Below are 230,686 nucleotides of genomic sequence, written 5' to 3' on the forward strand. Positions count from 1 at the left end.
GAACAGAGAAGTTAAGCCCCTCATGGCCGATGGTACTGCACTATCATGCGGGAGAGTAGGTAACTGCCATATTTATTGAAAAAAGCCTTGGTGTTTTACACTGAGGCTTTTTTTATTTGTACCTTTTTCATCTTTCTCTATTCACCTTTCACCTCTTTCCATTCTCCATTCTCCATTCTCCATTCTCCTTTCTCTATTCACCTTTTCTTTACCTTTCTCTTACTTTTCTCTTTTTACCTTTCTTTTATCAGTAATCAGATTACCAACAGAAATAATCCAGGAGAAACGTTAGGTATCTGCTCCCATAAAGGAATAGCAGGGCACCTTCTCTCAAAGGGTTTTCAATTCTTCTATCTATAACAAAAGGTGTTAAGCTTCTTTCTGATAAGAAAAATCATTCTACTTCTACCTGCTATAAACAACAAACGGTAGGTATCTCCCCAAACAATAACCATCTTCCTTTATTCAATCTCAACATCAGGCAGGATGTATCAGGCTTTTCTGCTAAATATTCTTCTCAAAAAAAATTCCCCTTCATCTTAGCACTTGTCCAGACGAAGGGGAAATCTATGCAGGAATCAAAAGAGATTATCGTTTCTTTCTGAAATTATCATACCAGTGGGCGATATCGACAGAGGCGCCCATCATAAATCCTACCTGCTGGAAATACTGATTCGTTTGATACTGACTGAAATTCTCATCATTCAGTGGAACGGAAAACAGCAGTTGGGTCTGAAATTTCACATATTTATATCCTACACGGAAAGTAAAAGCCGGCTCATAAAAAACAATTGGTTTATCTGCAACACGGAGAAAGTCGTCTTTGGCGGTAGTATTGTTTTCAAATGCACGGGGGCCTATCTGCGAATTGTAGAAATTCAGCATGGAAAAACGACTACTGAACGCCGCTTCAATAACAGGATGTACAAAACCAATGCTGGGCTGGATAAATACTTTTGAGAACCTGTTTTTCAATAGATAATCGCTGGGATTAGCTGATGCCTCGGTATTATGCGCTGCGAGCGTTTTAAAGCTACCTGCGCCGCCACCTGCATAAACATCAAACACCATTCTTTTCTTCTTGTCCAGGGGCTTAAAAAAGCCAACAGCACCTTCTACAACGCCTCCCCGAAGGTCCTGGTCAAGAAACAGGTCATTTGTATTCTGATCATTGTCCCGGGGGAGCAGCCTGTATACATACTGACCGTTAGCCATGATAGCGATATTATCAGTGATAGCAAAAGCAGTATGCAGGTTATTGGGAGAAATACTGGCTTTAAACTCATTTTTCTCTTTCAGTAGCGGTACATTGGCCGCATTAGGTGCATAAATATGCCGGTTGCAGGAAGTTATACCCAGTACACTCAGCAGGAAAAGACCTGCATAGTAATGACGTTTCATAAAGTTGTAGGTTGAAAATCAGTATGGTTGATTTTAGGCTGATGTTTTTAAATCATAGAAGATTCCCGCTGGATAAGTTCTACAGGGAAGACAAAATTTTGGGTGACTTTACCACCTTCTTCATGATTGATCAGTTTGACGATTGTTTCAACCGCCTTTTGCCCCATGTTATACCCTGATTGCTCAATGGTACTTAATGAAGGGGAGATAATACGGGAAGACAGGTCATTGGAATAACCCACCACCTTTATTTGCTCAGGGATGGCAATGTTCCGTTTATTGGCTTCCTGTATAAAGGCTACAGCAGAACTGTCGTTGGCAGTAAACAGGCCATCGGGCAGATTGCCTTTATCGAAGAGTTCGCGGGCTGCCTGTGCAGCGGCATCCATCGTAAGGTTATGGATGTATACGAGTTGTTCGTCGTAAGGAATATTGTATTTGGCGAGTGCTTCTTTGTATCCTGAAAGCCTTTGCTGGTAAAGGTTACAGGTAAGCAGTCCGGAAAAATGGGCAATTCTTTTACAGCCTTGTTTGATAAGGTGTTCGGTGGCGAGGAAACCGCCTTTGAAATCATCTCCGGTAATGGTATAACCGGGGAAGTCCACTGGTACGCGATCGTAGAATACGAGTGGAATATTGTTTTTTATGAAGGGACTGAAATGATCGAAGTTGGTAGTGAACATGGAGGCTACAGCCAGGAGGCCATCCACCCTCAGGGAATAGAAAGTGTGTGCCAGTTCTTTTTCCATGGCTACGGTTTCATCGGACTGGCCGATTACGATACTGAAGCCGTATTTGTGTGCTTCGTGCTGAATACCGCTGATAGCTGTACTTTGAAAATACATAGAGGTACGAGGCACGATCAGCCCTATGATATTGGAACGTTTTTTACGCAGGCTGGAGGCTATCCAATTGGGTACATAACCCATGTCCATTGCGGTTGCCTGAATTTTTTCCCGTGTTTCTTCATTGATCAGCGGATTGTTCTGCAAAGCGCGTGATACAGTGGAGGCAGACAGGTTCAGTTTTTGAGCAATGTCGTATATCGTTATTTTATTGGTACGCTCTTTCACTTTTGAGGCTGGATTTATTTAAATATGGAGCTATATTAAGCAATTTCCGCAATAATAAAAATACGTGGGGGAAGGCAGAAGAATGAAACGGAGGTGAATACAGTGTTATGAGCTATAGCAATAAAAAGGGTGCGACTATCCGGTCGCACCCTTTTTATTTTCGTATATACTTAATCGTTATTTCGGGTCCAGTGTATTGGTGATACGGGCAACCAGATCCAGGATATGGTTGCGGGTCATGGCATCACCACTGGCGGCCGCACCACGCAGCTCATTTCTGAGTGAGGACAGGTGAGCACGGCAGATAGCGGCAGCATCATATTTGCTGGCATCCGGTGCGCTGAACCCTGGCATCTGGCTAGGTGCAGGAGGCGCCATCATGGCGGTAAGGTTGTCTACATAATTGCGCTGCAGGCTACGACGGTATACATCTATCGGCTGGTGTGTGTAGATTTCACTGAAGATAGACTTTTTCATGTCGTTGAGCATTTCCAGCGGCTGGTAGGCGGTATTACCCAACGCTGCTTCCCCGGCGCTCAGTTTATTGAGCGTATTAACAGACAGGATTTTGCTGAGTACAGGAGCCTGTACAGACATTACGAGGCCTATTCCGGTGCTACCAGTACGGTTCATCAGGTCCTGGTTTACCAGCCATTTAGGTGTAGTAAACAGTTGCTGGGAGAGGAACTGAACGGCTTCTTTCTGAATGGCTTTGGGTACGAATTCGTATACAGCACCTTCTTCTTCAACGGTTTTAGGCGTTTCGTAGATACCACCGATGTTTTTGGTTACGTGTCCCATATAGCGGCCAAACTGGCTGACAACTTCCTTGTAAAGTTCAGCGAGGGTACCGTACCCTTCGTTTTCCACTTTTGTCCATGTCAGGAGGTTAGGCATAATACGCTGCAGGTTTTTGATACCGTAGGCGCTGGCTTTCATGGCGTTGTCTCCGAGATCTTCGTTCTGGGAACGGGGATCGTTTGGATTGGATTCTGTACCGAACCAGTATTTTTTGTCTTTCAGTTTGTCGATGGTCATTTTGTTGAGCACCGCTACCTCTGCTTCTGCTGACTTAGCATTAGGGAGGAGTTTGTAACCCCACTGGATGGCCCATTTGTCGTAGTAGTTGATACGAGGGTAGAGATCGGCACCGCTGATACCATCTCCAGGCTGAGCCACGTAGTTAAAGCGGGCGTAGTCCATGATAGAGGCGGCATGGCCGTTCTTTTTCACCCATTCCTTATCGCGGAGTTTTTCTACCGGATAGGTGGAGCTGGAGCCGAAGTTATGGCGGAGTCCGAGGGTATGGCCTACTTCGTGGGAAGACACGAAGCGGATGAGGTCACCCATGAGTTCATCGCTGAACTGCATATTGCGGGCGCGTGGATCGTTGGGAGAAGCCTGAACGAAGTACCAGTTGCGCAGCAGGCGCATTACGTTGTGGTACCAGTTGATATGGCTTTCGAGGATTTCGCCGGAGCGGGGATCGTGTACGTGGGGGCCGCTGGCGTTGGGAACATCAGACGGTTTGTAAACGATTGCTGAGAAGCGGGCATCTTCGATAGACCAGGTAGAATCTTCTTCTTTGGTAGGGGCCATTTTGGCGATGATGGCATTTTTGAATCCGGCTTCTTCGAAAGCGGATTGCCAGTCGTTGACACCCATGATAAGATATTTGCGCCATTTAGCCGGAGTAGCAGGATCTATATAGAACACGATAGGTTTCTTAGGTTCTACGAGTTCACCGCGTTTGTATTTTTCCATGTCTTCCGGTTTGGGTTCCAGGCGCCAGCGGGTGATCATCTGGAGTTGTTTTACACCTTGCGGATCGGCATCGAAATCAGTGACACGGGTAGTGAAGAAACCAACACGGGGATCGAAGTAGCGTGGCTGCATGGGTACTGCAGGGAGCAGTACCATGGAGCTGTTGAGTTCAACGGTAGCGTTGCTTCCCGGAGCCGGAGGAAAGCCTGGCATTGACTGGCCTGCTTTGCTATATGTTTTAACGGTTTTGATTTCGGTGTTCATCGGATAGGATTTTACATCGGAGATGTAGGATTTATCCGGTTGAACGCCACCGAGTTTCATCATATTTTTGATGGTGCCGTCGAAGAAGAGCACGTCATTATCACCGGAGATATATTCGGTGAGGTCGATAACGCTGCCATTTCCTGATTTGGAGAAGGCTTTGATATCGAAGGCGGCAACGATGGGTTGGAGGTTAGAGTTCATCACAGCGGTGAACATGGGCTGTGTGGAGTCTTTGGATACCTCGGAGTAGGAGATGTTTTTGAGGAAGATGCGGTTATTGGGTCCTTTTTCGAGGCGGACAACGTTTTCGCCGATGATGTCACCGGAGAAGCCCATCATTTGTACGCGCAGGCCTGCGGCGGATTTGGACAGCCTGTTTACAACGAGAATGTCTCTGCCGAGGAGGGAGTCTGCTACTTCGAAGAAGAAGCGGTCATCTTGTTTGTAGATATTGAACAGGCCGGAATCAGCGGAGGCCTTATCGGTGATGATTTCCGCGAAAGGTTTAGGGCCGGCTTTAGGACCGGGTTTGATCATGGCAGGTTTGGCAGTAGTGTCTTTAGCTGGAGCGGCAGCTGGCGTTGGCGCGGCAGATTTCTTTTTCCGCTGGGCACTAGCGGTAAAGGAAACGGATGAGCCGATGCAGGCTAAGCCGGCAACAGCGACCATCAGTTTCAGGTTGATTGATTTGTACATTGAGTGATTGGTTTTGTGTAACGTTCGCTTTTTAAAAAATGGGATTGCAAGTAAGTACATAAAGTATTAACTTATGAGGAAAATCCATAAGCGCGGAAAAAGGGTATAAGAATGGAAAAAAGTAGGGGTAAAGGTGGGGGATAGACGTCAAAGCATTAGTTGCAGTACCAACTTTCTTATGTAATCATTTATTGTTATAGTATATAATATTTTCATATAGCATTTATAGCGGGCAGAAGTGGATTTGCCGCGACAGTAGTGGATTTGGCGTTTGGGGAAATGAAAGTGTGTGCAGAATGGCGGGCTAAAACCAATTAGCGGGCGCTCAAAGTGTTGACTGGCGCGGGAATAAATATGTTCTCAGTTTTGTAAGATTTCTGTTGGAACATTTGAATTTTTTCTTAAATTGTGCGTCCAACTTTGAAAAAAAATCAACAGCTTTCAAATTTTTGGGACAGTAACAAATTAGAGGACTGCAATATTATTGGTTATTTGCTGACGTAAGTGTTTGCTCAAAACAAAAAAACGTGTGAGGGAGAAGCCCTATGGTGGGGCATTTGAGGGGGTAGGTTAATTTTTTTGGGTTTTTTTGGGCTGCACTTGTTTTTTTGGGCCAACCTTATAACTTTGCGAATCGCTTATTAAAGAGTAAATTGAGTGCTGTGAGGCATTCCACCAGTGTGAAATAGTAAAATCGTAACTTCTAACAAACAATAGTTTAATTTTTAACACTAAAATTTCAATCAACATGGCTGAGACTAAAACAACTGTGACTGCAGCTACAGCTAAGGCTTCTTCTCATCAACCTACAAAGTCGTCCAACCTGTTCGCGGCGTTGGCTGTGCCTATCTGTTTAGTGATAGGTTTTCTGTTTTTCTTTTTTGTATTAGGTAACCCAGCCAACTTCCAAGGTAATAATCCAGACGGGCATCCGATTGATTCTGGTATTGGCAAGTGGTTTGGTACTGTTTACAAAGGTGGATTGGTAGTACCTGTATTGATTTCTGTATTGCTCGTTTGTCTGACTTTCGTAATTGAGCGTTTCCTGTACCTGTCAAAAGCTAAAGGTAAATTCAGCGGTTCTGAGCTGGTACGTAAAGTACAATATCACCTGGCTAACAAAAATGTTGACGCAGCTTTAGCTGAGTGCGACAAACAGAAAGGTTCTGTAGGTAACGTACTGAAAGCTGGTCTGAAAAAGTACAAAGAAATGGTTACCAACTCTGAGCTGGACACAGATCAGAAGATCCTGACTATTAAAAATGAAATTGAAGAAACAACTGCACTGGAACTGCCAATGATGGAAAAGAACCTGGTGTTCCTGTCTACCATTGCTTCCGTAGCAACCCTGCTGGGTCTGTTCGGTACCGTATTGGGTATGATTAAAGCGTTCTCTGCGATGTCTTCCGGTGGTGCACCAGACTCTGCACAGCTGGCGTTAGGTATCTCCGAGGCGTTGATCAACACCGCTCTGGGTATCGGTACATCCGCTATCGCGATCATCATGTATAACTTCTTTACTACTAACATCGATAGCATCACTTACGCTATTGACGAGTCCGGCTTTACTTTAACACAGAGCTTTGCTGCAAACCACAAATAATTTTGTGGAATTTCAGCGGTTTTGAATCTATTTAAAGTAAATCATAAAAAAAGTAGAGATGCCTAAAATTAAAATGCCCAGGAAAAGCACTGCTATTGACATGACAGCAATGTGTGATGTGGCTTTTCTGCTCTTGACTTTCTTTATGCTGGCGACTAAGTTCAAACCGGATGAACCGGTAACGGTAGTTACCCCGTCCTCTATCAACACAACCCTTTTGCCTGATTCTGACGTGCTGTTATTCACGGTAGATAAAGACGGAAGAGTGTTTTTCAGCATGGACGGCCAGCCTAAAAGAAAAAAGCTGATCGAAGATCTGAACGCGCAGTATAAACTTGGCCTGGACGACAAAGAAATCAAAAGCTTTGTAACTGGTGCTAGCGTCGGTACTCCTATTAAAGACCTGAAAAATTACCTGTCTCTTTCTGAAGATCAGCGTAAAAAACAGGGTCTTGACAAAGGAATCCCAACAGATTCTGCAAATAACGAATTAGGTGCCTGGATTGAGTATGGCATGGCAGCGCAAGGCGGTAACTTCAACAAACTGAAGTACTGTATTAAAGCGGACAACGCTACTCCTTATCCTAAGATCAAGGAAATCCTGGATACTTTCAAAGCGAAACATATCCAGAAACTCAACCTGGTAACCAACCTGAAATCTGCTCCTCAGGGAACAGCGGCCTGGAAAGAAGAACAGGCAGCAGGTGGTAAAAAAGAGTAGTAAACGGTAGCAACAACTCCCTGACCTGGGAGGCTACTGATTTCAGAACTAAAAAAATTGGCTACTATGGCAGAAATGGATACCAGTAGTAGTGGTGGGAAAGGGAAGAAACACGGTGGGACGAAATCGAAGAAACAGTCGACCCGTGTAGATATGACGCCCATGGTGGATTTAGGTTTTCTTTTGATTACCTTCTTCATGCTTACCACTACCATGAGCAAGCCCAAAACAATGGACTTGATCATGCCAAAAGATACCAAGGAAGAAAAGGACCAGAACAAAGTAAAAGAAAGTACTGCCCTGACCATCTTACTTGGTAAAGACAATAGAGTATATTATTACGAAGGTTTGGCACAAGACCCTAACGCGGCAGCAAACCCTGACTTCTTTAAAGCAACCAGTTTTGCCAACAAAGGAGGAATCAGGGATGAAATCATCAAAAAAAGAGATGAAGTGTCCAAACTGAGGAATGCAAAAGGTGAACCAGAAGATGTGGTGGTAATCATTAAAGCAGATGATGACGCTACTTACGCAAACTTTGTGGACATCCTGGACGAAATGGCTATCAACCGTATACAACGTTATGCAACTGTAGACATCAGCGATCAGGACAAAACATGGATTAAGCAGACAGAAACTGCTAACGGTGTAAAATAGTCTTGTGGAATTAATCAATTTTTGCATCCATCTATAAAACTTAACATTAACAATGGATTCAGCTAAAGTCTTAAAGTCCGATTTTCTTGATATCCTGTTTGAAGGCAGGAACAAGGAGTATGGGGCTTATGATCTGAGGAAGCAGTATAACAAGCGTGTGCGGAATGCCATTCTGGGTACCGTTTCCCTGTTTCTTGTATTTTTCCTGGCCTATGTCATCACTAACTACGTGAAAGCTTCTGAAGGTGATAACAACAAGAAGCCGGTGATACAGGAAATCAAGATGGAGGACGTGAAACTCCCGGATGATCCGAAAACACCTCCGCCGCCTCCTCCTCCGCCGGCTCCACCGCCGCCGGTTAAACCGTCTGTACAGTTCACTCCTCCGGTGATCAAAAAAGATAATGAAGTACCACCGGATGAAGAACCACCAAAACAGGCAGAAATTAAAGACAAATCCATCAGCACCAAAACCGTAGAAGGTGACCCGAACGGTATCGATGCGGGTCTGCTGGAAGACAGTAAAGGTACTGGTGTGGTAGAAGCGCCTCCTGCTCCTGCTAAAGAAGAAATCTTCACTTTCGTAGAGCAGCCTCCTACCTTCCCTGGTGGCGAGGAAGCACTGGCCAAATACCTGAGCAAAAATATCCGTTACCCTCGCGTTGCGCAGGAAAACGGTATCTCCGGTACTGTATTCGTACAGTTTGTGGTTGACTCTGAAGGTAACATCAAAGATGTGAAAACAGTAGGCGCTGCAAAAGGTGGTGGTCTGGAAGAAGAAGCTGTACGCGTGGTAAGATCCATGCCTAAATGGAAAGCTGGTAGACAAAATGGACGCCAGGTTTCTGTACAGTTCAACCTCCCGATCCGCTTCACTCTCCAAGAGTAGTACTATCACTAACGATAATCAAAGCCCCGTTTCAACCTACGTTGAAACGGGGCTTTTGATTTTTAGTACCTTTGCCTTTCTAAAAAAATGATATACCGGTATGCTGGGAAAATTAACAGGATTTGATGATACTATCGTAGCTGTAGCCACCGCGCCAGGAATCGGCGCCATCGCCGTCATCAGGCTCAGCGGTCAACAAGCTTTTCCCATCTGTAACAGCCTCTTCCCGGCCAAAAACCTGGACCTCCAGGCCAGCCATACCCTTCACTTCGGTAATATCGTACACAACGGTAAAATCATCGATGAAGTAGTTATCAGCCTCTACAAAGGCCCACGGTCCTATACCGGAGAAGATGTCATCGAAATATCCTGTCACGGTTCTCCCTATATCCAGCAACAAATCATCGCTGCTACCGTCGATAAAGGCGCCCGTCTGGCCAAACCAGGCGAATTCACTCAGCGCGCCTTTCTCAATGGCAAACTGGACCTTACCCAGGCAGAGTCTGTTGCTGACCTCATCGCCAGCAACTCCGCGGCTTCCCATCAAACTGCCATGCAACAAATGCGCGGCGGCTTCTCTAAAGAATTACATGCTCTCCGGGAACAGCTCATCACCTTCTCTGCCCTCATAGAACTGGAACTGGACTTCAGCCAGGAAGACGTGGAATTTGCCGACAGAACACGCCTGTACGCCCTTGTCAGCAATGCTACCACCATCATCCAACACCTGATAGACTCCTTCCGCATGGGTAACGTCATCAAAAATGGCGTCAATACCGCCATCGTTGGTAAACCCAATGCCGGTAAATCTACCCTGCTCAATACCCTGCTCAACGAAAACAGAGCTATCGTCAGTGATATTGCCGGTACCACCCGCGATACCATTGAAGAAATACTCAATATCGACGGTATCCTCTTCCGACTCATCGATACTGCCGGTATCCGCGACAGCAGCGACACCATCGAAACCATCGGTGTACAGAAAACCATGGAGAAAATACGCGAAGCAGGCGTAGTGGTATATCTCTTCGACGTCAACGAACTCTCCGCCGCTGATATACAACAACAGATACATGGCTTCGAAACAGATAATGTCAACTTCCTCCTCGTTGGTAATAAAACCGATGTAGCCGGAGAAGAAGCTGCCCGCGCTAAATTCGACGGTCTGCCTATTCTCTTTATCTCCGCCAGAAACCACGACCATATCCAGGAACTTAAAGACAAACTGGTACAGAAAGTCATGGCAGGCGATATCAACACCGAAGATACCATCATCACCAATGCCCGTCACCATGCGGCCCTTCAGGAAGTACAGCAATCGCTTCAGGACGTGAAAAACGGTATGGACAACGGATTACCCGGCGACCTGCTCGCACTGGATATACGTCGTAGCCTGCATTACCTCGGTGAAATCACCGGTGAGGTGACGAATGAGGATAGGCTGGATTACATTTTCAGTAAGTTTTGTATCGGGAAGTAAAGTGGCATAAACAACACAAAACATTCATAGCGAAATATGATGAAAGCCCCGTCAATGGGGCTTTTTCTATGTCCGGTGGTTTTGCTTTGTTTTGATTGTTTCGCGTTGTTTTGGGCATTTTTGTACCTTATTTGTACCTCGAAGCATAGAAATGTTTTCGTAAATTTAAAAGGCGAGATAATGCACCATACAGCACCACTCTGCACCACGTAGCCCCATACAGCACCACTCTGCACCACGTAGCCCCATACAGCCCCATGCTGCACCATTACTGAACTGTCAGTGCAAAACATTGATAGATAATGAGTTCAAACATCCGAGTAAACCGAGTTTGCCAATATTGTCGCCGTGATTTCGTGGCGAAGAAAACTACCTCTCAGACGTGCAGTGATCACTGTGCAAAAATGTTCTATAAGGTAAGGCAAAGAGCTGCCAAGATGGAACAGAGCGATAACGAAACCCTGGCCATCAAAGCAAAGCCCATTGAAGAGGTAAAGATCAAAGAGTTTCTAAACATTGCCGATGCCAGCAAGCTGCTGGGCGTCAGCTGGTGGACACTGCAGCGGTTAATAAAGCGCCGCGCATTACCGGCTATAAAATTCGGAATCGTACCATTATCAGCCGAGGCAATAAGGAAGATTTTAACTTTTCACATTCCCAATGATTTAGAGCTCTAAATGTCTATATATGAAATTTGATAAGGCTGATTGATTAGCAACTCCCGTTTTCCTATCAACGATCCCTCCATTTTTAAACAGAATTAAAGTCGGTACACCGCGAACTTGATATTGTTCTGTTACTCTTAAAGATACTTCAACATTTAATCTACCCATTACAACTTTTCCACTAAACTCATCTGCAAGCGCGTCAACCATAGGGGATACCAGACGACAAGGTGGACTCCACGGAGCCCAAAATTGAACCAATACATTAGTAGCCCGTCCCAGAACTTCACGATCGAAGTTCGCATCATTAAGGATTATGATTTTTTCATTAGGCATGATATTATGATTTTAGGGGTTAGTTCTATAGAAACAAAGATTACATGAAATTGTTCTTACAAAAGATGACGGCGGAGTATGAAACAAATATATTCTCTGGTTACACTTATGTCAAACAACATTCAATAAAAAAAGATAGTGAAGAAGATTTAATCCCCCAGATTCCCTAATGATTTAGGTTTCTATAAAAAACGAATTATGGCCAAAATTGGAACATACCTTACAACATTTGAAGAAAGGAAATCAATATCGATATCAGACCTCCGTAAATGGAAGTTTTTACAGCCTGAGAGCTGGCGTAGTACCCTCAGCTGGAGCCGTGGCGGCACGGTACACAGCCAGATAAGTATTTGCGTCAATATGGTAGCATCTCAAACTTAGGAGCCGGAAACTGTATTTCAAAAACGGATATTTCCAGTATAGAGGCGAAGGATACTACGAAAAGCAAATTCAGTCAAAGTATTACCGGCACCTGGAAAAAACATACGGGCCTGTATTACGAAGTGATCAGATACGCGATCAGCTATATAGCCGGTATTTCAGGAAGTTTTACAACGGGAAGCCTACAATAATAATGAAGCAGTTAAACGTCGTGGGAAAGGCAAACGAGAGGAATTTAATCAACCTTCTGATAGGCAGGTAGTTTTTACTTAGTCTCTTTCAGCGCCAGCTTAATCAATACCTGTACTTTACAGCCAACCAGTTTAGATAATTTCAACAATTCATGAAGATTGAATAGGGCATGATCTTTCATTCTCTTTTGGAGACTATAGTAGTTTAGATTTATATCCACCGCCACTACGAATGGAGGAACAATATCAAATATTTCATTGAAATTGTTAATTCCGTTAGCAGCCAGCTTTGCTTTGTTTGGGGTGTTTCGTGTTGTTTGGGGCATCATTTGAAATAATGTAAGCTTGCTAATGTACATGTGATTAGCCTGGTTACGGTATTCGATTATTTGAAATATCAATCAACCAATGGCCGCTCATCCGGTGGGAGATAAAAGTTCAAAAGAATAGAATCTCCCGGATTTGTCTTAATATAATCGGTAGTTATAATTTTATAACCGGGCCAGACAGCCCTGACTTTATGCTTGCCGGGTTGTACCTGCATTTTATAGACACCTTCATATCCAATTGACTTAAAGGGTTTAGTGGTGTCGGCATCCAATATAAGAACAATACCCACTAATGATTGCTCATTGGGCTCCTTTGCGTTAAAAGCGCTGATTACAATCAAAGAACTTGTTGTACCCGCTTTTTTATATTTTTTTACCGTATAATTTCTATGCTTTTCCTGTGCCTTGATATGTCCCCAAAAGATTATAGCGGAAAGGAAAAGAAAACCACAAAACAGATTCTTTAAATTCATTGTATTATAATTTAACATCCTGCTTTTTTATCTTGCCCTTCACCACTGTTGTATAACAGAACCCAACGTGAAACCGTTATCCCGTCCTAAAATAAAAACATTTCAGGACGGGACATCATTATATTTTCCAATCAGTATTAATCATTATCCTCCCTGGACTTGGGGTCTACTTTCAGGCCGAGGGCTTTCAAACCCTTCTGATGTGCGCCGAAGTACGCTTTAGGAAAGGGTTTGTCACCATGTATGGTGGACCATACATACTCACTAAATATCAGGGCATCCTTATCAATAAGATCCGGCTTCGAGAAATCCATTTTCTGTGTCAGTGGCGCTAATCTGGCGGTGGTTTTATTTTTGATCATTTCCTTTGGAGGATTCATCTCGTTGATGGCAATTGATGGTGTCAGGCTATTATAGGCCGTATAGTCAGGGTTCTGCTGAAAGCATGCTGTCATTAACGGAGCTGCTGCCACCAATTGATTCATGGGTTGTACGCCGAATATCTGGCAGATGGTATGTAGTACAGATGATTGATTGTAAAAATTGCTGATGATAGTGTCACGCTTTACATAAGGGCCTGCAACCAAACAGAATGAACGATGCCCGTCCACATGGTCTGTGCCGCTTTGAGGATCATCTTCATTAATGAATATAGCCATATCCTTCCAGAAAGAACTTTTCGAAAGTGCTTCCACCACTCTGCCTGTTGCCCAGTCGTTGTCTGTTACATAGGCGCGGGGAGTGGGTGTATGCTCGCTATACCCATTGGTATGGTCATTGGGTAAATAAATAATAATAAATTCAGGCAGATTGCCTGCTGCTTCGTATTCTTTCAGTGCATTGATAAATGCATCGGCCCTCACCTGGTCTGTAATATTCATGTTCCAGCCAGGGAAACGCAAGTCACTGTACTTTTCCAGGCTTTTCATTGCATATGAACATTGGTACCGGGCGGAGTCGTTTTTATTTTTCCAGGCATTATATACATCGGTCCAGGTCTTTCCTTTTGTTATTTCGGCGAGATCTGTTTCTCCAAAGTTTCTGAATGAAATGCCTTTACGCAGCAAATGATTCCAGATGAAACCACAACCTGCATAAGACAGGGGATCCGTTCCAAAATCATAGGCACAATGCCCATTTGAAAAATCTTTTTCGTGATAAGGTGTAGTAATTCCCTGGATAGCCCATTGGTGGCCGTCACTTGAGTTAACACCATTACAATAGTAATTGTCCAGGAGAACAAATTGTTTAGCCAATTCGTGCGTATTGGGGGTTGTCTCTTTTCCAAATTCAACAAGTCTGGGATCACAGTTACCTTTTCCGAAGTCGCCCAGCACCTGGTCAAATTTTTTATTCTCTTTAATAATATATACTACGTGTTTGATGGGGGATGGTTCTCCAAGGTTATCAGGAATGGGTTTAGGCTTAGTGTTTAAATTGCCTGTGGCCTGTGCTCTCAGCAGTTCTATAAAATGAAATCCTTTACTGGCTTCCGTTGTATATGCATCTACCTCAGCTTTACTGGCCGGGAGTACAACCTTTTGCACTTCCCCTTTCAAAGCAGTCACGTTTCCAATAAATAAATTGTTTCCGCTAACACCAATGCTTCCCGGAAAGCCACCCGCTGCAATAAAGCCATAGGGAGCTTTCGCAGGATGGGTTGGATCAATGAGCGCAATTGAATTATTGCCGGCATTGGCTGCCAATAATGTTTTTCCGTCGGAACTGAAAGCCAGTGCCGTTGTGAGGCTACCATAGGGGAGCGAAGGATCCGGCTTGGTATTAAGTGTATGCGCGACTTTTAAGGTCTTTACATCTATCACGCTAATGCCATCTCCGCTATCATCAGTTACGTAAAGGGATTTACCATCAGGAGATAAAACCATTGATTCCGGGTGGATGCGGGTCGCAATCTCGGCAATCTTTTTTCTTGACTGAATATCAATTACGGTAACGGAACCTCGTAAGGCTACTGACCGTTCATCCACTGCGACGTCTGTTCCAGCCGATTTTTCTGTTCTATCCCCTTTTCCAGGATGCGGCCCTCCGAAATTGCTCACGAATGCCAGCTTTTTGTCTTTGCTGATGATGATTGCATAGGGACAAACACCTACCGGGATCGTGCTTAATAACTTACCTTTTGAAAGGTCAACAACAGCAACCTCGTTTGTGATAGCAAGTGCTACAAAGGCGATATTATTTTTGCATAATCCAATTCCCAGGGGATTGGTTTTTTTATGATTAGCGGATAGATCGATTTTCTTTGTAAGCGTAAATGTTCCTGAGCTGCTAACATTTCCTACATATAAATTCTTTTCCAACCCGGTAAAATAAATAGTAGAATCGTTGTCATCTACTGCAAGGCCATTCATTGATCCTGATTCCTTGTCCAGATAGTCGAAGGAATTAAGTGTTTTAAAATCTTTGGCATCAATAAAGGACAGCCGCTTGTTGGTTTTTGCAATGAGTATCTGCTGCTGATGAGCGAGTTCCAGGTTTAGTACTCTGGTTCCTTTTGTTAAATTGAGGCTTTGTCCTGCCGGATTCAGTAACTGGCCATTTGCCAACAATTTATCTCCCGCCAAAAACTGGTTCCAGGAAGTATCTACGGGGCTTCTGATATCCTTTCTTGGTTCCAGACTGTTTGATATCACCTGTGCCTGTATGCCTGGAGCAGCCAATAAAAAGCATGCAAAAATGCTTTTTAGAAAAGAATGTTGTCCTGTCTTCATAATATATTTTAGCAGTTATTGAAATGGTATCAGAGAACACATTCCCCGGGATTGGGTCATGAACTTGATATAGTATATCTAAACTTGAATTAATATATCCTAAAGTACGGCAGCCGGTTTAATCTTGCAATGAATATATCATTAAATAATGTTGATTACTTTCTGCATCGGGAAGTTGGTCACTAATGGACAAGTCAGGGAATTTGTGGTGTAAAGCCAGTAGTAGAATGATAAGTAACGATTATAAGATGATCCATCCAGACTCATCAGATCTCAGCTGCGCAGTTTTACTGCAGGCGCTTCGCCATGTCCTCTTTTTGTTGTTTGATATTCTGGAAAAAGGAAATCGGAAGTCCGGTTAATTGTATCAATTCAGCTGACATTATCCGAACAGAGGAATAGCCGAGTTTCCCGGCAATTGCAATCAGGTCTAAATTGGTATAGACCAGTAGCTCCTTTACTTTATTAACCCGTACCTCCATCGCATATTGCTGAATAGTTTTTGCATTTCTGTCGATAAACCAAATTGCTACTTCGGTCAAGGGAGTTGACAATCGGGATTGAATATGGTTATCCAAACAGAAGTTTTTATTAAACTGAAAATCGTCATCATAAACTTCTTCTATCCATGCTTTTACGTTATCTACAATAAGCTTTTCTATTTCTTCTTTATTCTGCATGTGATTGCGGGTGTGTGAGGGAATGTAAAGTTGGTCTGTGATTTCTTTCATGTCAAAATCGTTGATGGTAATGAATTTATTTTGGAAAGATATTTCAACTCAAACGCCTACTAAATCAAGGCATTTTCGTTCTTTCACGGCCAATAGTTTGTATTGAGAGGGGGTAATACCTGTAAGTTTTTTAAACTGGGAAGATAGGTGATGAACACTACTAAAGCCAACTTCAAAGGCAATTTCGCTAAGTGATAACTGATCATAATCCAGTAGCTCCTTCACTTTTTCAAGGCGATGTAACATGAAATACCGTTCAACAGTGATGCCTTCCATTTTGGAGAACAAATCGCTGAGGTATCCGAAATCATAAGCCAGTTTTCCTGATATAAAGCTTGAGAGCTTGTATTGATGGGAATCGGGACTCAGAGACAGGTAATCTCTTACACCTTGTTTTATCTCTTCCACAAGCTGATTCACCCGGCATTCAATGATCTCCAATCCGATATTGCTAAGGCTGTCTGCCAGTTGCTTTTGGCGACTTATATCCAATTCATATGAAAGGGTTATTCTACCAAGATCCACATCTGATACACTAATATCCAGTGAAGCCAAAATGTTTTTGACAATGAGAATGCACCGTTGGCAAACCATGTTCTTAACGTAAAGGGTATAAACGAATTCCATTATTATTTTGGGGATTGATAATCTCCTGAAAATTGTGTTGAATGCTTAGAGCTGTTTAATTGCGGATATTGCAATAACAGCTAATCGTAAAGTCATTACTATGAGGAGGGAGTACAGCAGTTTCCATTCCCGCGGCATGGTCCAAACAGATGCAATGGCAAGTTTTGTTTTGAGAACGCCTGAATACATTCGGCGCCAGTAATTTGTTTTTGAAGTTAAATGCTGTTTCATCATTATTTTTTGATTATTAAATAATGGCGCAAAATTACAAAGGTGAAACCTGGGACGTTTGAATGAAACAGCTGTTGATTTGAAGAAACTGGCTATTCTCAGCTAAGGAGGTGCCTAGATATTATGGAAGAATCCGAAATGGTAAAGGGGTTTAAGTGCAGCATAGGCAGAAGGTTGTGCTCCAAACATCAGGAAAAAGGTACGGGAAAAATGTGCCTGATCGGAAAAGCCTGCTTCGTAAGCGGCTTCTTTGGATGATTTGCCTTTCATCATGGTTTCGGTTGCCACTGCTACCCGTTGCCAGATAACATACTGCCGAAGTGATGTCCCCACCTGTTCCCGGAACAAATGTAAAAAACGATTTTCGGACAAATGTACTTCTGAGGCCAGTGTTGCCGCAGAAATTTTATTGTGAATGTTTTGACGTATGAAATAGATCGATTTCCTTATACGGTCATCGAGTGGAGGTCTAAATGGTGTTTCCTGAAGGAGGTGATGAAAAACAGTGTCGGTTAGCGAATTAAATATGTTGCTATCGGTGAGTAGTTGTCGGCGTGTCATTTGGAGGGCTTCTATTATTGGAAGAATATCTTTCTCCAGATAGTATTTAATAGGTTGACCCTCTAAAACTTTCTCCTGAACCAGGCGTCCTGTTTGTACATCCGGCATAATGCAGGTAGTGACCTGCCAGCCATCAAACTCTTTCAGACTGTGTGCAACGGCCGAGTTGATGAGTACTGCCTCTGCCTTCCGCCAACCATCACTTTCCGTCCAAACAATGAAGGGTTTTCGATCCAGCGAACAGGTGAATTGAATAACGGCGTGTTGATGAATGTCTGTTACCAGGTGCGGGGAAATCAGCATACTACGGGTGGAACCCAGGTACATGGCGGCTTTGGGATATTGCATACTCTTTCGTATTGAAGCTGCTAAATTATCACAATTGGATGGCAGTACCAAGCATGAAATGGTCTTCCCCGGTAATTATATAAGGATGCAGCAGACGGGGAATTGCCTTACGGCAGTACTTTTCTAAAACCCGGAATTATGTACATCTACCACTTCATGATGTAACAATGAACCCTTTCTGCCATTGTAGCTTTGTGTTATCAAATCATTCAATAATCAAAAACACAAAAAACATGGAAACAAAAAAATGCACTTGCGCCACCACTACTATGAATAACAATACCTGCACTTGCGGCGATAACTGTCCGGGCAGTACCTGTACTTGTGGCTGCAGCTGCGGAGCCTAAGCAACATCCGGGAAGAGCGTTATTCCCGCTCTTCCTGTTACCTGCCAAACTAAAAACCGAAACAGCAACAGGTCATACCGGAAAAGGAAAACTATGACCTGTTGTTGTAATTGAGGCCGTAAATATTTGTTCGAGCCCATTCGTACTAAACTACTAACTCCCCACACATAAAATTATTTGGTTAAACGAGGCGTGAGCGTCGTATAGCCTTCCTTTTGTCTGAAAAATATACTCACAACAAAGAAATTATGAAAAAAATTTTACTTCTTCTTTCGATATTCTCTCTTCTTGCATCTGCATTACAGGCCCAGCGTATTCAAGGCACAGTAAGCGATGAAAAGGGAGCGACTCTCAGTGGCGCCACGGTTTCCCTGCTCAGGGCAAAGGATAGTTCACTAATTAAGCTCAGTCTCTCAGAGCAAGGTAGTTATGCTTTTTCAGAAGCGCCGCAGGATACACTGCTTATAACTATCAGCTATGTGGGTTTTGATGTCGTTTATTCGTTACCGTTCTATTTTTCGGGAAAGACAATAACCCTTCCCACTTTCCATCTGCATAAAGTCAGCAGTAATCTAAAGGGCATCGGCGTAACGGCGCGCAAACCTATGGTAGAAGTCAGGCCGGACAAAACCGTATTGAATGTCGAAAGTACCATCAATTCAATAGGAGGCAATGCGTTGGATTTGCTGCGCAAATCGCCGGGAGTTGTGGTAGATAAAGATGATCACCTGACGCTCAATGGCAAGAATGGTGTACAGGTATACATTGACGGCAGGCCATCGCCACTTAATGAACAGGACTTGAGCAATTATCTCCAATCCCTTTCTTCGTCTCAGATTGAAGCTATTGAAATCATCAGCAATCCCTCAGTACAGTATGATGCCGCCGGTACAGCAGGTATCATCAATATCAGGCTGAAGAAGAATAAATCGCAGGGCTTAAACGGTAGTATCTCAGCAGGTGTCAGCATCAGTCGTAATAAAAGGATAGATGATGGTTTTTCGCTCAACTACCGTAACAAAAGACTTAATGCCTTTGGTTCGTATACCGGTGCTTTCGGCAATACAGGCATGGATTTCAACCTTTATCGTATTGTAAAGGATACCGCCTTTGATCAAAAGAGTGAGATGCTCTTTAAGAACCGAAGCCATAATGTCAAAGCTGGTCTTGATTACACGCTTGATACCAAAAATTCAGTCGGATTAACGGTGAATGGGAGCTTTGCTACACCCACACTGGAAAACCACAATTATACACCCATTATGTATTACCCAACAGGCAGCAGGGCTCGCATACTGGATGCTACCAACAACAACAGCATGAAAAATAATAACGTAAACGTAAACCTGAATTACACCTATAAAGATAGTACCGGCCAGCTCCTGACAATAAATGGTGACTATGGTAATTATTCACTGAGTTCTGACCAGTGGCAACCCAACACCTTCCTGCAACCCGATGGCAAAACAATAACAGGCAGTAAAAACTACTTTATTGAAAGTCCCACTCATATTGACATTTATTCAATAAAAGCTGATTATGAACACGGACTAGCTAAAGGACGTTTAGGTATTGGCGGCAAGTTTGGTTATGTTAAAACCGATAACACTTTTAATCAGTATAATGAAGCCGGTGGTAGAACAGTGCTGGATAATGCTGCCAGTAATTTTTTCAGCTATACCGAAAATGTGAATGCATTGTATGCCCGGTATTCCCGTGAGTTCAAAGGCTTTTCGGTACAGGGAGGCGTACGGGCTGAGCACTCAACAGTAAAAGGTGAATTGACAGGAGGGAAAAAAGCGGAAGATGATCAGACGACAGATCAGTCATTCCATAAAAGCTATCTCGATTTTTTCCCGAACCTTTCATTCACGCTTGCACCTAAAACCAACAACCAGTTTGTACTGGCATACAGTCGCCGGATTGACCGTCCGGTTTACAAAGACCTGAACCCTTTTGAATATCGGTTGAATGAATATACTTTTCACAAAGGGAGTACACAAGTTCGCCCACAATATAGTAATACTATCAGCCTCACCTATACGTACAAGTTTCAGTTAAACACAACGCTTAGCTACAGCCATGTGAAAGATGTATTTGGACAGGTGGTGGATACCGCCGATGGTACGAAGGGATATCTCTCCAATCGTAATCTGGCTGCACAGGATATCACCAGTATCTCTTTGAGCTTTCCCTTTCAATATAAGAGCTATAGCCTTTTCGCCAATGTGAATGGATATTATTCAAAATACAACGCTTCCTATGGCGCCGGCCGGGAGCTGAACCTGGATGTATATGGAGCGAATATATTCCTGCAAAACAGTATCCGTTTTGGGAAAGGGTGGACCGGAGAATTGAGTGCCTTTTACAATACTCCTTCTATCTGGCAGGGTAGCATGAAGGCGGCGGCTATCTGGAGTGCTGATGCCGGCCTGCAAAAACAACTATTGCAGGGTAATGCTTCTATCAAAGTAGCTGTGAGCGACTTGTTCAATACCCTGAAATGGAGCGCCAGCTCGGATTTTGCCGGACAGAAAATCTGGGCAGCCGGTAAACAGGAAACCAGGCAATTGAAAGTGTCCTTTACCTATCGCTTTGGAAACAGTCAGGTAAAAGCGGCAAAACAAATCGAAAGCGGGACGGAAGAAGAACATAAACGCGTGAAGAGCAATGGATTGGGCAATTAGGTTTTCTTTGGAACGGCCGTCTGATAAAGACGGCCTTTTTTATTTTTATCATCCAGGTAATGAACGCAATCCTGCTTTTCCCTCCACAGAAATGATCAAATCGCTATAAAGTTTTCATGTTTGTCTTGATAATTTAAATAGATTAATGGTTCTATTTTGATTGAAAATGATCATATTTTGACTTTTTCGTAAAAAAACTATTAAAAGCTTGCGTAGCTAGAAAACTTTATATAGGTTTGGATTACTAGATAAGAATACTGAATCGGGGGAAGAGCATTTATTTTTTTTCAGAAAAAGCTAAAACGTTTTACTAGGACTTGTACATTTTTACCGTATTCGTCATGTGTAAATATTAGACCTACAACTTATTTATTTCCAGATTATCAGTTCAACCAAGAATCAGTCAGAGGAGTAAGAATCAGATTGTCATTTTTTTATTTTAAACATTCAACCAGAGTTTTTACGTAACAGCCAACAGTAACTGTATTCCATTTTAGAAAATTCAGCCAACTGCAATTGGATTTTGTGCTATGCCATAGCGCATTATGAGCCACTGCTATGCCAAAAAGATAATATCAACCAAATAAGGGCTAAAGGCTCTTAATAATCAAAATTCTACGTCTCTTTTATTCGCATTCATCAAAAAAAGAAAAAAATGAAAAGATCGCTGTTCTTATGCGTGTCTCTTCTTCTGCTTTGTTGTCAGGTAATGCTGGCGCAGGAAAAGAAGGCAATTACCGGTAAAATACAGGATGCAAAAGGAAATCCGATTATTGGTGCAAGTATACAGGAAAAGGGTACTACCAATGGCACTACCTCTGATGCCGACGGGAACTACAAACTGAATGTATCGTCTAATGCCACAGTGATTATTAGTTCTGTTGGTTATTTGAAACAGGAACTGCCGGCAGGTAGTCACGCCGTACTGAATGCCCGTCTGGATGATGATACAAAAGGCCTGAGTGAGGTAGTAGTAACCGCCATGGGTATTAAAAAAGACCGGCGTAAAGTAGGTTATGCTATTTCCACAGTATCCGGTGAGGATATTGTTAAGTCTTCTCCTACCAACTTCGCCTCTGCTTTATATGGAAGAGCTGCCGGCGTAAAAATTCAATCTGCTCCCGGTGGCGGTACCAGTGCGGTGAATATTAAGATCCGCGGTCTGAACTCTATCAATGGTGACAATCAGCCATTGATTGTAGTAGACGGTGTGCCTATCCGTAATGATATTGTGAACAACAGTGGTTACTGGAGTGATACCCGTATCCGTGGTAACAGTCTGCTGGATATCAATCCGGATAATATTGCCGATATCAATATCCTCAAAGGTGCTGCTGCTACTGCGTTGTACGGTTCCAGTGGAAGTAACGGCGTAGTGATGATCACCACCAAAAGAGGTACTAAAGGAAGAGGTCTTGGTGTAGATGTAAACTATTCTTATGGCGTAGAACAAGTGGGTGTAACACCTGATCTGCAAACTACCTACGGTCCGGGCTACGACAGAGCTACCAATAAATCTTCTTTTGGTGCTGATGATGATGGCTGGATTCATATGGGAACTATTGATGGTAAGGATGCCATACGCCCTATCTTCCGCGCCTATGCCCAGTTTGGTCCTAAAATGGAAGGGCAGGATGTTTACTGGTGGGATGGACAATTCCGTAAGTATGTAAGCCATAAAAATAACTGGAAACAGTTTTATCGTAATGGCTACAGCTCTATTGCCAACGTAGCGATATCCAATGCCAGCGATAAACTGACTTACCGCTTCTCCTATACCCGTAACGATTATCAGGGTGTACAGATTGGTGGTAAACAACAAAAAAATACTTTCAACTTTAATACTACTTACAAAATCACTCCTAAGCTGACTACAGACATCGTACTCACTTATGTGAATGAGAAAGTACATAACCGCCCTGAGCAGATAAACCGTGTAACCTCCAACTATGGCGGCTTCTTCAGTCCGGCTGACTATATGGATGTGTACATGAACAAATATAAAACCAGCAAAGGATACAAGTATGTGAAGTTTGATGATACTTCCAAAGACCCTGCAGAGGCGATTAAATACAGTATCAGAGCTTATGACTACATGGATTTTCTCTGGAAACAACTGGAAAACAGCTACGATGAAAGATCCAATCGTCTGCTGTCAAGCATTACCCTGAGCTATGAAATAGCGAAAGACCTGAAGTTGCGCGGAAGAATAGGTAATGACTTTACCGGCTATAGTGCGGAAACCATGAACAAAGCTGAGTTTCCGCTGTCATTTGGTGAAAGTGGTGCATATAGTACCAACAACAACGTGTATAACATTGTATACGGCGACGTATTATTGTCTTACAATAAACAACTCTCTAAAAACATAGGATTCAGTGCCAGTGCAGGTTATCAGGCACGCCGGGAAGAAAATCGTTTTGTGGGTATTGGTACCAATGGTGGTCTTACCCAGGAAAACTGGTTTAGTCTGAATGCTTCAAAAAATCCGATCTCTGCCAGCTCTACCTACCGTCAGTACTATCAACAGGATGGTTTATTTGGTACTGTAAGCTTTGATTATAAAAACTTCCTGTTCCTCGAGGGTACCGGTCGTTATGAAAGAGCTTCTACACTGGCTCCTGGCAACAATGCCTATTTCTATCCCAGTGTAAGTGCTTCACTTGAACTGACTAAAGCACTGCAACTCCCATCTTTTGTGGACTACAGCAAACTGCGTTTGTCTTACGGTGAAGTAGCTACTGCTGCCGGTTTATATTCTTCCAACGTAGTATACAGCGGCTATACTATGAATGGTGTGCCTGCACTGCTTCCTCAAAGCGCTTATGGTAATAATAACCTGAAGCCGGAACGTAAACATGAAGTGGAAGTAGGCTGGGAAACCAAATTGCTGAACAACAGACTGGGCTTTGATGTATCCTACTACAATGGTACTATTAAAGGACAGATCATTAACCTGACTATCCCTTCCAGCACCGGTGCTAACTCTATCTGGAAAAACGTAGGAGATCTCAACAACTATGGTTTGGAAGTAGCGTTAAACGGTACGCCAGTAACCACCCGTAATTTTGACTGGAACATGCGTGCTACACTGGGCTATAACAGAAACAAGCTGAAAAGCCTGATGCCTGGTATGGACAAGCTGGTACTTTCCAATGTGGATAATGGTTCACTGTTGGTAACTGCAAGAGTAGGCGAGGCTGCGGGTGATATCATGGGCTACAAACGTAAGCAGGATGCACAGGGCAACTACATGATCGATTCCAAAGGTTACTATATCATCGATTTTGATCATCAGGTAAAACTGGGTAATATCCAGGCAGACTTAACAGGCGGCCTTGCCAATACACTGCGTTATAAAAACTGGAACCTCGACTTTCTGATAGATTTCCGTTGGGGCGGCCAGATGATTTCTACTTCCAATTACTATGGTACCGGTGCTGGTATGTATAAGAGCACTTTGGCTGGTCGTGATGCAGAACATGGCGGTGTAGCCTACTATGTAGATGGTAGCGGTAAAAATGTAGCAGCCGGAAGCGGTGCACCAGCCGGTGCAAAAGTATATCATGATGGTGTTGTACTGAATGGTTTAACAGCAGATGGTAAGAAAAACGAAACCATCATTGATGCGGCCAGCTATTATCTGAACACCTACAGCTGGGGTTCATGGCCTGGTTCCGGTTCTTCCAGCACTTATGAAGGCGCCGTATTTGATAACAACTTCATCAAATTCCGCGAACTGTCATTGAATTATACAATGCCAGTGAAATTAAGAAACAAAGTAAAGGCACAAAACCTCACAGTAGGCGTGTTTGGCAGAAACCTGTTTTATCTGTATAAAACATTGCCTAACCTGGACCCTGAGGTGGGTATTGGTAGCAGCTTTGTTAGCCAGGGTATAGAATCCGGTACCACAGCAGCTTCCCGTACCATGGGGGTGAATCTTAGATTGAGCTTTTAATTGATCTGTTTTTTAAAATGAGAAAAATGAAAAGGAATATTCTGATAATAGCAATGATGGCCGCGGTGTCTGCGGGCATTTTCTCAGGGTGTAAGAAATCGCAGTTTGATGATCGGTATTATGATCCGGAAAAAACAACTTTAGCTAATATTGACGGGCTATACAGTGGTTTGTTCAAAAACAGACGTGTTATTCCTAACTACTGGAACCTGTATACGTTTATTGCTCCTCAAACGAGCAAGTATGCACAATCACTGGGTTTCGCAAATACCAACCGCATGTATGAGCAAACAGTGAACTATACCCAGGACCGCTGGAATGATTTCTATACTGCGCCGGGCTCAAACTTCTCTGGTCCTATAGCGAGTTTCCGCGAGATGGAACGCTTGTATAATGCGCTTAAAACAGATGCAGAAAAACAAGGTTATTTACTGTTCATGGAAACCGCGCGTATTTTTGTTTATGACCAGGCTACGCAGATGGTGGATTTATGGGGAGATATTCCTTTTACCGACGCTGGTAAACTGAATGCTACCGGTGGAGAGTTGATACTGGCGAAATACGATAAAGGTAAAGATGTATATGATTTAGCATTAACTGATCTGAAACGGATCAGTGATTACCTCGCTACTGTACAACCAGACCAGTTTTATCAGAATAAATTAATCAAACAGGACTTTATATTGAAAGGTAATCTGGTAGCGTGGCGTAAATACTGTAACTCACTGCTGTTACGTCTGGCGATGCGTATTTCCTACCAGGACGAGGCCAAAGCGCAAGGTATTGTGCAAACATTGCTGAGCAATCCAACAAAATATCCGCTGATAGAAACTGTTTCTGAAAACGTACAGATAGCTGCAAAAGGTCCGGACCTTTTGTCTACAGATATGCGTGACGGATTGGGTGGTAATCTGGCACCTGGTTATATGCTGGATTCGCTGATGAAACCTTCCGGTGATCCGCGTTTAAGGGTATTCTTCGCTAAAAACAAGAGTGGTGGTTACTTTGGTGTGCCATTGTCCTGGGATGGTGGTCGTCAGTCAGATTCCATTTCTTCTGGTTTTATTTCCCGTATAGATTCTGTAACATTCATCAACAACGTAAACTTCCCGGGTATTATATTAACTGCTGCAGAAGTAAGTTTTTCCAAAGCAGAAGCCTATGAAAGATGGGGTGGTGGCGATGCTAAGGCTGCTTACGAAAACGGTATCAAACAGTCTATCTCCTATTATTTCAATATCAATGGACTGAGCGCCTGGGGAACTCCTGCCCAGGCCGCTACAGCAGCAGAAATCAGTGCATTGCTGACTAGTCCGCAGGTAGCTTATGGTACAGTAGGAAAAGATGATAACCTGAATAAAATAGGATTACAGAAATGGGTGGATTATGGTGTGATGTTATCTCCCCAGGCCTGGGCAGAGATGAGAAGGAGCGGTTATCCCAGACTGTTTTTCCCGAAAGATGTGGGTACCACTACTATGCCTACGCCTCCGCTGAGATTACTCTATCCTGATAAAGAACGCACCTTGAATGCAGACAACTTTAAAGCCGTGGCTGCACAAGATGGAGCGTATAATAAAATCTTTTGGCAGGTAAGGTAAAGCCTGTCATTGATTGAGAGAAAATGAAGACAACAATAAAGCCGCCCTGAGGCGGCTTTATTGTTTTTAATATTAGCCAGGTCTGAAAAGAAAATCCCCGGCTATCATGGCCGGGGATCTGTATCTATTGCTAACGTTGAACACTGATGTGTCTGGACCACCATTTCTTTCCGTCGAAGACTTTCAGGATATAGATGTCATTTGACAGCCCTGAGACGTCTAATGAAGCGTTACCCGTTTGAGTGGGCAGCTGCCGGTCTATTTTCAGGTTACCCATTTTATCCAGCACCTGTATGCGGGACATGTTTGTTGTAGTGTTTTTACGCAGTGTGATGGCCTGTGCTGGTTGTTGTTCGATAAGCGATACACTCAGTGTATTGGCCGCGGGAACCGGTGATGCTTCTACTTGCAGCATTTTGCTTGCTCCCGGGGTTTTGTAGAAAGTGAGTTTCAGCGTATAGGTTCCGCATACTGGATGCGTAGTGGTGAAGAGTACTGTTCCTGTCGGATTAGTTGTCTGGGGGGAGTTGAATGTTGCCCTGAAGAAATAACCTGATTCATCATCGAATGAGAAACTTGGGTCAGAATTTCCGCGTATTACCCACGAATAACTACTGAAATCACCCAGCTTCGGCAATTTTATCCGGAGAGAGCTGCCTAGCAGCTGCATGAAAGGTTCTGTCCATACACCGTCGTTGGGGTTGTACTCGATGTTTTCGAACGGGGTAGGAAGCCCAGAAACCACTGTTTTCGGCTGGAGGATGATCGGAGTGGGATTGCAGGGCAGTTGTACAGATGCCTGGAGAGTAAATGTGCCATAGGTCAGAGACTGCAATGTTGTTTGCGGACAAGATGTACAACCCAGCGTGGCAGGGGAACCGTAAGGAATGCTCCAGGTGACTACTGCATTGCAGGGCAAATTAGCGATATAGTAAGAGCCGGAGCCGAGGCATATATTGTCTGGTCCGGCAATAGAAAGATTAGTAGGTTGTTTGGTGGTGGCTGTAGCCTTGAAAGGCCGGGGGTAAGGGGTGCTGCCTTTCATAGGTCTTACTTCCACGTCGGAGAGGGTAGCTGTTCTACAGCCATCAGCCGTGAGCGTGATAGAATTGGTGGTAGTGGATATCAGCTGGGGAGCGGGAGCGCCGTTATATAACCATCCGTTGCTGGCACTGCCAAGATTCCACTGATAGGAGGTGATACCGGTAACGTTGTAGGGATTGCTCAGTGTAAATGTATGGGTGCTGCTGGCACCACATATGGTAGTAACGCTGGTGGGAGAGAGTACAAGATCAGGATTTACCGCGACCTCAGTTATAGTGATGCTCCGTACCAAAATGGTCTGGTAACCGGAGTTGGGTGTTGGTATTGCTGCTACCTGGAAATACGGGAATGAATTATCCTGTTCCGGTAAATCAAATACATAGTCACTCCAGAAATCACTACCTACTATAAGGGATTTGGACGTATTGTTGATCATGGGAGCATCAATCAGCTGAGAACCATTGCAACTGGTGTTATTCCCGCTACCAATATTGTTCAGTTGCAGACGCAGGTAGCCGGGAACAGAATTGGCCCCTGCGACATTACTGGCTTTTACCGTAAAGGTGTACCGGAACCCGCGTTTAAACGGATAGTCAACCTGATATTGAGTTCCTTTGGTTTGGCCGGATTGGGTATAGCATTCCAGTGCTATTGCTTTATCAATGCCTCCAACATATCGAGGTTGACCAATATTTGTCAGATGAGAATACCCTCCCACCGACTTAGAACTCGCAAAGACATTACAATCTGTGCTTGACCAGGTTTGGTAGTCAATTGTTTGTGACCTGGATTGAAGGGAAATAAATGCGATTAACAGAAATAGGGTTATAAATTTTTTCATAGAGGGATTAATTTGTTTAAATATAAAATACTAAGAATCTTTTATGTTTTGGGGATGGTAGTGACGATTAGTAGGAGCGTCAGTCAGGATAGGGGATGTAGGCATGCCTGTTGTTTAAACAGGAAAAGATTTTTGTTATCCAGTATGGTTAGTTGGAAAGATTGGATGTGGAATAAGAACATAAGATAGAAGCGAAGCCGGATAAGCTTCGCTTCTACATCTCCGAAAAAAATTAGTTATTTTTCTTCAGCATTCCGGGATACACTATCCCATCTGCTTGTTTGAGTGATATGCCTAATAGCTTCGCTATCAGCGGCGCTACGTCTGTTAGTTCTATCACGGGCACTGTTACATTTTCAGCTAAGCCTGCACCATAGGCTACAAAGCCAGTCTGTATTTCCCTGAAATCGGGGAAATAGCCATGTGCGCCACCGTTAGCTTTTTTAACTGCTTCTCCATCTTTGGCGGCGGAGAAGGCGATACCTTGTACAGCAGTGAGTGCGAGCATGGCATCGGGATCGGCACCGGTTTGGGCCAGGGCTGGTTGCTCAATGATACGGAACTGTTTGCGGATACCGTCTGGCAGTTCATTCAGTATGGTTTTCACTTGCTGCAGTGTTTTCTGATCGTTTTTATCTTTCAGTTTCAGGAAAGTGGATCCTCCACCGCTATGGAACAGGGCTTTCCAGCTGCCTGGGTTTTCCTTGCTGCCTGCCAGTCCTTTTTGTGCCAGCCATACGTTGGGTGCGAGAGAGGTATGGATATCAACGAAGCCGTGATCGCCGGTGATGATAACGGCGGTGCTGTCGCTGATACCGGCTTTTTCGATGGCTTCGAGGATAGTGCCGATGCCGTGGTCTGCTGATGCTACGGCAGTGGCGACAGCATTACCTTCCCGGCCTTCGCGGTGTTGTACCTCATCGGTGCAGGGCAGGTGTACGGTGAGCAGGTTAGGCTTGTAGCGACGTATCAGATACGCAGCCATACGGCTCAGCGTTTCATTCATCCCGAGATAACGGAGGTTAAGGTCGGTGGATTGCAGTTCACCGGTGGCGTAGCGTTGTACTTCCTCAAACAGTCCTTTAGGAGTGGACTGTTCGCTGGTAGGCGCTCTGCGGTCAGCTGGATTGCTCAGTGAGAAGGTCTCCGGGATATTATAGTTCACCGGTGCACCTACAGATACCGGCCAGGAAACCGAGGCAGATACCAGGCCTGCCTTTCCTACTGCATCCCATAAGGTTTCTGCTTTGATATGTTTGGTTTCGGAATACCAGCGGCCGCTGGCACCTTCAGGTTCGAAAGGTGTGTTATAGCAGATGCCGTGTTTGGCGGGTGTTACACCTGTGATGAGCGTTGTATGTGATGGATAGGTGATGGTAGGAAAAATACCTTTCACACCAGTAGCATGTACGCCTTTTTCTTTCAGGTGTTGCATATTGGGAGCAGGCCAGGAGCGGTCCAGGTAGAAGTCCGGCCGGAAGCCGTCGATGCTGATCAGTATCACATATTTCGCCTGTTGGGCGATGGAGTATGTTGTGGATAACAGTAACGTACCTACGAATAATATGAGTTTTTTCATGCTGATGACCATTTTAGTTGATGAAAGGGAAAATTTCTTTTGCACGTTTGTTCTTCACCAGAATGGCATTCATGTCATACTTCATGGTTACCACGCCATTGGTTTTATCATAGGTAAAGTCGTCCATGCCCCTGTTGAGCGGGATGAAGGCAGGGATCTGAGCTTTCAGGTGCTCAGGTTTTACATTAGGGTTGTTCAGCTGTTCTGTTTGTGATACCGGGAATTTAATACCCAGGTCGGTCATGCGTCTGCCTTCTGCCATGAAGATCTCCTGGCGCAGGCGATACAGTACGTATAACAGCTGATCTTCGGTGGCGGCTGCATTCAGGTCATTATCGGTAACCATGGTGCCGGAAACCGTATATACCTTGACGTTACCTGCCTGGCGGTTCAGTATATAGTTGCTGCGCAGGGTGTCATTCTCATCAAATTTTACCTTTACGGCTGTCAGCGGGTAGTCGGTGCGGTTACCACCGTTTCTGGTTTCTTTTTTATCATCTACCATCACTACGGGCCTGTTGGCAACGATGGTGAGCAGCTGTTGCAGCGTATTACGGCTTCCTGCGAGGTTACCGGCAGCTATCTGTGTTTCTGCCAGTATCAGCCATGCTTCTTCTGCTTTGGCGATGGTAACGGGTTTCTGATCAGTTGCAGCCAGGCCGGTATGGAAATACTTGGGATCCAGGAAGTCCAGGCGGGGCAAAGGAGCAAACTCATTATTGGTGGAGGAGAAGAGATAGGTCTGCATATCATTGGGCACGTTATTCACACCATCATATTTCACCTGGCGGAGCAGTGTGTTGTTGCTCATGGCTGCGGTGGCGAATTTAGCCGCATTGGCAGCATCTCCCAGCGCATAATAGGCCCTGGCTTTGAGCAGGGTATAGGCGCCTGTTTCGGTGGCATTTTTACTGAGGGAGATGGCTTTATCCAATTGGCTGATAGCTATCTGCAGATGTTCGGCCGGAGCTACTACCGGCCCGATGTTGCTGCCAGGAAGGCCTACAAACAGCTCTCCGCTGAGGATATGGGCGAAGGCGCTGCTGAAGTATACTTCTGCGGAATCGGCGGCCGTGCTGGTCGGATCGGCTGGCAGTACCTTGTTCAATCCGTATTCAGACATCTCCCGCAGGCGTTGTACCTGTACCTGCAGGTTATTTACATCGAGATCATAATAATCGATCTGTGGGATATCAAATACCTTACTGCTGAGTGTACGATTGTTATAGTAGTTGTCTGATACCAGCTCTGAAGAAACGATAACCTGGTTCATGGTGAGCGCCAGCTGCCGGCGCAGGCCCACTACCCAGCTGCTGGCTGCATTGGGGGTGTTCAGAAAAACAGGTTCTGTAACATTCGGATTTAATACAGAGCAGCTGTCCAGTGCGAGGATACCTGATAACAGGGCTGCGGTTATATATCTTTTCATGTTTTTTTGTTTAGAAGTTTAAGCGTAAAGTGCCCAGAAACTGACGGGGAGCTGAATAGGTAGCGTAAGAGATACCTCCTGTAGTAGCGCCACCCTGGCCTTGTGCACTGCCACTGATAGTAGATTCCGGATCAAAGGAAGAGGCAGAGAAATTCAGTGGATTGATAGCAGAGAAACTTACAGTAGCCGATTTGATTACTTTATTGAACAGGGCCGGTTTCCAGTTGTAACTGCATCCGATCAGCCTGATCTTGATGTAATCTGTTTTTTCGGTGAACATATTGGTGAAGTTCAGCCAGTTGTTACGTTTGTTTTTGTCTATCTCAGCCTGTGGAACACCTTCATTGTTGGCGCCGTAATAGAAGCGGAACTGACGGTCGAAGGAGTTGGCGTAGGCGCCTTTCTGATAGTCGCCATTCATGAAGAAGTCGAATTGTTTATAGCGCAGGTTCAGCCCCAGGCTACCAAACAGATTGGGAATAGTAGTGCCCAGGTTCTGTTGGGCGGTGGTGGACTGTAATACACCATCAGCACCAAATACACCATAGTTGCCGCGCAGGAAGCCGATAGGAGAACCTTCCTGTACGATTGTTTGAATGGTACGGGCGCTGAAACCGTTGAGGTTAAAAGGTGCGCCGCCGGCTTTTTCCACATTATTATACAGGGTGTTAAGGGAAGCATTCAGCCTTAAGGTGAGATCTTTTGTATCTACCGGAATGGCGGTAATGCTGAGTTCCCATCCGCGGTTCAGTATCTTACCCACATTGTATAACTGAAATACGGATTGTCCGGAGGAAGGAGTGGGAGGTACAAAGAAGATCGCATCTTGGGTCATGGCGTTAAAATAACCGGCAGACACCAGCAGGCGGTCTTTTATGAAACCCAGGTCTACACCGGCTTCCAGCGTATGTGTTTTTTCCGGTTTCAGGTAGTCATTGCCAGGCTGGCCAAAAAATGCCGCCTGATCGTTGTTGTAACCCTGGAAGGCAATCGTCTTTTCGTTGGCAAAGGGAGTAGGCAGGTTGCCGGCGATACCAAAGCCTCCACGCAGTTTTGCGGATGTGATGATCTCTGCGATGCCGGCAAACCAGGGCTCAGCACTGGGAATATAGGAGAACCCGATTTTAGGATAGTACTGTATGCCAATGTTGCTGCCGAAGACAGGGTTACCATCACCACGGATGCCCAGGTCGAGAAACAGTTTGTTTTTAAATCCGATGTTTTCCTGCAGATAGACGCCATAGTTCACTGCTTCCAGATAAAATTCATCACTTGTTTTGGAGGTAGCATCTTTGATATTTTTTGCTCCGTCGCGGATATTGCTGCCGTTGTAGGCGATCTGCTGGTCTTCATTCCGGAAGAATTGTGTACCGGCAGTGGTAACGAATGAGAACTGTCCTGTTTTAAATTCATGCTGGCCATTCAGTTCCAGGGTGAGGCCCAGGTATTTGCGATCATTGTTGGTGATGCTGCCCTGGTCTTTTACCGGATTGCCGGTGGTAAAGGAAAGATACTGGTTGGTGGTGGTCACCTGGTTTTTTTGCACACGGTAATCGATACCGCCGGTAGCCTTAAATACCAGGTTTTTCAGTGGCCGGTATTTAAATGACTGAGAGGTCTGAAAACGGTTTACCGTGATATCATTATCCTGTAAACGTTCTGCTTCGCGTACATACGCTTTCATCTTCTCAAAATCAGCATCAGAGAGATTATCGATATCAGGGTTGAACTTAGGTCCTGTGATGGCAGAAGCGCCGCTTTCCGTAAACCATAATCCCGTATAGCCGCCCTGGTTACCATTACGGTTACGTTTGTATTTATTGTTGACATAGGTGAAGGAGGATTCATACGTCACCTTTTCACCCAGCCCAGCCCGGAAACCGGTACTGAAGTCGATTTTGCGGTTACGGTTCTGGTTAAATATTTCTGTTCCCTGGGAATTGAGATAGTTACCAGAGAAGCTGTAGCCAAAGTTGTCGGTACCGCCGTTGATGCCGATATGATGTTTCTGGTAGAAACCATTCTGCATCAGCAGTTCTTTAGTACGCTTGAAGTGCAGGAAGTCGGCTGTTGGAGTTTCCACGCCCATCTGTGTTTCAGCGTTGATGGCTGTGGTGCCTGCGCCGCCTTTTTTAGTGAAGATCTGGATCACACCGTTGGCAGCATCTGAGCCATAGAGTGTGGTAGCAGCGCCTCCATTGATGTATTCGATCTTTTCAATATTATCCATGGGAATGTCTGCAATGGCGCTGATGGCCGCACCCTGGGCACTTCCGCCACCCATTGCCGAAACGGTGTTGAGGTTGTCCATCCTTACACCGTCCACATAGATGATAGGCGTGGAATTGATAAATGCGGAGTTGATACCTCTGGTGCGGATCAGCGAAGTGGCGCCTGCCTGACCGCCGGTCATTTTGATTTGTGCATTGGGGAGGCGGGACTGCAGTAACTGGTCTAGCCGGCCTGCCGGTACATTTTCGATATCACGGGCGCCAATGCTCACAATGTTGGAGGATAAACGACGACGCGCAATGTCAACACCCTGGCCTGTTACCACCACTTCGTCGAGGCCCAGCCTGTCTTCTTCCAGTGCAATCTGTAAACCACTACAGTTTTCTTTTCTCAGCTGGATTTCTTTCTTCTTAAAACCCAGAAAATATACTACCAGTGTAACTTCGTCTTTGTTCGCCGGAAATCCCAGCGAGAAGCGGCCGTCCACATCCGTTAAGGTACCGGAAGAACTGCCCTTGATGCTGATGCTGACACCTGGTAATACTTCTTTGGTTTTGTTGTCGGTCACCCGGCCACTGATCTTCACTGATTGCTGCTGACCGTAGGACTGGAGCAACAGATATTTGTCATTTACCTGCACTACATTAACCGGGAAAGAGCTTAACAGTTCCCTTAACACGACGGCTACTGTTTTGCCGGAAGCGGTGTAGCTGACCTTGCTTTCAGCAGGGATCGTACTGAGATCATATCCGATAGTAAGCGATGATTGTTGTTCTATCATCTGCAAAACTTTTTTCATCGGTAATTCCCTGGCATTGATGTCCACCCTGATTTTTTCCATCGACTGTCCTTCTATATGAGTAGCGGAGGCGATAGAAGTGGAAAGGACTGCGAAAAAGAGTGTTAGTCTCATTTTTAAGGAAAAAAGAGTTTTGACCGGTCTGATGCAACCGGCATAAAAATTTCTCATTTTTGTAGTGTTTTTAATGTTAGTCGTTAAAAAATACTGTGCCTTTCCGGGGCACGGGATCTAACCGGAGGTGTTGGTAGCACTTCCGGTTTCTTTTTTCTGATTACTGTTTACGGTGCATAAGTTTTACTGTAAATAATGATTTGTCCATTTTCATTTTTATAGGTGATGCCGGTAAGACCGGACAATACGGCGAGGATATCCTGTATATTTTCCTGCTGAAAGCTGATATTGTAATGGGCTGTATCCGCAGGGGTGGTATGTAATTGTATGCCGACAGGGTATTGCCGTTGCAGGTCGGCTACCATTGCGGTCAGCGTATAGCCGTTAAAGTCGAGGACTTTCTGCTGCCATTGTCCTATGCGGCCGGTATCTTCCCTGCCTTTCCTGGCATTGCCCTGGAGGGTACTGTACTGCAGTGTTTCATGGCTTCCCAGCAGAAAATGCTGTTCCTCTTTTCCTTGTATATCCACCTGTACCTTACCACTGGCAACTGCTACTTTTGCATTTTCTTCTCCCGGATAGGCACGGATATTAAAGGAGGTACCCAGAACGGTGGTGGTCAGCTGGCCATGATGTACCCTGAAAGGACATGTGGGATTGGGCTTTATATCAAAGAATGCCTCTCCTTCAAGTTCGATGTTCCTTTCCCTGTTGCCAAAGCTGGCTGCAATCCGCAGGGTACTGCCAGCGTTCATTGTGACGATGCTGCTGTCTGGCAGGACTATCCGCCTGGTAGCACCGATACCGGAATATATCACAGTGGGCGCTGCCATGGAGTTATAGCGGGAATACAGCCATCCGCCAAGGCTCGCGACTAATAGTACCGCTGCTGCATAGCGGAACCACTTCCGGCTAATTCCCTGTTTTGCAGGTATTGTTTGCCTGATGATATTATGTAATATGGATTGTTTGAGTATAGTCCTTTCTTCCGGTGATAAAACCGACTGTTCGGGGTCCTGCAGGGTACTGTACCAGTACGCTATTTTCTCCGTTTCTTCCGGAGTGGCTGTCCCCTGCAGGAAACGTTTCAGCAGTGCTTTAACGCCGTTGTTATGCTGGTGTTGATGTTCCATACAGCGATAATCTCTCCGGACAGCTACAAGTACCGCTAATCTATGTTACGGAATTATTAAGTTGTTGTAAGAGGGGAGTGCAAGCACCAACATCAGCGTTCCCAGGTAATGCTCATTTTCGTGCAGGCGTGCACGGAGGATACGAAGGGCCGTTGTAATATTGTTTTTTACAGTCTGCTCAGAGAGCGACATTTTCAGGGCAATATCCTTCAGGCTCAGATTGCCTTCCCGGCTAAGCAGATAGGGCATTTTAAGACGATCCGGCAGCTGGTCTACTTCCTGTCGGATATGAAGCTCCAGTTCCTTCAGATATAGCTGTGCTTCGGAGTTATTCTCCATTTGCCGGTCTGCTACCGCTTCCAGCAGGATATCGTTGTAAACAGTAATACCTGGCCTCGAAAAATAATCAATAATAGCATACCGGGCAGCCTGATAAAGATAGGCCGTGAGACGGCCATTTTCTCCGATGTGAAGACGCTCCCGGTTATTCCAGCAGCTGATAAAGATATCCTGTACAATGTCCTGGGCATCCACACCCTGCCTGATCCGGGATTTCGTATAGGTGTAAATCTCTTCCCAGTAACGATTGACAAAGGCGGTGAAAGCAGCGTGATTTCCCTTCTGAATCAATAACAACAACCGATGGTCCGTTAGCTTTTCCATATCCGGGAACAAACATAGAGAGCAGATGTGAACTCAATATTAAGTCTTCGGGACAAGTATTTTAAATAACGGATGTAAATAAAAAAGCAGGCAGTTTACTGCCTGCTTTTTAGTACTATATACCCAGTTTCTCCATCAGTCCATCACTCAATTCCCCTTTCTCTCTGAGTTTTAGTTTAGTGATTTTATCTACCACCTTTTGAAATTCCTTTTGCCGGGCCGGATCGAAGGACATAGCTTTATGCCACAGCAGTACCTGTGTTTCATAAAACGGATTTAATACACTCTTCTCTTCGATGGGCGCGGTCGTTTTCATGGTTACTTTAATATGTTTGATGCCTTCCATGACGGTGTCCAGGCTGGTGGCTGTTTCGTAGTAATGATAAGCCAGATTGTTGTGTGCATTGCGCAGTGCAGCACGTACAGGGTTGAATTCTTCCAGATAATCCCATAGCGTGACCTTTTCCAGCTCAGTGATGATCTTTCTACATAATGTCAGGGATGCATCTTTCATACCGGCTTCGTATAGTGCATACCGTTGGTGGTCCCAGACATACGCCCATAGCCCTATTTCCGTGCACTGACTGTCCTGCAGCAATTTTTCCGTTTGAGCTAAAAGTTCAATAGCCTGTGTGTAATCCTTGTTACCAATCAGTAGCGTTACTTCCCGCATCTGACTATCAAATTCATCCTTGCTGAAAGGGTGTCCGCCGGCAACGGGTATCAGTTGGAAATCGCTGTAGGGGAAAGTCAGCCAGTCTGTTTTTTCAATCATATCTGTTTTAGCGAGGTCCTGTGCTTTGGTCCAGTACTCTTTGGCGGCTGCTGTATCGCCCTCCAGGAAATAACTCCAGCCGATATAATAAAGTGCCTGATGTTTGTAGCAGGAGTAGGCCTCTTTTACTGTTTCTACTTCCATTAATTTTTCCCGGGCATCGTTGTACTTTTTATCGATGATAAGTCCGAGGCCCCAGTAGAGAAGCCGGAAGTCCTGATCATCACTGTTCCGCTGGTTTTTACAGAGCGTTTCAAAAACGGTGGTATAATGTTCATAAGGAACATATTTGTACAGCCAGTTTCCCCGCTGAACTGCCCGGATACAGCGCTGTACACTACGCAGCGGGATGGGGACAAATTTAATGTTCTCTGTGTCCCTGCTGAGGGCGAGGTCACACACTTTTTCCGTCCGCAGCTCCAGGGGTACATATTCCAGTGCAGTGCCATAATCCAGTGAGCAGGCGGTTTCACACATCTGTGCGGTGACGAACTGTTTGGGGACAAACTGAAAATCGTAGGAATTCCGTTGTACAGCGATATCACAGATCTTTTGTGTCAGGTATTGATGAGGTACGGTATAGATACGTTCGCAGGATTCCTGGGTATTGGCGGTAATGGCTTTAATGATAAAGTCTTCGTCCCAGAAGCAGGCCCATACCTTTTCAAAGGTGTCGTAATCGAATTCCCGGATATCCGGATCAGTGACCTTGATACGCTGGTCCCAGCCGTATGTTTTTACGTTTTGCTCAAATTCGGGCAGGTGTCCGAGGTGTTTTTTGAAGTATTGATAACTATGCTGATTTATCCGGGCAGGATTGATATGAAGGAAAGCGCTGATGCCATATTTCCGGACTTGCTGGCCCATCCACTCAACGTCTGAGGAGGAGCCATAGCGCCATCTTTGCCGGTCATATTGTTCTGTGATAAATGGCCATTCAGGGTCCTGGCCGTATTTGGCGGCAGCATATTCATATACTTCCTTATCCACCAATTTGACCGGGATATTTTTTATCACATGAATGCCGAGGTCGATGGCGGATTTTATGTATCCGGTGGTGTGATACCTGGAAGGCAGTTCCTTACAAGGATAGTTCCGAAGGCCGCCACCGGCAATGAGTGCAATGTTCATACGCTCATCCCGGAACGCTTCCGGTACATGATTGTAGTTGTACTGATTAATACTTACCGCGCGGAAACAAAATTCATAAGTGATCAGTTCAGCTGGTACATAAGAGAGGTCAATTTGCTGTATAGATGCCTCAAAAACGGGCATGGTCAGCAAATGAGCGGGAATATTTTTATAATGACATTTTGCTTCGCGGTCCATGGCCAACATCACTATTTCCTGCGTGATCAGTTCCTGATCAAAAGATTCAAGTATGTTACCATTTACATCATATTCCCCGTTGGTCTGATGGCGCAGTAAAGCCAGCAGCATGTCCTGTGTTCTGTATTGTGCCGGGATGGTCACAATTTTGGCAGAGATCCAGTAGTCGGGGAACTGGCCTGTTCTTGTATAGAGGTCGGGACCGTATTGGGAAAGTGCGGTAGCCAGAAACTCGTCCCAATAAGCCTGGTCCTTTACTTTGGGGCTGGCCTGTTTGGTGTCCCAGTTTACAGTAACCGGCTCGCCGTATATGTAGGTGAGGTCGGTGTGTTGTGTATAAGGTTTTGCTTTAGAATTTTTGCTGACAGCTGCTTTGTAGTAGACGTCGGCTTGTTCCTGGTCACCCTGAAGATAGTAGGCCAGTCCCAGCAACCAGTTGTTGCTAAAGATATCATGGATGCCGATTGATTTTTCAAGATAATTTTTTGCTTCGTCGAGCCGGTTTTGAAGAATCAGTGCCTCGCCGATTACCCGCATGGGGAAATAGGCTGATGCATGCTTCTGTATGGCCATTTCCGCCCATTCGATGGCTTTGTCATATTCGCCTATACGAACGGCGCACAGCGCAGCTTTTTCCATACAGCTGTATTCGTATTGCATTTTTTCCGGCGTGTAGGCGATACCTTTAGCGTAATAGGTCATTGCCTGTGCATAAGCTTGCTGTTTTAAAAGGCATTCACCTGCATAGTAATACGGCCAGTAATAGCCAGGAGACAGCGTTATGGCCTTTTTAAAACAGGTATAGGCACCGGCAAGGTCTTCTTCATTTTTCAGGCGAAGACCCTGGGGGACAAGCTGAATACCTTCCAGTGTGACACCTTCTGCCAGTATGGGCTTGTTGTTGCGGAGTGCCTCATACATAGCGGAGATATCAATACTGAGCGTGTCGTGGTACCGCTCTTCGATCCTATAATAAAAAGCCGGCTGGAAGGCGTATGCAAAATCATGCCAGGGAAGGAAGGCATTATCCGTTTCATAGGCTGATAACCGCTCTTCTTCATACAGGGCAGTAATCAGCGTATGTGGCGCAAAGTCAAAGCAGTCCAGGCTATAGAACCATGAAAAAAAGTATGGAGCATTGATTTTGCGATGGGGCAAAGTATTGAGTGCTTCGTCGTCCTGAGCCCATGCGGTGGCAATGTAACGGATGTTTTCTTCTCCACACGTTTTTTGAAAATAACCCAGGCTCAGACAATCAGCGGTAGTATTGCCTGTTACATAATAAGGCGTACTCTCACCATATCGGTCGGGTATTCTCCCGTTGATGGTCATATCCCCGTTTACTACCAGGAGGTGGAAATAGGTGTGTGGAATGTCCAGGTCGCCATTGATGACCAGGTCACCATCACAGAAATAAATCTTCCGGTCATCTTCAAAATATTCTTCTTCACTCTCATACTCTTCTATAGTATAGTTATTACCTTCATTTTCCACCTCCCAGTAATCAAATAAATTATCCACACCAAGCCGTTCCAAAACCTCCCGGTAGGAAAGCTTCTGCAGGCGGTGCTTTTGAAGGAAAGTGGCTGTTTCGTTTTCTTCATCTGCGGCCTCCTGCTGTTCTGCCATTGCCGCTGCTTTCTCCTGGTCAGCTTTTACAGCGTCCAGATGCTGAATAGCATACGTCTGTTTATCCTTGAGCGCCATTACCGGTGCCAGGATCCAGTGTATATCAAAAGGCAATGCATTTAAGAATCTGATACTGCCCATGGAACCATCTGCAGCGCAATAGAAACATTCCACAAAATTGAGACCTTCTATGCATTCATTCATCATACCATATACCAGAAAACATTGGTTCAGATATTCTTTTTCTTCTTCAAAAGGTCGGACTGTTTTAGGTTTGAGCAGTGTCTCCAGAAAATCATACAATCCGAAACGGATCATTTTATAATTGACCATATAAGGCCTGGAGGGGAAGAAGAGTTGTATGTTCTGGTAGAAGTTGGGTGGCACAGGAGAGGGATTGTTGTACAGGATGCTGCCATGTTTCCGCCAGAAGGCCATCAGCGTTGATGGTAGCGGGAAGCCTGTTTCTTCTTCTACATTCTCTAGCTCATAGTTGGTGATCATTTGGGAGGAAATGCCTTCTGCAGTGAGCAGGGAGGTGGTTACATCCATTAATGACGCGGTAGGCTGCAGGTATGCAGGCGGTATTTCCGGATGCGCTGGCGCCTGGTTTTCTCCTGCTTTGATAAATGCTGACAGGGACGCCTTGGCTGACAACAGCGGTGCGAATGCTTGTATAAAGTCTTCGTCGGTAACATCACTTAGCGACTGAGGGGTATGAATATTATATACCTGGCCAAGCGGATCGACAACGATGTACCATCTTTCTTCGTCTTTGACAATTAATCCAAGTAACCAGCAACATTGGGATAAAAAGTCTTTTTCCTGTTCCAGCCATATACTTTCGCGATTATAGATATTCAGGAATAGGTCCAGCATTGCGTAAAGGGTGTTGGCATTGGGCCCTTCAGTGTTATAAGCATAAATGGCACAGGTGATATCATCTTTGTCAAAATAGAAAAATCCTTTTTTGAGCCAGAAGTCACGGAATGCTGTAGGCATGCTGAAACCGGCTGTGGATTCCATTTGTCCGATATGCTCTTCAGAAACCGGGTATATTTCTACTTTTTCGGGCCAGTGTGTTTCGAGGTATGCGGCCAGTGATAGGATATTGTTGTACAGCTGTGCCGGTGGGGGAAAGGTTCCCGGAGCTATGGCCTCATTTTCGGAATGTGTTGTTTCAGCCAGTTCGGTATAACCTTTTTTTGTTTTTTCGGTGATGAGTTTTTCAGCGGCTTTATTGCATTCTTCTGCCGAGGAAAATGTTTTGGTCTGGCTTTGGCCCTGGGTGCCTGTTTTACCAAAAGTGACGGTCAGTTCCGTTTCCTTTATTTCGATGTCCCAAAACTTGTTTGATTTTTCATCCTGGTAGATAAATCTCTTTTTCATTGCGGTAGTTTATTTCCTGTGTTGTGGCGCAGTTCCCTGACCAACAACTTTTAGGGATAAGTGGGGAAGTTGAACTGTATAATCCGGGTTTTAAAAACGCAACTAAGATAGGGTAAATGTTTGTTTCTTTTATTTAGTTTCCGCTGTTGCTATGATATTATACTTGTGGGGTGCAATACTGCCGCCGGTTTTCTCGAGGGTAATCCAGAAGAGGTCTGCGTGGGGGATATTAATTAACTTCTGGAAGCTGTTATCTACTTTCATCAGGCCGGCATTGACGGGTTTGTTATCAACAACGGCCCATACCTGGAATTGAAGTTGATTTGGAGGAGTGGGCAGGTAATCGGCGAGGGCGTATAAGGCGCCGGTATGTTTGTTCCAGAAGAGTGTGATGGAGCAGTTTTGATCGCTGGTGCTGCTTTTTAGCTGGATCATGCTTACATCCGGATTGGCCGCCAGTTGTTGATAGAGCGCACGGTTGTGTATTTCATTTTTTTGTGAAAGTGATTTGTATTTGATGGCCAAAATAATTGCGCTGGACAAAAAGGCAAAACAAAGAATGATAATGGAGACTGCCGCGATTCTCCAGTAGTGGTGTATTGTAACGTAATTTGAAGAAGGAGCAGGGTCTATCGAAAAATAGTGGGATATATCACTATCCGTGTGGGCTTGAGTAATAATAGTGAGTACTTTGTCTTTTAATCCTGCAGGGGGAGCAACAGCATACGTGGCAACAAAGTTTTCAACCTCATGCTGCAATTGTATAATAGCAGCATTCACCTCCGGATACAGCAATCTTAGCTGTTCTACTTCCGATCTTACTTCGGGAGTCGCCAGCCCAAAAACGTAGCTTTCCAGTGCGCCGCTTGATATGTATGCTTGTATATTCAAGGGTCTGTGATCATTTTTGCTAATCTTTTCAGGGCTATGCGAAGCCTTGTTTTAACAGTGCCTAAAGGGATGTTCAGTCTGCGTCCGATTTCTTCCTGGGTATATCCCTGAAAATAGGCTAATTCTATCAATACACTATGGTCATCTTTTAGCTGGCTGGCCAGCTTACGGAGGCCTGTATCTTCCTGGGCAGCCGGTGCGGGAAGCTGCAGGTGGTCGTCACTCAGTGGCTCGTTTATGCTGCGGTTGCGGAAGGCTTTACTGCGCATCACATCCAGGGCGGTGTTTCGGGCTATGTGGTGCATCCAGGTAAACCAGGTTCCTTTTTTAGGATCATATTGATCCATGTTTTTCCATATTTTCAAAAAAGTATCCTGTAAGACTTCCTCTGCGAGATGTTTATCATCTATCAGACTTAATATCACTCCATATATAGCGCCTGAATAATCATCGTAAAGGCGCTGGAATACTACTTCTTTCTCCTGCAGCTGCGGGGAAACAAGAGTTGTATTTTGATATATGCGTAGTGATTTCAAATATAATCGGAATAGTAATCATGTTTTATTCTTCAATCCAGAGCATGCGACCGTCTGATAGTGTATAACAGCTGCCGGGGGCTTTTCGTTGGGAGGATATCGTACCGGGAGGAAATGATGTTCTCTTTCCTGCCTTTGATACCGTTGTCCATATCTTTCCCTGCCTGCCCTGCCATAGCTGGCCCTGGGAGTCTAGCCACCAGGATGCATCATTTTCGTTAGGCTGTTCTTTTGCAGCATCCGGATTGCTATGGTTGTTTATCATTGCGTTTAGCGCCAGACTCCATATGGTGAATGTTATGATTGGCTTTTTCATTTTGTGGAAACTTGTATTGAATAATAGCAGATGTGCTACACTGTTAGATACGGGATGTTGAGTCTAAAAAGTTTGGGGGTAGAAATTTTTTTTACAACTTGCGATACGTGGATTATCAAAATGATTCATTTATTTAAAAAAGAAGCTAATACAGTGTCATATGGGAAAACAATTGTTAACAACCGCTTTGGTAATGATCTCCCTCCTGATGTGGAGTGCTTCCGCCGCCGTGGCTCAAAAGCAGAAGAATGCAGACGCGACTATTCCGCGGCAACTGGCACCGTTCATCCCTAAGGGATATCTTATTCTTGATACTACCAGCGGTGATTTAAATCTGGATCCCTACCCGGATATGATTATGGTACTGTATAAACCAGGAGAGGATTCTACTTCTGATGTAGTGGAACATCCTGAAAAAAGACCGCTGCTGATATTGCTGGGGCAACCGGATCATTCCTATAAACTGGCTGCCCGCAATGATAACGTTGTGTATTGTGTGGACTGCGGCGGTATTATGGGAGATCCCTTTGAATCGGTGGTGATCAAAAACGGTTATTTTTCCGTTGAACACTATGGTGGCAGCGCTTGGAGATGGACGCGTATTATCACCTTCAAATATTCGCCAACAGACAAATACTGGTACCTGCATAAAGACGGTGGTGATAGTTTTCATGCCTCCGAGCCAGACAAGGTGACTTCTAAAGTTCGTACCAGCAAGGATTTTGGGAAGGTGCCATTCAATAAATTTGATATCTACAAAAAAGATTAAAAGCGCAATAGATATATTATAGAAGTGCTACATGTAACCCCTTTAAAGCGCTTTTATAATTTTTTAAAAAATGTTATGAACGGCGATGCCCGTCCGTAGCTTGTTTCCCGCTATTTTTTCTCCGTAAAACCAGAAAGCTGTCTAACAAAAAACGATTTAGTTGTTACTTTTCTATAGCTTTGCGCCCTTATAGTTAAAAAAAAGTTAAACGTAAAATCATTTTGCTTGTAAAGGCATTGCCTGTGTCCTGACTGAAGTAGACCGCACCAATACTTTGTAGCAAACCTTGTTCGTCCTTTGTAGCCCAGCCCTTGCTGGGCTTAGCTGTGGCGTATCATCACCTCAGTTTTCCGCGGCAATGGGCTGGATGATTGTTTCCCGGAAGTATTTACAATACATCTTAACAACTCCTATCTATGCACGCAAGTTACAGGAAACTGTTATGGTTACTCCCATGTGTAGCCCTTTCGGCACAATGTTTTACATCCACTGATGTAATAGCCCAATCAAAGAAGAAAGGCGGATGGCTTTTCGGGAAAAAGAAAACCCCTGTGGTAGTAGCTGATACGACCGCTAAAAAGAAACCCGATACCAAAGGACTGAAGCCTTATAAAGAAGTGATCCCGGCAGATGCTATCTCCAGTGAGGGCCTGTTTAAGGTACACCGTGTGAAAACAGACTACTTCTTCGAAATCCCGCTGAACCTGCTCGGCCGGGAGTTGCTCGTAGTCAACAAACTCTCCAAAGTACCGGAACAACTCAATGAAGCCGGTGTCAATAAAGGAATGAATTATGCTAACATGGTCATCGCTTTTGAAAGAGATACCTTGTTGAATAAGATCTTCCTGCGTAAACACAACCCATTCCTCGAAGTACCTGCCGACAACGCCATCGCGCAGTCTGTAGCAGACAACTTCGCTGCCTCCCTGATAGACCAGTTTAAAATAGAAGCCTATAACAAAGACACCACTGCATTCGTGATCAACGTGTCCAAACTGTTTGACGGCTCCAACAGCAGCATCAACAACGTCTTTGAATCACTCGGCCTGCCAGGCTCTCCGATTAAAGACCTGTCCCGCATCCGTGGTATCAAACCCTTCCAGGACAATGTGGTGGCCAAGTCTGAGCTGACATCCAAAATCACCGGTGTGGAAGTATCTATTGAAACCACTACCAATCTGGTACTGCTCAGCGATCAGCCAATGAAAGCCCGCTTCGCCGACAGAAGGGTAGGGCTCTTTACTACGCCCAGATGGTATTTCAGCGATGCTCAGCACAAACTGGAGCAGAGAGAGCTGATCACCCGCTGGCGTCTGGAACCCAAGCCGGAAGATATGCAGCGTTATAAGAACGGTGAACTGGTAGAACCTAAGAAACCGATCGTATATTATATCGATGCCAGCACCCCTGCACAGTGGCGTTCTTATATCAAAGCCGGTATTGAAGACTGGCAGAAAGCCTTTGAGGCAGCCGGTTTCAAAAACGCGATCATCGCTAAAGACGCACCTGTCAACGATCCCGATTTTGATGCAGACGATGCCCGTTATTCTGTAGTGACCTACGCCGCCTCCGCCAAAGCCAACGCTATGGGGCCTTCTGTGATAGATCCCCGCAGCGGTGAGATACTGGAAGCAGATATCATCTGGTGGCATAACGTGATGAGCACCCTGCACTCCTGGGTACGTATCCAGACAGGTGCCATCGATCCCCGTGCCCGTGGCAACCACTTCAGCGATTCCCTGATGGGACACGCTATCCGTTTTGTATCTAGCCACGAAGTAGGCCATACGCTCGGTCTTCAGCATAATATGGGCAGCAGCTTCGCCTTCGATGTAGACTCACTGCGCTCTCCGGAGTTCACCTCCCGTATGGGTGGTACCGCGCCTTCCATCATGGACTACGCCCGTTTTAACTACGTGGCACAGCCGGGAGATAACGTAACCCAGATCACACCTGCCATTGGCGTATACGATAAATTCGCAATCGGATGGGCTTACCGCTATACCGGTAAAAATCCGCATGATGAGCTGGCTGAACTGAACCAACAGTTAAGGGCACACGAAAATGATCCGCTCTATGCTTTTGGTGAACAACAGGATATCAGAGATGCTATCGATCCCCGCAGCCAGATAGAAGACCTGGGCAACGATGCTGTGAAAGCCAGCCATTATGGCTTGCAGAACCTGAAACGCATCGTTCCGCAGATTCTCAGCTGGACCCGTGAAGAAGGTAGTTCTTATGACGAAGCTGGTAAAATGCTCAACAGCGCCATCGGCCAGTGGAATCAATACGGTTATCACGTAATGGCCAGCGTAGGTGGTGTTTATGTTACCCCTACTGTATATGGTCAGAAACAGAACAGCTACGTACATGTGCCTAAAAAGAAACAACAGGATGCGGTAAAATACCTGTTGGAAGAAGTGTTTAACACACCAGCCTGGCTCTTTAAAAATGAAATCTATGCCAAAAGTTATCCTATCAAGGAGAGCCCGATTGGTAATATAGAATACGGTGCACTCGTATATGCCAAAGGCTTACAATCCTTTTTCTATTACGACCTGCTCCGCGATGAGCGCCTGTCCCGCATGATGGAAAATGAAGCAGCCAACGGCCGCGATGCCTATACGGTTTCTGACCTGCTGTCTGATCTGCACAACGGCATCTTCGCCAAAACCATCAAAGGCCAGACCCTGGACATCTTTGAACGTAACAGCCAGAAAGGTTTTGTAGATGCACTGATTGTTAGCATCGACAAATCCGTTGCCCGCCCTGACGCTAAAAAATTCCAGGACGATTTTGCTTTTAACGGTGCCGACGGATTCTGTTCTTTCTCTCTGCAGCCGCAAAAAGAGGCTGAACGTGCTTCCCGTAACCTGAACTATTTCTCCATTCATCGTGTATCTGACGCCGTTAGTGCCAAACGTGGAGAAATGACAAGACTGATACAGTTACTGAACAGCCGTAAAAATGGTGGAGACAGGGCCACTGCTGATCATTACAATGACCTGATCATTCGTATGCAGCAGGCGCTGAACAACAAATAAAATCAATCAATCAAACCAATAAATCTGTACATCAGTCAACAAATGAAAAAAAGTCAATTGTGGATGAAGATATGCTGCCTGCTGCTGGTTGTCAGCCTTTCTCCCTGGTGGGCCCAGGCACAAACCAGCCCGCGCATCATTAAGGGGAAAGTAGTGGACGCCACTTCCGGTGAAGCATTACCAGGCGTGTCTGTATACGCCAGCAATAAAACCATCGGTACTACTACTGGTTCGGAAAACATTATCGAAAATATCAGCATCGGCGCTATCACCGATGAAAAGGGCGATTTCTCCCTGAAACTGCCGGATTCACTTTCCGTAAAACAGCTGACCATTGGTTTCATGGGTTATGAAACCAAACTGCTGGCACTCACTGCCAGCAACCATTACAAGGTGGCGCTGTCATCCGCCGGCAAAAACCTGAACGAATTTGTGTTCACCGGTTATCAGACTATCAAAAAGAATAAGTCTACCGGCGCTATCGATAAGATCAGCATGGACAAAATAGAGGTAGCAGGCGTAATGAGCGTAGAGCAGATGCTGCAGGGACAGCTGTCCGGCGTGGCAATCACTCCGCAGTCCGGTGCTCCCGGCCAGGCCGCCAAGATCCGTATCCGTGGTACATCTTCTCTGCAAGGTACGCAGGACCCGCTGTGGGTAATTGACGGGCTGCCCATTGAAGGTACCAATCTGCCTACCGCAGACGATGCCAAATCCATCGATCAGCTGTACACTTCTTCTATCGCGGGTTACAGCCCCTCCGATATCGAAAGCATCACTGTGCTGAAAGATGCTGCCGCTACCGCTATCTATGGTGCGCGTGCTGCCAACGGTGTGATTGTCATCACCACCAAATCCGGTAAAAAAAATGAGCGGATATCTGTAAACTACCGCAATAACTTCACCTTTACACAGAAGCCGGACCTGGGCCGTCTTAACCTGATGAACAGCGACCAGAAAGTAAACCTGGAACTGGACCTGTTTACTTCTGATTTTTCTTTCGGTGCCAACAATGGTGAAGTATCCCGTATTCTCCGTAAGTATAATGTTACTGCGGATGATCTTTCCACCAAAGGGTTGGATGGCATCAATGCTGCAGCCCGCAATGAAATCAATGCTCTCAGAGGTATTCATACCAACTGGAACGATCTTATTTATCGCAACGCCTTTACCCAGGAGCACACGATAAGTGTTTCCGGTGGCGGCGATAGATCTGCTTATTACTTCAGCGGCGGTTATTATGACGAAAAAGGTGCAGCCATCGGTACCGGCGCCAATCGTTATAACATCACCCTGAAAACAGACTACGACCTGACAGACAAACTGAAGTTCTCTGCCGGCATCTTTGCCAATCAGCGTAACCAGAACTCCTTCTATAGCAACCGCGCCGGTAATACCAACCCGGTACAGTATTCCCGTCTGGCCAACCCGTATACGCCTGTATACGACGACAAAGGCAACTATGTGTACGACAGAAACATTGGCGGAGATAAGAATATCGTGGACTTCAACCTGCTGGAAGAACGTAAAAATACCAGCAATACCCTCAAAGCCCAGTCTGTAAATACCAACTTCAAACTGGACTATGAAGTGATCCCCCGCCTGCACATCAGCTCACAGCTGGGTATTCAGTCTGAGATCACTACCGGCGAACAGATCGCCCTCGGAAACACTTACCTGATGAGATTGTTGTCTGATCAGAACATGCGTTTTGATCCGGCTACCGGCACACAAAGAACCATTATCCCTAAAGGCGGTATGATTAACAACAATAACCGCAATATGCAGCAGTATACGCTGAAAACAATGGCGGAATACAGTTTTAATCTGCATAAATACCATGAGTTTAATTTCATGGTGGGTAATGAGGTGAGAAGAGTGAAGGATAAATATAACGCTACCACCGGCTATGGCTTTGATCCTAAAACACTGACCAGCATTCCGATCAAATTCCAGAATGATAACGATATCAAAGATCTGTATGGTAACAAAAACACCTATGCGGAAAATGCATTCGTATCTTTCTTCGGTACCGGTAGTTATACTTACCACAACCGCTATACTTTAGGTGGTAGCATCCGTTTTGATGGATCCGACCTGTTTGGTGTAGATCCCAAATACAAATACCTGCCTTTATGGTCTGTGAGCGGATTATGGCGTGTGATGGAAGAACCTTTCATGCAGAACGTACGTTTCATTAATACGCTGAATGTGCGTGCCTCTTATGGTTTACAGGGTAACGTGGATAAAAACACTTCTCCTTTCGTAATGGGTACTTACTACAACGCACCTATTTTACCAGGAGACCCGCTCCAGGTAATCACGGTGACATCTCCGCCCAATGCCAAGCTGAGATGGGAAAAAACCATCAACAAAAACATCGGTATCGATATCAGCATCCTGAAAAGCAGAGTAAACATCACTGCTGATTATTATGACCGTCATGGTAAAGACCTGATCAACGTATATGCCTTGCCGTTGGAAACCGGTTTCCAGAATATGGCGGTCAACTGGGCAGAAATGCGTAACAGTGGTGTGGAGCTGAGCATCAGCACCCGCAACATCATCCGCAAGGATTTCCGCTGGTCAACAGACTTTAACTTCTCCTACAATAAAAACAAAGTACTGCGCGAAACCCTGCAGGACAATTCGTACTTCCCTTCCAGAGAAGGCAATCCTACCGGAACCATCTGGGGTATTGATTATGCCGGTCTGAATGAGCATGGTATGATCATGGTGAACCATGATGGTAAAACCCAGACATTGTCTGACTTGCTGCAACTGAAAGATGATTTTGCCGGAGATCCTGACCTGGGCGGTTTATTCCCGTACTCCGAGCTGACCAACGATCAGCAGCGTGCACTGTTCCGCAACATGGGCTCTATCGATCCGCTTTATACTGGTGGTCTGAACAACAACTTCTCCTACAAAAGGTTTGACCTGTCTATAGGCCTGTTGTTCAACCTGGGTCAGAAAGCGAAAATACAGCCTCCATACAATCCGTTCTTCTATGACCGTGCTACCAATGTGTCTTCCGCTATTCTGGACCGCTGGACACCATCCAACCCTAACGGCCAGTACCCCGGACTGTTTGGTGACGGACCACAGACCAGCGAAGAAATGAGGTTGCTCGGACATTGGCTGCAGGACAAATACTACCAGTATACAGCACTGGGATTATGGGTAAAGGATGCGGGTTATGTGCGTGTACGTAACATCACGCTGGGCTACCGTCTGCCGGAAAATATCTGCGACCGTATCCGTCTGAAAGGACTGAAGGTGACTGCTGAAGCCCGCAACCCATTTGTGTTCTCCCGTAACTACGATGGCTATATGGACCCGGAAACCATGGGCAACATCTATGCACAGCCTATTCCTAAAACATATACCATCGGCCTGAATGCCACTTTCTAAAAATTGTGATCAATGCGTAAAGTAATATATACCGCCGGACTGTTGGCTGCGCTGACTGCCTTCTCTTCCTGCAAAAAATACCTGGACATTGTGCCGGTAGGGAAAGTGATCCCTACCACGGTAGAAGACTTCCGTAAAGAGCTGGATGCCGCCTACGTCATCGCCAGCGGCTTCGATAGAGGGTTGTCCTCTTACCGCGGCGATGAAATAAAAATCAATGAAACCCGTAGCGGTGATGTAAACCAGCTCCAGCCTAATTATTTCTGGGATGAGAACAATGGTACCAATATCGCCACCTATGACTGGAGAGGCAAGTATCAGCAGATATTTTATGCCAACCATATCATTGAAGCTGCACCTGGTGCCCTGGAAGGCACACAGGAGCAGAAAAACCAATTGATAGGAGAAGCTTACCTGCTGCGTGCACACACGCACTTTACCCTGGTAAATCTCTATGGTAAGCCTTACAATGAAGCTACCGCAGCTTCTGATAAGGCAGTACCGGTAATTACCAAAGTAGACCTGGAAAAAACCAGTCCCCGTAACACGGTAAAAGAAGCATACAATCAGATAAATGCCGACCTGGAAGCAGGTCTGGCGCTGGTAAATGTAGACCAGTATGAAACAGCTACCTCATTCAGGTTTACTAAACTGTCGGGTCTGGCCCTGTCAGCAAGAGTGTACCTGTATACTCACCAGTGGAACAAAGCCCTGGATGCGGCAAAAGCTGTGCTGGATAAAAAGTCTGCCCTGGTGGATTTTAACAAGACCAACACCCAGCCTACTCTCTACAATTCTGTAGAAACTCTTCAGGCTTTTGAACAGCCCTATAACTCTGTTTCTGCGGGAACTGCTCTGGTATCAGATAAATTGTTTGCTTCGTACAATACAACCGGTGATCTGCGCCTGAAAATATTCTACGGTAAAGACAGCAAAAACAATAATACCGTTCTCAAGACAGCTAACAGCAACAGCTACCGCCAGTCTTTCCGCGTAGCTGAAATGTACCTGATAGCAGCAGAAGCAGCGGCACAGCTGAACCAGCCCGAACAGGCCCGTAACTACCTGAACCAGCTGAAACAATACCGCCTCACACCTGATTTTTACCAGGCAGAAGTAACCAGGCTGGCATCCCTCAGCGGTAATGCCCTCCTGCAGGAGATCTACGATGAAAGATTCCGTGAGCTCTCTTTTGAAGGCCACCGCTGGTTTGACCTGAGAAGAACTACCCAGCCACAGATTGTGCATACTATAAAAAGTAAAACAGTCACTTTGCAGGCTGGCGATCCAAGATATACTATCCGGATACCAACAGATGCTGTAGCCAACAATCCGCTGCTGGCGGAATAACGGTAAAGCATATCTGTAAATAATGACAGCCTTCGGTAATGTACCGGAGGCTGTTGTATTTTGGGTATATTTGTTTTACTTATGTTATTCCGTTTTCCTCCAATAGACGCACCTGTTGCGGATTCTACTTATCTAACCTTCCATGGTGAAACCTTTGCCAAACTGAAACAGGAATCCCAGGCAGGTAAACGTACAGTCTTCCTGACCGAGCATACCCTCATTTTTGTGACCAAAGGGATCAAATTGTTGCATCTGCCCGGAGAGACAATAGAAGCAGGCCCGGAAACAGTAGTACTGCTGAAGAAAGGAATCTATGTGATGGCAGAATACATAGAGCAGGGATTGAATTTTGAAGCAATGATGTTGTTCTTGCCGGTAAAGCTGTTAAAGGCTGTTTCCACAGAGCCATTTTTTAACAGCCGGAAAGTAACAGCAGCACCGCCCTGCGTGATCTTCCCCGGCGGAGAACTGGTGCAGGCATTCAAAGAGCAGCTGCGGATGTATTTCAACAAACCTTTATTACATACAGATCAGCTGCTGTCGCTGAAACAGCGGGAGATCCTGTTGTTGCTCATGAACTCCGGCCATCAGCGGGATGTGTGCGATTTTATTACCGGTGCACTCAGCACCGATCCGGAAGATCTGGATTATATTGTCCGTACCTACCTGTTGCAGCCCGTGACCATAGAAGACCTGGCCGATCTTACGAACCGTAGCCTGGCAACCTTCAAACGGGACTTTCAGCGTATATACCAGATGCCTCCCCGGCAATGGATCAATGAACAACGACTGGCACATGCCCGGCTGCTAATAGACAATACACAGCAACAGGTCTCGGAAATTGCCTGGCAATGCGGTTATGACAATATTTCCTACTTCATCCGCATCTTCAAAAAGAAGTACGGCAGCACCCCGCAGGCACTGCGAGCCGAAACGACTATCAATTGAGCTATCCGGACTATCCTGCCCCTGATGCACTGCCTAATTTTGTGTTATAAAATCAGATAACATGAAAATTATACTTATTGGTGGTCAGGGTACCATCGGCAAAAGAGTAGCAGCAGCATTGGCACCCAGGCATGAACTGATTATTGCCGGCCGCAACAGCGGTGATATACAGGTAGATATCGCCTCCGAAACATCCATCGAAAATATGTTCAGCCAGCTGAAAACAGTAGACGCCTGCATCTGCACCGCCGGAACCGGCTATTACGGCGACTTTCAGACGATGCGGCAGCAGCATATGCTCGCCGGTATAACAGGAAAACTTATGGGACAGGTCAATCTCGTGCTGATCGGGAAACAATATCTTTCTGAAGGAGGCTCTTTTACATTGACCTCCGGTATCGCTGCAGAACATCCCGCCAAAAACGGCACTACCGTAGCCATGATCAATGGTGCCGTGAATAGCTTTGTTCTGGGCGCTGCCCAGGAACTGAAAAGAGATCAGCGTATCAATGTTGTCAGCCCCGGACTGGTGGAAGATAGCAAAGACCGCTACGGCGCTATGTTCCCTGGGTACAACCTGGTGCCTATGGACAAGCTGGTTAATGCTTATTTATTGAGTGTGGAAGGGGCGGTAAATGGGAAGATAATTAAGGTTTATTCATGAGTAGAACAGTTCGTATCATACATCTCCTGAATAGACACACATCTGAAAACAATCCCATCTTTTTCTTCTGCATGTGATTCGTGATAATGCCCGTAATACCATTCTCTGCACCCTGCTGCACGGACATGTTGATATACCTGGCTCATGAGCAGTCTTTCATTTTTAAGCTCTGCTGAAAGGTCGTTGCCTGCGGTCATCTCTTTGGCAATGAAGTGCAATACAAGAGGATTATATGTGTGTGGCCATACTTCTTTGGGAGCGATATGACTGATAACCATATCTATACCGTTCGCACAGGCAGCCGCTAATAACGGCTCGTTGTAAACCACGATTTCATCCGCCCAGTAATTTTTGTTTAGTATCCTGTTGGTCCTGTCAATAGAGATACCTCCGCCAATGAACAGTATTTTGTGTTGTTCTATTGTTTGCACTTCATAATCCTGTATGAGGTGTACATTTTTCAGATGTAGTTGATCCCGGTGATTCCAAAACCACTTATTGTCATGGTTGCCCCTGATGATGTAAAGGTGGTTTTGGGCTCTTTGAAGAAACTTATCTATCTGGGCCAGTGCTTTTTTGTCGGGATCAACAGGCTGAAATCCTAAGCCCCAGTCCCCTACCTGGATAAACACAGTTTTTTCCAACCCCAGTTTTTGAATCTGGGATAGCATTTCAGGATAGCCGCCATGAAGGTCTCCGACAATGATCATAGTATAAAAATGAACCTTATAATACTAATTTCTCCTGACATATCTTTGTATAGATGACAGACCTCTCTTCCTTCCAGCGTGCCATCTACAAATTTTATCCGCTTTCTCTGGCGGAATGGGAAGATTTTTCTACCAAAGTCATCATCAAAAAATTCAATAAAGGTGATTTCCTCATCCGGGAAGGGCAGGTAGAGAACTTTATCTATTTCCTGCAGAAAGGGGCTACCCGTAGTTATTTCATCAAAGATGGTAAAGAGTTTACGGTGGATTTTCTTTTTGAAGGGGAGATGGTGACCGCTTACTATTCTTTTATCACGAGAGAGCCCAGTACGATTTTTATTGAAGTATTGGAAGATACTGAAGTGATAGCGATACCTTACCGGTTTTTACAGGAGTTTTACGCGAAATACCATAATGGGGATAAGATCGGCCGGCTGATTGCGGAATACCAGTATATGAAGCGGCTGAGGAAAGAAATGGAGCTGTTGTCACGTACGGCAGAGGAACGTTATGCGGCGCTGATGGAGCGTAATCCTGTGTTGATACAGCAGATATCCGTTAAACATTTGTCTTCTTATCTGGGTATCCAGCCCGAGAGCCTGAGCCGTATCCGCAGGCAACAGTCCCGAAACTAACATACATCATTTTCGGCGGGGACAGGAATGTGGAATTTTGTACCAGACAAAACACACAATCATGAAACCTCAGATCGTATTAGTGGTAATATTTGTGGCAGCCCTGCTGGTGGCTAAACTGGTCACCGGCGCGTGGCAGCTGATATTCAGTGGCAACCTCGCCATGTGCTGTATGTTATGCTTCACAGCCCTCGGACATTTTATGTTTGCCAAAGGTATGACCATGATGATCCCGCCTTTTATCCCCTTTAGAAAAGCATGGGTGTATATCACCGGCGTGGCGGAAGTACTGATGGGAATTGCCTTGATGATACCATCACAGCGGACGCTGGCAGCCTATATCTTAATCCTCTTTTTTATCCTGATACTGCCGGCTAATATTTATGCCGCCATCAAACATGTGAACCTGGAAAAGGGCACCTTTGACGGCCCCGGCCCTGGCTACCTCTGGTACCGGGTGCCTGAACAGCTGTTTTTTGTCGCATGGGTATATTTCTTTTCCATTCAAGGATTTTAAGATGATGTACGAAGTAGATATTGCAAACAAGGAAACGGTTGTTTTCGTAAACAGCATCAGGGCTAAAAATCTGAAAGGCTTCTGCTGGCTGTGGTTCAACCTGCCGGGGATTATCCGGTCGGTAAAGCGGCATCACGGTGCCTATGAGTGTATTCCCGCGTTGGTAAGTCCGCTGCAGATAGTGATGGTCAGTTATTGGCTCAGTTATCGCGAATTGGGAGAATATTATCAAAGCGACTGGCACCGGCGTTTTATACGGTTTACAACAAAAAATCCCACTGCCCTGGGGATGTTTTTTGAAAGTTATGCAGCAGAGAAATCAGGACGGTATATCAATGGAGTATTCGGGCTGGGCAAGAATTTCAGGCGGAAGATATGAGGTCACTCCCATTGCCACTTATCTTTAGGGGAAGCCCTCCAGGCCCTTTGACCATATGAAAGCAGATGTAATTCTTTTATACCGGGATCTATCTTTGCGATTTCGGAAAGCGCTACTATCCGTACATCCTGCTCCTTGGTTTCTTCTTCATTGAGGAATTGCCAGTCTCCGTCTTCATCGTGGTATATATAAAGAATCGGGCTGCCTTCCAGTATCTGACGGGAAGTGAATACAGCAAGGTTTTTTTCTTCCTGAAACATAAAATCACTATTCCGATCAAGCAACGGTTGTTTCCGTAGCCAGTTGGGATTAAATTCCGGCTCCCATGGAAACAGCGATTGTTTGTCGGGCCATATCAGCTGAAGGGCAGGAAAACGGTTGTGGCCATAGAAAAAACAACCTGTTCCCAGGTAGTAAGGGTAATAAGCCTGATCTACTGTAATAAATTGAACCGGGTAGTTGTCCAGGAAATCATCATACGATGTACCAGGAGCAAAGGATTGACCTTTTTTGATGAGATCACAGGCATCGTTCAACAGGCTGGCCATCACCTCAACAGAAAGACCAAAGCAAATAATTTCAGGGTGTCCGTATTGCTGGTATAACCCTATGGTATATACGAAAGCAGGCAGATAGTCATCTTCCTGAATCTGTACAATAAAACATCCATACTGATCTATTTTTTTCTGTATTTTTTCTTTTGATATAGGAAGATGCTGACAGTGATCGTTTGACATGGCCCTTGTTTGGCGTAAAAATATTGATTTTAATATGAGCAGTTATGATGTATTTTTATTGCAAACAGTGAACAAACATGAAGAAATGGACCTTACCCATGCTGCTACTGCTGCTTTGCTGGCAGGTACAGGCAGCCATCCCGTTAAAAGTATTACAGTTCAATATCTGGCAGGAAGGCACAGTGGTGCCTGGTGGCTTCGAAGCGATCGCTGATGAAATCATACATACCGGTGCAGACGTAGTCACCTTCAGCGAGGTACGCAACTATCATCAGACACGTTTCTGCGAACGTATCAAGGCTGCACTGGCCACGAGGGGCAAGACTTTCTACTCCGAATACAGCTATGACTCAGGTATTTTATCAGCTTATCCGCTGGAGAGCTTTGCCACTATCAGTCCGGAGAAAGACGACCACGGCTCGGTATATAAAGCGGTGATCAACGTAAAGGGGACTAACGTGGCCGTATATACGGCGCATCTGGATTATCTGCATGCTGCTAATTACCTGCCCAGAGGCTACCATAGCAGTACCTGGAAGAAATTACCGGCGCCGGTAACGCAGGTAGACAGTGTACTGGCCGATAACCGTGCCTCCCAGCGGGATGAGGAAATAGCGCTGTTTCTGTCTGATGCCCGCCAGGAGATCGCTAAAGGCCATCTGGTGATATTAGGTGGTGATTTTAACGAGCCTTCCCATCGTGACTGGACCGCTGCCACTAAAGATCTGTTTGATCACAACGGTACCATTATCCCCTGGAATGTAACGATGTCACTTGAACAACAAGGCTTTACCGATGCATATCGCAGGCGGTATCCTAATCCGGTCACCCATCCGGGTTTTACATTTCCGGCCGGTAATACAGCCGTTCCCGTTAGTAAGCTGGCCTGGGCGCCTGATGCCGATGACCGCGACCGCATCGATTTTATCTTTTTTTATCCTGATAAAAGATTACAGCTGAAAGATGCGGTGATCGTAGGCCCCCGTGCTTCAGTGGTATATGGAGCTATTAAAGAAGAAACATCAAAAGACCCGTTTATGGCGCCTAAAGGTGTATGGCCTACCGATCATAAGGCCCTGCTGGTTACTTTTTTGCTGAAGTAAGATAACGACTGACACCAATAAACAGTAGTGATAATAAAAGAAAAATACCCGCAACGCCCAAGGCGTTGATCAATACCTGCGGTATCCCTATCCGGGCGGCATCCACAAACGGATAGGGATAAAAGCCGGAAAAAGAACCCCTGCCAAGAATAAAAATAAAATATACCAGCGGGTATAATAACCATGCCCAGCACTGTTTCCAGTCCATCCTGCGACGGGCGGTAAACAAAGCCCAGTACAACAGAAACAACAGGGGTATCACACTATGCAGCAGTTCATCTACTATTTTTTGCAGACCATGCGGCTGCCATAACAAACGCAGGACCACATTGTAAATAATACCTACTACCAGAATATAAACTGTGATAGCGGTAAGTGTACCAGCCCTGGAAAAGAAACGGGAGCCGGGATACAGCCACAGCGTGGTACTACATACAGCCACCATCAGATTGGTGAGTATGGTGAAATAGCTGAAAAAGCGGACGGTCAGTTCCAGTACAGGCGCAACTTCGCTGTTGATTATCAGGTAAAACTGGGCTGTCAGCGCAAACCATCCGAGTAAGGACAACGCCGCCATGAAGCTTCGGGATCGTTTTATTTCCATAGTATAAGTATACGTTTTTTTTGGATTTATATTTCTCAAACCCCTGCGGGCTTCACTTTTCCCCGAAAGTTTCATTTCTTTATAGACAGATAACCCACACCTATGGAATATTTTGAGAACCACGTCATGAAAGACGTACGAGAAGATGGCCGTATCAACCTGCAACGCAAAAGGCTTGTCAAACTGCCGCCCGGATACCAGGCTGCTGCAAGACTTCCATATGTACATTTCGATCTGAGTTATAATGACGCCCTGAGCCACAGTACTGTAATAGACGAGCTGACAGCAATACCCCAGCTACAAGGGCTGACCATGATACAAACTGCCTTAAAGGAACTGCCCGACAATATTGCCCGGCTACAAAACCTGGCGATACTGGATATTTCTGAAAATAAACTGAGCGGTTGTCCTGATGTATTGGCCGCCCTGAAACAACTGCGAGTATTGCATCTTGAAAAAAATAAACTGACTGCGTTTCCGGTATTTTCACAACCCATGGAAAAGCTGGAAGCTCTTTACATAGGTAATAATACGCTCTGTTCTTTGCCACAGAACCTTTCAGTGTTGCCATCCTTGAAAATACTGGATGTCAGCAATGTCCATCTGATCGGCCTTCCGCAGGCACTGACCACCTTACCACATCTGGAAACGCTGGTGCTGGATGGTAATACCGCCCTGCACATGGACGAGGTTTTTCAGCTGCTGGCCGGATGTAAAACCCTGAAACGTTTGTCTATACGCAATTGTGGCATCACTAAGCTGCCGGATTCCTTTAAGTTGTTACAACAACTGGTGGCTATCGATGTGCGGGGGAATGGGCTGACCAGTCTGCCGGAAATGCCCAATATCACGGAGATTGAATGTGACTGGCGTTTACCAGCGCCGTTTTATATCAATATGATCAAAGACAGGCCCGACATCACATCATTCTCCCAAAGTAAAATAGAGCGTTATTACAATAACAGAAAGGAAACCTTGCCAGACAATATTGCAGCATTGCAATATGTGACATCATTCACGTTTTCTGAGCTGGAAGAGTTGCCCGCTGCAACAGCTGGGTTAACACAAGCAAAGGATATTTTTTTCTACAATGGAAATTATCATACGCTACCCGATTTGTCTGGACTTATGAACCTGGAAAAGTTATCGTTTGTCGGTACACGGGTAGCGGTTTTTCCGGAGTTTGTATATCAGCTCCCGGCATTAAAATGTCTGGTGTTGGCAGACAGTAACGTCCGCCCCGATTACGAACGTATATCCGGAATGCCGGCCCTGGAAACGTTGACGGCTACACGTATGACGGACGAAGAGCTGCAACCCTTTCTGCAGCCGGTGAATGGACGGTATATCAATGTGGCACTGATCGCCGCGCCTTTGCCAGCAGCCTTTTATGACCTGCCCTGTGTGGAGTCATTTGATTTTAACAGCCGTGATCAACTGAATCTGGACGAAACAATGCTGCATCTAAAAAGGCTGCCGCACCTGAAAAAACTGGTTTTCCGGTCTTCCGACAGACGTTCTTTTGCAACCTATATCAACTGGTTAAAGGAAATGACCGTGCTGCGCGATGTGACCCTGTATGTAGATGAACAACAGGTTCCGGCATCACTGGCTGAATTAACACATCTCGATAAGATCAGGCTGGAATGGAGCGAAGGGCAGACAGCGGTGCCTGATTTGCCACTGACCTTCGGCAATACTCCTGCAGGACAGATAGTGCTGGAAAAGAAATCTTATACTGCCGCCTACCTCCATGCATTTGAACAGCTGTCTTTGCTGAACCTGGAAGAGCCCTTACTTCGTATGATCGCTTTCGGGTTACTGGCTCGTCGTTATGATGCATTGAAGGAACTATTGCCTGGTCCTTTTGATGCAGCAGGCCAACTGCCAGATGCACGGGTGTATATAACCGGACAATCCACCATTGGCTCCAGGAAAGAGCTGGCGGCTATCCTGGAAGCCAGAGGAGCAAGGGTAGTGAAGGAGCTGGAAGAAGCCACCCACGTATATCTTGGTCTGGACGTGACCACCAACGCCGTCAAACAAATCATCCACCTGGACCTGGGGTTCATTCTGGAAGATCATCTTAAACAACTGGAAATAAAAGACCTTGCGCCATTCCTCATGCAGGAAGAAAACAAGGAACTTACCGCTCAGGTAACACGACTGCTGAAAACGAAAGAAGAAAACGATATGTGGCTGTTACTGGAAATGGTGAGGGGAGGTGGTGCGAATAAAAAATTGCTCAGCTATCTTGTAGCCATTCATCTTTTCCACAGCAATAAAGAAATCGCCCTTCAGGCAAAAATACTGTTCCGGCAATATGCCTCAGCCGCTTTACAGCACCATATCCGTATTACCTGGAAAGATGAATACACGCATAAAAAGGAAGATGCCTATTCATCAGTATACCTGCACCCCGAACTGGATGTTTTTGCTTTTTTACTGGTAGTGAAAATCATTAAAAACGGTATTCCTTTCCTGTACCTGCCTCATATCCCGGATCATGCTGTGACAGATAGTCTGAAGGATCTGGATTTTATTAGAGTACTGTATATCGATAGCCCCCGTAATGGAGAACTGTCACGGTTGCTAAATAGTATACAAGATATGGAATTAGACCAGTTGAAGATTACAGCCCCCCTCGCCACGTTGCCGGTTGCAGTATGGACTATGCCCACGCTGACTAATATTTCGCTGGACCTGAAGGAGGTTTCAGGTTTTACAGTGCCGGTATTGGATAATGCCGATGTACCAGTGCTCCATCTGACTATCACAAAAGGCAAAATATTGCATCCTGAAAGACTGGCAGCCTGCCGGCAGTTGATTTCCCTTACCTTGTCTGATGGTGGTCTTGAAACAGCAGACTTTCTTACCACCATGTGCAAATTGGATAAACTGGACCTTGAAAATAATAAACTCACGACGCTCCCTGAAGGTTTGAGCCAGCTGAAGGAGCTGAGGGAGCTGACTATCACCGGTAACGAAATAACGGAAAGTGATGTGGATGCCCTCATCCTGAAAGGGCTGATCTATCTGAATCATAAATACCTCAAGCGGAAATAGCAGATATTTTATACCTATGGAATACAGACAGATGTATGAAGAACCCGGTATCTTCGAAACCGGTGAAATAAAAGATGCAAAAGACTGTTCACATCCCAAAGTCCGTTTCAACCTTCAGCGCAAGCGGTTGAAAACGATGCCCAAAGGATTTGAAGCGGCAGCACATATACCACATGTGCAGTTTGACCTCAGCTACAATTCAGGGCTGGACCATGCAACAGTCATCACTGAGCTGTCAGCATTGCCCCACCTGAAAGGACTGGGCATGACCAAAACTGAAATGGAAGTGCTGCCAGACAGTATCGGTACCTTACAGGAGCTGGAAGCGCTGGAAGTGACAGGTAACAAGCTGAAGGCCTTGCCCGATAGTATCGGGCAGCTGAAAAATCTGCGTATACTCAACCTGCGTACCAATCGCTTTACCACCTTTCCCAAAAACCTGGTGGGCCTGCATCAGCTGGAACAGCTGAGTTTCCGCTTTAATGAAATCAAAACACTGCCCAAAGATCTCTCTGAATTTCCGCGGCTGCAGATACTGGACCTTTCTTCCAACGGTATTACAGCATTACCGCCGGCAATAAAAGATCTGACACAACTGAAAGAGCTGCATATAAAATACAATAAGCTCACCAGTCTGCCGGAGGAACTGGGCTCTCTGCAAGAGCTGGAAGTGGTAGCCCTCAACGGTAATGAAAAGCTGGATGTGGACCAGGCTATCCGTGTACTGGCCAACTGTAAAAAACTGAGGAAGCTGCGGCTCAAGGGCATGGCCATGAAAACATTACCGGATTCCATCACGTTATTGGAAAATCTGGAATCCATCGACCTGGAATCCAACGGGATCAAAGAGCTGCCACCTGTGCTGGGGCAGTTAAAGAAGCTGAAGGAAATCATCGGGTTCGGAGAGCTGCCGGCGCCGTTCTATATCGATATGATCAAAGACAGGGCGGATATCACCACCTTCAGCTCCTACCGTATACAGCCCTATATGCATAACGGGCTGGCGTCCCTGCCCGAAAATGTGGAATCATTATGCCATATTACTTCCATGGAGTTGAGTGAGCTGCAGGCTTTGCCAGCTTCATTGAGCCGCTTGAGCGGACTGACATCCCTTTCGTTTCACGAGTGTGATTTCTCTTCACTACCGGATTTATCAGGTCTTACAGCACTGGAGAATCTCTCTTTTTCAGATACTACACTGACGGTATTCCCCGAATTTATATACCATCTGCCGGCACTGAAGAGCCTTACACTGGGCGGCTGTACCATGAGTCCTGATTTCGCCAGGCTGGCGCAACTGCCGCAGCTGGAGGAACTGCAGATCAACGATATCACGGAGACGGACCTACGTCTTTTGCAGCAGGCTCCTTGTCTCAACTGGGTGCAACTCGCCCGGGATGTTACCGTTCTGCCGGAGGCGTTCTTTGAGCTGCCTGGGGTGCATACCTTTAGTTTTAATAACTATCCCCAAATAGACCCCGACAGCATTCTGTCCCGCCTGCAACGTATGCCCGGTCTTCAGTGGCTGATTTTCAACGATGACAATTATCTTCCTTTTGAATGGTATATCAGTCGTTTAAAAGAGCTGCCTTTATTGAAAAGGGCCCTTATCTACGTAGATAGCGCGGTACTTCCTGTCAGTCTGCTGGAGTTGCCACATCTGGAGAGGTTAAAGATCAACTTTAGCACTAAATGCGTGGGCATTTGGTCACGTGAAGCAGGAAAAGAGCTGGAGGTACCGCTGGCGCTGGCCAATACCCGGGATGGGCAGATCAGATTACAGAATGTTCCTGCGGCAGCACCCTTCAGAACAGCCTTCGAACAACTGGCTACCCTGGGCCTGACAGATCCGGGGCGGCGGGAAATCGCATTCGGCCTGCTGGCACACCACTATGTTGCACTAAAAAAACTGCTGCCATATCCTTTTGATGCTGCCGGAAACATACCGGGAGCCAGGGTGTTTATCACGGGGACGCCTACACTGAGTGTAAAAAAAGACCTGGCGACCATGCTGGCCAACAGGGGAGCGACCATTGTAAAGGAGGTGAAAGATGCCACCCATATTTTCCTGGGGCAGAATATCAATCCTGCGACTATAGGAGATATTTTCAGGGAAGACCACCAGTATATTTTGGAAGACCACCTGAAAGCTCAGGAGATAAAGGATGATACGCCTTTTCTGATGATGGAGGAAAACAGCGAACTGACCACGCAGATAACGAGATTGCTGAAACAGCAGGAAACAGATAATATCTCGCTGGTACTGGAAATGATTACTGGCGGAGGAGCCGGCAAAGTGTTGCTGAGCTACCTGGCGGCCATCCATCTTTTCCATAAGGATGCTGATATCAGAAAAAAGTCGAGGACATTGTTCCGGAAATATGCTTCCGCCACCTTACAGCATCATATTAAATCCAGCTGGAAAGACAAATACAAAGACAGGTCAGAAGATGAATGCCGCCCTTTGTATATTCACCCTGAACTGGATGTATGTGCTTTCTTGCTGGCTTTTCATATGGTGAGAATACATGAGCCGGGAAATCCCCGTCGTCCTGCCGGTCTGGTATTACGGGATGTACCGTCTGCCGCGATCAGCGAAATAATGGCCGACTTCGATCATGTCACCTATCTCAACCTGGATCTGAAGGATACACATGATCTTCCGCGGCTGGTAGGATACATTCAGCAGTTACGGATCACATATCTGTCGCTGCAACTGAACACTGATACAGTTCCAGCTGAGTTGTTTACCCTGCCATTACTGGAGGCGCTCACGCTCATCACGAGATCAGCCACCCCATTGACTATTCCGGTGCTGGATAAACTGAATGTTTCCCTTACTGAGTTGAGGATATATCAGACATCGCTGCTGCATGCAGAGCGGTTAGTGGCCTGTAAGCAGTTGAGAAGGCTTGATTTATCTTCCTGTAAACTGCCAGACGTGTCATTTATTGCTTCCATGACCGGGCTTCAGCGGCTGGAGTTGACAAATACGGGTATCACACAGATTCCTGATTCCTTTTATCAGCTGCAGGAGCTGGAAGAGTTCGACCTGACCAGCAACGATCTTTCTGTCAATACTTTTGATTTTAAACAGTTGAAGAAACTGCAAAAAGTATATGTCAACAACAGAGAACGTTTAGCATTCTAAGTATAGGCTGTCCCGTTAGAAGGCGGGACAGCTTTTCTATTGTAGCTGGCTCAGATAATCGAAGTACTGATTCAGTCTGGTGGCATAGCGGTGGGGATCGCTGCGCAATGATCTGAATTCCCGCTGGATGGTTTTTATCAGCAGCTCCTGCTGGTCTGGTTTCTTTTCGATGTTGGCGAGGCTAGCCTTCATGAAATACAGCAGTGCTGCGTCCGGAAAAGCTTTCAGAGCCTGGTCCAGTTCAGGGTCGTCGTAGGTTGTTTTTGGAGCTTTCCCGTTCAGATAACTAACGGCCAAACCTTCATCATGATATTCCTTCCAGCCGGTCAGTGCTATTTCGGGGGCTACTTTCCCTTTTATAGCTGTTTGCAGTTTACTATAGATATTCAGATATGCTACATCCTTGTGTTTTTTAGCGAGGCGCAGCAGTTCATCCCCTCTCAGTGCAAAAAATTCATCGGGGTCTGCAATAGTCAGACTGAAGGTGGCGTCCAGCAGGCTGCCGGCCAGTTTGCCATTGGGTGGCAATGGATGGTTGTTGAGGATAAGCTGGTTGATGGACAGCATGTCCATGAGTTTTGAGTAGGTGATCTCCGACAGTTGTTTCAGATCGGCATAAAACTGTAATACCTGCAGGTCTCTGGCGGGTAAGCCTTTCTCCTGTGCCAGCTGAAGGTCAGCCATCAGAAAAGAGTCCATAGCGATGGTATTCCACCAGTCTGTTTCCCAGTTGCTGTCGAGGAAAATAAGTGGATAGGCACTGGCTGATTTACCGGCAGACACTTCTTTTCTCCAGTTGTTGCGCTGACGAAGTTGGGAAGCCTGCCCATATACAGCCCAGATGGCCTGGTCTATGGTGTTATGGTTACGATGGTCGTTGTAATCCGCTTTTTTCCAGGCGGCAATGGCTTTCTCCGGTTGGCCGGTATTGATATAACAGTCTGCCAGCCATACCTGCAGACGGTTGTCGTTGGGGGCATAGGTAGCAAATTTTTCCAGCAGGGGAGCAGCCTCACTGTAACGGCCCCGGCGTTGCAGTTCCCTGGCGTATTCCAGCAGGTAGTTGTACTGACTGCTATCTGATTGCCAGGCTTCTTCGTGTAGCCGGTAGGAGTGATCCGCATCTATATTGAATAAAAAATTACCTATCACAAATTTTTTAGCAGGGTCGTCGGCAAGCGGCAGCAGCTGTTGTATGCAGGAGTCCAGATCATGTGTGACGACATCGGTCTGGAAACGCTGCAGGGCTGGCTGTAGTACACGGTTGGCGCGATCAGTCTTTTCACCATAGGAAGGAATGGATTGAGTATATCCTGCAACAGTGGCCATCAGGGTTACCATTAACAACACGAGATTTTTCATATTCGGAAGATACCTTTAATATTCAAAAATAAAACAATCACCTGCAGAAAGAGTTGTGAGATATTTTCCTTTATCTTCGCGCCGCAAAAGTTTTGTAACCTTAATTCCATTTTCCTAATTAAACGAATGTTTATGTTTGTTCTTACTCGCTGTAGCCTTGTTGTTGCTGTATCCCTTGCTTTGGCTTCTACTGCCAATGCCCAGTTTAAGCTCAATTCCAAAACGATTGGTGCCGGTGTAAAAGCTGCTAAGGCAGTTACGCTGAGTGATGATGAAGTCATCAAATACACCAAAGAATACATTCAGTGGATGGATGAGCATAATCCGGTTGCTCCTGCTAATGATCCGCTGGCTCAAAGGCTGGCTAAGCTTACTGCCAAAGCTAACAACTACGAAGGCATGAACCTCAACTTCAAAGTATATCTGGTAAGGGATATTAACGCCTTTGCCTGTGCAGATGGCAGTGTGCGTGTATGTGCCGGCCTGATGCAGGTAATGACCGATGATGAAGTGATGGGTGTGATTGGTCATGAGATCGGTCACGTTAAAAACAAAGACTCCAAAGATGCTTTCAAAACAGCATTGATGACTTCCGCACTGAAAGATGGTGTTTCTTCCCAAGGTGGTACTGCAGGCGCGCTGAGCGATTCTCAGCTGGGTGACCTGGGTGAGGCAGTGGCTAATTCTGCCTATTCCCGTGGTCAGGAAAGTCAGGCCGACAACTACGGTTACGATTTCCTGAAAGCCAACAAACTCAACCCATGGGGTATGTCCACCGCTTTCGAAAAACTGTGGAAAGCTTCTCAGGAAGCCAACGGAGACAAAAAGAAAAAAGGCTCACAGCTGTTTTCTTCTCACCCTGACACGGAAAAAAGAATGGTGACCATGGCTGAAAAAGCCAAGAAGGATGGTTATACCAAACCCTGATAACTTTTTGTTGCATTTGGGGCTGACCAAAAAGTATTTTTTACTTTTGGGTCAGCCCCAATATATTTAGGTGGTAGCCTTAAAAATATATAAGATAAGTGTATACCAACAAATTTGTTGCTACCAATATTATCCACAGGGAAGTTATATAGACAGCATATAGTATTATTCCTTTGATGCAGCATTTCAGGATAGACTGTCCATAATTCTTATGCAATGCAATAATCAGATAACCTGCAATTATGAAGGAGACGATTCCGTTGAACTGGTAGACATCATCAAAGTAATGGTAGAAGTAAGTGAGCATGGGTAGCATAACCGACATCACTATAAATGCAAAGGCATGGAAGTGCAACGTAAAAATCGCATGATCGGTATAGAGCCATTGCTTATTCCTGAAGTAAACGAGCTTCAGGAAGAAAGCGAATAATGGCAGACAAAAGAACATTATTTTGGGGAAGTTATGATAATACCTTTCCTCATATGCTCTTGCCTTTTCTTCATTGGAGCCATAGCGCTTTAAACCACGTGCATCAGCCCGGGCAAGTAATTTTATCAAGGGCCCGAATTTTAATGAATCAGGAAGTTGATTGTGGATAGAGTCGAATTCCTCCACAGTTGTAGATGTTGCTATCATTTGCAGCAGTTTAAGGTTCCTGATTGCCCCTGAATCGTTTTGTTTGACTCCGGCCTCGAGCTTTCTTTTCTGTTTCTCTAATTCATCAAAGGAACCTAATCGGGCGCCTTTTTTGTCATCTTCGGCAGTATGTGCTTTTGCCCTGCTGTCGTAGTGAGGTAGCCCGGCAAAGGCAAAGTACATGAAGAAAAATATGAACGATGTAAAAATATACAGTTTGATAGGATTTACATAACGTGCACGTCTGCCTTCACGGTGCTCGCGAGAAAGAAAGCCTGGTTTGGTAAAGAGATACTTTAATGTCAGCAAAAACTGGGAATCGTAATGGAAAATATCTGCTACGAAATGTTTTACGAGATGGCCAAAGGTTTCGCGGGGATCAATGTTTTCTTGTCCGCAATGGCCACAGAATCTGTCTGGTACATCATTTCCGCAATTCAGACAATCTTGTTGTTGGCGTAAGGGTTGTGTTTTCAAGGTAACGGAGGTTAAGGATACCTAAAGATAGTAGAATTTTTTCCGGAAAAGGAAAAATCAGCGGAAGGTATTTTGCTCTCTGACAGCGAGGCTGACCCCAAAAGACAATACTGAGTTTTACTTTTGGGTCAGCCCCGTTTTATATGCTGTAATGACTCCGTACTGCAAACTCATTGATCAGCCGGAGATGATGGTTGTTGTGGTAGTCAGCATCGATGTGCGGAGCGTATTTAAAGGGGAATGTCCGTAAGGTGATGGCGGCTGCCGCTTCCGATGTTTCGGGGGTAAATACATGACCAGTATCAGCAAACAACAAGGTATCATCAATGCCCTGACCACAATGCTCGCAATGGTTGCACCAGTAATATCCATCGGCACTCCTGGCAGGCCCTTGTTTGTAATGGGGGTAATTATCCCGGAAGAAATTAAACAGGTGGGGAGATATCACCGATACCTGCTGAAACAGTGTAAAGAAATTCAGTTCAAACCATACAGCTTCATCCTTCTCATTGATATCTTTCTCATAAAAAAAATCGCTGCCGAGCGCGATAACCGGGGTGATCTGTTGACAATGCAAGCAGGAATGCAGGCCATGCGCAATGATCACTTCGTCCGACAGGATAATAGCAGTATCCTTGTCAGTGATCCACTTATCTACCTCCATGATATGATCGTAGTTGATATCCGGCAGATACCAGGTTTGCAGGTTGGCGTCCCACAAAGCCCCTTTTGATTTTGCTTCGGTTTCCTCTTCAGCAGGAACATTCAGTAGTAGTGACATAATCTTGGAATGTGGTCTACCTGAATTTAACGAAAAAAGACCACTATTGCCTGTTATTTTTTTTACGGGAGATGATCAGCCATCCTATCAACATGAATGCTATGGGTACCAGCCAATACCAGTTGGGTCGCTGTTTTGCGGTGATACCTTCCTGAAGGGCCAGAGTATTACCTTCGAAATGGAGTGCTGCCCAGAAATAGGGTAGTTTTTGCAGATCTGTTACATCGAGATTGTCCAGCCAGTTAATTTTAGATTGTTGCAGGGCAATGGCAGCGTTGGGCTGCGTGGTGAGGGCGGTGTAGAAGTTCTGCATCAGGCGTGGCGTGGTGGCATCCTGCACATTCCAGGAGGCGGCTACTACGGCAGGTGTGCCGGCAGCGATAAAGGCATGTGCCATACTGCGGATACCTTCGCCGGTTACCAGGTTGCCATCGCCGGTACCACAGGCACTCAGTACAACCATGGCCGGCCGGTGCTCCAGACCGTTAAGCTCAAACAGGTAAAAAGGCGCATCATACAGGGCGATATGCGGAGCAGGGATATTATGTTGCCGGGTAAAGGCATGGGTACTGATATGTACAACAGCGGAGCGCGACAGAGCCCGCCGGAAATCTGCCACGGTAGCCTGTTCGTTGAGATACCAGGAGCCGTTGTTGATCGCTGGTGCAATCCGTTCTTTCTCTTCTCCTGCGCCTTTAAGGTCGGGCAGCCCATTGGGCTGCTGTACAATGAAGAAGCCACTGAAACCACTGTTGTTGGCCTGGCTGCGGTGTTGTGCCTGCCAGGTACGCAACGAGTAGGCGTAGGCGATAGTGGCTTCCTTCACCAGGAAAGGCCACTTGCTGACAGCGGCGGAATATGCTGCTTTGGTTATCAGTGCCTCTATGGGAAGCATTCCCAATATCCCGTCGGGCATGAGGATACAGGTAGTGTTACGTGGTAGCGGATGTTGACTGAACAGCTGGTGATAGATACGGTAGGCACTGTTATACCAGTCACGGGGTGCGTTGATCATGGCCTGTGGGCCGTTGTCAAAAAAGTGCTGCCGGAAATACAGGAGGCTGTCGTACCACTGTGCTGATATGGCTTGCCGGTCTGTAAAGCGGATGCCATGGGCATCCAGCTCTATAGTATAGAGGGCGCTGGCGCCGGCAAAGTAGCTGCGCACCACCTGTTGAGGAGGCAATAACTTTAACAGGGCCGGCAGTGGCAAGGTATCACTGACAAGTGCAGGCATTTTCTTTTTCAACGTGGCCAGCTCCCAGCTTATCCGTTGTTGCTGTGCTTGTAACAGGCTGTCGGTACCTCCATCCTGCAATGCCTCTTTACGGTAAAACACCAGCGCCTGTTCCAGGCGGCGTATACGTTTGCCGGTACTGTCATTCCGCAGGATGCTCTGTCCCTGCATCTCTTCCCATAGCAGCTGCGATTTGCTGCCTTCCATAAACTCCAGTATATACTGCTGATACGGTTGCGCTTTGGTTTGCTGCCAGTATTGCCAGGCGGCATCAATGGCTGCCTCATAACGGGAACGGCTATCTGAAACGGCCATCTCTTTAGACGCTGCTGACACATATTCGTTCCGAAGCCTGTTTTCCACTGCAAAACACAGGTGGAAGGCCTGCATGGCGGCCTGTGGCTGTTGCAGCTGTACATAGGCGGTGGCACGGGCAAACAGCATGTCCAGTAGGGTGTATTCGCCATACATATCTGCAGCTTGTAACCGGGAAGGTGTTTTTCCTGGCAACAGGATATTGGCGCAGCTGTCCAGCCAGGCCAGGGCGCTAACGGGTTGATGTTGCTGAATATAAAGTTGTCCCAGCCGCAGATATAATTTAGCCTGCTCTCTTTTTCTAACAAGATGTTGTTGCCGGGCATACAGAAGGGCTTTACGGTAATAGGTTTCTGCAGTGACGGGAGTGGAGAGGTAAATATCTCCTGCCTGTTGGTAAGCCATAAACAGCCAGTGTATGGCTTCTTTGTTGGTAGCGGGTTGTTGTTGCAGGATACGGATGCTTTCCTGTATGCTGTGTCTGGCGGCATTATCCTGATGCAGGCGGGAGTGGGCATCGGCTTCTTCTGAGTGTAGCAGCCCATAGAGGGCACTGTTAGGACTGGCGGTTCTAAACCCTTCCTGACAATAGCGGAGTGACTGTTGCAGATTGCCCATACTGGCGCTGGTGTTGGCGAGATTGCTGTATGTGTCTGCCAGTGCGGTTTGATCCTGAAGGCTCGTGGCCAGTGCCAGTGCTTTCTGATGAATAAAAAGCGCCTGCTCATAATCACCGAGGCGGGTGTAATTGTTGCCCAATGGTTTGAGGATATATTCCAGTACCAGGCTTTCATCGGCAATGGCAGGATGTTTCCCGGCCCATTCAAATGCCTGTTGATACGCATCCGTAGAAGATACAATATCGCCGCTCAATAGCAGCATATAACCCTGGTTGATGAGCAGGTCCAGCCATGCCTGTTGCTCTTCGTCAGTTTGTGGTGCACGCCATGCGTTGGCTGGTGCCTGTTGCAACAGGGCTGCTTTACGGGAGGGGGATGCCTGCCATTGCAGTTGCGTATATATCCAGGGTGCCAGCTGGTTGCTGTTGCGATACTGGCGCAGCAAAATAGACAGGCTGTCGGGAGGTGCCGCCTGAAAAGCGGAGCATAAGAGAGGGACTGCCAGCAGCAGCAACCATCTTCTCAACAGGGGGGTATATATGCCTACTTCAGCCATCAGGGACTGAAGTTATGATTTATTACAGTTTATAGGTTGCATATACGAATAAACGATTGGGCGTATCTCCACTGAGTTGCCGAAGATGACGCAAACCCAGTGCAGGATCGGTTTTAGCAGTGGTTAGTACTGTTTTTTACTTTTGTTACCCCTGGTTGAAAAAAATACTTTTGGAATGATGTACTTTAGGAGTACTATACTTGTCAACCAAATGCAAATCCATCTCTGATGACTACTCACCCCGATCAGCGGTATCTTGATGGTCTGCTCAGCAACGACACCCGGCTGGTACGGGAGATCTATGAGCGTTTTGCCAGAAAAATCAGGCGATTTATTACACAGCACCAGGGTTCGGAAGAAGATGCGGCCGATATTTTCCAGGAGGCTATTATGGACTTGTACTATCAGGTCCGGCATAAGGAGCTGCGGCTAACCTATCCTTTTGAACCATTTTTCCTGTTGATCTGTAAACGGAAGTGGCTCAATGAGCTGAAAAAAAGAGGCCGTCAGCCGGTAACAAAAAAGCTCGACGATTTATATGATGTAGGAGAAGATGTTTTTGCGGCGGCAGAAAAGGTGGTGCAAGAGGAAGCACAGGCCGGAATGTTCCTGGAACAGTTTGCCAGGTTAGGGGAAAAATGCCGGGAAATACTAGGGCGTTACCTGACCGGAGAAGCACAGGAACAGATCGCACTGGCCATGGGCGTCACTTACGGTTATTTGCGAAAAAAGAAATCCGAATGTATGGCAACATTGTTATCATATGTACAGAAACAACAAACCAGGCTGTAATGCTGAACCCGCCTTCGCACTCAGTCGCATCGGTCTTCACTCATCAGGAAAATCAGTAAAAATCACACTAATCACAGTTACATGGGGGCTTATAGTAACGAAGATGTTATCCGTTTTGTAGAAGATGATATGCTGCCGGAAGAACGGCGGCGTTTTGTGGCTGCTATGGCAGAAGATTCAGAGTTATCTGCGGCGGTGTCTACTTATCAGCTGCTGAAGGAAACATTATCGCGGCGGCTGCCGGAAGATGTCCATGCTGCTGAACTGCGCAGGGAGCTGAAACGGCGCCGGCAGGAGTTTTTCAGCCGTCCCGGAAAAGTCATTGCTATCAGGCGGCTGGTGGCGGCAGCAGCGGGAGTAGCGGCTATTGTGATGGTGATACTATTATTGCGGCATACAGGAAAAGCGGATTATATGGGCACCTATGGCCATGTTGATATGCAGGTGTCTGTGGAAAGGGGGAGCAATCAGGATTCCCTGCTGCAGTCGGCTGCGCTGTTTTTTAATGAACAGGCTTATGATAAAGCTATTCCTATCCTCGATCAATACCTGCGGACAGACAGTAGTAGTGCTACTGCCTTGTTTTACCGCGGTATTGCCCGGCTGCGTTCCGGCGCCATCTCCGACGGGCTGAACGATCTGGACCAGGTATTCCGGGGCGCATCGCTCTTTAAATACGATGCTGCTTTTTATACGGCATTGTATTATGCGCAGCAGCAGGACAAAAAAGATGCCCTGGCATGGCTGCGCAAAATACCTGCAGACGCAGCTATAGCGGGTAAGGCGGCTGCGCTCGAAAAAGATCTGAAAAACTAGTATTTATCGTCATTGATTTCAATCCAGTAACCATCGGGGTCCCGGAAATAAATCTGTTGTACGCCATCTACCCTTTTATTGATGGTATTGGGTCTGCCGGGCCAGTCTTCATAAGTAATATGATTTTTCTCCAGTACGGCGATAAACGCTTTCATGGAAGGCACGCTGAAGCAGAGGTGGGTATCTTTGGGATGCACTGTTGCTGTGGCGGCTCCTGAAATAATATGTAGCTGGCTGTGTTCACCTACTCTAAACCAGCTGTGGCGCCCGTCTTTAAAAGGTTCGTCCATCACTTCCAGTCCTATTACATCCCGGTAGAAGGTGGTACTTTGTTCCAGGTTGACTACATAGATCGCGATGTGATTAAGCGACGGATATTTTTTTGTCTGTGCTTGAATGCTCGTGGAAACTCCCATGATGGCAAAGAAAAGAAGAAGAATCGTGTTTTTCATTCAAACAAGATAGAAAAAAATACCGGCGGATAAAAGCACAAAGACCCGGGCAAAGTTTGGATACTGCCCGGGTCTTTGTGTGTATGAAGAAGTAGATATTAGTTGCTTTTGAAGGCTACTGACTGGATGATGACATCCAGTTTTTTTAATACAGGGAGGTCGGAGCGCAGGGTTTTGTCGCCGGTCACCTGGTCGTATTGTTTTGGATCGCCGGTATTGTTGGCTTTGAGCAGGATGGTCACGCCTTTGCCTTGCAGGGCACCACCTTGCCAGTCACTTACCAGGCCACCGTTAGTCCATTCAAAACCATTGATTTTAAAGGGCCGGCCGTTTACTTTGGCCAGTTTGTCCAGTGGGTCGCCGGCTTTGATGCCATAGGGCGATTTCCATTTGGAGGGGAAGTGGGAGAAAGTGAGGACGTTGCCGTTGTCGCCGTCAAACTGAATCTCCAGTTCATCGTCACTGTCGGGATAGATCACATAGGCTTCTCCTTCTTTGCTGCCGGCGAGGTCAGATGCATCCCGTTTGCTAATATTATCCTTGCCGTACATTTCAACCAGCTGTTCGGGGGTGCGAATCTGGAACAGTGGTCTTACTTCCCAGCTGCGTGTATCCGTTACAGTAGGGGCTACAGCTACAGCAGGAGTGCTGGTATTGCCTTCTGTAGCAGTTGTGGCGGTACCGGCAGCGGCTGTCTCTGAGGCTGCTGCTGAAGTGCTGCTGGCCACAGGAGCTGCGGAAACAGCTACTGGTGGCGTTTTACCGGTCACAGGACCGGTATAGGTCTTCAGAAAATCGCTTTTATCCTCTAACAGGGCTTTGGTATCGTTCTTATACTTGTTGGCCGTATAGGTGGCTAGTGGAAAAACGTTGTTGCTCTGCACATTCATACTGCGCAGATTGCTGATAAACCGCTGCCGGTTACAGTCGCTGTACTGGTACAGATATTTCAGGGCTGCGTCCAGGGCGGCAGGATCGTTTTTCAGGCTAAACATGGTGGAGTCGATATCCAGCCCTCCGGCACCGCTACGGGTCAGCTGCTCGGCGATATACCCCGAGATGGAATCATTTTTTAGCTGGTAATGATGTGCCACCCTCGTGGAGAAATCATCTGCAAGGGCCTCTGAAAGCTTCGTCTGCGCGCTTAAAGCCAACGGTAGGATCAGGGCAATCAATACAAAAAACCTTTTCATGTGCGCGGTATTGAATGATAGTAATAGTGAAAATGGTGACTACTTTGAGAATCACTAAATTATGTAATATTTGCCATTACCATTGAAAATACTGTGGTAACAGCCGGAATATCTAAAACGTACAGATACTAAAATATAGTATTTTTAAATCCATCCGGGCACAGTGGCCCGCTTTTTATTAACTGTTATCAGAATCATCCTTAGAATGCGAAATGTCCTGTTCCTGTTTTTTGTTTCCCTGCTGCTGTCCTGTACCAGTAAAAAAACAAAGTATACTGTAGCTGATGTGCCAGACCCCAAAAAAAATGGCGGCGGATATATCAGTAACCCTGATCATCTTCTCTCCAGCCAGATGACAAACGATCTCAATAGTCAGCTGGCGGGGCTGGATGCGGGCGGAAAAGCACAGGTGGCCATGGTGCTGCTACACTCTATCGGGGATAATGAACCACGGGATTTTGCACATAAACTGTTCAACTACTGGAAAATAGGAAATGCCGGCACCAACAGTGGTCTGCTGGTATTGCTGGTGGAAGATGCCCACAAACTTGTATTTGAAACAGGCTTTGGCCTGGAAGGGGAGATGACCGATGCGCTCTGTTTCCGTATTCAGCAGGACTATATGATCCCCTATATCAAAAAAGGTGATTACGATCAGGCTTTCCAGGAAGGACTCAAATCCATCTCCTCCCTGTTGTACAAGGGTAACTACGCTTATACTGAAACATATGAGGTGCCGGCATCACCGGAAGATAGTTCGCTGATGGCTGTTTCAGACAGCAAACCGGTAACCATATCAGGTGAAGCAGATACATCGGAACCGGTGGAAATGGTACAGTCGCTGGCGGCCATACCGGAGGCGACGGAGGTCTCATCCGGTGATTATCATGAGCTGCCCGAACCCACCGGCTGGATGGTTTTTGGGTTCTTCCTCTGGCTGTTAATATCCGCAGCGATGATGTTAGTGTTTTTTGGGAAAAAGCCACCACAGAAGAAAGGCGAGCCCATGCCCATAGCCATGAACGAGCTGCCGAATGCCTTTCTCCGGCCCCGCTGGCTGGGATTGTTACTGATCCATATCACGGCGTTTTTGGTGCTCGGATCTCTGTATTATAAAAGGCACTGGTCCCTGAACTTCGGGCAGATCATGCTGATATATTATGCGGTTTGGACCGTGTTTTTACACCTGTCGGTATTGTTGATGGAGCTGAGGGCTTCCGTGGTTTTGCGTGGAAAAGACCGGCATGGCTGCTGGCAGGATTGGGCCCGTGCGATGGATAAACTGCGGATAGCCCGTTATATTTTCCCATTGCCTTTTTTCTGGCTGTATATGTACTGGCGCAAACGCCGGTTAGATCAGATGCGTAATGATCCGTACGAGTGCCCGCACTGCCGTACCGCTTTACATAAGTTGAGTGAAACAGATGAAGACCCTTATCTGGATAAGGCCCAGGTCATAGAAGAAAACCTTTCTTCTGTGGATTATGATGTATGGAAATGTGATACCTGCGATTACCGGCTGGTGCTCGACTATACCAGTGTGAGAACAAAAATGGCCGAGTGTCCTACCTGTATGCATAAAACGCTGGAATGTACCCATGTGATCACTAAAAAACGGGCTACAACCAGGGCGGCAGGATGGGGTGTCAAAACCTATGCCTGTGCTGCTTGTAGTTATGTACACGATTATACTTTTGAGATACCGCGTATCCGTGAGTCTTCCTCATCTTCTTCCTCTTCATCATCATCTTCTTCGTCTTCCAGTTGGGGCGGCGGTTCTTCCGGTGGCGGTGGGGCCAGCAGCAGCTGGTAGAATAGCCGGTATGGCATACAAAAAGGCTGTCTCTTTTGGGAGACAGCCTTTTTGTTATGTCCTTCATGAATAATGTTCCTGAATTACTGGCCAGCATCCATTTTTCCTACAAGCTGGTATCCTGTGCCATTGTTGGTGTTAACCTGTTGATAGTACATACCATCGGGTGACAGGAAGTACTGTTGTCCGTTGATCTGTACGGAGCGGCTACCTTGTGGCAGGTCTTTTATAATATTACCGGGAAGCGGAGCCGTACTATTGTTATTGTTGTTATTGCTGTTGTTATCGTTGTTAATGTTACCGTTACCGTTATCATTGTTGCCGTTGGTCTGTGGATCTACAACGGTATTCCCGATTTTACCATCCTTACCTACTACTTTAAAGCGTCGTCCGTTTTCAGTCATGATTTCCTGATAGAAGGTGCCATTCAGTTCGTAGTAGCTGTTACCGTTCACCTGTACTTCAGAAGCACCGTCTGGCAGGTCTGGAACGGCAGCATCCATAGGAGGATCTACTACGCGGTAACCATTGTCGTTGTTGTCAGATTCGTAATAGATACCATTGGAATAGTAAATAGGTCCGAACCCGGCACCGAGTGCAAAGTAACCGTAAGGCAGAGTAGAAACATAAAAGCCTATCGGAGGGAAGAAATAAGGATGGTACCGATAGTATCTGCGGTAACCTGGTCCATACCATCCATGGCTATAATAAACGCCACCATGATATACCGGGCCGCGATAGCCACGATAAAATCCTCTGTTTACAGGAGCAACGGCTCTGGGCGAAGAGAAATTGCTACGGGGAGCTGAAAAATGAGGTGCAGACATCATGTGGCCTCCTCCCATGCCACCCATGTGTCCACCTCCACCGTGTCTTTGGGCAAAGGCGCCGGTTGCTGTAGTTGTGCATAACAGCCCAATCAACACAAACAGCATATAAAATCTGTTTTTCATCGTCTTACGGGTTATAATTGTTAGACTGGATCGGTGTTCAATAGTTTAAGGATGAAGCAGTATTTATGCAGAAGGCGTACTCAATGCATCTGAGAACTGTTGTGACAATTCGATGATTTTATCGGATTTGGCAATACCTACTATCCAGTGCGGCGGAATGTTGGCCATTCCGTAATGCAGGCCAGCAACGGCGCCGGCCACTGCACCGACGGTATCCGTATCTCCGCCCAGGTTGACTGCCTTCAGCACACAATCCTGGTAATTATCGGTATTCAGTAAACACCAGAGCGCGCTTTCAAGGGTATATACCACATAACCGGAGCTCAGAATATCATCTTCTTTCAGATTGGTGATATTATCCTGCAGAATGCGGTCAAAAAGTTTTACCTCCGCAGGGCTGAACTGATTGGCTATAATAAAATCATTCACGACTGCCTGTGTAATCTGGTAAGCTTCCTGTAAATCCTTTACTGTTAAAAGATTACGGATAAACTCCACATAAATGAAGCAGGCCATTACAGACCGGAAATGCATATGTGTGATGCCGGAAACTTCTTTAACAAGATGATAACGCTGGCGTATATCATCCTGTTTCGCGAGGTAGAGTGCCAGCGGCATCATACGCATCAGAGAACCGTTGCCGTTTTCAAATTCTTCAAAACCACCGGAAAACAAAGGAGATGTACCTGTGCCAATCCGTTGTAAAGCACGACGGGTGGTATGACCAATATCAAAAACCTGTTCATGTGCGCCCCAGTATCCATCCCGGTACCATTTCAGGAAGGTAATGGCCATCAGGGAGAGATTATATCCATGGGTGAGACTTTCCGCTGTACAAAAAGTCAGTGAGGTATCATCTGAAAATGTTCCCGGAGGCTGATTCCAGCATCCGTAACCGATAAAGTCCAGTATAGGTTTTTCTCTGAGGTAGCTTCTGGTCTTGAATTCAACCGGAACACCCAATGCGTCGCCTATGGCGATACCCAGAAATGCACCTGTTATATGTTGTTGCATAGTATGGGGATTTATACAGTTAATATACACAGAAAAACGTGCCAACAAATGTTTTAGGTTTGTGAAAGCCGCTGGAGCAGTTCAGTTTATTCAGCGGTTTCCGGTATGTTCAGTCTTGTTCATTCATACTACGACCCGGATAACTGTCTGTTTGTACGGTTGGCGTTTTATCTTTGCATTGTAACATTTAATACTGTTACCCACAGTCACCGGGCAAACTTTTCCAGTAACCCGGAAGCATGTACGGAAAAATCACCCGATGTTATCACCCGTTGTTAACCTCATACTGTACTTCTGGCAGCAATAACTGCCCCTGTTGTTTTTAATGTTGATATGCCTTAAATGTCATTGTTTGAAGATGCCCAAAACTAAGACCAATATGCACACTTTTCTGTTTAATACGCATGCCAGGACATGCACTTTCCTTGGTAAATATCATTGCACTATTTTTTCTTTTGTCTGGCTCAATTAGCCGGCAACAGAAAAAATGATGACCAGCCATTACCCCTTACTGATTAATTCGGCAGCAAGTTTTATGGGAATAGGTGGATGAAAAGGGACTGTTTTTTTAGACGGTCCTCTCTAAAGAAATTTTCTGAGTCCAAATGCAGGTAATATAAGATGAATGCTGATGGGGCTGCCTTTCCAGGTAGTCCCCCTTAGGAAACAATCATCCCTGCCTGCTGCGGACTTACACTATAAACGTGTTGGAATGCCATGTATAGAAGGATAGGAAAAGGACCATCTTTCAAGATGGTCCGGTTTTCCGGCCCGCATGGCAGTAGAAAAGAAATAAAGTGCCATATGAACCCTGTGAGCAACGCTTTCCGCTGATTTGTTCGCAGTACGATTGATTCAGCTACAGGGACCGTCTTTTCAGACAGTCCCCTGTCAGACAATTCAGATTGCCCCGGCAATCTTCATCATATATCAAATGTGCTATTCATAAGCGAAACGGTGGATTATGGATGGGATCGCCTTTCCAGGCGGTCCCCTTTAAAGAAGTTTAGTAATTAAGGACGGATTGAGAATGGTAAGATCAATATCATCCAGGCTGCTTTTCCAGGCGGCCTGTTCTTCAGTTATCAGTTAATGATGACGCCATTGGTATGCAGGGGGCGTTTGTTTAAACTGCCCCGCTTTTATACCTTCGTTTATCGTTTGTTTCTCCGGAAATATAAACCCGTTTCTTATGCAATATCATCAGTTAGGCCCATCAGATCTACATATCAGCGAAATAGCCTATGGCTGTATGTCACTGGGTAACAACGATGCAGACAATGCCCGCCTGGTACATCAGGCCATAGCTGGCGGCATCAATTTTTTCGATACCGCCGATCTGTATGACCATGGCCGGAATGAAACTACCCTGGGAAAAGCGCTGCAAGGCAAAAGAAAAGAGGTTATCATCGCCAGCAAGGTAGGCAACCAGTGGAGGGAAGACGGTAGCGGATGGGACTGGAACCCGCGCCGGGAGTATATCCTGACCGCCGTAGAAGAGAGCCTGCGACGACTCAATACAGATTATATTGATCTCTATCAGCTGCACGGCGGCACTATTGAAGACCCTACGGATGAAACCATTTCGGCCTTTGAAACCCTGCAGCAACAGGGCAAAATCCGGTATTATGGGATCTCTTCCATACGGCCCAATGTGATACGTGCCTTTGCAGACCGTTCCCATATCGTGAGTGTGATGATGCAATACAGTCTGCTGGACCGCAGACCGGAAGAGAGCTGTTTTTCACTGCTGGAACAGCAGGGTATCGGTGTGCTGGTAAGAGGCGCAGTAGCCAAAGGTCTGCTTGTTGGCAAAATACCGGAAGCCTATCTGAATTACGATGCGGCAGCGGTGGCGCGGGTGGCGGAAGCCATTCAGCGTATAGCCACCCCCGATAGAGGTCCGGCGGCAACGGCGCTGCGGTATGTGCTGCAGCAATCGCCTGTAACATCCGCCGTGGTAGGGATGCGCACGTCCGGACAGGTGGCGGATGCGCTCAGTGCAGTCACCGCTCCACCATTGACGCCAGCGGAAATACTGCAGCTGCAACAGGTGCTGCCTGTTAATAAATATGACCAGCACCGCTAATGGTTGTGCAGGCAAATCCCGTATAATTGTAAAGCATCAAACGTCCCCATAATATGCGAAAGCTGAAAATCGGCATGCTCCTTTTCCCTGACATGACCATCCTGGATTTCACCGGCCCCTATGATGTGTTTGTGAAAGCCCCCTGTTTTGAAGTAGTACTGCTGGGAGAAACAACAGCACCCTTCAAAGTGGAAGGAGGTTTAATGGTACAACCTACGGTAGCGCTGGCCGATAGCCCGCAGCTGGATATTCTTTTTGTGCCGGGAGGTAAAGGTATTAATCAGCTATTGACCAACCGGACCCTACTGGATTTCCTTCGCCGGCAGGCATTGGGAGCAAAATATATCACCAGCGTTTGCACTGGTGCACTGGTACTGGCAGCAGCAGGACTGCTGCAGGGATACAAGGCCACTACACACTGGCGTTCGCTGGACCTTTTAAGGATGCTGGGCGTGGAAGTAGTGGAAGAGAGGGTAGTGAAAGACCGTAACCGTATTACCGGCGGCGGCGTTACGGCCGGCATCGATTTCGGACTTACGCTCACTGCCATGATAGGAGGGGAGGAACTGGCGCGGATCGTACAGCTACAGCTGGAATATAATCCGGCACCACCTTTCAGGGCCGGCTCTCCACATACCGCCGGCACGCCCGTATTACAGGCTACCCGGGAACTGACCAAACTGATGCTGGAAAAAAGACGGGCCATTATACGGGAATTGCTGGAGAAACAAGGAATGCCCGTAGCTCCGGAACAATGAGCTATGACAGCTGTTTTTACAAAACATACAGGATAAGGCTTTAACAAACAAGGGATTGCTATGTTTTATTATCTTTATCCGTGTACGTTTTGTAAACTTTAACAGATACTGATGACTACTATCCAACACCTGACACGATGGGGCTGCCTGGCCGCTATTCTCTGTTTGTATACTTATTGCGCCCGCTCGCCGTATGCACAAACCAATAAAATCTACAAACAAAAAGCCAAAGGATATGCCCGCACCGTACGGGAGGAGCCCGGCATCCTGCCTGGCGATAATGGTATCAGGCCTGCCTGGTGGGCCGGCACCATCAACTTCAACATGAGAAAGCCGAATATGGTGATCATCCATCATACTGCGCAGAATTCCTGTGAACAAACCCTCAAAACATTTACCCTCGAAAGAACACAGGTGAGTGCCCACTACGTAGTATGCCGCGACGGAACTATTCATCATATGCTGAATGATTACCTCCGTGCCTGGCATGGTGGCCTTTCCAAATGGGGTGGGATCACTGATATCAATTCCAATTCTATCGGTATAGAACTGGACAACAACGGGGCAGAACCTTTTCAACCCGCGCAGATAAGCAGCCTGCTCATACTGCTTGATACGCTGCAGCACCGTTATGGTATCCCGGCTGCCAACTTTATCGGACATGGTGATATTGCGCCCACCAGGAAAAATGATCCCAGCGCTTATTTCCCCTGGAAACAGCTGGCAGACAAAGGCTTTGGCCTCTGGTACAATGATACCTCCAACACCACGCTGCCGGCATCTTTTGATAAATGGCAGGCCCTCCGTATCATCGGCTACGATCTGAAAGATACCACTGCTGCCATGAAAGCCTTCAAACGGCATTTTATGCCGCAGGATACCATCAGCCCTTCGCCGGATGCCGAAAACAAAGTATTGTTTAACGTAATGAAAAAATACCTGTAACGGTTATAGTATAGCCTTCCCCGTTATCTGATGCCCGGCGGCCTGCTACCAGTGAGCAGGCCGCCGGGCTTTTATAAAGTCACCCAATACTTTATTTTGTGATCTGCCTTAAATCGAGTATTTTAATAATGAGTTAAATCGGCCAACATACCAAAATCTGAGACCTGAATTATTACGGACTTGTTATTACCTCTTTTCCATCGTTATTAATTTCTCTTGCCATGAAAAACACCAACAAATTACCTTTACTGTTGCTGGCATCCTTCGTGCTGTTACTGCTCGTTGCCGGTCCTCAGTACGCTTCCGCGAAAATCCATTACCAACCTGTAGCAGACACCAGTTGCCTGGTCAAACATGAAACCTCCTTCGAATTCCCTGATGGCCTGCGAAAAAAAGTACATGATCTTATTGAAGACAAAGTCGCCGGCGGTATCGATGAAAAAGGTATCACCACCTGGGAAAACTCTCCCGATGCGCCGGAATACTACCAGATCGTACTTCGGAAAAACAAAATTACCATCAAATACAAAGGCAACGTCTGCGATGATAAACTCATCGCCGAAAATATTGAAGCCTGCAAATCGGAGCTGCAAAAACTTATCGGTAAGTAACCGTAACTGTGATGAATGCTGATGTTTATGATTCTCCTGATATGCGAAACGCATATTTGTTTTTGCTGAGAATGGTTTTTAAAGGTGCCTGCAACCCAATGCCGGAAGCCCTGTTGCTGTTTGCAGCGGGGCTTCCGTTTTGTCAAAGCGGGTAAAAAATTACATCAGCACATGGTCGGGTCCCGCCGCCATCCTGCTTCATTTCATCTCTCTTCATCTGCCAGTTCTTCGCTCTTATTGTTTCGCTTTTATCTCCGCTCATCAGGAAAATCATAAACATCAGCATTTATCATAGTTCTATTAGTCTATAAATTTTGTAGATTAATAATTGTGAACTATTTTTGCAGTAGATATCTGCGATCATACACCAACTGAAAAGACCAAAACCAAATCGGTAGTAAACGGAAGATCCATAATTATCCGCCAACGACCACAACAAGCTTTAAATCAACATTCAGGAATGAAGTACTTACAAAGGCTTCTATGCCTGCTGCCCGCATTATTGTGGCTGCAGCAAGGTATTGCCCAGGAAATCCGGGTAAGCGGTGTAGTGACCTCCCGCAGCGATGCTCAGCGTATACCCGGCGCTGTTATCAGAGTAAAAGGTTCGGCCCGTGGAACACAGGCGGATGCTGATGGTAAGTACACCATCAGCGCCAACGCCACTGACTCCCTGCAAATCTCTTACATCGGTTTTCAAACAGCCGTGATCTCCATCAACAACAGTCATGTTATCAACATCGCACTGGAAAATACCGACAGCAAACTACAGGAAGTAGTGGTGACGGCACTCGGCATCTCCCGCGAGAAAAAATCAATTGGTTACGCTGTGCAGGAACTGAAATCAAAAGATATCGCTGAAGCCAGGGAAACCAATCTGGTCAACGCTTTGTCCGGAAAAATTGCAGGCGTGCAGGTGACTAACAGCCAGGGTAACCTCGGCTCTTCCCGTATCGTTATCCGCGGTGAAACCTCTATCGCAGGTAACAACCAGCCCCTGTTCATCCTCGACGGTATCCCCGTAGATAACAGCCAGCTGGGCATCGGCACCGGCCGCGATTTCGCTAACGCCATATCTGACGTTAATCCGGATGATATCGCGTCCATCAGCGTACTCAAAGGCCCCAACGCTGCCGCCCTCTATGGTTCCCGCGCCTCCAGCGGTGTGATCCTCATCAAAACAAAAACAGGTAAAGACACCAAAGGTGGACTGGGCGTGACTGTCAACTCCAACGCCACTTTCGAACGTGTACTGATATTACCCGACTTCCAGAACGTGTATGGTCAGGGCGCAGGTGGACAATTTTCCTACAAAGATGGTAAAGGCGGTGGCCTCAATGACGGCACCGACGAAAGCTGGGGCCCTAAAATGGATGGTCGCCTCATCCCGCAGTTTTTTTCCAACGGAGAAGCAGTGCCTTTTGTTCCACATCCCAACAACGTAAAAGACTTCTACGTGACCGGCTATACGTTGAACAACGGCCTGGCTGTAGGCGGCAGTACCGATAAAATCGATTACCGCTTTTCCTATAATAATACCAAACAGGCCGGCATTCTGCCTAATACCGGCATCACCCGCAACACCTTCACTGCCAGCAATACATTCCGTATTGCACCCAAACTCACCCTCAGCACCTATGCCAACTATATCCGCACCAGCGCCGATAACCTCCCCGGTGTAGATGGCAGAAGAGGCAACAGCGTTACCCTCCAGTTCATCTGGTTTGGCCGCCAGGTAGATGTATCCAGACTGAAAGACTATAAAAATCCGGATGGTACCGACTACAACTGGAACCACAGCTACTATAGCAACCCTTACTGGATACAGAACGAAAATACAGTCGGACAGCTGCGCAACCGCTTCTTCGGTAATGCCCGTCTCTCTTACGAAATCAACAACTGGTTAACAGCCAATCTCCGCATCGGTACAGACTATTACCAGGACAGAAGAAAATACAAAGTTGCCTATTATACCAACGGAACACCTTTCGGCTCCTATACCGAAGATGCTTACACCGTAGGTGAAACAAACGGAGAGTTTACCCTCAACGCTAAGAAAAAACTGGGCAGTGACTTCGACCTCGATGTATTGGCAGGTGGAAATATCCGCACCAATCAGTTCGAACAAAACTATCAGCAGGCACCCAAACTGGCCGTGAAAGATGTGTATACGCTCAACAACTCCCGCGATCCGCTCATCTCTACCAGTTATTTCTCCAAACAAAAAGTGTATAGCACCTTCGGTTCTGCACAGCTGGGATATCGCAACTATGCTTTTGTAAACGTAACCGCCCGCAACGACTGGTCTTCTACATTACCAGTAGAAAACAATGCTTACTTCTATCCGTCTGTCAACGGTAGCCTTGTACTCTCTGAAGCACTGCATCTGCAAAGCAAAGTGCTGACACTGCTCAAAATACGCGGTGGATGGGCACAGGTAGGTAAAGACACAGATCCTTATCAGCTGATCAATACCTATCCATTCAACCAGCCTTTCGGACCAAATCCTTTGCTGACGGTGTCCGATAAATTTCTGAAGAAAGACCTCCGACCGGAAATCACCACTTCTACAGAAGCTGGTGTGGAAGCTGCTTTCCTCAATAACCGCATACGGCTGGATCTCACCTATTATCACTCCAACAGCCGCAACCAGATACTGCTGGCCGATGTAAGTCCGACCACCGGTTACCTGAAAAAACTGATGAATGCCGGTGAAATCAGCAATAAAGGTGTGGAAGCAATGCTGGGACTAACGCCAGTGTCTACACGCTCCGGATTCCGTTGGGACCTGAACATCAACTACGCCCGCAACGTGAGTGAAGTAGTGGAACTGGATAAGGAAGGATTTCTCAATAACTATGTGCTGGGAAGTACCGGTAATATGCAGGTGCTGGCCAGCAAAGGTAAACGTTATGGCGCCCTGTATGGTACCGGATTTCAGCGCGATGCGCAAAACCGGATCATCGTTAATGCCGACGGTACACCAGCCATCGATCCCAATAAAAAAATACTGGGTTATTATACACCCAACTGGACCGGCGGTATCTATAACACTTTCAGCTTTAAAGGCTTCAGCCTTGGTTTCCTGATTGATACCAAACAAGGAGGCTCTATCTACTCCGGTACCAACTATACCGGCAACTACACCGGCGTACTGGCTACCACACTGCCCGGCAGGGATGAAGAACATGGTGGTTTGCCCTATTATCGCAGCGGCCAGCAGAATATACAGCTGCCATCACACACTGCTGCAGCTCCCAATGGCGCTGAAGTGCATCACGATGGTATCATCTTCGACGGCTATACGGCAGATGGAAAAAAGAACACCGTGGTACTGGGTGCCGAAGATTATTACAAAGCTGTTTACAACAGCAGCCTGAATGAGAGCAGTGTGTATGATGCTTCCTTTATCAAACTGCGGGAAATAAAACTGGGGTATACTTTGCCTAAATCACTGACAAGCCGGTGGAAGCTGCAGGCTGTAAACATCGCGCTGGTAGCCAGAAACCTGGGATACTTGCAGAAACATGTGCCCAATATCGACCCGGAAACCGCCTTCAATACCGGCAACGGACAGGGGCTGGAAACCCTGCAGATACCGACTACCCGCAGCATTGGCATTAACCTGAATGTTTCATTTTAATTAAGTACCGGATATGAAAAAGTTGTTGATACCTTGTTATATGTTGTTCGCCATCATCCTACTGGCTTCCTGCCGGAAGGAGCTGGAGCGGATCAACAAAAACCCGAATGAACCAACTACCGTGCAACCGGACTATCTCCTGAGTAACGGTATTAAAGCAAACGTAGATACCTATTGGGGTCCGGATGCCGCTATGGACGGTAGTTTGCTCTATATCCAGTATTGGGCTAAAATCCAGTATACCGATGCTGACCGTTACATCGCTGGTGCTACCGGTACCCAAAATGTATGGAGCAATTTTTATGCACAGGGTATCGAAGACTTCACCACCCTGGCCCAGCTGGGGGACAGTCTGCATAACCCCAACTACAAAGCAGCAGCGGTGATCATGCGTTCCTGGATCTTCCAGCAGCTCACAGATCTCTATGGTGATATTCCTTATAAACAGGCCGGTAAAATCGAGCAATATCTTACGCCGGTATATGACAGCCAGAAAGATGTGTACACGGGGCTCCTGGCAGAACTGAAAGATGCGGCCGCCACCATTACCACCACTGGTAATGCTATCAACGGGGATATCCTGCTGGGCGGTAACATGAATACCTGGAAACAGTTTGCCAACGGGCTCCGGCTGCGTATCGCATTACGTATTGCCGACCGTGATTTTAATACAGCCAAAGCGGTATTTGATGAGGTAGCTGCCGGCGGTAATGTATTATTGCCTCAGGGTGTTGATGTAAAACTGATTTACCAGGCATCTCCCAACCAGAACCCTGTGGGCCGCAACCGCGAAACCCGCAACGACTATCGCATCAGCAAAACAATAGTGGATAAACTCAAAGCACTCAACGACCCACGGTTACCCATATACGCTACCGTACCTAAAGATACCAACGTGATTATTGGGGTGACCAATGGGCTGCCTAGTGATTCTGCTGCCCGTTTGGGCTTCAGCAAAACGTCGGATGCCGGAGCTGTATTTACGGCTACCATGGCGCCGGCGGTGCTGTTCAGTTATGCGGAACAGCTGTTTATCCTGGCAGAAGCTGCACAGCGTGGACTGACCAATGGTAATGCAGCCGATCTGTACAATCAGGCGGTAACAGCTTCCTTTGCACAGTATGGGCTGTCTTCTACTACCGCAGCTGCTTATCTGCAGCAGCCGGGAGTAGCTTATGATGCGACGAATTTCAAAAAGTCTATTGGTGAACAGAAATGGCTGGCACTTTTCGGCGAGGGCCTGGAAGCTTTTGCAGAATGGAGAAGGCTGGATTATCCTCAGCTGAAGGCTGCCTATACAGGCGCGCTGAATGGCAGTATGCCCCTGCGTTTCAAGTATCCTTCCAGCGAACAGGCGCTGAACGGCATCAATTATAAAGCTGCTGTAGCAAGGCAGGGTGCTGATCTGCTGACCACCAAACTGTGGTTTGATATGTACTGATAAATCCTGTTTGCCATAAAACAAATACATAGCCCAGGGCTTCAGCCCTGGGTTATATATTTGGAGCAATCCTGCTTTCTTAATAAGTTATCTTTTTATGCACTGCTCCTTTTTCATCGTAAAACAGTATCTCCGGTTCATTTTTTTCATTAACGATCATCTCAAGGCGTACCCTGCCCTTATCATCATTCACAAAAACGCCGGTCCGTTGTCCCTGCTGACCGGCAAACATGCGGTGGTATCCAAATACTCCTTCTTTATATAATTTTTCCATTACCCTGTTCTGTTCCTGGGCATCTTTTACATGATTACGAATAGAGTCGATGATAGTCATGACTTTATCAAGAGAAACTTCAGGGCGTTCGGAAATGGTTAATCCCTTTCTATCGTTTCCTCCTTCCTCTTGAGCGTAGGCGAGTGTTACCTGCTGGTCCTGCTTGTACTTGTCGAACGTCAGGCTTAATTCGTTCCTGCCCTTGCCGTCTTTCCCTTTCCCTGCATAGACGAGGCCTCCGCATTCTTCTCCTTCTGTATTGTAAAACATCAGCCCTGACTCGCCTTCGCCCTGGCGGGGGAGTTTTTTACCATTAACAACACCGGGAGGCAGGTGCCCACTGTTGAAGAGTGAAAGTTTAACAGTGCCGTCTGGTTCTACAATATCAATCTTTTCAGCGCGCAGACTCTTGATAATATCAGGTTGTTCTGTTCTGCGAAAACCATAGCTGATAAACGCGAATATCAAAACAGATGAGATAATAGCGTATAAACGGAAAAAGTTCATCTGGCGGCGCAGCCGCATTACTTCGTTGTGTATGTCTTGCATAACTGGGAATGGGTTTGATTAAAGCGGTTTTTATTTTTGAGATTAATTTTTAAGGAAAACAAAGTGACAGCAAGTGTTTATAGATCTCGTCTTATTTTTCTCTCATAAGCTTTGTTGACAAATGGCACGGGGTTCCTGAAAACATGGTCCTGACTTTTTCTGAGAGGATATCTGATGGAAAATTAGGAAAAATATTTTAAATATATATGTAGAAATTTTACATATAATAGATAAAGTTTTTAATTTTAGCCTGCCTTCAACGATAGATAGGTAGTCGAAAATGGGGAATGATATGTACAGAGTATTTTTAGCTTTATGGATCATAGGTGCCACTGCCTGCAGTAATAACAATACAGCCGATGACGAAACCACCGCTGTTCCTGCTCCATCCGAATCTGTGGTGACATCACTGGAAGAAGAGGATTCGGTACTCAAAGCACATGAAGATATTGCCTGGGATGAGATAGAAGGAATCCAGCTCTCCAGGGTGATGATCAATAATAAAGTACCGTTACATACCAGCCTGTCGCGTTTTAAAGCTGCCTTTGGAGAGGCCGACAGCCTTGTAACACCAGACTGGACCTCTATCTGCGATGCCCAGTTTGAAGACGAATTTGAATACTTCTATAAAAACGGTTCCCGTTTTGAACTTTATAAAGACTCCCTGGCCTGCGATGAATTCAGGCTTACACCGACGCAAACGGTTTCCTATGGAGGCATTACTTTTAGCCACAATACTACCTGGGCTGATATGAAGAAACGTTTCCCCAAAGCTGTGCGCCAGGCGGAGAATGAAGGTTATACAGATATGATCACCCTGCGGGACGCGGATGTGAAAGAGAGTGATAGTAGTGTTCGGTTTTTCTTTGAAAATGGTAAACTGATACGGATCGTTTATTTTATCCCCTGCTAGGTATTATATCTGCCCATCAGGCCCATCAATAAACATTAGAATTCATCACAGTTACAACAGATAAACACTCAGGCTTCTGGCCCCTTGTGCCCCATGTACCAACACGGCTCCGATATCTGCGGTAGCGGAAGGCCCCATCATAAAACAGCCATAGGCGGTATCTTCCAGGTGTACCCGCAGGTAGGCATCGTACATATCGCATACGATAGACTGGGGAGACAGCAGTATCACCAGATGCTGTGATAAAAAGCCCAATGCATTTACTTCCAGATCTTCCTGGGTAAGCCATACCATTCCGTTTTCTGCTACGCCAAACCGGGCCCGGATCACTGCTACATCCACATCTGCCAGCTCATGCGGGTTCTGCACGGCGTGAATGTCGCGGTTGCCTTTTATCTCCGGGGTTACGGAGCAGATCACGCTGGCGCCTGGGAACTGGGATGCCAGCAGGGCTTGTGCGGCCACTGCATCTGCGGGCCTAAAAATTTCACCACCGGCATCGGCTACACGTTGTTCGAATGCTGTCAGCAGATCGGTTACTGTTTTGGGGAAAGCGGGAATGGCCGGGTAGGCGATACGGTTAAGCGGCAGCTGGCTTTCTACAGCTGCCAATACGTGATTACGTGTGTTGTTCTCCATGATCGTTGTTTTTGGCTCTGTATTGTAAATACCACTCCCGGAATGTTTGTCCGGCGAAATGGGGTAACTCACGGTGACGCCCCCACGGATTCAGCACCTTGTTGTACAGAAGGAAATGAGGCGTAAAACGTAATGCTCCGCTGGCCATGCTTTCGGCACTGCGGAACAATTGCGGGTGTTCGAAGATCCTGCCGGCGGCACCAAAGGCCAGCCGCCTGCTGACAGGCAGATATTTTTTTGCTGCCATCACTTTGCGCCATTTTAATATCTGGTCGCTGATGTCAATCTTAACCGGACAGACCTCTGTGCAGGAGCCACACAACGAGGAATGGTACGGTAACTCACTATATCTGGATTCATCGAAAGTAGGGTCGAGGATAATACCAATAGGCCCGGAATAGGTAGCACCATAAGCTAACCCGCCACTACGACGGTATACCGGACAGGTATTCATACAGGCGCCACAACGGATACACTTCAGTGATGTCCAGAAGTCGGGCATACCTAAGCGCCGGCTGCGCCCGTTGTCTGTCAGAATGATATGCAGCTCGCCACCACGGCGGGGACCGCTGAAATGAGAAGTATATTGTGTGGCCAGCGTTCCCAGTGCGCTGCGTGACAACATCCGGATGAAGATGCCGAGATCACTCACTTTAGGCAGCAGCTTTTCTATACCGATACTGGCGATATGAACAGGAGGTACGGCAGCACCTATATCCGCATTGCCTTCGTTGGTGCAGACCACAAAACTGCCCGTTTCCGCAATGGCGAAATTGGCGCCTGTCATCCCGGCGCCGGCTTCCAGAAACCTTTTCCGCGCATCATTACGCATGGCTTCTGTCAGATAGTGTGGATCGGTATTGCCGGGGTCTGTGCCGATACTACGGGCAAACAGCTGTGCTACATCTTCCGGCGTTTTGTGAATGGCGGGCATTACAATATGGCTGGGAGGCTGGTCATCCAGTTGCTGGATCCGTTCGCCCAGGTCAGACTCAGTAACGGTGATGCCCCGTTTCTCCAGAAAGGCGGTCATACCACATTCTTCCTGCAGCATCGATTTGCTTTTGATAACAGCGCGGATGTTTTTCTCCTGAAGGATGTCCCATACGTGCTGATTATGTTCTGCGGCATCTCTGGCCCAGTATACTTTGGCGCCTCGTTTCAGGGCATTGTTTTCAAATTCACGCAGGTAATCGGGGAGATGGGTAAGGGTATGTTCCTTTATCTGTGACGCGATCTTACGCAGTTCTTCCCATTCGGGTACCGCCCTGGCAGCGGCATCCCGGTGCATGCGGGCGGCCCACAGGTTTTTATCGTGCATGGGCTCATGCACCTCGTCCTGTTCGAGGAAGGCGGCGGCGTTGGCGGCTACATCTACTTTTTTTTCATCTCCCATAAAAAAATATTAAAAAGGACCACCATTGAGTACCTGTGCCACATGCAGAAATTTCATGCGTATGCCGGCTTTGCGGGCAATACCCTGCTGATGCATCAGACAGGACATGTCAGGAGATACAATAAATTCAGCATCATTCCGGACGTAATCATGCACTTTATCCAGGCCCATACTGGCGCTCACCGCTTCATCTGTCACACAGAAGGTGCCACCGAAGCCACAGCATTCATCAGGACGGTCCATCGGTACCAGTTCCAGACCTTCCACCATCTGTAACAGCCGGGCGGTTTTATTGAAAGGAGTACCCATGATTTCGGAGGGAAGGGCTATGTTCAGACCGCGGATGGAGCTGCAACTGTTATGCAACCCTACTTTATAACGGAAATAAGCCCAGGGGAAACTTTCTACCTGCAGTATATCGTGAAGAAATTCTACCAGTTCGTAGGTGCGTTGCCGTACATGCAGTACGTCGGGGTCCTGCGGGATTGCATCAAGATGATGCCTTACGTGTTTTACACAGCTGCCGGCAGGTCCGATGATATATTCAAACTCCCGGAAGTTGTCAACAAACAGTTGTTCCGCGGCGGCTGAATGCTGCTGGTCACCTTCATTGGCCATAGGCTGGCCGCAACAGGTCTGGTTCAGCGGATATACCACTTCCAGGCCCAAACGTTCCAGCAGCTCCAGGGTGGCGATGCCGGCTTCCGGGTAGATAGCGTCAACATAACAGGGAATGAACAGGCCAACTTTCATACGCAGGACTATTTGCTTGATACATATGCATAACAGCAAAGTCGCCGTGTTGGTTGACCGGAAAATCAGGAGACCGGTGTTTTCCCTCCGTCTACTGCGATACTGGTGCCTGTCACGTAGGCGGCTGCGGGTGTAGCCAGAAAAGCGGCCATGGCACCTACTTCCCGGGCTTCGCCAAAACGTTTCATGGGGATTTCTCTCAGCGCTTCTTCCGCGATCGTTTCAGGAGAGACATTACGAGCAGCGGCGCTGTTGCTGAATATGCTTTCCAGCCTGGCAGTACGGACAGAACCGGGCAGTACATTATTGACTGTAATGCCATGTGGAGCCAGTTCTGTGGCCAGCGTTTTGGCCCAGGCAGCAACAGCCCAGCGGGTAGTATTGGATACGCCGAGGTTTTTCAGCGGAGCTTTTACAGAAGTGGAGATAATATTGATGATACGACCATAGCCGGCCTGTATCATGCCTGGCACCAGGGCCTGCGCCAGTACCTGGTTGCAGAGCAGATGCTGGGAGAAAGCATCTGCAAAGGCGTCTGTGGAGGCTTCCAGAATAGGGCCTGTAGCAGGGCCGCCGGTATTGTTGATCAGGATATGTACCGTGCCTTCGAGAGCGAGGTCGGCAGCTAAATCCTTTACTTCGTCCAGATCTGAGAAGTCGGATACGATATACCGGTGGGCTTGTCCGGCTTCAGAAGAGAGTTGCGTTACAGCGGTCTTCAGGTTTTCTTCGTTCCGGGCGGTGAGTATACAGGTGGCACCCAGGGAAGCCAGCTCTATGGCGGTGGCAAGGCCGAGGCCTTGTGAACCGCCGCATATCAGTGCGGTTTTGTCTTTTAAGGACAGGTTCATGATTTTCGGATTTTTTGATTTTCGATTTTGATATGGAGAGAATCAAAGGTCTCTATTTCAAATAATTAAATCAAAAAATCCGAAAATCAAAAAATCCGAAAATCAAAAAATCCGGAAATGTTATACCCTTACATAGATCTTCCGCTTATCCAGTATCAGACCTACTGTCCAGCACAGCAGCATAAATGCCAGTGAGAATAGCAGAGAGCCGAATTTACCAGGAGATAAGGGCTGGAAAATCTGATCATTGATCCATTGATACAATGATTGGTTACCTATGAGGAAGAAGTACATCAGGATAGCGAGCACTTCTGACAATAGGTATAGGAACAACGGGTTTTTGCCGAAGATGGTGAAAAAGCTCGTGCCTTTGGTAAAGCCGGCAATATCGATCAGTAGAATGAGCAGGGATAAAAGTATAAGGTCGATGCCCACTGTGAGCAGCACATAGGAGCTGGTCCACAGTTTTTTGTTGATGGGAAATACTGTGTTCCATGCATAGGCAAGGGCTATCAGTACGGCGCCGGTGGCTATCATCCGTAGCAGCCCGGACTGGGTGCGGCCCTGCTGCTGTACAAACAGGCCTGCATAATAACCGGCTACTACGTTCACTACAGCCGGGAAGGTGCTGAGGATACCTTCCGGATCGAAGGCAAAACCTTCTCCGTGATACATATGATTATCGCCCATTACCAGCTTATCAAGAGCGATGCCGGCATTGCCATGGATACCATATTGGTCGCCGGGTGTGCCGGCAAACCACAGAATGGCCCAGTAGCCGAAGAGAAACAGGGCACTGACCGTCCACACGCCTTTTTTAGGAAGATAATGAATCAGGAGGGAGGCAATACCATAACAGAGGGCTATACGTTGTAATACGCCCAGGATACGGGTATGGCTGAATGGTTTGAAACTCAGTCCCGTACTGGTATGCTCCACAAAGGGAAACCAATACATCAGGTAGCCGAGCAGAAAAATGATAAGGGTACGTTTGAAGATTTTACCGAGCACAGCTGCGTTGCCCAGCTGTTCATATTTTTTCATACTGAAACTCATGGCATTGCCGACAGCAAAAAGGAAGGAAGGGAATACCAGGTCTGTGGGGGTCCAGCCGTGCCAGGGGGCATGATCCAGCGGCCAGTAAGTACCCCCTGTGCCGCCGGTATTAACTATGATCATGAAACAGACTGTCATGCCGCGGAATACATCCAGCGGTAAAAAGCGTTGGGAGCTTTGTGTCATTTTTCCCCGTATTAAGTTGGTTGATAAGATGGTAAGGAAATGGGCCGCATTTGAGTGTCTACAATATAGACATCTCTTTTTCAAAATCCAAATACGGGGAAAAAAGAGTTGGAAATTTTTTACATGGAGAAGCCGCGGCCCAACACTTCATGTACTTCGTGGATGACCACAAATGCTTCGGGATCAGCTTCCTGCACAAGGGATTTGAGGTGCATCAGCTCTTGTTTGCCAATAACAACATACAATATTTCTTTTCTGTCGCCAGTGTAGGCACCATGTCCATGCAGTACGGTTGCACCACGTCCCATTTCGCCGGTGATCTTTTGTGCAATGAGTGGGGTATGCTGGGAGATGATGGTAATAGCCCGTTTGGTGTTAAGACCGTCTACTATATAATCTACTGTTCTGGCGCCAATGTAAACAGCGATAAAGGTATACATGGTTTTTTCCAGGCCGATGATAAAGGAAGAAGCAGCAATCACTACGATATCAAATATCAGCATGGCGTTGCCCAGGGTCCAGCCCAGGTATTTGTTGCACATCCTTGCTACAATGGCCGAACCGCCGGTTGTGCCGCCCGACAGGAATACGAGCCCTATGCCAATGCCTACCAGCAAACCGGCAAAAATGGCTGCCAGCAAGGTATTGGAAGTTACCGGTGTGAGATGGTTTTCCGTGATGTAAAGGAAAAACGAACAAAAAATAATACCCAGGATCGTATACAACATCCCCCGCTTGTCCAGCAGTTTGTATCCTGCTATGATCAGGAACACATTAATGATGAGGTTGGTGATACCCGGAGACCAGCCAAAATAATAATAGGTAACGATAGTGATACCAATTACCCCGCCTTCAGAGAGCTTATTGGGGATGGCCAGATAATTAATGCCTACAGCAAATATCAGCGCACCGATAATGAGCAGTAGGATATTCTTCACATGTGATTTCATGGGGCAAAAATAACTTATTTTTTATGCAAATGATGGAGCCCAAAGACGCTTACGTAAAGGATTTTCCCGAAAGTTAACAGTCGGGGGCTGGAAACAGGACCGTCTTTTATAACTGAATATTCATCTATGAAAAAAAACACAAAAATTATTTGGAATTAATAAAACTCGATGTATATTTGTCTACCAAATAAGTAGACTAATAAGTTTGCAACCACAACAGGGAGAAATAAGGCAATACTCCCGGCATCCTTTGATCCACCAGCAAAGAGCAGCCGCCATTATTGAACAATTGTGTAAAACGATACACTATGAAACGGCATACTCAGGACTGTGGACTACGTTCCCAAGCGTTGATATCAGCAAAGGTAAACAATACCTGTTCCCGTTACATTATTGTGCTGCACTGCTGTTGTAGCAGTAGTTGCTGACACTGAAGTCTTGCGTTCTGTAAGCTGTAAATAGAATGCCTGGTCGGGCTTGCGGGAAAGGTATGCTGCAAATTTATTGGTGGTAAATTTTTCAGTATCATACCTGCCCCGCGCCTCCCGGCATATCGCTCACACAAAATTGTTTGCCATGAAAACTCATGCTCATTTCCTGCTGGCGGCTCTTTTAGTAATAACCCATGCCAACACTGCAAAAGCTGCCACTAATCAAGATACTATAACTGTTACGGGTACACGATTTACTTTTCCGCTGGTACAGGATTGGATCGACGACTTCCAGCAAACCCACCCCGGAACAGTGTTTCGCCTCGTGTCTCCCAGAGACCCTGCCGCCGCACAGGCTGTGATACATTTTACTGCACAACGTATCCCGCAACATAAAGAACAATATCAGTATGTAGCAGTTGCCCGTTATGCGCTGTTACCCGTTACCAATATCCACAGTGCACATGCCGGAAAATCATTGACAGTGGAGCATTTGAAGGAATTGTATTTTAAACGGGAACAAAAAAATACTGCCTCCGAACAAGTGGTCGTATACAACCGGCTGGAGAAATCCTGTGCACCGGTTACTTTCGCAGCCTTTTATGGTGCTGCCTTTGAAGATATAAAAGGCAAGCAGGTGCCCGGTGATGACCAGCAGCTACTGAAGGCTGTACAAGAAGATCCTGCTGCGGTATCCTTTAATAACCCCGGCTTTATCTACGATCTGCGCAACCGGAAACCCGTTCATAATATCGCGGTCATTCCGCTTGATCTCAACAATAACGGGCGTTTAGAACAGGAAGAAAATTTCTATACAGATCTGGATGTACTGATCAATCGGCTGGAAACCGCACCGCCACCGGGTATCCCGATAGAAGAAGTGGTGCTGAGTTACGATCGCTCACTGGAGAAAACCCAACCAGTGATTGCAGCCTGGGTCCAGTATATACAACGGGAAGGACAGACACAACTACATCACTTCGGGTTCCTGACGGCTCATCCGGTTAATGCCGTCGCAACAAAATAACAACGGAAGCTATATATACTCCGGTCATAAGGGGCGCTATCCTCGGCAATACTGGTGGGTGTTGTGGGGTAGTTGCCTCACCAGCCGGAGAACTACTATAACGAAATTATTTTTATCCTATGGTAACTCCTGTTTTGAAATCACAGGAAATAAATGAATGACTACCTGCTAACGTAAACGCTTATACTTTTTTCGGAAAGCCTAATTTATCATGAAGGAACCACCTGTTTCCAGGTAAGGCTCCCAGTGCCAGCAAGTCCCGGTCTCGCGCCGGGGCTTCTCTTTTATATATACCCGAAAAAATATTTTTCCATTTTGTTATGGAAAATATTTTCCTGCCTCATCTAATTAAAAAACAAATTACCATGGACTCAGCTAAAATCCCGGGGAATGATTTCCTCGACATCCTCTTCGATGGAAGGAACAAAGATTATGGGGCCTATGCATTACGCAGCCGTTACGACCGGCGTGTACGCAATGCCGTAATAGGTACAGCTTCCATAGTATTGGTGATGGTGGGCGGTTTTGTATTGAATAATACATTAAGTGCTAAGGAAAACATCAGTAAACCGGAGTTGTTCGACAAAACCACCACCCTTACTCAAATCGATCAGCCGGAACAAGATCCGGTGATTCCGCCACCAGTACAGGCTACACCGCCTCCTGCTGCTGCGCCTACCATTGATTTTGCCAGCCTGAAAGTGGTGCCCAATGATCAGGTAAATCCTGAAGATGAGCCACCTAAAATCAGTGATATCGGTAATCAAACAATAGGGCTGAAGAATACAGAAGGTGACCTGAATGGTGTGGCAGATGGTTTGGCAGATGTATCTGCAGGTACGCCAGGCGTAGTAATTGCCCCTGTAGCACCAGAACGTGAAGAAATCGTGTCCTTTGTTGAAATCATGCCGGAGTTCCCGGGTGGAGAAGCAGCCTTGATGAAATATCTGCAAAAAAATCTCCGCTATCCGAATATGGCCCAGGAGAACGGGATACAGGGCGCTGTCTATGTGCAGTTTGTGGTGAGCAAAGACGGCACTATCTCTCAGATAAAAACGGTAGGCGCAACCAAAGGTGGTGGGCTGGAAGAAGAAGCGTTAAGAGTAGTCGGCAAAATGCCTAACTGGAGGGCTGGTAAACAGAATGGCCGCACAGTGAATGTACTGTACAATCTGCCCATCCGCTTCTCCCTGGAAAATCAATAATGCCGGTCTGCATCCATTTAACCTGAATACATATACTTTCCTTTCTACTTCTCTACCTTTTTCACTGATTATTTATCGTTGATCTTTTAAAAAAAAATTCAATCGACAGATTGTACAGGGAATCTTATGTCCTGGCATGTTATCTCTTTCCGCTTGTTCTAATACCTATGCATCCCGGTTTGCTTTTTGCAGCCGGGATTTTTTTTACATTCTTATTAGAAAATATTCAAACATTTATATTTTATGTAAAATAATAATCAAAAAATAAAGCGTTTGATAAATAAACAACTAAACAAAATAATTATTAATTTAACGGCCGCTTAGTTCTCTTCTTCAGCACTATAAATGGATTTTTAGTATGGAAGCGCCGGTTAATAACTCGCTGCAACAGTTTAAAAACCTTGTTGGCACCAAGTTTCAGCTGTATAACAGCCTCTTCACCTCATTACCCTTTCATCGGGTAGAGAAGACAGGAATCTTTTTATCCCTCTTTCTCCTGCATTGTGAAGAAGGATATGCCCGCGGAAACAGCCCCCAAACCATCATGGACTCTTTCTTTGAGCAATACACTACTTACCAGGATGAAAAACAACGGACCGATCTGCTGTTCCGGTTTGTACAGTATGCAGAAAGACAGGTGGTGCTGTTTGACGCACTGGAAGACGCCGCCTTCCGCTATATCCGCGACCTGCAGGGCGCCGGTACCCTTCGCCATCTGCAGTCTGAAGTGATACAGGAGCAGGCACAGGACAAACTAAAGGAAAAGCTGGAGCACTTTTGCATAAGGTTGGTACTTACAGCACATCCCACCCAGTTTTATCCCAGTGAAGTACTGGGTATCATCAACGACCTGGCCCGCGCCCTGGTAGAAGAAAACACCTCCGAGGTGAACATGTACCTGCAACAGCTGGGTAAAACACCTTTTTTCAAAAAAGAAAAACCTACACCATACGATGAAGCCATCAGCCTGGTATGGTTCCTCGAAAATATATTCTACCGTGCCGGTGGCCGCATCCTCTCATTCCTGAGGGCGCAGTTCCCCGAAGCTGTCACCAGCAATAATCCGGTTATCCGTATGGGCTTCTGGCCCGGCGGTGACCGCGATGGCAATCCTTTCGTAAATGCTGCTACCACTCTGGAAGTGGCTGCTGCCCTCCGTGCTTCCATCATGAAATGTTATTTCAGGGAAGTACGTACCCTGAAGCGTCGCCTGACTTTCAAAGGTGTGGAAAACGTAGTAGCAGCGCTGGAAGCGAGGTTGTCACGCAACCTCTTTACCGCCGGCCATAAGGCGGATATCAGCCGTCAGATCATCCTGGATACGCTGACGGATATACGAAATACAATTATAGAACAACATAACGGTCTGTTCGTTCACCTGGTCGATAATCTGATCAGCAAAGTGGAGATCTTCGGGCTGTATTTCGCCTCCCTCGATGTTCGCCAGGACAGCTCCGTGCATGTGGAGCTGCTGAATGCCATCGCAGGCAAAACAGATACGCTGCCCAAAGACTACATTGCGCTCGATGATCAGGCGAAAATCAATGCCCTGGCGAATATCAAAGCTGCCATAGATCCGCAGCTGCTCGAAAATCCATTGCATCAGGACAGCCTGAAGACCATTGCTGCTATCAAACAGATTCAGGAGGCAAATGGAGAAGAAGGTTGCCACCGTTATATCATCAGTCACACTACCAGCGTACTGAATGTGATGGAAGTGTTTGGCATGTTCCTGCTGAGCGGATGGCAGAAAGAAACGATGACCATCGACATCGTACCGCTGTTTGAAACGATTGATGACCTGCATCATGCGGGTCAGGTGATGAAGGAACTGTACGAGAATCCTGAATACCGTGAGCACCTGCGTCGTCGTCACAGTCAGCAAACTATTATGCTCGGTTTCTCTGATGGTACCAAAGACGGTGGGTATCTGATGGCCAACTGGAGTATCTATAAAGCCAAAGAAGAGCTCACGCGCATCTCCAAGGAATACGAGGTGGATGTTGTCTTTTTCGACGGAAGGGGAGGCCCTCCTGCACGTGGCGGCGGAAAAACGCACCAGTTCTACGCTTCCATGGGCCGCAATATTGCCAACGAAGAAATACAACAGACCATTCAGGGACAGACTATCAGTTCCAATTTCGGCACCATAGATGCTGCCCAGTTTAATATGGAACAGTTGATACATGCCGGTATTACCAATGAACTGTTTTCTTCCCGGGAAGTGACCCTCACAACAGAGGAGGAAGATCTGCTGCAATCACTTGCTGATGCGGGTTACGCGTCGTACAACAATCTGAAAAACCATCCTTATTTTCTGGAATACCTGGACCATGCCAGTCCGCTCCGTTATTACGCGGAAGCCAATATCGGCAGTCGTCCCAGTAAGCGTCATGCCAGCGCCAAACTTAATCTCAATGATCTGCGGGCCGTACCTTATGTAGGGGCCTGGAGTCAGCTGAAGCAGAATGTGCCGGGTTATTACGGTGTGGGCAGCGCCCTCAAACAACTGTATGACCTGGGCAAATGGAAGGAAGTGGAACACCTGTATCAGCACTCCCTGTTCTTCAGGACGCTGCTGGACAACTGTGAGATGGCGATGAAAAAAAGTTATTTCCCGCTCACCGCTTACCTGGCCAAACATCCGCAATATGGTGAAGTATGGCAGATGATCTATGATGAATTTGAGCTGACTAAAAAATACCTGCTCCGCCTTACGGGTGAAGCTGAGCTGATGGAAGCCAGTCCGATAGACCAGCTGTCTATTCAGATGCGGGAAAGGATTGTATTGCCTTTGCTTACCACACAACAATATGCCCTTACCCGTTTGCGGGAACTGGATACTGATTCCAACAACGGCCATGGCAGAGAGACGTATGAGAAACTAATCATGCGCTGTTCTTTCGGCATTATCAATGCCGGCAGGAATTCGGCCTGATGTCTCTGCTGCTTAATAGTATAATAACAATAAGATAATAGTGAAGACCTTAGTGGAGCATGTCTCCGCTAAGGTCTTCTTCTACATGGGAAATCATAATTGGTGAGCAGAATTCCCAATTCTTACCTACTTTTACATCTCCTATTAGTATAACTACACTTCAATATGGCAAACAGCTTATATGACTTTGGAATGATTGGCCTGGGTGTAATGGGCCGGAACCTGTTACTCAACATGGCGGATCATGGCTTTTCCGTGATCGGCTTTGATAAGGACGCTGCTAAGAATGCTGCGCTGGAATCTGCCGCTACACCGGGAACAACTGTTAAAGGAGTTGCAGAGCTGGCTACAATGGTACAACTGCTGGAACGTCCGCGCAAGCTGATGATGCTGGTACCTGCGGGTCAGCCGGTAGATGATGTGATTGCTTCCCTCATACCGCTGCTGGAGCAGGGTGATGTGGTGATTGATGGAGGAAACTCCCATTATACAGATACACTGCGTCGTGTGCAGTATCTCCGCGAAAAAGGCATCCACTTTATGGGGATGGGTGTTTCCGGTGGTGAGCAGGGCGCCCGCACCGGTCCGAGTATTATGCCGGGTGGTGACCTCGATGCTTATGGCAAGGTAAAACCCATGCTGGAAGCAATTGCAGCTAAAGTAAATGGTACCCCTTGTGTGGCATACCTTGGTAAAGAAGGTGCCGGTCACTACGTGAAAATGGTGCACAATGGCATCGAGTATGCTATTATGCAACTGATCAGCGAAAGTTATGCTTTGTTGCAGAAAGGCGCCGGACTGAACAACGACGAGCTGCATAAAGTGTTTAATGAGTGGAATAATGGCGCTTTACAGTCTTTCCTGGTGGAAATCACTGCAGATATCTTCCAGCAACAGGATGATAAAACAGAAGCCCGCCTGGTAGATGTGATCTCCGATAAAGCAGGTTCAAAAGGCACTGGTAAATGGACTTCCCAGGATGCAATGGAACTGCCGGTGGCAGTACCGGTAATCGATACAGCGGTGGCTATGCGCACCCTCTCCGGTTACAAAGATCAGCGACTGGCAGCCGAAAAATTATACCCCGCTCCGGACCCTGCTATCCATGAAAACAAAGAGATGTGGATCAAACAGGTACACGATGCGCTGTATTTTGCTACCATCCTGAGTTATGCACAGGGACTGGCCATGCTGCATGAAGCTTCCCGTGACCTGCAGATGGAAATCCCGCTGCCGGAAGTGGTGAAAGTATGGAGAGGCGGTTGTATCATCCGCTCCACCCTCCTGGAAGTGTTCTCTCAGGCCTATCAGCAAGACGCAAACCTGGGTAATATCCTGCTCGATAAAGGCGTAGCTACGCTGGTGCAGTCTGTTGAAGCCAACACCCGCAGTGTGGTAGCACAGGCAGCACAAACCGGTATTCAGGCTGCTGGCTTTATGTCCGCATTGTCTTACTTCGATGCTTTCCGTACCGGCAGAATGGCTACCAACCTGATACAGGCGCAACGCGATTACTTCGGGGCACATACTTATCAACGTATAGACCTCCCCGGAACATTCCATACCGAATGGCAGCGTAACAACAAATAAATTTCATTCTTAATTTAATATATGCAGATCCATAAACGCCCTCCTGCTTCCATCCTCTTTATTTTCGGAGGCAGCGGCGATTTAAACTACCGGAAATTATCACCTGCGTTATACAATCTTTTTTTAGATGATTGGATGCCCGAGCAATTTGCTATTGCAGGCCTGGGCCGCAGTCCTTACACTAACGAAGATTATCATACTCACCTGCTGGACGGCATCACTAAATTTTCCCGCCGGAAAGGTGAACAAAACGGTCACTGGAAAGATTTCAGTCAGCATGTGACCTATCTCCAGATGGACGCGGAAAATGCGGACGCCTATTCCAAAATCACCGACTACGTAAAGCAGAAGGAACAAGAATGGGGCGTACATCCCAACGTGATCTTTTATCTGGCAGTAGCACCGCAGCTGGTGCCCAACATCGTTACCTGCCTGGGTAATCTCAACCTCTGCAGCGATAAACATTGCACCCGCATCGTAATCGAAAAACCTTTCGGCCACGACCTGAAAAGTGCACATGAGCTGAATGAGCTGCTGGCTACCAAATTTACAGAAGAACAGATCTTTCGTATAGATCACTACCTGGGTAAGGAAACTGTCCAGAATATCCTGGCGTTCCGCTTTGCCAATGCGCTCTTTGAGCCGGTGTGGAATCGTAACTTCATCGAAAATATCCAGATCACGGCCGCAGAAAGCGTAGGCCTCGAAGGCCGTGGCGGCTACTACGAAAGAGCCGGTGCCCTGCGCGACATGGTACAAAACCATATCCTGCAGATCCTTTGTATGATAGGAATGGAAGCACCTGTTTCCTTCGATGCCAACGAAATCCGCAATAAAAAGGTAGACGTGCTCAACGCTATCCGCCGTATTACGCCTGATAAAGTGCATGAATACGCCGTACGCGGACAATATTCTGCCGGATGGAAGAAAGGAGAAAAAGTAGTAGGCTACCGCGAAGAAAAAGGAGTAGATCCTAAATCTAACGTGGAAACCTATGCTGCCGTGAAATTCTACATCGACAACTGGCGCTGGCAGGGTGTGCCCATCTACGTACGTACTGGTAAGTACATGAACCAGAAGGCCACCAACATCATCCTGCAGTTTAAGGAAGCACCACACTACGCCTTCCCGCAGGAAGCTGCCCAGACATGGCGCCCCAACAGGCTTACCATCAGCATTCAGCCGGAAATGGATATCCGTATCCGCTTCCAGGCCAAACGTGCCGGTCAGACCATGACCCTGGACCCGGTAGATATGACCTTCAACTACGAAGACGCCAACGGTGAACATGCTCCGGAAGCATACGAAACACTGCTGCTCGACGTAATGGAAGGAGATGCTACCCTGTTCATGCGCGGCGATCAGGTAGATGCCGCCTGGAAAGTGATTATGCCTATCCTGGAAACATGGGAAAACCGCACACCGCAGGACTTCCCGAACTATGCCCCCGATTCATGGGGCCCCGACGATGCGGATGCACTCATCGCCAGAGATGGTCATACATGGATTAATTTACCTTCTAAATAAGTTATCCTGTAAAATAACAAAGCAGCAAAGACGCAAAAGGTGTTCACTTTTCTCTTTGCTGCTTTCTGTCTTTAACGGAAACACCAACACACTATGGAATTACATATCGCCAAAGATCCGGCTCAGCTCAGCGAAAACGTAGCCGCCTGGATTAGCAACTACATACAGGAAGTGTTACAGGACCAGGAACAATTCACCTTTGTACTGTCCGGCGGTAATACTCCCAAACAGTTGTATGCATTGCTGGCCAAAGAACCCTATCAACAAATCATCCCCTGGGAAAAAATACATTTCTTCTGGGGCGATGAACGTGCCGTTCCTTTTGAAGATGAGCGTAACAACGCACGCATGGCTTTTGATGTGTTGCTGGACAAAGTACCGGTAAACCCGGACAATATCCACGTGATGCGCACCGATATTGCTCCTGAACAGTCAGCCGCCGAATACGAGAAAATACTGAAGAACTATTTTAAAGATGAAGACTTCACCTTCGACCTGGTATTACTCGGAATGGGCGATGACGGACATACGCTGTCCCTTTTCCCCGGCACACCCGTAGTACACGAGGAAGATGCCTGGGTGAAAGCCTTTTTCCTGAAAGCACAGGACATGTACCGCATCACCCTCACCGCACCGGTAGTCAACGAAGCTGCCTGTGTGCTGTTCCTGACCACAGGTGCTAATAAAGCCATGACACTGAAAAGTGTTATTGAAGGCACCTTTGATGCAGACAAATTCCCTTCACAGCTGATCAGACCACAGGAAGGTGAACTGCACTGGTTTGTAGACGAAGCCGCGGCTTCTGCTATGGAACTATGATTTATCTGATGATGCTGATGCTCCTGATACATTTTCTGATAGGAGCGAAGTATTGATTTTTTTTTGATGATATATATACCGATGACCCTGATGTATCTATTTAGATATATCAGGGTTATCAGTTTAATCAGTTTAAATCACAGTCCTTTTTTGTAGCTTGTGTGTTATAAGCGATAGCATATGTTTGATAAGCCCATTTTCGATGCACACCTGCATATCATTGATCCTCAGTATCCGGTGGCCCCCAACCACGGATATGTACCTGCTCCCTTTACTGTTGCCGATTACCGCGAGCGTGTGGCAGCATTACATCTGAACGTTACCGGTGGTGCTGTAGTATCGGGATCTTTCCAGGGATTTGACCAGCAATACCTGCTGGCAGCTCTTCATGCGTTGGGACCTGGCTTTGCTGGCGTTACCCAGATACCGGCAGATACTACTGACGAGGAAATTATCTCCCTGCATAAAGCCGGCGTGCGCGCCGTACGTTTCAATGTGCAGCGTGGAGGCTCCGAAAGTATTCAACACCTGGAAAAACTGGGAAAAAGAGTATATGACCTGGTAAAATGGCATGTGGAACTGTATATCGATTCCAGGCAGCTGCCCGGAATATCCACCACCCTTCATAAATTACCTAAAATAGTGATCGACCATCTCGGCTTATCCAAGGCTGGATTCAAATACCTGCTGCCGTTGGTTGAAAAAGGTGCTATTGTAAAAGCCACCGGTTTTAGCCGCTGTGATTTTGATGTGCTCACCGCCATGCGACAGATCACAGCTATCAATCCGGCTGCATTAGTATTTGGAACAGACCTGCCTGCTACCAGAGCACCAAAATCCTTTGCCCTGGCAGATCTGGAGCTGATTACCAAAAACTTCCCGCTACCACTGGCAGAAAAGATCTGCTGCGAAAACGCCCGTGCCTTGTATAGTGTTTAACTCCCGATTGTAAAACATTAAAAGCGCCAGGCACTAAGTGTCTGGCGCTTTTTTAACCCAGGGCTAAAGCCCTGGGCTAGCTTCGGTTCATCGCTATTTGGCGTCAGTATTTTTTCATCATATGCCTATAGCCCAAGTCCCAAATCTATTTTAGCCCAGGGCTTCAGCCCTGGGAGACCAGCTGTCTATCGTCATCGCCTGCAGTTCATCTTTCAGTGCGAGCGGCATTTGCCCATCCAGCAAATAGCCGGCAGGAGTGCTGGGGTAGATATCTTCAAAGGTGCGTATCTGATTCATAAACACCCGGCGGAAAATATGGCGTCGGGTGATATGATGTGGTTCCGGCAGTCCGATGGCGGCGGTGAGTTCTATTGCACTCTCGATGGTATCGCGGTGGTAGTTGGCTACTCTGTGTTTTTTGTCGTCCACTACGAGGCCGGCGGCCAGCCATTTGTCCTGTGTGGCTACGCCGGTAGGACATTTGTTGGTATTACACTGCAATGCCTGGATACAGCCGATGGCCATCATCATGGCACGTGCACTGTTACAGGTGTCTGCTCCCAGTGCCAGCGCACGCAGCAGGTGAAAGCCGGTCAGTATTTTCCCGGATGCGATGATCTTTATCTGATGACGTATATGGAAGCCCGTTAGAGTGTCGTGTACAAAAGCCAGTGCGTCCATCAGTGGCATACCTACAGAATTGGAAAACTCCGGTGGTGCTGCGCCGGTACCGCCTTCTCCACCATCTACCGTGATGAAATCAGGGTAGATACCGGTTTCCATCATCGCTTTGCAGATAGCATAAAACTCCCGCTGCTGGCCGATACACAGCTTAAACCCTATCGGTTTGCCATTGCTCAGATCGCGCAGCCGTTTGATGAACAACATCATCTCACGGGGACTGTTAAACGCTTTATGGTAAGGAGGGGAGTAAACTGTAGTATAAGGTTTTACATGACGGATGGCTGCAATTTCAGGGGTGTTTTTAGCAGCCGGAAGAATGCCGCCATGGCCTGGTTTGGCGCCCTGCGAGAGTTTTAGCTCGATCATTTTTATCTGGGGCAGGGCCGTTTTTTCTGCAAAAAGTTGGTCAGAGAAATTACCTTCTTCATCACGGCAACCAAAATAACCGGTACCAATCTGCCAGATAATGTCACCACCTTGTTTCAGGTGGAAGTCGCTGATACCGCCTTCGCCGGTGTTATGGGCGAAGTTGCCGATCTTTGCGCCGCCGTTTAAGGCTTCTACGGCATTGGAGCTGAGAGAGCCATAACTCATGGCGCTTACGTTAAAGATGCTGGCTGCATAGGGCTGCAGACAATCTTTGCCTCCAATGGTCACCCGCGGGTCTTTGTTCATAGATTCAAAATCACGTGGCTGAATGGAATGCGCCATCCATTCATACCCTTCCGCATATACGTTGAACTGAGTACCAAAGGGCTGGGTGTCAAGCTCCCTTTTGGCACGCTGGTAGATGGTGGAGCGGTCTACACGGTTAACCGGGCTTCCATCAATATCACTTTCTACAAAATACTGATAGATCTTGGGCCGCAGCGCTTCCATCCAGTAACGCATCCGTCCTACTACCGGGTAATTACGGATAATGGCATGTTTGGTTTGTCGCATATCCAGTATGCCCATTACAATAACAGGCAAGACAAGAATAAGCAACCAGTAAACCCATGGGAAAAACACACCAAGACCGATAATGATAAACAGGCTTGTAATCGAAAATCCAATAAACCCTTTTGCCATAATGAATCATTTAATCGTTATATCACTAAGTTAAAAAAATTATCCACAGGAGATATCCACCATCAGTATTCCTTAACAACAGAATAATTTGTATTGTTCCCCAACAGGGGCGCAGAATACGCTTATTTGCATATGTGCATTATACGTTTTATATTACACGGATTCTATTGATGGTGGTAGACACGACCGGGATAATTGCCATTTTTCACCATCCGCCTGTATTTAATTGCCATTGTAGCATTTCATTATATCGTTATTTCTAATTTAATCAAAACCATGATCAGGCATAAGTTTTTAGGGAAACTCATGACAACGGGGTTGTTGCTCACCAGCACTACCGTGTTTGCCCAGGCCAGGAAATCAGCTCCATTTGATCCTTCGCGTTTAAAAACCAGCTGGGAAGTAGTTGAAAACAACCATCAGGGCAAAGCCAATTTTCTGTCGACGTTCACCTTTGTCAACAACAGTGATAAACCTTTTCCCAACAAAGGCTGGGAACTGTATTTCAACTTTGTGCGTATGGTGAAAGCCGGTGTACTGCCAGGCAATGTGAAAGTAGAACATGTCAACGGTGATCTGTTTCGTCTTACACCAGCAGAAAATTTTGCCGGTATAGCTCCCGGAGATTCCCTGAAACTGGGCATCGTAGGTGATGCCTGGGCTGTTAACTTTACCGATGCACCCTCCGGCCTGTACATCGTATGGGACGATCAGAAAGAAACCGGCGTGCCTATTAAAGACTACAGCATCCGCCCTTCTACTACCGCCAAACAACTGATGCGTTATCCCGGTGATAAAACTGCCGTAGTAACGCCAACGGATATATTTAAACAGAATGCAGCCATTAAGGATATTCCTGCTGCACAGCTGCCTCCGATTTTTCCTACGCCGGTATCGGTTACCAACTCCGGCGGAAACCTGCTGCTGGACGCTCCTCCGGTGATCACCGCAGATCCTGCACTGGAAGCCAGTGGTAAGTTTCTGGAAAAAGAAATGATAACGTTGCTGGGTAAACGTAGTCCGGGTAAAAAGACAGTTGCTTTTCGCCTCGACAATAACCTGGCTGCTAACGCCTATACGCTGCAGGTAACACCTGAAGGCATCATCATTACTGCCGGCAGCGACGAAGGCGCTTTTTATGGTATACAGTCCCTGAAATCCCTGATAACACCTGCGGCATGGTCCGGTGTGCAGAAATCTATCAGCATACCGGCTGTGCAGGTGAAAGATTATCCCCGCTTCAACTACCGCGCCTTTATGATCGATGTTGCCCGTAACTATCACAGCAAACGTGATCTGTTCCGTATCCTCGATGTAATGGCCTTGTACAAACTGAATGTGCTGCACTACCACTTCAGCGATGATGAAGGATGGCGCGTTGAAATACCTTCCCTGCCCGAACTGACGCAGGTAGGCGCCAAACGCGGCCACAGCACTGACTGGAAAAACATGCTGCCGCCTTCCTATGGCTCCGGCCCCGATACCAGCAATGCTGCCGGTACCGGTTACCTCACCCGCAACGATTTTATCGAAGTACTGCGTTATGCAACGGAAAGGCATATACGCGTATTGCCGGAGATAGAAACGCCCGGCCACGCCCGTGCAGCGGTGAAATCTATGGAAGCCCGTTACTATCGCCTGAAAGCAGCCGGTAAAGACAAGGAAGCCAATGAATATCTGCTGACGGACCTGGAAGATAAATCCCAGTACCGTTCTGTACAAAATTGGAATGACAACGTGATGAACGTCGCCCTGCCTTCTACCTATCGTTTCCTCGATAAGGTAGTAGAAGAGCTGCAGGCGATGTATAAAGAAGCCGGTGCGCCACTGCCAGCCGTGCATATGGGCGGCGATGAAGTGCCACACGGTGTATTTGAAAAATCACCTGCCTGCCTGGCGCTGATGCAACAGGATAAGAGCGTGAAAAATGTAAACGACCTGTGGTATTATTTTTATCGTAAGGTGAATGACCTGCTGAAAGCCCGTGGTATGGAGCTGGCTGGCTGGGAAGAAACCGGTATGCGTAAAACCACCCTCGACGGAGAAGTGTCCAGTATACCGAATCCCGATTTCGCTAACGATAATTTCCAGCTGAACGTGTGGAACAATGTTATTGGTGGTGGTCAGGAAGATCTTTCCTATCGCCTGGCCAATGCGGGTTACAAGGTGATCCTCTCCGGTGTGAGCAACTTCTACTTTGATATGGCCGCTATGAAATCATTCGATGAACCAGGTTTTTACTGGGGTGGTTTTGTAGATGTGGATAAACCTTTCTACTTCATTCCTTTCGATTACTACAGGAATTCAAAAGTGGATGGAAGAGGCAATCCGGTGACGCCTGCTATGTTTGTTGGCAAAGACCGTCTCACTGGTTTCGGACAGTCCAATATCCGCGGTATACAAGGTTTGTTGTGGAGCGAAACCGTTACCACTTCCGATCGTATGGAATATATGATGCTGCCTAAGTTACTCGGACTGGCAGAACGTGCCTGGGCACAGGATCCGGCATGGGCTACTGAAAAAGACACTGCTAAATCAGATGCCATGTATGCCCAAGCCTGGAGCGTGTTCACCAATGTATTGGGCAAACGTGAAATGCCACGCCTCGACTATTACAACGGTGGTTATAACTGGCGTATCCCCACAGCCGGCACTTCTGTTGAGGAAGGTGTAGTAAGCGCCAATGTGCAGATGCCGGGAATGGTCATCCGATACACTACTAACGGTGAAGAACCTACGATAAAAAGTCCGGTGTATACAGGACCTGTCAAAGCAGGTGGAAAAATTGTAAAGTTCCGCGTATTCAACACCCGTGGCCGCAGTAGCCGAACTACCACAGTAAAAGTGCCGCAGCCTACTACGCAGCTACTCAACAATAAGAACTAGTTACATACTGCATAAAATAAAAGAGCGTCCCCATTGACACCACATCAATGGGGACGCTCTTTTTTATTCCTCCGCAATCTCCCCCTCAATCATCACCGCTCAATCTCCGTTCATCATGTAAAATACCCTCATCATATAAATCACCCCCATCATAAAAATCACCGTTGTATTTTGTTTCTCTGACCCTTTTAATTTCTGACAGTGCATACAATTCCACGTTTATTGTGCTGCTGCCTGTTAAGCATACCTGTATCGGTTACTGTGATGGCTCAGCAACAAAAGAAAAATGAATCTTATCATCTGAAGATAAGAAAGGCAACTTCACCTGTAAAGATTGATGGTGTAATTGATGAACAGGCCTGGAAAGATGCCGAGGTAGCCACCAACTTTAAGATGGTGTTGCCGATGGATACCAGTGCTGCTAACGTGCGGACAGCTGTAAGGATGACCTATGATCAGCAACATATTTATCTGCTGGTGGAAAACTACAAACTGGGCGATGGGCCTTACATGGTGGAATCGTTGCGGCGGGACTTTGCTTTTCTGAAGAACGATAACTTCCTGCTTTTTATGGACCCTTTTGATGACCAGACCAATGGTTTTTCTTTTGGTGCCAATGCTGCGGGAGCGCAATGGGACGGCCTTATGTATGATGGGGGTAAGGTAGATCTGAGCTGGGATAACAAATGGACTTCTGTTGTTAAAAATTATGATGACAAATGGGTTTTTGAGGCAGCTATTCCGTTTAAGACGATCCGTTATAAGAAGGGGATCACCCACTGGGGTATTAACTTCAGCCGTAATGATCTGAAGACAACGGAAAAATCGGCCTGGGCGCCGGTGCCACGGCAGTTTGCCACAGCATCGTTGGCGTATACCGGTAGCCTCGACTGGGACACGGTGCCGCCGGCAGCAGGACCTAATATTTCCCTGATACCGTATTTGTTGGGTGGTATTGCCAAAGACTATGATAAGGGCACGCCCGCCAAATTCCGCAGGGATGTGGGCCTGGATGCCAAGGTAGCGGTGACTTCCTCCCTCAATCTGGACCTTACAGTAAACCCTGATTTCTCGCAGGTGGATGTGGATAAACAGGTGACTAACCTGGACCGTTTTGAGTTGTTCTTCCCTGAGAAACGGCAGTTTTTCCTGGAAAACGGGGATCAGCTGTCCAACTTCGGTTATGCTAATATCCGGCCCTTTTTCTCCCGGCGTATCGGGTTGGGAACACCTATTCATTTTGGGGCGCGGTTGAGTGGTAAGCTGAATAAGGATTGGAGGCTGGGTGTGATGAACATGCAAACGGGGAGGAAGGAGGAAATAGGCTTGCCTGCGCAGAATTTCACGGTGGCGGCCCTGCAGCGGAGAGTGTTTGCGAGGTCTAATGTGGGCTTTATTTTTATCAATAAGGAATCATTGAATTACGATCCTTCCAAAGTGGTGGACCTGCCGGTGTATTCACGGTACAACCGTAATATGGGCCTGGAGTATAACCTGGCTTCGTCCAATAATTTCTGGACGGGTAAGGCGATGCTGCTTAAATCGTATAGTCCTGGTAAAACGGGCCATGACTTTGCCCATGCGGCCAATCTCCAGTATACCAGCAAAGTGTGGAATGTAAGCTGGCAGCACGAATATGTGGGCCGGAACTATAATGCTGAAGTGGGGTATGTGCCCCGGCAGGGATACATCAAGTTGATGCCACAGGTGACCCGTCTGTTTTTCCCGCAGTCGGGTGCGGTGTTGAGCCATGGGCCTCAGTTGAATACTACCTGGTTTATGGATGAACGTTTTAACCGTACTGATAACGAAACGATGTTCACCTATGGGATCGTTTTCCGGCAGCGGAATACGCTGAATGTATGGGGTTCCAACACTTATATCCGGTTGTTGAATCCATTTGATCCTACGAATACGGGTAAAGACAGTTTACAGACCGGTACGCGGCATAACTGGAATACGGTGGGGGCAGACTATGTATCGAAGCCTCAGCGCCTTTTTACCTATGCTTTTTCTGCCCGTTATGGGGGCTATTACGAAGGGGGGACGCGGCTGATGACCAATGCCGAGCTGGGGTACCGTTTCCAGCCTTATGTGAGTATTGCATTGACTGCCAATTACAATCATATCCAGCTCCCTCAGCCCTGGGGCAATACCTCTTTCTGGCTCGTGGGGCCCCGGCTGGACGTGACGATGACGAATACCCTGTTTTTCACCGGTTTTATGCAGTATAATGAACAGCAGAAGAATATGAACCTGAATACCCGCTTCCAGTGGCGTTACCGGCCGGCTTCCGATCTCTTTATTGTGTATACCGACAACTATCTTCCGGAGCCGCTGCATGTTAAAAACAGGGCGCTGGTGCTGAAGCTGGTGTATTGGTTTAATATTTAGTTATCCTATTTCCCATAGCCGGTTTCGTGACGGCTTGTTTTGATTGAAATATTTAGTCGTCCTATTTTCCATAGCCGGCTTGCCTCTGACAGCTTATTTCGGGTGTGCGCCGTTTTCGGGGCACACCCGGTCTTTTTTGTTGCCTTTCAGTCTGTCTGAAGATTTGTTAATAAGCAGATGTTTAGATCTCGTTAACATTTCTATTCGTAATTCCTTCTATCATTGTGATTCGTAAAAACACAATGGCCGCATCCTAAAAAAACTAGAACAGCTCAAAACATCAGAGTTTTCATTTACTATCGTTGTGAATACAACCCCCTGCGGTTTTTACTGTGGGGATTTTTTTTGCCCCTTAAAATTGTCTAGTATGCAACATCCCTTAAAACTGACACTTTGGTTTTCAATAGGATTCCTGATGATGGTGGAGGCAGTGACTGCACAGGGTTACACAGTAGTCTCCGGAAGGGTGAAGGGGCATAATGGCGAGCAGGTATCTGTATCCTGGTGGAGTGAGCCGGGTGTATCGCAGGCGGTGACTGAAGAAGCGCCGTTACAGCAGGATACTTTTTGTTTCCGGTTGTCTGCAGACCAGGTGAGGGAGGGTTTTGTGTATGTAGATGCGGGGAGTGCCGGCAATTTTTACGGGATGCTTCGTGCGGGGGATAGTGTACAGTTATCTTTTGAGGAAGATACGATGGTGTTTACCGGGCGTGGTGCGCTGGCCTGCCGGGTACAATATCTTGCCAGGCATGTACAGGAGCGTATTCCCGTGCCTGTGGGTGAAGACGCGGTATCCAGGGCTGCCTGGCACCGTGAGCAGTTGCGGGTTGCAGAAAGAATGCTGAAAGTTTATCGCGATAGTTTACCTCCGGCTGTATATGCGGTAGTTCGGGCGAATGTGCTGGGAGAAACGGCGGGTAAGCTGGTGAGTTGTTTATGGCGTATTCCGCAGGACAGTAATGCAACTGCTCAGCAAGCAACACTATACCAACAGATGATCAGGCCTGCATTACCGGCGATCATACCTTCGGATACTACGGCGGTGGCTGTCCGGTATTTAAATTACCTGTTGCAGAAGGCGGAAGCCGACTACTTTATGCAACGGCATAGTCAGTGTACAGAGCGCGATATCTATGAATGGATAAAAACACATTACACAGGAGTGATGCGGGATAAGCTGTTGGCTCATCATCTGCTGCAAAGCCTTGCTGCCGGCGGGCAGCCGGAAGAGCTGGCACGATGTGCGGAAGATTATCTGACGCTGGTTCAGCATGCAGCATGCAGGCAGGCTATCGCTACCAAATACGACAAATTAAAGAAAGGCCTCAGCAAAGGTGCGCCTGCGCCTCCCTTCACGTTCCCCGACAGCAGTGGACATAATATCAGTCTGAATTATTTTACAGGAAAGGTAGTGCTCCTGCATTTTTATGATGATAGTGACCAGTTGTTGCCCTCACTCGCTGAAATCAATGCCTGCTTTAATAAAGATGATGTAGTATTTGTACATATCTGTTGCAACAATGGAGCCCCGCGCAAATACCCTGGCGTGCAATTGCAGGCTGGTGGCCAGACTGCGGGGATACTCGAACAATACAATATCAGTCAGTATCCCGGTCTGATTGTGATAGGCAGGAATGGTAACATCTATGCTACCCGGCCACCAGACCCCACTGCCGATCACGGCGCAGCACTTGCCGATATTATCTATGCGGCATTATTGCAGTAGACATCTTTCAGTCCTTATATCCAATAATTTACCTTTCTTTACGTTAATAAAAAGTGCGCAGAACAACCGCATGAACGCCATTGACCCGCAGCCGATTTTTTTGAGAAACCCGTTTAAATCAGATTACTAATATTTACAATAAAATATATATATGGGAATCTTGGTTTAATCCTGAACATTATCGTAAATTCAATTAATAACCGTTAAGCCCCTCTATGCCACATGCCAAAGCGTTATTTTGATCGACTACAAACCATTGATTACCTCATCAGGATCAAAGGGACCGGTAAACCCGCTCAACTAGCCAAGCGGCTTCGTATTTCCGAACGAACACTCTATGAATTCCTCAAAATGATGAAGGAGTTAGGTGCTCCCATTGAGTACGACCGGTACAAAGAAAGTTATTACTACTCAGAAAAAGGTGGTTTCAACATCCGGTTCTCTAAGAACCTAGTCACCGTGGGTACAGTAATGATGCTCCTCCTGATTAATCTCTGGTAAAAGTCCGCGCCTGACCTGCCTGCCGGGAAACCGGGAAGCTGTCACTGCGCCTCAGCTGCCCCCTGCGGGCCTAAGATTTTACCCTGGCCGGCCTCAACGCCGACCCGTACAGAATCTTTTGTTACATTCATTAAAATGGATAGGGAATGTATGTACCACATACCTGCCCTGTCCATTTTTTTATTATTCTTTAAATGTTTACAAGTGGTTAACAAAATCCTTCTTTATTCCCCCCATATTTACCCTCACTGAAATACACCTGCACTCCGGGAATACACCTTTACCCGGAGGGGATCACATAAAACGACTTTTTTTATAACGCGGTTTAGATTAGATTTTAGATTACACGCAGGTTTCTCTCCAGTCACCTGCTTTTTTAAACTGCCATAAAGAACAGCGCGTTATCCACTTTAAATACATTCACATTTATAATCTGCAATGAGAAACTGATGACTATGCAAAATGATTACTTTATACTCCGGTGTGGTGATCGGCACGAAAAAATCCGGTATGATGAATTACAATACCTCGAAGTAATGAACGATCACATCCTGTTACATATGAAAGGATATCACCTGGCTACTCTGGAAACACTGGACTGGATCATGTCCAGACTCCCCCTCACTACCTTCCAGCGGGTTCACCAATGGTTTGTAGTGTCTTACCGGCATATCACCCAACTGGGGGAAGACCATGTGATGATTGGCTCCGTCAAAATACCGGTGACCCGTCAGGCGCTCCTGGCCCTGGCTGCCGGAATGGCCGGCTACTCAGCGGATAGCCGATAAGATCTTACCGGCCACCCCATTGGCATCTTCATCGTAATTATGCCCGCCCGGCAACACCAGCTTTTTATAATGCTGCAGGGTGAGGTCTGCCATGTTGAAATCCTTCTCTTCTGACCCAAAAACCAGCAGTACCGGCTTATTGGCGATCCTGTTCATCTCCGCCGTTACATTCATCCCCTTATTGCCAGATCTGCCCAGCATATCAGAGATATGCACCTCCATATCAGTAAAACGGGAAGGAGAAAGAAAGATGATCTGGGTAACCTCCGATTCTATACCGGCAGGCAGGTGATTGTAGATAAAGGGCAACACATCGGCGCCCATGGAATACCCAATCAGCACCACCCCGTTGTTGATATTCCAGGCTGACTGGTAATACCGGATCAGCTCTGCAACATCGGCTGCCGCCTGCTGCGGCGTTTTTTTGTTCCAGAAATATTTCAACGCATTCAGCGCCACCACCGGGTAGTTGTGCTGACGGAATGCCTCAATCATATTGGCCGAAAATTTCTTCATACCTCCGTCGCCCGTTATATACAATATCAACGGGGCTGTAGTGCCAGGTGCCGGGGCCTTAGCCTGTACCGGTAAATTATTTACGCTGGACTGTGCCCGCAACCCAACAGTTGAGAAAAACAACATTCCTATCAGCAAAAACCTACCTGTATGTATTAAATCTCTGGTTAGCATATGCAAATATATCTTCCTCTTCTTAAACAAAATCTGTTCCGCACTAAGGCTGCATCACCTTGCTCAGCGCCGCAGGCAGTTGAAGCAGGTCAAAGTCATGTTCGTAAATCAGGTATTTGTTGGTCCACACGGTGGCATATTTATCCTTGAATTCCCTTAGGCCCTGGTAATGCCGGAAGAAACGCAGTTTCTCATAAGCATACTTCACCATTTTTTCAGCAGTGTTTTCCGGCTGACTGATACCCGACATCGGCACCATGCCGAGATTGAGGTATTGCAGCTCTTTCTGCTGCGCATCTTGTATCAATGCGATGATCAGTGCGTCCATCACACCGCCGGGCGCATTGGTGCGCTTACGGATAAGATCGTAGGTACATTCTCCCGGTGTATAGTCGGGAATAATATTCAGGAACGCCACTATTTTGCCTTCGGCATCTGTAACGGTGATCATGTCTTGCTCCCGCATGGCGGTAGCATCAAACAGGCCCTGTGAGAAGGTCATCTCCTTTACCTCATACTGTTCCAGCCATTCATCGCTTACCTGTTTCAGCTCTGCCAGCATGGCCGCTGATTGAGGGGCCGGGTGGAGAGTGGTCACATATCCTTTGTTGGCCAGGCTGTTGAGCGCATTACGCAACGATTTTTTGTCTTTGCCACTAAGGGTGAAATCACGGATGTCCATAATGGCTTCCTGACCAATCAGCATTTTTTTCTTCTTCAGCTGACTGAAATAATAGGTGCTGTCTTCATCTACCCGGTAAAAAGCGGGGCGCAGGCCCATCTTCCGGCATTGTTGCTCAAATTCCTCGAGCAGCATCAGTTTATTGTCTTCACTGCAAACCGGTTCTTCCAGCACAATAGCAAAGCTACTGGCTACCCGGTAGGCAATAAAACCTTCATACGTATCAGATACGTACAGGATCTTATCTTGTCCTACTTTGAAATAATCCATGGGAGAATCGCCATACTGGCTCAGGTAAAACTTCGCTTTTTCCAGCGAAGTATTAGTAGGCTTGGCCACCTGAAGGTATGGACGGATAATGGTATAAAACAGAAAGGCCCAGGAGCTGACGCCCAGCACACGGATGGCCGACATGAACTCCCGTGCAAAACGGGTCCCGGGGCGTAGCCCATCATCTTCCAGCAGCATAAAACAGTGGAAGGCATGCCGGAGGGACTGCTGCCAGGTGAAGTCAATACCAAAATGCCGCACATTCAGGAAATAAAAACCGATGGTACCAAATATCAATACCAGCAGGAAAGTGGCCACCGCCGTGACGACTCCGATATTCACCAGCTGCCGGTTGCTTTTCACCCGGTAATGTCTGGCAGTGACCAGCAACAATATACTGGTGATCAGCGCCAGTGATGCCTCTTCATAGTCGAGTGCTTTACCCATGTGTCCAAAGATGGATATCAGGGATACCGACAATGCTACGATCCAGGCACTACGCAGTCCCCTGAAAAGGAAGGTGGCCGTTACCAGCAATATCAGCCCGGAAAATACCACCAGCAGGTTGGAGGCATGGATAGAAGTACCAGGTATATAAGCCCGCAACAGATGCATACGGTAGGCCAGCGGAGGAGTGAGGACTGAGAAAATATTGACCATCCCCAGTAAAAAGATCAGGATAGGCGGCAGCAGTCGCAGCGCCAGGTCCCGGCCTTTCAGCGCGAAAGCCACCATACCGGCCGCCAGTGGCAGCCAGAATTCAAACAAACGGAACAGCAGCGTGATCTCCAGCGCTTCCAGCGTGGAGTAACCGTAATTGCTGAGCAGATACGCCAGTGAAAGCTCAATGGCGCCGAGGCCCCGCAGAAACGGAGAGATGATCAGGAAGATAGTGGCCACAATATATCCTACACAGGCAGCTTCCAGCGAAGGGGCCACTCCTGCTGCCAGCATACTGAGGTACAGATGGGCCACACCGGTCACTTCAATCAGCACCGATGCCAGCACGGTATACGTAAAGGAAGGCACAGACAATTGAAAGGTGAAGATTTCATCTACCTTATGGGCAGTGGCTGGAAAATATTTTATCAGCAACTGATAGGCTTTTCCCCGTTTTTGCATGGAATGAACCATCCACACGACAGCAGCCAGCAATACACAGATCGCTGCCAGGCCCCAGCCGGCGTCTTTCATACTGCCGGTATGCAGCATGGCATACATCACTACCGGTATACCTGCCAGAAATACAGAGAGGATTCCTACAAATCCATAAATACCGGATGCCTGGTGTATCTGTTGTTTGTGCAGCTGTGCACGCCGCAAACTCTGTGGCACGTAAGCCAGGGAGCTGACGCCGCCGGCAGGCAGAAATACGGAAAGCAGGTTACGTTTCAGAAAAAGTTCAGTGCTCAGGTAGGTGCTCAGCCTGGAGCCTATCGCACGGAAACTGAACACATACATGAGTGCCTGTAACAAAATGTATATACCTGTTACAGCAATACCAATAAATACCCATACCCGGTCTGCCTTTTCAATGGCAGGTACCAGAGAGGATAATTCATGACGTTGTGAACGAAAGAAATAGATGGCTAACAGTATAAACAACAATGCTAATAACTCCTTCCAGTGGAGTTTCCGCAAAAAAGCCGCAGACAGGATCTTTTTTTCAAGAGGCATGGTAAATGGTAACTTGAGATTTAGTTAACGCACAAAGTTAAGCCATCAGGCTGTGCAGAACTTGAATGAGTACGAGTTTAAGCGGATTTTAATATTGTATGAAATCAATTAATGTGATTTTTTTCGTATGTATAATCTGGCCGTTTTCATTGCGGAATGTGAGGGGAAAGCCAATGCTGATGAGATATGGAGGTTTCGGATGAGGCTGTGTATGTGTTTGTCGGGTATGGTTTTCAATAAAAGAGATAAAAAAAATCCCGGCTGTTGAGAGCCGGGATAAACAACAGACAGGGCCGTTGTAGTTGTTTTTTATGATTGTTGAGTGTTTGTTTAATGATCTTCTTTGTTGTAAGGAACAACGAGTACAGGTATACAGGCATGGCGAATAATGTATTCGGCGGTGCTGCCTACCAGCATGTGATTGAGACCGGTGCGGCCGTGAGTGCCAACAACGAGGATGGAGGTATGGCCGTTGTGAGCCTGATCAAGGGTTTCATTTTTCGGGTTGCCAGCTGTTACCTGAATATTGATATTAGCATCAGGGTAGTTGTTTTTGTATGTCTGCAGGATGTCTTCTGCTTCTTTGATTCTGCCCTGGATATCATCGGTAAATACGGGACCGGCTTCTGGAAGGCCCAGGCCGATGCCGATTTCGATCACGGTAAACAATGTTACGGAAGTGTTCATTTTGCCGGCCAGTTCCACGCCTGTGTGGATAACACTTTTGGAGAAGGGCCCCAGGTCAACTGCGATCAATATTTCTGACATATGCGGTGAATTTATTGTGAATAATTATTCATTTTAAAACCGATGGGCGATCAGGCCCTGATAGCATCCCAGCACAGGTCGAAGGTGTGGTTTATCCTTGATCTGGTGAGGGCTATGCCGCTGTAATGGATTTGTTTAACCAGCTCATTCATACTGCCGATGATAAATGTGGCCAGTAAATCTGTTTCAATGTTTTTGATCAGTTGTTCTGATTGTCCCCTGGTGATCAGCGCGTAGAACGGTTCGGTCAGCTGTCTGGCTTTTTCGCGTGTAGCTGCGGTGATATAAGGGGAGTGATAGCATTGTTCCAGGAAAATGAATTCCTCAAAGTTCTGCAGGCGGTAACGGAGTATGTTCATCCAGATATTCCGGAATGCAGGCTTAAACGGCTGCTGCGCATTGTATCCCTTGAAGGAGATGGTAACGGAGTTTTCGCGGCAGGCAGCGAAGAGGGCATTGATGAGCTCATCTTTACTGCTGAAATATACATACAAAGTACCGGTGGCAATACCGGCCTCTTTGGAGATGTCACCCATGGTCATGCCGGCTAACCCCTTTTTAGCCACCAGCTTGAGCACGGCCCTGAAAATCCGGGCATACTTCTTATCGTCTTTCAATTTCACACTACAAATATAAGTGAATAATTATTCACCAAAAATGATAAGTGTCATCTCTTTGTCGTACTTCCGGCAGGAGAGATATTGCCGGATAAATGAGAGCGGAGAACGCTTTGGTGGCTGGATTGTTAGAGAGAATGAGCCGGTGTAAAGTGTTACCGGATTAGTGTTCAACCCCGCCTTTACATTTGGTGGTAAGGTGTGAATGAAGGGCTCCGGATTTAGTGTTCAGCTTCCACCCTTACGTTTGGTGGTAAGGTATGAATGAAAGGCTCTTTTACCTTCCTGCTGGTATGGTGTAAATGAAAGGGGCTTCAAAATAGCAGAAGGATCTGAGGTGAAATATGTTGGGGATGGGTTTTGCAGGAGTAAGTTTTGAGTCTGGGCCGGGAAGGCCCCGGGTATGATTAAACAGAAGGATTTTCCGAGGATAGTGCCAACCCATTCTGATAAACCCCCGTAGTTTATACCACGGGGGTATTAGTTGTTGATTAAATCAGGCTTTGGTGGTAGCCTGGTTTAAACAGCATGTTTAAATTAGTCAACCATTGATTAAAAAAATCCAACTGGCCTGGACAAGCCGATTGGGGTTTAGCTGAGATATTTGTTAGATGTATGCATTTCATTTGTTACTATTTTTCGTAACGCAGTGTTAGTACCGTAATATTACTGGCAATCCATACTGGTTTAGTTAACAGAATCTAAATGGGGTCGGATTAACAAATTTTAAGACCGGTAAAATGACCTGAAATCCTTTACTGGTAAGTGTTTTGAAAGTCGAGGTATTTTTCCACAGTTATCCACATCAATCCACACGCGATATCCACATGAGGTGTGAATAACTAATGAAACGCTCTGCTGGCGCGAAGGCCATATGTTGTGAATAACAGTTTTTTATCGTGAAATACAATACCGTTCGGAAAATGATATCCACAAATCCAAAATTTACGCAGCGAAAAGCCCTGCCAGCAAGGAATAGAGCATGACCCCAAAAAAGTATTTTTGTTGACGAAAATAGAAGCGTGATATCGACACTTTAAAATTTGAAAGAGCTGGTCAATCAAAAAAGTAAATAATCCACACTTAAAACGAGAGAAACAGATAAACAGACGGCATATCGGACATCCACAGCTCCGCCTCCACTGCAGAAACACAGCAGCAAAAAACAAACATGCACAAAAAATAAATGATAGGAAAACGCCGCAAGACAAAGCAGCCACCTAATAAAATCAAAAAACGAAAGAAAACAGGCTATGGCATACTGGCAGCACCATTCCATGGTGAGGATACTTCGATCATTAGTGGCGCTTTTTGACGCGGTTTTACCCCAGGCTATAGGAGCGGGCATACACTAACTGAGTGTACCGGAGCATATACCTAACAAACTTTGTAGAATAAATATCTGATATCAAATTTACCCCTGCTATCATATCGCATCCATCACACTCATCATCCCCTGTAAAAAAAATGCCCTTGCTGAAACAGCAAGGGCTTAAAAAAACATTCACATGTCATCTGCAGAAATAAAAAAGTTACTGACAGATGTAATAAATCAAAGTTGAAGCCTACTAATATCTTGAATAAGATTATGCTAGTGTTTGGAAATTATCATGTCGCTATGCAACCGATTAACTTCCTGTATCGAAGATAGAAATTACATTCTGTATTATTGGTTAACCGTTCGTTAATATAAGCGTATAGCCATCACCGCTGGCTTTACTTGTATCATTTTCCCTTTCCCTGATAGCATTTTCCAGCCGCTTGCAGATGCCGCCGCTTATGTATATTTTTTCCCCGGTGCTATAAAAAATCCGGCGTTATGAAGAACAGAATTGTATTGCTATTATGCATGGTATACCTCTGCCATGGCCTTTCCGCACAGGATATGCCCGACATGTGGACAAAATCGGGGAATAACAACAACACGCATCCCGGCCTGAAATGGTTTACTGAAGCTAAATTCGGACTCTTTATCCACTGGGGACTTTATTCCAAATTAGGCGGCCGCTGGAACGACAGCAGCTACTACGGCAGCGGAGAATGGTTGATGAACCGCGCTAAAGCACCTGCTGATAAGTATGCCCAGGTTGCTGAAACCTTCAACCCGCAAGGTTTTGATGCTGATCAATGGGCTCAGACTGCTAAAGAAGCCGGTATTAAATACATGGTGATCACAGCCAAACATCATGAAGGCTTCAGCATGTTTGATTCCAAAGTGACCGACTTCGATATCGTAGATGCGTCACCGTATGGAAAGGATCCGATGAAAGCATTGGCCACAGCCTGTCGTAATAAAGACATACAATTCGGGTTTTATTACTCCCAGTTTCTCGACTGGCATGAACCCAACGGAGGCGGCAACACCTGGGATTTCAAACTAAAAGACAAAGACTATCAGCAATACTATCGTAGTAAGTCTATTCCGCAACTGAAAGAACTGCTAACCAACTACGGTCCGCTGGGCCTCATATGGTTTGATATGCCCGGAGGCCTTACGCCTGAACAAACCAGACAGATGATAGACAGTCTGCGTTTGTTGCAACCCAACTGCCTCTTCAGCAGCAGGGTAGGCCATGGCCTGGGTGACTACCGCGATTTCGGTGACTCTGAAATGCCACCAGTGCCCATCTCCGGCGCCTGGGAATGTATCTATACACACAACGATTCCTGGGGGTATATTCAACATGACCTCAATTTCAAATCTCCCGCAGAAATCATTCATCTGTTATCTACTGCGGCATCAAAGGGTGGTAACCTGATGCTGAATGTAGGTCCGGATGGAGACGGTAAATGGCCGGCATATTCTGTCGAATACCTGAAAGCCACCGGTAAATGGCTGCAACAGTACGGAGAAAGTATCTATGGCACTACCTATGGCCTGATACCAGCCCAGCCCTGGGGTGTTACGACCAGCAAACCAGGAAAACTGTTTTTGCATGTATGGGAAGCCCCGGCTAACAGACAACTCCGTGTGCCCGGTGTCAATGCTAGAGTAAAATCAGTAAAAATCCTCGGTAGCAATAAAACACTGGCCTTTACACAAGGTGCGGATGAAACAACTATACAACTGCCTGTAACGTTGCCGGATACACGTAATACAGTGTTGGTAATGGAATACAGTGGCGCACAGACTGATCTGTCGCAGCTGCGCACACAAACTGTCAGCAATCAGTACCCACAGGCAGACATTCCTTCCATATGGGCTGTTTACAACGGTGCCGCTAAAAACAAACTGTTTACCTATTCGCATTATTTCGGTGACTGGAAACATGACAACTGCGCCTATGATATGAAAAATCCGGAAGATGCGCTGGTGTTCCCACTCGACATCCAGGAGGCTGGCGATTACAAGATCATACTCGACTACGCCTGCGACCAGTCTGCTGCTTCACAGCAAGGAGTGGTAACACTCACTGGACAGCAACTGCCCTTCCTGACACTGTTTACCGGCGCATACGACAGCCATAAACCTTTTATGTTTATCCAGCATGCCATCGGTATCCTGCATGTAGATAAGCCCGGTAAACACAACCTGACAGTGAAACCTGTATCAGGCAATACAAAGGAGCTGTTTCGCCTCCGGAAGATCATATTGCAACCAGTAAAATAAGTATACCTCTTTAACGCATGGTGACAATGAAACAAATGAAACCATTATGGCTGCTATCTGCAGCGCTGTATTCCACGCTGGCAGTGGCCCAGACCAAACCACCGGCCCGTGACTGGCTCATAGACTCCAAAGGTTATGCGGCCACTGTTACGGAAAAAGGGAAAGAAATTGTACTGAGCAATGGTTTGCTGAGTCGTAGTTTTCGTGTAGCCCCCAACGTGATCTGTACCGATTTCCGTAACCTGACCAGCGGAGAACAGCTACTCCGTTCCGTGAAACCGGAAGCCAGAATCACCATCAATGGACATGACTATCAAATCGGCGGCGCCGGCGGCCAGCGACAACATGCTTACCTGTTGCCCGTTTGGCTGGACAGCCTGCAGTCTGGTAAAACAGATTTTATATATGTTGGCCATCAGCTGACTGAAATTAAACCGGTGCTGAACTGGAAACCCAAAGGCTGGTGTTCCAATCCTCAGCTGCCTACCGGTAAAGCACTGATCTTCACCTATCGTGCACAGACGCCTGAGTTACAAGGTGTCACCGTAAAAGTCCACTACGAACTGTTTGATGGTATCCCGTTGCTGGCCAAATGGCTGGAGATTACTAACGCTGCCGCACAAACGCTGAAACTCGATCAGGTTGTCAACGAAATTCTGGCCACACCGGAAGAAGAATCGACCGTAGTGGGCGAGCCCGACAAGATCCGGACCCCGCACGGGATATATGTGGAAAGCAATTACACTTTCAATAACTCGATGACTGCCAGACTGAGCGATCAGACGACCCATTGGAAAACAGACAGCAGCTATACTTCGCAGGTAAACTATGACCTGCAAACGCCCTGTCTGCTGGAAGTACATCCTAAAGTGCCGGTGGGTATAACACTGGCTGCCGGAGAACATTTTGAATCTATCCGCACCTATGAGTTGTTACTGGATGGTTACGACAGGGAACGCAACGGGCTGGCCAAACGCCGCATGTACCGTACAATTGCGCCCTGGTCAACAGAAAATCCCATCTTCATGCACCTGGTCAGCACCGATCCGGTAAAAGTGAAAAATATCATTGACCAGTGTGCCGCCACCGGCTATGAAGGGGTGATCCTGAGCTTTGGCAGCGGGCTGAACATGGAAGATACCAGTGAAGCCAACATAACAAAGTTCAAAGCCCTGGCCGATTACGCACATAATAAAAAGGTGCTGCTGGGTGGTTATTCCCTCTTTTCGAGCAGGCGTATCAGTGATGAAGATGATGTGATCAACCCGGCCACCGGTAAACCGGGTGGTGCTTTCTTCGGGAATGCGCCCTGCCTGGGCAGCAAATGGGGCCTCGGTTATCTGGCTAAATTAAAACGCTTCATCACCGCTACCGGCTTCGATATTTTCGAAAACGACGGCCCTTATCCCGGCGATGTATGCGCTTCCACCACTCATCCCGGACATGCTGGTAAAGACGATTCTCAATGGAAACAGATACAGCTGCAGAAAGGATTGTATCATTTCCTGAATCAGCGAGGCGTATACATCAACGCACCTGACTGGTATTTCATGGATGGTACCAACAAGATTGCGCTGGGCTACCGTGAAGTCAATTTCTCCTTACCCCGCGCCGAACAGCTGATCCTGAACCGTCAGAATATTTTTGATGGTACCTGGGAAAAAACGCCTTCCATGAGCTGGGGTTTTGTGCCGCTTAGCGAATACCAGGGCGGCGGAGCCGCGGCTACACTGGAGCCGCTGAAAGACCATCTGGATGCTTACGAGCAACTGATGATGCAATATTATGGTGCCGGCGTACAGGCCTGTTACCGTGGTCCGCGTTTATACGACGACGTTAGCACGCAGCGGTTGGTGCAACAGGTGATCAGCTGGTACAAAAAATATCGCGATATCCTCAATACGGATGTGATCCATCTGCGCCGCGCGGATGGCCGCGATTGGGACGGGATCATGCATGTAAGTCCGGTGCTGAAACAGAAGGCCATGGTAATGTTGTATAATCCCACAACGCAGCCTGTTACCCGGGAAATAGCGCTGCCATTGTATTACAGCGGACTTGTCAACAAGGTCAGCATCCGGGAGAAAGAAGGTCGTCCATTATCGTATATCCTTGACCGTAACTATACCGCCCATGTTAAAGTGACCATCCCGGCATCGGGATACACCTGGCTGGTGGCGGAGTAATCCTTTTTTACCGCATAATTATTCAATATGAAAAAACTAATGCTTGCTGTTATTACCTTCCTTTGTTGCCTGCAGATACAGGCACAACAACAGAAGAAGATCTTCAATGAAACGCCGGAGCAGATGGAGAAACGGCTGTCGTGGTGGCTGAATGACCGTTTTGGTATGTTTATCCACTGGGGGCTGTATTCCCTGCCTGCCCGTCATGAGTGGATAAAAAATTATGAGCGCATTACAGACAGTGCTTATCAGAAATACTTCGATAACTTCAATCCCGACCTGTACAATCCGAAGGAATGGGCCCGCATGGCCAAAGCGGCGGGGATGAAGTATGCGGTGATCACTACCAAACACCACGAAGGTTTCTGTTTGTTTGATTCCAAATTTACAGACTACAAAGCCACTAATACGGCTATCAAAAAAGATCTGATAAAGGAATGGGTGGACGCTTTCCGTGCTGAGGGCCTGAAGGTAGGCTTCTATTATTCGCTGATTGACTGGCATCATCCTGACTTTACAATCGACCGTGTGCATCCGCAGCGTGTGAACGATGCCAAAGAGTACGAACGCCTCAATAAAGGCAGGGATATGGCCAAATACCGCACTTACCTGTATAATCAGGTAAAGGAGCTGATGACCAACTACGGTAAAATAGACATTCTGTGGACCGACTTTTCCTATCCGGGAGAAAATGGGAAAGATCATAACGACTGGAATTCCATCGAGCTGATTAAGATGGTGCGTAAGCTGCAGCCGGGCATCATTATCAACGACAGGCTTGACCTGGGTGAGTATGAAGATGGAGGCGATTTTGTGACGCCGGAACAATACAAGGTGTCTGAATGGCCCACCCGCAACGGAAAACGGGTGCATTGGGAAACCTGCCAGACCTTTTCCGGTTCATGGGGATATTATCGGGATGAAACCTCCTGGAAAGACAACAAACAGCTGTTGGTGCTGCTGATAGAATCCGTGAGCAAGGGTGGGAATCTGTTACTCAATGTGGGCCCTACTTCCAGAGGATTGTTTGATGCCCGTGCACAAGACAGGCTGGAAGGTATGGGGGAGTGGATGAAGGTAAACAGCCGTTCTATTTACGGTTGTACAGAAGCGCCGGCAGGTATTCAGCGGCCGGATAATACGCTGCTGACCTATAACCCGGACACTAAGCGGTTGTATGTGCATTTACTGGATTATCCATTGCAGCGGATTGAATTGCCGGGATTAAAAGGCAAGGTGAAATATGCACAGTTCCTGCATGATGGCTCGGAGCTGAAGATGAAAGGTACGGATAAAGGCGCGTTGGCGCTGGATTTGCCGGTACGGAAGCCGGATGTGGAAATACCGGTGATTGAGCTGGTGATGGAATAGATATTCTAAACATTATAGGAGCGGAGCGCGGTGTATGCTATACACGGCGCTCCGCTTTTTTTGCGCAGATATCTGTCGTGATTGTGTGAAACGCAGACCATGTTTTGGTGATTAACATGTTGTCCTGGAGGGAATTATTTCTTTTTGTGAGAAAAGGTATTAATTTTATTGAACCATTTCTTTTTTGTTAAACATTCGGAATGAAGCGCTTTAGCCAGGTTTTCTTGTGTACTGGCAATACTCCCTCAGCTTCAGCATACCAGTTTCGCTGGTATAACCACCTTATGTAGCTCGATTCAGTAATGGGAATGCAATAGTAAAAAGTGATGGTGACTTTTGTGTGGATGGGTTTTAGCTGTTACAGATAATTGTATGGATGCAGGTGTAAAAGGAAGTGGTTGGCAAAAGGTACGGAAAGGGATAAATCATGACTACTTTCCGGGGTTATGTCAATCAGTTCCGGAAAATCAATTTTGAAATAATACAGGTGAAAGTGGTAGAAAAATGCCGGAATTGGTTAAAAAATAATATATATGATTAAATATAATTTGTTAGAATTGTTGGAAGTACCGACTTTCAAGCAATTGATAACTAGTTGATTATAATGCAGTTAATCCTTAAATTATTGATTTCGACCACGTTAATAGTTTAGTATTTTGTCTAATATAGAACAAATTGTATATTAATATTTATTGAAAAACCATATACGTATCCGATTGACTGCTGCTTGTAATTGTATCAAATTTGTTTGGGGTATGGAAACCGTGTGAACTTTCCATTATACAAATAATCAGCCATACCAACTTCCAGACTTACGGTTAAAAATGGAAGATTTTCATGCGAAATATACATAACCCAAAAAGAATAATATGAAAAAAGTGCGGCCTTTAAATGCTGGTCATTTAGGAGAAGGGAAGATTTATGAGGTTGCGGCATTACACAATGAATCAACGAACGTGTTACAACAATTAGCTAAAGATATCTGTAACCTGGTTTTTATGGATATAGAGATACCTGGATTGACCGCGATAGAAGCTGCGAGTATTGTAAAAGCTGCATATCCGGATATAAATGTGATTTTGCTGACTTTGAATGAGAAGGGGAAATCTCTGAAAGAGATGCCTGTTCAGGAAGAGGGGCTGGCGGTGGACCATATACCACCGGTATCCCTGTCAGAGTTTATTACGCAGGTCTATGAGACTGCGATGCAATCTAATCTGGTAGCGGTCAACAAAGTGTTGGCATTTTTCCGGAAAGAACGTGCAAGTTATCACGATCCTTATGGCTTATCACCCCGTGAAAAGGAAATCCTGCGGTGCCTGGTAAGCGGTGATACTTACAAACAGATCGCTGAACACTGCCACATCAGTGTCGGTACTGTACGTTCCCACATTATGAACATCTACCGCAAACTGGATGTGAACTCCCGATCAAATGCCATTGTGAAAGCGATGAAAGAAAATTTGGTGTAATCTCCCCGGATGCCTGTTAACGGAATGTAGTAAAGTCCTAATTGCCAACTGCCTGACCCGCGCCAGCCAATCAGCCAGCTTCTTCTGAAAAATCCAAACACCGATAGCCATGTAAAATGGCCGTCAGTCCGGTTTTTGCCCTACAGGCTCAAAAAACACCGATAAAAGACAAAATAATAGTGAAAGTTATGCAACCGTTTGCATAACTTTCACTATTCTATTTTATTAGCCTGCTGTACACACGTTATGAAAGAAACACCAGGCAGGGAAAATAGGACCCGGCAGGCCGGAAGAAATACCGGTACGTTATGAAAGATCAACAAGATACACAGGCCTGTTTCAAAGGGAAAGACAATAATTGAAAAGCCGGCCATCAACCAACCGGCCAAACATAAGGTTACCAACAGGAGAGATACAATAGAAACGGCCCAACACCGGCCGCCCGAAAGGTTTACCTGGTCAACTTAAAACAACAACCTATTAAACAGGAATATGAAAAGAACAGGATTTTGGTGGATGTTATGGGGCATATTATTATGCAGTCAACTTTCCCGGGCACAACAATCAGCACGGATTACCCAACCATGGGAATATCTTAAAGGAGACCTGGGCGGGATCTGGGAAGCCGTCAGGCCCGCTACTGAAGGCAGTCCTGAATCAGTGCCCCTGTGGCAAAAAGTAACCCTGCCACATTGTTTTAATGCCACTGATGCCGTCAGCCCGGAAGAGAACTACTACGAAGGTCCCGGTTGGTACCGCACTTTGCTGGACATAAACAATCCCTATGCTCAGGGCCGCACCCTGCTGCATTTTGAAGGCGCCGGACAGAAAACTACCGTATATGTATACACGACAAAAGTAGCCTCCCATACCGGTGGCTATGACGAATGGACCGCGGATATCACCGAAGCCGTCAATCGTTTTCTGCAATCACCCGAAGCTAAACGTTTCAAAGGAAAAATACCGGTATCCGTTCGTTGTGATAATACCCGTGACCTGGAAATGATCCCTTCTGATATGTCTGACTTCAACGTGTATGGCGGATTATACCGGTACGTTAATCTCGTATATGCGCCAGCGTTGTCTTTTGAAACGCTGCAGTTGCAGGCGCAAACCGATCCTGCCGGCAATAGCGGCACCCTCACTGTCAGTGCCGCTTTCCGCAACCCCGGCCACCTCTCCGGTGGAACGCTGGAACTGCGGGTACTCGACCCGCAAAACAAAGTGGTCAAAGAGATCCGCCAGGAAATCAGCATACAGCAAGGGCTACAGCAACTGGCAGGTATCTCCCTGAAAAAACCGGTATTATGGTCACCTGACCAACCTCAGTTATATACCATCCATGCAACACTGACCACAGCTGCCGGCACCGCCCAATGGACCGGCCATACCGGCTTCCGCCATTTTGAATTTGTGACACATGGCCCTTTCCTGCTCAACGGTAAACGGCTGCTGCTGCAAGGTACCCATCGTCATGAAGACCATGCCGGCGTGGCTGCCGCCATGACAGAAGACATGATCCGCCAGGAAATGCTGCTCATCAAAAAAATGGGCGCCAATTTCATCCGCCTGGGACATTATCAACAATCACGCACAGTACTGGAACTCTGCGACAGCCTGGGCATTCTCGTATGGGAGGAAATTCCCTGGTGCAGGGGTGGCCTCGGTGGTGAAGTATATAAACAACAAGCCAGAAGAATGCTCACCAACATGATCAGCCAGCATCGCAACCATCCGGCCGTCATCCTCTGGGGACTAGGCAATGAAAACGACTGGCCTGGCGATTTCCCCGAGTTTGATAAACAGCAGATCCGCGCTTTTATGTCGGAACTAAATGTACTCGCTCATCAGCTGGACAGCACCCGGAAAACCACCATCCGCCGTTGTGATTTCTGTAAGGATATTGTAGACGTGTATTCCCCTTCCATCTGGGCCGGCTGGTACCGTGGCCGCTATACGGAATACAAACAGGAAAGCCTGAAGGAAATAGAAAAAGTACCACACTTCTTCCATGCAGAGTGGGGCGCTGATAGCCATCAGGGCCGCTTTGCCGAAGATCCTGAAAAGTTTATCAGACAAGTGGCCACCGGCAAAGGTACCGATGAACGTACCGGCGACTTCGCCCTCACCGGCGGTAATGCAAGAGCCTCCAAAGATGGCGACTGGTCAGAATCCTATGCTGTCAACCTGGTAGACTGGCACCTGAAGGAACAGGAAACCATGCCGCAGCTTACCGGCACCGCTTACTGGGTATTCAAGGATTTTTCCACGCCGCTTAGACCGGAAAACCCGGTGCCTTATGTCAACCAGAAAGGTATTGTGGCAAGAGACCTTACACCCAAGGAAATATATTATGTGTTTCAGTCTTACTGGCTCAAAACCCCTATGGTCCATATTTACGGTCACAACTGGCCTATACGTTGGGGCAAGGAAGGAGAAGCTAAAGAAATACGTGTATACTCCAACTGCCAGGAAGCAGAGTTGTTTGTGAACGGTAAAAGTGCGGGCGTGAAAAAACGCAACAGCCAGGATTTTCCGGCAGCGGGGCTACGCTGGAATGTACCGCTACAGGCTGGCAATAATCAGGTGAAAGTGGTGGCCCGCAACGGCAAACAAACCATCACCGATGAAATAACCTGGCAATATCAAACCGATACCTGGTCTAAACCTGTAAGACTGATGGTGGAAGAAGATAAAACGTTTAGTAACAGCAACACCAGAAAGATCTGTGTAAAAGCGGTGGATGAAAAAGGCGTACTATGTCTGGATGCTGCCAATGAGATCACTTTTTCGCAGGCAGGTGATGGGGTGTTACTGATAGATCAGGGTACGGCCAGCGGTTCCCGCAAAGTGCAGCTGGCTAACGGTCAGGCCTGTATCTACCTGCAGACCGGCGGCCACAAAGGAACAGCCGTAGTCGCTGCCAGTGGCAAAGAACTACAGACGGGGCTAACGACTATTACTTTTTAAGAAGACTCAAACACAACGCGACAATGAAAAAACTTTTTACCGGGATAGGGCTGCTGATATTTTCATGGCAGGCCAATGCCACTACACCAGCGGATTCGCTGCTGAAGCTCTGGTACAGGCAGCCCGCCAAACAGTGGGTGGAAGCATTGCCTGTAGGTAACGGCCGTATCGGAGCCATGGTTTTTGGTGGTATACAACGGGAAGAGCTGCAGCTCAATGAAGGTTATCTCTGGTCTGGAATACCCCGCAACGGCGACAATCCACAGGCCAAAGAAACACTGCCACTCATGCGGCAGCTGTTGGCCGAAGGCAAATACATGGAGGCTGATAAGCTGGCCAAAAAAATGATGGGCACCTACAGTGCCCGTTACGTCACATTAGGCAGCATGTTCATCAACAATGATGTGCCTCATGATGCGGTGAATTACCACCGGGAGCTGGACCTTACCCGCGGTATCAGCAAAGTATCCTATACAGCAGCTGGTGTGGATTATACCCGCGAAGTTTTTTCCAGTTATCCTGCACAGCTGCTGGTAATACGTTATACCGCCAGCAAACCGGGCATGCTGCGTTTTCATACTGTTTTCGCCAATCCGATGCCGCATACCAACAAAGTAGTGAGCAACCACTATCTGGTGATGAAAGGCCGTTGCCCCGAATATGTAGCCAGTCGTGCCTATGAGCCACGCCAGATCGTTTACGGCGATAAGGGTATCAATTACGAGGTACATGTGGATGCCCGCACTACCGGTGGAAAAGTGACTACTGATACAGCTGGTATTACCGTGTCTGGCGCTACAGAGGCGGTGTTGCTGGTATCTGTAGGCACCAGCTATAAAAGCCCGGAAGACTGGGCCGGTGATCCCGCTGCTGCCGCTATGGCACCTTTGAAAAAAGCACAGCCTCTCCCTTATAAAACATTATTACAGGCGCACCTGGCAGACTATCAGCGTCTTTTTAACAGGGTAAACCTTAACCTGGGTACGGATGGCGGCGAACAGCTGCCTACCGATGAACGCTTGCAGGTATACACAAAAAATGGCGGTAACCGCGATCCGCAGCTGACCACTTTATTATATCAGTATGGCCGTTATCTCATGATCGCCGGTTCGCGTAAGGGCGGTCCTGCCATGACGCTGCAAGGCTTGTGGAACAAGGAGATGCAGCCACCATGGGGTTCCAACTATACTATCAATATCAACACAGAAATGAACTACTGGCCTTCCGAAACAGCTAACCTGTCGGAATGTGGCCAGCCGCTGTTCGACTTCATTCATAAGATGGCTAAACGCGGGCGTGTAACCGCTACCGTTAATTACGGTGCCAAAGGATGGACCGCCCACCACAACACTGATATCTGGGCGATGACCAATCCCGCCGGTGGCCTCGATTTTGCTGATCCCAACGGTAACCCTAAATGGGCGATATGGCCTATGGGCGGGGCCTGGCTGAGCCGTCACCTGTGGGAGCATTATATGTTTACCGGTGATAAACAACAGCTCGCACAAATGTATCCCGATCTGAAAGGGGCCGCAGAGTTCATGCTCGACTGGTTGATCAAAGACGAACAAGGCCGGTGGGTGACCAGTCCTTCCACTTCTCCCGAAAATAATTTCCTTATCAAAGATAAGCGGGAAGGCTCTGTAAGCATCGCATCCACGATGGACCTGTCTATCATCCACGACCTGTTTACCAACACCATGCGTGCAGCGGCTGTGTTGGGAGAGGATGCAGATATGGTGGCGCGTATAAAGGAGAAGATGAAAGATATGTATCCATTCCAGGCTGGCCAGCATGGGCAGTTACAGGAATGGTATAAAGACTGGGACGACCCGAACGACACACACCGGCACGTATCTCACGTGTATGGCCTGTTTCCGGGTAATTTTATCAACCCTCGCCGGGATGCGGTACTCGCAGCAGCGGCTAAACGTAGTCTGCTGCTGCGCGGCGATGGGGGCACGGGATGGTCCAAATCCTGGAAGATCAACTGGTGGGCCCGTCTGGAAGATGGTAACCATGCCTATACAATGCTCAACAAACAGCTGTTCCTCGCTGGAGGTCAGGCTGTCAGCGTGGCCGACAACAGTGGCGGATCCTATCCTAATCTCTTTGACGCACATCCGCCCTTCCAGATAGATGGCAACTTCGGGGTAACCTCCGGCATCACTGAGATGTTGCTGCAGAGCCACGATGGTGTAGTCCAACTACTGCCCGCTCTGCCGGATGCATGGCCTTCCGGCAGCGTAAAAGGGCTGAAAGCCCGTGGTGGTTTTGAGGTAGATATGGAATGGGAAAACGGACAACTGACCCATGCTGTAGTACGCTCCGCACTGGGCGGTAATCTGCGCGTGCGTACCAGCAGGCCCGTGCAGATAAATGGTGCTACATCCGCTACCGGCAATAACAACAATCCTTTTTATCCACTACCCATCCCTGTGAAAACAATCGTAAAAGATGCCGGAAAACTGGCCGAGCTGTCTCTTAAAAAGGTATATGAATACGATGTGCCTACAGTGGCAGGCAAAACCTATGATGTAAAATGAGCTTTAAAAAAATAGTACTCAGTATAGCCGTTGGCGTTATAGCCTCAACAGCCATAGCCCAGGTGAAAGGAGATGATGATGGTATCCTCGCCCAGCAGGCAGCTAACCGCGACAAAGCAGCCATCGACTCGGCTGTAAACGGCTGGTGGACAGCTTCTATGAAGGATCATGCCAAACGTATTGCCTGGTGGAGGGAAGCAAAATTCGGATGTTTTATTCACTGGGGCGTATACTCATTAGCTGGTGGAGAATGGAATGGTAAAAAGGTAGATGGATATGCCGAACATCTGATGCGAAAAGAAAAAATCAGTCGCCAGGAATATGCCGATAAACTGATCAGTCATTTTAGCCCGGAAAAATTTGATGCAGATGCCTGGGTGAAAATGATCAGAGATGCAGGGATGCGTTATCTTATCATCACAGCCAAACACCACGACGGAGTGGCCATGTATCCCACTGCTATCGGTGATTACAGCATCAGTCGTTCTCCTTTCAAACAAGACCCGATGGCAGCCCTGTCCGCCGCCTGTAAGAAATATGGTATCCGCTTTGGCTTCTACTACTCCCATGCCTTCGACTGGGAACATCCGGATGCGCCAGGCAACGATTGGGACTACAACAATCCTGGTGGTGATAAAAACCTGTATGGTGGCGCATCCTGGTATGATGTACATCCCGAACTGCTACCCAAAGCAGTAAAATATGTCAATGAAAAATCCATCCCGCAAATACAGGAGCTGCTGCGTAAATATCATCCTGATATACTCTGGTTTGATACACCGCATAAATTACCGTTGAGCGAAAACATCCGCATCCTGCAAGCGATACGGGCTGTGGATAAAAATGTGGTAGTCAACGGCCGGCTGGCCCGTAGTGGCAGCATTTCTTTCGGCGACTACAAAAACACTTCCGACAGACCGGCAGAGTTTTATCCGGTTGATGGTGATTGGGAAGCGATTCCTACTACCAATGAGTCTTACGGTTACTCCCGTTTTGATAACAGCCACAAACCGGCTGCTTTCTTTATCCGGCTGATGTCCAAAGCTGCTGCCAGAGGCGGTAATCTACTGATGAACATCGGTCCCGAAGGCGATGGCAGTATCGATCCTCGTGATACCGTTATCCTCCACAGCATCGGTACCTGGATGCAACAGAATGGCGAAAGTATTTATGGCACTACCGCTACTCCTTTGCCGGTGCAGGCCTGGGGCGGAACTACCCGCAAAGGCAATAAGTTATACCTGCATGTATTCCAATGGGGTAACCCATTGTATGTAGGTGGTATTGCTGGTAAGGTGGAAAAGGCTTATCTGCTCAACAGCAAACAGCCGCTGAAAGTACTCCGCGTAAATCCGAAAGATATCAGTATCAACCTACCGGAAACAGCGCCTGACAGCATCTGCAGCGTGATCGTGCTGGAAATGAAAGATATAAAAGGCGATTCTGTGCGGGTGCTGGATACCCGTAATATTACCAACGTGCTGCGTGCCTTCGATGCTTCACTCCACGGTAAAGGCTTCGGATATGGCGACGGTAAAAAGGCCGCCTACTTTGTACAAGGCTGGAAAAAAACTGACCAGTATATAAGCTGGAAAGTAAGGACTACCCGCGATGCCGTATTTAAAGTCGGCATCAAATACGCCACAGATCAGCCTCCTGGCAATGCTTACGAAATACGCATCGGTAAAAATGTAATCCGTGCCGAAGTGAATGCAGCAAAAAAACAGGAGATCATTACACAGGCTTTGCAGGAAGTTAAGCTGCCCGCCGGAGAATATGAGATCACGGTGAAACCCACGCAGATCAGCGGATCGGAACTGATGAAATTATTTGAAATCACTATGCAACCAAATTCTTAATCGTTATGAAGAAAAAATCCCTGGTGCTTATGGGCTGTTTCCTGCTCAGCAATATGCTGGCGCGGGCAGGCGAGACGGACCATTTTATTCAATCGCTCAAAACAAGTCCTGCTACGGCTTATCAGGCCAACGGCGCTATAGCGCCTGCCACGGTTAAGGTAGTACGAAAATGGAATGGCGAACTGTGTGATGTTCGTGTAGTCAATACCGGTAGTGCTTCCGTGAGGTTGAAAGAAGTGGTGCTGGGAGCAGTAGGTAGGGTATTGGCGCCGGCCACTCCTTTTTATGCAGAAGGGTTTCAGATGCTCACCCAGACTGCTGGCACGCTGGCACAGCCCCAAACTTTAGGTAACTACACCGATGCAGGGCATTATAAAATACCGCAGCCGGAAGGGTATCTGGCGGTGTACAACCTGTTGCGCCTGTATCCTGCCAAAGATGCACAGTTACTGCTGGGATATACTTCCAGCAATCGTTTTGTAGGTAAGTTTTATCTTTCTGCCGATACTATCAAAGCAGTAGTAGATCTGGAAGATCTGGAACTCGCTCCCGGTAAAGAGTTTAAATTGGAAGAGCTGATGCTGCTGAACGGAAAAGATGGCAACAATCTCCTCGATAGGTTTGCTGATCGTATTCATCATTTCCATCCGCGGCTGGAATTTAAGGCCCCGCCTACCGGATGGTGTTCCTGGTATTGTTTCGGCCCCAAAGTGACCGCACAGAATATTTACGATAACCTGGACTATATCAAAACCAATATACCTAACCTCCAATACATCCAGCTGGATGATGGTTACCAGCCGCATATGGGCGACTGGCTGGCGGTAGGTAATTCTTTTGGTGGTAATGTGCAACAGGTACTGCATACCATCCGGGATAAAGGATTTGAGCCGGCCATCTGGGTAGCGCCCTTTATCTGTGACAGCAACTCTGTTATTTTCAAGGAACACCAGGACTGGCTGGTAAAAGACAAAACAGGTAAGCCACTGCGCAGCGACCTTGTTACTTTTGGCGGCTGGCGCCTGAAACCCTGGTATGTGCTGGATGGTACCCATCCACAGGTACAGCAGCACTTTGAGCAGCTGTTCCGGACCATGCGTAACGACTGGGGTGTCACCTATTTTAAGCTGGACGCCAATTTCTGGGGAGCTATCCATGGTGGTGTTTTTTATGATAAAAATGCTACCAGGGTAGAGGCTTACCGTCGTGGTATGGAAGCCATCATCAAAGGTACCCGCGACGCCTTTATTCTGGGCTGTAATCATCCGCTGTGGCCTTCTCTGGGGCTGGTGCATGGTTCCCGCAGCAGCATGGATATTAAACGCACCTGGTCTGTATTTGAACGCTCGGGCCGTGAAAACCTGTACCGTGCCTGGCAAAACGGCCGTCTATGGTGGAATGACCCGGATTGTCTGGTGCTCATCGGTAATATGCCTGATAATGAATTTAATTTCCATGCGGCATTGATATATGCTACCGGTGGTATGCTGCTGAGTGGCGACGATCTCACCAAAATCACGCCCGAACGCCTGAATATGCTGCGTAAGGCCGTGCCGCCGGCTGCCAGGGCTGCAGCATTTGCCAATACTGATTTTGAAGTGGGAGAAGTTAAAACTGCTGAAGGAAAACAAGTAGTGTTACTCAACTGGCAAACATCTCCCAAAAAGTTAACGGTAAAACTGGATAAGCCCTGCGAAATACTGGACTACTGGACCGGTAAAAGCCTGGGTAAACACAACGGTAGTTTTACCATGGAAGTGGCTGGCCACGATGGTAAAGTACTGACGCTTAAATAAAAGCATTCATCAGCAAAGGCTCAGAGAGCGGTCCCACCGCGCTTTGTGTCTTTGCTGTTTCTCACAACTGTATATTATGCGATACCGCTTTTTGATACTGCTCTTGCTGCCTTGCCTGCTGCAAGCCCAATCCCCTTATCTGAACCGGGTTTTGACGGATACCCGGCCAATTATATTGGAGCATGCCAGATGGGCTTTGCAACAAACACCACAAACGATTACTACGTATAGGTGTGAGCGTAGTGCCGGTGGCAAACATGATTTTTATTCGGAAGGGGATTACTGGTGGCCGGACCCGGTGAGTACCGACAGCCCTTATATACAGCGGGATGGGCAGAGTAATCCGGCCAACTTTGTGGCACATCGTCAGGTGATGATCCGTTTCAGCCGGGTGATGGGCGCGCTGGCAGCAGGATATGTGGCTACCAAAGACAAGACCTATCTGCAGCGGGCATTGGTGCATGCCAGGGCATGGTTTATCAACAGTACCACCCGGATGAATCCCAATCTGCTATATGCTCAGGCCATCAAAGGCAGAGCTACCGGAAGAGGTATCGGCATTATTGATACCATTCATTTTCTGGAAGTAGTGCAGGCGCTGCGTATCATGGAAAAAGCAGGGATGATACCTCCGGCAGACCTGGCGGCCCTCAAAGGCTGGTTTGCCGATTATCTGCAATGGATGACCACACATCCTTATGGAAAGGATGAGATGAATGCCAAAAACAACCACGGTACCTGCTGGGTGATGCAGGTGGCTGCTTTCGCGCAGTTTACCGGCAATCAGGAATGGACAGACTTTTGTATCAACCGTTACAAAACGGTGCTGTTACCTTCTCAGATGGCTGAAGACGGTAGTTTCCCGCAGGAGCTGAGGCGTACTAAACCTTACGGCTACTCGTTGTTTAACCTCGACGCCATGAGCACCATCTGTCAGCTGCTGAGTGACAAAGACCATGACCTATGGCGCTATACCGTTGAGCAGCAGCGTAATATGGGTAAAGGCCTCACTTTTATGTATCCTTATGTGAAAGATAAAAGCACCTGGCCTAATGATAAAGATGTGATGTACTGGAGTGAATGGCCGGTGGCACATCCCTTTTTGCTATTTGGTGCGGATGCGTTCAATAATGAAGAATACTACCGGCTTTGGCTGCTGTTAAATCATGATCCTGAGGTAGAAGAAGTGTTGCGTAACCTGCCTGTTCGTAACCCCGTGATTTATTTGTGATTAAGAAATTTCTTTAATATCTTTAAAGTCCTATGAAATAAAAACTTTAGAGGTATGAGTTGGATGAACGACTTGTATGTTATTTACCAGAAACTGGATGCCAACAGTTGTGAAGAGGTAAAAAATGATATACTTAAAGCCCAGATAGATGGCTGCACCAGGGGAGGGATTTACTTCCTGGTTTTACAGCAGCTTTTACATATTAAAAGGGAAAAGGCCCCTGTTTATGAACTGATTAAGGTTGAAGTGGAGAGTTTTATCCATTACAGTAGCAGACCACAGCAGTTATCCGCCTAGTTCCTCTATCAGTTTCTGCACTTTGAGATAATTGGCTGCCTGGGGTGGTATTTTAAGTAACCAATCCAGACATTCCTGCTTGTGTCCTTCCTTGAGATAACTCAGCGCCAGATAAAATGCTGCTTCATAGCGGAGGTCGCTGCTTTCCTTGTATACCTGTAAGAGGTCTGTTCTGGCTGGCTGCAGCTGGTTGAGGTCTACTTTGCAAACGCCCCGGTAGTATCGGGCGTAGAGGTTACCTGGATGTTGTTGCAGTACCTTGTCCAGCAGCATGATTGCATCACTGAAGTGGCCGCGGTTAAATTTCTGGATGATTTCTGCCGGCACCCGCAGGCTGTCGGTATCGGGCACCTGCATTTCTGTAGAGGCGAATTGTTTATAGATGTTTTTTCTCCAGGGGCTGATGTACATCATAACGGCCACGCCAGCTGCAAATATTGCGATGAAGATCACGGTGTTGCGTATAGGCGTGGGAGTGCTGTCCCGGGGAGAAAACCAGGCGTTGCGATGAGAGTACAACAGATGTAGTAACTCATCGCGGGAAGTGTCTTTGCACACGCGTTGAGCCAGCAACTGCCGGAACATGTCGAAACGTTTTACCTGCAGCAGCAGCGCAGGATCTGATTTCAGGCGGGCGTCAAAATCCTTTCTTTCAGTTTCCGGCATCAGGCCGGAGAGGTATCGGTCACTGGCTTGCAGGTCTTCATCAGACAGCATGCCCGGTTTCTTTTTTTCAAGATCCTTAAAAAGAGAGAGGTAGCAGTCGCATCTTCTGTTAGTCAGTTCTGCTACGGGAATCCTGGTTTCTACTGCGATATCTTCCTGTAGATGGTCAGCGAGCGACCATCGCAGCAGTTCTTTGCAACTGTCGCTGAGTTGCAGGTAGTAGCTGTAGGCCAACCGTCTTTTTTCGCCTTCACGCAGCACATCTTCGATATCCAGCATATCGTCGCGGCTAAGGGCAGCATTTTCTTCTGCTTCCATGCCGGCTATACGTTGTCCGCGTCTTTCCAGTTCCCTTTCCCAGATACGTTTGCAGAGCAGCTGCAGAAATGGCTCAAAAGAACTTACCTGCAGCGGGTGGCGCTGTGCATAGAAGTAGATGTCCATCAATGCTTCTTCGAAAATATGTGCTGCGTCTTTGACAGTGCCGCTCTTTTGCAGGATAAATCGTTTCTCTTTGGATGCGAATCGCTGGTAGATATCGTCTATTACGTTTGGGGTGTGGTGCAGCAAGCCCTCAATGTAGTCCTGGTCATGTAGTATTTCAGGTGACATACCTTTCGTTTTTGCCTTTTCGTCTATACTAAAAATATTAAACCTTCCTGAGGTAGCCTAATATATTTATTCTGTGCGCAGGCTTTCGTATCTTGCCGGTTATACCGATTACCAGCCACAGGACAGTAACAGTAACCTATGCTTCAGCCTATACCAGCTATTGACGAGCTGATTATGCATTTTATCCAATCGCCGCAGGACCCTGCTTTACAGGCATCTGTTGCGGAATTGGTGGCCAACAACCCAGAGCATGCCCGCTATATTGAAAGCAGGCTGCAGGCGTGGCTCGTGAAAGATAGTGAGCCGACTGCACTGACAGCCATCACTGTCAAACAAGTTGCCAGGCCATCTGTACTGCATGCCATCAAACCATGGATGCTGGGCGCCGTGGGCGTTGTCATGGCGGTGGTCCTCTTCTGCTGCTTCCGGAAAACGCCCCGAAAACTGAGGCCCTATACCAACTCCACCACTCACGTCGACTCTGTACGGTTACCCGATGGCAGCCGAATCGTGTTGAACAAAAATGCAGCCATTTTGTACGATAACAGACACCAGGATCATAACTATGCAGAAGTGATGAAAGGAGATGTTTTTTTCGATCTGCGGAAACAAACACCCTGTACCGTGATAACGCCTGGAGACTATACGTTGCAGGCCGCTGCGGCCGCTTTTAATGTGCACGTGTCTGCTACCGGTGTTGTGGTGTTTGTATCACGGGGAAAGGTCACCCTATCAGGTAAAGAAGCGGATGATATGGTCCTCTCTGCTAATACACAGGTAACGCTTGAAGAGAAAAAAGCCACCAGAAAAAAACTGGACAGCCAGGGGCCGGTGGCCTGGAAAACAGGTGTGCTCCGCTTTCGCAATACCGAAGCTTCGGAAATACTGGATGCTGTCAGCGTTTGCTATGCGATACAAATCTCTGTACCTCCTTCTGCTGAAAAATTGCTTCACAAAAAACTAACCATCGACCTCAGAAAAAAATCAGAGCGGGAAATGATCGCCCTGTTACAGAAAAGCCTGTCTGCACATCTTGCTAAAGACAGCACAGACAGGTATTACCTCACACTTAAATAATCACGGTTCAACGGAACATTACCAGCTGTTCAATGCAGCGCGGGTGCATTCAAGGTGTAATGTGATATGAAACACCAGCGTTGGGAAGTGAGTAATGTACCACGAGCTTTTAAAAAAGGCATAGAAAGTACGCTGGCGCCGGTAGGAGCGGGCCATGAGCTACAGTACAGTATATAAGTGGTAAATGGAGAGGGGTTATAGTTTCAGGCCGGCGTGCAGGCGCAGCAGGACCTCTTTTAAAGTGGCAATATCTTCTTCCCCGATTGTGTCAATGTAAGCGGCTTCAATTTCCAGGATAGATTCTGATGCATCTATCAGCAGCAATTTTCCTTTTTCGGTGAGGAAGATGACGCTGGCGCGGTTGTCTGTTGCATGTTTGCGGGTGGCGATATAACCGTCTGCTTCCAGGTTTTTGACCACTTTGCTCATGGCCTGTTTGCTGATGCGGGCTTTTTTAGCCAGTTCATTGTTGATGGTGCCTGTATCGTCAATATTGATCAGTACTACCATATCGCTTGGGCGGAAGTTGTGGTAGCCCAGTACCAGCAGTTTTTCTGTTAATCGCTGGTCGAGGTCTTTTTTTACGAGGCTGAGCAAACGGCCCAGGCTGGAGGTTCTCCGCGCAAGGGAGGCCTCGTATCTTTCATCTGTGATACTCATGATACTGTGTAGGTTTAGTATGTAGGTTTAGTAAGGTCGAAACAACGAAGGGCTGACATGTGCTGTCAACCCTTCGTTAAATATGGTAAAGAACAGTGCTGTTTGTACGCGTAATCAGCCATTACGGTATGGTTTCAAATATGCTTTCTGCTCTGGCGTAGCATCTCAGTCCGACGATGGTATTGCTTATCCCCACCTTTACTCTTTGTGCAGACCTGATGCTGGTAGATGTCAGTCAATCAGAGCCTAAGGCCCCGGCTATGCCCATTTCCAGGCCCCGCAGTTCGGCCAGTCCGCGCAGGCGGCCGATAGCGCTGTATCCCGGATTGTTTTTTTTATGCAGGTCATCCAGCATCTGATGCCCATGATCCGGCCGCATTGGAATGGAAACATTGCGGCGTTTCATAGTGAGGAGGATGTTTTTCACCACGGCAAACATATCTACGTCGCCTTCTAGGTGGTTGGCTTCATGGAAGTTGCCTTGTGCATCACGCTGGGTGCTGCGCAGGTGGATGAAGTGGATATGATCGCCCAGTCGTTCGATCATACCAGGCAGGTCGTTGTCGGCTCTTACGCCATAGGAACCGGTGCAGAAGCACAAGCCATTGGCAGCATAAGGTGCAGCGATCAGCAACTCCCGGGCATCCTGCTCTGTGCTCACAATACGAGGCAGCCCGAAAATCGGAAACGGAGGATCATCCGGATGGATGGCCAGTTTAACCCCTTCTTCTTCCGCTACCGGCGCTATCTGTTGCAGGAAATAGAACAGGTGCAGCTTCAGCTGGGTGGCATCAATGCCTTTGTATTTGTCGAGTGCCGCCTGGAACTGCTCAAGTGTAAAACTTTCTTCAGAACCTGGCAGGCCGGCAATGATATTTTTCTGTATCAGCTGTTTTTCTTCCGGTGTCATGCTATCGAAACGTTCTTTCGCACGGGAGATCTCCTCTTCGGTATAATCTTTCTCCGCATTGGGACGCTTCAGCATAAACAGGTCAAACGCCATAAAGGCATCTTTCTCAAAACGCAGCGCTTTGGAGCCGTCGGCCACTTCGTAACTCAGATCGGTACGGGTCCAGTCCAGCACCGGCATAAAATTGTAGGTTACGATGTTGATACCGCATGCAGCCAGGTTACGGATAGATTGCTGGTAATTGGCAATATACTCCCTGAACTGTCCGCTCTGCGTTTTAATATCTTCATGAACGGGAATGCTCTCCACCACAGACCAGGTAAGGCCTGCTGCTTCGATCATCGCTTTACGTTGTGAAATTTCCTCTTTCGTCCACACTACTCCATTGGGAACATGGTGCAATGCTGTCACGATTCCGGTAGCGCCGGCCTGTTTTATATCAGACAGGCTTACCGGATCATTAGGTCCGAACCATCGCCATGTCTGTTCCATTCTCAGCATAATGCAATATTGGTTTTAGTAATATCCAAAACTTATGAATCAAACCCCAAAAATAGAATCTATCAGCAGATAATCAAAGTTTAAATATCAAAAGCTGATGACTCATCATATCAGTTACTCGATCAGTACGATCATCAGGTCCATCACATTAGTTTGTGTAGGCCCTGTAACCAGCAACCCGCCTGCTTTTGAGAAAAATGTCCAGGCATCATGCTGTTGCAGAAATTGTTGTGCATTCAATTGCATCGCCGTCGCTTTTTCCAGTGTATGATTGTCTGCAATGGCTCCGGCTGCATCAGTAGGCCCGTCTGTTCCATCTGTACCTGCGCTCAACAGGGTGATACCGTGCTGTCCGTCCAGGTTGATAGCCGCTGCCAGCGCCAGTTGCTGGTTGCGCCCTCCTTTGCCGCTGCCGGTAACATGAACGGTCGTTTCTCCGCCCATCAGCAGACAACCGGGCCGTGGTCCATTGTATTGTATAGCTGCCTGTACCAGTGCGGCTGCTACCGTATGTGCTTCACCGGTAGTGGCAGATGATAACAGCTGCGGATGGTAGCCCAGGCTGCGAGCCTCTTCTGCTGCGGCCTGCATGGCGATACGATTAGTGCCCACCAGATAGTTATGCACATGGGAGAAACCTTCTTCGCCGGGCTTGGGGGTATCAGGTATGTTGCCCGCCATGCCACTATCGAGGTGCTGACGCAGACTTGCCGGCAGCTGTGGCAACAGCTCATATTTTTCCAGTATGGCCATAGTGTCCGCAAAAGTAGAAGGGTCGGGAACTGTAGGGCCCGAGCCAATCACACTCAGATCGTCGCCTACCACATCGCTTAGTATCAGGGAGCATAACGTGGCCGGATATATTTTTTGTGCCAGCCTTCCCCCTTTGATTTGGGAGAGATGTTTGCGCACGATGTTGACATCATGGATCTCTGCTCCGCTGGCCAGCAGCAGCTGAAACAGCTGTTGTACGTCTGCGAGGGAACAGCCTTCCGGCACATCGGCCAGCAGGGCGGAAGCGCCGCCAGACAACAATAGTATCACAAGGTCGCCTTCTTTTGTACCAGCTGCTATTTCCTGAAAACGTCGGGAAGCGGCCACACTCTGCGCATCCGGCACAGGATGTCCGGCCTCCAGCAGGTCGAGGTATTGCAAAGGCAAACCATGACCGTATTTGGTTACTACCAGCCCTTCCAGGCGAAAATATGCTGACAGGAGCTGCTCCAGTTCCTGCGCCATCGCAGCGGAAGCCTTGCCGGCACCGAGTACAATCACGCGGCCGCCAGGGGGCAGCACATAATCATCTCCCGAAATAACAACGGTAGTACGATCACGTACCGCTATATGCCTGCGCACCAGTTGAGTAGGATGCACGGCAGATACGGCATGCAGGAAAATGGTCTTTATGTCCCGGATGGCTGAAATGTTGATGTTGGTTTTTTGGGATGATGGACAATGAATAACAGTATAACAACGATTTTGTTGTATCGTTATTCACGGGCAGCTTGTTTACGCTGTCTTTTTTTCTCCATCTTGGCTTCGAGATGCTCTTTTTTGCGCATCTCCCAGTCATTCCATCTTTTATACTGGGTAGCAGTGAGCACGTTTTTAAACCGCTGGCTGCGTTCAGAGTCCAGGGCTTTCAGTTGCTGCATCCGCTCTTTTTTAGGAAGTTCTTTATTGGTATGAATCACATCTCTGCGTCGGATAATGTCTTCATTGATGGCATAGATCTTCTGGTACTGATCTCTGTCGAGACCTACCTGTTTGGATATCTTATCACTGATTTTGTCTGCTCTGCCTTCCACTCCCCACCGGCCTCCCAGAGAGGTGCTGTCTTTGGTTTGCGCAGCAGTGGTCAGCTGGAAGCCTCCCAGGAGGCAACACAACAAAAGTGCCGTATAGAGCGAGAATATCTTCATAGTCAGCAAGTATTATATCAAATTTAGACAAACTTAACGGGTAAACCCTTTTCAAATTATCCCTTTTTCGTGTTAATGCAAAAACTTATTCGGCCCCGGAACCGCTACCACTCATAAAAAAAAGTGTTATTTACTATCTCCCCGACTAATCATTTATTACATTTAAGTCGAGCAACTGAATCTAAATCGAAAAAACTGTTGTACATGAAAAGAGCTTTTGAGAAACCCGGGAGGGCTTTGCTATCCCGTGGCGTCGCCTATGCCCTGAACCGGCACCGCAGCAAGCTGCTGGTGTTCTCGTTACTGCTGGCTGGCTCCTATGCCCATGCACAGGAAACCTATCCTGTTAATGGAATTGCGGACCCTAAAGAAGGTTGTTACGCATTTACCCATGCCACCATCATTAAAGATGCACAGACTACCCTGAGCAACGCTACACTGGTGGTGCGCGATGGCAGAATTGTGGACGCCGGTCCCGCCGCCGTAATCCCTAAAGATGCAGTGGTAGTGGATTGTAAAGGAAAGTATATCTATCCTTCCTTTGTAGACATCTTCAGCAGCTATGGCCAGACTGAAATTAAACGCACCGGCGGCTCCTGGAATGCAGCACCACAATTTCTTTCCAACACCAAAGGCGCCTATGGCTGGAACCAGGCCATCAAAAGCGAAATCAACGCAGTAGACCTTTTTGCTGTTGATGAAGCTAAAGCTGCTACACTCCGTGAAGCGGGCTTTGGTACGGTGGTATCTCAGCCAACAGACGGTGTGGCCCGTGGTACTGCTACACTCGTAACCCTCGCCAATGGCAAGGAAAATAAAGTGATCATCAAAGAAAAAGTAGCAGCTGGTTATTCTTTTGATAAAGGTACTTCTACCCAGAACTACCCCAGCTCACAGATGGGCTATATTGCCCTGCTGCGCCAGACTTTCCTCGACGCGCAATGGTATAAATCCCAGCCGGCAAAAGAAGGTGTTAACCTCAGCCTGCAGGCCTGGAATGCCAATCAGCAGCTGCCGTCCATTTTCGAGGTAAAAGATAAATGGGATGCTCTCCGCGCCGATAAAATCGGGGATGAATTCGGAGTGCAGTATATCATCAAAGCTGGTGGCAACGAATATCAGCGCATGGCTGAAATCGCCGCTACCAAAGCCACTTTTATCCTGCCGCTCAATTTCCCGGGAGCTATCGATATGGAAGATCCCAGCGATGCCCGTTTTGTATCACTGACCGATATGAAACACTGGGAAATGGCCCCTTCACAGCCTGCCGCTTTTGAAAAAGCAAATATCCCTTTCTGTCTGACTGCTGCTGACCTGAAAGATGTGAAGTCTTTCCTGAGCAGCGTACGCAAAGCTATCGAGTATGGACTGAGTGAACAGAAAGCACTGGATGCCCTCACCAAAACACCCGCTACTACTTTAAAAGTTTATGATAAAGTAGGAAGTCTGGAAGCCGGCAAACTGGCCAACTTCCTCATCACTTCCGGACCGGTGTTCAATGAAAACACGGTGCTGCTGCAAAACTGGGTACAAGGTAATCGTTACCTGATCAAGTCAGACGCCTGGAATGATATCCGTGGTGTTTATACGATTAATCTGACACCCGGCAACAGCATTAAAATAGAAATAAAAGGTACGCCTGCAGCGCCTGCAGTGACTGTATTGCAGAAAGATACCATTGCCGGTCGCATAGACATCAACAATAAGCTGGTAACCCTTTCGCTGCCATTGGCCAAAAATGCCCGCAACAACATCCGGTTGAGTGGACTGATCAGTGATAACGGCTGGTCTGGTACTGGTGTCGATACCGTGGGTAGCGCCATCAGATGGAACGCTGTATTCGCCGGCATCACACCTGCCAAAGCCGATTCTGCAAAGAAAAAAGCAGCCGTAGATATGGGCCCTGTGTATTATCCTTTCAGCGGATATGGCTGGGATAAACTGCCGCAACAACAAGACATCCTCATTAAAAATGCAACTGTCTGGACCAACGAAAAAGAAGGCAGACTGGAAAACACAGACGTGCTGGTACGCAACGGCAAGATTGCCCAGATAGGTAAAAACCTGGCTGCAGGCAGTGCCCGCGTGATAGACGGTACCGGCAAACATCTCTCTGCCGGGATCATTGATGAGCACTCTCATATCGCTATTTCCAACGGCGTAAATGAATCCTCTCAGGCGGTGACAGCAGAGGTACGCATCGGTGATGTACTGAATCCTGATGATGTGAATATCTACCGTCAGCTGAGTGGTGGTGTTACCTCCTCTCATCTGCTGCATGGCAGTGCCAACCCGATCGGCGGACAGTCACAGCTTATCAAACTGCGCTGGGGCCAGAATGCAGAAGAATTAAAAGTAACTGCATGGGATCCTTTCATCAAATTTGCCCTGGGTGAAAACGTGAAGCAGTCCAACTGGGGTGATCGTAATACCGTTCGTTTCCCGCAGACCAGGATGGGGGTAGAGCAGGTATATGTAGATGCGTTTACCCGTGCCCGTGACTACGAAAAACAAGGTCCCGGCAAACGCCGTGATCTGGAACTGGACGCGCTGGCGGAAATCCTCAACGCCAAACGTTTCATCACCTGTCACTCTTATGTGCAGAGCGAAATCAACATGCTGATGCATGTGGCTGACAGCTTTCACTTCCGTGTAAATACCTTCACCCATATTCTCGAAGGTTACAAGGTAGCTGATAAGATGAAAGCACATGGCGCCGGCGCTGGCACCTTCGCTGACTGGTGGGCGTACAAAATGGAAGTACAGGACGCCATCCCGTATAATGCAGCTATTATGCACAAGGTAGGTGTGGTGACCGCCATCAACTCCGACGATGCGGAGATGGCTCGTCGTCTTAACCAGGAAGCTGGTAAAATTGTGAAATACGGAGGTGTACCTGAAGAAGAGGCGCTGAAAATGGTGACGCTCAATCCTGCGAAGCTGTTGCACGTAGACAGCCGCACAGGCAGCATCAAAGTAGGCAAGGATGCCGATCTGGTGCTGTGGAGCGATAATCCGCTGAGCATCTACGCTAAAGCAGAAAAAACCATTGTAGATGGTATCGTGGAATTTGACCGCGATTACGATCTGCAGCTGCGTCAGCGTATTGCAGCAGAACGCAACAGACTGACACAAAAACTGCTGGGCGAAAAGAAAAAAGGCACGCCTACACAGAAGGCTTCTTTTGCACCGGATGAAATGTATCATTGCGAAGACCTGCAGGGTGGCCACCAGGAAGGTCTGGGATTAACATCAGGTGCTGGGTTCTAAAAAATAAAATCATGAAAAAAAGCATATATCTACTGGCCCTGGCTATTGGCGCACAAACAGCCTATGCACAGGAGACCATCTCCCCGGCAGGCCCGCAGGACAAGCCGGTATATCTCACCAATGCCGTGATCCATGTGGGTAACGGTCAGGTTATCGAAAACGGCACGATTGCTTTTGCCAAAGGTAAAATCACGGCGGTAGGTGCCAGCGTTCCTGCTGCCGGCGATGCCACTGTGCTGGACATGAAAGGGCAACATGTTTATCCGGGTATCATCGCTCCGGAAACCAAACTGGGCCTGGTGGAATTTGAAAGTGTACGTGCTACCATCGATGCCAGGGAAGTGGGTGAAATTAATCCTTCCATCCGCTCCATCATCTCTTACAATACAGACTCCAAAGTGATCAACACCCTGCGGTCCAACGGTATCCTGCTGGCCCAGGTGACACCTGAAGGTGGCCTGATCAGCGGCACTTCTTCCGTTGTACAACTCGATGCCTGGAACTGGGAAGATGCTGCCTACAAAACAGACAACGGCGTACACTTTTATATGCCTCGTCTGGTGAACATCGGCTCCGGTCGTGGTTTCCGCGGTCCTCAGTCCAAAGACCCGGTGAAGGAAGGAATGGAACAGATTGAAAAAGTGCGTATGTTTTTCCGCGAAGCAAAAGCTTATCAGCAGGAAAACAAACATACTGCTACTAATCTCCGTTATGAGGCCATGCGTAAGCTGTTCAACAGAGAACAGAAACTGTTCATCCACTGTGAACTGGTAAGGGAGATGCTGCTGGCGATTGATTTTGCGAAGGAGTTTAATGTAGATGTGGTGATTGTTGGCGGAGCAGACTCCTGGCAGATTGCAGACCTGTTGAAACAAAACAACATCGCTGTTGTGCTTACACAGCCGCATAGTCTGCCACTGATGCAGGATGACGATATCGACCAGCCTTATAAAACCGCTGCACAGCTGCAAAAAGCAGGTGTGTTGTACTGCCTGAGCAATGAAGGTTTCTGGCAGCAGCGCAATCTGGGTTTCGAAGCCGGTACCGCCAGTACTTTCGGCCTGAGCAGGGAAGAAGCTTTATCTGCTGTTACGCTGAATGCCGCTAAAATACTGGGGATTGATAAAATCACCGGTACACTCGAAACCGGTAAGGATGCCAATATTGCGGTGAGTGCCGGTGACATGTTGGATATGAAATCCAGTATCATCACCCGCGCTTATATCCAGGGAAGGGAAATCAACCTGGATAACAAACAGCATCAGCTGTATGAAAAATACCAGAAGAAGTACAACATCAAATAGAGGTTGTATATAAAAGCAAAAGCCCCGGACATGCTGATGTCCGGGGCTTTTGCTTTTATGATAAATTGTTTTAAACAGCTTTTACAAGGAAATAATTTTTTCCTTTCTGCAGCAGGATATATTTATCCCGGAGCAGGGAGCTGCTGTTGATGATCATGTCTATGCCAGGCACTTTTATTTTGTTCACACTCACACCGCCGCCCTGTACGGTTTTGCGGGCTTCACCTTTGCTGGGGAAGATACCGGTTTCAGCGAGGAAACTTACGATATCCTTACCTGCTTCCAGATCGGCTTTGGGAATCTCATGCTGAGGTACGCCAGCCATTACTTCCACGAGGTCTTCTTCAGACAATGCAAGCAGTACCTGGGCTGTGTCTTTACTATACAAGATAGAAGACGCTTCTACTGCAAATTTGTAGTTGTCCTCCCCGTGAATGAAAGTAGTTACTTCCTGCGCCAGTCGTTTCTGTAACAGGCGTTTTCCCGGGTCTTGTTTGTGTTCTTCGATCATGGCGTCTACTTCAGCCTGTTCGAGGAAGGTGAATATTTTGATATAACTTTCTGCGTCTACGTCTGTAGTGCCAAGCCAGAACTGGTAAAAAGCGTAAGGGGAAGTACGTTTGGGGTCGAGCCAAACGGTGCCCTGTTCTGTTTTACCGAATTTGGTACCATCCGCTTTTTTGATCAGCGGGCAGGTGAAAGCAAAAGCTTGTCCCTGTGCCTTACGACGGATCAGTTCTGTACCGGTCACGATATTACCCCACTGGTCGGAGCCACCCATCTGAAGTTTACAGTTTTTGTTGGTATACAGATGATAGAAATCGTGTCCTTGTATGAGTTGATAAGTGAATTCAGTGAAAGACATCCCGTTGTCACCTTCGATTCTTTTTTTCACAGAATCTTTGGCCATCATATAGTTGACGGTGATGTGTTTACCCGTATCGCGGATAAAGTCGAGGAAGGAAATGTGTTGAAACCAGTCGTAGTTATTCACCATTTCCGCCGCATTAGGTTTGGCAGGATCGAAGTCGAGGAAGCGCTCCAGCTGTTTACGTATACCGTTTACGTTGCGCTGAAGGGTTTCGTCATCGAGCATTTTTCTTTCTTCTGCCTTGAAAGAGGGGTCGCCTACCATACCGGTGGCACCACCTACCAACGCCAGAGGCTTGTGTCCTGCCTTTTGCAGATGCACCAGCAGCAGAATAGGTACGAGGCTACCGATGTGCAGCGATTCCGCAGTAGGATCAAAACCAATATAAGCAGTGGTCATTTCCTTTTGCAGTTGCTCTTCAGTGCCAGGCATCATATCCTGTAGCATACCCCGCCAGCGTAGTTCTTCTATCAGATTCATGATTCAATAACAATTTTTGCAAACGTACACAAAATTGTCTGAACAGGGGGAGAGAAGCTGATTTTTCGGTGCGTTGCAGAAATGCTGTATTTTTAAACCTGACTCACTGACAGCGGATGACAGTGCAGTTTATTCACCAGGTTATATATTATCTCCAAACCTCATTTATTATGAAAAAACTATTGTTTCTGATGGTGGCATTGCTGATGGCCGCCTCATCATGGGCACAGGACTGTGCCGGGTATTACTATCTCCTGAACAATGCAGAGGTGGAAATGACCGTATACGATGCCAAAGGTACTGCCAGTGGAAAAACGATCTATAAAGTAAGCAATGTGCATAAAGAAGCTACGGGCACTGTTTCCGATTTTACTGCCACCATATACGATAAAAGCAACAGAATGATCACCACCAGCGAAGGCCGCTTCAAATGCAGCGGCGACGGGGTGGCCGTAGATATGAAAGTGGGCATGCCTTCCATGTCCCAGCTGAAAGACCTGAAAATGGAAGCCAAAACGACCAATTCATTTCTGGATTATCCGGCCAGTATGCACGTAGGACAGGAGCTGAAAGGCGGCGCATTTGAAATGGCTGGTAATGTCAGCGGAATGGATGTCAGTGTTAATTATGCTATTTCCAACCGTAAAGTGGCAGGCAAGGAAAAAATCACCACACCGGCTGGTAGCTGGGACTGTTATAAAATCTCCTACGACCTGTCTTTTAAAATGCAGATGATGGGCACCGGCGTACCCATGAAACTCAATGCTGTGGAATGGTTTGCTCCGGGATTTGGGGTAGTGAAGACATTGTCATATATGGATGGCAAGGAGGCCGGTGGGACGCTGATCACGAAGTTTAAGAAATAAAGAGAAAGGGCCATGCAACTTGCATGGCCCTTTCTATTATGGGTATCTTTTACATCCGCCTGAGGCATTTGGTGAGGCTGTCTCTCCAATATGGAACCTGGATGCCGAATGTTTCTTTGATTTTTTCTTTGTTCAACACGCTATAGGCGGGCCTTGCAGCGGCTGTCTGATATTTGTCGGAAGTAACCGGCAGTATGGTAGTGGTGGCTGCGGTGAGTTCCTTGATGGTAACAGCGAAATCGTACCAGCTGGTAACGCCTTCATTGCTGTAGTGATATATGCCGCCGATGGCCGCATCCGGGTTGCCGGCTTTGTACTGGAGAATGTCCAGCAGTGCAGTGGCCAGGTCGCCCGCATAGGTGGGAGTACCTGTTTGATCGAATACTACGCTCAGCTCCTGTTTTTCCCGCATCAGTTCCTGCATGCGTTTAAGGAAGTTGACCGCATATTCGGAGTACAGCCAGGAAGTACGTATCACAATCGTATCAGGATTATAGCCCAGAGCGGCTGCTTCTCCACGCAGTTTGGATGAACCGTAGATACTCTGCGGATCGGTTTCATCATCTTCCCGGTAGGGAACATTCTGTTTACCACTGAAGACATAGTCAGTGGAAATATGGATCAGCTGAGTGCGATGTTCTGCGCAGATTTCGGCGAGTGACAGCACTGCCTGAAAATTGAGCAGGAAAGCTTTTTCCTCTTCGGATTCTGCTTTGTCTACTGCCGTATAGGCGGCACAGTTAATACAGGCATCCGGCTGGTTGGCACCGAAGTAGGCAGACAGGGCATCAGCATCGGTAACATCCAGTTCAGCTGCATCCATAAATATCAGGTTGAACTGAGGATAAGCTGTGGCCGCTTTTTTCAGCGACAGACCTAACTGGCCGTGGCCGCCGGTAACAAGAATATTTTTCATAGCAATAATCAGCTGTTAAAACATAAAGTTGTGGCTAATATCTGCCAATCTGGGTAATGCCAGATCTTTATCGGAAATGATGGCATCGTTCAGTTCTATGCCCCAGTCAATGTTAAGGTCCGGATCATTATAGATGATACCACCTTCACTACCTTTATGATAGAAGTTGTCGCACTTGTACATCACCTCAGCAGTTTCGCTGATCACCGCATAACCATGGGCAAACCCTTTAGGTACCAGCAGTTGTAGTTTGTTCTCTGCACTTAACTCAATCGTGAAGGACTGGCCATAAGTAGGAGATCCTTTCCGGATGTCCACTACGGCGTCAATGATTTTTCCTTCCAGTACTCTCACCAGTTTGGTCTGGGCATAGGGTTCCTGCTGATAATGCAAGCCTCTTAATACGCCGTAGGTAGAACGTGCCTGATTATCCTGGACAAATGTGTATTCAATGCCGGCATCGCGGAAAGTATTAGCGTTGTAACTCTCGAAAAAATATCCGCGACTATCTCCGAATATTTTAGGCTCGTATACTAACAGTCCGGGTAAACCTGTTTCTGAAAAGGACATGTTTAAAATAATTACGAATTATGGATAACGGGTAATTCATTACCCGTTATCCATAAATTATCTTTTTTGGTATTGCTCCTGGTAATATTTCTGGTAATTTCCGCTGGTGACATGTTGCAGCCATTCTTCATTGGCCAGGTACCAGTCAACTGTTTTTTCCAGTCCTTCTTCAAACTGGAGGGAAGGCTCCCATCCCAGTTCCTTGTTTAGCTTGGTGGCATCGATGGCGTAGCGCAGATCGTGTCCGGCGCGGTCTTTTACGAAGGTGATCAGCTGTGCAGAGGTCCCCTCGGGACGTCCCAGCTTTTTGTCCATGATACGGCACAGCAGCTGAATCAGGTCAATATTTTTCCACTCGTTGAAGCCGCCGATATTGTATGTTTCACCGATCCTGCCACGATGGAAAATGGTATCAATGGCACGGGCATGATCGTTTACGTATAGCCAGTCACGTACGTTTTCGCCTTTACCGTATACCGGAACAGGCTTGTTGTTTTTGATATTGTGGATGGCCAGCGGTATCAATTTCTCCGGGAAATGGTGAGAACCATAGTTGTTGGAGCAATTGGAAATAATGGCTGGAAGATGATAGGTATGATGATACGCCATCACAAAATGGTCTGAGCTGGCTTTGGATGCAGAATACGGAGACCGTGGGTCGTACGGGGTGGTTTCATGGAAGAATCCTTCCGCTCCCAGGGAACCATATACTTCATCAGTAGATACATGGTAAAACAGCTTGTTATCATAACTGTCTTTCCAGTATTTACGGGCGATATTCAACAGTACAGCCGTTCCCAGCACATTGGTTTTGATAAAAGCCAGCGGGTCCATGATGGAGCGGTCCACGTGGCTTTCTGCTGCCAGGTGGATCACTCCATCAAACTGGTACTTCCCGAAAAGCTGATCGATGAAGGCCTCGTCAGTAATGTCTCCTTTTTCGAAGATATAGTTGGGTTGGTCTTTTACATCTGACAGGTTTTCCAGGTTACCGGCGTAGGTAAGGGCATCCAGGTTTACAATCTGGTAGTCAGGGTATTTGTTAACAAACAACCGCACCACATGTGAACCAATAAATCCTGCTCCGCCTGTAATAAGTAGTTTCCGCTTCATGAAATTATTTCAGTGCTTGTTTAAAATAGTCGTAGGTGATTTTTAAACCTTCCTTCCTGCTCACTTTCGGCTCCCATCCCAGCAGGGCCCTGGCTTTGGTGATATCGGGCTGCCGTTGTTTAGGATCATCCTTAGGCAGCGGATGGTATACGATTTTTTGTTTGGACTCAGTCAGCGCAATGATTTCTTCCGCAAACTGATTGAGTGTGATCTCTTCCGGATTACCGATGTTCACTGGCATATGATAATCACTCAGCAACAAACGGTAGATACCTTCGATCAGATCATCTACATAACAGAAGGAGCGGGTTTGTTTGCCATCTCCGAAAACTGTCAGGTCTTGTCCGCTCAGTGCCTGGCTCATAAAGGCCGGTAATGCACGGCCATCATTGAGGCGCATCCGCGGGCCGTAAGTGTTAAAGATACGGACGATCCTGGTTTCTACGCCATGGAAGTTATGATAAGCCATGGTAATGGATTCCAGGAAGCGCTTGGCCTCATCGTATACACCACGTGGTCCTACAGGGTTTACATTACCCCAGTATTCTTCTGTTTGTGGGTGTACAGCAGGGTCGCCATATACTTCGGAGGTAGATGCTACCAGTATACGGGCTTTCTTTTCCTTGGCCAGGCCCAGCAGGTTGTGCGTGCCGAGAGAACCCACTTTCAGGGTCTGAATCGGCATTTTGAGATAATCTATCGGGCTGGCAGGAGAAGCAAAGTTGAGAATGTAATCCAGTTTACCCGGAACATGGATAAACTTGGTCACATCATGATGATAGTATTCAAAATCCTGTAAGGGAAACAGGTGTTCAATATTTTTGATATTCCCGGTAAGCAGGTTGTCCATGGCTATCACATGAAAACCTTCTTTGATAAAGCGATCGCACAGATGCGAGCCCAGGAAACCGGCAGCACCGGCTATCAGGATTCTCTTTTTTTCCATGTATTCAAGATGTGATGATGATTAAGCAATAGTGATGCGACCTACACTCTCATAGTGATATCCCATCTCTTTCATACGTGCTACTTCAAACAGATTGCGTCCGTCGAAGATGACTTTATTTTTCAGAGAAGCAGATATTTTATGGAAATCCGGTGTTCTGAAAACGCTCCATTCGGTAGCGATGATCAGCGCATCGGCATGGTCCAGTGAAGTATACTGGTGCTCAGCATACTGTACTTTATCACCAATGAGCTGTCTTACATTCTCCATGGCTTCAGGGTCAAATACAGTGACGGTGGCACCTGCAGCTACCAGTGCATCGATGATGTACAATGCCGGAGCTTCACGGATATCGTCTGTATTGGGTTTGAAAGCCAGGCCCCACAATGCAAAATGTTTGCCTTTGAGGTCACCATTAAAGTAAGCTTTGATTTTGGGAACCAGGAACAGCTTCTGCCGTTCGTTCACATCCATCACGGCATTCAGTATCTTAAAATCGTATTCCACATCCTGGGAAGATTTTACCAGGGCCTGTACATCTTTAGGGAAACAGCTGCCGCCATAGCCGATACCGGGAAACAGGAATCGTTTGCCGATACGGTCATCGCTGCCGATACCCCGACGGACCATGTCTACATCTGCACCCAGTTTTTCACAGAGCACGGCGATCTCGTTCATGAACGAAATTTTGGTGGCCAGGAAAGAGTTGGCAGCGTATTTAGTCAGCTCCGCGGATTTTTCATCCATGTATATGATCGGGTTGCCCTGTCTTACAAAAGGAGCATACAGTTCACCCATGATCTTACGGGCTCTTTCAGAATTAGTTCCAATCACTACGCGGTCGGGCTTCATAAAGTCGTCTACCGCTACGCCTTCCCGTAAAAACTCGGGGTTAGACACCACGTCGAACGCTGTTTTACAGTTTTGAGCGATGGCAGCGATCACCTTTTCTGCTGTACCTACCGGTACAGTGCTTTTGTCTACGATCACCTTATAGTCTGTCAGCAGTTTACCCAGTTGGTCCGCTACTTTCAATATAAAAGAGAGATCGGCAGCACCATCCGCACCAGGAGGTGTAGGCAGGGCGAGGAATATCACTTCCGCGTCACGGATACCTTCTTCCAGGCTGGTGGTGAAAAACAGGCGTTCTTCTTTGAGGTTACGTTCAAACAGCTTTTCTAGTCCGGGCTCATAGATGGTAACCTGGCCGGAAGACAGTTTCTTTACTTTATTGGCATCGATATCTACGCAGGTAACTTCATTGCCTGTCTCTGCGAAACAGGTACCGGTTACGAGTCCTACATAACCAGTGCCTACTACTGTAATCTTCATGCTGGGGGATTGTTTAGAAATGATTTGACAGAGTTAATAATATGATCTAACTGATCTTTGTCCATTTCAGTATGTATCGGCAAGGAAATCACCGTTGAGGTGAGACTATCGGTTACGGGTAATTCAAAGGCAGCACCACCAAATTGCTCGAACATTTTCTGACGGTGGGCTGGAACTGGATAGTATATCATGGCAGGTACCTGTTTTTCCTGAAGGTACTGCTGCAATTTATTTCTGTCGGCACCATGCAGCTGCATAGTGTACTGATGGAACACATGGTAGCTGTTGGCCGCACGGAAAGGAGTAGTGATCTGCGGCATATCAGCAAAAGCGGCATCATAGGCGTCTGCAACGGCACGACGGGCTTTGATGTACTCATCGAGTAACGGAAGTTTGATCCTTAACACAGCCGCCTGCACAGAGTCGAGACGGGAGTTAACGCCTACTACATCATGGTAATAACGGGCAGACTGGCCGTGGTTGGCTACCATCCTGATTTTTGCCGCCAGGGCGTCATCGTTGGTAAACAGTGCACCACCATCGCCATAACATCCCAGGTTTTTGGAAGGGAAGAAGGAAGTACAGCCAATATGACCGATAGCACCCGCTTTCTTCACACTGCCATCTGCAAAGGTATAGTTGGCGCCGATAGCCTGTGCGTTGTCTTCAATTACATACAGGTTATGTTTGGCGGCAACAGCCATCAGCGGTTCCATATCTGCCACATGACCATAAAGGTGTACCGGAACGATCGCCTTGGTTTTAGGCGTGATGGCTTTTTCCACAGCAGCTACGTCGAGGCAGTAGGTCTTAGGGTCAATATCCACAAAAACAGGTTTCAGCCTTAACAGCGCTATCACTTCTGCGGTAGCAATAAAAGTGAAAGAAGGAGTAATCACTTCATCACCAGGCTGCAGGTCCAGTGCCATCATGGCTATCTGTAAAGCATCGGTGCCATTGGCGCAGGGTATCACATGCTTGATATCCAGGTATTGCTGCAGCTCGTCCGCAAACTTTTGCACCGCTCCACCATTAATGAAAGCAGCGCCTTCCAGCACTTCCTGAATGGCAGCATCCACCTGCGGTTTAATCTTCGTATACTGGCGTTTCAAGTCCACCATCTGAATAGGCACCATATGATATGTATATTTTTATTTTGTTTAAAGTGTGCAAATTTACAAATTTTGGGATTGGGTGAGGATTATCTTTGCAGGACGTTTAAAATTCAGTAAAAGTACATAGGCTAATGTTAGCAAAGGCTATTTATAATATAGGGATTCGATTGTACAAGGCAGGTGTCTGCCTGGCAGCCATGGGCGGCAAAAAAAAGGCATCTTTATGGCTGAAAGGCCGCCAGGACTGGCAAACGAGGATGAGACAGGCCGGCCTGGGCCAGCATCCGGTCATCTGGATACATGCTGCCTCCCTGGGTGAGTTTGAACAAGGAAGGCCTGTACTGGAAGCCCTACGCCTCCGTTACCCCGGCTATAAAATTTTGTTAACATTTTTTTCGCCCTCCGGATATGAGGTCAGGAAAGACTATCCCGGCGCCGATTATGTGTTTTACCTGCCCCTCGATACCCGCCGCAATGCGCGCGACTTCGCAGATATCGTAAAACCTTCGCTGGCCATTTTTATCAAGTATGAATTCTGGTACCATCTCCTTACGGAGCTGTATATACGAAAAATACCCGTTCTGCTCGTGTCCGGTATCTTCCGCCAGGACCAGCTTTTCTTCAAAGGCTATGGCGGTATGTTCAAACAGCTGCTGCAACAGCTGACCCACATCTTCGTACAAAATAAAAATTCGCTGGAACTGCTGAATGGAATTGGTATCCACCATGCCAGCATCAGCGGGGATACCCGGTTCGACAGGGTAGCAGCATTGCTGACTGAACAACAGACCTTACCGCTGGTAACACCGTTTGCCAGCCACGATAAGCTGTTGGTTGCCGGTAGCACCTGGCCCGAAGATGAACAGCTGCTGGCCTCCTGGTGGCAACAATCATCCCATCCCGGCCTGAAACTGATCATCGCTCCCCACGAAATCCACGAAGGACATATACGCCAGGTGAAAACACTTTTCCCGCAGGCGGTCACTTATTCAGCATTAAAAGCCGGAACAGCCGATACTGATGCTACTGTCCTGATCATAGATAATATCGGAATGCTGACCACCTTGTACCGGTACGCTAATATTACCTATGTAGGCGGCGGATTCGGGAAAGACGGTATCCATAACCTGCTGGAGCCTGCGGCATACAGCAAACCCGTTATTATAGGGCCTGAATACAGCAAATACTTTGAGGCGGTAGAGCTGGTGGCGCTGCATGGGGCGCTGGTAGTGCCGGAGCTGACTAACCTGCAGGACTATATGAATTTATTGCTGAATGATCCGGAATTTTATGAGAAAACCGCTTCCATAGCCGGAAACTATGTAAAGGACAATAAAGGGGCTACCGAAAAGATATTACAATATATTCAGGAGAAACGTTTCCTGAGCAAGGAATAGAAATGTTTTACCAGGTGATGGTCATCCTGCCATCCCTGTATGATCTTGATCTCCCGCTGTATCCAATAATCCGCCTCTTGAAGGGTGCTGCATTCGTTGATGGTTTTCACCGAACGTTCATAAAGATCGGTGTCTCCCCGGAACAGTTCCTGGATAAACTGGTACTTGTCGTTGATGCCGATAGCGCTGCGCAGGTCTTTTACAGGCATTTCGCCCAGTTTCTGAGCTACCTCGGGCTGCTGCTGACGAAAACGGTCGTTGAGGGAAGTGCCGTTGTTGCCTACCAGTTCGTTCAGGTCTTTGCGGAGAGCGTGGGTGTCCTGTTCATAACTGTTTTTAACAGCGGTGACGGTGTCTACCTGATCAAACAACGTAGCAGGAACTGGTTTTTTTTCAGGAGCCGGTGGCTCTTTGAAAACCGGAGGTTCTTTGAAAAATGGTTCCAGCAAGGGTTCCCGGACAGGGGCAGGTATTTCCTGTGGTTCGGGTTTGATGGCTGCCGGTGGGGGAGCAGGGGGAGCTATTATCACCGGTTCCGGTTGGGAAGGGGCAGGATCTGCCACCACAGCGGATTGTGGATAACCTGCAGCCGGAACTTCCGGTTTATCTGCCGGTAATGTTGTAGTTTGCGCTGCGGTTGTAACCGGTGCGTTCATCACAGGTTGCTGCATGGGCATAATCACGGCAACGTGTTGCTGCCGCTCCTGCGCCGCCTGCTGGTGTTGTTTGTTACGCATATGCAACACCTCTGCCTGCAACAGCTGCACATAATAGGATATAGCCTGCAGGTCTGCACCGGAATTTTTCAATTCCTGCAACTTCTCAATTAATGCATTTATTTTTTCCATGCCTTAATTGTTAATGCTTTGTGATGGGAAATATTTATTTGTATAAAATTAGCGTATTTTAATTAATTAATAATCAAAATAGTACAGTATGTTTATTGAACCTTCTCTTGCAGGAGGACGGAGGGGCTGGATTGAAGTGATTTGCGGCTCTATGTTTTCCGGGAAAACGGAAGAATTGATCCGCCGCCTGAAACGTGCCCGTATCGCCAATTTAAAGGTAGAGATCTTTAAACCGGTGGTAGATACACGTTATGACGAAGGTAGCATTGTATCGCATGACGAAAATAAAATTGTTTCCACCCCGATAGAAAATTCCCAGCAGATATTGTTGCTGGCGCAGGAAGTAGATGTGGTAGGAATTGATGAGGCCCAGTTTTTTGATGCCGAGTTGCCTAATGTTTGCGACCAGCTGGCGTTACGGGGTATCCGTGTAATCGTGGCCGGCCTCGATATGGACTATACCGGCAAACCTTTCGGGCAGATACCTTTTATGCTCGCCAAAGCGGATTATATTACCAAGTTGCACGCCATCTGTGTGCGTTGTGGTAATATCGCCAACTATTCCTTCCGTAAATCAGCAGAAACAGAAACGTTGTTGCTGGGGGAGAAAGATTTGTACGAACCCCTTTGCAGGCACTGTTATTACGAAGAGAAAATAAAAAAATAGTTGGAGCCCTTTCCCGTTACTATTGTCAACAGTAACGGGAAAGGCTGTATCAGGCGGTTTGTTTAACCTTAAAGGTGAATTTTTTCTGGGTGAGATAACTGAAGATGACCACCAGCGCGGTTGTACAGATCTTACCCACGGTAGGATACAGGTGGATCCTGTCTACAAACAACTTCATCAGGAAGTAGTTGAGCAGGATGCAGATACCTACTAGCACAAAGTAGCGGAACAGCTGCACCCGTCCTCTCAGGTTAGATTCAGAAAAGACTACATATTTACTGAGCAGAAAGCCGGTAGGGAAGGTAACTGCCATTGACATAAAGAGGGCGGCGATATGTGCGCTGATGTCAATCAGTGGCAGATGTACCATTTCTTTCTGCAACACAAAATTGTAGCATATAAAATATAAAAATATATCCAGTACCGTGTTGCTGCCTCCACAGGCAAGATAGCGGAAGGTTTGCTTCGGCATTACCCGTGCAAAAGGCTGGTAGAAGAAATCAATTATCTGTAGTATAATCCTGCGTAGCATGATGAAATTGGCGCAAATTTAGGCGTTTTAGGATTTCCGTGGACTGTTTTATTCTTACCTTAACATATTCCTTTTTTTCCAGGCGGATGAGGGCTGTGCATTATTACCGGTCGGTTGTTGTAAAGCTACGTTTTGTTGCTGCCATACCTGTGCAGCCAGTACTGCAGCGAGTTTTTCTATCTCCGGACGCTCTTCCAGCAAGGATTGCGGCGTATAATATTTATTGATAAAATTGGTGTCAAAACGGCCTTCAATAAACGCAGGCTGTTGCAGTGCCCAGTGGCCGAAAGGCAGTGTGGTGCGGATACCTTTCACCTGGTACTCTTCGATGGCCCTCAGCAGGCGGTGGCGCGCCTCTTCCCGGTTGCTACCCCAGGCAATCAGTTTGGCGATCATAGGATCATAGAAAATAGGAATATCCATGCCCTGTTCATAGCCATCGTCTACCCGTACACCATAGCCCTGCGGACGGATATAGGTTTCCAGGCGACCGGTGTCTGGCAGGAAGTTGTTGGCCGGATCTTCAGCGCATATACGCAGTTCGATGGCGTGTCCGTTGATGGTGAGACTCTCCTGAGTAAAGGATAGTTTTTCCCCGCGGGCTACCTTTATCTGCTCTTTTACCAGGTCCAGGCCGGTAATCAGCTCTGTTACCGGGTGTTCTACCTGCAGACGGGTATTCATTTCCAGGAAATAAAAATTCAGCTGTTCATCCACCAGGAATTCTACGGTGCCGGCACCATAGTAATTACAGGCTTTGGCCACATCTACCGCACATTGTCCCATAGCGGCACGGATGGCCGGGGTAAGCACGGAGGAAGGAGCTTCTTCTATCAGTTTCTGGTGGCGTCGTTGTATGGAGCATTCTCTCTCAAAGAGATATACGCAGTTGCCATGGTGGTCACCCAATATCTGTATTTCGATATGCCGGGGAGAACCCACATATTTTTCTATAAACACGGCATCGTCGCCAAAGGCGCTTCTGGCTTCACTTTTGGCCAGCCGTATCTGTTCTTCCAGTTCTTCGGGAGCATTTACTACCCGCATACCTTTACCTCCACCGCCGGCGGAAGCTTTGATCAGGATAGGGAAGCCGGTTTTTTTAACTACTTCCTGTGCTTCTTCCACACTGCGCAGGGGTGTTTCCGTACCGGGTACCATCGGTACTCCAAAGCGCTGGGCGGCCTGTTTGGCGGCCAGTTTGCTACCCATAATCTCTATGGAAGCAGCAGAAGGGCCGATGAAGGTAATACCGGCATCGGTCACCTGTTGGGCAAATTGTGCATTTTCACTCAGAAATCCGTAGCCGGGATGAATACCGTCGGCTTCAGTGGCTTTGGCCACCTCGATGATCTTCTGCCCCAGCAGATAAGACTGGCTGGAGGGCGCAGGCCCAATACATACCGCTTCATCGGCATATTGTACAAAGGGCATCGTACGATCGGCTTCAGAATACACAGCAACTGTCTTGATTCCCATCTCACGGGCAGAACGCATAATACGTAAGGCTATTTCTCCACGATTGGCTACCAGGATCTTTTTCATGCAAAAATTTTAACAAGCAGCTAATATACGATTACAATTACGAATTATGAATTACGAATTACGAATTGAGTATAGGTCTGCAGGAAAGCATCTCCGCTTTGATCTCTGCTCATAATTCGTAACTCGTAATTCATAATTCGTAATTGTAATTCGTACCTTCGCCCCCTGTATGAAAAATACCGTCCACCAAATATTTACCCTGGTAAAAAAAGACCTGGTACTGGAGCTTCGCCAGCAGTATGCTTTTTATGGCGTGTTACTGTATATTATCTCTACTGTGTTTGTGATTAATCTGATGATGGGCAAACCGGATGATAAGCTGTGGAATGCTCTTTTCTGGGTGATCCAGCTGTTTGTGGCGGTAAATGCCATTGCCAAAAGTTTTATGCAGGAAAACAGGGGACGGCTGCTGTACTTTTATTCGCTGGTATCTCCGCGGGCTTTCATTGCGGCCAAACTTATCTACAATGTGATCCTGATGATGCTGATGAGCGTGATCGCCCTGGTCTGCAGTTTTATGTTCCTCGGAAATCCGCTTAACAATACTTTTTATTTTGTGGGTATCGTATTGTTGGGTGGTACCAGCCTGAGCCTGCTGTTTACAGTACTGGCGGCCATTGCAGCCCAGGCTAATCATAACGCCGCCCTGATGGCGGTAATGGGCTTTCCGCTGATGATGCCCATGCTGATGTTGCTGGCCAATGTTTCGCTCTCTGCCTTTGTGACGGTATATCAGCCCGGACTCCCTAAAATGTTTTTCCTGCTGGGCGGTATGGACATCCTTATCATCGCTTTGACCATGGTGCTGTTCCCTTTTCTGTGGAAAGACTGATTTTGAAATATCGAAATATTTCGGGTACTTATATAAACGGATTTTAACGGGTTATTCATGATATTGGATAAACTTAAAATCACGTAAAATCTTTGCGATTAAGGATAAAACGTGTAGGTTTGCCCCGGAATATAGCTGTTAAAAATGGCCAGACATTGGTGGAAAGCATTAGCGATACTGCTGCTGATTTACGTAATTATCGCCGGGTTCACTATTAAGATACCGATCATAGGGACCAATGGACAATCATCCCGTGGATTGTTTTTTCATGTGCCAATGTGGATATGTATGTATACCATGTTCACCATCTCCGTTGTCAATTCCCTGCTCTTCCTGTCAAAATATGATCTTAAAAGAGATGTATATGCCTCCAGCGCTGCGCGGGTAGGCACCTTTTTTGGCGTGCTGGGATTTTCAACAGGCTCTTTATGGGCCACTTACACCTGGGGCGGCACCCTCACGGATGATCCTAAACAGATGTGTACTGCCATCGCCATCCTGATTTATATGGCTTACCTGGTATTGCGCATCTCTATTCATGACCTCGACAAAAGGGCCCGTATCTCCGCGGTCTTCAACATTTTCGCTTTTGCCCTGCTCATCCCGCTGACCTATATCATCCCGCGCATGGTAGACTCCCTGCATCCGGGCAGTGCTACTACACCGGGCTTTGCTTCAAAGGATACCGATGGCGGTATGAAAATGGTGCTGTACCCTGCCTTCATCGGCTGGACCCTCCTGAGTGTATGGATCTATACCCTCGTGGTTCGCTACAAGAAATTAGAGCTTAAAAATATTTTTAAATGATCAACAAAGCGTTTTCATGCTGCCTGACACTCACCCTCTTACTGGTGTCTGTACTGGCAAATGCTCAACAACAGGATACAGAGTCAGGGGCCGTTAATCAGTTTTTCCGTAGCAATGGTAAAATATATGTGATCGTTGGCGTTTTGGTGATCATCTTCCTGGGAATCATATTATTCCTCATCAACCTGGACAGAAAAATCAACAGGCTGGAGCAACGGGAAAAAAATAATCCGTGATAATCTAATCATTATACCAAAACAATACATATTATGTCGCAAGATCAGCACTATAGCTTTTTCCAGAGTGTGGAAAGAAGTTTCGACAAAGCCGCTGTATTCACCAGATGGGACAAGGGTATCCTGGAGCAGATCAAAGCCTGCAATGCCGTTTACCAGATCAAGTTCCCGGTAAGGATCGGCGATACCGTTCAGGTAATTGAAGCCTATCGTGTACAGCACTCTCACCACAAACTGCCTTGTAAAGGTGGTATCCGCTTCAGCGATGAAGTAAACCAGGATGAGGTAATGGCACTGGCTTCCCTGATGACCTACAAATGCGCGATCGTAAACGTGCCTTTCGGTGGTGCTAAAGGTGGTCTTAAAATCAATCCCCGCAACTATACTCCCTTCCAGCTGGAGGCTATCACCCGTCGTTATACCGCTGAACTGGTAAAGAAAAACTTTATCGGCCCCGGCACCGACGTTCCTGCTCCAGACTATGGCACCGGCGAAAGAGAAATGAGCTGGATCCTGGATACCTACATGAGCCTCCGTCCGGGTGAAATCGACGGCTACGGCTGCGTTACCGGTAAACCAGTATCTCAGGGCGGTGTACGCGGACGTACAGAAGCTACCGGCCTCGGTGTATTCTATGGTCTGCGCGAACTGTGCAACATTAAGGAAGATATGGACCGCCTGGGCCTGACCACCGGTCTCGAAGGCAAAAGAGTAGTAGTACAGGGTATGGGTAACGTAGGATTTCACGCTGCCAAATACTTCAACGAAGCAGGTGCCAAAGTAATCTGCCTCATCGAATGGGACGGCGCCATCTTCAACGAAAACGGCCTGGATCCTGAAGCTGTACTGAAACACAAAAAAGAAACCGGCTCCATCATCAACTTCCCCGGTTCTACCAATCTGAATAAAAATACCGACGGTCTGGAACTGGAATGCGAAATCCTGATCCCTGCCGCCCTGGAGAATGTGATCGATAAACACAATGCTCCCAATGTTAAGGCAAAAATCATCGGTGAAGCCGCCAACGGCCCACTGACACCGGAAGCAGACGAAATCCTGAACAAAAAAGGCGTGATCGTAGTACCCGACATGTTCCTCAACGCAGGTGGTGTAACCGTTTCCTACTTCGAATGGCTGAAAAACCTGAGCCATGTACGTTACGGCCGTCTGGGCAAACGCTTCGATGAAAACATGAATATCCACATTCTGCAGACCATCGAAGAACTGACCGGTAAAAAAGTGTCTGAAAAAGAAAGAAAATTCATCGCACACGGTGCTGATGAAGTAGATCTGGTTTACTCCGGCCTGGAAGAAACCATGCACGCCGCTCTCCACGAAGTACGCGACGTAATGATGGCTAACCCGCAGATCCACGATATGCGTACCGCCGCTTACGTAGTAGCTATCAACAAAGTAGGTGCTGCTTACGAGCAACTGGGTATCTTCCCTTGATAATTCTCTTCAGTTATTTATTAGCTATTTATACATGCAGCGAAGGTCTTCACGGATTTTCGCTGCATTTTTATTTCAGCCCCGTCAGAAGGAAGGAATCTCTTCCAGGAACACCCACCTTTGTTCGGCAGGCCGGTAAGTACAGCAAAAGGTATGAAGACCGTTGGTCATCACCAGATAAGTGGCAGGAATCACCATATTATAACGGACAATCTGCTCCAGCGTTTGCTGGGTAATAGGTACATTCATCTCCTTACATTCCACCAGCATCCAGGGTTCCATCCGGCGGTTGTAGATAACGATGTCGAACCGTTTTTTTAGTTCCCCCAGCATGATCTCTTTTTCTATGCCTATCAGAGAAGATGGATAGGACAGGGTTTTGACGAGATAATTGAGAAAATTCTGTCTTACCCACTCTTCCGGTGTCAGTCGGACATACTTCTTCCGGTAGCGGTCAAAGATCAGCTCTTTGTCCTGCTCCCGGCTGATCCTGAAATCCGGTGGCGGAAAGTTAATGGTAATCAATACTAGAATATTTGATGAGTGCGAAGATAGGGGGATAATATGGAGAATAGCGAATAAAACCCTATATTTGCGTGTCAAAAGGCTATGAAGACAAAAGAAGAAATTGTAGCTAATTGGCTTCCCCGCTACACAGGAGAAAAACTCGAACACTTCGGGTCTCACATCCTCCTTACCAACTTCAGTAATTATCTCACCATGTTTGCCGAATGGAACAACGTAGAAATCGTTGGGGTGGGAAAACCTATGCAATGCGCCACTGCCGGCGATATTACCATTATTAACTTTGGTATGGGTAGCCCTGGTGCTGCAACTGTCATGGACCTGCTGAGCGCCATTTCCCCCAAAGCAGTATTGTTTCTGGGTAAATGCGGCGGACTGAAAAAGAAAAACGCCATCGGTGATCTGATCCTGCCTATCGCGGCTATCCGCGGTGAGGGTACCTCCAACGACTATTTCCCTCCCGAAGTACCGGCACTGCCTGCATTTGCGCTGCAAAAAGCGATCTCTACCACCATCCGCGATCAGGGTTTCGACTACTGGACTGGTACCTGCTATACTACCAACCGTCGGGTATGGGAGCATGATGCAGAATTCAAACAATACCTGGAACGTATAAGGGCCATGGCGGTAGATATGGAAACAGCCACTATCTTCTCCGTTGGATTTTATAACAAAATCCCTACCGGCGCCCTGTTACTGGTTTCTGACCAGCCAATGATTCCGGAAGGTGTTAAAACAGAAGAAAGCGATAAAAAAGTGACCACCCGGTTTGTGGAACGTCACCTGAAAATCGGTATTGAATCGTTGCAGAAACTGATTGAGAGTCACCAAACTGTTAAGCACCTGCGTTTTTAGAATTGTTGTATCTTCCAGCCATGCATTCAACCCGGCTAGAGATACAAGACATGGAAGTTACCTTCCAGGCACATGATAAAACTGTTAAGGCTGTAAACCAACTGAACCTGTCTGTAGGCAGGGGCGAGATCATAGGGGTAGTGGGAGAATCCGGTTCTGGTAAATCGGTGACCTCCCTCTCCGTGATGCGTCTGATACAGGCGCCGGGAAAGATATCGCACGGGAAAATCATCTATCATCATGCAGATGGCAGGGCTACAGACCTGGTAACACTGTCTGATACTGCTATGCGGGCTTATCGTGGCAATGAGATTGCCATGATTTTCCAGGAGCCCATGACCTCCCTCAATCCGTTACATACCTGTGGCGCACAGGTCACAGAAGCCATCCGGCTGCACAAGGGTATTTCGTTGAAAGAAGCCCGTGAGCAGGCGGTGGCGCTATTTGCCCGGGTAAAGCTCCCCAACCCGGCCGTTATTATGGATCGTTATCCGCATGAACTGTCCGGCGGACAAAAACAGCGGGTGATGATCGCCATGGCCATTTCCTGTGAACCCCGCCTGTTGATTGCTGATGAGCCCACTACCGCATTGGACGTAACAGTACAAAAGGCCATCCTGTTGCTGCTTAAAGAGCTGCAACAGCAGATGGACATGAGCGTATTGTTTATTACACACGATCTGGGCGTGGTAGCCGAACTGGCAGAACGGGTGGTGGTAATGTATAAAGGGAATATCGTGGAAGAAGGTCCGGTTCAACAGGTATTCCTTCATCCGCAGCATCCTTATACCAAAGGGCTGCTGGCCTGCCGGCCTCCGCTGGACAAGCGGTTGTCGCGTCTGCCGGTGACCCGTGATTTTATGGAAACAGATGCTGAAGGCCATATACAGGAGAAAGCCGGGGCTGTAGCTGAAGTAGTGAATACCCTGGTAGTGAGCGAAGCAGCTCTGCAGGCGCGGCGTGCACAACTGGCCGCCGCCAGTCCTCTGTTGGAAGTACATGGTCTGCAAACCTGGTTTCCGGTGAAAAAAAGTATTACCGGTAAAGTACTGGAATGGTACAAGGCGGTAGATGATATCAGCTTTTCTGTTGTTAGCGGGGAGACGCTGGGACTGGTGGGAGAGTCGGGATGTGGCAAAACCACACTGGGCAGATCTCTTTTACGGTTGATAGAACCAACCGGCGGAAGTATTGTTTATAAAGGGCAGGACTTACGGAGTTTGTCGTCTGCAGGGATGCGGGCGCTGCGTAAGGATATGCAGCTCATTTTTCAGGACCCTTATGCTTCCCTGAATCCGCGGAAGTCGGTAGGGGCGGCAATTCTGGAGCCGATGCAGGTACATGGGCTTTATGGAGATGAGCGGCTGCAGCGGGAAAAGGTGATGGAGCTGCTGGAAAAGGTGAACCTGCTGCCGGAACATTTTAACCGCTATCCGCATGAGTTTTCCGGCGGACAACGTCAGCGGGTGGTAATAGCGAGGGCGCTGGCGGTTGATCCATCGTTTATTATCTGTGATGAATCGGTGGCGGCGCTGGATGTGAGTGTACAGGCGCAGGTGCTGAACCTGCTGATCCGGTTGCGGGAAGAGTTTGGCTTCAGCTGTATTTTTATTTCGCATGATCTGTCGGTGGTGCGTTTTATCAGCGACCGGATGATGGTGATGCAGAAGGGAAAGATAGTAGAGATGGGACCGGCAGACGAGGTGTACAATCATCCGCAGCATCCTTACACGCAACAGCTCATTTCGGCCATACCTAAAGGAATTTAATATATAGATTGCTGATTATAATGCTTATGAGTCATTTTTTTGATGGAATAAGGAATAATCAGTACCTTTGCAGACTCTAAAAAAATTTTTATTCATACCGTAATATGAAACTATCACAGTTCAAATTCGATCTCCCTTTAAACCTGATCGCACAGCACCCTTCCAAGACAAGAGATGAATCACGCTTAATGGTGGTAAATCGCGTTACCGGAAAAATTGAACACAAAGTATTTAAAGACATTCTGGGTTATTTTAACGATAAGGATGTGATGATTGTGAACAATACCAAGGTATTTCCTGCAAGGTTATATGGTCGTAAGGAAAAGACGGGAGCCAAAATTGAGGTTTTCCTGCTGCGTGAGCTGAACAAGCAAAATCGCCTGTGGGACGTAATTGTAGACCCGGCACGTAAGATCCGCGTAGGCAACAAATTGTATTTTGGTGACGACGAGTCACTGGTAGCGGAAGTAATTGACAACACTACTTCAAGAGGCCGTACCATCCGTTTCTTATTCGAAGGCAATGATGATGAGTTCAAACAGGTGCTGGACACCTTGGGTGAAACACCACTGCCTAAGTATATCAAACGTAAACCGGAAGAAGAAGACAAAGAGCGTTATCAGACCGTTTACGCCAAATACGAAGGCGCTGTGGCAGCACCTACTGCTGGTTTGCACTTCAGCCGTGAGTTGATCAAACGTCTGGAAATCAAAGGAGTGAAATTTGCAGAAGTAACGCTGCACACTGGTTTGGGCACTTTCCGTCCGATCGAAGTGGAAGACCTGAGCAAACACAAAATGGATGCTGAGTATTTCCTCATCGACGAACATGCCGTGAAAGTGGTGAACAAAGCCAAGGAAGAAAACCGCAGAATCTGCGCGATCGGTACTACCTCCGTACGTGCCGTAGAATCTTCCGTAACGGCGCAGAACCTCCTGAAAGCGGCAGAAGGCTGGACCAATACCTTTATCCATCCTCCTTACGATTTCGCGATTCCAAATGCGCTGGTGACCAACTTCCACCTGCCTAAAACAAGTCTGCTGATCATGACCTGCGCCTTTGCAGGGTACGACCTGATCATGGAAGCTTATCAGCAGGCCATCAAAGAAAAATACCGTTTCTTCAGCTATGGCGACGCCATGCTGATTATCTGATAACGACGGATTACAGTTATTGACCTGGATGCCTGAGAGAAGAGTGACTGAAATAATTATTTCGCACTGGTCTTCACTCAGGCATTCTTGATTTAAATACAGTAGTACGTATTCCTTTTTATGGAGAGAAAAAAGATAGCTATCATTGTTGCCGGCGGCTCCGGAACCCGGATGCAGAGCGCCGTTCCCAAACAGTTTCTCGACCTGGCCGGCCGGCCGGTATTGTACTATACCATTACTGCTTTTGCCCAGGCCTACCCCGATATGGAAATTGTGCTGGTATTACCGGAAAACCATATCAGCCAGGCCAATCATCTATTACAGTCATTGGAGAATTTGCCCGCCATAACGATCGTGAAAGGAGGGGAAACCCGCTTTCATTCGGTTAAGAACGGGCTGCAGCAGGTGAAGGACAATGCTGTGGTATTTGTACATGATGGCGTAAGGCCGCTGGTATCCCCTGCGTTGATACGTTCCTGTTATGAAGCTGCATTAAGCCATGGTAGCGCTATTCCGGCAATTGATATGAAAGACAGTATCCGGGAAGTGTCGGGGGATAAAAATATGGCGGTCAACAGAGACCGTTTCCGGATTATTCAGACACCGCAGACTTTTCTGTCGGAGCTGATATTACCGGCTTTTGAACTGCCTTATGATCCTTTGTTTACCGATGAAGCCACCGTGGTGGAACGTTTGGGGAAGCAGATATATCTGGTGGAAGGGGAGGAGTCAAATCTGAAGATTACCAAGCCACTGGATCTGGTGCTGGCGAAAGCCTTCCTGAACTGTGATGGATTATGATTTAAACTGATGCTCTTGATGCCTTTTATTGAGTGCTCAAAAAACACATCAGGAGCATCAGTTTAAATCATAATAATCACAGTTACCGTTCGGAGTTTATTTTCTGGAGGATCTGGTGGGCCACATCGAGCGCCTGCAGTCCATCGATAGCGTTTACAGCTACGGGTTTGTTTTGCAGGATGGCGTCGCGGAACAGTTCCAGTTCCATACGGATGGCGTTGGATTGTTTTACCTCCGGATTATCGATGGCAATGGTTTTTTTGCCGCTATTGGTTTCGATATCGAGGGTAAAGAGGCCTTCGTCTTCCGGTGTTTTTAATTTGATGATCTCTGATTTTTTATCCAGGAAATCGATGCCGATGTAGGCGTCTTTCTGGAACAGGCGCATTTTGCGCATTTTTTTCAGAGAGATACGGCTGGAGGTGAGATTGGCTACGCAGCCATTATGGAATTCGATGCGTACGTTGGCGATATCGGGAGTATCACTCATAACGGCCACGCCGCTGGCGGAGATACGGCTGACAGTAGATTTTACGATACTGAGTACGATATCGATGTCATGGATCATGAGGTCGAGTATCACGCTTACATCGGTGCCGCGCGGGTTGAATTCTGCGAGGCGGTGTACTTCGATGAACATGGGTTTCAGATCATAGCCTTTCAGGGCGAGGAAGGCAGGGTTGAAGCGTTCCACGTGTCCTACCTGGAATTTGATATTGGCTTCATCTACCAGCTTTACCAGTGTTTTGGCTTCCTCCATGGTGTTGGTCATGGGTTTCTCCACGAAGATGTGTTTACCATTGCGGATGGCCAGTTCACATAACTTGAAGTGCAGGGTGGTAGGGGCTACGATATCGATAGCGTCTACTGCCATGATCAGTTCTTCCGGTGTCTCAAACCGGGGAATATTGTATTGCTCTGCTACGCTGGCGGCGTTGGCATTGCTGGGATCGTAGAAGCCTACTACCTCTACATCTTTCATGGTGGAAAGTTGAGAGAGGTGTATTTTGCCGAGATGTCCTACCCCGAAGAGTCCTATTTTGAGCATATTGGATCTTAATAAATAAATGCGAAAGTAAAGACATTTGGTTATTTTTTGACTTTTATATCACACCTTCTTCCACGAGGCTGCAGTAGCCTGTTTCAGAAACAATAATATGATCCAGGACGTCGATGTCGAAGAGCTGACCGAGTTCTTTTATTTTGAGGGTGATCCGTATATCTGCCTGGCTGGGGCGGAGGCTGCCGGAGGGGTGATTATGGCAGAGGAGGAGCTTACAGGCCTGTGCTTCCAGGGCTTCCCGGAATATGATGCGGGTGTCTACCACGGTGCTGGTCATACCGCCGGTGCTGATACAGCGATAATGCAGTACTTTGTTGGCCTGATTGAGGAACATCACATAAAAGGCTTCGAAGTACTGGTCTGCCAGGAGGGGCTTAAAAAAGAGGGCTGCATCGGAACCGGCACGGATGACGGTTTTTTTGTGGATGAAGCCTGCCTGCCGGCGCCGGGCCAGTTCCATGGCGGCCAGGATGGTAACAGCTTTGGCGCTGCCCATGCCTCTGAGTTTTTGCAGCTTCCGGGCATTGATCCTTCCCAGTTCGGAGAGGTTGTTGTGTGCCAGCTGCAATACTTCCCGGGCCAGGTCGAGTGCTGACTTGCTTTTATGGCCGGTATGAAGGAGGATGGCGAGGAGCTCTGTGTCGGTGAGGGCGGAAGGGCCGCTGTTGAGCAGTTTCTCCCGTGGTTTTTCAGTATCTGCCCAATGGCGTATGGCCACATGGGACTGTGTTTTCGGGCTAACAAACATACTTCGGGGTATTTCTCCAAATATAAACCACCCTTTCGAATCTTTTTTCATTTCTCCCCACATTTTTTCCATTCCCACGGATTACTTCCTTTATGAAGAAAGTGTTATTTCCTGCCGGAAAAAGTTTTAAATAAAAAATGGAAATTATTCCTTCTTACATATTTAATATGTTGTTATTATAGATATTGTTTTTTGTGTATAATATATTTGAATGAAAAAATTTTCGTGCTGGTAGCCCCAAAAATCATAGTTTTGCCACCTCTTTTCTACTAGTATCAGCAGTATGCAACCTTCAGTAAAAATCTTCACAGGCAACAGTAATCCAGCGTTGGCCGAGAAAATTGCCAAAAGATATGGCAACGGACTTAACAGCATTGGTAAATTAAAAATTCAGAAGTTCAGTGATGGCGAGTTTCAGCCCGTTTTCCTGGAAAGTATCCGTGGTGACTATGTTTTTCTTGTGCAGGGTACCAATGCCCCTTCAGATAACCTGATGGAGCTGTTGCTGATGATCGACGCGGCTAAGCGTGCATCAGCAGGGTATATCACCGCTGTGATCCCTTATTTCGGATTTGCACGGCAGGACAGGAAAGACAAACCCAGGGTAGCGATCGGGTCTAAACTGGTGGCCAATCTGCTGACTTCAGCAGGCGCTAACAGAGTGATTACCATGGATCTGCACGCTCCGCAGATTCAGGCGTTCTTTGATATCCCGGTAGATCACCTGGATAGCTCGGCTATTTTTATTCCCTACATTGAGCAATTAAAGCTGGAAAATCTTACCTTTGCGTCCCCTGACGTAGGTAGCACCAACAGGGTGCGTGAGGTAGCGTCCTACTTTAATGCTGAGATGGTTATTTGCGATAAACACCGTAAAAGGGCCAATGAAATAGCATCCATGGTAGTGATCGGTGATGTGAAAGACAGGGACATTGTGCTCATTGACGATATCTGTGATACAGCCGGTACGCTGTCAAAAGCGGCCAATCTGCTGAAGGAAAAAGGAGCCAGAAGCGTACGTGCTTTCTGTACTCATCCGGTTTTCAGCGGTAAAGCGTACGAAAACATTGAAAATTCCGTACTGGAAGAGGTGGTAGTATGTGATACTATTCCTATCCGTCCGGAAAGTTCCAAAGTTAAAGTGGTATCTGTGGCTGACCTGTTTGCAGTGGCCATCCGCAATATGCACGAAAACAAATCCATTACCAGCCTGTTTGTTCACAGTCAGCGCCGGCAATAACAACGTTTTTTAATAATTCATAATAAACTGTTTAAGCAATGAAAACAATAACCATCGAAGGACAACTCAGGAGCGAATTCGGCAAAAAAGCCACCCGCCAGATCCGTTCTGAGGAGAAAGTGCCTTGTGTTATTTACGGGGGTGCAGAAACTGTAAATTTTTCAGCTCCTGCCAAAGAATTCAAAAACCTGGTGTACACTGCTGATTTCCAGCTTGCAGAAATCAAACTGGACGGTAAAGTTTACAGATGCGTACTGAAAGACCTGCAGTTCGACGTAGTTACTGATGAGCTGTCTCACGTTGACTTCCTGGAACTGGTAGAAGACAAACTGGTAACAGTGACCCTGCCTATCAAACTGGTTGGTTCTTCCGTAGGTGTGAAAGCCGGTGGTAAACTGGTTAGCAAACTGAAAGCGCTGAAAGTTAAAACCCTGCCTAAAAACCTGGTTGAGAACATCGAAGTAAACATCGATAACCTGGAACTGAACGAAAACATCCGTGTAGAAGACGTGAAAGTAGAAGGTATCGAAATCACCAACTCTCCTCGTATTCCTATCGCTTCTGTGGTTATGACCCGTCAGCTGCGTCAGGAAGAAGCTACTGCTGAAAAAGAATCTAAAAAGAAATAATCTTTTAGAAAATATTCTTCGAAAAGCCTCTCTACTTGTAGAGGGGCTTTTTAATTTTGAAATATTATGAAATACCTGATCGCCGGTTTGGGCAACATAGGGGAAGAGTACCGCAATACCCGCCACAACATTGGTTTTGATGTGGTAGATGCTTTTGTTGCCAGCCATAACAGTACTTTCCACAATGACAGGCTGGCCGATGTAGCAGAATGTAAATGGAAAGGGAAAACGTTTATCGTTATCAAGCCTACCACTTATATGAACCTCAGTGGTCGTGCCATCAAATACTGGATGGACAAGGAAAAGATCGTTCCTGAAAATCTGCTGGTGATCATGGATGAGCTGGCCCTCCCGCTGGACGTGATCCGCTTGCGCCCTGGTGGCAGCGATGCCGGTCACAACGGCCTCAAGAGCATTCAGGAATCGTTGGGTACCAACCAGTATCCGCGGCTGCGCTTCGGTATCGGCAATGATTATCCCAAAGGCAGACAGGTAGATTTTGTACTGGGAAAGTGGAAAAACACCGAAATGCCGGTGGTGCAGCAAAAAATCGACAAATGTGGTGAAATTATTGAAAGTTTTGCCAGCATTGGGTTGGCCCGCACCATGAATGAATTCAATAAGCTGACTTTTCCTCTGTAAAGTAAATTTGCAAATCTGCCGGCTATCTGCTTAATTTATCTTTTAAAACTAACGCATTATGAAAATTATTTGCGTAGGCAGGAACTATGCTGACCATGCCAAAGAACTGAAGAACGAAGTACCTACTGAGCCGGTGCTGTTCATGAAACCTAAGAATGCACTGTTGCAGAATGGCCATCCTTTTTATTACCCGGAGTTTACCACCAATCTGCATTATGAATGTGAACTGGTGCTGCGCGTAAGCAAAAATGGCAAACATATTCAGGAGAAATTTGCAGACAAATACTACGATAAAATTTCTGTAGGCATAGATTTCACTGCCCGTGATCTGCAGGACAAACAGAAAGCCAAAGGTTTACCCTGGGAGATAGCCAAAGCCTTTGATAACTCAGCATTGGTCGGTAATTTCATTCCTATTACGCCGGAAATGGATAAAAAAGATATTAATTTCTGTTTATATAAGAATAAAACGCTGGCACAGCAAGGGAATACCAAAGACCTCCTTTTTTCCTTTGATTTCCTCGTTTCCTATATTTCACGTTTTTTTACCCTCAACATCGGCGACCTGATTTTCACCGGTACCCCGGCAGGGGTAGGTCCTACCGTTATCGGCGATTCTTTCGAAGCTTTTATCGAAAACGACAGCCTGCTGGAGTTTACCGTAAAATAAATTTACAGGGGTATTTGACGGCAGTGCCGGTCAAATACCCTTGATTATACCTTTCCGGGAATATTATTGTAGATCGTATCCAGTATCCTGGTGAGCTCTGCATAGTCGGCTTCTGTCAGCGACTTCCAGCCTGTTTTGCGCATTTCATATACCAGTGGTTTAACCTGTTTGTATTTCTCTGCACCTTCCGGCGTGAGTTGGAGGTATATCTTCCTGCGGTCATAGGTATCAGCCTCCCTTTTTACCAGCCCCTTTTTTACCAGTAATTCAATAATGCGGGAAACCGTCGTGATATCCTTGGAGGTATTACGGGCCAGCTCGTTGTGGGTTGTTTTTTTGTGCTTGTACAGATTTTCCACCAGCAACCACTGGTCTACCGTGATATCCATCTGCTGGGCATCAAACATTTTCTGCCAGTAGTTGCGCAGTTTTTTCAGGGTAGCATCCAGCTTAAAAAAAGAGGGATTGTTGACAAAAGTATCAGCCATATTAATTAATTTGCAATAGCAACAGTTGTATTAGCAACTATTTTGCTTAACCACCATCGTCATCACCAAAACAGTTTTACGTGTTTAAAGATAGTACAAGCGTTTCAACTTTAAAAGCTGGGGCCTCTGGCCAGGATGAGAAGAGGAGCGAGCTGGCGGAATTATTGTCTGCCTACCGGTTGATGTGTCAGGCCGGCCATATGGCAGCCACCTACGAGGCCAACCGGCCTATATGTAAATACGTACATTCTACTTCCCGCGGTCATGAAGCCATACAGATCGCTACGGGCATGCAGTTGCGGCCCTGGGATTTTGTAAGTCCCTACTACCGCGACGAGAGCATGCTGCTGGCTATGGGCTTTGAGCCCTATGAGCTGATGCTGCAGCTGCTGGCCAAAGCAGACGATCCCTTTTCCGGCGGACGTTCCTATTACAGCCACCCCAGCAGCCGTCGGACAGACAAACCACAGATACCTCATCAAAGCAGCGCTACCGGCATGCAGGTGATACCTACCACCGGTATGGCGCAGGGCGTGCAATATCTGGAAACCATCGGTTCTGACCTCCTGAAGACAGGCCCCGACGGGGAACTGCCGGTAGTTGTCTGTTCTTTGGGCGATGGCAGCGTAACGGAAGGAGAAGTGAGTGAAGCACTGCAATTTGCGGTACTCAAACAACTGCCTGTTATTTACCTGGTACAGGACAATGACTGGGGTATTTCTGTTACAGCAGCAGAGGCCCGTGCCATGGACGCCTATGAATATGCTGCCGGTTTTAAAGGGCTGGAACGTATGCAGGTAGATGGCAGTGACTTCACCGCCAGTTATGCCGCCATGGAAACGGCCATCGGGTATGTACGGCAGGAACGCAAGCCGATCCTGGTGCAGGCCAAAGTGCCGCTGCTGGGGCATCATACCTCCGGCGTGCGTAAGGAATGGTACCGTACACCTGAAGACCTGGAGAAACATGCTGCCAACGACCCCGTGCCCCAACTGCGGGCTTTACTGCTGAAACATGGTGTGGCAGAAACCGATCTGCAGATAATAGAACGTACTGCTATAGAAGATATTGAAGCTGCTTTTGCTGCAGCGGTAAATGCAGCAGAACCGGCGCCGGAAACCGTGAAAGAACATGTGTTTGCACCGACAGCCGTTACACAGGAAGCCGGTACCCGTACCCCTGCCAATGGCAACAAGGTGGTGATGGTAGATGCAGCACTCCACGCTGTGGAAGAAATCATGCAGCAATACCCTGAAGCCATCTTTTTTGGTCAGGACGTGGGTAAAAGGCTGGGGGGCGTATTCCGTGAAGCGGCCACCCTCGGCGATAAATTCGGGGACCACCGGGTATACAATACTGCCATCCAGGAAGCCTATATCATTGGTTCTACCGCAGGACTGTCTGCTACCGGTGTAAAACCTATCGTGGAAGTACAGTTTGCTGATTATATTTATCCGGGCTTTAACCAGCTGGTAACCGAGATCTCCAAGTCCTGTTACCTGAGCCGTGGCAAATACCCGGTACAGACCCTGATCCGGGTGCCGATAGGCGCTTATGGTGGAGGAGGTCCTTATCACTCCGGCAGCGTAGAATCCACGCTGTTGAGCATCAAAGGCATCAAAGTGGTGTATCCTTCCAATGCCGCCGATATGAAAGGTTTGCTGAAAGCGGCGTTCCTGGACCCGAATCCGGTGGTGATGCTGGAACATAAAGGGCTGTACTGGAGCAAAGTACCTGGTACCCAGGATGCGATGACCATTGAGCCGGCAGCAGATTACGTACTGCCGCTGGGCAAGGCCAATGTGGTCTTACAGGCACATCCTAAAGATGTACAGCAGGGCAATTCCCTGTGTATCATCACCTACGGTATGGGCGTATACTGGGCAAAAGCTGCTGCCCGTGCCTTCCCGGGCAATGTAGAGATAGTAGATCTGCGTACGCTGTTCCCGCTGGATGAAGAACTGGTATTCAATACCGTTAAGAGGCATGGAAAATGCCTGCTGCTGACGGAAGAACAATTAAATAACTCCTTTACCCAGGCACTGGCCGGCCGTATACAAAAAGCCTGCTTTAAAGAGCTGGATGCACCGGTGTATATGCTGGGGGCACTGGACCTGCCCGCCGTAGCACTGAACATGGGGCTGGAAGTTGCCATGCTCCCCAATGCGACCAAGGTGGAAGCCATGATAAAAGAACTGTTGTCCTACTGAAAACCAACCGGTACGTCAATGAAAAAAGGCCCTGTCCATTATGTGACAGGGCCTTGTGTTTTATGAGGGGAAAGTTTTTACCAGAAAGAAGTGAAGGTTTATCCACATGCGTAAAGCTGATCAGCAATACATGGGAATCATCTACATAACCTAACATGAAACGATTGTTGGACAACATGTCTGTAAGGGGTTGGGCCTGCGCTTTTACGGCGATGGTGGCGGTAGATGTTTTTGGCGGTATCATCCCTGGTAAAGGCGGATACGCTTTGTTTGCCGATAACGACGGGATAACGCAGCGCAAGTGAGCGTATAGGCGACACCGGTACCTGATAAAACCCTGGCATTATTATTCACATCAGCAAACCCACTGGTGTTATTCTCCAGGCTGAAGTATGCCATGGTCAGGTTCCTGGAAATGTGAAGGTAAAGACGTGCCTGTTTTTTGTATGAATTTCCCTGACGAGTACAGCCTCATTCAATTGGGTTATGTCGCTGGTTCTCACCATTAGTTTTCCTACTCTTTTCCAGGTATCGGGGCATATAAGGTATAAAAAACATGAATTGATTTGAGAAAGAAAAAGAAGTAGCGCTTCTTCCTATAACCGTGTGCGTTATTCCATCTTTTTTCTTTCTCTTTAATGATAACCGGTAATATATCATCAACCTTAAAAAAAATTGCAAAAACGTTTTAGTTATCTGGAAATAATTATATTTTTATGATCAGAGCTGTAGTGGAAAGACCTAAAGTATGTAGAATAATATGCCAGCTCAAAACGATCTGGATCTAAAAAATCTAATCATTTGTAATGTAGTGCTGTAAAAATGAATGTCATGGTGGAAATCCCGAATGCTAAATCGATTGAGCATTATCCATTTCACGTTAGGTAGGTAGCCATATTTTTAAAGCAAGAACAGAAAACACGAAAACAAAAGACACCCTGCTGGTGGCTGGCAGGAACAAACAAGCATTAAAAACTCTAAAAAAATTTGCAGAACACGTTATCAAAAGGCACTTGTTGATACTATAATGGTACCACGGCCATTGTGCATCATTTTCCCAGGTAATCAGGCGTAATATGTAGTGATGTAACTACTCAGTGGCATCACCTGCTGCGATGCAGCCGGTCCACCGCCTGCCCCCTTTATTGTCTTTATCTGATTCGTTCCAAAAATAAACATTGGAGGGATAGTGGACCTCTTTTGCAAAATCGTTTTAGCAACAACCTTTTTAGCATTGAACCTTTATTAACCAAAAAACAAAATGTATGAAGAAAAAACTGACATTCCTGTTGCGCGTGAGCCTGCAGAGCAGCTTCCTCCTGCTGCTGTCGCTGCTGGCTTTCTCCCAGGGAAAAAAGATCACCGGTAAGGTGTTTGATGCACGGGACAACACACCACTACCCGGTGTATCTGTGCAGGTAAAAGGTACCTCCGTTGGCACACAGTCCGGCGCCGACGGCAGCTTCACCCTCAATGTACCCGGTAATAACAGCACCCTCATATTTTCTTTCATTGGTTATACACCCACCGAAAAACTGGTAGGCAACGCTACCACCGTCAACGCCGCCCTCGCCACGGATGTAAAATCACTGCAGGACGTAGTAGTAATCGGTTACGGTACACAAAAAAGATCAGATGTGACCGGCTCCGTTACCTCGGTAAGAGCAGCCGCCCTCCAGGAACGCCCCGCAGCTTCTATCAACCAGGCACTGAGCGGACGCATGCCCGGTGTGCAGGTAAGCACCAACTCCGGCCGTCCCGGTGGTCAAACTAAAATCCGCATCCGCGGCTTCAGTTCCATCAACACCACCAACAACCCGCTGTATGTGGTAGACGGAGTTGCACTGCCAATAGGTAACCAGACACAGAACAGTAATGCCATCGACTTCATCAACCCCAGTGACATCGAATCCATCGAAGTGCTGAAAGATGCTTCCTCCACCGCTATCTATGGTGCCCGTGGCGCCAACGGTGTAGTACTGGTGACCACCAAAAAAGGTACTGCCACCGGTGGCCGCGTAACATACGACAACTATTTCGGCCTCAACACGCCCGGCCCTAACCGCGTGGAAATGCTCAACGCCAGAGAATACCTGAACCTGGAAACACTCGGCTGGAAAAACGCTCAGATATACGATAAAGCCGGCTGGGACAACGGCAACTACGTAAACAGCAACCCTGCCCTGAAAAGGACCGATCCCCGCCTGTTTGATAAAGACGGTAATCCACTGTATGATACCGACTGGTTCAAGGAATCTATCCAGCATAAACTCTCACAGAGCCATCAGCTGGGCTTTACAGGTGGTAACGCCGATAGTCAGTATGGCCTCTTCCTGGGATACCTCGATGATAACGGTCTGCTGCTGAACTCTTATCTGAAACGTTACTCTGCCCGCTTCACCATCGATACTAAAGTGAAAGAATGGCTGAGAGTCGGTGGCTCCCTCAGTTACAACAACCAACAGGAGAATCTGGTGGACATCGGTACCGGCGGTCTTAACTCCGTGCGTATGATCACTGAAGCTTTACCTTTCCTGCCCGTGAAATTTGCAGACGGCTCCTGGGCCAACAACAAACTGTACCCCGGTGCAGAAGGTGGCTCTAACCCCGTACAGCTCCTGACAGATAGAAAATATCTCCTCAACACACAAACGACTTTGGGTAATGCCTACGCTAATATCAGCATTGCCAAAGGCCTGGAACTGCGCAGCGTATTGGGCGCCAACATCGTTACCCGCGGCCGCAACGAATGGAATGGCCGCTCTCTGCTGGATATCTCTGCTTCCCAGAAAGGTATTGCCATCCTAGCCAATGACCGCGAATCATTCTGGTCATTCGAAAACTACCTGACCTATAATAAACGTTTTGGTACTGACCACTCCTTCACTGGTATGGTTGGTATGGGCGCCTCTGAAAACAACTTTTTTGGCTTTAATGCAAGGGGAGAGAACTATTCCACAGACTACTTTGAAACCAATAACCTGGGAGCCGGTTCTGTGATACCTGCCAGTGGCGTAGGTTCCAACCGTACCCGGTTTTCATTCTTCTCTTATTTCACCAGGCTTAACTATAGCTACAAAGACCGTTACCTCCTGACCTTCACCGGTCGCCGCGATGGTTCTTCCCGTTTCGGTAACGTGAAATACGCCAATTTCCCTTCTGCAGCACTTGCCTGGAGGGTATCCGAAGAACCTTTCCTGAAAGGCAACAATGTCTTGTCTAATCTGAAGCTGCGTACCAGCTACGGTGTGACCGGTAACTCTGAAATACCTCCTTATCAGTCACTCGCTACGTTGTCTGCCAGCGGCACCTACGCAGCCGTGATTGGTGGTGCCAAAGTGCAGGGGGTGGGAACCGGCAGACTGGCTAATCCGGACCTGGTATGGGAAAAGACCGCACAGGCCGACTTCGGCGCTGAGATCGGTCTGTTGAAAAACAGGATCAATCTGGAAGCAGATATTTACTATCGTAAAACCACCAACATGCTGCTGGATGCGCCCGTACCCACTACCAGCGGGTATAATACCATCCGGAAAAATATCGGCTCTATGGAAAACAAAGGGCTGGAACTGGCACTGAATGCACTGGTGATCGACGGTAAAGATTTCAGCTGGAACGCTACTTTCAATATCTCCTTCAATCGTAACAAAATCCTGTCACTCGCTACACCTGCAGACATCTTCGGTGTGGGCGGACCTAACTTCACCAACCAGACCAACATTCTGCGTGTAGGCGAGTCCGTTGGTTCCTTCTGGGGACTGGTAAGAGAAGGTACCTGGAGCGAAGCGGAAAGAGCAGAAGCTGCCAAATTCCAGAGCTACCGCGGTGGCAACACCATGCTGCCCGGTGATATCAAATACCGCGACGTCAACGGAGACCACATCATCAATGACGCCGACCGCATGATCATCGGTAACGGTAACCCCAAAGGCTGGGGAGGTTTCATCAACAGCTTCAAATACAAAAACTTCGACCTGACGCTGGAGCTGCAATACATGTACGGCAATGATGTGCTGAACATGTCCCACCACTCCGGAGAAGACCGTATCAGCATCGCCAACAGCTTTAAATCCGTGCTGAACTACTGGACTCCTACCAACCAGAACACACCGATTGCCGCACCTCGTCCGGTAGCTGCCGGTTATGTGACCAACGTAGATACCCGCTGGGTAGAAGACGGCTCCTTCCTCCGTGGCAAAAACCTGTTGATCGGTTATACCTTCAGTCCTGAAATGGTACAGAAGATGCGTCTCAGCCGCCTGCGTATCTGGGCTTCTACACAGAACTTCTTCCTGAAGACAAAATTCAGCGGCAACGATCCGGAAGTAAGTACCTATGGTGACGCATTTGCACAGGGACAGACCTTCTTCGACTATCCCAAACCAACTACCTATCAGCTGGGATTAAACGTGGCGTTCTAATTTGTTCAGTATTCAAAAAGACTTTATCATGAAGAAAAATATCATTAATAAAACAATACAGCTGGCGCTCTGCGGCGCTATGCTGATGGGTGCGGGCAGCGGCTGTAAAAAATTCCTGGAAGAACAGGATCCTTCCAACCTGGGCCCTGACAGCTATTTTACTTTGCCTGAACATGCCGATGCTGCTGTTTATGCGGCCTATGCCCGTCTGCGGTTTATAGGAGAAGGCGCCGGTATCTTTACCAACAACTATGTGCTGCTGGATGCGCCTACCGGAACGGTAATCACTAAAACAGCGCAGAACTCCGACCTGAATAACCTGTTGGGACTGGTGTATGATGGTGATAACCTGCAGATCGGCAACTGGTGGAAAGGGTTGTATAGAGAGATTGCACAAACCAACCTGGTGCTGGATAATGTGCCGAAAATTAATCCCATGGATGAAACAGCCCGCAAAAAAGTATTGGGTGAAGCCCGTTTTCTGCGCGCCATGGCTTATTTCTATGCTGTAAGGATGTGGGGTGATGTGCCTTTGATCCTGAAATCACAGACACCACAATCTTCTGATTTCTCACCCAGCCGTACCAGTGCTGAACAGGTATACAACACTATCGTAGACGACCTGAAGACTGCAGAAGCAGCCGGCTTGCCCTGGAAAGACAACACCGGTCGTGCCAGCACTGCGGCTGTTAAAGCGCTGCTTGCCAAAGTATACCTCACCATGGCTGGCTTTCCGCTCAACAAAGGACAGGCTTACTACAAACTGGCTGCAGACAAATCCAAGGAAGTGATTGACTATGCCAATGCGCATACCAGCGACATCGGTCTGTTTACCAACTACGACGATCTGCACTCCGTGGCCAATAACAACAGGCTGGAACACCTGTTTGAAGTACAGTACCTGAGCGGTGTGGAAGAAAATCCGCTGCAAACGGTAATGTTACCTAACAACTCCCAGCCGGATATTTCTGCCAAAGGCAGTGGCCAGGGAACAGAGGTGCCTTCTCCTTCTTTTTATGATTCCTATAAAAAGTTTGAGCCTACTGACAAACGCACCGACCAGCAACAGTTCTTTTATACTTATTATTTCTTCAAAGGAAGTGGAGATACGATCAAACTGGGCGTACCATACATCTACAAACACTTTGATGTAACCTGTCATGGTACTTCCGGCAAACCTGGTACTGGTGTTAGCAGTCTGAATGTGCCTTTGATCCGTTATGCAGAAGTATTGCTGATGTATGCAGAAGCACAGAACAGAGCAGACGGAACTCCTAACGCAGACGCATATACGGCATTAAACGCTATCCGTCAGCGTGCCAACCTGCCTGTTAAAGCTGGTTTGAGCCAGAGCGATTTTGAACAGGCCGTATGGCGTGAGCGCTGGCATGAGCTCTGTTATGAAGGTGTGATCTGGTTTGACATGCTGCGCCTGCGCAAAGTATACAACGAAGACACCAATGGCTTCGACGACTTCGTAGGGCATGCACTTAAAACCAATGGCGCTGTACTGGCTAAAAAACATCTCCTGTATCCGCTGCCTGTATTTGAAATGAAAAATAACCCGAACCTGAAACCTCAGAATGAAGGGTACTAATCATCAGAGATGAATTAAAAGAAAAAGACCTGAGCAAATACTGCTCAGGTCTTTTCTTTTTGTATCTAAATCAGGCTTATGCTTTTTCTAATGTGAAGTTAACCGCTGTGGTAAGGCGTTTCATGGCAATGGCCAGCTGGTTTTCAACAGTTTTGACAGAGAGGTTAAGTACAGTAGCTACTTCCTTGTAACGGAGTCCGTATTGTTTAACCAGGATGTACACCATTTTACATTTTGGTGGAAGTTGTTCGATGGTATATTCCATTTTGCGGATCATTTCAGCGGAGATCATCAGTTGCTCCGGATCACTTTCAAAAGCAATTTCCAGTTTGTCATCTGCAGTAATGGCTACCTGTCTGGTAGTAGCTTGTTTACGCATATGATCAATTGCTTTGTTTTTGGCTACGACAAAAAGATATACCTGCGGATTTTTAATGTCCGTTAGTGATTGTCTTTTTTGCCAGCAATGCATAAAAACATCGTTCGTAATTTCTTCTGCCACTTCTTTGGAACGGGTGAGCGAGAAGGAAAAACGCAGCAGTTTTATGAAGAAATGATTGTAGAAAGCTTTAAAGGCCGTCTGATCATTGTTCGCTGTGATGTTTTTAAATAATTCATTGATTATACCCTGATCCATCCCTTGTAAGCCACTGATGTTGGTTGCAATAATATATAACGCAGATTACGCTAAAGTTAACAAAATAAATTGTCTGGTAATTTTTTTTGTCGCTGGTATTTTTTTCTCGAAAAATGATATTATCCGCACTAGTTCAGTGTTAATCCCCGCCGTAATGGGCAGCTAATTTTTGCAGGATATCATAAACATCTCCTGCGTTACCTTCCTGATATCTGCGTGCCCAGAAAGAAACCAGCCATACAGACAGCCTGTTGCCATATTGGTCGCCCCTGGCCAGGGCCGGGTCAATGCTGCGTAAACTGCCTGCCCATCCGATATCAGCGATGTAGGTTTCGGCCTGTGGTTCTCCGTTGTTGGCGCCCTGTTTCATTTTTTCGTATAGTCCAGCCAGTGATTCCCGGTATCCGGATTGTTCCTGCAACAGGTCGTGGGTGGCTAATAATTTATCTACATAATAGGAGGCCCGGGAACTGCGGAATACTGCCTGTGGCAAAACCAGATGAAGGTATTCGCTAAAGTGGTCGAAGCAGGCGCTCAGCAGGCGGCCATCGCGGCCTGTAAATTCAAAGATGGCAATGACTGGTGCCAGGGCATTGGTATGATATTGCTGGATGGCTTGTTCGGGCGTTAAGGGGTCTTGCTGTGCAAAGAGAGCCCGCATTTCCAGGCCCCAGTTCAGCATGAGGTCAGCAGGGTGACCACTGTTTTTCCCCAGTTCCAGCCGATCATAACAGATAAACTGTAGTGCGGCTGTTATGCTGTCTGATTCCGGTTCAGGACCATGCCAAGGATTTTCCACCTGACTACTGGCGGAGGTAGCCGGAAAAGCACTATCTGCCACCAGCGTGCCTGCAGCAGCCGCTTGTACCATCCCGGCGGCGGCCAGCTCTTCTGCAGTAAGCGGAGTAGCGGCATCATCTCTCGTCGGGGTATAGCCTACCAGTTTATAGGCAGCGAAAATAACCGACAGCATCCCCACCACTACCACACTACTAAACACAATGCTGAGAGCCCGTTTACCGGCCCACCACCGCTCTATCAGCCACCAGCAGCCTCCCAGTAAAAAAGCGCCGGCAATGGCCACTCCTGTGAATATGAATGTTTCCGGATAAAAATTGTTTTCCGAAGAGGAGGCTGTATGTAAATACCGGTAGTCAAACAGAAAAATGAAAAGAAAAGCTACAATGGATATCAGCAGGTTAGACAGAAAGACCTTCTTCCAGAAATGATTTTTACGTGTATCCGTCTCCGTTCCCTTCCGGCGAAGCAGCCGGATGATACCATATAATATACCGGCCCATAAACAGCTGGTCAACAGCCATACGACAGGTGTTACAAACATATCGCATAAGCTGTTATGTTGTTCGCCCGGAGGTAGTGCCCCGGGCAGCGTATCCAGCTGGTATAGCCATCCAAAGGGGAGACTGATGATTTCGTATTGTGAGACTATCCGTGTGCCGGCTTCTTCCATGGCCATGGTACCAACGTGGATGGCGCTCAGAAAAGAAGTGCCGAAAATGCCGACTATCAGTAGCATTTCAATAATGATGATGTACTTGAATAGTTTGTTTTCCATAAGTGATAGGCTAACTCATACAAATATATATTATTAAAAAAATTATTCAGAATAGCTGAAAAAAAAGAGAGGAGGCTTTGGGGGTTTTTGAAATTGTTTTCGTCCTTCTGTTGTAACACGGACTAAAAATAAATGATTGAGGGTAACCGGATAAATATTTTGATGGCCAGGAAGGTATCCGGAGAGGCCACCACAGCGGAATTGAAAGAGCTTGAAATGTTGCTCATGCAGTTCCCTGAATTACAATATGCATTTACCATTGTAGAGGATATAGATGGCGTGGGGCCTGTGAACGGGTTTACTGCTGAAGAGGAAGCCCGGCTGGCCAGCGAAGGACTTGACCGCATGAACCTGTTTCTGCAGCAGGAACAGGAGCGTACTGTTGTAAAACGTATGTCTCCCTGGAAGATATGGACAGGCATTGCCGCCAGTATTGCTGTGCTGATCTCGGTTTGGGCCATATGGCCGGTGACACCTGGTAAACAGGCTTTCCGGAATGAAGTGGTTACCAAAACAGGTTCCAAAACCAGTGTGGTACTGCCGGATGGCACCACTGTGGTGTTGAATGCATGCAGCCGTTTACAATACGATGCTACCCGCTTCCTGAATGGAGATAGGGAAGTAGGGCTTACCGGAGAAGCTTATTTCGATGTAAAACATGATCCTGCACATCCTTTTATTATCCAGACAGGTCATGTGAATATACGGGTATTAGGTACTGTATTTAATGTAAAAGCCTATGCCGAAGATACAAGAGTAGAAACAACGCTCCTGAGCGGGAAAGTAGAAGTCAGCTTCCCCGAAGGGAAAACAACAGAAGGCCGCAAAACTGTACAACTGCAGCCCGAACAGAAGCTTATTATCGAAACAGAACAGGACAAACCAACAAGAGTCAATAAAAAAACCAACTTTAGCATTACGCCGGTAAAGAATATCATCACGATGGCAGGTGATGATCCGGCAGCGGAAAAGCCAACAACAGCCTGGGTAAATGACCGCTTTGATTTTGATAATGTAACATTTGAACAACTGTCGCACGATCTGGAACGCTGGTACAATGTGACCTTGCAGTTTAAGAATGACCGTTACAAACAGGAAGTATTTACGGGTGCTTTCCGCAAACAGGGCATTGAAGATGTGCTACAGGCTTTACAATTAATGTCGGGCTTTCATTATGAAATGAATACGAAGGAAAATGTTATCTATATATGGTAAAAGCGGACTAACTATTACTTGACTATTGAACTAAATCTTATTGCCGGCATCTAATGCGTTACGGTGCAGGCATCCGATAATTTTTTGCAGACAGCAAAAAGGGAAATGCGGCAACATTCCCCTTTTACAATGCTGGCTAAACAATGTAAACCGATTCGCGAGAATCCGGTAATGGCTAATTATTTAACCTAACGAAACAAATTTATGAAAAAAAGCTATTGGTGGCCTTCTGATATTCCCCGGCGGAATATGAGGAAACTGTTATTGCGTATGAAACTAACCTCCGTATTGCTTTGTGCCGGGTTTTTACAGCTTAGCGCACATGGATTTTCGCAGGAGCGCATCAGTGTTAATTATCACAATATTAACATTGGGAAGCTGCTGAATGTGATCGGGCAGAAAAGTGATTACACTTTCCTGTACAAAAATGCCAGCATTCCCGACCGGAAGATCTCTATTGCCATGAAAGATGCTCCGGTGCGCGATATCCTTGATAAAGCACTGGAAGGCACCACGCTGGGATATAAGGTCATGAAGGATAATCTGATCGTGATTTTGGAAGCTGGAGAAACAGTTGCCAATGTATCTGTTAAAGGCCGTGTGACAGATGAGTCTGGTCAGCCGCTGATTGGCGTGACCGTACTGGTGAAAGGTACTACCCAGGGCGCTAAAACAGATGCTGAGGGCCGCTTTAAAATGGAAGTTCCCGAAAACGCCATCATTGAGTTTTCTTATGTTGGATATGAATCACAACAGATGAAAGCGAGAGACGGCGCTGTCTACAACATCGCTCTGAAAGCCAATTCCAGCGGACTGAATGAAGTAGTGGTAGTAGGTTATGGCAAACAAAAGAAAGTGAATCTGAGCGGCGCCGTAGACGCTATCTCCGGCAAAGAACTGGAAAGCCGCCCTATCTCCAATATCAATAACGGTTTGCAGGGTCTGTTGCCCAACCTCAATATCACCAACAACAACGGCCGTGTATCTTCCGCTGCGAAGTTTAATATCCGTGGTATGACTTCCATCAACGGTGGAGATCCTTTTATCCTGGTGGATAACATCCCTTTCACCAGTGATGAGGTATCCCGCCTCAACCCCGCCGATGTTGAAAGTGTGACCACCCTGAAAGATGCGGCATCTGCTGCTATCTACGGCGCCCGTGCCGCTTTCGGTGTGGTACTGATCACCACCAAATCCGGTAAAGATGGCCGTATTGCAGTATCTGCCAATAGCAACTATGCTGTACGTACACTGGGAATGGTCCCTAAAGTCATTACCGACCCGCTTACTACCATGGATTACAAACACGATGCAGCTACTCCGCTGTATGACCTGTATCCTGCTGCTGAAAGGGCTTATGCGCAAAAACTGAAAAACGATCCCTCCCTGCCTAATGTTATTGTCAGCCCGACAGATAAAACCAAATGGAGCTATTACGGTACTACCGACTGGCTGCATGAAGTATATCAGAAATCTGCGCCAGCCTATAATGCCAACTTCAGCATCTCCCGTGGTGATGAGAAACTGAACTACTACCTCTCCGGCGACTACTATTCACAGGATGGTATGCTGCGGTATAACCCGGACAAATATAACCGCTACAACATGCGGGCGAAAGCCACTTATACCTTTAATGAACGCGTGAAAGTAGGTACCAATACTATGTATTCCAATTCTACCTATTCTGAGCCGTCCAGCACTACAGATTACCTGTTCTTCCATAATGCCAACCGTACTCCGTCTTTAAGCGTGCCCCGTAACCCGGATGGTACCTGGACTTCCGACGGTGCTGCCCTTCTGGGTAACCTGCAGAGCGGTGGCCGTTCTACCGATACCTGGAGCGAGTTTATGACTACCCTCAATGCAGAAGTAGGACTGATCAAGGATGTATGGACCCTGAAAGGTGACGCTACTTTCCGCAGAGGCAACGAGGTGGGTAACTCCTATATACTGCCAGTACCTTTCCGCAAAGGACCAGACCAGCCTTTTGAATATACCAACGGCAACAAAACCTCTGCTGAAAACAGATCCATCGCTGTAAAGTATAACGTTTACAACTTCTATACTGACTTTCATAAAACATTCAACAAAAAACACTACGTTGGTGCACTTGCTGGTTTTAACCAGGAATATCACAACTTTAGCTACTTTAATGTTGTAAGACAAGACCTGATCAGTCAGCAATATCCTACTCCACAGCTGGCCACCGGTAACATCACTGAAAAACAGACCATCGAAGACTGGGCTGTAAGAGGTATCTTCTATCGCCTGAATTATATCTATGATGATAAATACATCGTGGAAGTAAACGGCCGTAATGATGGATCTTCCCGTTTCCGTAGTGACAACCGCTGGGGCTTCTTCCCATCCGGTTCCCTGGCCTGGGTAATCTCTAAAGAAAAATTCTTCAGTGATATCAAACAAAGCGCAGGCATCGACTTCCTGAAACTGCGTGGTTCCTATGGTTCCCTCGGTGATCAGCAATGGGATGCTTATGGATATATGCCGCTGATGAAATCAAAAAATATCAATTCCGTACTGAATGGACAGTTGCCAATAGGCGTGTTTTCACCAAGTCCGGTGACAGCTACCTATACCTGGCAGACTGTAAAAACAATCAACGGCGGTATCGATATCTCCCTGCTGAAAGAAAGATTATCGTTTAGCTATGACCGTTATACCCGTTATACAAACGGTATGTTCGCTAAAAGCCAGGAACTGCCTGCTGTTTACGGCGCTAAAGCACCCAGAACCAACTCTGCCGACCTGAAAACAAGAGGTTGGGAAATGACGCTCTCCTGGCGCGATCAGTTTAAAATTGGTAAAGATGATTTCAGCTACGGGGTTAGATTCCTGATAGCCGACAGCCGTTCCTTCATCACCCGTTACACCAACCCAACCGGTACACTCGAGAATTATGACGCTTCTTACCTGCCGGACAGAAACTATTACAACGGCCAGGAAATCGGTGATATCTGGGGCCTCGTAACAGAAGGTTTCTTCCAGAACGAACAAGAGCTGAAATCACATGCCGATCAAAAGAAAGTGGGTTCCGATGATCAGAAATATCTGTTCTATGTAGGTGACCTGAAATTTAAAGATCTGAATGGCGATGGCGTTATTGACTATGGTGATAATACTGTATCCAATCCCGGCGACAGAAAAATCATTGGTAACAATACTCCTCGTTTCCCTTACAGTATAGACCTCTACGGTTCCTATAAAGGTTTCGACTTCCGTGCACTGATACAAGGCATTGGCAAAAGAGACTGGTATCCTAATCCAGGCAACCACTATTTCTGGGGCGTATATGCACAACCCTGGACCAACGTTCAGGTGCATAACCAGGACAGATGGTCGCCGGAAAACCCTAACGGTTATTTCCCGCGTCTGAAATCCTATATCGCGGAAGATGCTACCGAATTGGGTGCTCCACAAACCAGATACCTGCAGAATGCGGCTTATACCCGTCTGAAAAATGTAACACTGGGTTATACCCTGCCTAAATCACTTACTGAAAAAGCGAAGATTGCCCGGTTACGTTTCTATGTCAGTGCAGAGAACATTTTTACGATCTCTCACCTGAAAGCCAACATTGATCCGGAAGGACTGGACGGCTCCGTTTATCCTTATCAGAAAACCTATTCGTGCGGATTGAATCTGAACTTTTAATGAAAGCTAAAAAGTGCAACATGAAAAACAAACGGCTTATTATACCATTCCTGATATTAGGATGTGCAGCGGTGTCTTGCAATAAGGACTTCCTGGAACGTCTGCCACAGACAGAAATCTCTCCTGAAGCCTATTTTAAGACGCCCAAAGATCTGGAGACTTATATATACGGCCTGTACGACGATAACCTGTCTGCTCCCTATGATGACAACAACTCCGACAATGTCTCCGGGAATACCGGCGGAGAGCTGGATAAACTGGTGCGCAATACCCTGGACCCTACGACTGTAGGGGGATGGGACAACTGGAACCAGCTGCGCAACATCAACTTCTTGCTGGACAACGTAAACAAAGCACAGGGTGATCCTGCTGATATCAATCATTTTGTAGGGATAGCACGCTATTTCCGGGCAAGATTTTATTCAGAAATGATCGCCCGTTATTCTGATGTACCCTGGTACAGCCGTGCAATGAACGACGTAGACCCTTCCCTGTACAAAGGACGGGACCCTCGTGCAGCAGTGGCGGATTCTGTACTGGCCGACCTGCAGTTTGCTGTGGATAACATCAGAGTGGATAAAAAAGACAACGGTACCCGTGTCAATAAATTCACGGCACTGGCGCTGATGTCCCGCTTTTGCTTGTTTGAAGGCACTTTCCGCCGCTATCAGCCGGAACTTAAACTGGACAATACCGCTGATACATGGTTGAAAAAAGCAGTATGGGCCGCCGATCAGATCATGACCAACGGAGGATATGAAATATACAATACCGGCAGGGGTGGAGCTGATTACCGTGATCTGTTTTCAAGCCTTACACTGAGTGGTAACAAGGAGATTATCCAGTGGCGCGACTATCCGCAGAGCCTGGGTAAAGGCAACAATACCCATAGTGTATTGGGATGGACCTGGTCGCTCAGCCAAAGCCTCGTATACAGCTACCTGATGAAGGATGGTACTCCTTTCACTTCTCAACCAGGCTACGACAAAATGGGCTTTGTGGCTACTTTTAAGGACCGCGATCCCCGCCTGGCTGAAACGGTGTCCTATCCTGGTTTCTCTACCACACAGGATGCTTCGTTATATATCCCTAAACCTAACCTGGGAGCATATGATCAGCTGAAATTTTATCCCCGCGACCCCAAACAGCGTGGCGGATGGGATGCCAACTACACTGCGTTGCCGGTATACCGTTATGCTGAAGTGTTGCTGAACTTTGCTGAGGCCAAAGCCGAACTGGGTGAGCTTTCACAAGCAGATCTGGACAAGTCTGTCAACCTGCTGCGTCGTCGTGTGCAGATGCCGGACCTCAACCTGGTGGCTGCCAACGGCAATCCTGATCCGGTGATGAGCAACCAGTATACCATCAACAACGCCAACAAAGGTGTACTGCTGGAAATACGCCGTGAGAGAAGGGTGGAACTGGCCTGTGAAGGTCTGCGCCTGAAAGATATCAACCGCTGGAGAGCTGGTGCACGCATCAAGGAAGCACCGGCAGGTATGTATGTACCGGCACTGGGTGGTATCGATATGAGTGGTGATGGTGTTCCGGATATTGCTATCCTGCCCAATACCACAGACACTACTTCTATTGCAGCGTTGCCTGCTGATGTGAGAGCAAAGTTGAACCGCTTTTATCTTGTGGATAAAAACGGAGCAGAAAATAACTTCTATCTCGAAAACGGTACCAGCGGACATATCCTGTTTGCCAGCGACCGTGCAGGCCGTGTTTTCAAGGAACCACAGTTTTATTACCGTCCTATTCCCAAACAGCAGACCGTATTAAACGATAAGCTGAAGCAGATCATGGGCTGGTAAAATAAATTACTGACAACGAATTACAGATTGCGAATTTTGGGGGGTGATTTCAGCGGATTCTTATTGTTTCATGTTCGCTGGATTACTACAGTTCGCAATCTGTAATTCGTATTTTTTATATACAATGACAATGAAAAAAACTTTGCTCACTCTCCTGTCTTGTTGCTGCCTGCAAATGCTGATGGCACAAGGATTTTCGGGGAAAGTGTATTCAGATGGGAATGCCAACGGCAAGCAGGATGCAGCCGAAACAGGTATTCCGGGTGTAAGGGTGTCAGATGGACTGACAGTGACCGTAACAGACCAGGGAGGTAACTTTCACCTACCAGGACATGCCAGGGCGCGGTTCGTATTCATAACCACTCCGGCTGGGTATAAGTCTACCGGCACGTTTTATATCCGCACCGACAGCACCCTTACAGCCTATAATTTCGGACTTCAGCAGAACAACAGGCCCACGAAGGATAAAGCAAGGTTTGTGCGACTGGCAGATACGGAAACAACTCAGTTCAACAGCTGGATGACCGAAGCGAAGGAATATGCCCGCAATGAAGACGCCGATTTTATGATCCATACCGGCGATATCTGCTATGAAAAAGGAATGGCCTTTCATGCCCAGTATGTTAACACCCAAACGATGGGGCTGCCGGTGTATTATTGTATCGGTAACCACGACCTCGTAAAAGGCCCTTATGGCGAGGCTTTATATGAATCGCTCTTTGGCCCTGTATTTTACTCCTTTGAAGCCGGTCCGGCCCATTTTATCGTAACACCGATGCGTTATGGCGACTACCAACCTTCCTATACCGCAGAAGATGTAGTAAAATGGCTGAAGAATGATCTGGCACACACAGATCCTTCCAAACCGGTGATTGTATTCAATCATGACCTGCTTACCTATGATACCCTGTTTGCTATCCGGGCGGGCAACGACAGCATTAACCTTAATGAGCATAACCTGAAAGCCTGGATCTATGGACACTGGCATATTAATTTTGCCCGTACCCATGGCAACTCCGGTATCCGCTCATTGTGTGCTGCCCCGCCACCGGATGGCGGTATTGATAACTCCGCCTCCAATTTCGACGTGGTAGATATCGATCCTAAGGGTATTTCGTTGGTGCGGCGCCGTTATACCTATGTGGAAAACCAGTTGACGCTGGTATCTCCCGCAGCCGGTGGCGTAGCTTTCGACCAGGATAAGATGGTGGTGAGCCTCAACGCCTACCACACTGCTTCTCCGGTTAAACAGGTACGTTTCCGCATGTACGATCAAAAAGGCCATCTGGTGAAAGAGCTGCCGCTGCAACAACAAACAGACTGGAACTGGCGTACAGCCACAGCAGCACCGGTAGGTAAAAATGACGTATATACGGCCACGGTAGAGGCTACCCTTGGCACCGGCAGGGTGTTGTTTGTTCGTGATACTTTCCGGCTGACAAAGACTGCATTACCTGCCACCACGGGCCCTGAATGGCCGGAAGTGTTACAGAACGTACAACGTACCGGTTCTACGGGTACTGTTACAACCGGGCGTCTGCAACTAAAATGGACGGCCAATACCGGTGGTAATATCTGGAAATCATCTCCCATCTGTGCCGGGGGACGTGTATTTGTAGGCACTATCGATGATGAAAACAATACCCGTTGCAACATTACCGCATTGGATGCCGCTACGGGTAAACGTCTCTGGCAGTTTGCTACCGGTAATTCCATCAAACACAGTATGAGTTACAGTGAAGGGCTGTTGCTGGCCACGGATGCAGATGGTATTACCTATGCGCTGGATGCTGCTACCGGCAAGTTACGCTGGCAGCATGAAGGACCTCATAAGTCACTGCCTGCCTATAACTCCGGAGGACTGATACAAAACGGTATCTACTACACCGGTGCAGGCAATTATCTTCAGGCACTGGATATCCGTACCGGTCAGGTGAAATGGACCAACAAAGACTGGGCGGGTGGTGAAGGTACGCCTGCGGCTATGACTTATCGTAATGGGCAGCTGATCACTTCATCCAACTGGAATCATCTGTATGCTCACGATGCTGCTACCGGTAAGCTGCAATGGAAACGGAATGATGAAGGTCTCCGCTTCCGTAGCGGTACTGCAGCGTTTTTTGATAACCTGCTGTATGTACATGGCATCAATAAATTACATGTGATTGAACCGGCTACCGGTAAAACAGTGGACAGTATACCGGTAACGGCTGAACTGAAAACCATGACTGCACCACTGGTAACATCGCAGTACATCATCACCTGCACAGCCAGGGATGGAATGATTGCCTACGATAAAGCAACCAAAGCACAGGTATGGCAGTTCGTGCCCTGTGAGGCGTTGTTTTACACGGCTCCCTATACTACACCAGCTTCTGCTACGATAGAGTCTACGCCTTTGCTGGCGGGCAACCGCCTCCTGGTGGGTGCTTCCGATGGATTTGTGTATGTGGTGGACCTGGCCTCTGGTAAAGCTGTGAACCGTATTGCCACAGGGGCGCCGGTATTCGCTGATATGGCGATTTATAACGGTATGTTATACGTGGCCGATTTTTCGGGGAATGTAAATGCTTATCGGCTGTAATAGCTTGTAGTACATAGTAAAAAGCGAAAGCGGAGATCATTGATCTCCGCTTTCGCTTTTTACATTATGTTCAAAATGTGCTATGGTATTACATAAACTGGTCGTTGGATTTAGCTGCTTCTTTCGCGGCAGCCTGGCTATCACGGGTATTTTTCTGTACGGTGATGGCGCCGAAAACACTCAGCAGGAAGGCGAAGGCATAGAAGCCTTTTTCGCTGGGCAGGAGCGTGGCATTCCACAGTCCGATGATCAGCAGGAGGATGGTGAGCAGCATAGACACCCAGCTGATGCCGTAATAGATGTCTGTTACCGGAACACCTTCAAGTCTGTCACGTACACATTTTTGTACGGATACAGCGGCAAAAAGGCCATACATCAATACGGTAAAATAATAACCTTTTTCATTCAGTTGCATGTTGGCATTCCACAGCCCGATGATAAATCCGAGGATGCCTGCAAACAGTGCTACCCACGAGGCTGCGATAAAAGCGAGTGACGGTTTTTGTTTCATGGAATACTTGATGTTAAAAAAAGGATGAATGTTGGCGATACAAATGGTGGTCTTAAAAAATTATAATATAAGTATACTAAATTATTTCTGATAAGTGCATGCTACGTTGAGGGGAAAGATACCGGGTTACATAAATAAAAAAATCCCGGGCATTACCCGGGATTTTCTTTTGTAGCGAGGAGCGGATTCGAACCACTGACCTTCGGGTTATGAGCCCGACGAGCTACCTCTGCTCTACCTCGCAATGAGGATGCAAATGTAGGCAATAAAATCAAACTACAAAATTTAACGCAAAATTTTTTTTGCAATGAATCGATATTATATCTGTCTCTGTTAGAAAAATATATAAATGGTAATTGGATGAAACTCTTTGTGGTGGCTTTTTTTGTTAGGTGTGTACTAAAGTAGATAACTGTTGTTGATAGCGAAAAAAAATATTATTTATGCTGCGTCAACAGTGTTGTATGCGTGTAATCAGATATCAGAATAGGTTGTCGGGCGCAAAAAAAGTATTTCAGATCGGGATACATTATGACTGTATTCCTGCATCGCCGACAGTTTTTTCCAGCCGGGATCGGCTGAAAATGCTTTCCAGTGAGCATCACGGTCAGCCTTGTTATTGAACGTGGTCATATACATCAGGTTGGGCATTTTACTACCGGATATAACTGATCCATAAAACACCGCATTAAATCCCAGTTGCTGAAAGATGCCGATTTCATTGCCTTCGTTAAACATCTTCACTTTGTTGACATGATATTGTTCGGTAGGACTTTCATAACTGCGTAATTCGTATATCCGTTCACTTTGGGGTGCGGTAAGTGAAGGAGTCGTCATCACCGGCATACCGCTGAAAGCCTGTAATAAAACAGACTCAAGGCGGCTATAGGGAATATCATTGTAGGCTGCCTGAAGATAGGATTGTCCGGCCTGCTGGTAAGCTTTGTCTGAAGATAGTTTTTGGTCGAGGCTGATGAACTGGTCCATATTGCGGAAAGGTACCAGCACATAAATCCGTATTTCGGCGGTGTCTGCAGTTACCGGTTTGAAAACCCCTACGGTTTGGATACCCGCACGGTGTAATGCCGGTAAATAGGCCGTTTGAAGAAAGCTGTCTACCCTGGCTTCCTGGGCTGCTGTTTTGAGATGATAGATTTTTATCTGATAAAATTGCCGCTCTTTGGCAACCAATGAAACACTGCTCAGCAACAGGGCTGCCAGCAGAAACGTGGAAAGTCTCATGTGTGCGTAATATTTAGTCTCAACAAAATAATCGATTTCAGAGAGCTTTAATAGTCCTGCGATGAAAGCATTAATTTTGGCGAATACAGTATTATTCTAAAAATTGATATTATGGCGGATCCGGTCATGTTAATAGAACAAGCAAACAACCGTGGTACCATGTACGCGGTGGTAGAACAAGACGACAGAACGGCTTATTTTTATCTGTATCCTTCCGAACTGCTGGCCAGTAAATATTCTCCAAGGCCCTGCTGGCTGCGTAACCTGCAACCGGCGCCGGAGAAAAAAGATATTGCGGCCATGAAAGAAGGCTTGGCCCCCATGCTGGAGGCCCGTTTTTGTAATCATCCTGAAGGCAAAGCACCATTAGAGGCTGCACTGATAAATATCGTATGGATGGAAGAAGGCGATGGCGCTTCTGTTTTTTATGATGGAGAGCTGTTGGGCGTAATCCCTGGCTGGACCCTGTATTCAGAGGAGCGCTCCGTAGCTTATGCTGCTGATTGTATCGGTGCTGCAGATGACAGCATGATGTTTCCGCTGGGGACTCCGGCCACCAATCAGCTGCACCAACGGGTAGCACAGGCCACCGCTTTCTGGGATGACTGGACCAGCGAAACCAACCAGACCTGGAGCATCCTGCAGCAACAGTTTCTCAGCGCCTATGAAGCCGCGCTGGGGCCGGTAACACAATACTACGCCATCGATGGTGACCAGTGGCCTCCTATGGGCATGGCGCGTTTCGAAAAAGATGAAGTGGTGTATTTCCTGACATTGGGAGTGAGCATCCGGCCTATGCCCTGGGTAGAAATCCTTTATAGCGACGAGGCACCAGGCTTCCGACGTATGGAGCTGGCCCTGGCCATCAGCAAAAAAGACTACTCCGAAAAAGAGATCATGAACCTGGCCGGTATCGTATCAGGAATAGCAGACAGGCCCTGGAAACAGGTAACCTGGCTGGGAGAAGGGCATACCATCAGCTCCAGTGAGCTGCCGGTGCCTTATGAAAGCGTGGTGTTGTCGGCTGCATTATATAATGGACCGGCTATTGAATTGCCGAAGATGTACAACGACACCGTGAATCTGTACTGGGTATCTCCCGTTACAAAACCAGAACGACTGTTTGCACATCAAAATCCCAATGGTGGTTATGAGCTGCTGGAAAAAATGATCCATCACGGTATTAACCATATTATACAACCCAGAGAGCAGGTAGTAGCCGGTTAACGGCTGCTACCTGTTACAGGGAATATCTCGGCCGACAGGCTTCTCAAAGCCTGTGCTGCGGCTGGTTTCATTAATACATAGCTGTGGCCGTTAAATACCTCGCTGTTGTCAGATACCTGATAAAGGCGGTAGGGGAGGCCATGCCCGCTCAGTGCTTTATTAATAGTCTTCACCACTATTTCATTACTGAAGTCAGTTGCTTCTCCCGAAGCTGGGACCCGGTAAATCTGTTTGTTAAACATAAATCCGGAAGAAGGTTGCTGAGTACCATTTCTATGCTCAGGTAATTGTGTGAAAAATAATTTATTGTGGGGAAGCATTTGCTGCAAGGCCCTTTGGGTGCCGGTGAGCAGGCTGTATAGATTGTCCTGACTGTCGAAGCAGGCAGGAGAACAGGAGAGTGCTGCACGGTAACCTGCCGGATTTTGCTCCCGGATAGTTGCCTGCAGCAGGGCGGTGTTTCCGGCTGGCAGTACCTGATGCTGCTGACAGATAGCTACAAAAGAATCTATCTGTGTTTTGCTGAGTCTGGAAGAAAGCTGAAAGTAGTCGCCTGGATAAACAGCATAGTCGTAGTCGCCCGGACTGCCGTTGTAACAGCCTTTTATCCGGTCAAACAGGTAAGGGGATTGCAGCAGTGTGGCCTGTTGTTCTGTGAGCAACGCCAGGAAAACAGTATCCGGCAGTGGCTCATAATGGGTAAAGCGATTGGGCGTGATGAAATAAAAGCGCCGGTTGTCGTGCTGGTCTTCCAGGTAATGATTGAGGAACTGGAAATTTTCCGGCCTTATCCAGGATTCAAATTCTTTTTCATCGATCGTTTCCTTGTACAGCTGATTGTTGAGTAGCAGGGTAGCCGACAACAATTTGGCGGACCTGCTAAGTGCCAGTTGTTCCTGATAAGGGTAGAGACCGTTGCTGCCAGGCTTTTGTTTGTAAATACGTATATCCGTTACTGTTAGCGGAAGTATTTTCCGGGAAATTTTATCTGTGACCGTTTTGAAGACGGTCTGAATAGATGCGGGCGGTATGAGGCCATATTCATTTTGCGGGATACAGTCGTATGGTTTTATATCTGTGGCTGTATAGAGTGGTACGGCATTGTTGCAGCCGCTGAGTATGTCATCGGAAGAAAGCAGGGTGAAGGGTTTATACCGTGTAATGATTTGTTTTTTTTGTGTGCTGTCAATGAAACCTGTTTGTTGCAGGCTGTCGAGGTGGTGCAACTGTTGCTCACGGAGATAGGGATATTTATCAAGATAAGTGATATACTTTCCCAATTCCTGCAGGAAGGAACTATGATGGGTGGTGGCAAAAATATTTTTGCCGTTGTTATAGTATTGTTGAATAACGTGGTCGCTGGCAGGGAGGAAGCCGGCCTGCTGGAAAATGGCGACCCAATTGAGATAGGGGGCGAAAGTCTTTACTCTTTCCTGTTGTGCTTCGGGTGTATCTGTCTGATCGTTGACTGAAAATTCCACAGCGGTGTCTTTAAACAGTGGTGTCATTGCTGGTCCAAACCAGCTACCTATGCGACTTACTAATGTGGCCAGGGTATTATTATAGCTCAGATCGTTTGTATAGTTGAAGCGATAAAAGTCGGCAGCGAAGAGCAGAAAGTTGTACAGATCGCAGCGGGAAGGAAACTGCTGTTGCAGGAATTGTTCTTCAGCAAACTGTTCGGTGTGGCCAGACCAGGGGTAGTGGTCAATATGGGCGAGGGAGTCCAGGAGGGCAGGCGGGATGCGGGTTTGGCCGGGTATCCTGTCGATGAGGCCTGCATCTGCTACAAAGATGGATTGTGTAATCCCTTGCAGGGCAACGGTATCCAGGCCTTCGTATAATTTCAGGGGTTGTCCTCCGGCAAACCGTATCAGTTCATCCCGGCCGGTAGCGGTGAGCACCTGTTGGTCTGTCAGTGAACGGGCCATTTCTGTGACGGTAGTGAGGGGAAGTTGCTGAGCATGGGTGGTAAAGCGGCTAACCAATAACAATGTCAATAAAAGATATTTCATGCGGTCTATGGTAAAGTTTGACCGAAGATAATAGTTGTTGCCCACAAACAGGAGGCATTTTATATAGGTAATTACTTGAAGATGATTTTGTTGGAGGAGATGAAAAATGCTGTTGGATTGGGAGAAACGGGATTTTTTTATTTTTTTTCGGAAAAGCTGTAACGAAAGTTCAGGGTGCGCTACTAATGATGTAAATGATTTGAAATATGAATAACATCATGATCATCATCCGGGGGCACACGTAAAGGATTGTACCGGTTCTGGCCGGAAAAAATACCAGTAGTCTTGTATACCTATTTTGTACTAAAAGCTATCCGACTTGGAAAATAAGGAACAGGAATTTCTTGCACACATCGAAAAAAACAAAGGCATTATTCACAAGATCTGTAAAATGTATATGGATACTGTTGATGATCAACAGGACCTGTTTCAGGAAATTGTTTATCAGCTGTGGAAGTCCTACGCATCTTTTCAGCATCAGAGCAGCTTTTCTACCTGGATGTATCGCGTGGCCCTGAATACGGCCATTGTTTTTCTGAAGAAAGAGAAGCGGCAACCGCAGACCTCGGATACGATGCCGGAATATCTGGCGGTAGAAGAACAACAATGGACGGTCAGGGAGCAACAGCTGCATCACTTTTACAGGGCAGTCCGGAAGTTGGAAAAGCTGGAAAAGGCGCTGGTGTTCTATCATCTGGAGAACTACTCACATAAAGAGATTGGGGAAAACCTGGGCATATCGGAAGTGAATGCCAGAGTGAAACTTAATCGGGCTAAAACAAAATTAAAAGAACTGATAAAACAACAAGGTTATGAATTTTGATGATATACAATCCGTATGGAATAATGATGACGACAACCGTCATATTGTAGTGCCCGGCAATCTTACAAAGATAAAAGCGGTGGGGCAGCCGGTGGATAAGATCAGGAAGACGATGCAGCAGGAAGGTATTGTTCAGTTGTTATCTATCATCCTGATGGCTTTTGCACCAAAGTATTTTGGAATGGACAGGACTACACAGTCGGCTTATTATTGTCTGTATGGTGTGATGGTGGCCATCAGCGGATATTACTTCAGTAAATTTTTTCTGTTCTACAAACGTTTAAACTCCAATATGCTGACTACCAAAGACCATTTGTACGAGGTATATTATGATATCAAACTGAATATAGAGATGTATAGATCTTGTACTTATAGTATACTGATGCTGGCGCTTGGTTTTGTGACGGTATATGGATTGGTGGATGCTAAGCTGGCCAGATTCTTTGCAGACAGGCATATTGAGGATATAACCATCATTACTGTGGTCCTTACATTCGTGACGCTTACACTGTTGGTGGCCCTGGCTACAGAGTGGTGGATAAAATTATATTACGGCAAGTATCTGAGGGAAATAAAAGCAATCCTTGATCAGTTGCGGGAAGAGGTATAAAAAGATAGATTTTCGGATGTATTTTCCCGTTAACCAATGCTTAACGGGAAAATACGTATAAGTACCTGTAATGCTTTGCTGTGGCTTGTTTTAGAGTTTTGAAAACGAGTATGCCATAAAGTTGTTAAAAGAATTTTAAAATGATGATGACGGTCATCTTTACGAAAAGATTTTAACTCTAATATTGTGTCATAAACCCCTGACTAAAAAAATGCGCATTTCAATTTCAGGATGCTGTTTTCTCAAAACTCTTTAAACCCAAAAAAAATGAAAAAGCTTATTTTATCTGCAGCTTTTGCTCTTGCTGCCTTTGCAGGTTACGCCCAAACAGGTGCCGCTCCTACTACTGATAACCGTCCTGGCGGTCCCGGATGCTGTAATTTTGACCCCGCTTGTGATCACGCTGTGGTTCTTGTTAGCCTTTGTCTGGAAAACATTATTGAAATCTGCCCTCCACTGGATATCTTAACTGCTAAGTTCGATTCCAAGGACGATTATAACGATGGTCAGGAACTGGAAGACTTCTTCGGTCACCATACCAGCACTTTCTCTGTAAGCTCCAACAGGAACTTCAACGTAACTATCAAATCTGCTTCACCCAACTTCCTGTATGTTGGTCCTGGCGGTGGCAATACAACAATGCCTTGCGGTACACTGTCTTACAACCTGGCCAGCAATGGCACTGGTGGTACCAATGCAACTCCTATGACATGGAATCCGCTGACTGTAGCGGCTGCTCCATTGATCAACAATGGTGTTCATGGTTTAAACAAACCTTTTGGTCTGAAATTTAAAGCAGATCCAGGATGGGACTTTGCTGCTGGTTCTTACAACCTCGGCGTAATTCTGACTGCAACACAATTATAATACCTAAGATTGGACGCTTAAGTAAGCCTTTTCCCCCGGAAGAGGCTTACTTACCCCAAAAAAACTGATGCTGGATATTTCGTTGGATATTTTGTTGGATGTTTATTGGATGTATGTTTTCTATCAGATGTATGTTATCTATAAATGTAAGATGTTACCTCAAATAAATTGGATGTTACCTCATTAAGTTGGATGTTATCTCAAATAAGTTGGATGTTACCTCACTAAGTTGGATGTTTTTGCACTAGATCTAATGTTGGATGTTCAAATAACCCCCCTGTCAGCCCGATGAAATTATCGTTACCTATATTGTATGTGTTATGGCTGCTTAGCTGTAATATCTATAGCCCGGTTGTATTCGGGCAGGGAGCTACCGGCTTTGTAGTGACGGTGAAGGATTCGCTGGCTGCTAATAAAGCTAATCGCTTCTTATATAATAACATTAAGATTATCAATAAGGATAACCGGGCACAATCATTTAATTTATCGGTGACGGTCCCGGATGGCTGGCGGCTGATGGCCCCTGCAAAGGTGATGAGCAAAGTGCTGGAAGCCGGTCAGTCAGAGATGATACCGGTTGTGCTGATGCGATTGCAGAATGCACCGGCGTCCTGGGAGGCGGTGAAGGTGCAGCTTGATGCAAAAGCTTATAAGTTTTATATAAAAGCGGAACCCATCTGCGAGTTTTATGTTACCCCTATTACTAATGTCGTTACGTTGAAAGGTCAGGAGAAAGATTTTAAAATAACGCTCCGGGTAAGGAACACTGGTACCATACCCGGAACGTATCTGACCAATGTGAGAAATAATAATCTTGAGATCAATAGTTCTAAAGCTATCCGGCTAACTCCCGGTGCAGATACGATATGTACCTTTTCCTACAGTCTGAAGGACAAGGCCCTGGGCAAGCTGATGACCGAAAAACTGAACGTCAATGTTACAGACACTTCAGGTGTTAGTTATATGAACTACGTTAAGCTGGAAAGGGCACAGCATGAACGAAAGGAAAAGGAATCCCCGTACCCGATATTTCCGCTCTGGTTTGAAACAGGCGTTATGATATGGGGAAAGCAGGTTAGTTACTATGGTGGTATGCACGGTGAGATCCCCATTGGTGACAACAAGCTTTCCTTTTTTTACCGGACTAAACAATACGGCCTCGGTAATACCCTGGAAAAAAATGTGTTTGGCTTCGGTTATCAATCCAGGCACTGGGATGTTTATCTGGGCCATATGAGCGATATCAAATACTTTTTTACTTACGGAAGTGGAGGAAAGCTTACCTACAGATCCAAACCCGGTACGGAATTTACTTTAAGTGCTACCAAACACAGTGATTTCCTGACTTACTACATGAATGATAATATCACAGGTACGGCAAAATATTCCATCAAAAAAGTAAATATCCTACAGGGAGTGTCTGCAGACTTTGATCATGGCCTGCATCGTACTGCTTATCTTTTTAACAATGAAATACAGTTATTCAATACAGAGAAGGTGACGCTGGGTGTGAATGCAGGTGTGGGAATAGATCATTATCTGCGCAAGGTGGTCGGTTTTCCGGACAAGCCAGGAGCCGCGCTGGGATATAATTTCGCCTTTAGAAGTAAAAGGATTAATTTCTCCAGCATGGTGCAATATTATGGTGATTATTTCCCGGGACTTAACAAAGGGCTGATGTTCCATTCCCATGATGTAAGCTGGAAGTTTAAAACGAATGCACTGGGTATTTTTTATCAGTACAACCGGTCTGGTGTAAATACGCTTCGGGACACAATCTATAATTCGGATGCATTTAAATTTAATTTCACCAAGTATGGGCTGAAATACAGTAATTCTTCAACGAACAGGTCTTTGTCGCTAAGCACTGGTATGTTGGAACAGAGCGTTTCGGTTGCAACTACGATGCCCAAATATATATTCGGGGAGATGTCTTTTGGACAACGGGCCGGCAAGAAATTCAACTTCATCCTGAATTCGATCAGCGGTTATAATAGCTCTTACGGAACCAATAAAAAGGTAGTATTGTTGACCAATACAAATCTCTCTGCAAGCTATAAGTTTTTTGGTGTGAAGGGGAATTATATGCAGCAGCCGATTTTTGACAATACCAATGAGAAAAATTTTCTGCGATATGTTCAAACAGTGCTGGCAGGGCCGTATCTGATGTTTAATGTGTTTAAAAGAGTAAGGACAAATGTTTATTACAATTTCTCCAAATCGCTTTACGATAAAACCATATACCATCAGATAGGCGGTAATATTAGCTACAGTGGCGGCAAGAACGGACTGGATGTAAATGCCTCTGCCATGGTGCCGCTGGAAACAGGAAGTTTGACGCCTAATGGCCTTAGTGAGAAGTATATCAATGTCTCAATTATTAAGAAGTTTAATGTCCCATTAATTTTCAAGAAAAAGTATTATACCTTAAACCTTTTACCTTTTTTTGATGTTAATGCTAATGGAATCAAGGATGCAGGAGAACAGCTTATCCCTAATCTGCAGATCAGTATTAACAGCATTCCCTTTATCTCAGATGAAAGAGGCTCTATTTCCTATAGAAATGTAACTCCTGGTAATTATAAATTGGATTTTGGAGGAGCAAACAACGTAAAAGGCGTCATCCCTGCATCAGGTATAATCCAGAATATTCCGGTCAACAAAGATGTCACTGTTTTCGTGCCCTTTAAAAGGAGCCGAGTGATTACAGGGAGTATCGTGATCAACTCTGACTCTTTAGCCAAAAGCAGTTTTCCCCGCAGCAACATCAAAGTAATCGCAACAGACAGTACAGGTATGCTGTATAGCACCCTGACAGATGATATGGGTAGTTATTTTCTCAATGTGCCCGCCGGCAAATATGCGGTTTCGCTTAACCCGGAGGCTTTCAATGAAAAAATAAAACCCAGAATACTATCCTATACAGTAGATGTAGGCGTACAACTGGAAGCAAAGGCAGACTTCGAAATTGTAGATAGAAGCAGAATGGTGAGGTTCTTTCGCAAAACGGAAAAGTAAATGTATCCCCAAAATATTAAACCCCATTGTTATGAAAAATAAGAGATTTATTTGTTTGAGTATGCACCCCAAATCGTGATAGCTCTATTCTTATGATAACCCCGAAAGATTTTTTCTCTTTCAAGAAAATTTAGCCATATCTCCAATGCTTAGTCGTTTGTCGAAACGAGCCTTGTATGTATGTATTGTCATGTCCTAATTAATTCAGTAAAGATGAAAAAGGTAATGATCATTGAAGAGGAAGCTGATTGTAAACATTCATTAACCCCGATTATGCATTCTTTTAACCCCGTTACCACTGTAGACGAGCTGCTGAAAGCGCAGGTCGATGACGGAAACGTAACAAGCGTTAAAAAGAAACGTATCATCTATTCGGAAGGGAAAACTGCAGCGTCCATTTTTTATATCCTGAAAGGGAAAGTAAAAACCAGTAAATGGAATGAAGAAGGCAAAGAGCTGATCACCGGCCTGTATCATGAAGGCGATTTTATCGGATTCAACGCGCTGCTGGATAGCGGCAGATACCGCGAAACAGCTGAAGTGATAGAAGATGCGGAACTCATCATTATCTCCCGGACTGATCTTGAATATCATTTTGAATATAATAGTAGCTTTCTTCGCAAGTTTCTGGATATACTGGCAGCAAACATCGCCGAAAAACAGGAGCAGATGCTCAGAATGGCTTACAGTCCGCTCCGTAAAAAGGTAGCTGAAGCCCTGCTGATCACATACAAAAAGTATAATCCTTCCAACAAGGGCGAGTTCAGTATGAACATCAGCCGCTGTAATCTGGCAGCCCTCGCCGGTGTAGCCAAAGAGTCGCTGATACGAACCCTCGGTGATCTCCGTGATGAGAATGTCGTTCAAATAAAAGATGGAAAAATTATTGTAACGGATATAAGAAAGCTGGAACATCTGATCTATTGTTCCGATGGGAGATCGAATATTTAGTTAATCCTTCAATCCCATATTATTATGAAACAGTTGATTCTATTATTCCTGTTGTTCAACTTTTTGCTTGCCAGGGCGCAAGATTCTACCGGGAAAAAGAGCGCAATACCGCGGCTCCCTGTTGATACCAGTAAAACAGGGGTGCCTGCCGGGATGCCTTCAGCCCTCGCCGGTAAAGCCCCCGCCGATACGAGCAAAAGAATAGGTTTGGTAATTAAACCATCCACCATTGATTTTAAACTGAACAATGGGCAAACGGGTACCGCCCATGTTTATATAGTAAACCATCTTCCCAAGAAGAAACAGTTTACGATCTATCTCAGCGACTGGGTCAGGGATTCCACCGGAGCGCATACGTACACGCCGCCTGGATCCATTGAACGCTCCTGCGCCCGCTGGGTTAAACTGACTAAAACGTTTATAGAAGTAGAACCCGGACAGACATACGATTATGATATTAAGATACAGGTCCCCGATTCGACCGCTTCTATCAAGGAAATGAAATGGACAATGCTCTTCTTCGAAACAACAGAAGAACAGGTGGTAGAAGGGGCAAATGGACTGAAAACAAACATAAATAACAAAGTAAGGGTTGGTATCCATCTTTACCAGACGCCGCCATCCCTGACCTTTAAAGATGTGAAAATACTGGCCTTCGATAATAAATCCGATAGTGACAAAAAGAAATGTCAGATCGTATGCCAGAACACAGGAACTACACAACTGGAATGTACCAGTTATATAGAACTGTCCAATGTCGCCACTGGCGATAAAACAACAGTCAACGTACCGCAGTTCCCCTTGTTTCCGGAACAAAGACGTATCGTTGAGTTTGAAATACCAAAGAACTTACCTAAAGGAAAATACTCACTCGTAGGAGTGATCGACGCAGGAACAGACGTACCTATGGAAGCTGCACAGGAAATGATAGATATCTGAACTGTATCCACTTAGAATCTGATCCGGCACTATTCTTAGTGCCGGAAATTTTTTTTGAGAAAGTTGTAACGAAAGATTATCTGCACCTACTAATGATGTAAATAAACTTTTAAACGATGAACAATCTGCTCAAAAAAATCACCCTGGCAACAGCCGCTATATTCACTTTCACTGCCTCTTATGCTGCCATCGCTTCCGAACCCACGGAAAAAACAGTACTGTGGGAAATCTCCGGCAACGGACTCAACAAACCTTCCTATCTGTTTGGTACCTTTCATATGCTCTGCAAGGATGATTTTATCATCAGGGAAAAAGTAAAAAAAGCATTCGATAAAACAACCCAACTGGTTATCGAATCCAACGTCTTTGATCCGGCAGAACTCAAAGTGGCACAAGAGGGCTTTACTTCCGATGTGGCACAAAGTGCAAGACTGACCAAAGAACAATACGCTCTGGTAGATTCTGTTGTCCGCAGGAAACTCAATTTTTCCCTCAAACAGCTGGATCATTTCCGCCTGAGTGGTATCCTTTCCTTTTTAGCCCAACAAGGATTTGAATGTGCCAACCCGCAAAGCTTTGAAGCTACCCTGTATAAAGAAGCACAAGAAAAGAAAATGGGATTTGCCGTACTGGAAACCATGAAAGAGCAGGTAGACTATGCAAATAAAGGTTTTAGTGACACTTATTTCTTTAAATACCTGAATACACTCGATAGTCTGAAAGCCAATACCGCCCGGATGGCCAGCGATTACAACCGGGAAGATCTTCAGGCCATCTTCGCACAGATGGATGATCCCGAAATGATACACTGGGTGCTCACCACCCGAAACATCAACTGGGCCAACAAAATGCCAGACATGATGAAAGAGAAAAGTTGCTTCTTCGCAGTAGGCGCCGGCCACCTGGGTGGCGAATCCGGCATGATCAACCTGCTGAGAGCAAAAGGATATAAAGTAAAACCAATCATGAAATAGCGCTTTCATGCGCTGCAAACGCCGGAACACTGTTCCGGTTTTTGCTATTAACGGTAACGTATAAACGTAAAATTAACATCGGCAGTTTTTTATGAACGGTTATTAAAATAGCGGATGACACCGTATTTTGTTTGCCATTTGATTGTACTGTATGCATAAATTTATCTTGTGTTTGCTGGTGAGCCTTCCCACGTATGTAGCTGCCCAAAAAAAAGACTCCACCATTAAAGAATTGAAAGAGATCGCTGTTGTTTCCAAAAAGAAGACAGTGGAATTTAAGGATGGGAAAGTCGTGTATAATGTCAGTAGTAGTGTGAATGCCGCCGGGAGTAATGCCCTGGAACTGCTGAAACGCTCTCCGGGCGTAATGGTAGACCCTACCAATGGTATCTCCTTAAATGGTAAGTCCGGCGTGACAGTGTATATCGACGGCAAACCCAGTTATATGCAGGGTGATGCACTCGCTGCATTATTGAAATCATTACAGTCGGCCAATATACATAGTATAGAACTGCTGCCTAATCCGTCAAGTAAATACGATGCCGCCGGCAGCGGTGGTATCATCAACATACGCCTGAAAAAAAATACAGCCACCGGCTTTAACGGCGATATCGCTGCCGGTATGCATTTCGGGGAAACACCCAAAACAGAAGCAGCTCTTAATCTCAACTACCGCACCGGTAAATTTAATCTCTATGGTAACTACAACCATTATTTCGGTTATCATAACATGGAATACGACTTTTACCGTATTCAGGAAGGAGAAATCACTGATAACCGCACCCGCGATGTAGATATGCGCAATCCGGTGAACTTTAAGGCAGGTATTGATTATAACATCAGCAGCCGTCACACCATAGGGCTGATGATGAATGCCAACCTGTATTTCGGGCCAGGCATGACAAACACCACCACCTATCTGCATGATGCTGCCACAGAAAAACTGCAGTCCATGCTAAAGGCTACTAACGACTATTATTCCCAGAAACAAAACTGGAAAAACTACAATTTCAACTACCAGTATAAAGATACCTCCGGCCGCCTGTTCACTACAGACCTCGATTACGGCTACTATCGCGCCCGTATCAAAAACATACTGTACAACCACTTTCTTAAAGCAGACAGTGTAACAGAAACGGACAGATATACCCTGCGTACTTTTAACAATAGTGATATCAACATTTACGGTGTTAAAGCTGATTATGAACAACCACTGCATCGTGGAAAGTTGTATGCTGGTGTGAAAGGCAATGCGGTTATCAGTGATAACTGGGTACAGATTTTTGATGTGAAGAATGATGTGGATTATCTGAATGATCTGAAGAGTAATACCTTCCGTTATGAAGAAAGAGTATATGCCGCCTATCTGATGGCCGACCAGCAATGGGGCAAATGGAAAATACAGGCTGGTGTGAGAGCAGAACAAACCACAGCTGATGGCGTATTAAATGCTAAAAGTTTATCTACTGCCAAAGATACCGTGCAACAGGTAAACAACCGTTACCTGGACTTTTTCCCATCCATGCAGCTGTCTTTCCGCCAGTCGGAGGAACATAACTTCACCCTGTTGTACAACCGGAAGATAGACCGGCCTACCTATACAGATCTGAATCCTTTCAGTTATCAGCTTGATGAATTATCGTCCTGGCAGGGTAATGCTTTCCTGCGTCCACAGTATTCCAACAGTGTTACGCTGGGATACAATGCCACCGGCATACTGGCAGCTACGTTAACGTATACACACAGACAGGATATGTTTGTACCGGTAACAGACAGCCTGGCTGGTAACAGAATGGTGATGACACCTAAAAATGTGGGTTCCCAGCATCTGCTGTCCCTGAATATTTCTTCCAGTGTGTCTCCTTTGCCCTGGTGGAATATCACAGCCAATGTGAATGTTTTCCACAAACAGAATATCATCAGTTTTGATGAGCTGCGCAAGGCTACTCTGCGTATAAATACTGTACTGTTGAATGTGCAGCAGGTGTTTGATCTTGATAAAAAGACACAGGCGGAAATCAGCGGTAACTACCAGTCTCCGGACATCTACGGTGGTTTTCAACGGAGTAAACACAACTGGCAGGTGAATATCGGGGTACAGCGTAAAATAATGAAAGGCAATGCCACTGTCAGGGTGGGTATCAATGATCTCTTCCAGACTTACCGTTGGTATGGGGTTCGTGATTTTGATGGACTGTACTACCGGAACCGTGGTATGGAAGACTCCCGTCAGTTAAGACTAGGCTTCAGTTATCGTTTTGGTAACATAAAACTGGCAAAATCAAGGGAACGTAGCTCCGGATTGGAAAACGAATCCAGAAGGGTAAAATAATAGCAATAAACAATTAATTTAGCGGTCTAAAATCGAATATACTAATGAAGTATCTGATGTTTGTAGCCGCCCTTTTTGGAGTATTGCGTCTTTCTGCCCAGGAAGAGACCGAATACAGGGATCCCAGCAAAACAAGCCAGTCTTATGGCGACTACAGAGGAAAAAAAACAGTGCCACCATACGGACTGGCAAAAGTAAAAGCACTGATTGACAAGACCCCTTTCGGTGACGATGAGAGCCTCCGGCTCAGCAACAAGGATTATATGGGGCTTTCCCTCCGGGAGAAGTTTACCTACCACCTGATCCATGCGGAGATCTCTGCTCAGAACTGTGATGTGCGTCCGCCTATACAGGATGAAGACAAGAAGATATTCGGCCAGATGGCAGAGGGTTTTAACGAATCTGTCTGGAGCGATCGTCAGTCCAAGTTCCTGATCAGCAATCGGGATTCCGTGATGGCACTGATCAAAGAGTCGGTGAACCGCAGCAAAAGAATGGGCGCCAACTATAAGATGGCGATCACGGAAGTCAATGGATGGGAGATGATTCCTTTTATCATTGATCTCTACAATGCAGACCATAAAGACCGGGACTTGCTGACCCTGTTAATGTTGCTGCTGAAAAACAATGAATACAAGCCTTTCATGACGTCGCTGTCATATCGCAAACTGTATGGTGATGACGGCAACTATCAGTCTTATATTGATTTTAACAAGGCCAATGAAGACCTGATCATGCAAAGGGCCAGAGATTTTTATAGCACCCGCGGCAAATGAAGACGTTCCTGAAATATTGTTTACAACATATTACCCCGGTTCTGCTGATGCTGGCCGGGGTAAATGCTGTTAAGGGCCAGTCTCCTGCCTTTGTGCATGTGCCGGCAGGAGAGTATAAGGTAGGGAAGAAGGATTACCCCATGAATCCTTTGCGGATTGTACATACCGATGGATTTGATATCGCCGCCACAGAACTTACGAATACTGATTTTGAAAAATTCGTACAAGCCACTGGTTATGTCACCGATGCGGAACGCCTGAAAAACGCGCTGGTATTTGAGCCTGGCCTTCGCGAATTCCGCTGGCTGGAAGATAGTACTGCTTACTGGCGTTATCCTAATGGTATCAGCCGGGGTGGGATTACCAGTAAAATGAATCATCCTGTAACCTGTATCAGTTACCGCGACGCCATCGCCTATTGCCAGTGGGCCGGCGTAAGACTGCCCACTCTCGATGAATGGGAGATCGCTTCCCGTGCAGGCGCCAGCACTACCTACTTCTGGGGGGATGATCTGCTGGAGATATCCACTTATGCTAATGTATGGCATGGGCGCGATCATCTTAAGGCCGATAGTAGCGATGGGTTTTTGTATACCGCTCCTGTAGCGAGTTTTAAGCCCAATCCCTGGGGATTGTATGATGTATACGGCAATATCTTCGAATTCTGCGAAGGCCGTGCACCTACCGATGAAAAAAACAGCCGTGTCGTGCATGCCCGCGGCGGCTCCTGGTGGTGTAGTAAAAACTCCTGCAGCTTCTTTAACTCCGTGGATATCGGGCGTGTAAAACGCGGAGCTTCCTTTAGTAATCTGGGGCTTCGGGTAGTGAAAAAGTAAGTCTGGCTATTATGCTATCTGCAAAAAAAAACTTTACATTTTTTGTAAAGTTTTTTGTATTTTAGGTAATGGAAATTATTGAACTTGTTTCAGATAAAAGAAAAAGTGTCATAATAACCAGCATGATGAAAGATGAAGTAAAATCCTTACCTAAAGGCCGATTTTACTTTAATTGGAAGGTATTAGAGGAATCAAGTACGATATATAAGTTACAACTAAGTGGAGAAGAGGATATTCTTGGGCTGGTAGCATTAATCCATTTTCCGGAAGAATCCCGGATTGAGATAAAACTGATCACTTCTTCAAGGGAAAATATTGGGAAAAAGAAAAAGTACGACGGTATTGTTGGTTGTCTGATAGGGTTTGCCTGTCAGTTGAGTTTGGAAAAATATGGTGAATTTGCTTGTGTCTCATTGGTTCCAAAGACAGAAATCAGGCAACACTATATCGAAAAATATGGGATGCTGGATGCCGGTTGGCAGTTGTTTTTGGATGGGGGGAGATTGCTGAACATCGTAAAAAAATATGTACTATGCGTTTGAAAGGGCTTACAAAGAAAAAGTTGGCGGATATTGGAGATAATTATGTGTTGACTGAAAAACTTTCTCCTGGGCAGGAGGCTTTGGCTAGAAAACAACTGGCGGAAGCCCGGAAAAGGACGCAGGCTGAGATGTCGGAGCGGGAAAAACTGATAGCTAATCTCCTTCAGTTGAAATTTCGTTTGGAAGACTATATCAATAACAAGGAATTTGATGAGCAGAAGACATTTGGATATTTTTTAAAAGAATACCTGCAACTGATTCATAAGAAAAGGAATGAGTTTGCTGCTGAAATAGACATTCATGAAACGCTGCTTAGTCAATTAATTAATAACCACAGATCTCCCAGTGATAATATTATGATCAGGTTGGAACTTCACTCCAATAATTCCATTCCGGCAACCTACTGGTATAAGCTTGTTGAAAAACAGAAAGAACATTATATAGGAACCAATAAGGAGCTGAGGAAAGCCGAAAAAAAGTTTGTCCGGAACAGAATTAAGGTCTCTGTTTAAATACCTCCCTTTTTTTATAAACGGTAGCCATCATATGCAGCTTCATTAATACCTTGCTGGTATCAACTGATATGCTTATGAACAAGACTGTAGCAAGTATCCTCGTCCTATTGCTGGGCGGTGTGTTCACCTCCTATGCCCAAACCAAAGCAGATTCGCTGGCTATCCGGCGGGCAGCGCTGGATTACATTGAATCCCAACACAAGCCTGACTCCGCGCAGATGGCGAGATGTCTGCATCCGCGACTGGTGAAACGTACCTTCTGGAAGTATCCCCGACAATCAAGGGAGTATCTGCGTGAATCACATGCAGATGAAATGGTGATGCTGGCGGCTTCCTACAATGTCAAAGGTGATAAGTTTCCGGCCACTCCCCGGAAGGAGGTGGTGTTGCTGGATGTTAGTTCCAACACAGCTTCTGTAAAGTTGTATGCCGATGACTGGATTGATTACATGCACCTGGCAAAACTCAACGACGAGTGGAAGATCGTGAATGTATTATGGCAGTTTAATGATGTCAAAAGACACCAGTAAGGGGTAGAAACGTATTGAAAGGGAGATGCCGGTAAATGGTGTCTCCCTTGTTATTTCGTATAGCCTTATTTGATAGTAATGCCTTCTTTCTTTCTCCGCGCCAGTTCTTTTGAACTCACCTGAGCTGCAAAGAATAATCCCAACATGATCATGGTGAATAAAAATGCTAAAAATGAGGATACTCCTTGATTCGTAAAGGCGTTCCACCACAGGAGAATGTTAAAGGGAACCATCAGGTAACCAACTATCTTACCTATGAGAATAGCCACTTTATGTTCCCAGTCTTTGGCAATTCGGGCGGGCGGCGCAGCAGGTGTAGCCACTGGCTGGCTGTGTGCAGATGGGCTGTAATTGGGATTTTGAATAGTGAACTGAGAGTTACAGTATTGACAGTCGATTGTAGCCTCCCGCTGTGTGGATGGTGCTACCGGAGGTGTAAACGTAGTGGCGCCGCAATTGGGGCACTTCACATGCTGCATGTTGTATCGTTTTTTCGTATAATCTTATTAGATAGATATGTAGCACTGCAATCGGGATATTTTGATATGCTGCATATCAGAGTTGGACTCTATAAAACGAAGATATATTTTTTATATAATATTTTATATCCCTCGCAATGCTGGTGCTGTCGAAGATTTCGTCAAATTTTCATGTTGAAAATTCTCTGTAACTTTTGTTTTATGTTCCCGTTTAATAAACATACTAGTTGCAACTGTATGCATTTATTCATCCCCTAAAAAAAATCAGTACCATGAAATTGCCCAAATCACTGCTCGGTGCTATCCTGGTGGGTATCACGATGCAGACTGCCACGTCCTGCAAAAAGGATAAAGCTCCTACTGTAAAAGAGGAAAAGAAAGAAGCCACGGAAAAGAAAAGCATCCCGAGCAATTGCCCTGGTTGCGGTATGGGTTGATTAATTTCATAGAAGGTGCCGGAAATATTATCAACAGTAGCCTGTAATCTCGACAACGACATACTGGCCGCCTGTCTTCCATTAATGGAAGCATCCAGGGTAGAAGCCATTGAATGGGCATTTGATACTTTATTTAATGTAACAGAAGTGCCTTCCTGGTTTGAAGAGCTGTTGACAGCCTACAGTCAGGAAAACAGACTCATAGGTCATGGTGTGTTCTTTTCTCTTTTCTCCGGAAAATGGTTGCCAGAGCAGGAATCCTGGTTGAAGCACCTGAGAAAGGTGAGCAATGATTTTCACTTTGATCATGTGACAGAACATTTTGGTTTTATGACAGGAAAAGATTTCCATCACGGAGCTCCCCTGAATATACCATATACCACTGCTACCCTGGACATAGGACGCGACCGGCTGAAAAGGATCTGTGAGGCTTGTAGTTGCCCTGTGGGCCTTGAAAACCTGGCCTTCTCCTATTCTCCTGAGGAAGTAAAAAAACACGGCGCCTTCCTGGACCAACTCCTGGAACCGGTCAACGGCTTTATCATCCTGGACCTGCACAATCTCTATTGTCAGGTCCATAATTTTAATCTTTCTTTTGATGATATCAGCATGTTGTATCCACTGCACCGGGTCCGGGAAATCCATATCTCTGGCGGCAGCTGGGAAAACTCTATTGCAACACCTGGCAGAAATATCCGTCGTGATACCCATGATGATGCCGTTCCGGAGGAAGTGTTCGCGTATCTGGAGAAAGCCATAGATCTTTGTCCCCATCTCAAATATGTAGTGATGGAACAGCTGGGAACGGGACTCTACACCGATGCCAGCAAAATCGCGTTCCGCAACGATTTCCTGCGGATGGACGATATCATCAAAAACAAAAACAAAACTATTGCTGTTGCTAATTCCTTTCTGCCAGAGACGCTGATTGTTCCTCCTGAAGTAAAGGAAGATCTCTCTTTGTATCAGCAACAACTGGAACTTTCGAATATTCTTGAAACAGCACTTTCATATGAAACTGCAATGACTGCACTCAGCTCCTCCTCTCTGGCACATTCGGCCTGGCAAATAGAACAGTGGGACCCTGCCATGATTGAAACCGCAGTGAATATTGCACAGAAGTGGAAGAAAAAAACATGATCCGTTTGTTTCACAACTACAGGATAAAAAAATACAGAACTAGATAATTTATTGGTCGATAGGTGCTGAAAGCCTGTCAGTTATTACAGCAAAAGCAGACGCTTTCCTTTAAGGAAAGCGTCTGCTTTTTTATACGAAAAAAGAAAGAAAATGAAAGTTTACACAACGTTAATGTTAAATAAGTGAAACTTTCTGGAATTCGCTCTACTTTGGCGGCCGCATTGCGTACTGTACTAAAATCAACATTAAACAAAAGTTATTATCGCGCGGTAACTAAAGCTTAAATCAACCTTCACAATGAAGAATTTTCTACTATTCTTCGTCATCTTCGTGATGACGGATACCGTACTTTTTGCCCAGCAGAAAAAGATCACGGGAACGGTGAGAGAACGCGCGGACAACACGCCTCTTCCCGGCGTAAACGTGCGTGTAAAAGGTACTTCAAGAGGCACACAAACCAATTCTGAAGGTGCCTATACCATTTATGCAGATGAAAAGGACACCCTGATGTTCTCTTCTATTGGTTTACAACCACACCAGGTGGTAGTGGGTAATCGTGTAGTCGTTAACGTGATAATGGGAAGTGATGTAAAACAACTGGATAATGTAGTTATTACAGCATTGGGTATCAAACGTGATGAAAAGGCTTTGGGATATGCTGCTACTGTTGTTAAAGGTGAAGACCTGACCAATGCCCTGTCTAATAACTGGACAGATGCCTTGTCTGGTAAAGTAGCCGGTTTGAACCTGATCCGCTCCAATGGCGGTCCTACCGGTTCCAACAAAATCATTCTGCGTGGTGAGAACAACCTCACCGGTGAGAATGAAGCCCTGATCGTAGTAGACGGAGTGGTTATCAACCATGGAAGTGGCCGCCGTACATCTATCAGCGGAGAATCTGCCTATGGTACTAACAATGATAATATGCCTGCCGACTATGGTAGTGGACTGAATGATATCAACCCGGAAGATATCGCCTCCATCACAGTGCTGAAAGGGCCAGGTGCAGCGGCTTTGTATGGTCAGCGTGGCGCCAACGGTGCTATCATCATTACCACCAAATCCGGCGCCAGCAAAAAGAAAGGATTGGGTATTGCCGTTAACTCAAACAATGCTTTTGAGCAGGTAAACCGCTGGCCCGATCTGCAATATGAATATGGTCAGGGTCTGGATGGATCCGACTACTATTCCTATGGTACTTCTCCTTCCGGTGCCAGCACCAGTGGTACCAGCTCTTCGTATGGTCCTCGCTTTGATGGTCAGCTGTTTTATCAATATGATCCATTGACACAAGCACAGAGTAAAACCAAAACACCATGGGTACCCTATAAAACACTCAACTCATTTTTTAATGTCGGTGAAACCTATACGAACTCCGTAAGCCTGGATGGTGGAACAGATAAAACCACTGCCCGCTTCTCTTTCACCAATGTTAGCAATAAATGGATCATCCCTAATACCGGCTATAAACGTAATAGCCTGGCCATGTCGGTAAATTCCAAAATCAACGATAAACTGCAGGTATCATCCAAAGTAAACTATACCAACAAATTCAGTGATAACCTTCCCGGTGCCGGTTATGGTAACCAGTCGCTGATGTACTGGTATATTTTCTGGCAACCCAATGCGGATATCAACTGGCTCAGAAACTACTGGGTAAATGGACAAGGCAACAAACAAATCAAATATCCTTTCAGTAGCTATCCTTCCAACCCGTTTGCAGTAGCTTACGAGTATCTGAATAAATCCAACAGGCATAATGTTACCGGTAACTTTACCGCTACCTACAGCTTTACCAAAGAGCTGAGCCTGCAGGTAAGAACTTCTATGGACCTGTCTTATGAAATGCGTTCCCAGCAACGTCCTTACGGTGCTGGCGCCAAATATGCCAAAGGTAGTTTCCGTGCTCAAAACATCTTCTCTATGGAAGCCAGCAGTGACTTCCTTCTGAAATACGCCAAAAAATTCAACAGGGATTTTGACTTCTCTGCAACACTGGGTGGAAGTACGCTGCGCAACAGTTACAACCGCGATGAGAACCGTGCTGACTCACTCACATATCCTGGTGTATACACACTGGCCAATGCTGCTGGTCCTATTGTGACCATGCCATGGAAGTCAAAATATGCGATCAACAGTATCTACGGAATGGTGACCGGCGCCTATAAAAACTACCTGTTTGCCGACCTGACCGCCCGTCAGGACTGGAACAGCGTACTGGCAACACCTACCCGTACCGCCAACACCGGATTCTTTTATCCATCTGCCAACCTGAGCTTTGTGTTGTCAGAAGTAGCGAAACTGCCTGCTGCCATTGATTTTGCCAAACTGCGTTTCTCTGCCTCCGGTGTAGGTAGCGGCGGTACTGTACCTTATACCACCGCTTATTATTATTCCCCTGCAGGAAGCCTGTACAGTGGTGGTCTGACGATGCCTTCCACACTGGCTAATCCGGACCTGAAACCACTGCGTACCATTACCTATGAAGTAGGTACCAACGTAGTATTGCTGAAAAACAGACTGGGCTTCGATGTGGCTTTATATACCGGCCGTACCAAAGACCAGATCCTGAGACGCTTTACTGATCCGGCTTCCGGATACACCAACGCCATCATCAATGGTGGACTGGTTGTTAATAAGGGCCTGGAAGTAGCCATCAATGGTACTCCGCTCACTACCAGAAGTGGTTTTAAATGGACTTCCAACTTCGTTTTCTCTACCAATAAAAATGTTATCAAATCACTGCCCGATAGTTCTATCGTGCTGCAAACCGGCCCTGTGGGCGGTGGACAGATCGTAGCCACTGTAGGTGGCAGCATGGGTGATCTTTATGGAAGAGGTTATCTGCGCGCTCCGGACGGACAGATCGTATATGATCCTAAAACCGGCGTGGCACTGCTCACCACCGATGTGGTATATCTCGGCAATACCATCCCTAAATGGAAGATGGGCTTAACGAATAATTTCTCCTATAAGCAGTTTAGCTTTAATATCCTCTTTGATGCGCAGTTTGGTGCTGTAGCACACTCTCTGACCCATTATAAACTGGCAGAACAGGGTAAAACTACCAACACGCTGCCTGGCCGTTACAGCGGTATCATTGGTAATGGTGTAGTATTAAATGAAGACGGTTCCTACAGAAAAAATGACGTCATCGCTACCAATATCGATGAATACTACCGTTCTCACTATGGTCAGGATAACGGTGAGGGAAGCACTTTCAGCACCGACTTTATCAAATTGAGAGAAGCACGACTGGATTATACACTGAAACCTTCCACCGCTAAAAAAATCGGTCTGCAACGTTTAACCGTGGGCGTATACGGTCGTAACCTGGCTATCTGGTCACCATGGCCCATCTTCGACCCTGAATTTGGTACCCTCAGCGGCACAGACATTATCCAGGGCTTTGAAATCGGGCAGTTCCCATCTACCCGCACCTTCGGTTTTAACCTAATTATTGGCCTCTAAAAAACGGATATGAAGAAGTACATATATATCATAGGATGTGCTGCTGTAATGTTCAGTACTGTGCTCACTTCCTGTAAAAAGAACTTTGAAGAAATCAATACCGACCCTAACAGTACCGAACATGCACTGCCACAGCAGCTGCTGGCGCCGGCACTGGTAAATACGCTTTCTGCCAACCTTAGCAGAAACAGAAACTTTAACAATGAGTTGATGCAGGTGACGGTAGATATCAATGACGCGGAAGGTAAAGTATTCCGTTATGATTACCGTTCCAGCTGGTCAGATTATCTGTATACCGCCTGGTATAGCAGGCTTACCGATTTTAAAGCCCTGTATGCAACGGCAACGGATACACTGACTTATAATCAGTCGTTCCAGGGTATCTCCCTTATCTGTCAGTCATGGGTCTATTCCCTGATCACTGATACATATGGTGATGTGCCTTATTTTAAATCCAATATGGCTAAGGACAGCGCTATTTCCTATCCGCCTTTCGACCGCCAGAAGGATATCTACTTTGATATTTTCAAACAACTGGAAAAAGCCAACGAGCTGCTGAAAGCTAACGTCAGCATCCCCGGCGGCAGTGATCCGGTATATGGCGGCAACGTCGGCAAATGGCGTAAGTTCGGCAACTCTCTTTATCTCCGGTTATTACTGCGTTTGTCTGGCAAAGCAGAAGTAGCAGACACTTGTATTAAGAAGATCAAGGAGATTGTAGATGTGAACACTACCCAATATCCAATCATGGCTAACAACGACGAGTCTGCCATCCTGCGCTGGACTGGTGCAGGGCCGCTGGTATCACCGCTGTTGAACGTACGTGAACAGGACTTCCGTTCACCTGGTGTGGCTAGTTTCTTTATAGATCACCTGGCTGCCTGGAATGATCCGCGCATCGATATTCCTACTTATGGCGCCAATGGTTACAACAGATGGGCCCTTGTTCCCTATAGTGGCATGTTCAAGGGTGTTCCCAGCGGATACGCACCGGGAGAAAATCCTCAGAAGATGAGTTATTTCAACTCCTATGTGTCTACCCTCAGTGCACCTAGTCTCATGAACGATCCGATGACAGGTATGATCCTGAACTATCCGGAAGTATGCTTTATCCTCGCGGAAGCTGCTGCCAAAGGATGGATCAGCGGAGCTGCTGACCAATACTATAACAACGGAGCGATGAACTCCATTACACAATGGGTGCCTAAATTCACTGGCCCTATTACTACCTGGCTGGCTGCTGCTGATATTCAGTGGATCGAATCCGAAACACTGGACCAGAAGATGGAGAAAATACACCTGCAGAAATACTACGCGCTTTTCCTCACCGACATGCAACAGTGGTTTGAATACCGCCGTACCGGCCACCCGGTGCTGCCGAAAGGAAATGGTCTGAAAAACAATGGTATCATGCCGGCAAGGATGACTTATCCGGTGTTTGTACAATCCGCTAACCCCAGCAACTATAAAGCTGCCGTGGCAGCACAGGGTGCGGACCTGATCTCTACCCAGGTATGGTGGCAGAAACCGTAATGCAGGAAAAATTATTGCGCAAAAAAGGTAAATAATGAACAAGATCAATATCAATATATATTTCTCTTTGTTATGCTCCCTGGTGCTTTTATGGGGATGTAAGAAAGAAAGTTATCCCGGTGGGGAGATCAGTCAATATATCGGTATTCTGGATATACGGACTTTATATAAAGGCAGTGATGTGACTTTGACCCGGGAAAACATGGACGGTTCCGGTAAACTGGCCGCTGTAGTGATTTCTGATCATAGCGGTGGTAATATGCCTGCCGGTTTGCTCGTGGTACAGGATTCCCGCCGTCTCTCCAAAATCAGAGGTATCAGTATCGCACTGGGTGCAGATGCTGCAAAGTATGTACCCGGCGACTCCGTGATCATCAATGTGGAAGGTGCTGTGCTGAAAAGAGTGAATGGTGTTCTGCAACTGAGCGGTATCAACAATAGCGCTATTACTAAAGTGGCTTCCGGCCTCAAAATACCGCTGAACAGGGTGACCTCCAGTCAGCTACTCGCTTTTCCGGACAACTATGAAAGTACGCTTTCTGTAGTGATCAAAGGTGGGCTGGACCCGCTGCCACCAAGCCCGGTAGCCATCCGTGGCGAAAAGGTGCTGACCGATGGTTTTGGTAACGTTACAGTACACACGGAAAATACCGCCACTTTTGCGGACAATACGGTGCCTTTCCTCGCCAACTATTTCGGTATCGTGTTTAACGCACCTTCCGGCGATACGCTGGCGCCGCAGTTAAGACTGCGTAGCGCGGATGATATCACCGTGTTAAGTTCTGCTGTAACACTCACACCACTGGTAATCTCCGGATTTGTAAACGATCCGATCAGTACAGACGCCAACTATGAATATGTTCAGCTGCTGGCAACACAGGACATCGACTTCTCTGTTACTCCATATTGCCTGGTAACAAACAATAACGCCAACGCCTCTACGCCGACAGGTTTCCCTACCAATGGCTGGGCTACCGGCGGTCTGCGTACCTATAAAATCAACATTACATCCGGAAAAGTTGCTAAGGGCAAGTTCTGTTATGTAGGAGGTACCACCAAAATGATCATGGGAGATAAAACTACCGTACTGAGCGATGCTAACTGGGTAAGAATGACCGATTATTCCAAAGTGGATGGTGATGACTTTGGCACCAAAACCGGCAACCTGCTGGCCAACAGTGGCAACGCCTTTGGTATCGCCGTATTTGAGGGCACTAAAGTTACAGCCGCTACCGTACCGGTAGATGCTATTTTCATCAGCGGCGGTGGTAGTATCTATTCAGCAGGTCCGCCTGCCGTAGGATACCGTATTCCCAACAACGACTTTTATGATATCAAGGACCCTATCACCCTGAAGGACCAGCCTTTCTTTAAAGCAGGTACCAACAGTGTTTTCCTGTCGTATCTTTCAACAGATGGAATTTTTGTTAAGCTGGGTGGTGTTTACAATCCTTCTCTGGGTAGATGGGTAAAAGCCCGCACACAAGTTAATACACCGATTACTAAAACTTCCGTGCTGTCAGAGATAGAAGAAAAAGACGTTACTACGCTGAAATAATATGATCTGATTTGGAATCGGGGCCACTCTTGATAAAAAGGGTGGCCCCGGTTATTTGTGAGGGTTACTTTTATTATATGGCTGATGTTCTTCTGAAATTAAATATTAACGTCCCGACTCAAAATATCGACTATATTTTCATCAAGAGGAATTACTTCCATTGGGTCATGTGTAATTTTGTAAACTCTTTTTTCAATATCTATTCCTATGAAGTCTCCATCTTCCAAATCCTTGATGTGGAAAAATTCTTTGCCCCCTATAAAAACAACATAAACTTCAGATGGATTCATTCTGGCTTTCTCTTGCTCAGTCAAGATGTTTATAATTCGTTCAAAATCAGATTCTCCAAGAATTTCCTTTTTAAAATCTGCAATATCAATTTTATTGGTAACAATCTTGTGTTTCTCTCCTTCACCTAAAGAATATCCACTAATCATACCAGCTGAAACGTAAATTTCATATGGTACAAAACTTAATGTTTTATCATCAAATACTTTTATATTAGTGAGTTTATAGTCATTTTCATTTTCATTTTCATATTTTTTCAAAACGCCTGAATTAAATGTAAAAGCAACAAACCCAGGGATATCACTTACATTAACAAGCACACCTCTAAATAAACCATCATTAATTTGATCTATTAATGCTGAATATTCTTTGGGAAGTGCCATTAGCGTGTTACGAAGTAATTCTGTTTCCCAAAGTTCGATTTTTGTTCTTTTGAATAATCCGAACATCTTTTGTTTAATCTAAAATTTTGTAAACCAATTATACCTTCTGAACCAACCTACATCTGACTTAAATCCAGCTCTTAAAAAATTGTATCGATATGAATCTATAAGCGCATGTTGGACTGTATTCACCTTCCAAACATTTAGTCTGTTATTAACTAGCCAGTTAGGTATATTATATGCCCTTTGCGCCCTTTGCGTTATAAAAACATGGTGAAATTCAGTACTGACTCTTTGAACTCCAGTCGATGTAGGGATTCTGGCGAGTGTTTCTGTTCCACCTCTTGCTGCCTTGTATTGAGCAAAGGTTCTACCGCCTTGTAGCAAACTACTACCCGATTCGGCGACCTCCCCTAATACCCTTGCTCCATTTTCAATTAAGGTCCCACCTTTGCTGACTATTACACTCTCCCCGACTTTTTCAGCACCATAACCTAAATCATGTCCTATTTGATCCTTTGTCTTATTAGGAATATCTGCTACATAATTTACAGCTTGGTCTATCATGTGAGTTCTGGCATTGACAGACCCCTCATCTACATTAAAAGGTGAAAATGCTGCAATTCCATCTAAGGTGTTACCCCAACCGTCTAATGTACCTAAACTTTTCACCCATTGTTTGGTAGATCTTCCTCCTTCTTTAATTCCCTCCCAGATATTTCTCCAGAAACCGGCACCAGGCATTGTCGTATCGCCTAAAAAATCGCTATATCTAATCGGGTTGTTCTCCATAGCTGTATACGGAGATATTGCATCATTCTCTTTCGGATCAACCTGCCACCATCTTCCTATCTGAGGATCCAGATTTCTGTAAAAAGCATCATACTGATTAAGGTCTAAATCGGTTGTATGCTCTATACCATTAAACTCTCTCCGGTTCTTAGAATAATTCGTCCCCTTCAATGCGTTCGAACTAATTCCCGCCATCGTCAGCCCAAACGGATAATAATGTGTCTCTTCCAGTAATGGACCACTGATCTGGCTTACCATTAAATTATCAAAGAACAATACTTCCTGGGTTTCATTGCTCGTATATACGTACAGGTAGCCATTACGTTGAATGGGGATTTTGTCTGTAGATAAGGTCTGAAGCTGATCCGGAGCTGCTTTGACTTGTCGAACACCACTGTTGCCTTCCACTAATTTAAATTGTTCATCAAACACCACAAAATTTAAATAGGCACGAGGCCGGGAGGCTTGTGTTTTATCGGTGTTGTTATCTTTTAACTGTTGGTAATGGTTGTTATAGAAGTCTTTGTCAAAAGGGGTGAACGGGCGCTCTGTAGCAGCACTGTGTGGACCGGCCATCTGATCGCCGGGAGTAAAGGTATGGATAAGGTCAGCCAGCATAGCTTCTGCCGGCATATAAGCTGAAGATTTTTTGTCTTGGCCTGGGGATTTATAAAACGCTTTTACGCCTAATTGGATGGTATCACCTGCCATCACGTGGAGTACCAGGGAAGGGCCTATCTTCCGGCCGCCATCTGCAGCAGTGAGTTTAGCGACGGAAGCATTGGCTCCGGCGCTTTCATCTGTTGGATAGCCCGAAGGTTTGTTCACACGGGTGTTGTCGATGTTGCTGAATAATATATTCTCTTTTGCGGCGGCTCCTGTTTCCATGGTGGCGGTATACATAGAAAAGTCTGTCTGCTCCGTCAGTACAGTACGTATATTGCCCAGGTGGTCTTTAAGAAAGTAATCATAACGGAATGCAATGGGATTCCCTGCTGTCACTAAGGCTCGAATACGACCTTCTTCATGGGCAAGGAACTGTAGGGTATCATTTTGATAAACTATGCCGGCTATATAATCAGTAGTCGTGGTTTTAGAGACACCGCTACTGATATCTGTTACCTCTTTTCTCAGTTTGTTCCCTGATGCATCGTACAGGTAACGGATGGTACCCTTGTCGGGGATGGTGACGGTTTGAGGGAGATTTAAATGATTATAGGTAATTCCGGTGATGTGTTTATTGTTATCTGTGGTCAGATTACCATTCTGATCATAGCTGTAATCGGCGCTTTCATCGTTGCTGATTTCTTTGAAATCACCCAACTGGCTCTGAGGATTGTTTTTTCGGTCGGTGACGAAAGAGAGCTTATTGCTATTAATCACATAGCCGTATTTCAGGCTGTCAATGGTTTGTATCAGATTGGTGGCCATTCCCCTCTGAGTCATGTACTGGATATTACCATTGGCATCATAGGAAAGATCTTTCACGGAGAAATCAATCTGGTCATTGGTCCAGTTGCCGCTGCCGCTGTTTTGCTGGGTGAAGTCGGCCACCGTAAGTCGACTTACCGGATCATAACTATAACCATAGGAGCGGGCAATGCCATCTCCCCGGCTTTTCCATTTGGCGCCTGCGATGTTGCCATTCAGCTGATTGGTGGTAAATCCCTGATCATAGCTCAACTCTTCACCAAACCAATTGGTCGTACTACCGGCAGTATTGACATAATCCCGGTTGATGCCTTTTAGCCAGCCTTGCTGAGTATAGTCATAGGTAAGTGTTTCCATTTGCGAGGTGCTACTGGTAATGCCCAAACGTTTGGTCAGAAGACGGCTTAACTCATCGTAGGTGTTAACAGCCACCGTTTTGAGAACACTGGTATCATTGAGTCGTTTCTTTACTGAGTCTAGTCTTCCTGCCGCATCATAATGCAGCATGGTTAGCTCTCTGAGCTCGGATATGGTACCGCTGCGCTGGTTATGATGACGGAGATAGCTGCTTAACAGCTTCCCATTGAAATCATATAAATTGGTAGTGATATCCGTTCCCCCGCTCACGTTAGTGCTTAACTGCTGTATGGTCCGGCCTTTATCATCATAATACAGGGTGGTAACGATCCACTGGTCGGTGGTACCCAGTACTTTGACGCGTGTACCAGTCACTACCCCTTTGGTATAGTTACTGGCAATACTGTTGCTTACGGGATAGGGATTGCTGCCGGCTTTTGTATAGGCAGCTTCGCCGGATTGGAAAGTTTGAGCTCCCGGAAAATCATAGTTATCATAGAAGGTGTAGGTAAGTGGTACCAGATCGCCGTTGCTGATACCCGGCAAAGGGTTATTGGCGTTCACACTGACACTAGCTTGACTGGCAGTACCATCTATTTCCAGTGTAGTGGAGGCACCAGGACCAGTATCAAAACCTGCTTCTGCCGTGATACTGTTGGCAGCCACATACCTGGCTCTCCCGTCAAAAGAAGCCACCACAAGGTTTGTAATGGGAGGTACAATATGGGTAAGAGTCTGTGTTCCGCCGGAAGTGCTGTTCATACCGGTCTGCAGGGGAGCTCTGCCGGCGCTTGTATTGTACAGGGCGGTCATCACTGGTCTGTTTACCTCATCATAAAAGGTGGCCAGCCACTGGTTCTGCAGGTTACCATCTCTCGAAAATACCAACCTGTCCCTTATATCATATACCATCTCTGATGAATCTGCGTCCGGCACTTTTTTCATGATCATCCGCTTACGTTCATCGTAACGATAGAAAAAACATAAGTCTTTCACAGAAGCCGGTGCCCAGGTGCTACCCATCAGCTCTACAGCCTTAGGCGGAATCGCGCAGCGCAGATTTTCATTATCATCATACACATAATAAGTACATAACCATCCGCTAGGGCCATCAGTAGCAACTGCCGACAGGGCCACCCGCTTCAGGATCATATGACCAGCCTTGTCTGTAAAGGTTACTACCCGCTCTCCCTGTTCATTAATCGTTATGTTTTTTAACAAAGCCCCCGGCGTGTAGGCGTTGGAGGTAGCAGGAAACAGATCTCCTGCAGCGATGTGCCAGATACGGACAGCGTCTGCGGTTGTATTTACTGATACCTGCTGTTCAACAGGTTTGTTGCCACCTTCCAGAGCCCAGCTATTACCGGCCGCGTAAGTCTTTAATACCCGGTTAAGCGGCGAAGCTTCATAAGTAGTGCGGTTATAATAGATACATTCTCCGGAGCCGAGAGCATTGGCGTTATTCAAATGAAACTGTGCCTGGGCATTAAATGGATCTGTTTTGAACTTGCCGTCTCCATTGTCCGGAGAAACATAGGGCAGATAACCATATTGTACTCTTCCATAAACATCATAGATAATCGGTGTCACCAGATCTTTTCCGGAAGGACTAATGCCTTTCACGACTGTTTGCAGGGGACGGCCCAGCCCATCAAAATATTGGGTCTGTTGTTTCACCTGGTCAATACTACCGGTATTAACTACTATAGTTGGATTGGAAATCGGCATAGACGGCTCCCATGTACGGATATAATTAATTTTTGCACCTGTATAGGCTGCGGGAACAGTCACCGGTACAGCTGAGGGAATAGCACTGCCTCCGGGCTTATTCTGTGCAGAAAGGAAAACGACATGCAACAGACATGAAAACAGTATCCATAAATGACGCATACAAATTGTTTTAAGAGGTTAACGCTATTGTGTTACAGGCTGTTGATATTGGTAATCCAGCTGTTTCAGGATATTGCTGTCCTGGTCCCGGATAAGTTTCAACCTTCCCTTGCTGTCGTATTCGTAAAAAGTAATCTTTCCGGAAGGGTCTGTGGCGGAGGTCATGCCCAGCTGTGGAACATAGGTATAAGTAGTCACTAACGCAGGGGTGCCGGCAAGGCCAATGCGGATCTTGTTCAATTCTGCACGCATAGCGGCATCGGAGATATTGGTTTGCTGTATGATGACATTATTGACCAATGCGGCTACAGTGGAATAAGTACTGCCTGTTACCTTAGCCACCGGATAAC

The 230,686-nt window shown here is 46.7% G+C and carries 171 protein-coding genes and 1 tRNA gene (1 of these 172 cut by a window edge); 100 read left to right on the forward strand and 72 right to left on the reverse strand.

The window, feature by feature from the left end; all coding sequences use genetic code 11:
* Positions 1 to 588: 588 nt before the first annotated feature.
* The 3 genes from DF182_RS16350 to DF182_RS16360 form a co-directional block, all read right to left on the reverse strand.
* A complete protein-coding gene (locus DF182_RS16350; protein WP_113616927.1) occupies positions 589 to 1,401 on the reverse strand; it encodes a hypothetical protein in 813 nt (270 codons plus the stop codon).
* 47 nt (positions 1,402 to 1,448) lie between these two features.
* On the reverse strand, positions 1,449 to 2,474 hold the full coding sequence (locus tag DF182_RS16355; RefSeq protein WP_113616928.1) for a LacI family DNA-binding transcriptional regulator: 1,026 nt from the start codon (positions 2,472 to 2,474) through the stop codon (positions 1,449 to 1,451).
* 177 nt (positions 2,475 to 2,651) lie between these two features.
* Complete coding sequence (locus tag DF182_RS16360; RefSeq protein WP_113616929.1) at positions 2,652 to 5,201, reverse strand: zinc-dependent metalloprotease; 2,550 nt, start codon at positions 5,199 to 5,201, stop codon at positions 2,652 to 2,654.
* Between the two features lie 748 nt (positions 5,202 to 5,949).
* On the opposite strand from DF182_RS16360, the gene DF182_RS16365 reads away from it, so the two are divergent.
* The 6 genes from DF182_RS16365 (at position 5,950) to DF182_RS16395 (ending at position 11,228) form a co-directional block, all read left to right on the forward strand.
* Positions 5,950 to 6,804 carry a MotA/TolQ/ExbB proton channel family protein gene (locus tag DF182_RS16365; protein ID WP_113616930.1) on the forward strand — a complete coding sequence of 285 codons (855 nt, stop codon included), beginning with the start codon at positions 5,950 to 5,952 and terminating at the stop codon, positions 6,802 to 6,804.
* 58 nt (positions 6,805 to 6,862) lie between these two features.
* Positions 6,863 to 7,525 (forward strand): ExbD/TolR family protein, encoded by a 663-nt coding sequence (locus tag DF182_RS16370; protein ID WP_113616931.1) that lies wholly within the window; start codon positions 6,863 to 6,865, stop codon positions 7,523 to 7,525.
* Positions 7,526 to 7,591: 66 nt separating this feature from the next.
* Complete coding sequence (locus DF182_RS16375) at positions 7,592 to 8,182, forward strand: ExbD/TolR family protein (RefSeq protein WP_113616932.1); 591 nt, start codon at positions 7,592 to 7,594, stop codon at positions 8,180 to 8,182.
* A 52-nt stretch (positions 8,183 to 8,234) separates the two neighbouring features.
* Positions 8,235 to 9,071, forward strand: coding sequence for an energy transducer TonB (locus DF182_RS16380; protein WP_113616933.1), 837 nt, complete (start codon positions 8,235 to 8,237; stop codon positions 9,069 to 9,071).
* Between the two features lie 100 nt (positions 9,072 to 9,171).
* On the forward strand, positions 9,172 to 10,551 hold the full coding sequence (gene mnmE, locus DF182_RS16385; protein WP_113616934.1) for a tRNA uridine-5-carboxymethylaminomethyl(34) synthesis GTPase MnmE: 1,380 nt from the start codon (positions 9,172 to 9,174) through the stop codon (positions 10,549 to 10,551).
* A 437-nt stretch (positions 10,552 to 10,988) separates the two neighbouring features.
* Complete coding sequence (locus DF182_RS16395; RefSeq protein WP_147243450.1) at positions 10,989 to 11,228, forward strand: MerR family transcriptional regulator; 240 nt, start codon at positions 10,989 to 10,991, stop codon at positions 11,226 to 11,228.
* Here the strand turns inward: DF182_RS16395 and DF182_RS16400 are convergent.
* From DF182_RS16400 to DF182_RS16435, 7 genes are all read right to left on the reverse strand, one after another.
* Positions 11,217 to 11,552: a thioredoxin family protein gene (locus DF182_RS16400; protein ID WP_113616937.1), complete on the reverse strand. Its 336-nt coding sequence runs from the start codon at positions 11,550 to 11,552 to the stop codon at positions 11,217 to 11,219. The two genes, DF182_RS16395 and DF182_RS16400, sit on opposite strands and share 12 nt — an antisense overlap.
* Positions 11,553 to 12,198: 646 nt before the next feature.
* Positions 12,199 to 12,483 (reverse strand): hypothetical protein, encoded by a 285-nt coding sequence (locus DF182_RS16410; RefSeq protein WP_113616939.1) that lies wholly within the window; start codon positions 12,481 to 12,483, stop codon positions 12,199 to 12,201.
* A gap of 38 nt (positions 12,484 to 12,521) precedes the next feature.
* Complete coding sequence (locus tag DF182_RS16415; RefSeq protein WP_147243452.1) at positions 12,522 to 12,926, reverse strand: hypothetical protein; 405 nt, start codon at positions 12,924 to 12,926, stop codon at positions 12,522 to 12,524.
* Positions 12,927 to 13,063: 137 nt separating this feature from the next.
* Entirely contained in the window at positions 13,064 to 15,658 is a 2,595-nt protein-coding gene (locus DF182_RS16420) for a bifunctional YncE family protein/alkaline phosphatase family protein (RefSeq protein WP_113616941.1), read from the reverse strand.
* 287 nt (positions 15,659 to 15,945) lie between these two features.
* Positions 15,946 to 16,389 (reverse strand): helix-turn-helix domain-containing protein, encoded by a 444-nt coding sequence (locus DF182_RS16425; protein ID WP_113616942.1) that lies wholly within the window; start codon positions 16,387 to 16,389, stop codon positions 15,946 to 15,948.
* Between the two features lie 48 nt (positions 16,390 to 16,437).
* Positions 16,438 to 17,016, reverse strand: a complete 579-nt coding sequence (locus DF182_RS16430) for a helix-turn-helix domain-containing protein (RefSeq protein WP_113616943.1) — start codon at positions 17,014 to 17,016, stop codon at positions 16,438 to 16,440.
* A gap of 345 nt (positions 17,017 to 17,361) precedes the next feature.
* A complete protein-coding gene (locus tag DF182_RS16435) occupies positions 17,362 to 18,156 on the reverse strand; it encodes an AraC family transcriptional regulator (protein ID WP_113616944.1) in 795 nt (264 codons plus the stop codon).
* 595 nt (positions 18,157 to 18,751) lie between these two features.
* Here DF182_RS16435 and DF182_RS16440 point away from each other — a divergent pair.
* The 3 genes from DF182_RS16440 (at position 18,752) to DF182_RS16450 (ending at position 26,752) form a co-directional block, all read left to right on the forward strand.
* On the forward strand, positions 18,752 to 21,190 hold the full coding sequence (locus DF182_RS16440; RefSeq protein ID WP_113616945.1) for a TonB-dependent receptor: 2,439 nt from the start codon (positions 18,752 to 18,754) through the stop codon (positions 21,188 to 21,190).
* 655 nt (positions 21,191 to 21,845) lie between these two features.
* Positions 21,846 to 25,151, forward strand: a complete 3,306-nt coding sequence (locus tag DF182_RS16445) for a SusC/RagA family TonB-linked outer membrane protein (RefSeq protein ID WP_113616946.1) — start codon at positions 21,846 to 21,848, stop codon at positions 25,149 to 25,151.
* A 26-nt stretch (positions 25,152 to 25,177) separates the two neighbouring features.
* Positions 25,178 to 26,752 (forward strand): SusD/RagB family nutrient-binding outer membrane lipoprotein, encoded by a 1,575-nt coding sequence (locus DF182_RS16450; RefSeq protein ID WP_161964161.1) that lies wholly within the window; start codon positions 25,178 to 25,180, stop codon positions 26,750 to 26,752.
* Between the two features lie 130 nt (positions 26,753 to 26,882).
* Here the strand turns inward: DF182_RS16450 and DF182_RS16455 are convergent, their stop codons facing one another.
* The 10 genes from DF182_RS16455 to DF182_RS16500 form a co-directional block, all read right to left on the reverse strand.
* The gene (locus tag DF182_RS16455) at positions 26,883 to 28,637 is read right to left on the reverse strand and encodes a T9SS type A sorting domain-containing protein (RefSeq protein WP_113616948.1); all 1,755 of its coding nucleotides are present in this window, start codon (positions 28,635 to 28,637) and stop codon (positions 26,883 to 26,885) included.
* A gap of 232 nt (positions 28,638 to 28,869) precedes the next feature.
* A complete protein-coding gene (locus DF182_RS16460; protein ID WP_113619611.1) occupies positions 28,870 to 30,216 on the reverse strand; it encodes an alkaline phosphatase family protein in 1,347 nt (448 codons plus the stop codon).
* Positions 30,217 to 30,229: 13 nt separating this feature from the next.
* Complete coding sequence (locus DF182_RS16465) at positions 30,230 to 31,645, reverse strand: tetratricopeptide repeat protein (RefSeq protein ID WP_113616949.1); 1,416 nt, start codon at positions 31,643 to 31,645, stop codon at positions 30,230 to 30,232.
* 10 nt (positions 31,646 to 31,655) lie between these two features.
* Positions 31,656 to 34,790 (reverse strand): TonB-dependent receptor domain-containing protein, encoded by a 3,135-nt coding sequence (locus tag DF182_RS16470; protein ID WP_211327153.1) that lies wholly within the window; start codon positions 34,788 to 34,790, stop codon positions 31,656 to 31,658.
* A 167-nt stretch (positions 34,791 to 34,957) separates the two neighbouring features.
* A complete protein-coding gene (locus tag DF182_RS16475; protein ID WP_113616951.1) occupies positions 34,958 to 35,923 on the reverse strand; it encodes a FecR family protein in 966 nt (321 codons plus the stop codon).
* A gap of 45 nt (positions 35,924 to 35,968) precedes the next feature.
* A complete protein-coding gene (locus tag DF182_RS16480; RefSeq protein ID WP_147243453.1) occupies positions 35,969 to 36,586 on the reverse strand; it encodes a sigma-70 family RNA polymerase sigma factor in 618 nt (205 codons plus the stop codon).
* A 115-nt stretch (positions 36,587 to 36,701) separates the two neighbouring features.
* Positions 36,702 to 41,708, reverse strand: a complete 5,007-nt coding sequence (locus tag DF182_RS16485) for a WGR domain-containing protein (protein ID WP_113616953.1) — start codon at positions 41,706 to 41,708, stop codon at positions 36,702 to 36,704.
* 129 nt (positions 41,709 to 41,837) lie between these two features.
* A complete protein-coding gene (locus DF182_RS16490; RefSeq protein WP_161964162.1) occupies positions 41,838 to 42,599 on the reverse strand; it encodes an anti-sigma factor in 762 nt (253 codons plus the stop codon).
* Positions 42,596 to 43,135: an RNA polymerase sigma factor gene (locus DF182_RS16495; RefSeq protein WP_113616955.1), complete on the reverse strand. Its 540-nt coding sequence runs from the start codon at positions 43,133 to 43,135 to the stop codon at positions 42,596 to 42,598. Before DF182_RS16495 ends, DF182_RS16490 begins: the two co-directional genes overlap by 4 nt.
* Before the next feature lie 25 nt (positions 43,136 to 43,160).
* Positions 43,161 to 43,451, reverse strand: coding sequence for a hypothetical protein (locus tag DF182_RS16500; protein ID WP_113616956.1), 291 nt, complete (start codon positions 43,449 to 43,451; stop codon positions 43,161 to 43,163).
* Positions 43,452 to 43,611: 160 nt separating this feature from the next.
* Here DF182_RS16500 and DF182_RS16505 point away from each other — a divergent pair, with 160 nt between their 5' ends.
* The 6 genes from DF182_RS16505 (at position 43,612) to DF182_RS16530 (ending at position 53,640) form a co-directional block, all read left to right on the forward strand.
* Positions 43,612 to 44,220, forward strand: coding sequence for a hypothetical protein (locus DF182_RS16505; RefSeq protein ID WP_113616957.1), 609 nt, complete (start codon positions 43,612 to 43,614; stop codon positions 44,218 to 44,220).
* Between the two features lie 416 nt (positions 44,221 to 44,636).
* Entirely contained in the window at positions 44,637 to 47,264 is a 2,628-nt protein-coding gene (locus DF182_RS16510) for a zinc-dependent metalloprotease (RefSeq protein ID WP_113616958.1), read from the forward strand.
* A gap of 42 nt (positions 47,265 to 47,306) precedes the next feature.
* Positions 47,307 to 50,678, forward strand: coding sequence for a SusC/RagA family TonB-linked outer membrane protein (locus tag DF182_RS16515; protein WP_113616959.1), 3,372 nt, complete (start codon positions 47,307 to 47,309; stop codon positions 50,676 to 50,678).
* A gap of 12 nt (positions 50,679 to 50,690) precedes the next feature.
* Positions 50,691 to 52,028 carry a RagB/SusD family nutrient uptake outer membrane protein gene (locus tag DF182_RS16520; RefSeq protein ID WP_113616960.1) on the forward strand — a complete coding sequence of 446 codons (1,338 nt, stop codon included), beginning with the start codon at positions 50,691 to 50,693 and terminating at the stop codon, positions 52,026 to 52,028.
* 81 nt (positions 52,029 to 52,109) lie between these two features.
* The gene (locus DF182_RS16525; RefSeq protein ID WP_113616961.1) at positions 52,110 to 52,976 is read left to right on the forward strand and encodes an AraC family transcriptional regulator; all 867 of its coding nucleotides are present in this window, start codon (positions 52,110 to 52,112) and stop codon (positions 52,974 to 52,976) included.
* A 61-nt stretch (positions 52,977 to 53,037) separates the two neighbouring features.
* The gene (locus DF182_RS16530) at positions 53,038 to 53,640 is read left to right on the forward strand and encodes a short chain dehydrogenase (RefSeq protein ID WP_113616962.1); all 603 of its coding nucleotides are present in this window, start codon (positions 53,038 to 53,040) and stop codon (positions 53,638 to 53,640) included.
* Here DF182_RS16530 and DF182_RS16535 read toward each other — a convergent pair.
* Positions 53,631 to 54,350 carry a metallophosphoesterase gene (locus DF182_RS16535; RefSeq protein WP_113616963.1) on the reverse strand — a complete coding sequence of 240 codons (720 nt, stop codon included), beginning with the start codon at positions 54,348 to 54,350 and terminating at the stop codon, positions 53,631 to 53,633. The two genes, DF182_RS16530 and DF182_RS16535, sit on opposite strands and share 10 nt — an antisense overlap.
* A gap of 53 nt (positions 54,351 to 54,403) precedes the next feature.
* Here DF182_RS16535 and DF182_RS16540 point away from each other — a divergent pair, with 53 nt between their 5' ends.
* The 3 genes from DF182_RS16540 to DF182_RS16550 all read left to right on the forward strand — a co-directional run bounded on the left by DF182_RS16540 (position 54,404) and on the right by DF182_RS16550 (position 55,881).
* Positions 54,404 to 54,985 (forward strand): Crp/Fnr family transcriptional regulator, encoded by a 582-nt coding sequence (locus DF182_RS16540; RefSeq protein WP_113616964.1) that lies wholly within the window; start codon positions 54,404 to 54,406, stop codon positions 54,983 to 54,985.
* A 61-nt stretch (positions 54,986 to 55,046) separates the two neighbouring features.
* Entirely contained in the window at positions 55,047 to 55,502 is a 456-nt protein-coding gene (locus DF182_RS16545; RefSeq protein ID WP_113616965.1) for a DoxX family protein, read from the forward strand.
* A 1-nt stretch (position 55,503) separates the two neighbouring features.
* Positions 55,504 to 55,881 (forward strand): hypothetical protein, encoded by a 378-nt coding sequence (locus tag DF182_RS16550; protein ID WP_113616966.1) that lies wholly within the window; start codon positions 55,504 to 55,506, stop codon positions 55,879 to 55,881.
* A 2-nt stretch (positions 55,882 to 55,883) separates the two neighbouring features.
* Here the strand turns inward: DF182_RS16550 and DF182_RS16555 are convergent, their stop codons facing one another.
* The gene (locus DF182_RS16555; RefSeq protein WP_113616967.1) at positions 55,884 to 56,618 is read right to left on the reverse strand and encodes a DUF4262 domain-containing protein; all 735 of its coding nucleotides are present in this window, start codon (positions 56,616 to 56,618) and stop codon (positions 55,884 to 55,886) included.
* 77 nt (positions 56,619 to 56,695) lie between these two features.
* On the opposite strand from DF182_RS16555, the gene DF182_RS16560 reads away from it, so the two are divergent.
* Entirely contained in the window at positions 56,696 to 57,721 is a 1,026-nt protein-coding gene (locus DF182_RS16560; protein ID WP_113616968.1) for an endonuclease/exonuclease/phosphatase family protein, read from the forward strand.
* Here the strand turns inward: DF182_RS16560 and DF182_RS16565 are convergent.
* On the reverse strand, positions 57,702 to 58,325 hold the full coding sequence (locus DF182_RS16565; RefSeq protein ID WP_245957472.1) for a Pr6Pr family membrane protein: 624 nt from the start codon (positions 58,323 to 58,325) through the stop codon (positions 57,702 to 57,704). The genes DF182_RS16560 and DF182_RS16565 overlap by 20 nt on opposite strands.
* Before the next feature lie 102 nt (positions 58,326 to 58,427).
* On the opposite strand from DF182_RS16565, the gene DF182_RS16570 reads away from it, so the two are divergent.
* Together DF182_RS16570 and DF182_RS16575 are read left to right on the forward strand one after the other, a co-directional pair.
* Positions 58,428 to 61,391, forward strand: a complete 2,964-nt coding sequence (locus tag DF182_RS16570; protein ID WP_113616969.1) for a leucine-rich repeat domain-containing protein — start codon at positions 58,428 to 58,430, stop codon at positions 61,389 to 61,391.
* 16 nt (positions 61,392 to 61,407) lie between these two features.
* On the forward strand, positions 61,408 to 64,542 hold the full coding sequence (locus DF182_RS16575; RefSeq protein ID WP_113616970.1) for a leucine-rich repeat domain-containing protein: 3,135 nt from the start codon (positions 61,408 to 61,410) through the stop codon (positions 64,540 to 64,542).
* Between the two features lie 36 nt (positions 64,543 to 64,578).
* On the opposite strand, the gene DF182_RS16580 is transcribed toward DF182_RS16575, so the two are convergent.
* Positions 64,579 to 65,904: a tetratricopeptide repeat protein gene (locus DF182_RS16580; protein WP_113616971.1), complete on the reverse strand. Its 1,326-nt coding sequence runs from the start codon at positions 65,902 to 65,904 to the stop codon at positions 64,579 to 64,581.
* Between the two features lie 132 nt (positions 65,905 to 66,036).
* Between DF182_RS16580 and DF182_RS16585 the strand changes: the two genes are divergently transcribed.
* On the forward strand, positions 66,037 to 66,831 hold the full coding sequence (locus DF182_RS16585; RefSeq protein ID WP_113619613.1) for a M48 family metallopeptidase: 795 nt from the start codon (positions 66,037 to 66,039) through the stop codon (positions 66,829 to 66,831).
* A gap of 79 nt (positions 66,832 to 66,910) precedes the next feature.
* On the opposite strand, the gene DF182_RS16590 is transcribed toward DF182_RS16585, so the two are convergent.
* The 3 genes from DF182_RS16590 to DF182_RS16600 form a co-directional block, all read right to left on the reverse strand.
* Positions 66,911 to 67,945 carry a DUF3667 domain-containing protein gene (locus DF182_RS16590; RefSeq protein WP_113616972.1) on the reverse strand — a complete coding sequence of 345 codons (1,035 nt, stop codon included), beginning with the start codon at positions 67,943 to 67,945 and terminating at the stop codon, positions 66,911 to 66,913.
* Between the two features lie 139 nt (positions 67,946 to 68,084).
* Positions 68,085 to 68,726: a DUF5710 domain-containing protein gene (locus tag DF182_RS16595; RefSeq protein WP_113616973.1), complete on the reverse strand. Its 642-nt coding sequence runs from the start codon at positions 68,724 to 68,726 to the stop codon at positions 68,085 to 68,087.
* A gap of 43 nt (positions 68,727 to 68,769) precedes the next feature.
* Positions 68,770 to 71,454 (reverse strand): CHAT domain-containing protein, encoded by a 2,685-nt coding sequence (locus DF182_RS16600; protein ID WP_113616974.1) that lies wholly within the window; start codon positions 71,452 to 71,454, stop codon positions 68,770 to 68,772.
* Between the two features lie 228 nt (positions 71,455 to 71,682).
* Here DF182_RS16600 and DF182_RS16605 point away from each other — a divergent pair, with 228 nt between their 5' ends.
* Together DF182_RS16605 and DF182_RS16610 are read left to right on the forward strand one after the other, a co-directional pair.
* Positions 71,683 to 72,246, forward strand: a complete 564-nt coding sequence (locus DF182_RS16605) for an RNA polymerase sigma factor (RefSeq protein WP_113616975.1) — start codon at positions 71,683 to 71,685, stop codon at positions 72,244 to 72,246.
* 81 nt (positions 72,247 to 72,327) lie between these two features.
* Complete coding sequence (locus DF182_RS16610; protein WP_113616976.1) at positions 72,328 to 73,062, forward strand: tetratricopeptide repeat protein; 735 nt, start codon at positions 72,328 to 72,330, stop codon at positions 73,060 to 73,062.
* Here DF182_RS16610 and DF182_RS16615 read toward each other — a convergent pair.
* Positions 73,059 to 73,514 carry a VOC family protein gene (locus tag DF182_RS16615; RefSeq protein ID WP_113616977.1) on the reverse strand — a complete coding sequence of 152 codons (456 nt, stop codon included), beginning with the start codon at positions 73,512 to 73,514 and terminating at the stop codon, positions 73,059 to 73,061. The genes DF182_RS16610 and DF182_RS16615 overlap by 4 nt on opposite strands.
* 98 nt (positions 73,515 to 73,612) lie before the next feature.
* A complete protein-coding gene (locus DF182_RS16620) occupies positions 73,613 to 74,707 on the reverse strand; it encodes a hypothetical protein (RefSeq protein ID WP_113616978.1) in 1,095 nt (364 codons plus the stop codon).
* A gap of 205 nt (positions 74,708 to 74,912) precedes the next feature.
* Here DF182_RS16620 and DF182_RS32530 point away from each other — a divergent pair, with 205 nt between their 5' ends.
* Positions 74,913 to 76,520 carry a TPM domain-containing protein gene (locus DF182_RS32530; protein ID WP_113616979.1) on the forward strand — a complete coding sequence of 536 codons (1,608 nt, stop codon included), beginning with the start codon at positions 74,913 to 74,915 and terminating at the stop codon, positions 76,518 to 76,520.
* Between the two features lie 83 nt (positions 76,521 to 76,603).
* Here DF182_RS32530 and DF182_RS32120 read toward each other — a convergent pair whose 3' ends face one another.
* Positions 76,604 to 77,473 (reverse strand): DUF6515 family protein, encoded by an 870-nt coding sequence (locus DF182_RS32120; protein WP_147243454.1) that lies wholly within the window; start codon positions 77,471 to 77,473, stop codon positions 76,604 to 76,606.
* A 63-nt stretch (positions 77,474 to 77,536) separates the two neighbouring features.
* Positions 77,537 to 78,487 carry an ADP-ribosylglycohydrolase family protein gene (locus DF182_RS16635; protein ID WP_113616981.1) on the reverse strand — a complete coding sequence of 317 codons (951 nt, stop codon included), beginning with the start codon at positions 78,485 to 78,487 and terminating at the stop codon, positions 77,537 to 77,539.
* A 1,192-nt stretch (positions 78,488 to 79,679) separates the two neighbouring features.
* Between DF182_RS16635 and DF182_RS16640 the strand changes: the two genes are divergently transcribed.
* From DF182_RS16640 to DF182_RS16665, 6 genes are all read left to right on the forward strand, one after another.
* A complete protein-coding gene (locus DF182_RS16640; protein WP_113616982.1) occupies positions 79,680 to 80,576 on the forward strand; it encodes an aldo/keto reductase in 897 nt (298 codons plus the stop codon).
* Positions 80,577 to 80,629: 53 nt separating this feature from the next.
* Entirely contained in the window at positions 80,630 to 81,334 is a 705-nt protein-coding gene (locus DF182_RS16645) for a DJ-1/PfpI family protein (RefSeq protein ID WP_113616983.1), read from the forward strand.
* Between the two features lie 111 nt (positions 81,335 to 81,445).
* Positions 81,446 to 82,279, forward strand: a complete 834-nt coding sequence (locus DF182_RS16650; RefSeq protein WP_113616984.1) for an N-acetylmuramoyl-L-alanine amidase — start codon at positions 81,446 to 81,448, stop codon at positions 82,277 to 82,279.
* A gap of 221 nt (positions 82,280 to 82,500) precedes the next feature.
* A complete protein-coding gene (locus DF182_RS16655) occupies positions 82,501 to 82,890 on the forward strand; it encodes a hypothetical protein (RefSeq protein ID WP_113616985.1) in 390 nt (129 codons plus the stop codon).
* Positions 82,891 to 83,350: 460 nt separating this feature from the next.
* Positions 83,351 to 86,533, forward strand: a complete 3,183-nt coding sequence (locus DF182_RS16660; RefSeq protein ID WP_113616986.1) for a SusC/RagA family TonB-linked outer membrane protein — start codon at positions 83,351 to 83,353, stop codon at positions 86,531 to 86,533.
* Between the two features lie 13 nt (positions 86,534 to 86,546).
* A complete protein-coding gene (locus tag DF182_RS16665) occupies positions 86,547 to 87,974 on the forward strand; it encodes a SusD/RagB family nutrient-binding outer membrane lipoprotein (protein WP_113616987.1) in 1,428 nt (475 codons plus the stop codon).
* A gap of 79 nt (positions 87,975 to 88,053) precedes the next feature.
* On the opposite strand, the gene DF182_RS16670 is transcribed toward DF182_RS16665, so the two are convergent.
* On the reverse strand, positions 88,054 to 88,797 hold the full coding sequence (locus DF182_RS16670; protein WP_113616988.1) for a hypothetical protein: 744 nt from the start codon (positions 88,795 to 88,797) through the stop codon (positions 88,054 to 88,056).
* Between the two features lie 292 nt (positions 88,798 to 89,089).
* Here DF182_RS16670 and DF182_RS16675 point away from each other — a divergent pair, with 292 nt between their 5' ends.
* On the forward strand, positions 89,090 to 89,710 hold the full coding sequence (locus DF182_RS16675) for a hypothetical protein (protein ID WP_113616989.1): 621 nt from the start codon (positions 89,090 to 89,092) through the stop codon (positions 89,708 to 89,710).
* A 51-nt stretch (positions 89,711 to 89,761) separates the two neighbouring features.
* Here DF182_RS16675 and DF182_RS16680 read toward each other — a convergent pair whose 3' ends face one another.
* The 6 genes from DF182_RS16680 to DF182_RS16705 all read right to left on the reverse strand — a co-directional run bounded on the left by DF182_RS16680 (position 89,762) and on the right by DF182_RS16705 (position 95,541).
* Positions 89,762 to 90,349: a LutC/YkgG family protein gene (locus DF182_RS16680; protein WP_113616990.1), complete on the reverse strand. Its 588-nt coding sequence runs from the start codon at positions 90,347 to 90,349 to the stop codon at positions 89,762 to 89,764.
* Positions 90,330 to 91,745: a lactate utilization protein B gene (locus DF182_RS16685; RefSeq protein WP_113616991.1), complete on the reverse strand. Its 1,416-nt coding sequence runs from the start codon at positions 91,743 to 91,745 to the stop codon at positions 90,330 to 90,332. Before DF182_RS16685 ends, DF182_RS16680 begins: the two co-directional genes overlap by 20 nt.
* Before the next feature lie 9 nt (positions 91,746 to 91,754).
* The gene (locus DF182_RS16690; RefSeq protein ID WP_113616992.1) at positions 91,755 to 92,498 is read right to left on the reverse strand and encodes a (Fe-S)-binding protein; all 744 of its coding nucleotides are present in this window, start codon (positions 92,496 to 92,498) and stop codon (positions 91,755 to 91,757) included.
* Positions 92,499 to 92,563: 65 nt separating this feature from the next.
* Positions 92,564 to 93,349 (reverse strand): SDR family oxidoreductase, encoded by a 786-nt coding sequence (locus tag DF182_RS16695; RefSeq protein ID WP_113616993.1) that lies wholly within the window; start codon positions 93,347 to 93,349, stop codon positions 92,564 to 92,566.
* Positions 93,350 to 93,469: 120 nt separating this feature from the next.
* Positions 93,470 to 94,591 (reverse strand): acyltransferase family protein, encoded by a 1,122-nt coding sequence (locus DF182_RS16700; protein ID WP_113616994.1) that lies wholly within the window; start codon positions 94,589 to 94,591, stop codon positions 93,470 to 93,472.
* 119 nt (positions 94,592 to 94,710) lie between these two features.
* Positions 94,711 to 95,541: a YitT family protein gene (locus DF182_RS16705; RefSeq protein ID WP_113616995.1), complete on the reverse strand. Its 831-nt coding sequence runs from the start codon at positions 95,539 to 95,541 to the stop codon at positions 94,711 to 94,713.
* 205 nt (positions 95,542 to 95,746) lie between these two features.
* Here DF182_RS16705 and DF182_RS32125 point away from each other — a divergent pair, with 205 nt between their 5' ends.
* From DF182_RS32125 to DF182_RS16740, 8 genes are all read left to right on the forward strand, one after another.
* A complete protein-coding gene (locus tag DF182_RS32125) occupies positions 95,747 to 95,956 on the forward strand; it encodes a hypothetical protein (RefSeq protein WP_147243455.1) in 210 nt (69 codons plus the stop codon).
* Between the two features lie 161 nt (positions 95,957 to 96,117).
* Positions 96,118 to 96,999: a hypothetical protein gene (locus tag DF182_RS16710; protein WP_113616996.1), complete on the forward strand. Its 882-nt coding sequence runs from the start codon at positions 96,118 to 96,120 to the stop codon at positions 96,997 to 96,999.
* A gap of 365 nt (positions 97,000 to 97,364) precedes the next feature.
* Positions 97,365 to 98,204, forward strand: coding sequence for an energy transducer TonB (locus DF182_RS16715; protein WP_161964163.1), 840 nt, complete (start codon positions 97,365 to 97,367; stop codon positions 98,202 to 98,204).
* Positions 98,205 to 98,562: 358 nt separating this feature from the next.
* The gene (locus DF182_RS16720; protein WP_113616998.1) at positions 98,563 to 101,142 is read left to right on the forward strand and encodes a phosphoenolpyruvate carboxylase; all 2,580 of its coding nucleotides are present in this window, start codon (positions 98,563 to 98,565) and stop codon (positions 101,140 to 101,142) included.
* 165 nt (positions 101,143 to 101,307) lie between these two features.
* Entirely contained in the window at positions 101,308 to 102,732 is a 1,425-nt protein-coding gene (gene gndA, locus DF182_RS16725) for an NADP-dependent phosphogluconate dehydrogenase (protein WP_113616999.1), read from the forward strand.
* 21 nt (positions 102,733 to 102,753) lie between these two features.
* Positions 102,754 to 104,259: a glucose-6-phosphate dehydrogenase gene (gene zwf, locus DF182_RS16730; RefSeq protein ID WP_113617000.1), complete on the forward strand. Its 1,506-nt coding sequence runs from the start codon at positions 102,754 to 102,756 to the stop codon at positions 104,257 to 104,259.
* A 93-nt stretch (positions 104,260 to 104,352) separates the two neighbouring features.
* Positions 104,353 to 105,078, forward strand: coding sequence for a 6-phosphogluconolactonase (pgl, locus tag DF182_RS16735; RefSeq protein ID WP_113617001.1), 726 nt, complete (start codon positions 104,353 to 104,355; stop codon positions 105,076 to 105,078).
* A 180-nt stretch (positions 105,079 to 105,258) separates the two neighbouring features.
* Entirely contained in the window at positions 105,259 to 106,017 is a 759-nt protein-coding gene (locus tag DF182_RS16740) for an amidohydrolase family protein (protein ID WP_113617002.1), read from the forward strand.
* A 150-nt stretch (positions 106,018 to 106,167) separates the two neighbouring features.
* Here the strand turns inward: DF182_RS16740 and DF182_RS16745 are convergent, their stop codons facing one another.
* On the reverse strand, positions 106,168 to 107,772 hold the full coding sequence (locus DF182_RS16745) for an FMN-binding glutamate synthase family protein (protein WP_113617003.1): 1,605 nt from the start codon (positions 107,770 to 107,772) through the stop codon (positions 106,168 to 106,170).
* Between the two features lie 276 nt (positions 107,773 to 108,048).
* Here DF182_RS16745 and DF182_RS16750 point away from each other — a divergent pair, with 276 nt between their 5' ends.
* The 5 genes from DF182_RS16750 to DF182_RS16770 all read left to right on the forward strand — a co-directional run bounded on the left by DF182_RS16750 (position 108,049) and on the right by DF182_RS16770 (position 116,067).
* Positions 108,049 to 110,658 (forward strand): family 20 glycosylhydrolase, encoded by a 2,610-nt coding sequence (locus DF182_RS16750; RefSeq protein ID WP_245957473.1) that lies wholly within the window; start codon positions 108,049 to 108,051, stop codon positions 110,656 to 110,658.
* 201 nt (positions 110,659 to 110,859) lie between these two features.
* Positions 110,860 to 113,052 carry a DUF5916 domain-containing protein gene (locus DF182_RS16755; protein WP_245957474.1) on the forward strand — a complete coding sequence of 731 codons (2,193 nt, stop codon included), beginning with the start codon at positions 110,860 to 110,862 and terminating at the stop codon, positions 113,050 to 113,052.
* 367 nt (positions 113,053 to 113,419) lie between these two features.
* Positions 113,420 to 114,778 carry a peroxiredoxin family protein gene (locus tag DF182_RS16760; RefSeq protein ID WP_113617005.1) on the forward strand — a complete coding sequence of 453 codons (1,359 nt, stop codon included), beginning with the start codon at positions 113,420 to 113,422 and terminating at the stop codon, positions 114,776 to 114,778.
* A gap of 222 nt (positions 114,779 to 115,000) precedes the next feature.
* On the forward strand, positions 115,001 to 115,279 hold the full coding sequence (locus DF182_RS16765; protein ID WP_113617006.1) for an HTH domain-containing protein: 279 nt from the start codon (positions 115,001 to 115,003) through the stop codon (positions 115,277 to 115,279).
* A gap of 455 nt (positions 115,280 to 115,734) precedes the next feature.
* Positions 115,735 to 116,067: a LytTR family DNA-binding domain-containing protein gene (locus DF182_RS16770; RefSeq protein WP_161964164.1), complete on the forward strand. Its 333-nt coding sequence runs from the start codon at positions 115,735 to 115,737 to the stop codon at positions 116,065 to 116,067.
* On the opposite strand, the gene DF182_RS16775 is transcribed toward DF182_RS16770, so the two are convergent.
* From DF182_RS16775 to DF182_RS16790, 4 genes are all read right to left on the reverse strand, one after another.
* Positions 116,050 to 116,583: an AcvB/VirJ family lysyl-phosphatidylglycerol hydrolase gene (locus DF182_RS16775; RefSeq protein ID WP_161964165.1), complete on the reverse strand. Its 534-nt coding sequence runs from the start codon at positions 116,581 to 116,583 to the stop codon at positions 116,050 to 116,052. The two genes, DF182_RS16770 and DF182_RS16775, sit on opposite strands and share 18 nt — an antisense overlap.
* A 217-nt stretch (positions 116,584 to 116,800) precedes the next feature.
* Positions 116,801 to 119,386, reverse strand: a complete 2,586-nt coding sequence (locus DF182_RS16780) for a phosphatidylglycerol lysyltransferase domain-containing protein (protein ID WP_113617009.1) — start codon at positions 119,384 to 119,386, stop codon at positions 116,801 to 116,803.
* 330 nt (positions 119,387 to 119,716) lie between these two features.
* A complete protein-coding gene (locus DF182_RS16785; RefSeq protein WP_113617010.1) occupies positions 119,717 to 120,154 on the reverse strand; it encodes a universal stress protein in 438 nt (145 codons plus the stop codon).
* A 50-nt stretch (positions 120,155 to 120,204) separates the two neighbouring features.
* Positions 120,205 to 120,777 (reverse strand): TetR/AcrR family transcriptional regulator, encoded by a 573-nt coding sequence (locus tag DF182_RS16790; protein ID WP_147243456.1) that lies wholly within the window; start codon positions 120,775 to 120,777, stop codon positions 120,205 to 120,207.
* A 1,813-nt stretch (positions 120,778 to 122,590) separates the two neighbouring features.
* On the opposite strand from DF182_RS16790, the gene DF182_RS16795 reads away from it, so the two are divergent.
* From DF182_RS16795 to DF182_RS16840, 10 genes are all read left to right on the forward strand, one after another.
* Positions 122,591 to 124,381: an alpha-L-fucosidase gene (locus DF182_RS16795; RefSeq protein ID WP_245957475.1), complete on the forward strand. Its 1,791-nt coding sequence runs from the start codon at positions 122,591 to 122,593 to the stop codon at positions 124,379 to 124,381.
* A 26-nt stretch (positions 124,382 to 124,407) separates the two neighbouring features.
* Entirely contained in the window at positions 124,408 to 126,567 is a 2,160-nt protein-coding gene (locus DF182_RS16800; RefSeq protein WP_211327154.1) for an alpha-galactosidase, read from the forward strand.
* A gap of 27 nt (positions 126,568 to 126,594) precedes the next feature.
* Positions 126,595 to 127,938, forward strand: a complete 1,344-nt coding sequence (locus tag DF182_RS16805) for an alpha-L-fucosidase (RefSeq protein ID WP_113617012.1) — start codon at positions 126,595 to 126,597, stop codon at positions 127,936 to 127,938.
* Positions 127,939 to 128,807: 869 nt separating this feature from the next.
* Positions 128,808 to 129,410: a response regulator transcription factor gene (locus DF182_RS16810; RefSeq protein ID WP_113617013.1), complete on the forward strand. Its 603-nt coding sequence runs from the start codon at positions 128,808 to 128,810 to the stop codon at positions 129,408 to 129,410.
* Positions 129,411 to 129,902: 492 nt separating this feature from the next.
* Complete coding sequence (locus DF182_RS16815) at positions 129,903 to 132,380, forward strand: glycoside hydrolase family 2 TIM barrel-domain containing protein (RefSeq protein ID WP_113617014.1); 2,478 nt, start codon at positions 129,903 to 129,905, stop codon at positions 132,378 to 132,380.
* Between the two features lie 23 nt (positions 132,381 to 132,403).
* The gene (locus DF182_RS16820) at positions 132,404 to 134,926 is read left to right on the forward strand and encodes a glycoside hydrolase family 95 protein (RefSeq protein ID WP_113617015.1); all 2,523 of its coding nucleotides are present in this window, start codon (positions 132,404 to 132,406) and stop codon (positions 134,924 to 134,926) included.
* Entirely contained in the window at positions 134,923 to 136,785 is a 1,863-nt protein-coding gene (locus tag DF182_RS16825) for an alpha-L-fucosidase (protein ID WP_113617016.1), read from the forward strand. The genes DF182_RS16820 and DF182_RS16825 overlap by 4 nt, the downstream gene beginning before the upstream one ends.
* Before the next feature lie 5 nt (positions 136,786 to 136,790).
* Entirely contained in the window at positions 136,791 to 138,581 is a 1,791-nt protein-coding gene (locus DF182_RS16830; RefSeq protein ID WP_113617017.1) for a glycoside hydrolase family 36 protein, read from the forward strand.
* A 76-nt stretch (positions 138,582 to 138,657) separates the two neighbouring features.
* Positions 138,658 to 139,812, forward strand: a complete 1,155-nt coding sequence (locus DF182_RS16835; protein ID WP_113617018.1) for an alginate lyase family protein — start codon at positions 138,658 to 138,660, stop codon at positions 139,810 to 139,812.
* Between the two features lie 54 nt (positions 139,813 to 139,866).
* Entirely contained in the window at positions 139,867 to 140,109 is a 243-nt protein-coding gene (locus tag DF182_RS16840) for a hypothetical protein (protein WP_147243457.1), read from the forward strand.
* On the opposite strand, the gene DF182_RS16845 is transcribed toward DF182_RS16840, so the two are convergent.
* Entirely contained in the window at positions 140,098 to 141,387 is a 1,290-nt protein-coding gene (locus DF182_RS16845) for a CDC27 family protein (protein WP_113617020.1), read from the reverse strand. The two genes, DF182_RS16840 and DF182_RS16845, sit on opposite strands and share 12 nt — an antisense overlap.
* Positions 141,388 to 141,525: 138 nt before the next feature.
* On the opposite strand from DF182_RS16845, the gene DF182_RS16850 reads away from it, so the two are divergent.
* Positions 141,526 to 142,464, forward strand: coding sequence for a FecR family protein (locus DF182_RS16850; RefSeq protein WP_113617021.1), 939 nt, complete (start codon positions 141,526 to 141,528; stop codon positions 142,462 to 142,464).
* Between the two features lie 195 nt (positions 142,465 to 142,659).
* Here the strand turns inward: DF182_RS16850 and DF182_RS16855 are convergent, their stop codons facing one another.
* The 4 genes from DF182_RS16855 to DF182_RS16870 form a co-directional block, all read right to left on the reverse strand.
* A complete protein-coding gene (locus tag DF182_RS16855; protein WP_113617022.1) occupies positions 142,660 to 143,124 on the reverse strand; it encodes a MarR family winged helix-turn-helix transcriptional regulator in 465 nt (154 codons plus the stop codon).
* Positions 143,125 to 143,359: 235 nt separating this feature from the next.
* Positions 143,360 to 144,535 (reverse strand): mannonate dehydratase, encoded by a 1,176-nt coding sequence (uxuA, locus tag DF182_RS16860; protein WP_113617023.1) that lies wholly within the window; start codon positions 144,533 to 144,535, stop codon positions 143,360 to 143,362.
* Positions 144,536 to 144,649: 114 nt separating this feature from the next.
* A complete protein-coding gene (locus DF182_RS16865) occupies positions 144,650 to 146,029 on the reverse strand; it encodes a glycerate kinase type-2 family protein (protein ID WP_317048448.1) in 1,380 nt (459 codons plus the stop codon).
* Positions 146,026 to 146,457: a hypothetical protein gene (locus tag DF182_RS16870; protein ID WP_113617025.1), complete on the reverse strand. Its 432-nt coding sequence runs from the start codon at positions 146,455 to 146,457 to the stop codon at positions 146,026 to 146,028. The genes DF182_RS16865 and DF182_RS16870 overlap by 4 nt, the downstream gene beginning before the upstream one ends.
* A 204-nt stretch (positions 146,458 to 146,661) precedes the next feature.
* Here DF182_RS16870 and DF182_RS16875 point away from each other — a divergent pair, with 204 nt between their 5' ends.
* Together DF182_RS16875 and DF182_RS16880 are read left to right on the forward strand one after the other, a co-directional pair.
* Positions 146,662 to 149,727 carry an amidohydrolase family protein gene (locus DF182_RS16875; RefSeq protein ID WP_113617026.1) on the forward strand — a complete coding sequence of 1,022 codons (3,066 nt, stop codon included), beginning with the start codon at positions 146,662 to 146,664 and terminating at the stop codon, positions 149,725 to 149,727.
* An 11-nt stretch (positions 149,728 to 149,738) separates the two neighbouring features.
* Positions 149,739 to 151,031, forward strand: a complete 1,293-nt coding sequence (locus tag DF182_RS16880; protein WP_113617027.1) for an amidohydrolase family protein — start codon at positions 149,739 to 149,741, stop codon at positions 151,029 to 151,031.
* Between the two features lie 70 nt (positions 151,032 to 151,101).
* Here the strand turns inward: DF182_RS16880 and tyrS are convergent, their stop codons facing one another.
* On the reverse strand, positions 151,102 to 152,382 hold the full coding sequence (gene tyrS, locus DF182_RS16885; RefSeq protein WP_113617028.1) for a tyrosine--tRNA ligase: 1,281 nt from the start codon (positions 152,380 to 152,382) through the stop codon (positions 151,102 to 151,104).
* A gap of 170 nt (positions 152,383 to 152,552) precedes the next feature.
* On the opposite strand from tyrS, the gene DF182_RS16890 reads away from it, so the two are divergent.
* Positions 152,553 to 153,248, forward strand: coding sequence for a TapB family protein (locus DF182_RS16890; protein WP_147243458.1), 696 nt, complete (start codon positions 152,553 to 152,555; stop codon positions 153,246 to 153,248).
* A gap of 49 nt (positions 153,249 to 153,297) precedes the next feature.
* On the opposite strand, the gene rfbD is transcribed toward DF182_RS16890, so the two are convergent.
* From rfbD to DF182_RS16920, 6 genes are read right to left on the reverse strand one after another with little or no spacing between them, the layout of a single operon-like run.
* Complete coding sequence (gene rfbD / locus DF182_RS16895; RefSeq protein ID WP_113617030.1) at positions 153,298 to 154,164, reverse strand: dTDP-4-dehydrorhamnose reductase; 867 nt, start codon at positions 154,162 to 154,164, stop codon at positions 153,298 to 153,300.
* 15 nt (positions 154,165 to 154,179) lie between these two features.
* Complete coding sequence (gene rfbC, locus DF182_RS16900; RefSeq protein ID WP_113617031.1) at positions 154,180 to 154,734, reverse strand: dTDP-4-dehydrorhamnose 3,5-epimerase; 555 nt, start codon at positions 154,732 to 154,734, stop codon at positions 154,180 to 154,182.
* Between the two features lie 57 nt (positions 154,735 to 154,791).
* Positions 154,792 to 155,847, reverse strand: coding sequence for a dTDP-glucose 4,6-dehydratase (gene rfbB / locus DF182_RS16905; RefSeq protein WP_113617032.1), 1,056 nt, complete (start codon positions 155,845 to 155,847; stop codon positions 154,792 to 154,794).
* Positions 155,848 to 155,851: 4 nt separating this feature from the next.
* Positions 155,852 to 156,793, reverse strand: a complete 942-nt coding sequence (locus DF182_RS16910) for a UDP-glucuronic acid decarboxylase family protein (RefSeq protein ID WP_113617033.1) — start codon at positions 156,791 to 156,793, stop codon at positions 155,852 to 155,854.
* Positions 156,794 to 156,814: 21 nt separating this feature from the next.
* Positions 156,815 to 158,125 (reverse strand): UDP-glucose dehydrogenase family protein, encoded by a 1,311-nt coding sequence (locus tag DF182_RS16915; protein WP_113617034.1) that lies wholly within the window; start codon positions 158,123 to 158,125, stop codon positions 156,815 to 156,817.
* A complete protein-coding gene (locus DF182_RS16920; protein ID WP_113617035.1) occupies positions 158,122 to 159,261 on the reverse strand; it encodes a DegT/DnrJ/EryC1/StrS family aminotransferase in 1,140 nt (379 codons plus the stop codon). The genes DF182_RS16915 and DF182_RS16920 overlap by 4 nt, the downstream gene beginning before the upstream one ends.
* 110 nt (positions 159,262 to 159,371) lie before the next feature.
* On the opposite strand from DF182_RS16920, the gene DF182_RS16925 reads away from it, so the two are divergent.
* Positions 159,372 to 160,637, forward strand: coding sequence for a 3-deoxy-D-manno-octulosonic acid transferase (locus DF182_RS16925; RefSeq protein WP_113617036.1), 1,266 nt, complete (start codon positions 159,372 to 159,374; stop codon positions 160,635 to 160,637).
* Here the strand turns inward: DF182_RS16925 and DF182_RS16930 are convergent.
* Complete coding sequence (locus tag DF182_RS16930; RefSeq protein WP_113617037.1) at positions 160,607 to 161,485, reverse strand: hypothetical protein; 879 nt, start codon at positions 161,483 to 161,485, stop codon at positions 160,607 to 160,609. The genes DF182_RS16925 and DF182_RS16930 overlap by 31 nt on opposite strands.
* A gap of 88 nt (positions 161,486 to 161,573) precedes the next feature.
* Between DF182_RS16930 and DF182_RS16935 the strand changes: the two genes are divergently transcribed.
* On the forward strand, positions 161,574 to 162,152 hold the full coding sequence (locus DF182_RS16935) for a thymidine kinase (RefSeq protein WP_113617038.1): 579 nt from the start codon (positions 161,574 to 161,576) through the stop codon (positions 162,150 to 162,152).
* Positions 162,153 to 162,201: 49 nt separating this feature from the next.
* On the opposite strand, the gene DF182_RS16940 is transcribed toward DF182_RS16935, so the two are convergent.
* Positions 162,202 to 162,684: a GtrA family protein gene (locus DF182_RS16940; RefSeq protein ID WP_113617039.1), complete on the reverse strand. Its 483-nt coding sequence runs from the start codon at positions 162,682 to 162,684 to the stop codon at positions 162,202 to 162,204.
* 54 nt (positions 162,685 to 162,738) lie between these two features.
* The gene (gene accC, locus DF182_RS16945) at positions 162,739 to 164,229 is read right to left on the reverse strand and encodes an acetyl-CoA carboxylase biotin carboxylase subunit (RefSeq protein WP_113617040.1); all 1,491 of its coding nucleotides are present in this window, start codon (positions 164,227 to 164,229) and stop codon (positions 162,739 to 162,741) included.
* Between the two features lie 169 nt (positions 164,230 to 164,398).
* Here accC and DF182_RS16950 point away from each other — a divergent pair, with 169 nt between their 5' ends.
* The 4 genes from DF182_RS16950 (at position 164,399) to DF182_RS16965 (ending at position 167,556) form a co-directional block, all read left to right on the forward strand.
* Positions 164,399 to 165,061, forward strand: coding sequence for a heme exporter protein CcmB (locus tag DF182_RS16950; protein ID WP_113617041.1), 663 nt, complete (start codon positions 164,399 to 164,401; stop codon positions 165,059 to 165,061).
* Between the two features lie 144 nt (positions 165,062 to 165,205).
* Positions 165,206 to 165,868: a cytochrome c biogenesis protein CcsA gene (gene ccsA / locus DF182_RS16955; protein ID WP_113617042.1), complete on the forward strand. Its 663-nt coding sequence runs from the start codon at positions 165,206 to 165,208 to the stop codon at positions 165,866 to 165,868.
* The gene (locus DF182_RS16960) at positions 165,865 to 166,104 is read left to right on the forward strand and encodes a CcmD family protein (RefSeq protein WP_113617043.1); all 240 of its coding nucleotides are present in this window, start codon (positions 165,865 to 165,867) and stop codon (positions 166,102 to 166,104) included. The genes ccsA and DF182_RS16960 overlap by 4 nt, the downstream gene beginning before the upstream one ends.
* 33 nt (positions 166,105 to 166,137) lie before the next feature.
* A complete protein-coding gene (locus DF182_RS16965) occupies positions 166,138 to 167,556 on the forward strand; it encodes a Glu/Leu/Phe/Val family dehydrogenase (protein ID WP_113617044.1) in 1,419 nt (472 codons plus the stop codon).
* A gap of 84 nt (positions 167,557 to 167,640) precedes the next feature.
* Here the strand turns inward: DF182_RS16965 and DF182_RS16970 are convergent, their stop codons facing one another.
* Positions 167,641 to 168,081, reverse strand: coding sequence for a type I restriction enzyme HsdR N-terminal domain-containing protein (locus tag DF182_RS16970; RefSeq protein WP_113617045.1), 441 nt, complete (start codon positions 168,079 to 168,081; stop codon positions 167,641 to 167,643).
* 84 nt (positions 168,082 to 168,165) lie between these two features.
* On the opposite strand from DF182_RS16970, the gene DF182_RS16975 reads away from it, so the two are divergent.
* The 4 genes from DF182_RS16975 (at position 168,166) to DF182_RS16990 (ending at position 172,660) form a co-directional block, all read left to right on the forward strand.
* Positions 168,166 to 168,936, forward strand: a complete 771-nt coding sequence (locus DF182_RS16975) for an AMP nucleosidase (protein WP_113617046.1) — start codon at positions 168,166 to 168,168, stop codon at positions 168,934 to 168,936.
* A gap of 20 nt (positions 168,937 to 168,956) precedes the next feature.
* Positions 168,957 to 170,705, forward strand: a complete 1,749-nt coding sequence (locus DF182_RS16980; RefSeq protein WP_113617047.1) for an ABC transporter ATP-binding protein — start codon at positions 168,957 to 168,959, stop codon at positions 170,703 to 170,705.
* Between the two features lie 104 nt (positions 170,706 to 170,809).
* The gene (gene queA, locus DF182_RS16985; protein ID WP_113617048.1) at positions 170,810 to 171,859 is read left to right on the forward strand and encodes a tRNA preQ1(34) S-adenosylmethionine ribosyltransferase-isomerase QueA; all 1,050 of its coding nucleotides are present in this window, start codon (positions 170,810 to 170,812) and stop codon (positions 171,857 to 171,859) included.
* 120 nt (positions 171,860 to 171,979) lie between these two features.
* A complete protein-coding gene (locus DF182_RS16990; protein WP_113617049.1) occupies positions 171,980 to 172,660 on the forward strand; it encodes a 2-C-methyl-D-erythritol 4-phosphate cytidylyltransferase in 681 nt (226 codons plus the stop codon).
* A gap of 82 nt (positions 172,661 to 172,742) precedes the next feature.
* Here the strand turns inward: DF182_RS16990 and DF182_RS16995 are convergent, their stop codons facing one another.
* Complete coding sequence (locus tag DF182_RS16995) at positions 172,743 to 173,708, reverse strand: Gfo/Idh/MocA family protein (protein ID WP_113617050.1); 966 nt, start codon at positions 173,706 to 173,708, stop codon at positions 172,743 to 172,745.
* A 55-nt stretch (positions 173,709 to 173,763) separates the two neighbouring features.
* Positions 173,764 to 174,522: a RadC family protein gene (gene radC, locus DF182_RS17000; protein WP_245957476.1), complete on the reverse strand. Its 759-nt coding sequence runs from the start codon at positions 174,520 to 174,522 to the stop codon at positions 173,764 to 173,766.
* Positions 174,523 to 174,754: 232 nt separating this feature from the next.
* Between radC and DF182_RS17005 the strand changes: the two genes are divergently transcribed.
* The 4 genes from DF182_RS17005 to DF182_RS17020 all read left to right on the forward strand — a co-directional run bounded on the left by DF182_RS17005 (position 174,755) and on the right by DF182_RS17020 (position 177,652).
* Positions 174,755 to 175,711 carry a ribose-phosphate pyrophosphokinase gene (locus DF182_RS17005; protein ID WP_113617051.1) on the forward strand — a complete coding sequence of 319 codons (957 nt, stop codon included), beginning with the start codon at positions 174,755 to 174,757 and terminating at the stop codon, positions 175,709 to 175,711.
* A gap of 38 nt (positions 175,712 to 175,749) precedes the next feature.
* On the forward strand, positions 175,750 to 176,340 hold the full coding sequence (locus DF182_RS17010) for a 50S ribosomal protein L25 (RefSeq protein WP_113617052.1): 591 nt from the start codon (positions 175,750 to 175,752) through the stop codon (positions 176,338 to 176,340).
* A 66-nt stretch (positions 176,341 to 176,406) separates the two neighbouring features.
* Positions 176,407 to 176,982, forward strand: a complete 576-nt coding sequence (gene pth / locus DF182_RS17015) for an aminoacyl-tRNA hydrolase (RefSeq protein ID WP_113617053.1) — start codon at positions 176,407 to 176,409, stop codon at positions 176,980 to 176,982.
* A 58-nt stretch (positions 176,983 to 177,040) separates the two neighbouring features.
* Entirely contained in the window at positions 177,041 to 177,652 is a 612-nt protein-coding gene (locus DF182_RS17020) for a fumarylacetoacetate hydrolase family protein (protein WP_113617054.1), read from the forward strand.
* Positions 177,653 to 177,696: 44 nt separating this feature from the next.
* Here DF182_RS17020 and DF182_RS17025 read toward each other — a convergent pair whose 3' ends face one another.
* Entirely contained in the window at positions 177,697 to 178,140 is a 444-nt protein-coding gene (locus tag DF182_RS17025; protein WP_113617055.1) for a MarR family winged helix-turn-helix transcriptional regulator, read from the reverse strand.
* Positions 178,141 to 178,220: 80 nt separating this feature from the next.
* On the opposite strand from DF182_RS17025, the gene DF182_RS17030 reads away from it, so the two are divergent.
* From DF182_RS17030 to DF182_RS17040, 4 genes are all read left to right on the forward strand, one after another.
* Complete coding sequence (locus DF182_RS17030; RefSeq protein WP_245957477.1) at positions 178,221 to 180,350, forward strand: alpha-ketoacid dehydrogenase subunit alpha/beta; 2,130 nt, start codon at positions 178,221 to 178,223, stop codon at positions 180,348 to 180,350.
* Positions 180,351 to 180,505: 155 nt separating this feature from the next.
* Complete coding sequence (locus DF182_RS32335; protein ID WP_153260006.1) at positions 180,506 to 180,655, forward strand: hypothetical protein; 150 nt, start codon at positions 180,506 to 180,508, stop codon at positions 180,653 to 180,655.
* A 960-nt stretch (positions 180,656 to 181,615) separates the two neighbouring features.
* Entirely contained in the window at positions 181,616 to 184,771 is a 3,156-nt protein-coding gene (locus tag DF182_RS17035; RefSeq protein WP_113617056.1) for a SusC/RagA family TonB-linked outer membrane protein, read from the forward strand.
* A 28-nt stretch (positions 184,772 to 184,799) separates the two neighbouring features.
* A complete protein-coding gene (locus tag DF182_RS17040) occupies positions 184,800 to 186,368 on the forward strand; it encodes a RagB/SusD family nutrient uptake outer membrane protein (RefSeq protein WP_113617057.1) in 1,569 nt (522 codons plus the stop codon).
* Between the two features lie 76 nt (positions 186,369 to 186,444).
* Here the strand turns inward: DF182_RS17040 and DF182_RS17045 are convergent, their stop codons facing one another.
* Together DF182_RS17045 and DF182_RS17050 are read right to left on the reverse strand one after the other, a co-directional pair.
* Positions 186,445 to 187,005, reverse strand: a complete 561-nt coding sequence (locus tag DF182_RS17045; protein ID WP_113617058.1) for an RNA polymerase sigma-70 factor — start codon at positions 187,003 to 187,005, stop codon at positions 186,445 to 186,447.
* A gap of 139 nt (positions 187,006 to 187,144) precedes the next feature.
* Entirely contained in the window at positions 187,145 to 188,581 is a 1,437-nt protein-coding gene (locus DF182_RS17050) for a hypothetical protein (RefSeq protein WP_113617059.1), read from the reverse strand.
* A 162-nt stretch (positions 188,582 to 188,743) separates the two neighbouring features.
* Between DF182_RS17050 and DF182_RS17055 the strand changes: the two genes are divergently transcribed.
* The 4 genes from DF182_RS17055 (at position 188,744) to DF182_RS17070 (ending at position 197,869) form a co-directional block, all read left to right on the forward strand.
* Positions 188,744 to 189,796, forward strand: coding sequence for a FecR family protein (locus DF182_RS17055; protein ID WP_161964166.1), 1,053 nt, complete (start codon positions 188,744 to 188,746; stop codon positions 189,794 to 189,796).
* 204 nt (positions 189,797 to 190,000) lie between these two features.
* Positions 190,001 to 193,468 carry a SusC/RagA family TonB-linked outer membrane protein gene (locus DF182_RS17060; protein ID WP_211327156.1) on the forward strand — a complete coding sequence of 1,156 codons (3,468 nt, stop codon included), beginning with the start codon at positions 190,001 to 190,003 and terminating at the stop codon, positions 193,466 to 193,468.
* A gap of 20 nt (positions 193,469 to 193,488) precedes the next feature.
* On the forward strand, positions 193,489 to 195,285 hold the full coding sequence (locus DF182_RS17065; RefSeq protein ID WP_113619620.1) for a RagB/SusD family nutrient uptake outer membrane protein: 1,797 nt from the start codon (positions 193,489 to 193,491) through the stop codon (positions 195,283 to 195,285).
* Between the two features lie 130 nt (positions 195,286 to 195,415).
* Complete coding sequence (locus tag DF182_RS17070; protein WP_161964167.1) at positions 195,416 to 197,869, forward strand: outer membrane protein assembly factor BamB family protein; 2,454 nt, start codon at positions 195,416 to 195,418, stop codon at positions 197,867 to 197,869.
* An 88-nt stretch (positions 197,870 to 197,957) separates the two neighbouring features.
* Here the strand turns inward: DF182_RS17070 and yiaA are convergent, their stop codons facing one another.
* The 3 genes from yiaA to DF182_RS17085 form a co-directional block, all read right to left on the reverse strand.
* A complete protein-coding gene (gene yiaA, locus DF182_RS17075; RefSeq protein WP_113617062.1) occupies positions 197,958 to 198,380 on the reverse strand; it encodes an inner membrane protein YiaA in 423 nt (140 codons plus the stop codon).
* 172 nt (positions 198,381 to 198,552) lie between these two features.
* A tRNA-Met gene (locus tag DF182_RS17080) sits at positions 198,553 to 198,624 on the reverse strand.
* 230 nt (positions 198,625 to 198,854) lie between these two features.
* Positions 198,855 to 199,622, reverse strand: a complete 768-nt coding sequence (locus tag DF182_RS17085; RefSeq protein ID WP_113617063.1) for an NIPSNAP family protein — start codon at positions 199,620 to 199,622, stop codon at positions 198,855 to 198,857.
* Between the two features lie 111 nt (positions 199,623 to 199,733).
* Between DF182_RS17085 and DF182_RS17090 the strand changes: the two genes are divergently transcribed.
* Entirely contained in the window at positions 199,734 to 200,849 is a 1,116-nt protein-coding gene (locus tag DF182_RS17090) for a suppressor of fused domain protein (RefSeq protein ID WP_113617064.1), read from the forward strand.
* On the opposite strand, the gene DF182_RS17095 is transcribed toward DF182_RS17090, so the two are convergent.
* Positions 200,846 to 202,864, reverse strand: a complete 2,019-nt coding sequence (locus DF182_RS17095; protein WP_113617065.1) for a hypothetical protein — start codon at positions 202,862 to 202,864, stop codon at positions 200,846 to 200,848. The genes DF182_RS17090 and DF182_RS17095 overlap by 4 nt on opposite strands.
* A gap of 319 nt (positions 202,865 to 203,183) precedes the next feature.
* Here DF182_RS17095 and DF182_RS17100 point away from each other — a divergent pair, with 319 nt between their 5' ends.
* From DF182_RS17100 to DF182_RS17160, 13 genes are all read left to right on the forward strand, one after another.
* Positions 203,184 to 203,687: an RNA polymerase sigma factor gene (locus DF182_RS17100; protein ID WP_113617066.1), complete on the forward strand. Its 504-nt coding sequence runs from the start codon at positions 203,184 to 203,186 to the stop codon at positions 203,685 to 203,687.
* Positions 203,677 to 204,297 (forward strand): hypothetical protein, encoded by a 621-nt coding sequence (locus DF182_RS17105; protein ID WP_113617067.1) that lies wholly within the window; start codon positions 203,677 to 203,679, stop codon positions 204,295 to 204,297. Before DF182_RS17100 ends, DF182_RS17105 begins: the two co-directional genes overlap by 11 nt.
* Positions 204,298 to 204,564: 267 nt before the next feature.
* Positions 204,565 to 205,164 carry a hypothetical protein gene (locus tag DF182_RS17110; RefSeq protein WP_147243459.1) on the forward strand — a complete coding sequence of 200 codons (600 nt, stop codon included), beginning with the start codon at positions 204,565 to 204,567 and terminating at the stop codon, positions 205,162 to 205,164.
* A gap of 288 nt (positions 205,165 to 205,452) precedes the next feature.
* Entirely contained in the window at positions 205,453 to 208,182 is a 2,730-nt protein-coding gene (locus DF182_RS17115) for a COG1470 family protein (protein ID WP_113617069.1), read from the forward strand.
* 273 nt (positions 208,183 to 208,455) lie between these two features.
* Complete coding sequence (locus DF182_RS17120; RefSeq protein WP_161964168.1) at positions 208,456 to 209,133, forward strand: Crp/Fnr family transcriptional regulator; 678 nt, start codon at positions 208,456 to 208,458, stop codon at positions 209,131 to 209,133.
* Between the two features lie 24 nt (positions 209,134 to 209,157).
* Positions 209,158 to 210,072, forward strand: a complete 915-nt coding sequence (locus DF182_RS17125) for a hypothetical protein (RefSeq protein ID WP_113617071.1) — start codon at positions 209,158 to 209,160, stop codon at positions 210,070 to 210,072.
* Positions 210,073 to 210,188: 116 nt separating this feature from the next.
* Positions 210,189 to 211,046 carry a TraB/GumN family protein gene (locus tag DF182_RS17130; RefSeq protein WP_113617072.1) on the forward strand — a complete coding sequence of 286 codons (858 nt, stop codon included), beginning with the start codon at positions 210,189 to 210,191 and terminating at the stop codon, positions 211,044 to 211,046.
* 151 nt (positions 211,047 to 211,197) lie between these two features.
* Positions 211,198 to 213,378 (forward strand): outer membrane beta-barrel family protein, encoded by a 2,181-nt coding sequence (locus DF182_RS17135; RefSeq protein ID WP_147243460.1) that lies wholly within the window; start codon positions 211,198 to 211,200, stop codon positions 213,376 to 213,378.
* 44 nt (positions 213,379 to 213,422) lie between these two features.
* Entirely contained in the window at positions 213,423 to 214,154 is a 732-nt protein-coding gene (locus tag DF182_RS17140; RefSeq protein WP_113617074.1) for a hypothetical protein, read from the forward strand.
* On the forward strand, positions 214,151 to 214,990 hold the full coding sequence (locus tag DF182_RS17145) for an SUMF1/EgtB/PvdO family nonheme iron enzyme (RefSeq protein ID WP_245957478.1): 840 nt from the start codon (positions 214,151 to 214,153) through the stop codon (positions 214,988 to 214,990). Before DF182_RS17140 ends, DF182_RS17145 begins: the two co-directional genes overlap by 4 nt.
* 122 nt (positions 214,991 to 215,112) lie before the next feature.
* Positions 215,113 to 215,532, forward strand: a complete 420-nt coding sequence (locus DF182_RS17150; RefSeq protein ID WP_113617075.1) for an N-acetyltransferase — start codon at positions 215,113 to 215,115, stop codon at positions 215,530 to 215,532.
* Positions 215,523 to 216,044: a hypothetical protein gene (locus tag DF182_RS17155; RefSeq protein ID WP_113617076.1), complete on the forward strand. Its 522-nt coding sequence runs from the start codon at positions 215,523 to 215,525 to the stop codon at positions 216,042 to 216,044. Before DF182_RS17150 ends, DF182_RS17155 begins: the two co-directional genes overlap by 10 nt.
* Before the next feature lie 77 nt (positions 216,045 to 216,121).
* A complete protein-coding gene (locus tag DF182_RS17160) occupies positions 216,122 to 216,577 on the forward strand; it encodes a nuclear transport factor 2 family protein (RefSeq protein WP_113617077.1) in 456 nt (151 codons plus the stop codon).
* 65 nt (positions 216,578 to 216,642) lie between these two features.
* Here DF182_RS17160 and DF182_RS17165 read toward each other — a convergent pair whose 3' ends face one another.
* A complete protein-coding gene (locus DF182_RS17165) occupies positions 216,643 to 217,056 on the reverse strand; it encodes a hypothetical protein (protein WP_113617078.1) in 414 nt (137 codons plus the stop codon).
* 272 nt (positions 217,057 to 217,328) lie between these two features.
* Here DF182_RS17165 and DF182_RS32340 point away from each other — a divergent pair, with 272 nt between their 5' ends.
* From DF182_RS32340 to DF182_RS17190, 5 genes are all read left to right on the forward strand, one after another.
* Complete coding sequence (locus DF182_RS32340) at positions 217,329 to 217,493, forward strand: chryseobasin-related MNIO class RiPP peptide (RefSeq protein ID WP_153260007.1); 165 nt, start codon at positions 217,329 to 217,331, stop codon at positions 217,491 to 217,493.
* Between the two features lie 15 nt (positions 217,494 to 217,508).
* Positions 217,509 to 218,633: a multinuclear nonheme iron-dependent oxidase gene (locus DF182_RS17175; RefSeq protein ID WP_245957479.1), complete on the forward strand. Its 1,125-nt coding sequence runs from the start codon at positions 217,509 to 217,511 to the stop codon at positions 218,631 to 218,633.
* A 297-nt stretch (positions 218,634 to 218,930) separates the two neighbouring features.
* Positions 218,931 to 222,104: a SusC/RagA family TonB-linked outer membrane protein gene (locus DF182_RS17180; RefSeq protein ID WP_113617081.1), complete on the forward strand. Its 3,174-nt coding sequence runs from the start codon at positions 218,931 to 218,933 to the stop codon at positions 222,102 to 222,104.
* A gap of 9 nt (positions 222,105 to 222,113) precedes the next feature.
* On the forward strand, positions 222,114 to 223,637 hold the full coding sequence (locus DF182_RS17185; RefSeq protein WP_113617082.1) for a SusD/RagB family nutrient-binding outer membrane lipoprotein: 1,524 nt from the start codon (positions 222,114 to 222,116) through the stop codon (positions 223,635 to 223,637).
* A 34-nt stretch (positions 223,638 to 223,671) separates the two neighbouring features.
* Complete coding sequence (locus DF182_RS17190; RefSeq protein ID WP_113617083.1) at positions 223,672 to 225,195, forward strand: DUF5689 domain-containing protein; 1,524 nt, start codon at positions 223,672 to 223,674, stop codon at positions 225,193 to 225,195.
* Positions 225,196 to 225,293: 98 nt separating this feature from the next.
* On the opposite strand, the gene DF182_RS17195 is transcribed toward DF182_RS17190, so the two are convergent.
* The 3 genes in view from DF182_RS17195 to DF182_RS17205 are tightly spaced (at most 24 nt apart) and all read right to left on the reverse strand, a layout consistent with a single transcriptional unit that may run on beyond the window.
* Positions 225,294 to 225,932, reverse strand: coding sequence for a hypothetical protein (locus DF182_RS17195; RefSeq protein WP_113617084.1), 639 nt, complete (start codon positions 225,930 to 225,932; stop codon positions 225,294 to 225,296).
* 12 nt (positions 225,933 to 225,944) lie between these two features.
* A complete protein-coding gene (locus DF182_RS17200; RefSeq protein ID WP_113617085.1) occupies positions 225,945 to 230,336 on the reverse strand; it encodes a DUF6443 domain-containing protein in 4,392 nt (1,463 codons plus the stop codon).
* A 24-nt stretch (positions 230,337 to 230,360) separates the two neighbouring features.
* Positions 230,361 to 230,686 carry the end of an RHS repeat domain-containing protein gene (locus tag DF182_RS17205; RefSeq protein WP_161964169.1) on the reverse strand. Its footprint extends 2,881 nt past the window's final position, so only the last 326 of its 3,207 coding nucleotides appear in the window; its start codon lies beyond the right edge, outside the window; the stop codon is at positions 230,361 to 230,363.

This window comes from Chitinophaga flava, assembly GCF_003308995.1.
In the GTDB taxonomy this organism is placed as follows: Bacteria; Bacteroidota; Bacteroidia; order Chitinophagales; family Chitinophagaceae; genus Chitinophaga; species Chitinophaga flava.

Bases quoted from the DNA above. Each gene is read 5' to 3' on its own strand.
- DF182_RS16700 (WP_113616994.1), bottom strand. From the start codon at position 94,591: ATGACACAAAGCTCCCAACGCTTTTTACCGCTGGATGTATTCCGCGGC.
- DF182_RS16780 (WP_113617009.1), bottom strand. From the start codon at position 119,386: ATGCCTCTTGAAAAAAAGATCCTGTCTGCGGCTTTTTTGCGGAAACTC.
- DF182_RS16820 (WP_113617015.1), top strand. From the start codon at position 132,404: ATGAAAAAACTTTTTACCGGGATAGGGCTGCTGATATTTTCATGGCAG.
- DF182_RS16940 (WP_113617039.1), bottom strand. From the start codon at position 162,684: ATGCTACGCAGGATTATACTACAGATAATTGATTTCTTCTACCAGCCT.
- DF182_RS17150 (WP_113617075.1), top strand. From the start codon at position 215,113: ATGATGAAAGATGAAGTAAAATCCTTACCTAAAGGCCGATTTTACTTT.
- pth (WP_113617053.1), top strand. From the start codon at position 176,407: ATGAAATACCTGATCGCCGGTTTGGGCAACATAGGGGAAGAGTACCGC.
- DF182_RS16675 (WP_113616989.1), top strand. From the start codon at position 89,090: ATGTACAGAGTATTTTTAGCTTTATGGATCATAGGTGCCACTGCCTGC.
- DF182_RS16825 (WP_113617016.1), top strand. From the start codon at position 134,923: ATGAGCTTTAAAAAAATAGTACTCAGTATAGCCGTTGGCGTTATAGCC.
- DF182_RS16520 (WP_113616960.1), top strand. From the start codon at position 50,691: ATGCGTAAAGTAATATATACCGCCGGACTGTTGGCTGCGCTGACTGCC.
- DF182_RS16465 (WP_113616949.1), bottom strand. From the start codon at position 31,645: ATGAAAAGATATATAACCGCAGCCCTGTTATCAGGTATCCTCGCACTG.
- DF182_RS16395 (WP_147243450.1), top strand. From the start codon at position 10,989: ATGGAACAGAGCGATAACGAAACCCTGGCCATCAAAGCAAAGCCCATT.
- DF182_RS17110 (WP_147243459.1), top strand. From the start codon at position 204,565: ATGAAAAAGCTTATTTTATCTGCAGCTTTTGCTCTTGCTGCCTTTGCA.
- DF182_RS16550 (WP_113616966.1), top strand. From the start codon at position 55,504: ATGATGTACGAAGTAGATATTGCAAACAAGGAAACGGTTGTTTTCGTA.
- DF182_RS17095 (WP_113617065.1), bottom strand. From the start codon at position 202,864: ATGAAATATCTTTTATTGACATTGTTATTGGTTAGCCGCTTTACCACC.
- DF182_RS16555 (WP_113616967.1), bottom strand. From the start codon at position 56,618: ATGTCAAACGATCACTGTCAGCATCTTCCTATATCAAAAGAAAAAATA.
- DF182_RS17190 (WP_113617083.1), top strand. From the start codon at position 223,672: ATGAACAAGATCAATATCAATATATATTTCTCTTTGTTATGCTCCCTG.
- ccsA (WP_113617042.1), top strand. From the start codon at position 165,206: ATGGCCAGACATTGGTGGAAAGCATTAGCGATACTGCTGCTGATTTAC.
- rfbD (WP_113617030.1), bottom strand. From the start codon at position 154,164: ATGAAAAATATTCTTGTTACCGGCGGCCACGGCCAGTTAGGTCTGTCG.
- mnmE (WP_113616934.1), top strand. From the start codon at position 9,172: ATGCTGGGAAAATTAACAGGATTTGATGATACTATCGTAGCTGTAGCC.
- DF182_RS16775 (WP_161964165.1), bottom strand. From the start codon at position 116,583: ATGAAGAAATTTTCGGCCAATATGATTGAGGCATTCCGTCAGCACAAC.
- DF182_RS16770 (WP_161964164.1), top strand. From the start codon at position 115,735: ATGCAAAATGATTACTTTATACTCCGGTGTGGTGATCGGCACGAAAAA.
- DF182_RS16995 (WP_113617050.1), bottom strand. From the start codon at position 173,708: ATGCTCAAAATAGGACTCTTCGGGGTAGGACATCTCGGCAAAATACAC.
- DF182_RS16990 (WP_113617049.1), top strand. From the start codon at position 171,980: ATGGAGAGAAAAAAGATAGCTATCATTGTTGCCGGCGGCTCCGGAACC.
- DF182_RS16950 (WP_113617041.1), top strand. From the start codon at position 164,399: ATGAAAAATACCGTCCACCAAATATTTACCCTGGTAAAAAAAGACCTG.
- DF182_RS16435 (WP_113616944.1), bottom strand. From the start codon at position 18,156: ATGCAATATCCCAAAGCCGCCATGTACCTGGGTTCCACCCGTAGTATG.
- DF182_RS16680 (WP_113616990.1), bottom strand. From the start codon at position 90,349: ATGGAGAACAACACACGTAATCACGTATTGGCAGCTGTAGAAAGCCAG.
- DF182_RS16740 (WP_113617002.1), top strand. From the start codon at position 105,259: ATGTTTGATAAGCCCATTTTCGATGCACACCTGCATATCATTGATCCT.
- DF182_RS16540 (WP_113616964.1), top strand. From the start codon at position 54,404: ATGACAGACCTCTCTTCCTTCCAGCGTGCCATCTACAAATTTTATCCG.
- DF182_RS16600 (WP_113616974.1), bottom strand. From the start codon at position 71,454: ATGGCTGAAGTAGGCATATATACCCCCCTGTTGAGAAGATGGTTGCTG.
- DF182_RS16445 (WP_113616946.1), top strand. From the start codon at position 21,846: ATGAAAAGATCGCTGTTCTTATGCGTGTCTCTTCTTCTGCTTTGTTGT.
- DF182_RS16965 (WP_113617044.1), top strand. From the start codon at position 166,138: ATGTCGCAAGATCAGCACTATAGCTTTTTCCAGAGTGTGGAAAGAAGT.
- DF182_RS17060 (WP_211327156.1), top strand. From the start codon at position 190,001: ATGAAAAAAAGCTATTGGTGGCCTTCTGATATTCCCCGGCGGAATATG.
- DF182_RS16635 (WP_113616981.1), bottom strand. From the start codon at position 78,487: ATGCAACAACATATAACAGGTGCATTTCTGGGTATCGCCATAGGCGAC.
- DF182_RS16840 (WP_147243457.1), top strand. From the start codon at position 139,867: ATGAGTTGGATGAACGACTTGTATGTTATTTACCAGAAACTGGATGCC.
- DF182_RS32340 (WP_153260007.1), top strand. From the start codon at position 217,329: ATGAAATTGCCCAAATCACTGCTCGGTGCTATCCTGGTGGGTATCACG.
- DF182_RS16765 (WP_113617006.1), top strand. From the start codon at position 115,001: ATGCCAAAGCGTTATTTTGATCGACTACAAACCATTGATTACCTCATC.
- DF182_RS16595 (WP_113616973.1), bottom strand. From the start codon at position 68,726: ATGTCACTACTACTGAATGTTCCTGCTGAAGAGGAAACCGAAGCAAAA.
- DF182_RS17065 (WP_113619620.1), top strand. From the start codon at position 193,489: ATGAAAAACAAACGGCTTATTATACCATTCCTGATATTAGGATGTGCA.
- DF182_RS17120 (WP_161964168.1), top strand. From the start codon at position 208,456: ATGCATTCTTTTAACCCCGTTACCACTGTAGACGAGCTGCTGAAAGCG.
- DF182_RS16530 (WP_113616962.1), top strand. From the start codon at position 53,038: ATGAAAATTATACTTATTGGTGGTCAGGGTACCATCGGCAAAAGAGTA.
- DF182_RS16535 (WP_113616963.1), bottom strand. From the start codon at position 54,350: ATGATCATTGTCGGAGACCTTCATGGCGGCTATCCTGAAATGCTATCC.
- DF182_RS17130 (WP_113617072.1), top strand. From the start codon at position 210,189: ATGAACAATCTGCTCAAAAAAATCACCCTGGCAACAGCCGCTATATTC.
- DF182_RS16880 (WP_113617027.1), top strand. From the start codon at position 149,739: ATGAAAAAAAGCATATATCTACTGGCCCTGGCTATTGGCGCACAAACA.
- DF182_RS16745 (WP_113617003.1), bottom strand. From the start codon at position 107,772: ATGGCAAAAGGGTTTATTGGATTTTCGATTACAAGCCTGTTTATCATT.
- DF182_RS16665 (WP_113616987.1), top strand. From the start codon at position 86,547: ATGAAAAAGTTGTTGATACCTTGTTATATGTTGTTCGCCATCATCCTA.
- DF182_RS16440 (WP_113616945.1), top strand. From the start codon at position 18,752: ATGAAAAAAATTTTACTTCTTCTTTCGATATTCTCTCTTCTTGCATCT.
- DF182_RS16485 (WP_113616953.1), bottom strand. From the start codon at position 41,708: ATGAAAAAGAGATTTATCTACCAGGATGAAAAATCAAACAAGTTTTGG.
- DF182_RS16685 (WP_113616991.1), bottom strand. From the start codon at position 91,745: ATGGGAGATGAAAAAAAAGTAGATGTAGCCGCCAACGCCGCCGCCTTC.
- DF182_RS16565 (WP_245957472.1), bottom strand. From the start codon at position 58,325: ATGGAAATAAAACGATCCCGAAGCTTCATGGCGGCGTTGTCCTTACTC.
- DF182_RS17140 (WP_113617074.1), top strand. From the start codon at position 213,423: ATGAAGTATCTGATGTTTGTAGCCGCCCTTTTTGGAGTATTGCGTCTT.
- DF182_RS17090 (WP_113617064.1), top strand. From the start codon at position 199,734: ATGGCGGATCCGGTCATGTTAATAGAACAAGCAAACAACCGTGGTACC.
- DF182_RS32335 (WP_153260006.1), top strand. From the start codon at position 180,506: ATGAAACGATTGTTGGACAACATGTCTGTAAGGGGTTGGGCCTGCGCT.
- DF182_RS16510 (WP_113616958.1), top strand. From the start codon at position 44,637: ATGCACGCAAGTTACAGGAAACTGTTATGGTTACTCCCATGTGTAGCC.
- DF182_RS17040 (WP_113617057.1), top strand. From the start codon at position 184,800: ATGAAGAAAAATATCATTAATAAAACAATACAGCTGGCGCTCTGCGGC.
- DF182_RS16655 (WP_113616985.1), top strand. From the start codon at position 82,501: ATGAAAAACACCAACAAATTACCTTTACTGTTGCTGGCATCCTTCGTG.
- DF182_RS16830 (WP_113617017.1), top strand. From the start codon at position 136,791: ATGAAGAAAAAATCCCTGGTGCTTATGGGCTGTTTCCTGCTCAGCAAT.
- DF182_RS16870 (WP_113617025.1), bottom strand. From the start codon at position 146,457: ATGAAGATATTCTCGCTCTATACGGCACTTTTGTTGTGTTGCCTCCTG.
- DF182_RS16650 (WP_113616984.1), top strand. From the start codon at position 81,446: ATGACTACTATCCAACACCTGACACGATGGGGCTGCCTGGCCGCTATT.
- DF182_RS16935 (WP_113617038.1), top strand. From the start codon at position 161,574: ATGTTTATTGAACCTTCTCTTGCAGGAGGACGGAGGGGCTGGATTGAA.
- DF182_RS16750 (WP_245957473.1), top strand. From the start codon at position 108,049: ATGATCAGGCATAAGTTTTTAGGGAAACTCATGACAACGGGGTTGTTG.
- gndA (WP_113616999.1), top strand. From the start codon at position 101,308: ATGGCAAACAGCTTATATGACTTTGGAATGATTGGCCTGGGTGTAATG.
- DF182_RS16610 (WP_113616976.1), top strand. From the start codon at position 72,328: ATGGGGGCTTATAGTAACGAAGATGTTATCCGTTTTGTAGAAGATGAT.
- DF182_RS16580 (WP_113616971.1), bottom strand. From the start codon at position 65,904: ATGAAAAATCTCGTGTTGTTAATGGTAACCCTGATGGCCACTGTTGCA.
- DF182_RS16850 (WP_113617021.1), top strand. From the start codon at position 141,526: ATGCTTCAGCCTATACCAGCTATTGACGAGCTGATTATGCATTTTATC.
- DF182_RS16350 (WP_113616927.1), bottom strand. From the start codon at position 1,401: ATGAAACGTCATTACTATGCAGGTCTTTTCCTGCTGAGTGTACTGGGT.
- DF182_RS16670 (WP_113616988.1), bottom strand. From the start codon at position 88,797: ATGCAAGACATACACAACGAAGTAATGCGGCTGCGCCGCCAGATGAAC.
- DF182_RS16430 (WP_113616943.1), bottom strand. From the start codon at position 17,016: ATGGAATTCGTTTATACCCTTTACGTTAAGAACATGGTTTGCCAACGG.
- DF182_RS16585 (WP_113619613.1), top strand. From the start codon at position 66,037: ATGTTTGTTCTTACTCGCTGTAGCCTTGTTGTTGCTGTATCCCTTGCT.
- DF182_RS16415 (WP_147243452.1), bottom strand. From the start codon at position 12,926: ATGAATTTAAAGAATCTGTTTTGTGGTTTTCTTTTCCTTTCCGCTATA.
- DF182_RS16425 (WP_113616942.1), bottom strand. From the start codon at position 16,389: ATGAAAGAAATCACAGACCAACTTTACATTCCCTCACACACCCGCAAT.
- DF182_RS16910 (WP_113617033.1), bottom strand. From the start codon at position 156,793: ATGGAAAAAAAGAGAATCCTGATAGCCGGTGCTGCCGGTTTCCTGGGC.
- DF182_RS17005 (WP_113617051.1), top strand. From the start codon at position 174,755: ATGCAACCTTCAGTAAAAATCTTCACAGGCAACAGTAATCCAGCGTTG.
- DF182_RS32530 (WP_113616979.1), top strand. From the start codon at position 74,913: ATGCGAAATGTCCTGTTCCTGTTTTTTGTTTCCCTGCTGCTGTCCTGT.
- DF182_RS17035 (WP_113617056.1), top strand. From the start codon at position 181,616: ATGAAGAAAAAACTGACATTCCTGTTGCGCGTGAGCCTGCAGAGCAGC.
- zwf (WP_113617000.1), top strand. From the start codon at position 102,754: ATGCAGATCCATAAACGCCCTCCTGCTTCCATCCTCTTTATTTTCGGA.
- DF182_RS16545 (WP_113616965.1), top strand. From the start codon at position 55,047: ATGAAACCTCAGATCGTATTAGTGGTAATATTTGTGGCAGCCCTGCTG.
- DF182_RS16560 (WP_113616968.1), top strand. From the start codon at position 56,696: ATGAAGAAATGGACCTTACCCATGCTGCTACTGCTGCTTTGCTGGCAG.
- tyrS (WP_113617028.1), bottom strand. From the start codon at position 152,382: ATGAATCTGATAGAAGAACTACGCTGGCGGGGTATGCTACAGGATATG.
- DF182_RS17115 (WP_113617069.1), top strand. From the start codon at position 205,453: ATGAAATTATCGTTACCTATATTGTATGTGTTATGGCTGCTTAGCTGT.
- DF182_RS16515 (WP_113616959.1), top strand. From the start codon at position 47,307: ATGAAAAAAAGTCAATTGTGGATGAAGATATGCTGCCTGCTGCTGGTT.
- DF182_RS16890 (WP_147243458.1), top strand. From the start codon at position 152,553: ATGAAAAAACTATTGTTTCTGATGGTGGCATTGCTGATGGCCGCCTCA.
- DF182_RS17045 (WP_113617058.1), bottom strand. From the start codon at position 187,005: ATGGATCAGGGTATAATCAATGAATTATTTAAAAACATCACAGCGAAC.
- DF182_RS17185 (WP_113617082.1), top strand. From the start codon at position 222,114: ATGAAGAAGTACATATATATCATAGGATGTGCTGCTGTAATGTTCAGT.
- DF182_RS17010 (WP_113617052.1), top strand. From the start codon at position 175,750: ATGAAAACAATAACCATCGAAGGACAACTCAGGAGCGAATTCGGCAAA.
- queA (WP_113617048.1), top strand. From the start codon at position 170,810: ATGAAACTATCACAGTTCAAATTCGATCTCCCTTTAAACCTGATCGCA.
- DF182_RS16810 (WP_113617013.1), top strand. From the start codon at position 128,808: ATGAAAAAAGTGCGGCCTTTAAATGCTGGTCATTTAGGAGAAGGGAAG.
- DF182_RS16815 (WP_113617014.1), top strand. From the start codon at position 129,903: ATGAAAAGAACAGGATTTTGGTGGATGTTATGGGGCATATTATTATGC.
- DF182_RS17165 (WP_113617078.1), bottom strand. From the start codon at position 217,056: ATGCAGCATGTGAAGTGCCCCAATTGCGGCGCCACTACGTTTACACCT.
- DF182_RS17050 (WP_113617059.1), bottom strand. From the start codon at position 188,581: ATGGAAAACAAACTATTCAAGTACATCATCATTATTGAAATGCTACTG.
- DF182_RS16760 (WP_113617005.1), top strand. From the start codon at position 113,420: ATGCAACATCCCTTAAAACTGACACTTTGGTTTTCAATAGGATTCCTG.
- DF182_RS16920 (WP_113617035.1), bottom strand. From the start codon at position 159,261: ATGGTGCCTATTCAGATGGTGGACTTGAAACGCCAGTATACGAAGATT.
- DF182_RS16705 (WP_113616995.1), bottom strand. From the start codon at position 95,541: ATGAAATCACATGTGAAGAATATCCTACTGCTCATTATCGGTGCGCTG.
- pgl (WP_113617001.1), top strand. From the start codon at position 104,353: ATGGAATTACATATCGCCAAAGATCCGGCTCAGCTCAGCGAAAACGTA.
- DF182_RS16615 (WP_113616977.1), bottom strand. From the start codon at position 73,514: ATGAAAAACACGATTCTTCTTCTTTTCTTTGCCATCATGGGAGTTTCC.
- rfbC (WP_113617031.1), bottom strand. From the start codon at position 154,734: ATGTCCTTTTCAGAAACAGGTTTACCCGGACTGTTAGTATACGAGCCT.
- DF182_RS16400 (WP_113616937.1), bottom strand. From the start codon at position 11,552: ATGCCTAATGAAAAAATCATAATCCTTAATGATGCGAACTTCGATCGT.
- DF182_RS16855 (WP_113617022.1), bottom strand. From the start codon at position 143,124: ATGAGTATCACAGATGAAAGATACGAGGCCTCCCTTGCGCGGAGAACC.
- DF182_RS16380 (WP_113616933.1), top strand. From the start codon at position 8,235: ATGGATTCAGCTAAAGTCTTAAAGTCCGATTTTCTTGATATCCTGTTT.
- DF182_RS17020 (WP_113617054.1), top strand. From the start codon at position 177,041: ATGAAAATTATTTGCGTAGGCAGGAACTATGCTGACCATGCCAAAGAA.
- DF182_RS17105 (WP_113617067.1), top strand. From the start codon at position 203,677: ATGAATTTTGATGATATACAATCCGTATGGAATAATGATGACGACAAC.
- DF182_RS17200 (WP_113617085.1), bottom strand. From the start codon at position 230,336: ATGCGTCATTTATGGATACTGTTTTCATGTCTGTTGCATGTCGTTTTC.
- DF182_RS16695 (WP_113616993.1), bottom strand. From the start codon at position 93,349: ATGAACCTGTCCTTAAAAGACAAAACCGCACTGATATGCGGCGGTTCA.
- DF182_RS16845 (WP_113617020.1), bottom strand. From the start codon at position 141,387: ATGTCACCTGAAATACTACATGACCAGGACTACATTGAGGGCTTGCTG.
- DF182_RS16960 (WP_113617043.1), top strand. From the start codon at position 165,865: ATGATCAACAAAGCGTTTTCATGCTGCCTGACACTCACCCTCTTACTG.
- DF182_RS17195 (WP_113617084.1), bottom strand. From the start codon at position 225,932: ATGTTCGGATTATTCAAAAGAACAAAAATCGAACTTTGGGAAACAGAA.
- DF182_RS17085 (WP_113617063.1), bottom strand. From the start codon at position 199,622: ATGAGACTTTCCACGTTTCTGCTGGCAGCCCTGTTGCTGAGCAGTGTT.
- DF182_RS16715 (WP_161964163.1), top strand. From the start codon at position 97,365: ATGGACTCAGCTAAAATCCCGGGGAATGATTTCCTCGACATCCTCTTC.
- accC (WP_113617040.1), bottom strand. From the start codon at position 164,229: ATGAAAAAGATCCTGGTAGCCAATCGTGGAGAAATAGCCTTACGTATT.
- DF182_RS16800 (WP_211327154.1), top strand. From the start codon at position 124,408: ATGAAACAAATGAAACCATTATGGCTGCTATCTGCAGCGCTGTATTCC.
- DF182_RS16360 (WP_113616929.1), bottom strand. From the start codon at position 5,201: ATGTACAAATCAATCAACCTGAAACTGATGGTCGCTGTTGCCGGCTTA.
- yiaA (WP_113617062.1), bottom strand. From the start codon at position 198,380: ATGAAACAAAAACCGTCACTCGCTTTTATCGCAGCCTCGTGGGTAGCA.
- DF182_RS16690 (WP_113616992.1), bottom strand. From the start codon at position 92,498: ATGAAAGTTGGCCTGTTCATTCCCTGTTATGTTGACGCTATCTACCCG.
- uxuA (WP_113617023.1), bottom strand. From the start codon at position 144,535: ATGCTGAGAATGGAACAGACATGGCGATGGTTCGGACCTAATGATCCG.
- DF182_RS17145 (WP_245957478.1), top strand. From the start codon at position 214,151: ATGAAGACGTTCCTGAAATATTGTTTACAACATATTACCCCGGTTCTG.
- DF182_RS16645 (WP_113616983.1), top strand. From the start codon at position 80,630: ATGCGAAAGCTGAAAATCGGCATGCTCCTTTTCCCTGACATGACCATC.
- DF182_RS16575 (WP_113616970.1), top strand. From the start codon at position 61,408: ATGGAATACAGACAGATGTATGAAGAACCCGGTATCTTCGAAACCGGT.
- DF182_RS17070 (WP_161964167.1), top strand. From the start codon at position 195,416: ATGAAAAAAACTTTGCTCACTCTCCTGTCTTGTTGCTGCCTGCAAATG.
- DF182_RS16470 (WP_211327153.1), bottom strand. From the start codon at position 34,790: ATGAGACTAACACTCTTTTTCGCAGTCCTTTCCACTTCTATCGCCTCC.
- DF182_RS17155 (WP_113617076.1), top strand. From the start codon at position 215,523: ATGCGTTTGAAAGGGCTTACAAAGAAAAAGTTGGCGGATATTGGAGAT.
- DF182_RS17025 (WP_113617055.1), bottom strand. From the start codon at position 178,140: ATGGCTGATACTTTTGTCAACAATCCCTCTTTTTTTAAGCTGGATGCT.
- DF182_RS16460 (WP_113619611.1), bottom strand. From the start codon at position 30,216: ATGAAAAAACTCATATTATTCGTAGGTACGTTACTGTTATCCACAACA.
- DF182_RS16925 (WP_113617036.1), top strand. From the start codon at position 159,372: ATGTTAGCAAAGGCTATTTATAATATAGGGATTCGATTGTACAAGGCA.
- DF182_RS16370 (WP_113616931.1), top strand. From the start codon at position 6,863: ATGCCTAAAATTAAAATGCCCAGGAAAAGCACTGCTATTGACATGACA.
- DF182_RS16365 (WP_113616930.1), top strand. From the start codon at position 5,950: ATGGCTGAGACTAAAACAACTGTGACTGCAGCTACAGCTAAGGCTTCT.
- DF182_RS16785 (WP_113617010.1), bottom strand. From the start codon at position 120,154: ATGTCAGAAATATTGATCGCAGTTGACCTGGGGCCCTTCTCCAAAAGT.
- DF182_RS16605 (WP_113616975.1), top strand. From the start codon at position 71,683: ATGACTACTCACCCCGATCAGCGGTATCTTGATGGTCTGCTCAGCAAC.
- DF182_RS16420 (WP_113616941.1), bottom strand. From the start codon at position 15,658: ATGAAGACAGGACAACATTCTTTTCTAAAAAGCATTTTTGCATGCTTT.
- DF182_RS16525 (WP_113616961.1), top strand. From the start codon at position 52,110: ATGTTATTCCGTTTTCCTCCAATAGACGCACCTGTTGCGGATTCTACT.
- DF182_RS16500 (WP_113616956.1), bottom strand. From the start codon at position 43,451: ATGAAAAAGCCAATCATAACATTCACCATATGGAGTCTGGCGCTAAAC.
- DF182_RS16480 (WP_147243453.1), bottom strand. From the start codon at position 36,586: ATGGAAAAGCTAACGGACCATCGGTTGTTGTTATTGATTCAGAAGGGA.
- DF182_RS16875 (WP_113617026.1), top strand. From the start codon at position 146,662: ATGAAAAGAGCTTTTGAGAAACCCGGGAGGGCTTTGCTATCCCGTGGC.
- DF182_RS16375 (WP_113616932.1), top strand. From the start codon at position 7,592: ATGGCAGAAATGGATACCAGTAGTAGTGGTGGGAAAGGGAAGAAACAC.
- DF182_RS16720 (WP_113616998.1), top strand. From the start codon at position 98,563: ATGGAAGCGCCGGTTAATAACTCGCTGCAACAGTTTAAAAACCTTGTT.
- DF182_RS32120 (WP_147243454.1), bottom strand. From the start codon at position 77,473: ATGAAAAACAGATTTTATATGCTGTTTGTGTTGATTGGGCTGTTATGC.
- DF182_RS16505 (WP_113616957.1), top strand. From the start codon at position 43,612: ATGGGAAAACAATTGTTAACAACCGCTTTGGTAATGATCTCCCTCCTG.
- DF182_RS16710 (WP_113616996.1), top strand. From the start codon at position 96,118: ATGAAAACTCATGCTCATTTCCTGCTGGCGGCTCTTTTAGTAATAACC.
- DF182_RS16455 (WP_113616948.1), bottom strand. From the start codon at position 28,637: ATGAAAAAATTTATAACCCTATTTCTGTTAATCGCATTTATTTCCCTT.
- DF182_RS16570 (WP_113616969.1), top strand. From the start codon at position 58,428: ATGGAATATTTTGAGAACCACGTCATGAAAGACGTACGAGAAGATGGC.
- DF182_RS16795 (WP_245957475.1), top strand. From the start codon at position 122,591: ATGAAGAACAGAATTGTATTGCTATTATGCATGGTATACCTCTGCCAT.
- DF182_RS16915 (WP_113617034.1), bottom strand. From the start codon at position 158,125: ATGAAGATTACAGTAGTAGGCACTGGTTATGTAGGACTCGTAACCGGT.
- rfbB (WP_113617032.1), bottom strand. From the start codon at position 155,847: ATGAAGCGGAAACTACTTATTACAGGCGGAGCAGGATTTATTGGTTCA.
- DF182_RS16930 (WP_113617037.1), bottom strand. From the start codon at position 161,485: ATGGAAAAAATAAATGCATTAATTGAGAAGTTGCAGGAATTGAAAAAT.
- DF182_RS16835 (WP_113617018.1), top strand. From the start codon at position 138,658: ATGCGATACCGCTTTTTGATACTGCTCTTGCTGCCTTGCCTGCTGCAA.
- DF182_RS17160 (WP_113617077.1), top strand. From the start codon at position 216,122: ATGAACAAGACTGTAGCAAGTATCCTCGTCCTATTGCTGGGCGGTGTG.
- DF182_RS16410 (WP_113616939.1), bottom strand. From the start codon at position 12,483: ATGTACATTAGCAAGCTTACATTATTTCAAATGATGCCCCAAACAACA.
- radC (WP_245957476.1), bottom strand. From the start codon at position 174,522: ATGAAAAAAGATTCGAAAGGGTGGTTTATATTTGGAGAAATACCCCGA.
- DF182_RS17180 (WP_113617081.1), top strand. From the start codon at position 218,931: ATGAAGAATTTTCTACTATTCTTCGTCATCTTCGTGATGACGGATACC.
- DF182_RS16450 (WP_161964161.1), top strand. From the start codon at position 25,178: ATGAAAAGGAATATTCTGATAATAGCAATGATGGCCGCGGTGTCTGCG.
- DF182_RS16620 (WP_113616978.1), bottom strand. From the start codon at position 74,707: ATGAAAAGGTTTTTTGTATTGATTGCCCTGATCCTACCGTTGGCTTTA.
- DF182_RS16805 (WP_113617012.1), top strand. From the start codon at position 126,595: ATGAAAAAACTAATGCTTGCTGTTATTACCTTCCTTTGTTGCCTGCAG.
- DF182_RS16640 (WP_113616982.1), top strand. From the start codon at position 79,680: ATGCAATATCATCAGTTAGGCCCATCAGATCTACATATCAGCGAAATA.
- DF182_RS17055 (WP_161964166.1), top strand. From the start codon at position 188,744: ATGGCCAGGAAGGTATCCGGAGAGGCCACCACAGCGGAATTGAAAGAG.
- DF182_RS17135 (WP_147243460.1), top strand. From the start codon at position 211,198: ATGCATAAATTTATCTTGTGTTTGCTGGTGAGCCTTCCCACGTATGTA.
- DF182_RS16980 (WP_113617047.1), top strand. From the start codon at position 168,957: ATGCATTCAACCCGGCTAGAGATACAAGACATGGAAGTTACCTTCCAG.
- DF182_RS17125 (WP_113617071.1), top strand. From the start codon at position 209,158: ATGAAACAGTTGATTCTATTATTCCTGTTGTTCAACTTTTTGCTTGCC.
- DF182_RS16975 (WP_113617046.1), top strand. From the start codon at position 168,166: ATGAAGACAAAAGAAGAAATTGTAGCTAATTGGCTTCCCCGCTACACA.
- DF182_RS16475 (WP_113616951.1), bottom strand. From the start codon at position 35,923: ATGGAACATCAACACCAGCATAACAACGGCGTTAAAGCACTGCTGAAA.
- DF182_RS16660 (WP_113616986.1), top strand. From the start codon at position 83,351: ATGAAGTACTTACAAAGGCTTCTATGCCTGCTGCCCGCATTATTGTGG.